A 230686-nucleotide genomic window follows, 5' to 3' on the forward strand; every position below is an offset into this window, starting at 1 on the left:
TGATTTTTGGCAACGAGTAAATCACTCCAAAGTAGAAACCGTTATGTTAGCCATGCCAAAACATATGCAAAATATATTTGCATTAGAGCAGCTTCAAGCCTCTGGCTACACAGGACAAGTTACTGCAATTGCAAATTATCCCGATCAACAAAAAGAACTTGAAGCAATGGGAGTTCATTCTACCTATAACTTTTATTTAGAGGCCGGAAGTGGTTTTGCTGAGCATGTTAAGCAAAACTTAAATTAGCAGTACTTTTTGGCTAGTTATTTACTCTCATTTTTTGCTTTATTGCTATTATATTGCGTTTTTTCTGGCCGAACCAATAGCCAAATAATCATTAATTAGCGTAGTATTGGTGCGCTGTAGATAGCTGTTTTTTATATCTTTCATTCAATATTTATTGGGTGTTAAAAGTAGCCTGTTTGCAATCATAAATTTCTGAGGGCCTACTCCCTCTCTCAATAGGCTGTTTCTTGCCCGTCACAGCCTATTTTATTATCCCTTGTAACATTTGTAACAGACCTCTTTATGGATACCAACGCACTAAAATTAGCCATCAATACAAAAATGCCCTTTGGTAAGTATGCCGGTCGACCTTTATTACTTTTACCTGAGCCCTATCTCGTGTGGTTTAAACAACAAGGTTTTCCAAACACAGTACTCGGTGAGCAATTAGCTTTGATGTACGAAGTTAAATTAAATGGCCTTGAAAAAATGTTAATGCCACTACTTCAAGAGCAATAAAAAAGGAGGGTGATTTAACAAAAGCTGACACAGTACAAGCGACATAAAGTGATGTTAAATTTTATCGGTGTGTCACTAAGTAAACCAAGTCTCAACGAGAAGACTAAAATGAGGGGGAATTAATAAAGAGCTATTAGTGTTCGCTTGCAACACACCGTAAGCGCACAAAATACAACTAACATAATTAAATATCAGGCGCTATTTCAATACGATTACGTCCATGTGTTTTTGCTAAATATAAAGCTCTGTCGGCTCTTTCAATAAGTACATTACTATTTGAAAATGGACGCATTAAAGCAATACCAAAACTTGCTGAAATTGCTCGTTTAGAACTAGAATCAACCTTTTTACGCACAGATAGTTTAGCAATATCTAACCGGATACGCTCAGAAAATGCCATCACATCGTTAATTGCATCAAAATACCCGGTAATACAAAACTCTTCGCCACCATAGCGATAAACCTTGACCGTATCTGGTGTATTCTTTTTTACTCGTTTAGCAACAAGCTTTAATACTTCATCCCCTTTTTGATGGCCAAACTCATCATTAAAGCGTTTAAAGTGATCAATATCGAACATAATTAATACAGCTAAACGATTATCATTAGGCTGTGCCGATACTTCTGCACAAAACTTAGTGATATCAGCATCAAACTTTCTTCGGTTATAAAAGTCAGTAAGTTGATCAGTATCAGCAGCTTTTTGTGATAAATTAAGGGCTTCTTTCAATTCTTTTATTTCGTTATAAGCTAACGCTAATTTAGTTTGAAATTCACGAGCACAATCTTGCATTTCAATTGATTCATCAGTTAAGCGCTCTACGCACCCTAAAATTTCATCAAATGATTGCTCCGATGATAACTGAGTCAATTCGTTTTGAGAGTCAACTAAAGCGGTAGCAAAGCTTTTTGAACGATCTAAGGTGTAACTTATATCGTGTTGCATTTGATGTATTGTTGTTTCAAATTTTTCAGAAATTTTTTGAAAATACGCTAAGTCTTCAGTGCTTAAGTGGGTATCAAATAATACTTTGGCTTGCTCTTGAGAACAGGTGCTCTCTTTTTCGATAATCGCGTCTAGCTCAACGTTTAATTGTGGGTGATTTCCTACAACATAACTATACCAAAGAGCATAGTTTATCGGTGTAACAGGCATCTTGTTCTTTATTAATAAAGGAATCGCTTTTTTTAAGTATTGAGCAGAGTGTGCAAGCGTTACAGCATGATTCATAATATATACTTCAATGTTGTTTATTTTTATTATCAGTACACTATGCTAATTAACTGTAAACTAATACGCAATAGAAATAACACTATTTCACTAAATTAAGCTTCTATCGTCTACTATATAGTCGATACAGTTAAGTTTTGCGCAATATGCCACAAGGCATTAATAGCTGAATCATTTAATTCTTTTTTTAATACGGCCAAACCCACTTCAAACCCTCTTATTGGATGCTCATAATCAGTGATCACCTGTACTTTTTCTTTGAGCGGGCTATTATCCAGCACAATTTTAGGGACCATCGCAACGCCTAAACCTAGACTAACCATGGAGACCATTGCTTCGTGGCCTGCCACTTGAGCATAAATTTTACTGTTAATGTTATTTTTACGCCACCATTGCTCTGTACGCTTTCGTGCAAAACCTTGCTCAGGCACTATAAATTCAAGCTCAGAAAAATTAATATTTTGCCCAGCTTGGGCAAGCTTATCGGTAATTGGACATACAATTTTAGGCGCTATTAACACTAACGGCGAATACCCAATACTAATAAATGCCACCTGTAGAGGAAGCTTATCGGGCTTTGCAGCGATCGCCATCGATTCATGCCCATCTAATACCCGGTTAATCGCAACAGCAGGGTCGCCTGTGTTAAGTTTTATTTCAATATGTTGATGTTGTGCGCGTAACTGCTCTAAAATTTGGTGTAAAAAGCTATACGATGCAGTAACCGAACAATAAATACTTACCTCACCATATATATGTTGTTGAGGCTCATTGACACCCACTTTAAAACGTTGCCAATTCACAAGTGTTGCGGTGGCATAATCAATAAATGCACTGCCTGCTTGTGTTAATTTAACGCTTCTATTATCTCTGGCAAATAATGTAACCCCTACTTCCTCCTCGAGTTGCTTAATATTACGACTTAAAGTAGGCGCACTGATATGGCACAGCTCACTGGCTCTGGCAAAATGTAATGTTTTAGCTAACGCTAAAAAGTAATTTAAATGCTTGTGATCCATAAACACCTCGTATTTCATATTATGAAACACTTTAATTCAAATATATCATTTTACGCAAGTATAAAAATTTCATAAGGTATCACCAAGCAAAGAAACTCTTTGCATCTAACAAACATGACAATATAGGACAACTAACATGGCGAATTATTTCAATACCTTACCTTTACGCGAGCAATTAGCACAATTAGCACAATGCCAATTTATGGACGCAAGTGAATTTTCAGACGGTGTAAATGCACTTAAAGGCAAAAAGCTTGTTATTGTTGGTTGTGGTGCACAAGGTTTAAACCAAGGTTTAAATTTACGAGATTCAGGTCTAGATGTATCTTACACATTACGTGAATCTGCAATAAAAGAGCGTCGCCAATCATTTTTAAATGCTTCAGAAAATGGGTTTACCGTTGGTACTTACCAAGAATTAATCCCAACCGCTGATGTGGTTCTTAATTTAACGCCAGATAAGCAACATACCGCAGTAGTTAATGCAATCATGCCATTAATGAAACAAGGCTCTACGCTAGCTTACTCACATGGCTTTAATATTGTTGAAGAAGGCATGCAGGTAAGAGAAGATATTACCGTTATTATGGTTGCACCTAAATGCCCAGGTTCTGAAGTACGTGAAGAATACAAACGTGGCTTTGGTGTACCTACACTTATTGCTGTTCACCCAGAAAATGACCCTCAAGGCCATGGTTTAGCACAAGCTAAAGCTTATGCAGCAGGGACCGGTGGTGACCGTGCTGGTGTACTTAAATCGTCTTTTATTGCTGAAGTTAAATCTGATTTAATGGGCGAGCAAACCATTTTATGTGGCATGTTACAAACCGGTTCAATCCTTTGTTTTGACAAGATGGTTGAAAAAGGGATTGATGCTGGCTACGCATCTAAATTAATTCAATATGGCTGGGAAGTGATTACAGAAGCATTAAAGTACGGTGGTGTAACCAACATGCTAGACCGCTTATCAAACCCAGCTAAAGTAAAAGCATTTGAATTAAGTGAAGAGCTTAAAGTTATCATGCGCCCACTTTACAACAAACACCAAGATGACATTATTAATGGGACATTTTCACGTGTCATGATGGAAGATTGGGATAATGATGATGCCAACCTATTAAAATGGCGTGCAGAAACCGCAGAAACTAACTTCGAAAAAACACCTGCGGGCGATGTTGAAATTTCAGAGCAAGAGTTTTTTGATAACGGTATTTTAATGGTTGCAATGGTTAAAGCAGGTGTAGAGCTTGCATTTGAGACAATGACTGCTGCAGGTATTATTGCCGAATCAGCTTATTACGAGTCGCTTCATGAAACGCCATTAATTGCCAATACGATTGCTCGTAAAAAGCTTTACGAGATGAATGCAACAATTTCAGATACAGCAGAGTACGGTTGTTACTTATACAACCATGCATGTTTACCATTACTTGCTGATTTTATGCAAGATATTGACACTGATGTTATCGGCAAAGGCTTACAAGGACAAAGCAACCAAGTAGATAACCAAACACTTATTGAAATAAATAAAGCACTACGTGAACACCCAGTAGAAGTGATTGGTACTAAATTACGTGGCTACATGTCAGCAATGAAAAAGATTGTTTAATATGTTTGCTAAAAACTAAGCAAACTAACGATTTCGCTTGTTAGAAACCAAGCCCACTTGCTATTGCAGTGGGCTTTTTCTATATGTTCTATTTTTATATACCGTAAAATTCAATCATTACTTAAAAATAATCTAATTAAAGTAATCACTCTAATTAGCACAAGAGATATAATGTGCTAACATAAATTTTTAAAATGTTGTTCATAAAATTAACTATTATGATAAAAAAATTTAGTATTACTCAAAAAATAACTGCATTAGGCAGTGGTATTGCCTTATCTGTTGCGCTGTTAATCGGATTAATCTCTTTATATTCAGCAAAAGATATAATGCAAAATCGATTAGTTAACTCAGAGTTACCCGGCCATTTACAAACGATCAGTAATCGTATCGAAGGCGAAATAAATACCTTAGTTAATGCCGCAGAACAACTGTCATCAAATGAGTTTATTCTCAATTGGGCAAACTCTCAAAGTAATGACGAAACACTTCTATTAAAAGAGCTTAATCGTTTGGTAAAACAACATGATTTAGTCACTGCATCATGGGCTAATAGAGAAACAGCACAATATTGGAATCAAGATGGTTTTCTAAGAGTGCTAAAAAAAGATGCTGCCGATGGTTGGTTTTACACTTTTACTAATTCGAATAACGCAAACTTAATAAGCATTTACCAAGAATCTGAAAATGATGTAAAGATGTTTATTAATCATCAACAACTTAACGGAAAAGGGTTAGCCGGCCTAGCTAAAAGCATCACAGATATGCAAAAACTACTTTTGCAATTTAAAATTGAGCAAACTGGTTTTGTATTTATTGCTGATAATAATGGCTTGATACAACTACATAAAGATTCTGAAAAAGTTGCCAAAGTAAATATAGATTCACTGTATGGTGAGAATATTCATCAGCAACTGTTACGCAATAATCATTTCTCATTGCAAGAAGTGACAGTCGACTCAGAAGATGTTTTTTTAGCGGCAACGCCTATTGCCAACACACATTTATTTGTTGTCGCGCAAGTGCCTAAAAGTGAGGTATTTGCCAGTATTAATGAATTACAAGGGCTTATTATAACAGCCACAATTATAGTGGCTCTTATTGCGAGTGTAATGAGTTATTTACTTGCTCGTTCTTTGGCATCACCATTATCAAATATGGCATCTTTATTCTCACGTTTAGGCACGGGTGATGCAAATTTAGCGTACAGATTACCGCCCTCAAACCAATCTGAACTTGAGAGTTTAAGTAATGGATTTAATCAATTTATAGAAAAAATAGAAACGGCGATTAATCAAGTCGCAAATGAAAGCCATGATATTAAAAACTCTTGTGATCATGTTTTTCAACAATCTAAACGTAACTCAAGTGCATTAGATACTCAAAAAGAGCAAACAATCTCTGTTGCTGCGGCTATAAATGAAATGGGTAGCACGGTGCAAGATATAGCACAAAGTGCAGCTACAACGGCAAAACTCACAGACACCAGCCGTGAAAATACATCGCAAACTCATGATCAAGTCATGAATAGTCAAAAAGCGATCACCTCTTTAGCAACCGATATAGATATGATAACTGAGCAAGTCACTTCGCTTTCACAAAAGACCCTCGATATTGCCAGTATTGTTGATTCGATCAGTGGGATCTCAGAGCAAACTAACCTACTTGCATTAAATGCGGCGATTGAATCAGCTAGAGCCGGCGAACATGGCAGAGGGTTTGCCGTGGTTGCTGATGAAGTAAGGGCGCTGGCTAATAGAACTTCACAATCTACAAATGAAATTCAGAAAATGATTGAAGAACTTACTGTTATATCTGAACAAGTTGTCAGCGAAATTAACCACTCTAAGAGCCAAGCCCAAGAAAGCGTTCAATCAATGCAAAGCTCTGTTGAATTACTCGATGCGATTTCAGAAAATGCGAATCAAGTAAATGATATGGCCACTTTAATTGCTACTGCGACAGAGCAACAAAGCAATGTTGTTCATGATATTAGCCAAAATATTGAACAAATCAGTGATATAAGTGATACCACACTAAATGAGCAATTTAACACTGAGAAAGCCATTGGAGAGCTTGTGAACAGTGCGCAAACACTGGATAAATTAGTAGACACATTTGAAAAGCATCGTTAATTCAACAACGAATCGCTAAAGTAGATAAAAGGGTTACATTTAACATGTAACCCTTTTTAATTGATTAATTAAAAGCGCGTGATTAGTGTAAATGCAACGAGCCCTCTTTTACATTCAATTTAAAATCGTATACATATTGTTGTTTTTTTGCCCGTGATAATTTTTTAATTGCATACTCAAGTTTACTCGCTTCACTTTTATTACCCACCGCCTGTTGGTGTATAAGCACTAAAGGCCCTTTACCTTTTAAATTTTTTGCTCCTTTGCCAGCTTGATGTGTCGCTAAGCGTTTATTTACATCCGTTGTTATCCCTGTATACCAAGCCCCGTAACGTGTTTCTACAATGTATAAAAACCATAATGGTTCAGCCGAGTTATTACTTTTTGAGATAATTAAACTTTTTTCAGATTTTGCTGTCAAAACTAACCTCATGCAGCGAGCGATATTGCTTTATCGTTGTATTAAATATTCTGGTTACTCGTTTATTAGCCTGAATGAATCCGAGTCCTAAATCAAGCGTTATGAATTAGCCTTAAAAATATCAGCTAAATTAAAAACAATTGCTTAAAAAGGTTTTACCTTCAGTGACTAATCGGTATTATGCAGTTTATAAAAAATAAGGATCACAACTCACAATGCAGTCGTTAAAAACATTTTCTCTTTTGTTAATTATTACATTTACCTTTAGCTCTTTAGCTGGTTGCTCAAGTTGGGTTTATAGAATTAACATACCTCAAGGCAACTTTTTAGAACAATCTGATGTTGATAAACTGCGTATAAATATGACACAAGAGCAGGTTATATTTGTGTTAGGAAAACCGGTTGCTGAAGATGCATTTGATAAAACGGTATGGCGTTACGTATATAGCTTTAATATCGGCCGTGACAATGAACAGCGTAAATCGTTAACCCTTAATTTCGAAAATAAACGCTTGGTTTCTCTTTCGGGTGATTACAAAGAACCTGAAGAGTTTAATACCCCATTAGAGCAAGAATAATATTAAAAAGGTGAGCATTAGCTCACCTTTTTAATACCTAGCGTTCTAACGCCCTACCCCCAGTTATTTTATTAGCACGACCTTCTTCTTTTGCCTTTTCCGCTCGTTTACGGCGTGCGTCTTTAGGATCGGCAATTAACGGGCGATATATCTCTACACGGTCACCTTGTTTTAATTCTTGGTTTAATTTGCACGTTCGATTCCACACCCCAAGTGTTAAAGCGTTAGGGTCTAACTCCGAAAACTGCTCTATCACACCACATTGCAATACAGCCTGCTCTGCAGTGCAGCCCTTTACAACTTCTAAAGGAATGCTTACGGCTTTATCTGGCAATGCATAAACAACTTCGACTTGTATCATCTTCTTATCCCATAAACCTGTTTGGCGCGCTCTGTAAATGCACTAACCATATTAGTGGCAACGTCATTAAAAATTTTACCAAACGCAATTTCTATTAATTTACTAGAAAACTCAAATTCTAATTTAAGCATGACTTTGCACGCCTGTTCATCAAGCGTTTGAAAATACCAACGCCCTTCTAATCGCTTAAACGGCCCATCAACTAAACGTAAATCAACCGTGCTATCGTCAACCAATGTATTTTGTGTCGTAAACCACTTTTTAATTCCTGCTTTGGAAATTTCTAAACTTGCAGTCATCTGAGTATCGTGTTGTGAAATAATTTTCGCATCTGAACAATTTGGTAAAAATTGCGGGTACGCATTAATATCATTAACTAAATCGAACATCTCTTTGCTGCTGTACATAACCAGCGCACTTTTCTCTATTTGTGGCATATTCACTCCCAACTGTGTTGGCGAATTTTAGCAAGCTTTAACAATATTCCCAAATTTTGATCTTGCTCCTATTATTTTCAACAGATTTACTAGATTAGTAAAAAATCAATGTAAAATAAGATGCTTTACGTATAATATAGGCCACTATGGCTAAGAAAAAATCATCTAAATCGACAAGTAATACCATCGCGCTAAACAAAAAAGCACGACATGAGTATTTTTTACACGACAAGTTTGAAGCAGGTGTTGAACTACAAGGCTGGGAAGTAAAAAGCATCCGAGCCGGTAAAGTAAATATCTCTGAAACTTATATTCATTTAAAAAACGGCGAAGCATTTTTACTCGGTAGTCAAATTACCCCTTTAAACAGTGCATCAACCCATGTAATTTGCGACCCTTTACGTTATCGCAAATTATTATTGAGTAGACGAGAGCTAGACCGTCTAGTCGGTGCGACCGAACGTGATGGCTATTCGTTAGTTGCAACTGCAATGTATTGGAAAAAATGCTGGGTGAAGCTAGAGTTTCATCTTGCAAAAGGTAAAAAAATGCATGACAAGCGTGAAGACGGTAAAAATAAAGACTGGTCTCGCGAAAAAGAGCGCTTGATGAAACATAAAGTTTAACAAGTGAAAATAAAAAAAAACCGCCAAATGGCGGTTTTTTTATGATGAACAAAGGGCTAAATTATAGCTCGCCTTCATTTTCAGATAAGAACTTAGCAACACCTTCAGGGCTTGCATCCATTCCTTTTTTACCTTCAGTCCAACCTGCAGGACATACTTCACCGTTTTCACTATGGAATGCTAGCGCATCAACCATACGAATCATTTCATCAATGTTACGGCCAAGAGGTAGATCGTTAACTACTTGGTGACGTACGTTACCTTCTTCGTCGATTAAGAAAGACCCACGAAAAGCAACACCCGCTTCTGGATGCTCTACGTCATATGCTTTACAAATTTCGTGTTTAACATCAGCAACAAGTGCATATTTAACTTCACCAATACCACCGTCAGCAACGGCAGTTTTACGCCATGCATTATGTGAGAACTGTGAATCAATTGATACACCGATCACTTCAACACCGCGCTTTTGGAACTCTTCATAACGCTTATCAAATGCAATTAGCTCAGAAGGACATACAAACGTGAAATCTAGTGGGTAAAAGAAGATTACTGCTTTTTTACCTTTAATTGTTTCGTGAAGGTTATAGCTATCTACAATTTCACCATTACCTAAAACTGCTGCAGCGGTAAAGTCTGGTGCCTGGCGGCCTACTAATACACCCATTTTATTCTCCAAATATTTTGAGTTTGTTGTCGATTGCATATGCAATACTGATGGTTATATGGGTACTATTTTTATTAAATCAATAGTAAAACATATAATTCCCAGTATTGTAGAGTGATGAAATACAAAATAACAATAGGATAAATCGATAGTGACCATCGATATTTTCGAACAACAATATTAAGATAGTATTATCTTAATATTGGTCGGTATAAAAAAACCTGCAAGTGCAGGTTTTAACTATTAGTCCATAATATCTGTGGGCATATCACCGCGAATTTGTTGCCAAATCTCACCGGTTTGATGACCATATTTACGCATCATCGAAATAGCACCATCATGCTCATTATTTTGCGCTAATACGGTTAAATCTTTATAGAACTGTCTAGCTAGCTCACGCGTACGTTCATCAGAAAAATAATGGCAGCCTATTTTAGAATAAAAACCTTTAAAGCCATTTAAAATTAATACATATATTTTATTATTTCCTGCTACAGCAAGTTCATAATGTACTTTATAATCATAATCAGCAAAGGCTTGCGCGCTGTCTTCTAACTCATCGCTTTGCGATAATATTTCAATCACACGCTCAGGGTTTAATTTAATAGCTGCACGTGTGTATATAGCACTAATATTAGTTCGTGCCGATAATAATTGATCTGTTAACTCAGGCATTTTATCTTCATCTAGTCGTGCTAACGTTTCTAAAATGTTTAGACCTGATGTTTCCCAGAAATTATTTACTCTTGTTGGCTTACCATGTTGAATTGTTAACCAGCCATCACGAGCTAAGCGCTGTAAAACTTCACGCAGCGTCGTTCTTGTTACACCAATAAGCTCTGATAACTCTCGCTCTGCAGGTAGAATTGATCCAGGCGCAAAGCCTCCGTTCCAGATTGACTCGACTATATATTCTTCAGCAAATCCTGCTGGGCTTTTCGCTTTAAAAATTCTCATTCAATTCCTACTTATATTAATTATAGGCACAACTTTATAGTGTTAACTGACAGATTGTACCAGATGAAACATAACTAACAAGTAAAGAGCGAATTAAATAAACACGCTATACAAGATTAAAAACATTAAAAAGTTTGCTATTGCTAATTACCTTATATTCATCTTACCTTAAGTAATAATTAAACTTTTTGTTTACACCAAGACTTAGCTGAATTAACTTAACAAATATCAGCAAAATAGTCAGTCTAATAACAAGGACCCCCCATGCAACAGAGTGTTGTAAACGCTACATTTAAAAATTTTTTAGGGAATGCGCCTAAATGGTATAAGTACACTATTATCGCTTTCCTTGTTATTAATCCAATACTCTTTGAAATTAACGCCTACTTAGCTGGTTGGGTGCTCGTTTTAGAATTTATTTTTACTCTCGCCATGGCGCTAAAATGTTACCCGTTACAGCCAGGTGGCTTACTGGCAATAGAGGCTTTGCTAATTGGCATGACTAGCGCTGCTCAAGTTGAGCATGAAATTGCACAAAATCTCGATGTGATCCTCCTGCTAATCTTTATGGTTGCGGGGATCTATTTTATGAAAGACTTGCTGCTTTATATTTTTACTAAGTTAGTTGTCACTGTCAGAAACAAAACAATCTTATCCTTAGCATTTACCTGTGCAGCTGCTTTCTTGTCTGCATTTTTAGATGCCTTAACGGTTATGGCGGTTGTAATCGCTGTTGCTATGGGGTTTTATAGTATTTATCACAAAGTGGCGTCAGGTAAAGATTCATCTAGCGAACATGACATTAATGATGATAATCAAGTTCATGACATTAATCGTAAAGATTTAGAAGATTTTCGTGCCTTTTTGAGAAATTTATTAATGCATGCATCCATTGGTACTGCTTTAGGCGGCGTTTGTACTATGGTTGGTGAACCACAAAATCTAATTATTGCCGAGCGAGCTAGTTGGCTTTTTGGTGAATTCTTTTTCAGAATGTTACCTATAACACTGCCCGTCTTTATAGCCGGTCTTGCTACCACCTTTTTGTTAGAAAAAACCAAAACATTTGGATATGGGGCAAAATTACCCGATAGTATTCACGCCATTTTAAAAAATGAAGCGCAAACTTTAGATAAAAAGCGTACCAAACGAGACAAAGTAAATTTAGCTATACAGTCACTTATTGCTATTTGGTTAATCATAGGACTTGCACTGCATTTGGCAACAGTTGGCCTTATTGGGTTATCTGTTATTATTTTAGCCACTGCCTCTGCAGGCATTATTGAAGAGCATCAATTAGGTAAAGCATTTGAAGAAGCATTACCTTTTACTGCCTTACTTTGTGTATTCTTTGCTATTGTCGCCGTTATTATTGATCAACACTTATTCACCCCTGTAATTACTTGGGTGCTGACTTTCGAAGGTCAATTGCAATTGGTAATGTTTTTTATAGCAAACGGCTTATTATCCATGGTAAGCGATAATGTATTTGTTGGTACTGTTTATATCAACGAAGTCGCTGCGGCATTGCAAGCAGGACAAATAACTCGAGACCAATTTGATTTACTTGCTGTTGCCATTAACACAGGTACCAATTTACCGAGTGTCGCCACCCCAAATGGTCAAGCCGCCTTTTTGTTTTTATTAACTTCAACGTTAGCACCAGTACTTCGCCTGTCATATGGTCGCATGGTATATATGGCACTGCCTTATACGATTGTTTTAACAATTGTAGGGTTAACATTCACCTATGTGGGACTAAATGATATGACCGAACTTCTTTATCAATGGGGGTTAATACAGCATCACAGTGGTTTAGCCCCTACTGTCGTTAACGGTCATTAAATTTTTTGTTTAAAGCGACGCAAGTCGCTTTTATACATTAACTTGAAGTTTATAAACCTCTAATGTCATAATCTAAGCCCTTAATGTTAAATGGATAAAATATGAACTGGTTGGCAAACTTAAGCACTCAACGCGCACCATGGTTACTATTTTCAGTAATTATCTTAGGCCTTGAACTCATCGCGTTATTTTTTCAATATCAAATGGGGTTAGCACCATGCATCATGTGCATTTATCAAAGAAGTGCTGTTTTAGGATTATTTGTCGCTGGAATAGTTGGTTCTATTAAACCCAATAATTTAATATGCCGTATGATAGCCTTTACTATTTGGGGTGTTGCAAGTATTTGGGGCTTTATGTTGGCACGCGAACACATTGCCATGCAAACAACAACCGATCCCTTTGCATTTAGTTGTGAGTTTGAACCTAACTTTCCAAACTTTATGCCATTACATCATTGGCAACCATGGTTTTTTGAAGCCACTGGTGATTGCGGTAATATTGACTGGGTATTTATGACATTAAGTATGCCACAGTGGATGCAGATTATATTTGCAAGCACGCTTGTTACGTTAATAACGCTTGTTGCTGCACGCATTATAAATAATAAGTCATTATAATGTTTATATTTTTTACAAGCCAAATTAGTGAGCTTAAACATCTAAAGTTACGTCAACGCCAACAAACGGTTGCTCAGGCATTAGCTTTACTTTCTCCGGTGAATACAATACTTCTTAAAATAATTAAGCTATGTTTTATATTTCCAGTATTTTTTATTTTAAATGTATTTGAAGGCTGGTTACTTGTCCCCTTTTTACTGTTAGTTGGGCTAAGCTACCCTTTAATTACAACACCTATAGAAATTATGTTTGCAAAAAAACATTTATCGCAGGTATTAACAACGAATACCGAACATTAAATAGCGTATTTTACGTTTTTTAAAGTGAGCTGAGCAACTTAAACTCAGCTCACTTATTGCTTATTTTAATACAATCTTATCTTGTAATTTTGTTAATAGTTTCGTACCAAAACCTTTTATATCTGTTATTTGTTGAATATCAGTAAATTCGCCATTTTTTTCACGAAAATCAATGAGCATTTGTGCCTTTTTCTTACCAATACCCGGTAACATAACTAGCTCATCGACACTGGCCGTATTAATATTAACTTTTAACTGCTGCTCAACACTTTGCATCGTTTCGGCTGCATATAAATTACTGACTGAAACCATACTGAGTATACTTACCAATAGTATATATTTTAAAAATTGCATAATTCTTCCTTATTGATTTATGTATTTTATATTTAGTAATAAATAAGCACTTACAGCCTCAAATTTATACATGCTGTCATCTATGCCGACTCCCTATTTCCAGCTTAAAGAGTAACTATTTAACTAAAGTAAAACTCTTCTTTATTGTCAACCAATCAATAATTAAATATTCGTTTTTCGTCAAAGATGAGCCCCACCCTCTTTACTGTATATAAAAACAGTGTAAACTAGGTGGAAATAAATTTTATACAAGTAAGCAGGAGAGATCATGGCTGTTGTTGTTAAATATGTTGTAGAACGAAACGGAGTGGAGCGTATGACGTTTACGACCAAAAAAGAGGCAGATGCATATGACAAAATGCTTGATATTGCCGAATCACTGGAGCTAATGCTAGAAAAAGTAGATGTGCCATTAAGTGAGCAACAAGTTGAATCGCTTGCCCTAGAAATAGCAAAGAGTAAAGATGATTTTATGGCGGTACTTAAAGGAGCAAAAGATACAACATCCAAAGCACCTATAAAAACTAAAAAAGCCGAAAATTTAGAATTAGTGACAGATACTGAAAAAAAAGAAGCTTAAATATAATTAAAAAGGGAGCATAAAGCTCCCTTTTTAATTGTCGTTAAACTTATTATTTTAATTCATTTTCAACTTCATCAAATAACTCTACTATGCTCTGGGTGGGTGGCTTTGTTACTAAGCTAACCCCAACAATAGCAATACTTGATAAAATAAAGCCGGGTACAATTTCATAAATAACACTACTTAAACTTGCGCCATTTTGAGCCAGTGGTGCATAAATCCAAATAAGCACAGTACATGCACCTACCAACATACCCGATAACGCACCTAAAAACGTCATACGCTTCCAATACAAGCTAAATAACACCAATGGTCCAAAAGCAGCACCAAAACCAGCCCATGCATTACTAACCAAGTCTAAAATAGAGCTATCTCGATCATAGGCTAAATAAATCGCACATAAAGCGACCGCAGCCACACTGATCCGACCAACGGCAACCAATTCTTTATCGGTTGCTTCTTTGCGTAAAAATGTTTTATAAAAATCTTCAGTTAAAGAACTCGAACTCACTAATAACTGTGACGAAATCGTACTCATAATTGCTGCTAATATTGCAGCCAATAGAAAGCCAGCAATTAAAGGGTGAAAAAGCAGTTCAGACAATACTAAGAAAATAGTTTCAGGATCATTGACTACAATCTCGTTTTCATAAGCGTACGCAGCACCACATAAACCGGTTGCAACAGCGCCTAATGCAGCGATGATCATCCAACTCATACCAATGCGTCGGGCCATTGGCATATCTTTAACACTTCTAACTGACATAAAGCGCACAATAATGTGTGGTTGGCCAAAATAACCAACCCCCCAAGCCATCGCAGATATAATACTTAATACAGAGCCTGCGCCAATCCAATTAAGCATGTCAGGATTAACACTGTGTAATGTAGATTGTAAAGGTTCATCTAATAAAGAATAAGTCACTGCGGGTACTAAAATGAGCGCAACAAACATTATACAGCCTTGCACAAAGTCGGTTAAGCTTACCGCTAAAAAACCACCAAATAAGGTATATAAAACAACAACACCTGTCGTTATATATAAACCCAATTCGTAACTCAGGCCAAACGAGCTTTCAAATAACTTACCACCGGCCACAACCCCAGATGAGGTATAGAGTGTAAAGAAAATAATAATAACTAAAGCAGATACAACACGCAGTATATTTGACTTATCATTGAATCGATTAGCAAAGTAATCTGGAATGGTTATAGAGTCATTTGCTTTTTCTGTGTATACCCTTAATCGAGGCGCAACAAGTAAATAGTTTAACCAAGCACCTAATATAAGGCCAACGGCTATCCATGTACTACTAAATCCTGTTACAAACATAGCACCCGGTAATCCCATTAAAATCCAACCACTCATATCAGAAGCGCCCGCAGATAATGCAGCAACACCTGGAGATAAACTCCGTCCGCCAAGCATATACCCTGATACATCACTTGTTGATTGCTTATAGGCATAAAGCCCAATACCGAGCATTACTATAAAATATAATGATAAAGAAATGATCATGCCTGTTTCCAAATTAGCCTCCAGATTTTATTTATTTTAGGCTTACAGTCCAAATTTATATTGGAATGTTAAATTCATTGCTATACGTCTCCACGTAAAAATTAATACAATGTTGATAGCAGCAAAACCAAGGTGGTAAACAAACACATATGTGACGTTTATTTTTGCGCTATCAGTAAACCCATGTCCAAATTTCGTTGTATTTCAATATTCAATTAAACTATATCATGTCTAATGCAAAGAACTCCAATTTCAACATAATCGAGAAAAAGAGTAAGGTGGTTGATGAAAAACAGTAAAAAAAAGTTAAAACCTTTAACTAAATTACTAGAAAGTGTTCTACAATATAGACAGATTGTATTTCTTTTTTAGGGCTTTTTATGGACTTTTTTGCCGCTAGGCAACCTATTTTAGACAGAGATAAAGCCCTTGTGGGTTATGAACTGCTTTTTCGTGATAGCCTTGATAATGAATTTCCTGATATTGATGGAGATGAAGCAACGTCACGATTAATTGAAGGAAGTCAGTTTAATTTTGGTTTTGAAGATTTAACAGGCAACAAACCTGCATTTATTAATTTTACCTTGCCCACGCTGCAAAAGGGTTACCCTACTCTTTTAAGTAAAGAGAGTGTTGTTGTTGAAATACTTGAATCAATTCAGCCAGGTAAGCGCTTACTAGCGATTGTTAAAAGCTTAAAAGATAAAGGCTATACCATTGCTTTGGATGACTATATTCATCAACCTGTTTGGCGCCACTTTTACCCTTATATAGATATCATTAAAATTGATTTTTTAGATACCGATATTGATACAATAAAGCAAGTCATTCATGATATTAAGAATTACCCGCTGATCAAACTGCTTGCCGAAAAAATTGAAACTCATGATATGTACCAACTGGCCTTAGATTTAGGGTTTCATTATTTTCAAGGTTATTTTTTCTCAAGGCCTGAAATGGTGCAAAGCAAAGCCCTACCACCGTCTGAAATGGCACTTGCAGAGCTTTTATATGAAACTTCAAATACCGATTTAGATTTAGCAAAAATCACAAATGTCTTTGAACGAGATGTTAATCTCTCTTATAAACTTTTACGTTATTCTAATTCAGCAGCATTCGCTAGAAGAGCCGAAATAAGCACAATAAAGCAAGCGCTCATTGTTTTAGGCGCTAATGAGATAAAAAAACTATTATCTATTTTGTTTGCATCTCAAGTATCACAAAACAAACCGGTAGAGTTAATAAGGCTCTCATTAGTTCGCGCTCGTTTTAGTGAATTACTTGCTAATACCCATAATTCGAACAATAGCAGTATGGCATTTTTAACTGGAATGATGTCAGTAATGGATGCAATTCTCGATGAAGATATGCAGAGTGTCATGAAAAAACTTCCTCTATCACCGCAAATAAAAACGGCGCTATTAGAGGATTCAGGTGAGTTAGCGCAGTATTTAAATTTAGTGAAGTATTACGAGCAAGCAAATTGGACTGCTGCCAATACTTTGTGCCAAGCGCTTTCTATCGATAAGAGTAATATTCCCAATACATACCATGAAGCATTATTGTGGGTAAATGAGCAAATGCAATTAATGAATAATGAATAATGAATAAACAAGCCATATAAGTTAAATATATAATCTAACACACAATAAAAAAACGCCTAAATGGCGTTTTTTTATTGTGTGTAAACCTATAAGCTTTCTAAAAAATCTTCATCAAAATCATCTGGCTCTTCTTTTATTGGCGGATTACCATCATAGAGTTCAAATAGCTGACGTTGAAAATAGATGTCTTTTACAAATAGGTAAGGATCAAGTGAGTCATTTAATAGCCCTTCTTGTGCTATTAAATTAGCCCGAGCTTCTACAGCTTTCAAAGCAAATACTAACACTGATTGAGGGGTCGTTAACGCAATTTCTGGTAATACAAAGTTATCAACAACATCACCCGTTAAATTTCTTGCGGTACTAGGCCCTATACCAGGAACCATTAAATACGCTCCGTCTCCTATCCCCCATACACCAAGAGTTTGACCAAAATCTTCATCTACAATTTGTAAGCCTAGCGAACTGGCTACATCAAAAAGTCCAAATACACCTACGGTTGAATTCACTAAAAAACGCGCTAAACTTACACTGGCGTTTCCGGCTTTGCCTTGTAAACCAGCATTAATGATATCGACAGGCGCGCTAATGTTATTAGTAAAATTAACCACACTTGATCTTACTGGAGCAGGTGTAATAGCAAGATAACCTACCGCGGTTGGGCGTAATATATACGCATCGAGCACATCAAAGTTAAAATCATATAAAGGGCGGTTAATACTTTGCAATGGATCACGTTCATCAACTTTACTTTCTGGCACTTGTGCACAACCTGATAAAATTAAAAAACATACAAAAACAATACTAGCTCTAAACATTTTCATTCCTTAAGGTATTACTGTGTTTATTTCAAGTTGATAATCGAAGGTGTTAGCAACAGATATAATCTCAGAAACCCCTTCTAACTCACCACTACTTGGCATAACAGTGTCATCTTGAGAGATCCGTGCAGTTAAAATAACATTTTGTGTACTTGATAAATTCAAGTCTGCAATCATCGCATTTTCATTATTTAACGTTACAGTAATTGGAAAACTAAACTCAGTTAGCTTTACAACGGCAAGAGGCATCGCAGGCCCTTGCGCCGCTTTGGCAAACACAAATAATATACCTTTCTTTGGTTGTTTAGCCGTTAAATTAGGAGCAAGCGTGATTGCTACATTTATGCTAGGAGCACTGTTTTTTTCAGTCACTACTTGCTCTTTTGGCTGAATTTTTTGATCTATTTCGGCAATACGCTGAGCAATCATCGTATAACGGCTATCACTTTGTTCCATACTCGCTAATAAAACTTCAAAAGCGGCTTTAGCTTGTTGCCAGTCTTTTCGCTCATAAGCAATCAGCGCCAATAGCGATATAGCATCTAAATTTGTTGGCTCTTGCTTAAGTACTTTAGAGAGCATGCTCGCAGCACGTGTCATATTTTCTGCATTGCCTTGAAGTAGCAATAATTGGCTATAACTAATAAGCACTTGCTGATTATCAGGATTCATAACCAGCACTTTATCAAACGATTGCTGGGCCATATCAAATTCATTTAGCGACATAGCAACGCGTCCAAGTAACATCCATGCAACTTCATCGTCTCCCGTTTGACTCAGTTTTGTACGAAGGGCTAACGCAAAGGCCTGCATCTCATTTTGACTAAGCGGTTCGCCTTTTTGCATCATGGCTCTTTCACCATATTCAGGTAAATTATCCATTGCTTCATGCCATGCTGATATTTGTTGAAAACTCCCCGTTAATGCATAAAAAATCACGGCTAGAGTGATAACAAAAGCAGCTCCTGTTAGGGCAAATATACGGTTATTCCCTTTACTTTGTAATGACTTTTCAGGCGCTAATTCATTAAGCAATCGTCGCTTTAATTCAATAATAGATTCATCAAAACTTTGCTTCTCGATACGTTGGTTTTCAAGCTCCGAATTTAATTCAGCTAAGCGTTGCTCATAAATACTGATTAGCTCAGCGTTGGCATTATGAGTAATATTACGAACCCTTTCCTTTTTTAAAAAAGGCAGTACAGTGAAACCAAGGGCAATTAGGGTTAATAATACAAAGCATCCCCACATTAAAGTCATTAACTACGCTCCTGATGTTTATTTTGTGCAATTAACTTATTTAGCAGTAGCTCGTCATTCTCACTCCAGCGCTGCTTTACAGAGGCTTTACGCTGACGAATAACAATAAAACCAAAACCCAGTATGACTATCAGCACAGGCAAAACCCATAAAACTAAGGTCGCCGGTGTCACAGGGGGATCGTAATGTACAAAATAACCATAACGGTCAATCATGTAATCGATAACTTCATCTTTAGATTTGTTTTCTTTTACAAGTACCAATACTTTGTCTCGTAAATCTTTTGCAACCACAGCGTCTGAATCGGCAATATTCTGATTTTGACACTTAGGGCAGCGTAGCTCTTTTGTTAGCTCTTCAAAACGTACTGCTTGTTCTTTGTTATCAAATTGATAGCGATCTTGTTGGGCAAATGCCGATACACTAATGATTAAGCTCAATAATAAAAGCACTGTTTTCATTAATTTAACTCCTGCATTAAAGGTGCAAACTTAGCACGCCATACACGAGGATTAATATCTCCAGTATGATGCAATAAAATAGTGCCTTGCTTATCGACTAAAAAAGTCTCTGGAGCACCAGAGACGCCTAAATCTAACGATAAAGTACGATGTAAATCTAAAATATTAAATTGATAGGGATTCCCCGTACGCGCTAGCATATCGTTTACTTCTTTACGTAGTGCATTCATATCAAAAGGGCCATCAAAATCAGCGTCGTAGCCTTGTACGTAATACAAACCTATAATTTTAACGCCTTGTTCACGTAACTTAGTTAAATAACTTAGTTCGACTAAACATGTAGGACACCACGTTCCCCACACATTTAATAAATAAACGTCACCTTTTAACTGCTGTTCGGTCCAGCGTGAATTATTGTCCATTAAATCAGGCAAATTAAACGCTGGCATAGTATCGCCTATGCGACCGGTTTGAATCTCACGAGGATTTGCAAATAATCCTTGATATAAAAACACACATAAAAAAACAAAAATGAGTAAAGGTACAATCGCAATGAGTTTACGGTTCATGATGCAACCTCCGAAACTTTTTTACGTTTTGGCTCAACAGGTGAACGATAGCGTTTATCAAATAAAATCATAAAACCAGCTAACGAAATTAACCCCCCTCCAATCCATATCCAACGAACAAACGGCTTGTGGTAAATACGTAACGACCATGCGCCTTTACTTAATTGCTCACCAAGTGCTAAATATAAATCTCGAGTAAAACCAGCATCAATGGCTGCCTCAGTCATAAACTGCATTGCGATATCGTAACGTCTTTTTTCAGCATGAAGCTCACTAACGACTTTATCGTTTTTAAGTACGCTCACCACGCCAGCATGGCCACTATAGTTTGCACCTCGAATAGTTTTTACGCCGTCAAAACGGTAGCTATATTCATTAAGTTGCACACTTTCACCGGGTTTCATAGAAACATCGCGCTCTACTGAATAGGCAGAGGTGAGCGACACACCGATAATTAAAAAAGATAAACCAACATGGCCTAACACCATCGCCCAGTAACTTACTGTTAAGCGCTTTAACCCTTCAGTTAATTTAGTTTGAGTACTTGCTTTAAGGTATAAATCAATGGCCGTTGCAACTGCTATCCATACCGCTAAGGTTGTTGCTAACAGGGTTAATGGTTTAACGCTTTCATAACTTGAGTAAAGCCAAGCACAGCTAATTACCACACTCATTAATGCGCCAATAAATAACTTATTTTTTAAAAATGCCCACTTATTTTGCTTCCACCTTAAAAGAGGTCCTATTCCCATTAATATGGCAAAAGGGACTAATAAGATTGCAAACATTTTATTAAAGAACGGTTCACCGATCGAAATACTTCCCAGCCCCATTTCTTTATGCACCATCGGCAGTAATGTACCTAACATAACAATTAACGTGGCAACCACTAAAAAGATATTATTAAGCCATAATGCCACTTCGCGCGATACAAACTTATAACGCCCTTCACTATGCACTTGAGCAACACGAAGCGCATACAATGCTAAGCCACCACCGACGACAATACCTAAAAAGGCTAAAATAAATAATCCTCTATCGGGGTCGGTTGCAAAGGCATGCACTGATACAATAATGCCCGAGCGAACAATAAAGGTGCCTAATAAACTTAACGAAAATGCAGCGATAGCCAGTAACACCGTCCACGACTTAAATACACCTCGCTTTTCAGTCACACTTAAAGAGTGTAATAAAGCTGTCGCGACTAACCAGGGCATTAAGGCCGCATTTTCTACCGGATCCCAAAACCACCAGCCGCCCCAGCCTAATTCTGAATACGCCCACCAGCTACCGATTGTTAATCCTAAACCTAAAAATCCCCATGCCGTCATAGTCCAAGGGCGAGACCATTTAGCCCATGTATTATCAAGTTTACCCGTTAATAATGCAGCGATAGCAAATGCAAATGCCACTGATAACCCAACATAACCCATATAAAGTAAAGGCGGGTGAATGATCATACCGGGGTCTTGTAATAATGGGTTTAAATCTCTCCCCTCGACAGGGAAATAAGGAAGAAGTCGTTCAAAAGGGCTCGACATTAATAAAGTGTAAAGCATAAAGCCAACACCTAAAAACCCGAGTACTCCTAATACTCTTGCGCGTAATACCCAAGGTAAAGAACGTGATCGCATTGCAACGACTGCCGTCCAACCTGCTTGCATTACAAGCCAAAGTAAAATAGCACCTTCGTGGCCACCCCATGTTGAAGTGATTTTGTAATACCAAGGTAAAGTGCTACTTGAGTGATAAGCTACATAAGCAACGGTAAAATCATCAGTTAAGCTGGCATAAATAAGCGCTGCAAACGAAATAATAACAAATGCAAATTGCCCTATTGCTAATGAAGGAGCTGCACGCATTAACCTTAAATTACCCGTGTGTGCACCCCATAACGGAAAGATACACAACAACACACTCAACACCATAGCCAGTGTTAAAGAAAAATAGCCAAGTTCAGGGATCATATTAGCTCCCGCTATCTAAGTTATATTTAGGCTTTTCGTGTTTAATCCCTTTCACGGCTTCAGCCACTTCTGCGGGCATATATTCTTCATCGTGCTTTGCTAATACTTCAAACGCATTAACCACATTTTTTTCAACCAATACCCCTTGCGCAACAATACCTTGGCCTTCGCGGAACAAGTCTGGCAAAATGCCTTTATAGCGAATAGTGACTAATGGCCCCGTATCAATAAGTTTAAAACTTACTTGCAAGCTATCTTCATTTCGCTCTACAGAGCCCGGGACGACCATGCCACCAATACGAAGTTTTTGCCCTATTACCGGTTTTTCTTTATTAGGGCCTTTACCTTCAATTAATTCACTCGGGGTATAAAATAGATTAATGTTCTCTTGTAATGCATAAAGCGTTAAACCTATTGCGCTGCCTAACCCAAATACAATGGCAACAATCACTAAAAGACGTTTTTTACGACGTGGGTTCATGAGTTTTGTTCCTGTTTAGCTTTTTTTATACGTTCTTCACGAATAAGTTGATCTGCAACAGCTTTAAAAATGCGCTTTTTGTCATTTAAAGAGCTGATTAAAATACCTAATAAAATGGCTGCACATGTACCAAAAGAAAGCCATACATAAAAGCCATAGCCTCCCATGGCAATAAAATCTGAGAAAGAGTCAAACTGCATAATTACTCCTGAGTTAACAACTGACGCACCCACGGGCGATGCTTTTCGCGTTGTAATATTTCATTTTTAAGTCGAATCAAAGTCACCACACCGACAAATGCAGCAAAGGCAACAATATTAACCATAAGAGGCCAGAACATACTCGGATCAATTGCTTTTGTATCAAGCTTGGTGATAGTTGCTCCTTGATGCAGTGTATTCCACCACTCTACAGAGTAATGAATAATAGGTAAGTTAATAACCCCCACGATAGCTAAAATAGAAGCTGCTCGCCCGGCTGCTTTTTTATCTTCGAATGCATGATATAAAGACAACACCCCTAAATATAAAAATAACAATATTAGCTCAGAAGTAAGCCTCGCATCCCATACCCACCAAGCTCCCCACATAGGTTTTCCCCATGCAGCACCAGTGATAAGGGCAATCGCAGTAATACATGCACCCACAGGAGCAATAGCAATAACAGCAAGTTCAGCATTACGTATCTGCCACACAAGAGCCACAATCGCGGCGATGGCCATTGATGAGTAAGCCCCCATAGATAAAATAGCTGAAGGGACATGAATAAAAATAATTCGATAGCTATCTTTTTGTTGATAATCGGCTGGCGCATAAGCTAAGCCCCAAATCCATCCGATAATCATAGTGGCCACACAAACCACGGTAAAATAAGGCAATAGCGTATTACATAATTGATAAGCACGCTCTGCTTTGGCATAAGGATGTAACCATTTCCACATATTAACTTACACTCACTTTTAATGCTGACGATATGGCGATAGGTGCACTGATAATAGCAATGGCTAACATGGCACCCAAGATGGCAAGCTGACCACTATAATCTAGCGACATAGCGCTCGTGTCTATAGCCGACGTTGCAAATATTAAAACCGGAATATATAAAGGTAAAACTAATAAACTCATCAAAATCCCCCCTTTTTGTAACCCTACAGTTAGCCCTGCACCAATTGCGCCAATAAAGCTTAACAATGGAGTACCCAATAACAAGGTAAATAAAGTGGCTAATAACGCGTTACTTTCTAAATTTAATAACAAAGCAAATAATGGGGTCATAAGCACTAACGGTAAACCGGTCACAACCCAATGAGCTGCCACCTTTGCAAATACCGTTAACGACAAAGGATAAGGTGTCACCATCAGCTGCTCAAGAGAGCCATCGTTAAAATCATCCCGAAAAAGCTTATCCAGTCCTAACATGGTTGATAGTAAAGCGGCCACCCAAATAATACCCGGCGCCATCCTAGCAAGTAGACCGGGTTCAGGGCCTATAGCTAACGGAAAAAGAGAAATAACGATTAAAAAGAATAAAATAGGATTAATAATTTCTGAGCGTTGACGAAAAGCCAGTTTCAAGTCTTTGTTAAAAACGGCACAAAATAATAGCCAGTAGGAATGTGTGCGTATCATTAGTAACGATACTCCAAAGTAAACGTTTTCAAATCGTTAAATTGTGCAGTGAGATCTTGATGGGTAGTTAATAAAATAGCCCCACCTTGAGATAAATGCTGCTTAAACCGGTCTTGTAAATAAGCAACACCACTTTTATCAAGTGCTGTAAATGGCTCATCTAAAATCCATAACTTTGCTTCATTTAGCCATAATCGTAATAGCGCTACGCGGCGCTGCTGTCCTGCGGATAAAGTACGAACAGGAACATCTTCTAGCCCAATCAAGCCTAATTTTGCTAATAATGGATATAAATCGGTTGGTTTTTTATAACCACTGGCTTGCAGCCAAAAGTGTGTATTTTCTATCGCGCTAAGCTGAGTATTTACACCCGTTTTATGACCTATAAAAAGTAGGTCTGATGTATACTCTTCATAAACCTGTGAAATTGCTTGCTGTTGATATAACACTTCACCTTCATCGGGTACACTAAAGCCTGCAATAATTCGCAATAGTGACGTTTTACCAGCACCATTAGCACCAGCTAATTGCATAATTTGCCCACTTTTTAGGCTAAAATTAAGATCCGCAAATAAGCAACGATCTTGCTTGATGCAGGTGACGGACTTAATGTGTAACAAGATGACGATTCTCTATGCCAAAAATTAGGCGTTAGTCTACCATAATGATAATGTAATACGAATACAGCTTTAAAATCGATTAACAAAAAACTAGCGAAAACTTGATTTAAAATAATGAATGAACCCACTGTAATTAATTTATCTAATTCATTGGTGAGTAATCAATCTACTCACTCTTTCGAAAATGAATTAACTCAATTGCCCGAACAAGCGATTACGGCTAAAAACATTCAGTTTTCAAAAGACTCTATTCAACTTGATTTGTATATAGATGAGCATTGGCAAACGGTGCGGTTAAAAACAACCACAGAATCGTTCACAAATGAAAAAATACCTGCTGCAACTATTCAACTATCTAATGACGGTAAGCAACTAAAAATCACGCCTACGCAAACAACTTTAACGCTTAATAAACCAGCCCAACTCCAGTCGTTATTAAATGTTTTAAGCTCAGGAAGCAGTATTGAAAATAAACCGCTAGCCGTTGATTTACAATCGCTACCCATTAGTAAAATAACGATAAAGCAGCTAGGTGCAAACCTTCCAATTAACAAAAACATTGCCGATTTACTCATATCAGAGCAACCAATAAGAGCGTCGATAAACACTCAAAATAGTGGTGCTAAAATTGATTTTATCAACCGTTATGCTGATCCAATACATAGCCAAACCATCAGCCAAAATAAACTAACTCAATTGCTAGTAAAGCAAATGCCTGATGCGATACTGCAATATAAAACCACTAAACAAGCTACTCTTACCTTCCCTAGCAATAACGCAGTTGTCACATTAAATACTGATAAAAAAGTAGATACAATAACTACTTTAACCCCTACTAAAGTAGTTCTTACACAGCACCACGAAAAATTACTTATTACTAGCACAGAGAAACCCTTTACGGTGCAATTAAACAATTCATTTTCTAAACCATTTAACCTCATAGCGACAACACAAGAACAGTTAAAGCATACCAATAATATCCATCAATCGCTTAATCAAACCAGTCCAATAAAATCATGGTTACAGACTAATTTTGCAGATCTTAAAACTCGTATCAATGATGCTGTTAAATATTTTTCAGACATGCCTTTTGCTACACAAGATATTACAAAACTGAAATTAAATAGCCCTAATGAAACCAGCTTACCTATACTTAATACAAATAATCCATTGAAAAGGTATAATATTATTGATGAGGCCGCAGCGCCTATTAAAACATTGCCTCTTAATATCTCACATGTAAGTAATACAGGGTTTACTCAATTACCAGCTTTAGTAAAAATGACACAACAAATAAAAGCTGCGGTTACCCTATGGACTCCCCCCTCAGATGAAATAAAATCAAACAGACTACAACCGCAAAATATGCAAGTAGGGACACACCGTTTATCACTTGAAGACACTCTATTTAAGCCACTGCTAAATACTCCAGTTGTTCCTTCAAGCAAAATACCTATTAGTACACAACTTAATCAAATAGCAGCACTTGAACAAAAAAATGCCCCTGAGTTAGAAAAGTTAATCAATCATGCTTTTCAAAGAATGATTTCACATAACCACCTGAATTCGGCCTTAGTTTCACGCGATATATCTACTGCTTTGCAATCTTCAGCAATCAGTCAAACGAGTTTCCCTCATGCTTTAGAAAGTGTTGCTGTTAGTATTCTAGCAGCCCCGACTCTCAACCAAATGCCCCATTTGCTCAATTTAAATAATCAAGTTGGACTCGATGCGCTCCTTCAAGTGCTACTTCCTACATTTAAGTCAACTGATACCAACAATGCGTTATTAGAACAATTACAACAACCAGATACTCAAGCACTTGCAGAGGTTTTAATTAATGCAAAAAACACGCTAAGTCATGTAAATACTCAAACCATTAATCAACAGTTGGATTCAAACCCTTTAGTTAACTTTTTATTGCCGATGAAGTTACCACCTGAAACCCAACAGACAGAAATCACATTAGGGCATTATAAAAAGCCAAATAAAGGGGGGTTAACTGACAAAAGCATATGGTTCATCAGACTCAATTTTGATTACGCAGAATTGGGACAATTACAAGCCGTGGCAGAATTAATGGATAAAGCTGTTGACTGCAAATTGCTAGCTTCAAGCCAAACGGTCACCGCACTTGCCCACCCACACTTGGAAAATTTACGTAGTAAGCTTGCAAAGCATGGTTTACAAGTAGGCGAGCTAACATTAACTCAAGGTATTGCTGAACATCAAAATTTTTATGATTCTCATGCTATTATCAATATCAAAGTATAGTGATAGGAAACGCCATGACTGAAAAACAAAAATCTGCAATCGGTTTATTATACGACATTGGTAATAACCCAACGGTCACTGCAAAAGGCTTTGGCGAATTAGCAGATCACATCATTGCAGAGGCTAAAAATAAGGGGATTATGATCCATCAGGATGAAGCATTAGCAAAAACACTATCACATATACAATTAGGGGAAGAAATTCCCAAAGAACTTTATTATATTATTGCAGAGTTAATTGCATTTTCGTATGTACTTAGAGGAAAATTCCCACCAGGGTGGGACGATTTTCAAGGGAAACTTAATATAAAAGCATAACAAAGATGCGTTACTCGACCTTTTTTTGACGATGTAACGTCATCAATAATTCAGCTTCCGCCCGAGGTAATTCACATTCACGAATAACTTCTTCTAAATCAGCACCAAGCTCAACCATTTTCACAGCACGAGAGTAAATTTTAGCATCTGGGTCTTCGTATTTTTGTGCTTCTTGATTTTGCAGCAATTCATTCGCTTGTTGCTCAATAGTAAGCACACGATTACCGACACTTAATAAACCTATTCTTAGCTCATTAACTTCACTACGTAAAATATCAGTTTGCTCAGATAATATCTTATGCTCTTGCGTGCGTTCTAAATAAGCTTTAGCGTGTTTTTTATTACTATTATAAAGTAGCACCAATGATATAAAACTAAACATTAGTGCCACAGCAATTAAACTATATAGCAGCATATATTTTATTTAAGCTTATAAATCGCTTAACTCATCCCATTCGTCATCACTGAGTAGCTTATTTAAATCGACTAAAATAAGTAACTCATTTTCACGATTACAAACACCTTGGATAAACTTAGCACTCTCTTCAGTACCCACATTAGGTGCGCTGTCAATTTCTGAACTGCGTAAATAAACAACCTCAGACACACTATCAGCAAGAATACCAATCACCTGCTCTTCAGCTTCGATAATTAAAATTCGTGAATTATCAGTTGTTTCTGTATTTGGTAAACCAAAGCGAGCGCGAGTATCAATTACGGTAACTACATTACCACGTAAATTAATAATGCCTATAACATACGAAGGCGCGCCAGGAACCGGCGCTATTTCAGTATAACGCAGTATTTCTTGCACCTGCATAACGTTAACGCCATAGGTCTCTTCTTCTAACTTAAAGGTTACCCACTGCAAAATTTCATCATTGTCTGAATTTGTGTTTGCTGATAGTAACTTATCTTCACTCATGCTTTTACCCCGTAATGGACAATTCTATTGACGGCTATCTAAGCCTTGCTCTAGTAATGTATTTAAATTATCTACATCAATTAGTGCACACATTTTATCTTTTATGACTCCAGCAAGCCAAGGTCGCTTACCATTGCTTGATCGCCATTTTACATCTTCTTTAGTTAAAGTAATGTTATTTATTAATTTTTCAGCTAATAAACCCCAAGTACTATCTCCTAAAGTAATCAAATACTGATAATTTAAAGATGCTTCAAGTGCTTCATCGTATTTTTCTGGCATCACCCAACGAGCAGTATCCACAACATTTAATTTTTCATCTCTATTAAGCATAACGCCTTTAAACCATTTTGGCTTGCCAAATAAGTGGTTAACTTCTGTTAACTGATGAATACCGCCTAATGATTTTAATGGAACAGCTAAAGTAAGCCCTGCCACTTCAAAAAATAATGCTTGGAATTCGCTGTCAAAATATTCTTCTTGGCTTTGTAATACCACTTTTGGCTTTGAGGTAACCTCAGTTTCAACAACTTTTTTTACTTCTTCTATGTGTTGTTCTTGAGGTACACGCACATGATCTTTTAATATTACATTTTGCTCTACGTCATCTGCTTTATCGACATGTTCAAGTAAATGCGATTCATCTAATTTAGGTTGTACCTGTTCAAGTAGCTTTGCTACAGGTTTAAGTGACGAATCAACATCATCATCTTGCAGTAATGCACCTAAGTATTGAGTCATTACTTTTTCATTAGCAAATAATTGCTTACTCATTATTTAACCTTGTCCTATTAAATAGTCTAATAGTGCTTGATATGCAAATACACCTCGAGAGCGCGGACAAAATTCGATCGGTACTTTTTGCGCTAAACTTGCATCTCTAAATTTAGTATCAACAGGTATTACACCTGGCCATACCTTGTCATTATACGTTTTTTGCAGCGTTTTATATGCTTCAAGGGCCGCTTTAGTCCGTTTATCGTACATTGTTGGAATTATAGTATATTCATAATTTTTCGCTTGAGAGCTTTGCATTAACTCCATAGTACGCATCATTCTATCTAATCCCTTAAGCGCTAAAAACTCAGTTTGAACAGGGATCAGAACTCGCTCGCTTGCCGCTAGTGCATTAACCATTAAAACGCCTAACACCGGAGGGCAATCAATTAATGCATAATCATATTGTTCACTTATCTTTGCTAAGGTCTTTTTTAAAATAAGCCCCATTCCAGACTTATTCCCCATGCTTCTATCTAAAGTGGCAATCGCCATAGTCGCTGGTAAAATATCTAAATTATTTAATGTAGACGGGCATAATGCTTGTAAAATTTCCTCTGTTTGCATGCTACTTCCTCGTGCAAACACATCATAAACACTAACCTCTAATTCTTCTGAGTCAATACCAAAGTAATATGTTAGTGAGGCATGGGGGTCAGTATCAATAAGTAATACTCGCTTACCTTGCAAAGCCAATGCTCCTGCAAGACTCACTGCGGTAGTTGTTTTACCCACTCCACCCTTTTGATTTGCTACCGTCCAAATTTTCATATTACATCCTAATTATTGCTCGTTGCGAGTAGTAATACGAATACCACCATGTTCTAAATGAATTATTTTTATTGTTTTATCATCAGTTAGTAACACTTTTTCAATTTCAACCGGTAATTCGCTTTCAAGTTCCTGCGCAGTTTCCTCAAATGCATCATCTGGTAATGCAAATTTCGATAAGGCAATAACCACTTTACGGTTTTCAGATCGCCCTTTTGCTGTCGCATTATCAGCAAAAGGTGAATATTGCCCATACCCTTCTATTGCCATTCTTGCTGATGTGATACCAAGCTTTTCTAATTCTATTAGTATTGAAGTCGCTCGTGCAACCGAGAGCTCCCAATTAGATTTAAATATTTCGTTGTTAATCGTTTCATTATCAGTATACCCCCTCACTCTAATATAATTTTTAACATCAGCAATTATATTATAAACAAGGTTCACGACTCTTTTTGTTCCACTGTGTGCAGTGGCACTGCCGCTGGTAAATAACATACCTGAACTTAATTCAATAATTAACCAATCTTGATTAAGCTCAAGGCTCGCTTGGCCATTACGTATTTCATCAAGAAGTGCCGATTGTAATTTTACCATTACGCTTTCAAGAGGTGTCCCTAAATTTTCTTTTTGTACTAAACTGGTGTCGTTTTGAGAATCTAATAGATCATTCCCTTTATCAACTTTTTCAATACTCTCACCATATAGCAATTCAGGTTCAGACGTCACCCTATCACTTAGCACTCCAGTACCAGTAACACCGGTCCCTTCTTGTTGTTGCTCTCGGGCCGATTTATCAAATACTTGCTCCAATGAATCAGAAAGAATTTGAAAGCTTTCTTCTTTTGTAATGGCAAGTGAATACATAACAACAAAAAAAGCAAATAAAATGGTCATATAGTCCGCATACGAAACTAACCAACGTTCTGTATTATGGTTTGTTGCAGTTTTTCTTGCTATTCGCTTACGGAGCATAATATTTTATTGCGCCATTAAATGTGGACGCTCTGTTCGATACGCTTCTAGCTTAAGCTCAATGTTAAGGGGGCTTTCGCCACGACTTATAGCAATCACACCTTCTGCAAAAATTTCATGATAAAGCATTTTACTTTCAATTATGTTTTGTAACTTTTTGGCTATAGGTAGAAATAAAATATTCGCAAATCCAACCCCGTATATTGTCGCTATAAATGCAGTAGCAACCGCACTGCCTAACTTTTCTGGCGCAGTAATAAACGACATCGCTTGTATTAAACCTAATACAGCTCCAATAATACCAATTGTAGGGCTATAACCGCCCATTGCTTCATAAACTCGGCTTGTCTCTAATAAACGTTCACGCTCAAGAATCAAATCAATTTCCAGCGTGTCACGGATAATTTGTTCATCACTGCCATCAACTAGCAAACTTAACCCTTTTGCTGCATAAGGGTCTGCATGAGACAATGCATCCGGTTCAAGGGCCAAATAACCTTCTTGACGCGCTTTGTGAGACCATTTTTTTACTTCATCTATTGCATGACCTATATCGTATTTAGGCGAAAAAAACACCCAATGACTCACTTCAAGCAACTTTTTAAAAGTCTCAGCTGAGGTTTGAATTAATACAGCCCCAAGTGTTCCGCCAAGCACTATAATTAAAGCAGGTAAATTTATTAAAGAGCTTAAGATTCCGCCCTCTAAAGTAAAGCCAAATGCAATGGCTGCCAGTGCAAGTAATAAACCAAATACCGACAATTTATCCACAGCCGGTCTCTCTCTTAATTCGTGCCGCAACATCCGTCAATGCAATATGTTCAGATGCCAATCCTGCGTTTGCTATCGCTTGGGGCATACCATATACAACACATGTTTGCTCATCTTGCGCCCATATTGTTGAACCCGCTTGTTTTAACATTCTGGCACCATCACGGCCATCAGCTCCCATTCCGGTTAAGACGACTGCCAATACTTGATCATGGTATGCTTTAGCGGCACTGGCAAAAGTAATATCAACACTGGGCTTATAAGTTATTCTGTCACTATTATCTTCAAATACACGAAGTGACTTAATGCCCCCGCGCCCTTCTACCATCATTTGTTGACCACCCGGGGCTAAATAAGCAGTGCCCGCTTGTAACTTATCGCCTTGCTGCGCCTCTTTAACCTGTATTTTACATAAGTTATTTAATCTATTGGCAAATGCAGGTGTAAACGCAGCGGGCATATGTTGTATCAGTAATATAGGGTATGGGAAATTAGCAGGAAGGGTTGTTAATATCGTTTGTAATGCGACAGGCCCACCTGTTGACGTCCCTATGGCTACAACTTGATAACGTTTTCCGCTTGCTTTTTTTATACTGGCAACACTGTGAGTGGTATTTGGTTGTGCAGCAAATTCACGACTGGGTTGCATCACTTTTTGGGGACGCTGAAGCACCGTGGGTGTAGCACTACTTAGCGTTGTTTTTTTTGTAACAGGTTGTGCAACGCTAGCAGGGCGAACTGTACGGGTTACTCTGCGCCTTGCAATTTGTTTCACTTTCATTTGCAACATGTTAGTCGCATCTGCGTTATTTCGTGCGATATCTTCAAACTTTTTAGGGAGGAAATCTAACGCTCCAGCCTCAAGTGCATCTAAAGTGGCCGTTGCACCATCTCGAGTTAATGAAGAAAACATAAGAATCGGCGTTGGAGAATGTGCCATAATCTGTTTTACGGCACTTATCCCATCTAGCACGGGCATTTCTATGTCCATTGTAATTATATCAGGGCGTAAACGAGCCGCCTTTTCTACGGCTTCTTGACCATTTACTGCAAAGTCGATTACTTTTATTTGTGTATCTTGTTCAAGGATTTCGCTTACTCTACGACGAAAAAAACTTGAGTCATCTACAACTAAAACTTTAATTACCATTCAATTCTCATGCTCTATAGCGTAACAACACAGCTAAATAATCAGTATTAGCCTGCGTAGTGTTTTAACATATTAGGAACATCTAAGATAAGCGCAATACCGCCATCTGAGGTAATTGTTGCTCCAGCCATACCAGGAGTTCCTTGCAATAAAGCATCTAATGGCTTTATAACGACTTCCTCTTGTCCTATTAATGAGTCAACTACAAAGCCGACTTGCTGGCTGCCAATTTGTACGATGACAACATGCCCTTGTGCTTTTCTTTGAGTCGTATCAGCACCTTTCACTAACCAATGTTCTAAGTAAAATAAAGGAATTGCCTTTTTACGCACAACAATCGTTAATTGGCCATCAACTACATTAGTTTTAGTTAAATCTAAATGGAATATTTCGCTAACACCGGCAAGTGGTAAAGCAAATGTTTGCTCACCAACAATCACCATTAAGGTTGGTAAAATAGCTAAAGTAAGCGGTACTTTAATTTCTAGCTTAGTACCCACACCCATTTCAGACTCAATATTTATTGAACCATTCAATTGAGTTATTTTAGTTTTTACCACATCCATGCCGACACCACGGCCGGAAATATCTGAAATCTCTTCTTTAGTCGAAAAGCCCGGAGCAAAAATAAGGTTATAAGCATCCGTATCGGATAAACGACTTGCTTGATCATGGTCAAGCACACCTTTGCCTATCGCAATTTTTTTCAGTTTTTCAGCATCCATACCAGCACCATCATCTTTAATGGTTAATAAGATATGATCGCCTTCTTGTGAAGCTGATAACGTAACAGTCCCTGTTCTTGATTTACCTGATGCCTCTCTCTCATCGGGCATTTCGATACCATGGTCGACTGAATTACGCACTAAATGCACTAATGGATCCGCTAACGCTTCGACTAAGTTCTTATCTAAATCTGTTTCTTCGCCAATTAGAAGTAAATTAATCTCTTTATTTAAGCTTCGAGCTAAATCACGAACAACACGAGGGAACCTACCGAATACCTTCTTAATAGGCTGCATTCGGGTTTTCATCACCCCACCTTGCAAATCAGCTGTCACTACGTCTAAGTTCGAAATAGCTTTGCTCATTTCTTCGCTTTCACTATTGGTTGCCAAACTGACTAAGCGATTACGTACTAATACTAATTCACCCACCATATTCATTATTTCATCAAGGCGTTTAGTATCAACCCTAACGGTTGTTTCTGCAGCAGGAGGGGCAGGCTTTTTAGCGCCACCGCTAGGTCCAGCTTTTTTCACAGCTGCGGTATCGGCCACTTTTTTTGATGGTGCTGGCTTAACAACTTTTTTCTCTACTGGTTTTGCTTTAGCGGCCGGCTTAGTGGGTGCTTTAACGGCACTTTTAGGTAATTCAGATTTTGCTGCTGTTTCTAATGACTTAGGGGCTGTGCCTTTTCCATGTAACTCATCAAGTAATGCTTCAAATTCATCATCACTAATTTCATCACCGTCATCATCCACTGATTGAACATTACTAGGTGCTGTTGCAGGCACCGAAGGGGTGCTATTAAAATTACCTACGCCATGTAATTCATCAAGTAAGCTATCAAATTCGGCATCAGAAATATCACCATCAGTACTAGCTGATTCCACTGGTAGTGTTTGCTCAGTAATATTATGTTTGCCCTTTCCGTGTAACTCATCTAATAAGTTTTCAAATTCGTCTTCTGTAATTTCATCTATAGAAGAGTCAGCCTCTTTTGCTACACTTTCACTTACGCTATCAAATAATTCATCAAACGCAAAAGGGTCTTCTGCAGCATCATTAGAATCACTACTAACTTCAATATCATCAGGTTCTTGGGTTGCAATTACTTCAACTTCAGCGGATGTTTCATCATCCCCAGGGGGTTGTCCCAACTTATGCAAAACAGCCAGCAATTCAGGGTCTGCAGGTTCGGGTTGATCACGATTTTGAATGGTAGCAAACATATCATTTATCGTGTCTAAAGCTTGTAAGATCACATCCATCAACTCAGCGTTAACACTTCTAACGCCTTGTCGTAATAAATCAAATACATTTTCAGCACCATGACATGCATCAACTAACTCTGTCATAGCCAAAAATCCGGCACCACCTTTTACAGTATGAAAGCCACGGAAAATAGCATTTAATAGCTCTGAATCTTCAGGGTTATTTTCTAATTCAACTAACTGTTCAGATAAAAGCTCAAGGATTTCTCCTGCTTCAACCAAAAAATCTTGTAAAATATCTTCATCGACTTCAAAGCTCATGCAGTCATTCTCCTATTAGAAACCCAAACTTGATAAAAGATCATCAACTTCATCTTGATCTGATACAACATCATTACGCGACTCTTTATCAATAATAGGGCCTTCTGGGCCTGTTAATGATTTTTCTATGACCGGCTCTGATGCTTTTAATTGTTCCGAACTTTTTGCTGGGCTTGTGTCTTCTTGCTCTGCAAATGCTGTGAGTAGCTGGATTAAATTTTCTTCAACGTCGCGAACTAATTCAATAACACGTTTAATCACTTGCCCTGTCAAATCTTGATAATCTTGTGCCATAAGCACATTAGTTAACAAAGTTTGTAACTGATCAGTTTTAAAGTGCGAGTTGTTCATGAAGTGATCAATACTATGACATAATTTTTTAAATTCACCGAGCTCAATGTCTCGACTCATTAAACGATCCCATGTCGGTTTCATATTAGCCACTTCATCTGCCAACTGCTGTGCAAGAGGCAAGCTGGCTTCAACGGCATCCATTGTCTTATTTGCTGCGTTTTCGGTTACTTCAATAACATAGGTTAGGCGTTTTTTGGCATCCGGAATTTTGTCGGTAGTTAAATTAGATAATCGAGTATCTAAATCAAAATTATTAAGTGAACTGTGTAGTTGACGAGTTAACTTACCCACTTCTTCAAATAATTTAGACTGTTCATTAGAGGCATGATTTATCAGCAATTGATCTGCTTTTTCTTGCTCTCCATTTTCTAATAGACTAACAAGTTCTCGTGCTTGCTCTAATGTAATTTTAGACAAAATTCTTGCTGGCATTAAGTTATCCCTTATTTTAACCTAAGCGCTCAAACACTTTTTCTAGTTTCGTTTTCAGTGTGCCAGCAGTAAATGGTTTAACAATATAGCCATTTACACCTGCTTGTGCCGCTGCAATGATTTGTTCTTTCTTTGCTTCAGCGGTAACCATTAAAACAGGAATATGTTTTAAGCTATCATCTGCACGAATAGCTCTTAACAAATCAATTCCTTGCATACCAGGCATATTCCAATCTGTAACAACAAAATCAAATGTTTGATTTTGTAGCATAGGTAATGCTGTCGAACCATCATCAGCTTCCTGCACATTAGTAAAGCCTAAATCACGCAGTAAATTTTTTATAATACGTCTCATTGTAGAAAAGTCATCAACAACAAGAATTTTCATGTTTTTATCCAAAACATCCCCCAGTGAGGCCTGAACCTATGTTTATTTTACTTCAATTATATCCAGTCATTGATTTTCGCTTTTAGCTTAATCATCGCCTGCCCATGTATTTGACTTACACGCGATTCACTAACATCGAGTATATGTCCTATTTCTTTTAAATTCATCTCATCATTATAATACAAAGAAAGTACTAAAGAGTCTCGTTCTGGTAATGATTTAATTGCAATTAATAGCGATTCATTAAATTTTTCGTTTTTTATGTTATTAAATGGCTTATCTGCGCTTACATCTTGACCAACCGGTGTTATTACATCTTCATCAATACCGAGATCTTCAATCCCTAAAACCTTACTGGAATTAACATCTGTTAAAATATGATGGTACTCTTCTAGGGAAATATCAAGTTTCTCAGCAACTTCTGTATCTTTTGCTTCTCGACCTAAGCGAGTTTCTAATTCTTTTATTGCTTGTGCAACTTCTCTACTTTTTCGATGTACAGAGCGAGGAGCCCAGTCACCACGACGCATTTCATCAAGCATGGCGCCACGAATTCTAATTCCAGCAAAGGTTTCAAAGCTCGCTCCTTTTGTCGCATCAAAGCTTTTACTGGCTTCAATCAAGCCTATCATGCCCGATTGAATCAAATCATCAAGTTGAACACTAGGAGGCAGTCGAGCAATTAAATGGCAGGCTATTTTTTTCACTAAATCGGCGTGCTGCTGAATTATCACATTCAAGTTGACTGTTGATTGATATCCCATCGCTTTTTTCACCGGTATTGTCATATTTAGCCGTTAACTAGCTTCTCAATAAAAAATTCTAAATGACCCGAAGGTTGATTAGGTATAGGCCATTTTGTTGCATTTGTCGCTAAAGCTTTAAATGCAAGGGCCGCTGGGGAATTAGGAAAGAGGTCTACAATAACTTTTTGGCGGCGAGTCGACTTACGCATATTTTCATCAAACGGAATCGTTGCAACTAGCTCCATTGATACATCTAAGAAACGATCGGTTACTTTAGATAGCTTCGCAAATAGCTCTTGCCCTTCACGAAGAGAGCGTACCATATTAGCAACAACTCTAAATTTGTATACGCCATGTTCACGGCTTAAAACCTTAATTAAAGCGTATGCATCGGTAATTGAAGTTGGCTCGTCACACACGACAACCATTACATCTTGTGCAGCTCGAGAAAAGCTTAGCACCATATCAGAGATACCTGCTGCGGTATCAACAATTAAAATATCAAAATCAGTATTAAGTTCACTAAAAGCACGAATTAAGCCCGCATGCTCTGAAGGTGTTAACTCGACCATACTTTGTGAGCCTGAGGTTGCAGGAACAATTTTAATCCCAGCAGGCCCTTCAACTAAGATCTCGTCTAGCTCACACTCTCCTGATAGAACATGAGATAAATTACGTTCAACACGTAATCCAAGCATAACATCACAGTTTGCAAGCCCTAAATCAGCATCAAGTACCAATACTCGATTGCCTTGTTGGCCTAGTGCTATTGCGGTATTTAAAGAAACGTTAGTTTTTCCTACTCCGCCTTTACCACCGGTAACAGCAATAACTTTTACACTGCTGTTATTGTTATTTTTATTTTTACTCATTTCTCGCAGGCCGCTTGCTTGATCTAATTCTGTGTTAATCATACATCTCTACTGTGCTTGACGCCACTGCTTGGTGTCTTGATTGTTGTGCTTTTGTTCGTTTTAAAAAAAGTTGTTCAGCCTTTTTCACTAATTTCTGTGCATTTGCAACACGAATATCTTCAGGAACTCGCTGACCATTAGTAAGATACCCTATTGGGAGACGATTTTGAATGGCTATACTAATAATCTCACCTAAACTTAACGATTCATCTAATTTTGTAAAGATACAACCACTTAATTGTACCTTTTTAAAGTGTCTAACTGTTTCTTGTAGTACATTAATTTGAGAGGTAGCACTAAGTACTAAGTAGCTTCGTATATCAACTCGTTGATTACGCATGAGAGTATTAAGTTGCTCGGTCAAACGTAAGTCTCTTTGACTCATACCTGCGGTATCTATTAATACTAGACGTTTATTACGTAAATGATACAACACTTCAGCAAGCTCATTGGCATCCTTAACTTGCTTTACTCCACAGCCAATAATACGTCCATAAGTGGCAAGTTGTTCATACGCACCTATACGATAAGTATCGGTTGTAATAAGTGCTACTTTATCAGCACCGTATTTTTTGGCTCCTAGTGCCGCTAATTTAGCCACCGTGGTTGTTTTACCTACACCTGTTGGTCCAACTAATGCAAATACACCGCCTTGGCGTAATATTTCATTATTTGTAGTGTGCATTTGGTTTTCAACCATTTGTAACAATGCTTTCCAACCTTGTTGGCGAGACACATCATCAGGTACAAAACACGCCATTTGCTCAGCAACATCTTTACTGATCCCCATGCCGACTAAGCGGTCTACCATACAAGCTCTAGTTGGATCTTTTCGCGCCATATCCTGCTGCATTAAGCCTGACACTTGGTGCTCTAATAATTGACGCATTGCTGAAATTTCATCACGCATTGCACTCATTTCATCGTTAGAGGCAGCAATATTTGGTTTTTTTACTGGGGTATCTAAATCATCAAAGTCACGATCTAAGTCATCAAAACCAAGGCTATCAGCTTGAGTTGGCGCACGTGATGCTGCTCTATTTGTAACAGCAGGTTCAGCAAACAAGTCGCTGTGGCGCTGACTTAGTGCAGGCTCTTGATAATCATCAGTGGTATTAATACCTGATTGGCTAAACATTGATGCAAGCTCTGGCGAACGAGGACGCGGTGATTGGCGCTCAAGTAAAGCTTCTAAACTGTCAGCCACTTTAGCTTGTGGTTGCTCTTTTGCACGCGAAGGCTGTGGTTTAACAAAGTGATGTTTTTCTTGCGCAGCACGAGATTGCATATTCATTGCAGGGGCTGTATGAGGTTGAGGCGCAGCTTTGTCATAATCAACGGCTGCAACAATCTCAACACCATTTGCTAGCTTTTTATTTGACATAATTACAGCATCAACACCTAGTTCATCTTTTACTTCTTTTAGTGCTGTGCGCATATCTTTTGCAAAAAAACGTTTAATCTTCATGGTTCACCCCTTTAAAATCGATTATTGGCCGACCGAGCTAACTATCTTGATTTGTCTTTCATCTGGTACCTCTTGGTAAGACATCACCCGTAGACCTGGAATGGTGTACTTAACAAAACGAGATAACACAGTTCGTAACATACCCGACGTTAGCAATATAGAAGGTTCACCGGCCATTTCTTGATTTTGATGAGCGTCTGTCAATGAGTGTTGAAGTCGCTCTGCAAGTCCTGGTTCAATACCGGCACCTTCGTCGCCTGCATTCTGAAGTGATTTATGCAACATCTGTTCCAACTCTGGCGCCAAGGTTATGACAGGGATTTCTGATGACATACCAACCGCATCTTGAACGATTAATCTTCTTAATGAAATTCGTACTGCAGCCGTTAGTACATCAGGGTCTTGGCTACGAGGACCATACTCAACTAAAGTTTGAACAATCGAGCGCATATCACGAATTGCGACCCCTTCATTAAGTAAATTTTGTAGTACTTTTACAATAACTGTTAGTGGCATAACATCGGGAACTAAACCCTCAACGAGTCTTGGATGACTTTTTGCTAGCATATCCAATAGATTTTGTACTTCTTCGTGTCCTAATAAAAGTGCGGCACTATTTGTTAATAATTGGCTAATATGCGTTGCTACTACCGTTGCCGAGTCAACGACCGTGTAACCTAATGATTGTGCTTCATCTTTTTGTGCTGGTTTAATCCACACGGCATCTAAACCAAAAGCAGGATCTTTAGTATCAACTCCTTTAATTGGCCCAAATACTTGACCCGGGTTAATGGCTAATTCATCACCATGTTTAAGCTCCCCTTCACCACTAGAAACCCCCATCATTGTGATGCGATAAGCATTAGGGTCTAACTCTAAGTTATCTCTAATATGCACAGGGGGGACTAAAAAGCCTAACTCTTGTGACAACTTTTTACGTACACCTTTAATTCTATTTAATAACTCACCACCTTGAGATTGGTCGACTAAGGGGATCAATCTATAACCAACTTCTAAACCAATCACATCAACCTGCTGTACGTCATCCCAACCTAATTCTTTTTGCTCTTGTTTATTAGCGACACCTTGGCCTTTTGCACCATTGGCTTCTTCTTGCGCTGCAAGCTGTGCTGCTTTTAACTTACTCTGCTGAGTGTAATAAGCTAAATAGCCTAACAATGCACCTAGGCTTAAAAAGGCGATATGAGGCATGCCGGGAACTAAGCCCATTGCTATTAAAATACCCGACGCTATAAATAATGACTTTTCATTACCAAGCTGAGTTTTAAATTGCTCGCCCATGTTATGCGATTCATTTTGACGGGTTACCACTATTGCGGTACCAATAGAAAGTAATAAAGAAGGTAATTGAGCAACGAGACCATCACCGATAGTCAGTAATGTATAAACCTCCATAGCACGACCAAAACTTAAATCGTGTTGGATCATGCCAACAAATAAACCACCCACAATATTTATAATTAATATCACAATACCGGCGATAGCATCACCTTTTACAAACTTACTCGCACCATCCATCGAACCATAAAAATCCGCTTCACGAGTCACTTCGCTGCGTCGCTCTCTAGCTTGCTCGGCACTTATAAAACCAGCATTTAAATCGGCATCTATTGCCATTTGCTTACCGGGCATCGCATCTAAAGTAAAGCGTGCAGATACTTCTGAGATACGCCCTGCACCTTTAGTAATAACCACAAAGTTAATGATAATCAGAATTAAAAATACAACTAAACCAACCGCGTAGTTACCACCAATTACAACTGAGCCAAACGCTTCGATTACTTTACCCGCAGCATCACCGCCATTGTGCCCCTCTAGCAATACAACCCGAGTACTGGCCACATTAAGTGCTAATCGCATAATGGTTGCTATCAGTAATACTGCCGGGAACATACCAAACTCAAGTGGTTTCATTGTGTAAACAGTAACAAGCAGTACAACTAGCGCTAACGCAATGTTAAATGAAAAAAGAATATCCAGTAAGAATGGCGGCAGTGGTAAAATAACCATGCCTAAGGCAGCAAGCACCATTAGCGGTGTTCCTACTCCTTTCGCATACTCTTTTTTATCTTTGTTTATTTGTTGTAATACTGCTTTAAAATCCATAACTCTACAATTTCAAAAAATTGACACTGCATAGGATTTGCAATAACTATTCCAAGTTATAAAAATAAAAAATTTAAACGCTAACTTAGTTAATTAATACTTGTAAGCTTCTGGGATGGGTAGTTTTTTGCTCAACGCTGTTGGCCTTTTTCCACGCCCTTTTTTAAAGCGCTTTAACTGAAAAACATAAGCTAATACTTGAGCTACAGCCGTGAATAATTGATCGGGTATCTGATCGCCCACCTCCGCTGTATGATAAAGTGCACGAGTGAGCATCGGGGATTCAAGAACAGGAACTTCATTACCTTTTGCAATTTTTCGAATTTGCATTGCCATTTCGTCTATCCCCTTTGCCAAAACAATCGGGGCACCTGCTCGCTCTGTATCGTATTTTAACGCAACAGAGTAATGAGTTGGGTTGGTGACGATCACATCGGCATCAGGAACATCTTGCATCATTCGACGCTGCGACATTTGTCGTTGAGTTTGCCTAATGCGCGCTTTAATTTGAGGGTCACCTTCGGAGTTTTTATACTCGTCCTTAACTTCTTGAAGGGTCATTTTTAGTTGCTTATTATGACTATAACTTTGATAAGGCGCATCTATCGCAGCGATTAACGCAAGGGTGCAAGATAAACCTAAAAACATCCAAGATAATATTTCAAGTGCATGAATAATATTTCCAGGCGCACTCTCTAAACTAAGATGTAATATTTCATCAAAAAATGTTTGAATCAAAAAGATGGCACATACAGCCACCATTGAAAATTTTAAAATAGCTTTAAGTAACTCAACCGCCGCTTGCGAGCCAAACATGCGCTTAAACCCTTTCATGGGCGACATTTTATTTGCTTTAGGCGCAGCTGCTCCCCAGCTAAAATTAAAGCCACCCAATAACGTATTGCCAATTATAGCCGCTAAAACAATAATTAATACAAACATCGCCATAGGGAAAATTAAAGCGTCTGCAACGTAACCCCAAACTGAAAACATTTTTGTTGTATCGTAGGTCTCACTGCGGTTTAAGCTTAACAACCGGCCCATCACATTGTACAAACCCTTACCTATTTCAGGTCCATATAAAAGCAATGAAATAGCCGAGAAAATCAGTACAAACATAGTTCCTAATTCTTTAGAACGCGCTATCTGTCCCTTTTTTTTGGCATCATCCACTTTTTTGGATGTGGGTTCTTCTGTTTTTTCTTGCCCTGAATCTTCAGCCATATCTATTTCCTAAGGAGTACACCCGACTAAAGAACACATAAGCTCAACCATTTTTAGCCACTGAAATTCAAACTGTGCAACAAAGTTACCCAGCGTAGCCCAAATAATAACCAGCCCTGCGACTAAAGTGAAAGGAAAGCCTATTGAAAAAATATTTAATTGTGGCGCTGCGCGTGTCATTACACCAAACGACATATTAATCACCAACATCGCTGTTAATGGGGCTAGTGACAAAACCAAAGCAGTAGTAAACATCCAGCCACCCCATGTCACAATATCCCAATAGTGATCAACTGCCCACCATGTGCCATCAATAGGCAGTACAATAAAACTATGCACAATCATTTGTATCATCATTAAATGACCATTAAATACGAAAAACAATAATGTTGATAAAATAAGATAAAATTGTCCGACTGCCGGCACACTTAAACCATTTGAAGGGTCAACGACTGAGGCAAAACCCAAGCCGGTTTGCATTGCGAGTATTTGCCCCGCCAAAACGAAAGTGTTTAACATTAATGTCGATGCAAAGCCTATCGCAACTCCTATCAGCATTTGCTGAATGACAACTAAGATCATTTTAAAAGAGAAGAGTTCGGTAAACGGAGCAGGCTCTAAAGTGGGTACTGCTAAAAAGGTAATTACAACGGCTAGCCCCATTTTTATGCGGGTTGGAATGTTTTTCGCGCCAATGCCAGCCATGACCATAATCATTGAGCTAATCCGCACTAATGGCAACAAAAAATCACTAAGCCATTGAATAACAACTGTAAATGGATATTCCATCTACTAGCCTGCAATTTCAGGAATAAGCATAACCAAGCCTGTAAAAAAATCCATCAGCTCTTGAGTAAACCAGTGACCACCCACAATGAGTGCACCAATAGTGATTAATAAACGAGGTAAAAAACTAAGGGTTTGTTCATTAATTGAGGTTGCGGCTTGGAATACAGCTACAACTAAACCAACCAATAATCCTGGGACAACAATGGCAGACACTAATTTAATAACAACAAAAAGGGCACCACTTAATATATCAACAAATACTTCAGGTTCCATTAGTCCGCCTAAATATAGTTAAAAATGCACCCAACTAGCTGCCTAAACCAAAACTTTTAGCTAGAGTACCCATCACTAAGCCCCAACCATCAACCAATACAAATAACATAATTTTAAAAGGCAACGAGACTATCATCGGTGATAACATCATCATACCCATTGCCATTAGTACAGAGGCAACGACCAAATCAACTATCAAAAAGGGAATGAAAAACATAAAGCCAATTATAAATGCCGTTTGTAACTCACTGGTAACAAAGGCAGGAATAAGCACAATTAATGGCGTATCCTCCGGTGAATCTAATTGATCATAACCGGCAATTTTAGCAAATGTTTCTAAATCTTTTAAACGAACCTGTGACAACATAAAAGCCTTCATGGGCTCTTTTGCCAGTTCCAGTGCTTGCACTGAGGTAACCTGCTCATTCAAATAAGGTTCTATCGCTCTTTCATTCACTTGTTGGTAAATTGGCGCCATAATAAAAATACTTAAAAATAAAGACATTCCCAACAAAATTTGGTTCGAAGGCGTTTGCTGCAAGCCAATTGCTTGGCGCAAAATAGCTAAAACAACAATAATACGCGTAAACGAGGTCATCATAATAATAGCGGCAGGAATAAAGCTTAAAGCCGTCATTATCGCTAGTACTTGCAGTGTCACCGAGTAATCTTGTGAACCATCCGCATTCGTTGTAATGTTTAATGCCTCAATACCCTCTGCATTTACATTTGGCGCACACACCAATACAAAAATAATTAACAGCCACTTTATCATATCAGTTCTTTTTATTTTGTTGAGTTTGAGGGTTTAAAAGCTGACTAAAACGCTTCGCTAATTCAGGCAACTCTTTCTCTGCTAAGGGGGTGTCTAACTTGTGTAAATAGTTAATACTATGAGGTGTAACACCTAACAAATGTTGTGCATTATCAATTTCAACAATCATTAAACGTTCTTTCGCGCCCAATGGTAAACTGCGCACCACTTTAAATTCATGACTATTTGCTAAATTAGGGTTAAGTTTACGAACCAACATAGCAAGAACTATTATTAGTACAAGTACACAAACCAAAGACAACACCATAGAGATTATATCTCCTGATGGTGTTGTATCAGATGTCTGGCTAAATACCGAACTTGTTGTTAAGGCAATCAGCATATTCATCGTAATTTTTTAATACGCTCTACTTGGCTAATAACATCAGTTAACCGAATACCAAATTTATCATTAACAACCACCACTTCACCATGGGCAATTAATGTACCATTAACTAATACATCCAAAGGTTCACCGGCCACACGATCTAGCTCCACAACAGAACCTTGATTAAGTTGTAGTAAATTACGAATATTTATTTTAGAGCGCCCAACTTCCATTGAAATAGTCACTGGTATATCTAAAATTGTATCTAACTTTCGTTTTTCTTCGCCACTAATCGTTTCATTTGAACCACTAAGCTCATCAAGTTCAGCTACCTGTGCTTCTGCGCCAGCATCACTGCCCTCTGCTTCTGCAAGTGCTGCGGCCCATTCGTCCATTGTATCTTGCTCATCACTCATAATTTAACCTTTAAATTCTCTACCAATCTAAATCTACACCTTCAGAGAGGTGTAAGTCACCTTCCAGCGCTGCTAATTCAGCCTCTGAATCAATTTTTTTGCCACCTTTAGTAAATACATTTAATTCAGATTTTACTGATTCAGGGCGTTTTATTTTTTCACTAATTTGCAAGGCAACATTATCACGAGAACGTCCCATTTTAGCTCTATACGTAGGCAGTTCTTCTACAAATACAGTGATATGCTCTGGCATTTCTACAGGTATAATATCGCCCGCTTTAAATTCCATAATTTGCTGTAGACTCAAATCAACTTCAAGTAACTGAGTTGATAACTCTACCTCAACATCCATTATTTCATCACGTAACGCTTTACTCCAGCGTAAGTCAGTATCTTCAGTATCTGATTGCACACCCGCATCAAGTAACTCTCTGATTGGCTCTAACATTGAATAAGGCAAAGCAATGTGGAAATCACCGCCGCCGCCATCTAACTCAATATGAAAAGAGCTAATCACCACCACTTCTGTTGGACTAACAATATTCGCCATTGCAGGGTTAACTTCAGAGTCAAGGTATTCAAACGACACATCCATCACCGGTGCCCATGCTTCTTTATAATCCTCAAAAATGATTTTTAGCAGCATTTGCACAATACGTCGTTCTGTTGGAGTAAATTCACGCCCTTCTATTTTTGCATGGTAACGACCATCTCCACCAAAAAAGTTATCAACCAAAATAAACACTAAACGTGCTTCCATGGTGATTAACCCAGTTCCTTTAAGTGGGCGAAATCGCACCATATTCAAACTGGTTGGCACAAATAAAGTATGGATATATTCGCCAAACTTAATCATTTGCACACCATTAATAGATACTTCGGCAGTACGGCGCATCATATTAAATAAGCTAATTCGCATATGGCGAGCAAATCGTTCGTTTACGATTTCCAGTGTCGGCATGCGACCACGCACGATACGATCTTGAGAAGAAAAATCATACTGTAACGTATTCGCTTCGCTCTCACTATCCTCGTGTATATCCTCTTCTTCAACGTCATCAACACCGTGTAATAGCGCATCAATTTCGTCTTGGGATAATAAATCGCTCACTCTAACCCCTTATTGCATTACAAAGCCGGTAAATAACACCCGCTCAATGATTTTGCTACCCTCTACTTCATTTAAAGCACTTTGAACTTTCTCTAGTGCCGCAAATCGTAGCGTTTCTTTGCCTATGGTTGTACTTAGCTCATCTGCAGTAGTGGTAGAAAACACACTCAATAATGTGCCCTCTATTAATGGGATATGTTTTTTAGTGGTTTCTTCGTTTTCATTACCACGTACTAAAAGCTGTACTTTAATTTGCACAATACGATCACGACTCGCTCCTGGCACATTAAAAACAAAAGGCCTTGGCATAGCCACATATATGGCAGAACCGATTTGAGCCCCATCTCCTTGCGCTGCAACATTTTCACTACTCTCGGTTAGTGTGCTTTCGTCATCTAAAGTCTCTGCGGGTGTATCTGAATCCGACATCAAGAAGTACCCACCGATACCCGCGGCTAATAATACAACCACAGCAATAATGATGATAAGTTTCTTTTTGCTCTTTACTGGTTCTTCAATTTCTAAACTTTCTTCTGCCATAACGCTTCCTTTGTTAAAGGGTACCTACTTGTTTTAACTATTATAATAGCAGTACTTAGGCATAGTAATCTATTGATGATGAAGTTTGTTGTCGAGAACTTTGCAAAGTATTTTGAGATAATGTGTTATTTTCATCCTGAGCAGCCTCTTTTTTAGTAAAAAAGCCTGGGTTATTCTCTGACTCACCATTGCCTCCTGCTGAGCCTGACTGCTCTTGAGAAATCGAACTTTCGCCTAACTCAATGCCTTGTTGGGCAAGCATATCTCGTAATTTAGGCATTGACTGCTCTAACGCTTCTTTGGCTTGCTGATTTTGCACTACAAAATTAATTTGTGCTTGTTCAGCATCACTACGAATACGAATTTGCATACTGCCCATTTCAGGTGGGTCCAATCGAATTTCAGCTTCTTTATTATTAATACTTAACATCGTGCTGACACGTTCTTGTAGCATTTTAGCCGCATCACTTTTTATTAGGCTGACAGTTTGTAACTGTTCGCTATCTAAACCTGTTTGTTTAGTTTGGCTATTAGCTTGTAGTTGTTGTGATTGTAATAATTGGCTTTCATCAAATTGCTGTTCAATACTTTCTTGTATATCTGTTTGTGTTTGCATCGTCGTGGTTATTTCAGAAAATAACTGCGTAACTCGCTCACTGCGTAAGCCCATATTTTCATTGATTTTTTCAGCCTTTACTAACGAAGATAATAACGCTTGCTCATCTTGTATTACATCATCAGCTACAATCTCAGAAGCAACTTCAGATACAATATCAGAAGCAACTTCAGCTACAACATTACTGTTGTTATCAATATTATTAAAGTTAATATTATTTGGGTTAACTAAACTTTCGTTTCGTCCCGCTGTATTATTCGCCAATATATTGGTTGATATTTTACTCTGTGTGTTAAGCGCCTCATCTAAATCGGCAATAACAGTATGGAGTTGAGCTGTTTGCTCAGTGTTAATTGGTTTTTCATCAACAAAGCTTTTAAGTTGCCCCAACAATTGCGATTTTTCAGTATTAGATAACGACGCCAACTCTTTATTTAAATCTAATTGACTAGGCGTATCAGAAGGTAATGCTTTTTCAGTTTGTTGGTTAGCACTCACATACTGTGATAATAGATCTTTTAACGTCGTTGCTTTAGTTGCGTTTGTTTCACTAGCCATGCTTTGTAATTGTGTTTTTAACTCTTCATTTTGTTCTAAAGTTAAACCTGCTAGTAGTTCATCCGATTCTATTGCTTCGCTACTATTATCAACTAATTTTGTCACTGACGTTAAAATACTTGTTTGCATTTCATCATCATTAACGGTTGTCATTTGCGATAAGTTTTGTTCACTTTCTTGAGCTGACATCTTATTTATCGCTAGAGTCGCCGTTGTAAATAAACTTAAATCATCTGCATGCACATCAATAGGGTCGTCGATAATTGGAGAAATACCCTCTTTAGGCGGCACTGCAACGGGCATTAATTGATTAATATCAAATTGTGGATCATGGCCCACCAAATGAACATTTATTGAAGTATCGATATTATTTGCGGCATTTATTTGCTCAAGCATATCACTGCCTATTAATGCCTCTTCACTTTCATCAATTAAATCTTCGCTGCCTATTATCTCAAGGTCGTTATTATCAGCTAATAGATCGTCAATAAAGTGTGGTTCAGTGTGTTCATCATCAATAAAGTGCGGTTCAGTTTGCTCATCACCACTTTTATTCATAGACGCTAAAGAGTGCTCTTTATTATTGGTTGAAGGAATTGTTGGACTGGCGCCATTTTTTTTCAACTCAGCTTCAACCTGCCCATTGGCAGTGGTAAATTGCTGAAAAAAATCCCCTTCCATACTTTCACTATTGCTTGGTAAGTCACTGTTTTTCATTAATGAGCTTGGATCAAGCTCTGTAAAAGTTAACTGTACTGTATCAATCATCGCTGTAAACCACCTAATTCAAAGAGGCAACTGATTACCGAAGTATGCCAAAATAAAGTCTTGTGTGTATTTAAAGCAATTAATGTGCCGAAATGTTAATCAAAATGACTATTGTGCTTTTTGTCGCTGGTAAAATTGATTAGACGAAAATTCATCAAGCATTTTTTGTTCATTTTTATTTGCCAGTGCCAATGCTTTTTGCTTTTGTTTTTCAATGAGCATCGATACCGCTTTTGCTTTAATTTGTTGTTTTAGCCATAACGATTTGCGCTGACCTACCACTTGCTTTGCGGTATTAACTGTTGCGGCTTGTTGTTTAATTGCTTCTTCTATTTTTGCAATAAAAGCATGATATTGACTAAACCCTGCACTTGATAAACCCGACTGTCCTTTAATATGTAACTGCTGCATATATTCAAGACGAAAATCATTTAAGCCTTGCAGTTTTTGTTGGTTAGCCTGAAAGTTCTGCTGTGCTTGTAAATACCCCAAACGCAGTGATTCTTCTTTATCATTTTCAAGCTTTAGTAATAAATTAAGTTTACTTTTTGCCATTATGCTTGTCCTAACAATTGCGCAAGTCCTTGCAGAGCATCATCATACGTTATGACATCTCGCATCCCTTGTTGTAAAAATTGATTGACTCTAGGCATCATATTAATCGCTTGATCAAGCATCTTATCAGTTCCTTTTTGATAAGCCCCTAAAGTGATCATATCTTTATTTTGTTGGTACATAGAATACACTTGCTTTAGCACTCTTGCCTGTTGCATATGTTGCTCAGAAACGACCTGAGGCATCACCCGCGAAATTGACTTTTCAATATCAATGGCAGGGTAATGACCGCTATCTGCTAACTCTCTAGATAATACAATATGCCCATCTAAAATAGCGCGAGCAGCATCAGCAATAGGGTCTTGCATATCATCCCCTTCACTTAATACGGTAAAAAAGGCTGTAATCGAACCTTGCCCTTCACCGCCATTGCCTGCCCGCTCGACTAACGCAGGCAGTTTTGCAAATACCGAAGGTGGGTATCCTTTGGTAGCCGGTGGTTCGCCAACCGCTAATGCAATTTCACGCTGCGCCATGGCATAGCGCGTAACAGAGTCAAGTAACAGCAATACATTCAGCCCTTGATCCCGAAAGTACTCCGCAATCGTGACTGCACTTTCACAGCCTTTTAATCGCATTAAAGGCGATGCATCTGCAGGGGCTGCAACCACCACAGAGCGTTTACGCCCTTCTACACCTAAAATTTCTTCTATAAATTCTTTTACTTCGCGGCCACGTTCACCCACCAGGCCCACTACAATCACATCCGCTTCACTGCCGCGTGTCATCATTCCCAGTAAAACAGATTTACCCACACCAGAACCTGCAAACAGTCCCATACGCTGACCTTGTCCTACCGTTATGACCGAGTTAATTGAGCGCAGCCCAACATCCATAGGTTGGCTAATGGGTCTTCGAGAAAGTGGATTTATGGGCTTTTGAGCAAATTTTAAATAATGTTCAGCATTCACTTTACCTAAGCCATCAAGTGGGCGGCCCAAACCATCCACTACACGTCCTAATAAGCTCATACCAACCGGTAAACCCGCATCGTTAACTTGGGGGATCACACGCGCCCCTGGTAATACACCAGAGATATGATCATTTGGCATTAAATAAAGTGTTTTATCGTTAAACCCCACCACTTCAGCATCAACAAAGCCGTTCATGGTTTCAATTTTACATTGACTTCCAACGGCTGCTCGCAATCCTTTTGCTTCAAGTGTTAAACCAACAACACGTGTTAAAATACCCGCAACAGCAGGCTTTACAGGGGAGATAAATTGTTGATACTCAGATAAGCGATCACTGAGTGAAGAAGTTGAAGCTGTCATAACAAACCAATAAAACGATCAGATACCACTGCTATGCAAAAAGCTATCCAATGTTTCTTTGACACGTGTTTGCAAACGCATATCAAGCGATGACTGCGCCGTTTTCACTTCACAACCACCACGTTCTAAAGTGGGCTCAGGAATTAATTGCCAATGATTATCTGCTATCGCTTGTTCGCCGTAGCTTGTTTGTATAAATGCTAAATCTTCTGGATGTAAATGAATACGTACTTTTTCTTGCTCACTATTGAGTGCGTCAATACTGTGCTTTAACGTGTGTAAAATAACAGATTGGGAAATACTTACCTCTTGGTAAATAATCGACTCAGCCAACATAACCGACAATTGAACTAACTGTTTTTCTGCAGCTTCGTCCACTTTAGCTAAAGGTGCATTTAACGCATCTAACACCGTTTTTAAGCCCTTTAATTGCTCATCAAGTAACGGCTTTATTTCATCTTTGCCTTGCGTTTTACCAATCTCAACGCCTTCCTTGTAACCCGCTTCTTTACCCTCAGTGACGCCTTTATCAAAACCATCAATGTAGCCTTGTTCATGCCCTTGCTTTAAACCTTCATCAAAGGCATCTTGTCTTATACGTTCAAGCTCAGCCATGGTTAAGCTAGGCAGGTCGGGTTCTTGGTTTTGTGGCTCAGGTTCTAAAGCCTCTTCTTCAATCTGCTCTTTTCTATATAACTGTGATAATGGGGTCCCAAAAGCATTGGAACGATCACCAAAGCTGCTTTCATCTACTTCTACATCCGGAATATCCCAATGCTTAAGTAGCTCTTGCTCTTCTTCGGCGTTCAGCATTCTGCCTTTTTCAATCGATGATTTAGCCATAGCCTACAGGAACTCCTCACCACCACCGCCGCCTAGCTGAATCTCACCAGAATCAGAAAGTCTTCGCGCAGTCGCTAAAATTTCTTTTTGTGCTGCCTCAACTTCACTAATACGTACCGGGGCCATTGCCTCTAAGTCATCTGCAAGCATATCTGCAGCTCGCTTAGACATATTACCTAAAATTTTATCTTTAAGTGCATCATCTGCACCTTTAATGGCTTTCATAAGCACATCTTGTTGCACTTCACGTAATATGGCTTGAATACCGCGGTCTTCAACATCCATCAAGTTTTCAAAAACAAACATTAAATCTTGAATTTGTTGCGACATTTCTTCGTCATGTTCACGAATTGAATCCATCAACTGCCCTTCAACATTGGTATCTAGGTAGTTCATTATATCTGCAGCTGCTTTTAAGCCACCCATCTTCGCCGCTTGCGCACCTGCTTGGCCTGCAAACTGTTTTTCCATAATTTCGTTTAATTCTTGCAATGCAGCTGGCTGAACTTCTTCAAGGTTTGCAATACGCATGGTTAAATCTAGGCGTACTTTTTCAGCAAACTGCGCCAAAATTTCGGCAGATTGCTCTGGTTCTAAATACGATAAAACAATCGTTTGAATTTGGGGATGCTCGTTACGGATAATATTCGCAACTTGCTTCGAATCCATCCATTTTAACGAATCGAGTCCCTTAGCACCCGATCCCATTACTATCTGATCAATTAGACTTGCCGCTTTATCTTCGCCTAACGCAGCGGTTAGCGCATTCTTGATAAAGTCTTCAGACTGAAAACCAATCGTACTAAAGCTTTGAATCTGTTCAATAAACAAGTTGTGTACTGCACTTATTTTTGCTTGTGACAAATCATCAAGAGCCGCCATAGCCATACCAACTTTTTGTACTTGCTTTGGCTCTAAATGCTTTAATATTTGTGCAGCATCTTCTTCTGATAAACTAAGTAATAGTATAGCGGCTTTATCTACCCCATCTAACTTGTCTACGTCAAAGGCCGCTGGTAATTGTTTTTGTTCTTGATCAGTCATCTTCTGTTAACCACGCTTTCACTACTTGTGATGAGAGTTCCGGTTCGTTAGCCACTAAAGCCCTTACTGCTTTGAGTAAGTCTTCGTCACCGTGTAAATCAGGTAACTGTAGTGTACCATCACTTGAGAAGCCAACCGAAGCAGAATCAAAATCTTTTGTTAACATATCATCAATCGAACTATCGCCAATATCAACACCAGATGTTAATGCATCTTCATCATACTCTTCTAACGTATCATCAGGGTAAATTAAACGTTTAAGCATCGGTTTTACTACCGCCATTATCAATACAATAATAACAATAGCCCCTAACACTAAGCGTACTATTTTAATTAACCAGTCTTGTTCCCATAATGGTACTTCTATTTCAGCACCAATATCTTCACGAACGAAGGGTACCGTCACCACTTCGAGTGCATCACCGCGTTGCATATCAAAACCAACGCCACCTTGTAATAAACGACGAATATTGCTTAGCGCTTCGACAGAGCGAGGCGTCATTGTTGTTTCGCCGCTTTCGCCTACTTTTGGTAGATAATCAACAGCAACCGATACACTAATACGGCGTATCACTCCCGTTTGCTGGCGTTTATGTGAAATAGTGGTATCTAATTCATAGTTGCGTGTTGCTTCTTTATGGCTACGAGAAGGGGTTGTTGCAGAGCCTGCACCACCTTGTCCTGCCACCTCAGGAATATTAGAATTAACAGGAGGTTGATTAGTTAGTGCACCTGGAATACCGACGGCTAAGCCACCAATGTTATTTTCTTCAAAGGTCGTTTCACTTCTTACCGCAGGTAAATCTGGGTTGTAACGCTTTTGCGTTTCTTCTACGGCACTAAAGTCCATTGTTAAATCAACTTGTGCGGTATAATTTCCTAAGCCAACAACTGGAATTAATATGCTATCAATTTTTTCTAAGTATTCTTGCTCACGTTTGCGTTCAATATCATATTCTTTACGCGAACGAGCAGCGAGTGAATCTTGTGAGCCAGAATTTAATAATCGACCATTTTGATCTGTCACCGTTACACGAGCTGGCTCTAAACCCTGCACCGCAGAGGCAACCATATCGACAACCGAATCAACTTCTTCAGAATCAATACTGCGTCCGCGTTTAAGTGTTAATACCACCGTCGCAGAAGGTTTCTTTTCACGGCGAGCAAATACGTTTTCTTTTGGGATAGCTAATAATACTTTGGCACGAGTTACTTTATTTAACTCTTCAATTGTACGCGCAAGCTGTTGCTCTCGGCCATGCTTTAAACGCTCACGTTCTAAACGCTGGCTAACACCAAAGCCCATATCTTGCATTAATATATCAGTGCCCGAGCTTGGCCCTTGGTCTAACCCTTCGCGAGTCATTAATAATTTAATGTTTTGATATTCGCTCTCAACCACCGAAACAACATTACCATCTAACTGGTATTCAATTTTTTGAGCGTCTAAAAAATCAAGTGTTTGAATAAGCTCTTCGGTTTGCATTTTACCAAGTGGGCGCATATCAGGCTGCTTTGCCCAAATAAAGATAAAAATAGCAATCGCTAAACATATCCCTAATGCAATCACCAGTGTCACTTGGCGCAATAAATCCACACCATTTAATGCACTTAAGTAACCCGATTTTTGTTCTTGTTGAACTTCACTATCAGCAGTGTCTATACCACCTGCTAATGCAAGATCTGTAGATTGATTAGATTGCGCCACAATTATTCTCCACTACCTAATTAAACAGGCATATTCATGATTTCTTGATACGCTTCTACAAGTTTATTTCTAACCTGTACGGTCGCCTCAAAAGCAACAGACGATTTTTGCGAAGCTATCATTGCATCAGATAATGAAACACTGCGATCACCCATTTCAACCGCGGTTATTTTATTACCTGCATCTTGTTGCAAGCCATGTACAGTATCAATTGCATTAGTGAGTAAATCACCAAATTGAGTGCTCGAAGTTGGTTGAGTCTGTGTAATAGGCAAATTATTTGCTTGATTACTACGTCCAGCTTCTAAAGCCATTGACTGCATTTCTTGAAATAAAGCACTGTTTTGAATTTTCATAATGTTCTCTGACACGACAATAAAGTATTACAGTAGATAAAGCATTTATCGTGCCAAAATAAAAGCGTTACAAACCAGTGGCTTATAACTTTATTTTGCAGAATGGAGTTTGTCAGAGTTTTGACAACCCTTGCTTTATTTTACAAGGGTTGTTTTAAGGCAGCTATTTATGCCGGAAGGGAAATACCTAAGTCTCGCATTTGAGCAAGCTTATAACGTAGTGTTCGAGGACTAATGCCTAATGTTTCTGCTACATCTTTGCGCTTACCTTGGCATCGAGTTAATGTCTCTAAAATAATGCGATGTTCTTTATCCTTAAGCTCATCTTTATAATTAATCGTTTCAGCTGCAACGTTCTCGTCACTATTTAACTTTGCTATAGGCGGCGACACTTCATTATAAGCGTGTGCAGTAATCGAGGTGTTTTCGCACGTATCATGAATCGCAGAGTGAACTGGCATCATGTTTTCAATAAAAATATCCGACTCATTAATAACAGTCCCACTGCGTAAAATGAGTGCACGCTGGATCACATTATCTAATTCACGCACATTACCTGGCCACGCATGCGATAATAATTTTTTCACCGCAGCTTCACTTAATGTGACTAAAGGCTCTTTAGTTTTTGTTAAATGTCTTTGAATCAAATGCATTGCCAACACATTTATATCACCTGGACGCTCAGATAATGGGCGCCACATTAATGGAAATACATTGAGTCGATAATATAAATCTTCACGAAACTGATGTTCTGCCACCGCATCTTTTAAATCACGGTTACTTGTTGCCAGTACTCGTACATCAAGTTGAATCGTTTTTCTTCCACCTAAGCGCTCAACCTCTCGTTCTTGTAGCACTCGTAATAACTTAGCCTGTAAACTCAACTCCATTTCAGTGATTTCATCGAGTAAAATAGTACCGCCCTGTGCTTGCTCAAACTTACCAGGACATGCTTGAATAGCCCCTGTAAATGCGCCTTTTTCATAACCAAATAACGTCGCTTCGAGCATATTTTCAGGAATTGCAGCACAGTTAATAGCCACAAAAGGTTCATTACTGCGTGATGACTTGTCGTGAATATAACGTGCTAACACCTCTTTGCCCGAGCCGCTAGGCCCTAATACCATAACACTGGCATCTGACTTAGCAACTTTACTTGCCAACTCTAATAATTGAATACTACTAGGATCAGCAACAATAGGCCCATCGGTTTCTTTAGGCTTTTCAGGTAAGTAACGACTTACCATATTAAGTAAAACCTCTGGCGCAAAAGGCTTTGCCATATAATCAATTGCACCTAAACGCATAGCTTCCACCGCATCATCAATCGTCGCGTATGCTGTCATCATTAATACTGGGAGCTTAGGATAATTAAGCTTTATACTGCGTAGTAAATCTAAACCACTCATACTCGCCATTTGCACATCACTCACCACCAATGAAAATTCTTGGCGCTTAAGTAAAATCATCGCTTGCTCTGCACTATCGGCTGCCACACAAGCAATATCTGACATTTCCAACGTATCGATTAATGCTTCACGAAGCCCTGCATCATCTTCAACAACTAAAATGGTATTACTCATGCTATACCTCCAGATTGAGTCGTATTACAAATAGGCAACAATAAACTAAAGCAGGCACCACCTTGTTGTGTATTTGTCACCTCTACTCGCCCTTGATGTGCATTCGCAACAGAGCTTACAACAGCAAGCCCTAACCCTGTCCCTTGGCTTTTGGTTGTATAAAAAGGTTCGAATAACTTATCTGCTTGCGCTAAATCAATACCAGGGCCATTATCAATAACATTAATTTTAATCATATTATTGTCATGACTATCGCGCACTGCACTTAAATGTATTTTCGCATCACTACCAATTACTTGAATACTATTGTGAATTAAATTTTGAATCGCACTGGCCAGTGCAACTTTATTGCCCGTAATTTGAATATCAGGCTCAGGCACTAATAACGCTAATTCGCTTTTATTAAGTTCAACCATCGCATCTGCGCCTAGCTTTACTTCAGTTAATAATTGTTGAATCGAAACTTGCTCAACAACGTGCTGATCACCACTTTTGGCAAATAACAACATATCGTTCACTTGCGTTTCTAAATCTTGTAAACGAGACATAAGCTTAGTATGGAATTTTCCGCGAGAGGCTTCAGGAAGTCGCTTCGATCCTAAATTTGCAGCATAAAGCATCGCCGCCGATAACGGGGTACGTACTTGATGTGCCAATGAGGCCACCATTTTGCCAAGCGCACTTAAACGCTGCATATGGGCCACACGTTTTTGTAAACGCCTCGTTTCGGTTAAGTCGGTCATTAAAATAAGCTGACCAGGGTCTGGCGCTAAAGCGGTTATTTCTAACTTTATTAAGCGGCCATCTTTAAGTGACACTTCATGGCCATCATCTTGATGAGGACGAAATGAGCGTTGAATTATATTAAGCCAACGCTCACCTTCTAAAGGCTCGCCAAGCATATCAATCGCATTATTATTTGCTTTAGCTATCATGCCACGGCCATCAAGCACAATAACACCTGCCGGCATCGTATCTACCAAACGCCCAAGCCAACTAGCTTGTTGACGCAGCCCATTTAATTCCCCCACATACTCCTCTTGAAGTAAACATGGGTTATACTGATTGGTAGTAACAAATTGTGGTTTTAATACACTTGCAAGTGCCATAATAAAATCTCATTTAAATAATACATGAGATTAAATGCACAAAACGTACCAAAAATTAATAGCTAATAATCAAAAGCTTACAACAAATTTTCCCTGTCGAAAAAATGACACCAATACAAAAGGCATTTTATGAAAAGTAAAATAGTTAAACGTTGTCCTTGGCTTGATGAAACCAAACCAGACTATGTAACATACCACGATGAAGAATGGGGAGTACCTGTGTATGACGATCAAACACTGTTTGAATTTATTACCTTAGAGTCAGCACAAGCAGGACTGAGCTGGTATACCATTTTAAAAAAACGAGCAGGATACCGTGAGGCATTTTATCAGTTTGATGTAAACCAAGTCGCATCGATGGATGAGCACGATATCGAGCGCCTAATGAATTTTGAGGGGATTGTTCGCAACCGCTTAAAAATTGCAGCCACCATCAATAATGCTAAACGGTTTATAGAGATACAAAAAGAGTTTGGTAGCTTTTCAAATTATCAATGGCAGTTTGTTGGCGGTCAGCCTATTGTTAGTAATTTAAATAATAAACAAGACTACCCTGCAATTACAGAGGCATCGACTGCGTTTGCAAAAGATCTAAAAAAACGTGGCTTTAAATTTTTAGGCCCAACCACCGTCTATGCACATATGCAGGCGTGTGGCATGGTAAACGATCACAGTAACGACTGTTTTAGAAAGGCAGAAATAATTAACACCTACATTAAAGAATAACACTCAAAACAATTATCAAATATTTAGTCTTTTGATAAATTATATTTTTTCATTTTTTCTACTAATGTCGTTCTACGTACCCCAAGTACTTCTGCTGCGCGAGCAACAACGTAATCAAATCGCTCTAACGCTTGGGTTATTAAATTAATTTCAAGCTCAGCTAAATATTCTTTTAGCTTAATACCGTCATCGGGTAAAATACTCGTATCTGTAGCCGTCGTGTCTATCTCAGGCTCATCATAGTCACTAAAACCGGTGCTAAAAATATCATTAAATGCATCGCGCTCTAGTAATTCCTCTGGGTATTGAGGTTCATATGCATCAACTTCAATATATCGATATTTATCGGGTAAATCGGGAACGTCGACCACCTTATCTGGAAACATAATCACCATACGCTCAACTAGGTTAGCCAGTTCACGAATATTACCAGGCCAAGTGTGCTCTTTTAAACTTTCAACCGCTCGCTCTGTAAATTTAGCAACCGTTCCGCTTTGCTCATTAACTCGACGCATTAATTCTTTTAACAACAATGGAATATCATCAGCACGTGCACTCAGTGACGGATTTTCGATAGGGAATACATTCAACCGATAGTATAAATCTTCCCTAAAACTCCCCTCTTCAATCATGTGCTCTAAATTACGATGCGTTGCCGCAATAACCCTTACATTAGCTTGTATTGCTTTATTACCACCTACACGCTCATAACTGCGTTCTTGCAATACACGTAACAGCTTAACTTGCATTTGCAACGGCATATCACCAATTTCATCTAAAAATAAAGTGCCTTCTTGGGCTAATTCAAAGCGCCCTTTACGTGCAGAAATTGCCCCCGTAAAAGCCCCTTTTTCATGGCCAAATAATTCACTTTCGAGTAATTCAGCAGGGATAGCGCCACAGTTTACCGGTACAAATGGACCTTTATTTCGTTTAGACAATAAATGAACATTTCGAGCAACCACCTCTTTACCCGTACCCGACTCACCTAAAATTAACACATTGGCATCGGTTTTAGACACTTGCTCAATTAAAAATCGAACGCCTTTAACCGCTTCAGTTTCACCGACTAACCCATCAAAGACTTTATGTGGCTTAGTGTGTTTGTGCTCATGAGGTAGCATTCGTTGATATTGTTGGCAATCATGTAATAGCTGTGTGGTTACTTCATGATTAAATGGCTCACAAATCAAACCCACCACATTAGCAACGGCCAGCAAAGGTTTAAGTGTTTCGCCAATTAATAAAAAAGGGATCGTAGGATTTTGTTTTATCACTTGTTCGTGATCAAGTTGCTGAAGTGCGCCTAAAATTACAATACATTCTTGAGCTTGATTGTTAACACACTCATCAATTAATTGAGTTTCATTAATTTGTAGTGTTGTTTCACCTATAAAATTTAACGCCGCGCACAATCCAAGTGAGCGATTATTATTATTATCTAAAATCAAAACCATGAGCAGCTAGCCAAAATGTAATAAATGTAATTATTTAGTTAAATTGTAAGCGACTGTTCCCAAGATGCAAGTAATAGTGGCATTTTTTTGACATTCACGCCAAAAAACAGACACCTTATTTAAATTAATAATAATAATTTATTAATTTAAATAAAATATAAAACCCTCATTTAATAAATTTTAAGCAAAAGCTATAAATTCCCCCTCTACATCAACTAAACTATGGTTACCAAATATATGTGTATTGTAATGCTATAAAAAACTAAAGATTAAAGTGGTTCAGCCGATATATTACTGGCATTAATTTTGCTTTCAATACACATTGTTTATTATAAATTTAGGGTTTCCTTTTATGTCACACATATCATTAAAAAAATACAGTCAAGTTCGCGTTAGTAGCATTAATGAAATGTCATCTTATGATCAAATAAGTCTTATTTTTAATAATATTATAGGTCGATTAGCTGCAACAAAAGGGTTTATAGAGCGTAAAGAAATTGCCAAAAAAGGGGAAAATATATCAGCATGTATTTTACTGCTTGGCGCGCTGCAAGATGCATTAAACTTTGACGCGCAAGAAGCAAAAAATATTTCTGATAATTTATATTCGTTATACGAATATTGCCAGCGTAAATTAACCCAAGCCAACCTCAATAATGATATTGAGTGTATTAATGAAGTATCGAATATAATAAAAGAAATAAAAGAAGGCTGGGCAAGCATCCCTGTAGCTGAGCGTCAAGCTAACGAGCTTTAATATGACGCAGTTATGGGAGCATAAAGTACACGATTTACTCACTAAAATTGAAATAAACGTGAATGATAGTACAACTGACTTACAAGCAGAAGCTGTGTTGTTACACGAAGCAATAATTGCGTGGTGCGAAAGTAAAACCCCACCATCAAGTAAAGCGTTATTATCGGTTCAAGAAAAGCTAAATAGCGTACTTAACATTGCCAATAGCGAAAAAAAAGACGCTTTTAATTCGCTGCGTAAGCACCAAAAGGGCAATAAAGCCATTTCAGCCTATAAAACCCACCGAGTAAACAAAACTTAAATAACTAAGTACTTAAATAACTAAGTACTTAGTTATTCTTTTACATAAAAAGTAAATAAAAAAGCCGCTAAGATTTAGCGGCTATCTATAAATTTTAATTACTTTATTTATATTAATTAGAATTTACCACTCCAGGCATATTCTCAAGTTGAGTTTGCACATAACTACTGGTTGAATTTAAACTTGCGACTAAAATATCCATTGCATTATATTGCGCATAAAGCCTAGCCGATAACGACTCCATTCTTGTTGTTAATGATTCTCGTTGTTCATCAATATCTTCAAGCTGTACTTCTTTAGTATCAATACGGTTTTGAATAATACCTTCATCGTCGGTGTAGTAACTTAAAAACTCATCAAAGGTATCGGCAAACCCTTCTTCATTGTCTTCAGTGCCAACAAAAAATTCTTGTACTAAATCGATATTTTCGTCTATTTGCTCATTTAATGTATCAGTATCTAAACTTAATACACCGTAACGGTCAGACGATACGCCAAGCTGCGATAACGTCATTGAACTACCGTCCGATAAACTCACCGAATCGGTAATGGTATTACGTAACTTCGACATCACCCCACGTAACATTGAATCGCCAGACATAACCCCAGCGGTACCATCGGTCGATGTCCCTAAGCTTTCACTTAGCTCTAATAGTTCATTATAACTGGCAACAAAGCTTGCTAAACCCGATTCAATATTACTGTTATTTTCATCCACACTTACATTACTAATATCGTCATCTTCATCATGAACTTTTTTAGCTGTAAGCGTTATACCATCAATCACACCATCAAATTCATTGGTAGCACTGCTTACCGTTAAAGTTCCATCAATAGTGATTGACGCATCTTCGGCGGCAATAAGCTCGGTTGAGTTTTGAATTCCCTCTGGGTCAAAAGCAAGTGCAGATAAACCCGAGGTATCGGTGTTGTCACCATCGGCATCTGCAACAGCAACCGTAATTTGATTTTCTAAGCCGCTATTTTTAGCCGACAACACTAAATGCTGCCCATCATCATCAGTGATAATCGTGGCATTTATACTGCTATTGTCACCACTATCATTGATTGCATCTCTAATATCTTCAAGTGTTGCATCATCGGCCACATCTATATCAAATGTATCATCGCCCGATGTAAGAGTAATCACCCCTTCTCCCACCGGCGTGTCGGCTTCAAATGCTTGAGAAAGTATTTTATGTTCGGCGGCAAGATTATTTACCTCTACCGAATACCCACCAGGTTGTGCATCTTCATCGGCCACTATTTGTATATAATCATCACTTCCAGAGGCGGTTCGTTGCTGATATTCCTCATCATCGCCAAGCAAAGCCATCGAGTCTTGCACTTTCTCAAGTGCCAGTTTTAGCGCTCCAGCTGCCGAAATATCGGTTGTTAAAGTGGTTTCGGTATTGGTTAAGCGTGATTCTGCAGGCGTTTGCTCTGCAGCCACTAAGGCATCAACAATATCGGCTACAGCAAGCCCTGAACCTATACCATTAAATGTAATCGTCATATTTTACCTCTACACATTAACAAACCAGCACAGTTATTATTTATCAAAAAATAAAAAGCACTCAATAATACAAATATACCGTACTTATGCCTATTTAAATTAAGCCATTTGATCGACTAATAACCCTGCGGTTTCAGACAATTTCGACACCACACTTAAAACTTCTTCAGATGGGTATTGTTTTATAACATCACCGGTACTTTTATCGAGTACTTTTATTACATCACGCCCAGAGTCTTCATCTACATGAAACTCTAAACTGTGATTCATTTCACCCATGAAATCCTGCAATTGTTGCGCCACTTTTTCAAGTTGCTCTCGCCCCATCCCTAAAGCAGCCTCTGCCTCATCATTTTTTGATGACTCAGTTGCATACTCATTACTTTTAGTATTGCTTTGAACTTCATCTACAGCGCGCTGGGTTAAAACAGTACCAGCAAGTTGCTGTTCATTCACATTACTTGCACTTTCGGTGCTAGTTAATGGTAATTCTGTTTTTAATGGAATTGTATTCATATCAAATCCTCAACGTATTATTATCGCAACTACAGATTAGTTTATCTAAATAATTAAAACCATAAAAGGAGATGAACAAAGCCATCTCCTTTTATAACACTAACACTGACCTTAACGTATTAGCTACACTATTAACCTAGTAAGCTTAATGCGGTTTGTGGTAACTGATTTGCTTGAGACAGAATCGATGTACCCGCTTGTTGTAAGATTTGGTTTTTCGTCATTTCAGCGGTTTCTGTTGCAAAGTCAGTATCTTGAATACGGCTACGCGATGCAGATACATTTTCTGAAATGTTAGCCAAGTTACTAATTGTATGGTCAAAACGGTTTTGCACCGCACCTAAACTAGCACGTTGTGAGTCAATAGTCGCAATCGCGTTATCAATAATGGCGATGGCATCTTGCGAGCCTTGTTGAGAAGAAATATCAACATCTTCTACATTTACCAGTCTACTTACTTCCTCTGTATTTGCAGCTGGGGCCAAAGTAGGGTCATCTGCTTCAACGGTAAATACCTCTGCAGAGTTTAGTTGTACAGCCCCTGTAATAGTAGTGTCATTATCAGTCGTCGATAACGTTGCTGCTGCACCGCCAGCATCTTCACCATCGTAAGTTTGACCCGTCAGTGTTATACCAACACTTGTAGTACTATCGCTCTCAGCTAGGTCAGTTAACTCAATATCTGCACCGGTATTATTTGAAATGGTAAGCTCGCCATTTTCAACGGTCGCGGTAACACCATGCTCATCTGTTTTAGCATTAATGGCTTCAGCCATTGCCTGCTTATCACCTTCTATGGTACCCGTGCCAACATATGAAATAGTTGATTCATCACCATCGGCTAAGCCTGCGCCATCTAATTTAAAACTAATTGTCTCATCTACGTCACTAACACCAGTAGCAGCAATATCAACTGTGGCTGCCGTTCTTGCTTGGGCTGTAACACCGGTAGAACTATTATAACTGTTTACCGAATTGGCAATATCTTCAGCGGTTGCATTTGCTGCAATAGATACTGTAGCCTCATCACGACCTGTAATAGTATAATCACCTGCGGCAACTCCATTTGCAGGCGCTGTAGCTCCGGCAGCAGCGACAGCTACCTGACCTAAACCCGCAGTGGCACCTTGAAGGTTTATTTGGTTAGAGCCAATGCTGTCTGCAGCAATACTTGAAAGTGATACATTAATCGTTTCGTTAGCGTTTGAACCCACTTGAAACGATTTTGAACCAAAGCTACCATCAAGTAATTGCTGACCACCAAAAGACGTGGTGTCTGAAATACGTGTTAATTCTACTTGTAATGCTGATACCTCTTTTTGCAGTGCTTCACGGTCTTCTGTTGAGTTTGAACCATTCGCTGATTGTAATGCAAGTTCACGCATACGTTGTAAAATACTGGTCGACTCATCCATTGCGCCTTCGGCTGTTTGCGCCATTGAAATACCGTTATTAGCATTACTTTGTGCTACTGTTAAACCATCGATTTGCGATGTTAAACGATTTGAAATTTGTAAGCCGGCCGCATCATCACTTGCACTGTTAATACGCATACCTGATGATAAACGCTCCATTGATGTTGCAAGTGCATCACCTGAAGAAGATAAGTTACGTTGTGCATTTAATGACGATACATTTGTATTTACTGAAATCATAATAAAACTCCTGATTACTTTCGTAATATTGCTGTTTAAGTTTAACCAAAAGCTGTCACAAATGTATGCTCAGCTCCTTACTGATTAAGTTAACGGCAAAAAACAGATTATCTTTAGGATTAAATTACAATAAAGTTAAATAAAAATATAAACCTTTGATTTTAAATAAAATAAAAAACAAAAAAAGCGCAATAAATGCGCTTTTCAATACCGTTTTTATTAATTTATTGGAGTAATTAACCACCTAGTAGTGTAATTGCCGCTTGTGGTACTTGGTTTGCTTGCGAGAGAATTGACGTGCCCGCTTGTTGTAAAATTTGATTTTTCGTCATTTCTGCGGTTTCTGTTGCAAAGTCGGTATCTTGAATACGACTACGCGAGGCCGACACGTTTTCTGAAATATTAGCCAGGTTACTAATTGTATGGCTAAAACGGTTTTGCACCGCACCTAAGCCGGCTCGTTGCGAGTCAATACTGGCTATCGCATTATCAATAATTGATAATGCTTCTTGTGAGCCTTGCTGATCTGACACATCAATAGACTCAACATTAGCAAGGGTACTAAACTCTGCATCTGTCGATGCAGCTAATGTAGGCTGTGCTGATGTTACACTAAAAACTTCGGCAGAATTAAGCTGCACCGTACCAGAAATAAGCACACTGCCATTTGCTACAACAGGTTCACTATAAGTACTCACTACGCCATCATACGATACCCCAGCTACATCTAAACTAATGGCGTTGGTAGTATTACTCTCAGTAACGTTTTCAATCACTAAATCGTCACCGGTGTTGTTCGAAATACTCAGTACACCATTTTCTATCGTGGCTGTTACGCCATGTTCATCGGTTTTTGCATTAATGGCTTCGGCCATCGCTTGTTTGTCGTTTTCGTCTGAGCCTGTACCCACAAAAGACACTTTCTCGCCGTTTAATTCAAAACTTATTGATTCACCGTCATCTGCGCTTGCTGTAAAATCAATCTGCGCTTCGGCACGGGCTTGGGCTGTTACACCCGTTGAACTTGAGTAGCTATTTATTGAGCTTGCAATCTCTTCTGCGGTAGCGCCTGCAGCAACAGCGACAGTGGCATCTTCACGACCCGATATTGCATATGTTCCAGTAGCAACACCAGATGTCGCTCCAGCTCTCGCCTCCCCCAAACCGTCAGTATCCCCTTGAAGGTTTACTTGATTTGAGCCAATTTTATCGGCTGCCACACTCGAAAGTGATACGTTAATTGTTTCGTTTGCATTAGCACCGACCTGAAACGCTTTACTACCGTAGCTACCATCCAGCAATTGTTGACCACCAAATGACGTGGTATCGGCAATACGTGTTAATTCAACTTGTAATGCTGATACTTCTTTTTGTAGTGCTTCACGGTCTTCAGTTGAGTTTGAACCATTCGCTGATTGTAATGCAAGCTCACGCATACGCTGCAAAATACTGGTTGACTCATCCATTGCGCCCTCTGCGGTTTGCGCCATAGAAATACCATCGTTAGCATTACGTTGAGCCACGGTTAAACCATTTATCTGCGACGTGAGTCGGTTTGAAATTTGTAAGCCTGCGGCATCATCTTTTGCGCTATTAATACGCATACCCGATGACAAACGCTCCATTGATGTTGCTAACGCTTCGCCAGATGACGATAAGTTACGTTGAGCGTTAAGTGACGACACATTAGTATTTACTGATATAGCCATTTTACCATCTCCTAGTATTAAACAAGGTGTGGCTCACATTGTTTATAGCAGAACCACGAATCAAAATATTACATTAGATAAAGCAGTTATTGTGCCAACTTTAAAATAAAACCTAAGGCACTGTTTTAATTAACATAAATATAAAATTTAATTTATAATTTACATTTTTAAAATACTGACAAATTTTTGCCACTTATTTAGTTGCCGCTTAACTGGCAATTTTCCGCCTGCGTTAATACTTAAAATGCATAATTAAAAGACTGTATTAAAAACAGTTATTATTCGCTAAGGTAAAACGGCGCGTTTTAGTCTAAACAGGGTAAATTATTAACTAAATTTATATGTGGTATTAGGGAGGGTTATACAGTGGCGGTTTTTAATTCATTGTCTTGTAAAAAAAGCACTTAATTTAAGTGCTTTAAAAGTAAAATATTATAGGTAATCAAATAGCGATAAACTTGATAGCCGGCCAAACGTTGCTTGGGCTGCCTGCAAGGCTGTTTCTTGTTTAGTGAGTTCACTAATCGCTTCGGCCATGTCCACTTCAACTAAACTTGCTTTGTTTGCTTGGTTATTGATATCAAGAGCTAGATTGGTGTCTTCAATCCTATCAACAACATTCATGCGCCCACCTAAAGAGGCCTGAGTAAAAACAACTTGTTCGCTCGCACTTTGCAATTGCACAATAGCATCAGATAACACTTCTTGGCGCTCAACATCGGTTAATGATCCATCATATAACCCAGAAATAAGCGATTGCATTGTATTTAATACATTTTCTTTAGTTGGCTGTGCAAGCTCAAAATCTAATTGGCCTGGCACATCGCCTTCTACGGTAATGCTTAACCCTGCATATTCTATATTTTCGCCGTCAAACTCACCACTAACAGCAGGGCTTAACGACACACCATCTCGCAATACTTCGTATTGTGGCAGATCATCGGCAGTTGCACCTGCTGTCATTACGATGCTATATGTGTTTGCCGTTGCTGATGCACTTGGATCGTTGTTGTAATTTTCTTCATGAAATGAATCAAATGTTCCTTGCTCATCAACATACACGGTTGCCGAGGTAGTACTACCCGATACAGCCGCGTTGTTATTGCTAACATTTAATCGTGCATCGACTTTTTCAAATACATCAAAACCATTATCACTTGAGTCTATCTCGACCCCTTGTGCAATAATGATTGAGTGCTGTCCTTGATCGCCCTGATAATCGTATTCTTGCGTTAAGCTATTATAACTGTATGTTTGAGTCGTATCTTGATACCCCGAAAATATATATTTACCATCTTCAGATTGGGTATTCATTAAACTAAAAAGCGATTTTTGTAATTCAGAAAGCTCATCTGCAATTGAGTCTATATCATCTTGCGTATAAGCCCCGTTACCTGCTTGTAATGCCAAAACTTGGGCTTCTTGAATGGTGGTGTTTATTCCTTGCAGAATACTTTCTTCTGTTTCTAAACGACCACTGAGTAAATTAATATTTTTAGTATATTGCTCATTGGTTTCTATTTTATCATTATAGAGCATGGCTTGGGCTATTTCTGAAGGCGCTTCAGAAATTGATAAGTATTGTTGTCCGCTGGTGATTCGCTCTTGCGCATCAGCAACATCCACCTGGCCATCTAAAATACTGTTGATACTACCTTGATAAATTAAATTATTAGATAAACGCATAATTACCTCGCTGCACTGAGTAATGAGTCAAAAATAGTTTGAGATGTTGCTAATACTTGAGCTGACGCTGCATAAGATTGCTGAAAGCGAATTAAATTTGCTGCCTCTTCATCTAAGTTTACACCCGATAACGATTCATACCACGCCTCTGACTGCTCTGCTAGTGCAGTAAATGCAGTGCTATTAGTCTGTGCTTGGCTGGTAATAATACCAATATCTGTCACTAGATTTGTATAAGCCTGATTAAAACTATTGTGGTTATCAGCACTTGCTGAGCTCACCACATTTTGTCTTACTAAATCATCGTTTTGCAACTGAGCTAAAGCTAAGCCATTTCGATTATCATCAAAACCACCTTCATTAAACTCAATGGTGAACACGTCGCCTGTTTCAGCAGTCCCCTCTAAATCAAAATCAAAACCATAATCTGCAAAACTTCCCCCAGCTTGGCTTAAAATATTCTCAGCAGGAGGTGTAATTGTCACTGTTGTGCTATTTACACTATCAGAAATAGTATATTCATTATCATTCGCTGTTTTTGTAATCGTTATTTCACCGTTAGTCAGCCCCGTGGGTGAGGTTGTAAAACTGCCTGTGGTAACATCTGTTATTTGTGAAATAGTAATAGAGGCTTCACTTGTATTGTCTATACTGTTTAATCCTCTAATAGGTGAAGCCAGCGCAAGGTCACTGCCGTCATTAGTCGCAAGCGATATATTAGAGGCGGCAAACGAGTTTAGTTTTACCTGAAATTGATCACCAGCGGCCGCCGTTCCTGTCATTTCAAGTTCTAAACCAAAAGATTCTCCTGTGGTAATCGAATCTGAGTTTAATATTCCCGAGCTAATATCGGCAACAGACGGGTCTCCTAAAGGGTCACCATAATTATCAACGGGCTGTATTTCAACCGTTGTGGCGCTTGTGAAGGTAATTAAAAAATCACTGGCTGGAAGCTCACTTCCTTGCCCCGCTTCAAGCGTTGCCGTCATACTTGCACTACCCGTATTTGACTGATAAGGCAATGCATTGACGCTAGGAATGGTAAAAATATCTCCACCTAACTCACCATTTGCATCCATGCCTAGAGCGTTTTGGGTATTGAATGAATCAGCAAGCACTAATCCCATTTGACCAATTTGGTTTTGCGCGGGGACCAAAATTTCATCTCTAAATGCCAGTAACCCACCAATTTCACCTTTAATTTGCGTACTGTCTAATTGAAGGGGGACCGCTTTATTATTATCAACATCGAGATACAGCTCTTTAAAGTCCGGATCGGGGTCACCTTGTAATGAAAATAAATTAAAGGTCCCATTTTCCATCACTAATGACTCACCTGTTCCCATAAAAACTAACTTTTCGCCGCTGTCGGTTTCTAGGGTTTCAATATCAATTAATTCGGCTAATTCTCTTATGGCTAAATCACGCTCATTATAGGCCGAGCTTGCCCCGGCTTCATTGCTAGTGCCATCTACACCGGCAATGGTTTTATTAAGCTCACTAATATTCTGAATTAATGTATTTGCTTCTTCAGATAAAATTTCAAGCTGAGAATTAACGGTATCACTTTGTTCGTATACAATGGTTGATAACCTATCCATTTGATCAACTAAGCTTTCGGCATCACTCATCACTAACGAGCGAGTTACCGATGATGTTGGTTGATTAAGCGCTTCTTGAACGCTATTAAACATTGTATTGATACTGGTAGATAAGCTATTGGCATCTTGTGAAAATAGCGTGTCCACTCGACTGGCTTCTGTTAAAAATTGATCAAAATACGTTTTATTCGATGTATCTCTATTGAGTTGGTCTTGGGCAAAAGAGTTGAGTAAGCGATACGTATCTCCTTGACCAACCTGATTATCAACCGTTGTTGTATACTCGGTGCGCTCACGTACATAACCTTCGGTATTAACGTTGGCAATATTTTTACTTGCGGTTTCAAGTAGCTCTGTATTTGCCCTAACACCTGAACTGGCAATATTTAATAAACTAAATGACATACTATTGTGCTCCTGGGCGGATAATTGTTGCCGCTATATTTTTAAGCTCAGCACTATTTAATACACTTTTAATTTTATTAGCGTAATTAGGGTCGGTTGCATACCCAGCTTTTTGTAATTCGTCTAAAAACTGTTCTGGCTGATGTGTTGTTTGTAAAGCCTGCTCATAACGAGGGTTTTGGGTTAAAAAATCAACAAAATCATTTACGCTATCTTTTATCGATTCGTAAGCGCGAAAGCTGGCTTGTTTTTTTACTGCTGTGCCATTTTCAAATTCAACGGTGACTTTACTTGCCTTGTCACCTTCCCAGCGACTGTCTGATTTAATATTAAATAAATTATTTGAACTACTGCCATCGCTTTTATTAATAACATGTTTACCCCAACCGGTTTCAAGTGCGGCTTGAGCAACCATAACAGCTGGGTTTAAACCAATTTTTTGTGCAGCCTCTTTAGCATGCTCCCATACATGGCTAACAAACTCTTTAGTGGTATTAAATGAGCTTGTAACGTCACTTTGTTGGTTATCGCTGTTTGCTAACGAATCAACTGCCTCACGTTTGTTTTCTGCTGCCTCGTTAGTGTTATTGTTATTGTTATTAATCATTTGTGAGCTAGCGATATCGTTACCGGTTCTAAAAACCGAGGCTAATTGATATTTTTCGCCATCGGGAGAAAGTTGCTGTACGATTAAATCGGCCAATCCTAATGATCCATTTGATGAGAGCTCGGTCGACATTTGCTGATCGTGCATATCTTCAAAAAACTTTACCGAGCTTGAATTGAGTGGGTTGTCTTCATCTTCAAACGCTTCATTTGCTTGGCGCATACTTTTAAATAGCATTTGTGTAAATATTGATTCAAATTGTGCCGCCGCCTTTTTTAAAGCCGCTCTAGAGGCTTCGCTCGACGCGTCACCACTATTTAGCGCTTCACTACGTAAGTTATTTAGGTTGCTTAAATCAAAAAAGCTCTGATTTTCGAGGTGATTTGTTTCCATCGTTTTTTTGACACAAAATTATTAATAACAAAACAAATGCAATAACTAGGCCAATAAAAAATAAGGAGGAAGGTGAAAGTGTGGGACACTGCGCAATTAAGCTGTTTTTCCTAATTGCGCTAATAAATTAAATAACAACAAGCTGACCATTTATTGCGCCGGCTTCTTTTAATGCTTCAAGAATCGCCATTAAATCACCCGGGGCAGCCCCTACTTCATTAATTGCGCGTACTAAGTCGTCAAGGCTGATACCTGGGTTAAAAACAAAGGCGCGTGAGTCATCTTCATTCACATCAATAATACTTTGTTGTGTAACCGTTGTTTCACCTTCGGCTAAAGGCCCTGGTTGCGATACGTTTTGATTCTCAGCTATCGTTACTGTTAAACCACCATGGGTGATAGCCGCGGGTTGTAACTTAACGTTTTTACCAATAACAATCGTTCCTGTGCGAGAGTTAACTATAATTTTTGCCGCCATATCTGCCGGTTTAAATTCTAAGTTTTCTAACGTTGATAAATACGACACGCGCTGCGAAGGATCGCGTGGTGCAATTACGCGCACAGAGGTTGAGTCTAAAGCCTGTGCACTATTAGGCCCTATTAAATCGTTAATTGTGTTTTCTAAGCGTTTTGCGGTTGTAAAGTCTGGACGATTTAAATTAAAAGTAATGTAATCGCCTTGCATAAAGGGGCTTTTTACGGCTCTTTCAACGGTGGCACCATTAGGAATACGCCCAACGGTAGGTGTGTTCATTACAATACGGCTGCCATCAGCACCCTCGGCTCCTAAGCCTCCGACAATTAAGCTACCTTGGGCAATGGCGTATACATTACCATCGACCCCTTTTAAAAAGGTGCGTAATAAAGTGCCGCCGCGCAAACTATTTGCACTTCCGATAGAGGAGACGGTTATATCAATTGCCTGACCAGGCTTTCTAAAAGCTGGTAACTCTGCATGGACGGCCACTGCGGCTACATTTTTTATTTTCGGGCTAAGAGAAGAGTCTAAAGTAATACCAAAACTATTGAGCATCCCTTTAAAGCTTTGTTGGGTATATTTACTTTGCTCACCAGTCCCCGGTAAACCGATCACTAAACCATAACCAACCAGTTGGTTTGAACGTACCCCTTCAACCATTGAAATATCTTTAATACGCTCTGCAGCGGCAGTATTTTGCCAGATGATACAAAATACTATAAAAATGAGTTTTAGCTTATTCATTATAAAACACCTCTAAAACGGGAATAACGTGCTACTGAAAAAGCGTGATAACCAACCCGCACTTTGCGATTCTTGGGTTTCACCTTTACCTGAGTATTGAATACGCGCATTTGCAATACGATTTGATTCGACCGTGTTATCGGCACTAACATCTTGTGGGCGAATTAATCCCTCTAAACGAATGAACTCTTCACCGGTGTTGAGTGTTAACCACTTTTCACCTCGAATAACTAAGTTACCATTAGGTAAAACACGGACCACATTGACTGAAATTTCACCAAACAAACTATTAGACTGATTTGATTTCGCATCACCTGTAAATGATGAACCACTTCCAATACCAAATTGAATACTTTCACCACCAATATTAATTGCCGATCCTCCTAAGCCAATAACAGGGTCTAAGCTTGCATCGCTTTGCTTATCGGTTTCGGTTTTTGCCGCTTTGGTTGCTTGAGTAGATTCGTTTAACTCAACGGTAATAATATCGCCAGTACGTAACGCTTTTTTATCTGCATATAAATCATCTGATAAGTGTTGGCTAAATAATGATCCTGTTGCAACAAATTCTTCAGCGACAGGCTCTGGGTACATTGGAGCGTAATATGGGTCGTTTTGAACAACCTCATGGTTTTGCTCTGTTACCATGCAACCACTTAAAAGTAATGTTGTGCTAGCAAAAAATAGAAATTTACGCATAGTGATACTCAGCTTATAAATTTTGATTTATGTAACTCATCATTTCATCAACAGCAGAAATAACTTTTGAGTTCATTTCGTATACGCGTTGAGTTTCAATGAGGTTAACCAGTTCTTCAGTGACATTTACATTAGAGGTTTCAAGTGAACCTTGTACAATGGTACCTAACCCGTCATCCCCAGGGTTGCCTTGCACTGGTGCGCCACTGACAGCGGTTTCTGTGTATAAGTTTTGACCAACAGGTTCAAGACCAGATGGATTAATAAAGTCACTGATTGTTAATTGTCCAATAACAACATTTTCAGCTTGCCCAGCAACACTCACAGACACTTCACCATCTTGTGAAATAGTAATTGATTGCGCGTCATCGGGGACATTCATTTCAGGTTGAATGGGGTAACCCGCACCAGATGTTACAATACGACCCTCTTCATCGGTAGTAAATTGCCCGTTGCGGCTATAAGCAATATTGCCATCAGGTTGTAGCACTTCAAAAAAGCCATCACCAGATATCATCCAATCTAAAGAGTTTTCAGTGGTTAACATATTACCTTGAGAAAACTCTTTTTGGTTTGCAACGACTTTAGCACCCGCACCAAGCATTAAACCCGACGGCATTTCAGTATCTTGAGATGTACGGCCACCTGGTTGATTAATGTTCTGATAGAGTAAATCTTCAAAAATAGCACGGCTCTTTTTATAACCGACCGTGCTGGCATTCGCTAAGTTATTTGAAATAACTGATATATCTGTTTGTTGGGCATCTAACCCTGTTTTACTTATCCACAATGCTGGATTCATAATAATGTCCTCGTTTTAAAGTTAAACAATACGTAGCAATTGATCTTGTGTTTCATCAAGCTCTTCTGCTGTTTTCATTAATTTAACTTGTAATTCAAATTGACGTTGATGATTGATCATATCGACCATCTCATGCACAGGGTTCACGTTTGACATTTCAAGCGAACCATTTATAACTTTTACATTTTCTGACGTATCAACAAATTGATCGGGTTTTGGACGAAATAAACCGTCATTGCCTTTTTCAAGCTGGGTATTGTCGGCCTCAACAACTCTTAAGCGATCAACTTCTTCTAAAAAGTTAGCAGGCGCTCCTTGAGGACGCACTTGTATTGCGCCATCTTCACTGAACTGAATTTTTTCAATGGGTACAGGTAGAATAACCGGGCCACCTTCGCCAATTACTTGACGACCGTGACTGGTGACTAACGCCCCTTGTGCGGTAATGTTGAGCGTACCTACTTTTGTATATGCTTCATTTCCTGATGCATCTTGCACGCTAAGCCAAGCATTATCACTCATTGCAATGTCTAAATCGCGACCAGTATCGATAATGCCACCTGATGTCATGTTTGAACCTGGGCGCTCTTGCATTGAAAATACACGACTTGGTAGCCCTTCGCCAAACGCTTGCATAGAACGCGCTTGTGCAAAATCAGCTTTAAAGCCCGTTGTATTGGCATTCGCCAAATTATTGGCTTTCAGCGCTAAGCCTTGCATACTCTGTTTGGCCCCAGAGGCCGCAATGTAGACCATTTTATCCATGACATCGACTCACATTAAAATCTATATTTCTATAAATGCAAAATAGATGCCAAGTAATTATTTGAGGGGGGATATACGCGTAAGGGAGAAATAAAAAGTAGCAGTAATAAAAAAGGCCGCAAAATTGCGGCCTTCGTAAAACAAATATGATTACTGGATTTGTAATATATTTTGTTGCAATGTTGAGTTTACTTCAAGCGCACGAGAGTTAGCTTGGAAGTTACGTTGTGCACTGATTAGGTCGACTAACTCATTTGTGAGGTTAACATTTGATGCCTCAAGCGCAGATGAATTAATATCGCCTAACGTACCAGAACCCGGCTCACCAGCTAGAGGTTCACCTGAAGCTAAGCTTTGTTTCCACGATGTATCGCCGACTTGTTGTAAACCCTGAGAGTTTGAAAAGCTCACCATGGCTACTTGCCCTAAGAATGATGTATCACCATTACTGTACGAAGCAACCACTTTACCATCAGTTCCAATATCGATACCTGATATTTGTCCAACCGTCGCGCCATCTTGTTCAAGTGCTTTTACTTCAAAGTTACTTGCATACTGTGTCGGTAATTTACTTGTACTACCCACTTCATCACGCCAATTAATGGTAATATCATTAGAAAATGAAGCGCCATTAGTTAATAAGCCACTTAAGTTAGTACCACTAATTACAGCATCATCAAACGTATTTGTTGTATTTGCTACGCCATTTGTTGATTCAGGTAAACCACTCGAGTCAAAACCAAAAGTAGTTAAGCCACCAACTCCGGCTGCACCTGAAGAATCAAAATCTTGACCATCTAAAGTGGCATACGTTGTCCATTCGTTAGTTGTAACTGCAGGGTCTGATTTTACAAAGAAAAATTGCAAAATATGCGCTTCACCTAATGAGTCGTAAATCGTTGTCGAAGTAGATGAATTGTATGTCGCACTGTCTGATGAATCAAACGCTAAAGAAGGCGCGTCAGCTCTTGAATCTAAGTTAAATGAACTATATATATTTTCAGTTGCACGAGGCGAACCCGATGAATCTGGGATTTGTAATGCAGACGATGTGCTTAAACTTATCGATGTTGTATCACCTGTTGATTCGTTCACAGGGAAGCTTTGTAAGTAGTTACCGCTTGCATCAACAACGTAGTTATTTGAATCTAATTTAAATGCACCGGCACGGGTGTAAGTAAAATCAGAGGCATCTAAATCGTTACTCATCGCAAAGTAACCTTCACCGGTAATCGCTAAATCCAGTGAATTATCAGTAAAAGTAAGTGAGCCTTGTTGAAACTGCTGGGCTACCGTGGTCGTTGCTACACCATCACCATTTTTTGTTGAACCTGAACTAAACACTGATGATGCATATACATCAGCGAACTCAGCTCGCGACTCTTTAAATCCTGTTGTATTTACGTTTGCAATATTATTTGCTGTTACATCTAGATCTTTTTGTGCGGCCGCTAAACCTGTTAATGCGATATTAAAACTCATAAATCACCTCTGACTTGTTATATTAGCATTGCTAAATACTTTAAAATTTACGCTATTTCTTCCACGCTAGATAACAGCACAGAACCTTCTTTGGTGTTCAGTACAATGCCACTGGCGTTATTAATATTGACACTTTCTATATTTTTAAACGTTTGTGTAGCAAAACTGGTGTAATCACCATCAACACTACCTTGCACTTCTATAGAATACTCACCTGAAGGTAAACGCTCTCCCGACTCATCGGTGCCATCCCAACTAAAGTGTGATGTGCCTTCACTTTGTGTGCCTAAGTCAATTGTTTTTACTAATTGACCCGAGGCATCAGTCACCCTGACCACCATGTCTTCAACGGTTGAATCAACGACCACTGCACCTTGTGCTTCACCTGAATCAGCTAAATCTAAAGTATCTGAATCAACTAACGCTTGTTTACCGACTAATGTTGAGGCTTGTAACGCTGAATTAGACGTCATTGAAGAGGCAAGCGACTCAAAATTTGTATTTAAGTTAGAAATCCCTTCAACCATGGTGAAATTGGTCATTTGCGAAATCATTTGATCGTTATCAGCAGGTTCACTAGGATCCTGAAACGTCAACTGCTGTGTTAACAAAGTAAAAAAGTCTTCTTGTGTTAACGTATCACTTGATTCTTCCGTCGTTGTTTCAGTCCCTGTTTTTAAAGAGTCTAAATACGACGATGAAGAAATACTGCTAATATCAGTGCTCATAACCTACCCTCAATTAACGCTGTCCTAGGGACAGTGTTTTACTTAACATTTGCTTAGCCGCATCGGCAATCTGCACATTAGTTTCATAAGAGCGAGAGGCAGAAATCATGTTTGCCATCTCCTCTACTATATTCACGTTGGGCTTGTAGATATAACCATCCTTATCCGCACTAGGGTGATTTGGGTTATATTCAATTTGTAACGGCTTGTCGCTTTCAACAATGCCTAATACCTTCACACCAACAGAAGAGCCCTGTGGATTACTCATTGATGCAGATGCTTTTGTTAACTCAGCTGCAAACACAGGTTGTCGCGCTCGATATGTTTCGTCTTGAGAAGAGCTAACACTATTTGCATTAGATATATTACTCGCCGTCGTATTTAACCGCACATTTTGTGCGCTCATACCACTGGCTGAAATATCAAAAACATTATATAAACTCATGATTATGCTCCTTGACTACCGAGTGCTTTTTTCAAGCCTTGCAACTTACCACCTAGGAATTGCAAACTAGCTTGATACTCCATAGCATTCTGTGTATACAAGTTTCGTTCCACTTGTATATCAACAGAGTTACCATCACCCGTATCTGATTGATTTGGAAGGCGAAACATTTCATTTCCACCTATTCTATTTGTGCCACCGGCAATGTGTTTTTCATTGGTTCTAGTCATGGTATTGCCGCTACCTTGGTTTAATTTTGCCGCTTTAAATGCTGAGGCAAAATCAATATCTTTCGCTTTGTACCCAGGCGTATCAGCATTAGCAATATTGGTTGCTAACAACTCAGCTCGCTGAGAACGGATTGACATTGTCTGTGGATGCACGCCTAAAGCTTTATCGAAACTGATAGCCATAACTATCTCCAAAAAATTGACTTAACCTGATTAAAGCAATTTTTGAGCCAAGTAGGAAAAAAGAGAATGGTAAAATTTAATGACTTGATTTTTAAAGAAAAAGCACTTTAAAGTGCTTTTTTAGAAGAGAGTTTTCGAAAAGGTTTGCCTTTATTTCTTTTGATAAATAATACCTGGATTACAACGCACCATGTTAAAATCAGTACTCAAACCGGTCATAGACTCCGACGCGCCTAAAAATAAATAACCATTAGGATTGAGAGCTTGAGAAAACTGAGCAATAATTTTGGCTTTAACCTCAGGCGAGAAGTAAATTAAAACATTGCGGCAAAAAATAACATCAAATTTGCCCATTAACGAATATGAGTCAAGCAAGTTTAAATGCCTAAAGTTAACTAATTTTTTTATCGGGTCATTCACTTGTGCCATGCCATTACCACTATCAGTGAAAAACTTTCTCCGTCGCTCTGTTGACAACCCGCGAGCTAATGCAAGGGCGTCATAGTGCCCTGCTTTACAAATATCGAGCATGGTATTGGATATATCTGTTCCCGTGATCTGTGCCCCCATTTTTAAAGCACCCGGCTTTTTAGCTTGGTACTCAGCAATAGACATGGCAATTGAATACGGTTCTTGCCCCGATGAACTTGCCGCAGACCAAATCTTTAAAGGCCTTATAAGATCACTAAATTCAGGGAAAATCTTATTTTGCAATAATTCAAAAGGATATTGATCCCTAAACCATAGCGTTTCATTTGTTGTCATTGCATCGACAACGGCTGCTCTGAGTTGTCGCTCATGCGCACTAAGTGTTTTAGAAACTAATTGTGATAACGATTCAACATTAAAACGAGTCATCAAAGGTGCCAAACGGCTTTTCACAAGGTATTGTTTATTTTCCCCTAAAACAATACCGCATTGTTGCTCTAAAAACGTTCTAAATTGATCGTATTCACCTTGCTGTAACTCTTTATTTTTCAAATTTTAAACACCTGTTTCTATTCTTCACTTTGAACCCACTTTTTAACTGCCGTCGCTAGTTCATCCGGATTAAACTTAGCAATAAAGTCATCAGCGCCTACTTTTTCAATCATAGCTTGATTAAATACACCACTAAGAGAGGTATGAAGTATTACATGCAAAGGAGCTAGTTTGGGATTTGCTTTTATTTCAGCCGTTAAGGTGTAGCCATCCATTTCAGGCATTTCTACGTCAGAAATTAATAACCCTACGCGTTCTGTGATGTCGTGGTTACAGTCAAGATCAGCTATTTCTTGCAATCTAATTAGAGCTTCTTTACCATTTTTAGCCAGCTCGGTTTGAACACCTAATGGTTCAAGTGCTCTTTTCACTTGGTTTCTGGCAACAGCAGAATCATCGGCAATAAATACGATTCGCTCGCCTAAATCTTTTTGAATTTCACCACTATCTGCCGCAATATCTTCGCTAACTTCAGTATTTACAGGACAAATTTCATTTAAGATTTTTTCAACATCAAGGATCTCAACTAGCTCTTCTTCAATTTCTGTTACCGCAGTTAAATAAGAATAACGCCCAGCCCCTGATGGCGGTGGCATTATTTTTTCCCAATTCATGTTTACAATACGCTCAACGCCGCCCACTAAAAAGCCTTGAACCGTGCGGTTATACTCAGCAATAATAATAAAGCTATCTTTTACATTTTCAATTGGACGCCCACCAACAGCCATTGACAAGTCAATAACAGAAATAGTTTGTCCACGAATATGCGCAACACCTCTAATGTAGCTATTTGATTTTGGCATATTGGTAAGAGGCGGACATTGCAGTACTTCCCTTACCTTAAATACGTTAATCCCAAAGCGCTGCCTTCCTCTGAGTTTAAATAATAATAACTCTAGGCGGTTTTGCCCAACCAACTGGGTGCGTTGATTCACTGAGTCTAAAATACCAGCCATTCAAATCTCCTGACGAAAACAAATAGTTCGGAACAATAATTGCTTATACTATATAAAGTTCAATTAAAATAAAGGGGCGTCTATATTTTGACGCAAAATATTTATACCCTTTTTGAAACCATAAGCATAGTCGAAACATGATGAGTTTGTTAAAAAAAAGCCGAAGATGCCATTTTTTTTATTTTCTGGTGAGTTTATTCCTGTTTTTCCCTGTAAAAGCTAAAGTTTTTACTAAAGAGGCACTTGCAGAAATTGCTACTAATTACGTAGAGGCAAAAATTAAAGCGCAAACCAACCCTCCAACAGGGTTAGAACTTAGTGTTGCGCCTTTAGATCCTCGTATCGCAGATAGAAATTGCGATTCAGAGTTAGTATTAAGTACCCCTAGTGAGCCACCATTTAATCGTCAAGTTACTTTACAGGCAAAATGTAACGATACGAATAGCTGGGTACAATATATCCATGTCCGCGTTGTAAAAATGAGTCCTGTTGTTATTGCAAATACCAATCTAGCGCGAGGTGAAATAATAACCACACATAGCTTAAGAGTGACCATGAAACCGTCGCACTTTGTCAGAGCACAATCATTGCAATCTCCAGAGTTATTTATAGGTAGCCGCTCTAAACGTAATATTCGTGAGGGTATGCCGGTTATGCTCAATCAAATATGTATGGTGTGCAAAGGCGATTCTGTCAGCATTTATGCAAGCTTAAGAGGGTTAAAAATTAAAACCACAGGCATTGCTTTAGAGGATGGTGTTTTAGGTGAGCAAGTAAAAATAAAAAATAAAAAGTCAGGTAAAGTTTTAAATGCCCGTGTAGATGGTGTAGAGTCTGTTTCTGTAAATATTTAATTTGAATTTATATTAAAGTATCCTAAAGAACTGCCGATAACTTAGCATAAGTTGGGCAAATACAGGTCAAAAATAATGGTTAATCAAGTTAACAATAGTAATCAACAAACAAATGCTTTAGCAAATACTAAGCAGCAAAAAGTTGATATACAACAAAATAATACAAACACACACGTTGCACAAACGGCATCACCAAAAGCTGCAAGTGACTCTGTAAGCATTACGCCTCAAGCACAGCAGCTTAAGTCGGCACAGGATAAAGCCCAGCAATCTTCAGGGTTTGATGAAACCAAAGTTGCTGATCTCAAAAAAGCGATTAGCGAAGGTAAATACCAAGTTGACGCTGAAAAACTTGCTAAAAATTTAGCTGATTTCGAGTTTAATATATATGGCTGATCATAATAATCTTATTATTACAAAACTAACAAGCCAGCTAGAGTGTTTGACCTCTCTTGCATCGCTGTTAGAAGAAGAACTGACAGTGATCGCTTCTCGAAAGGGGAACGGGTTAAAAGAAATAGCGACCAAGAAAACCCCTTTCTTATCAAAATTAAATATTTTAGATAAAGAGCTAAACAAATTAATAACCAGTAACGATGAACTATCGGTTGAATCTCAAGACCTTATTAAACAAGTACGCCAACAACTTGTTCTTTGTAAAAAACAAAATGATGTTAATGCCCACGCAGCCCACCATGCCCAGCTAAGTGTAAAGCAATTAAAAGACATTTTAATTGGTGCTCCAACAACCACCATGGCATATGATCAAGCCGGTAGCGCCGTTAACAGCGAAAATTCTCTAGTAAGAAATCTTAAAGCTTAAATAGCGGCTGCAATTGAACCATTGCCAATACCGTTAAATACTCTTTACAATAAGCTCATATTAAATTGCTTTGCGAGCAAACGTGTTACCTGTTCAAAATATTTATCCTTCGTTAGTCAAAACCTTAAAATCTAACGCGATCACTTTACTGCAAGCACCTCCTGGGGCCGGGAAATCAACTTGGCTTCCGCTTTCATTAATGCAAGACAATCACTTTAAACGTATTGTAATGTTAGAGCCAAGACGACTAGCGGCAAGAAACATTGCTCATTATTTAGCTCATTGCCAAAATGAAAAGGTGGGCCAAAGTATTGGCTTAAAAATACGAGGCGAAACGAAAACCAGTCAACACACACGTCTTGAGATAGTAACCGAAGGTATGCTTACTCGTATGCTCCAAAATGATGCTGAATTAAGTAACATTGATTTAGTTATTTTTGATGAGTTTCATGAGCGTTCTCTTGCTGGCGACACGGCGCTTGCCTTTACTTTAGAAACTCAGGCTACACTGCGCGACGATTTAACTATTTTGTTGATGTCGGCCACCTTAGATAGCCATCGATATACTGAGTTTTTTAATTGCCCTTTAGTGCAATCACAGGGGCGAAGTTTTCCTATTACCGAAATTTACCACTCAATTAAAGATGAAAGTCGATGGTTAGAAACCATCCCTCTATTAATTAAAAAAGCGCTAAATGAGCAAACAGGCAGTGCCTTAGTTTTTTTACCCGGCCAGCATGAAATAAAAAAAGTACAACAAGCACTTTGCGATTTACCAGAAAATTGTATCGTTGAGGCACTCTTTGGTGAGCAAAATAAAGAACAACAACAATCAGCTATCGCCCCTGCTCCACACGATAAACGCAAAATTGTGTTAACCACTAATGTTGCCGAAACCAGTATTACTATCGATGGTATACGCATTGTTATTGATAGCGGTAAACGTCGCGCAGCGAGCTTTAATTTAAAAACCGGCGTGAGTGAACTCACCACACAAAATATATCGCAATCATCAGCAATACAACGTGCTGGCCGCGCTGGGCGTATAGAGCCTGGCGTGGTATATCGCCTTGGTTCAAAGCAACATTTTGAACGGCGAAACAGCCACGATGCCCCCGAAATATTAACCTGCGATATAAGCCAATTAATGTTAGAAGCAAAGCAATGGGGCACTGATATTAACGATCTTACTTTATTAGATAAACCCACTGACGCTCAATATAAACAAGCGCTTAGTTTGTTAAAAATGCTAGAGGCTGTAGATGACAATGAAAAGCTAACCCCTTTAGGCAGTCAAATGCTGCGCTTTGGGGCTGATATTCGTCTTGCGCATATGTTAATAAAGGCACAACAGTTAGATAAAAATTTATCCGGTATTTATCATTTAGCCATTCATGTTGTCGCATTATTAGAAAGTCGTATAAATACCTCAAACGAACTAAGTTTAGCTTTGCACGCTATGCAGCACCGCCCTCACCCTGTATTTAAACAGCAATTAAGTTATTGGCAGCAACGTTTACAAGTAACCAATAAAACAGAACCGCTCGATACAACTCACTTATCTTTATTAATTGCATTAGCGTACCCTGATCGCATAGCAAAAAAACGTGGTAACGGTTATTTACTGGCCAATGGCGCTGGTAGTGAGCTTAATAGTGAATATTGGCACAATGACGAATACCTTGCCATTGCAGTACTTGGCGGCTATAAAGGAAAGAAAATATTTGCTGCAAGCGCACTTAATATAATCGACTTGCAAACTCATTTACCCCATTTATTTAGTCAACAAACCCGATGTGAATACGATGAGAAAGCGGCCCGCTTTATTCACCAAGACGAGAGCATATTAGGTGCGATTACAATCACCAGCCAACCTTCATCACAAAAACTTGATAAGTCGCAGCGTGTAAAAGCATGGCTAAATTTATTTGCTAAACAAGGCTTTGCTTTATTTAATCAGCAAACACATGCTGAGCAACTGTTTGTTAGAATGAGCTTAGCTGGCCAACTTTTTAGCGAACAATTCCCGGTATTACATGAACAACAACTTATTGATAACGCGCACCAATGGCTCGCTAGTTATATTCAAGATATAAAAACACTCGAGCAATTAAAGAAGTTTGATTACTTTGAAGCCTTGCAAAATTGCTTTAATTGGCAACAGCAAACTGCATTAAATAACTTATTCCCGCTGCGCTTAGCGGTGCCTAGTGGTTCAAAAATCAAAATTACTTATCAATTAACGGGGCCCGCTAAGCTCAGTGTAAGAATGCAAGAAATGTTTGGCCTTACAAGTACCCCTACTTTGGCTAATGGCAAACTGCCACTGCTCATTGAATTACTTTCTCCGGGGAAACGAGCATTACAATTAACACAAGATCTTGCTCACTTTTGGCAAACTAGCTACAAAGATGTGCAAAAAGAAATGAAAGGTCGATACCCAAAGCATTTTTGGCCAGATTCACCTGCCACCAGCGTAGCGACAAGCAAAGTGAAAAGTAAAATGTAAAAAAAGCCCCTTTAAATAAAGGGGCTTTTTTTTAACCTATGCGCTTGTACTTAATTCGCTTAGGTTGAGTTGCCTCTGAACCTAAAGTCTTTTTAAGCCATTGCTCATATTCGGTATAGTTGCCGTCAAAGAAGTTAATTTGACCTTCATCACGGTAATCTAATATGTGTGTTGCAATACGGTCAAGGAACCAACGGTCATGCGATATACACATTACACAACCAGGAAACTCTAAAATTGCATTTTCAAGTGCACGAAGCGTTTCAACATCAAGATCATTGGTCGGCTCATCAAGTAGTACCACGTTACCACCGGCTTTTAATAACTTAGCAAGGTGTAAACGGTTACGCTCACCACCCGATAAATCTTTCACAAACTTTTGCTGATCGTTACCTTTGAAATTAAATCGGCTTACATAAGCACGACTTTGGAATTCAAAATTACCAATTTTTAATACATCTTGCCCGTCAGAAATTTCTTGGAATACAGTTTTACTTTCATCCATATCTTCACGGAATTGATCAACCGTTGCCAGCTCTACGGTTTCACCTAAGGTTACAGAGCCGCTATCCGGTTGCTCTTCGCCACTTAACATTTTAAATAAGGTTGATTTACCCGCACCATTGGCACCAATAATACCGACAATCGCTCCTTTAGGCATGCTAAAGCTTAAATCGTCAATCAATACACGGTCGCCAAAGCTTTTGCGTAAATTTGTTACTTCAAGTACTTGATCACCTAAACGCGGGCCAGGTGGAATAAACAATTCATTTGTTTCATTACGTTTTTGGTAATCAGATTGCTGTAGTTCACTAAATTGTGCCATACGAGCTTTAGACTTCGCTTGGCGCCCTTTAGGATTTGAACGTACCCATTCCAACTCTTGAGCAATCGACTTTTGACGCGCTTTTTCAGATTTTTGTTCTTGCTGTAAACGTGCATCTTTTTGTTCAAGCCATGAAGAGTAGTTCCCCTCCCATGGAATACCTTCACCACGGTCAAGCTCTAATATCCACCCAGCTACATTATCTAAGAAGTAACGGTCATGGGTTACTGCCACCACGGTACCTTCATAATCATGTAAGAAACGCTCAAGCCACGCAACTGACTCAGCATCTAAGTGGTTGGTTGGCTCATCAAGGATAAGCATATCTGGCTTTTCTAACAATAAACGACAGATAGCAACACGACGACGCTCACCACCCGATAAATGCTTAATCGATGCATCCCAAGGCGGTAAACGAAGTGCATCGGCTGCACGTTCAAGTACGTTATCAATATTGTGGCCATCGTGCGCTTGAATGATTGCTTCAAGTTCACCTTGCTCTTTAGCTAGGGCATCAAAATCAGCCCCATCCATTGCATATTCATTGTAAACTTCATCAAGGCGATTAAGCGCGCCTTTAACTTCGCCCACTGCTTCTTCAACAATTTCGCGTACTGTTTTACTTTCGTCAAGTACTGGCTCTTGTGGTAAGTAACCAATTTTAGTACCAGGCTGAGGACGTGCCTCACCTTCAAATTCTTGATCAACACCTGCCATAATACGCAGTAATGTTGATTTACCTGCACCATTTAACCCCAGCACACCAATTTTAGCGCCAGGAAAAAAATGCAAAGAAATATCTTTTAAAATTGTACGCTTAGGCGGCACAACTTTAGAAACTCGATTCATCGAGAATATAAACTTATCAGGTAACACCATGTGAAGAAGCCTTCAAATAATAAATAAAATTACAATACTGTATTGTAGAGCTTGCAAGGTTATACAGTCAACGCATGGCGTATTAAATCGCTAAGTGAATAAATTTCATTTAGACATCTATACATCTACACCTTGCTATTTTGTATCATCCGTTCATAATTAGCGTTCGGTTATGAGGGGGAATACTGTAATGCCAATCACTGTAAAAGATGAACTACCAGCCATCGCACGTTTACGCCAAGAAAATGTGTTTGTAATGCCCAAAACACGGGCAAAAACACAAGAAATTCGTCCTATGCGTTTAGCGGTTTTAAACCTTATGCCAAATAAGGTAGAAACCGAGGTGCAGTTTATTCGCTTATTAGCTAACTCCCCTTTACAAGTAAACGTTGAATTTTTGCGTCTTGATACCCATCGCAGTAGCGTCACGTCAGAGCAACACTTAGATACCTTTTATCGCTATTTTAGTGAAGTAAAAGATAATAACTACGATGCCCTCATTGTCACCGGTGCGCCACTGGCCCACTTGGAATACGATGACGTTGCCTACTGGGAAGAGCTTAAAGTAATTATTGATTGGGCCGAACAACATGTTACTTCTACCTTATTTTCGTGCTGGGCGGCTCATGCTGCTTTATATCATAGGTATAATTTAAAGCGCGATTTAAGAGCAACAAAATTATCAGGCGTATTTAGCCACCAATGCTATTTTGCACATGGTGCGTTAACGCGTGGTTTTGATGATCAATTTTTAGTTCCTCATTCTCGCTTTGGCCATATTGATATAAATAAAATAAATACGTGCGATGACCTTGTGGTATTAGCGGGTTCAGATAAAGTAGGTGCTTACTTAATAAAAAATAAATCGGGTAGCCAAGTCTTTATTACTGGCCACCCAGAATACGATGCACATACACTTAAAGATGAATATATGCGTGATAGGGAGAAAAACCCCAATGCGCCAATACCAGAAAACTATTTTCCTGATGACAATCCAGAAAACGAACCATCAAAAACATGGCAAAGCCACGCTTTTTTACTGTTTTCAAATTGGTTAAACTATTATGTTTATCAAACAACACCCTATGATATTAATTTAGTTAGCCAAGACGTAAGGACTAACAACTATGCCGAATAACACAAATAAAGCGCAGCAAATTGCAGATAGCTTAAAACAGCGTATTTTAATTTTAGATGGTGCAATGGGCACCATGATCCAACAACATAAATTAGAAGAAGAAGACTACCGCGGTGAGCGTTTTAAAGATTGGCATGTTCTTGTAAAAGGCAATAACGATTTACTTAGCCTCACTAAGCCCGAGCTAATTGAAGATATCCACCGTCGCTTTTTAGCTGCAGGTGCAGATATCATCGAAACCAACACCTTTAACTCGACCACGGTCTCTATGCACGACTACGATATGGCAAGTTTGAGCCGTGAAGTTAATCTCGAGTCAGCAAAATTAGCGCGTAAAGTGTGCGATGAATTTACAGCTAAAACACCCGAAAAACCACGTTATGTAGCAGGTGTTTTAGGACCAACATCAAAAACCTGCTCTATTTCACCTGATGTGAACGACCCTGGTTATCGTAATATTACATTTGATAAATTAGTCACGGCCTACGTAGAGTCCACGCTTGCATTAATGGAAGGAGGTGCCGACTTAATTCTTATCGAAACAATTTTTGATACCTTAAATGCAAAAGCGGCATCGTTTGCTGTTGAAGAAGCTTTTGAACAAGCCGGACGTACATTGCCAGTAATGATTTCGGGTACAATTACCGATGCCTCTGGACGAACTTTATCCGGACAAACTACCGAAGCTTTTTATAACTCTATTCGCCATATAAAACCTATTTCAATTGGCTTAAATTGTGCCTTGGGCCCTGATTTATTGCGCCAATACGTTGAAGAACTGTCTCGTGTATGCGAAACCTTTACCTCTGTTCACCCTAATGCGGGATTACCAAACGAATTTGGTGAATACGATTTAGAACCCGATGAAATGGCAAAAGAAATTATCGATTGGGGGAAATCGGGGTTTATTAATATTGTCGGCGGCTGTTGTGGTACAACCCCTGCGCATATTCGCGCATTTGCACAAGGGCTAAAAGAGGTTGCTCCTCGTGCTTTACCTACAATCGAAATCCGCATGCGCTTATCAGGCCTTGAAGCCTGTAATTTAAATTAAGGAGCCGCCAACATGACACAGCAAATAGCCGTATTTACTAACGTAGGCGAACGTACCAATGTAACCGGTTCAGCCATGTTTAAACGCCTAATTATGGAAGAAGATTACGAAGCCGCGTTAACGGTTGCGCGTGAGCAAGTAGAAAATGGCGCTCAGGTTATTGACATTAACATGGACGAAGCCATGTTAGATTCGAAAGCGGCCATGGTAAAGTTTTTAAATTTAATTGCCTCAGAACCTGACATTTCAAAAGTTCCCATCATGGTTGACTCCTCAAAATGGGAAGTGATTGAGGCCGGCTTAAAATGTATTCAAGGTAAGGCCATTGTAAACTCGATTTCACTTAAAGAAGGTGAAGAGCCGTTTATACACCAAGCAAAAATAATTAAACGTTTTGGTGCTGCAGCTGTTGTTATGGCATTCGATACCGATGGCCAAGCCGAAACAGCAAAACGAAAATACGAGATTTGTGCGCGCAGTTATAAAATTTTAGTTGAAGATATTGGCTTCCCTCCAGAAGATATTATTTTCGATCCTAATATCTTTGCCGTCGCAACAGGCATAGAAGAGCATGATAACTATGCTGTAGAGTTTATAGAGGGCACACGTCGCATAAAGCAAAACCTACCTTATTGTAAAGTGTCAGGCGGGGTATCTAATGTGTCGTTTTCATTCAGGGGTAATAATCCTGTTCGAGAGGCAATCCACTCGGTATTTTTATACCATGCAATAAAAGCGGGTATGGATATGGGGATTGTAAACGCAGGGCAACTTGCGGTATATGACGATATCCCCGCAGAGTTACGTAAAGCGGTTGAAGACGTTATTTTAAATACCGATCCAGGCGCAGGTGAACGCTTAGTAGAGCTGGCACCTAAATACTCAGGTATGGCACAAGCCGAACGTGTAGAAGATTTAGAATGGCGTACTTGGCCCGTTAACAAGCGCTTAGAACATGCCCTTGTTAAAGGTATTACGACTTTTATTGATGAAGACACCGAAGAATGCCGAGCCAATGCCGATAAGCCAATTCATGTTATTGAAGGCCCGCTTATGGATGGTATGAACGTTGTTGGTGACTTATTTGGTGCCGGCAAAATGTTTTTACCGCAAGTGGTTAAATCTGCCCGTGTAATGAAACGCGCAGTGGCTTACTTAGACCCGTTCATCGAAGCCGAAAAAGAAGAAGGTGCCACTAACGGTAAAGTGGTAATGGCAACGGTAAAAGGCGATGTACACGATATAGGAAAAAATATTGTGGGCGTGGTTTTACAATGTAATAACTACGAAGTCATCGATTTAGGTGTCATGGTCCCAGCAGATAAGATTTTGCAAACTGCTATCGATGAAAAAGCAGACATTATTGGCCTTTCTGGGTTAATTACCCCTTCTCTTGATGAAATGGTTCATGTTGCTAAAGAAATGAAACGCCGTGGCTTTGAACTGCCACTATTAATTGGTGGGGCAACCACATCTAAAGCTCATACTGCAGTAAAAATTGAACCACAATATGATAAAGGTGTGATTTATGTAAATAATGCCAGCCGCGCGGTAGGTGTGGTCTCTAACTTATTATCAAAAGACTTAAAACCCGAATTTTTAGCGAAAACCAGTGCCGAGTATGTCAAAGTTAGAGAGCAACAAGCCCGTAAAAAACCTCGCTCTAAGCCAGTTACAATTCAACGCGCTCGTGATAATGCAGCACAACTTGATTGGGATAACTATACCCCGCCAGTACCAAAAAAACTGGGCGTGACTGAATTTAAAAATGTCTCGATTGCAACTCTACGTCAATACATAGATTGGACTCCTTATTTTATGACCTGGTCTATCGCGGGAAAATATCCCCGCATCATGAACGACGAAGTTGTTGGCGAACAAGCACAAAGTTTATTTAAAGACGCCAATGAAATGCTCGATCAATTAGAGCTATCTGCTAGCTTACAACCGTTAGGTGTGATTGGCTTATTCCCTGCCAATCGCGTGGGTGATGATATTGAAATTTACACCGACGAGAGCCGTAGCACTGTTTTAACAACATCGTGTCATTTACGCCAACAAACCGAAAAAACTGATTTTGCTAATTACTGTTTAGCTGACTACATTGCACCAAAAGGCATCCCCGATTATTTTGGCGCTTTTGCAGTGACCGGTGGCTTAGAAGAAGATGATTTAGCGGATGCTTTTGATGCCCAGCAAGATGACTATAATAAAATTATGGTTAAAGCCGTGTCCGACAGATTAGCAGAGGCATTTGCTGAATACCTTCACGAGCAGGTGCGAAAACAATACTGGGGTTATGCTAAAGACGAAAATCTATCAAATGACGAGCTCATTAGAGAGAACTATCAAGGCATTCGTCCTGCACCAGGTTATCCAGCCTGTCCTGAGCACACTGAGAAAAAGAAAATCTGGGAATTACTCGACACAGAAAAACGCATAGGAATGAAATTAACAAGCTCTTATGCAATGTGGCCGGGGGCGGCGGTTTCTGGTTGGTATTTTTCTCACCCTGAAGCTAAGTATTATGCTGTTGCGGCAATACAACAAGATCAAGTTGAAGATTACGCTAAACGCACCAACATGAGTTTAGCTGAGGCAGAGCGCTGGCTGTCGCCTAATCTAGGCTACGAGCCACAATAAAGCATACTTTAAGTAACCCTAAGCGAGCTCATGTAGCTCGCTTTTTTTTGCCTAAAACCTGCAATTTTTTACCCCCCTGCCTCACTTCACTCCCTCTGATTATAAAATAAATACCGTTAAAACGTTTTAATATGAAATATTTAAACGTTTTAACGGTCTATTTAAATAATCTATCAATGCAATCGATTTAAATAAAAGCGCTATGCTATTTAATAGCATTTAAAGCATCTATAGTAATTACAGTTATCAATAAATAGTTAACTTCATTTGCTAAAAATGTTGTGTTTACTATCTTTGATATACCGTTTTTTGGTTTATTTATAATAGGAATATCCATATGAGCAATGAAAATATTGGCAAATGCCCGGTTATGCATGGCAGCAATACACAAACATCACAATCAAACACTGATTGGTGGCCTAAATCTCTTAATTTAGACATTCTTCATCAACACGATACTAAATCGTCACCTTATGATGCAGACTTTAATTACGCCCAAGCATTTAATAGCATTGATTTAGATGCACTAAAAAATGACTTAAAACAATTAATGACTCAAAGCCAATCATGGTGGCCTGCCGATTGGGGACATTACGGTGGGTTAATGATTCGTATGGCTTGGCATGCTGCGGGCTCTTATCGTCTAGCTGATGGGCGTGGCGGTGCAGGTACTGGTAATCAACGTTTTACCCCTTTAAGTTCATGGCCTGATAATGCCAACCTTGATAAAGCACGCCGTTTACTTTGGCCTATTAAGAAAAAATACGGTAATAAATTATCATGGGCTGATTTACTTATTTTAGCCGGTAATATGGCGTATGAATCAATGGGACTTAAAACCTTTGGTTTTGCCGGGGGCCGTGAAGATATTTGGCACCCAGAAAAAGACGTGTATTGGGGTGCAGAAAAAGAATGGTTAGCACCTAGCGATGAACGTTATGACGATGTAGAAAAACCTGAATCAATGGAAAACCCTTTAGCTGCGGTACAAATGGGATTAATTTATGTTAATCCAGAGGGGGTAAATGGTAAACCTGATCCACTCAAAACAGCAGCGCATGTACGTGAGACCTTTGCCCGCATGGCAATGGACGATGAAGAAACAGCCGCACTAACTGTAGGTGGACATACGGTGGGGAAAACCCATGGTAATGGTAACGCAGATAATTTAGGTGCCGACCCAGAGTCTGCCGATATTTTTGAGCAAGGCCTAGGCTGGAATAACCACACAACCCGTGGCATAGGTAAAGACACTGTAACATCAGGACTTGAAGGCGCCTGGACAACTCACCCAACACAATGGGATAACGGATTTTGCCACTTACTGCTTAAATACGAGTGGGAATTAAAGAAAAGTCCAGCCGGTGCATGGCAATGGGAACCTATCGATATTGAAGAAGAAGATAAGCCTGTTGATGTAGAAAACCCTGATATTCGTCATAACCCTATGATGACCGATGCCGATATGGCAATGAAAGTTGACCCAACTTATCGTAAAATTATTGAGCGTTTTTATAATGATTTTGACTACTTCAGTGATGTTTTTGCTCGCGCTTGGTTTAAACTTACCCACCGCGACTTAGGTCCTAAAGCACGCTACCTTGGCTGTGATGTACCAAAAGAAGATTTAATTTGGCAAGACCCGGTTCCAAGCGTTGATTACACCCTCGATGAAGCAGAAATCACTGAGCTAAAGCAGACTTTACTTAACTGCGGTGTGCCAGCATCAGATTTAATCGCAACAGCCTGGGATAGTGCTCGCACTTATCGTGGTTCTGATCACCGTGGTGGCGCAAATGGTGCTCGTATTCGTTTATCACCTCAAAATAAATGGGAAGGGAATGAACCTACCCGTTTAGAGTCGGTATTAAATGCATTAACAACTGTACAAGCAAGTTTAGCTAAGCCAGTCAGTTTAGCCGATTTAATTGTACTTGCAGGTAGCGCAGCTGTAGAACAAGCAGCAAAAAATGCCGGTGTTGATATTAATGTTACCTTTACGCCAGGACGTGGTGATGCAACAGATGAAATGACTGATGCCGCTTCATTTGATGTATTAGAACCTATTCACGATGGGTTTAGAAACTATTTACAAAAAGACTACGCAGTAACAGCAGAAGAGCTATTGTTAGAGCGCAGCCAATTAATGGGCTTAACAGCACCAGAAATGACTGTACTACTTGGCGGAATGCGTGTTTTAGGTACTAACTATGCAGGCTCTCAACATGGCGTATTTACCGAAAACGTTGGCCTATTAAGCAATGACTTCTTTGTCAATTTAACCGATATGGATTACCGCTGGGAACCGGCGAGTAAATCACATTATAACATTGTAGATAGAGCAACGGGTGATACTAAGTGGACAGCGACACGTGTTGATTTAGTCTTTGGCTCAAATTCTATTTTACGTGCTTTAGCTGAGTTTTATGCACAAGACGATAACAAACAACGTTTTGTTAAAGACTTTGTAGCAGCTTGGGTAAAAGTGATGAACGCAGATAGGTTTGATGCCTAATAAATAAATTAAAGAGGTTACATGTCGTAACCTCTTTTACTTTTTAATAATAAGTGACTTTTTTAATTTCTCTGGGCTTTACCTCAGTAATATACAAATCATGAACACGCTTCATATCTAATTGCAGTTCAGTTGCATAGGTATCGCCTACGGCATATGTTTTAATGATTTGTGCACCGCGAATTAACCCCTTTACTTTACTTTCAAGTACATCATTTTGTGCAATAGAACCTGCAACGCTGGTTTGTGCGGATACTTTTTGCCCATACACTTGTTCGGTAAGCTCTCGATAAGCTTCTAACTTTGAAGCTTTAATCGCCATTAATTGTTTTTGTGACTCATTCGCACCAGGCTGCAAGCTAATGGGTGCATAGCCGACGGCTTTTAAAATAGGGTACTCATCTGGTTCGGTATAACTATACTGCACATGCTTATCAAAAATGCTACTGCAACCTGTTAACCCCAAACAAAATACTGCCAAAAATAACAAAATGCGCATTAATCTAAACCTTATATAACGAATAATGCAATGTAATATGCATGATTAATGCCAGCCTCCCACTTTTATTATCTTAATCACTAACTGTATATAAATAGTGGTATATTCCTTGCTGTATGCTTAGTTATAATTAAATGTGTTGGAGTAAACAATGAGCCGGTCTTTTTCTACAGTGGTAATTAAAATGAGTGTTGCCGCGTTACTTATTTTTAGCATAAGTAGCTATGCTCAGTGGTTTGAATCAACCGGTCACGCGCAAATCCAAAACAATGATGTGGCGATGGCTAAGTCCGCCGCTATTAAAGATGCAATAACTCAAGCGCTTGTTTTTTCTGGTGCTAAAGTTAGCTCAGTGCAAACCTTGGTCGATGGCGTGTTAACTCAAGATCAAGTTAAAATTAGTAGTCACGGTGAAATTCAACAAATAGAAATGATCAGTGAAGATACAAAAGGTGAGGTTTTTGCTATCACTCTTCGTTTAGATATATTTAGCGAACCTGAGCAATGCGTGCAAAGCCAATTTAATAAGTTTATTGCTGTAACGCAAAGCCAATTAAATAACCGCGAGCAAGCTCGCATGGGTCAAATTTTTGACATAAATAAATCTTTTAGTAAGCAGCTCTATAATACGTTAAATAATCTGGATATGACTGCAAAGCCTATTGCGTATTTTAACTCGGCGATTAAAGTCGATAAATATTTTAGCCAACAGTTTGATTATTCAAACCCATTGCTAGAAGAAATAGCAAACCGCACGAATGCACAGTACGTATTATTCGCTCAGGTAACGAGCGTCGCAACCAGTGATAAACTCAATAACGATTATGCTTTTTGGCAAGACGAAAGTTACCAACGACACTTTGCCATAGAGTTCACCTTATTTAATGGTGATAATTACGATCAAATTTGGCAAAATCGTTATCAAACTCATGGCTTATGGCCTTTTGATAAAACCGATATAATCGATGTTAACAGCCCTAAGTTTTGGCAATCACCGTATGGCCAAGCCATCGGCGATCTTACTCATACCATTAGCTATGATATTCAAGAAGCGATGGCCTGCATGCCCACTACTGGTAAAATATTACATTTAGAAAATGATAAAATCATCATTAACTTAGGCAAAGCCCATGGTCTTAAAAAAGGGCAAATGCTCAGTATTGCTCATCATAATTACATGACTGATGTGGCAGGAAATAAAATGCCTCACAAAATAACGACGCTTAATACTCTTAAAGTTGAGCAACTATATCAACATAGCGCAATTGCTATTAGCCCCAATAATACCCCGCTTGCGGGGATACAAATAAACGATATCGTTGAAATCATCAGCCCTGAACTTTAACGCTTAAGACATCAACGTAATTTATTTATTAAGTTTTGATGTGCAGATAACCACTCACCCAACTGCTCTACCCCACTTAAGTGTGGGTAGTGCTTTCTGCAAGCAAAAACCACATTACGTTGCTGATTAGGAAAAATAGATAAATAACCAATCCCTTCGCGTTTTGTACACGCTAATTTAGGCACAAAAGTAATACCATCATTTATTGCGACTAAGGCTAATAGCGTTTCTAAACTATTTCCTTGATATTGATTAGACACATCGACCCCCGCCGAAAAACAAAACTTTTGAGCTTGATCTTTAAAGCAGTGACCATCACTTAACATTAATAAACTACTCCCTTGTAAATCGCTCAATGCCACTTTAGAGTGCTTAGAGAGTTTACTGTCGTGTGACACGGCCACTAAAAAATCTTCTTTATATAATGATACAGTATGATAGTTTTTAAGCTCAGGCACATCAGCCAAAATTGCAAAATCTATCTCACCATTGTCTAAAGCGGTTAAAATGGTTTTAGTTTGCATTTCTATAAACGCAAACTGGCTTTGTGAAAATGCCGCTTTCATTGATGTGAGTAAGGCAGGTAATAAGTAAGGGGCAATGGTGGGAATAATCCCAATTGTTAATTTACCCTGTAATGGCTCGTTAGAAGTAGCGGCTAGTTCTTTTAAAATTTGTGTTTGCTCTAAAATCACTTCTATTTGAGTTAATAGACGCTCGCCTTGCTGTGTTAACGTGATATGTTTAGTTGAGCGGTCAAAGAGTACGACACCGAGCTCTTGTTCAAGTTTTTTTACTTGCCCACTCAGTGTTGGCTGGCTTACAAAACAGGCATCGGCTGCTTTTCTGAAATGCTTAAATTGCGCGATTGCTTTTACATACTCAAAGTCTTTTAAGTTCATTGCACACCTCCAATAGATAATACCTATCAGTTTAATACAAACAAACGATTGGAACTATATTTAATTCACCGCCATAATGGCTATCAACAAATCAAGAGGAAGAAAAAACTATGTTAAACAATATCGAAGGTCAAACAATCCCAAGCGTAACATTTGCAACACGTGTAAATGATGATTGGAAATCAATCACATCAGATGACATTTTTAAAGGTAAAACGGTTGTTGTATTTTCACTACCAGGTGCATTTACACCAACGTGTTCATCAACACACTTACCTCGTTACAACGAGCTTGCTGGTGTACTTAAGCAAAATGGCGTTGACGACATTGTTTGTGTATCAGTAAACGATACTTTTGTAATGAATGCATGGGCTGCAAATCAAGAAGCTGAAAATATTACCTTACTACCAGATGGTAATGGTGAGTTTACTGATGGCATGGGTATGTTAGTTGATAAAAACGACCTAGGTTTTGGCAAACGCAGCTGGAGATATTCAATGCTTGTTAAAGATGGCGTGATTGAAAAAATGTTCATCGAACCAGATTTACCAGGCGACCCGTTTGAAGTATCTGACGCTGACACCATGTTAGATTACATCAACCCAGAGCAAATTAAGCCACAACCAGTCACTATTTTTACCAAACCTGGCTGTCCTTTCTGTAGTAAAGCAAAAGCATTATTAACAGAAAAAGGCTTAGTATTTGAAGAAATCGTAATGGGCGCAGGCGCTTCATTAACAAGCTTAAAAGCGGTATCAGGTCGTGAAACCGTACCACAAGTATTTATTGGTGGTAAGCACATTGGCGGCTCTGACGATTTAGCTGAATACTTTGCTTAAATCATAAAGTAAAAAAATGTAACACTATTTATCTACGGGTAATAAATAGGGGCTACACGCCCCTATTCTATGAGGAAAATGCAATGAAAGAATTACAAACAGACGTGGTAGTAATTGGAGCTGGTACAGCTGGATTAAGCGCATACAGAAATGCAAAGCAGCATACCCCAAACGTATTAATGATTGAGTCAGGCCCGTATGGTACTACGTGTGCCCGCGTTGGTTGTATGCCGAGTAAATTGCTAATTGCCGCCGCTGAAGCCGCTCATGCGATAGAGGCAGCCCCAGGATTTGGTGTTCACAGCTCAAAACCAGTGATAGATGGTAAGGCCGTTATGGCTCGAGTACGCAGCGAACGCGACCGTTTTGCCGGTTTTGTTGTTGAAGCCGTTGATGAGATAAATGCCGATGACAAAATTCGTGGCTACGCTAAATTTTTAGACTCAAATAGAGTACAAATAGACGAACACACCATTATCACTGCCAAGCGTTTTGTTATAGCTACCGGTTCTCGCCCAGCTTACCCGGGTGTATTTAATAATTTTGGTGATAAATTAATTATTAATGACGATGTATTTGATTGGGAAGATTTACCAGAGTCTGTAGCCGTATTTGGTCCAGGTGTTATCGGTTTAGAACTTGGTCAAGCATTACATCGCTTAGGTGTTAAAGTAAAATTATTTGGTGTTGGTGGTGCCATTGGCCCGATCACTGACCCCGTTGTAAAAGATTATGCAAATAAAGTATTTGCTGAAGAGTTTTTTGTTGATACCGATTCTAATGTATCGGATATGACACAAGTTGATGGAAAACCTCAACTGACTTACGTCGATAAAAATGGCGAAAAACAAACTGAACAATTCGATTATGTACTCGCAGCAACAGGACGAGTCCCTAATGTTGATAAATTAGGCTTAGAAAATACCGCCATTGCATTAGATGAACGAGGCGTACCTTTTGCAGACACACATACCATGCAATGTGGCGATTCGAATATCTTTATCGCTGGGGATGCCAGTAATATGATCCCTTTATTACATGAAGCCTCGGATCAAGGTACGATTGCAGGGCAAAATGCTGGGCGCTTCCCTGATGTAAGAAATGGCCTTCGCCGCGCACCTATTGCCGCCGTATTTAGCGACCCGCAAATAGCGATGGTTGGCGAAACGTATAAACAAATTACAACGCGTCTAGGTGAGTGCGGTTGTTTTGAGACCGGTGAAGTAAGCTTTGAAAATCAAGGTCGTAGCCGCGTAATGCTAAAAAACAAAGGACATATGCGTGTGTATGCTGAGCAAGGATCAGGGTTATTTTTAGGGGCTGAGTTTATCGGTCCACAAGCTGAACATATTGCTCATTTACTAGCATGGGCTGTGCAAAACAAAATGACGGTACCACAAATGCTTGATATGCCATTTTACCATCCCGTTATTGAAGAAGGTTTACGCACCGCTTTAAGAGACTTAAACGCCAAATTAAAATTTGGTCCTGATATTATTAATCACTGTATGGAATGTGGTCCAGGTGCTTAATCTCTAAATAGTACAAACTTGCTAACAAAGCCAAAACCCTCGTTTTGGCTTTTTTATCGGCTCCCAAAAGTAAAACTGATTATTATGGTTTAAAAATCGACAATCCATATATCAAAAATAATTTTTACTGTTACACTAAATAAACTAATAGATATTAAGTGGACTTAGCATGCAAAATAATAAATTTAGATTAGTTACTCGTAGTGATTTTGACGGCCTTGTTTGTGCTGTTTTACTAAAAGACCTTGACCTTATTGACGACATTTTATTTGTTCATCCAAAGGATATGCAAGATGGTAAAATTGAGATAACGGCCAATGATATTACAACCAATCTACCTTATGTTGCAGGCTGTCATATTGCGTTTGACCACCACTTAAGTGAAACAGTGCGTAATTCAAATGATATAAAAAACCATATTATTGACCCCGATGCGCCTTCAGCGGCACGGGTTGTTTATGATTATTATGGTGGTGCAGAAAAATTCCCTAATATTTCTGTAGATATGATGGATGCCGTAGATAAAGGCGATGCAGCTCAGTTTTCTAAAGACGAAATTCTAAACCCGACCGATTGGGTATTAATGAATTTTATTATGGATGCACGAACGGGTCTTGGTCGTTTTCGCGAGTTTAAAATTTCAAACTACCAGTTAATGATGAAGCTGATTGATGCGTGTAAAGATCACAGCATTAGTGACATACTCGAAATGGAAGATGTTGCAGAGCGTGTTGCACTATATAACGAGCATAACAGCCAAGCAAAAGAGCAAATAACCCGTTGCGCTACTGTGCATAAAAACCTTGTTGTATTGGATTTAACCAAAGAAGACACTATATTTGCCACAAACCGCTTTGTGATTTACGCCATGTATCCAGATACAAATATCTCTATTCATAGATTATGGGGTTTAAAACAACAAAATACAGTATTTGCAATTGGTAAGTCTATTACTAACCGCAGTTCAAATACTAATGTAGGTGAGCTTTGCTTAAAATATGGAGGTGGCGGTCATCTTAATGCCGGCACTTGCCAAGTTGAAAATGACGTAGCAGAAACAGTACTTGATGATTTAATATCAATTATTAATCAAGACGGGTAATATTTTTCACCAACATAAAAAAAGCGCCTCAGGCGCTTTTTTTATGTGTGTAAACTTAAACAGAACCGTTAATAGGCCCGTGTGGTAAGTTCACATGTGGATTTTGCGCACGTTGGCGTAATAAATGGTCCATTAAAGTAATGGCCATCATCGCTTCAGCAATCGGAATTGCACGAATACCGACACATGGATCATGACGCCCTTTGGTGATCATCTCTACAGCTTCATTACTGGTATTAATACTATTGCCAGGGATCGTAATGCTCGATGTTGGTTTGAGCGCAATGGAAGCAATAATATCTTGCCCAGTTGAAATACCTGCTAGTACACCACCAGCATGGTTTGACGTAAAACCATCGGGGGTTAATTCATCTCGGTGTTCTGAACCTTTTTGCTCAACCACATCAAAGCCATCTCCAACCTCAACCCCTTTTACCGCATTAATACTCATCAGCGAGTGGGCAATTTCAGCATCAAGTCGGTCAAAAACAGGTTCACCTAGCCCTACAGGTACATTGCTTGCAACCACTTTTACCTTTGCGCCAATGGAGTCACCTTGTTTTTTAAGATCACGCATATATTCATCAAGCGCTTCTAACTTACTTGCATCAGGAAAAAAGAATAAGTTATTTTCTACTTCATCCCAATCGTAAGTCTCGGCTTTTATAGGACCTAGTTGGCTTAAGCATGCCTTAACTTCAATTCCATGAAATTGTTTTAAGTATTTTTTTGCAATTGATCCCGCCGCAACCCGAATGGCTGTTTCACGTGCTGACGAGCGACCACCACCACGATAATCGCGATGTCCGTATTTATGCCAATAGGTATAGTCACCATGGCCTGGACGAAATACATCTTTTATTTTGCTGTAATCTTTAGAGCGTTGATCTGTATTTTCAATCATTAAACCAATACTGGTACCGGTTGTTTTGCCTTCAAACACACCCGCTAAAATTTTTATTTGGTCGTCTTCTCGGCGCTGCGTTGTATAACGACTTTGCCCAGGTTTTCGACGGTCTAAATCTATTTGTAAATCGGCTTCACTGATCTCAAGCCCTGCGGGAGTGCCATCGATAACGCCGCCTAATGCAACCCCATGACTCTCACCAAACGTGGACACTTTAAATAACTGTCCAATACTATTACCTGCCATTAACTTTCCTCATTCCTAATGACGACCATACGCAAGATCCTACACCCTGCGTATATTCAATTTAGTTAGCAAAATAATCATCCAATTGTTGTTTGCTAATTACAAATACACCTAAGCCACCTTGCTCAAATTCAACCCATTCAAATGGTGCTCCAGGATACAATGCATCCATATGTACCATAGAATTGCCTACTTCGACAAATAACAAACCGTTATCAGTTAGATGCTCTGACGCTTGCGCTAAAATAGTACGTGTTACATCTAAACCGTCATGACCTGATGCTAAGCCAAGCTCAGGTTCATGATGAAATTCTCGAGGTAAATCGGCCATATCCTCAGCATCAACATACGGTGGGTTAGCAACAATTAAATCGTATTTTTGCCCTTCAACACCACTAAAAACATCTGATTGTATCGGTAATACTCGCTCGCTCAGCATATAATCGCTTATATTAATATCAGCCACTTCAAGTGCATCATACGAAATATCAACCGCATCGACTTGAGCACTTTCGAACGCTTGCGCTAATGCTATAGCAATACATGCAGAGCCGGTACATAAATCTAAAATACGATTCACTGATTGCGGCTGCGTTAGCCAAGGAGAAAACTTATTCGCGATTAACTCTGCAAACGGTGAGCGTGGGATCAATACGCGCTCATCAACATAAAATGGCATGCCCGCAAACCATGCAATATTGGTTAAATAAGGCACTGGCGTACAATCATTAATGCGCTCAGCGATGAGTCCCGCTAATTGATTTTTTTCTGTACTTGTTAAACGCGCATGCATTAATTCTTTTGGAGCATCAATAGGTAAACTAAGTGCGGGGAGCAATAAGCTAACAGCTTCATCCCACGCATTATCTGTTCCGTGCCCAAAGAATATACCACTGCTGGCAAATTGGCTTGTAGTCCAACGTAGCCAGTCATGTAAAGTCGACAGCTCTGTAACAGCTTCTTCAAGTGTTGCTTCTTCTATTTGTAAATCGCTCATAATAATACCTGTAATTAGCTGTAGTCTTTTTAACTATTGCATTGCCTATCTGCACTGGGCAAATTACAATTGCCCTTTATCAATATATTGTAACGCCTTTTTCACTGCGTTTTTACGTTTTTTTGTTTAGGTTGCTATTATGAAAAAAGAATTTCCCATTAACACATCCCTAAGCAATGACGATATTGATTTATTTCGTCAAACAATCAGTGGTGCTAAAGTATTTAAACAAGATACACATCGTTTTGATACTAAACCTAAGGTGTCACAAGCGAAGCAATTTGCCCAGCAAAAAAAACAACATCAGTCAGAATTTTTCTTTTCGGATGAATATATCCCCGATATAGACACCCACAGCACAATTAATTACGTGCAACCCGGACAAGATTCTTTTTTAGCGAAACAATTACGTCGTGGCGATTATGCCCCCGATTTAACTTTAGACCTACACGGACTCAATAAAGAATTAGCAAAAGATGAACTGGCAGGTTTGATTCACGAATGTAAAAAGCAGCATTACTACTGTGCATGTATTATTCATGGTATTGGTGAGCGCATTTTAAAACATAAAGTCCCACAATACTTAGTACAGCACCCCGATGTAATTGCGATGCATCAAGCGCCATTAGAGTATGGTGGTCGAGGTGCCGTATTAATTTTAATTAACTTACCCCAAAGTGACGAATTTAGACGTTAACAGCAACAAGGATTTATAAGTGCATATTTTTTCAATAATTTTTCCGCTCATTTTTATTGTTGCTTTAGGGTACACCTGTTGCAAGCTTAAATTTTTTGAACAACAACATATCGCAGGGTTAAGTAAGTTTACTTTTTATATCAGCTTACCTGCATTTTTAATGTTAAATATGTCACGTATAGATTTACACCAAAGCATTAGCTTAAATGCCTTTTTAAGCTTTTATATTCCCGTGCTGAGCGTATTTGTTTTAGGTATGCTCATCGACCGTTTTTATTTAGCTAAACAGTCTAATTATCAACAGCACAGTGTATTTGGTTTAGCATCTAGTTATTCTAATATGGTTTTAGTGGGTATCCCTATTGTCATCGCTTCATTAGGCAAAGACTTAATCGCCATTGCTTTTATGATCATCACTTTTCATAGTACTTTGCTGTTTGCCCTTACCTACTTAATTGGTGCCAAAGGAAATAAAGACGATTTTTCGTGGCCTAAATTTATAAAAAATATGGCATTAAATCCTATTGTTCTCAGTATTGGCTGTGGATTATTGTTAAACATATTAGGTATTAAATTAATGGATAATTTAGCCAATAGTTTAGAGCTATTATCTAAACCGGCTATAGCTTGTGCATTATTTGTACTAGGTGCAAATCTAGCCTTTTATAAAATTGCTGCCAATTGGCAACCGGCATTAATTGCCTCTGTATTAAAAATTACCGTATTACCTGCCTTGGTATATTGCATAGCAACCTATGGTTTTATGATAGATGAACAAGTACGAAATGTGTTGGTATTGCTAAGTGCCTCACCGGTAGGTGTAAATGCTTATTTAATTGCCTGCCAATTAAAAGAGCATCAAGTAACACTAGCCGGCTCTGTCGTACTATCTACTGTATTAAGTGTGATTAGCTTTAGTGCTTGGTTGATTGTACTACTTTAACTAATCACCAATTAAAGGCCACCAGCGACATCAATAAAACCACCGGTTGTAAATGATGCCTGCTCGCTTGCTAAAAAATAAATAGCAGCAGCCACTTCTTCTGGCGTACCTCCTCTGCCTAACGGCAATTTATTTTTTAGTCTATTAACGCGATTTTCTTCACCACCATCACGATGCATATCGGTATAAATAAGCCCAGGGCGAACACCATTTACACGTATATTTAAGGCCGCGACCTCTTTTGCTAACCCAATGGTTAGTGTGTCTATAGCCCCTTTAGATGCAGCATAATCTATATATTCATTTGGTGAACCCGTTTTAGCGGCTCCTGAAGAGACATTAACAATGCTACCTCCGCTGGACATTCGCTTTATGGCTTCGCGCGCACATAAAAAAGCACTGGTTACATTTGTCGTTAAAATTTCATTAATGCGTTGAGCATTCATATTTAGTAACGGCATTTGCGGTTTTAATATACCGGCATTATTAATTAACACATCAATTTGACCAAAGGTATTGTCGATTGTGTTAAACATCGCAATAACCTCATCTTCATTTGCCACGTTTGCTTGTAACACTAACGCGTTAACGCCATAGCTTTGCACTTTTTTAGCGACGTTATTTGCGCTTAAAGTATCTTTAATGTAATTAATGCATACATTGTAGCCATTTTGAGCAAATAACTCGGCCGTCGCCGCGCCAATTCCTCGGCTTGCTCCTGTGACAAGTACAACCGGCGCGCTATTCACGCTTTTACTTAACCGCTGCAATCACTGATATTTCTACCAATAAAGCATCACGTGCCATTTTCGCTTCTACGCAGGCTCTCGCAGGTGCATGGTTTTGTGGTACCCACGCATCCCACACGGCATTCATCTCGGCAAAATAAGTCATACTTTTTACATAAATAGTTGCGCTTAACATGTGCTCTTTTGAGCTACCCGCTTCAATTAAAAGTGTTTCAACTTTGTCTAACATTGTTTGAGTTTGCTCTTTTATGCCTTTTTCAGCATCTGCACACACTTGTCCACACAAATAAACCGTGCCATTGTGCTTTACGATACGGCTCATACGCGCACCGGTTTGTAATCTTTCTATTGTCATTATTATCTCTTAAAATATAGGCCTAGCATAAAGCTAAATCACACGTTAGCAGGCGCATTAATACTTATATAATCACTCAATTGAGTGTGTTCATTATATTGCACAACCGCCACCGAGGCAGTACAAAAAATGGGCATATTACCAGGGCTCAGTTGATCAACTAAATAACTAACTAATGGCATATGTGTTACTAATAACCAAGTATCGTATTGTGGATATTCGTTAATCAAACTAGCAAGGTAATCTATCGCTACTTGAGGATTGCCATCAGGGACAATATCGCGCGTGGTTTCATTAAATTTAAATTTATTATTTTTACATACTGCGATAGATGTTTGTTGAGCACGAATGTAAGGACTAACTAACATTGCAGTGGGAGCAAAGGTTTCTTTCATCCACCGTCCCATTTTTTCGGCTTCAAAAACCCCATTTTCAGTCAGTTCTCTTGCCGCATCATTAGCTTGCATCGGTGTTGCTTCGCCATGGCGCATAATTAAGATTGTTTTCATAAAAATCCAACCGATTAATAGAATATAAAACAGTAGCCAATTTGCCTAATTCTCAGCTATATTAGTAACCTAACTATATTGTTCCTAATATAGTTTAACCATGATATTCAGGTAAATTTTTTATCGTTTAGACACCCTGACACTATCATTTGTTGTTAACAAGTAAACGTTTAGTTTCAGGAGCATCATTTGAATATCAGCCGCAATGATAACAGAGCCTACCGAACTCTTACACTCGACAATGGGCTAAAAGTACTATTAGTGCAAGATAAAGATGCCACTAAAGCAGCTGCATCTATGGCTGTAAATGCAGGGCACTTTGATGATCCCCTTGATAGACAAGGTCTCGCTCACTTTTTAGAACATATGCTATTTTTAGGAACCGATCAGTTTCCCCAACCCGACAGCTTTAATAGCTTTGTTGCTAAAAGTGGTGGCAGCACTAATGCGTGGACCGGAACTGAACATACTTGTTATTTTTTTGATGTTAACAATCAACATATTAAAACGGCTTTAACGCAATTTTCACGTTTTTTTATTGCCCCTTTATTAAATAAAAAGGAAGCCGAAAAAGAACGCAATGCAATAGAATCTGAGTTTAAACTTAAAATAAAAGATGATGCACGGCGAATATATCAAGCCCATAAAGAAACGGTAAATCCGGCACACCCTTTTGCTAAATTTTCAGTCGGTAATTTGCAAACCCTTGCAGACAGAGAGCATTGTATTAGCGACGAGTTAAGCGCATTTTTTAACACGCATTATCAAGCCCAATGGATGAGTTTTTGCTTATGTGCTAATGAACCTCTTGATACACTTGAGAGCTGGACAATGGCCTTATTTAGTGACATTAAGGGTAATGCTTCTAAGCCCAAGCCCTCTATAAATGAGCCATTATATCGTAAGCAAGATTTAGCCAAAGTGCTGCACATTGAACCACATAAACATATGCAAAAGCTTATAATTAGCTTCGCTATGCCATGTATTGATGATTTTTATCGCCATAAAAGTGTTAACTTTATAGCTCATTTACTCGGTTATGAAGGGAAAGGATCGCTGTATTCCATTTTGAAATCACAAGGTTGGATAAATGCCCTTTCTGCTGGCGGTGGTATTAATGGCAGTAATTTTAAAGATTTTAATATTAGCTTGGCATTAACCGATGAAGGTATCGAATATTACGAAGATATCGTTGAAATGGTTTTTGAGTACATCTGCTTAATAAATCAAAGCACCAATCAGTTACCTCGTTTATATCAAGATAAAAAAACGCTTTTACAAATAGCCTTTGATAATCAAGAAAAAAGTAGCCTAACAGACTGGATTAGCAGTTTAAGTATTAATATGCAGCATTACGATTGCGAACACTATCTCCAAGGCGATTATCTAATGCAGGGCTTTAATGAGGCTTGTCATAAGTCGGCAATGCAATGGTTAACGCCACATAATATGCGACTTGTACTAATACATCCCGATGTTAAACCCCAGCACAAAACCTTATGGTACAACACACCTTATGCCATTGAAGAATTAACGCCTGAGTGGCTAAACGCATTGAGTAAAATAAATAAACCCTTAGCTAATATGGCACTCGCGCAATCAAACCCCTATTTAATAAAAGGCGTCGAGTTATTTGAAATAGAAAATCCGCAGCCTCAGCCTATCTTATTGAAACAAGAACCAGGATTTAATTTTTGGTTTAAACAAGACACCACTTTTCGAGTTGCTAAAGGCCATTTTTATATTGCGATGGACTCACACTTTGCCGTAAAAGATATAAAGCACATGGCATTAACACGATTATTTGCTGACTTATTTATGGACAGTGTTGGTGAGCGTTTTTACCCCGCAGAATTGGCAGGATTAAGTTACCATCTTACTTCTCATCAAGGTGGCCTAACCTTGCATACCGCAGGTTTATCTACAAGCCAACTAACATTAGTAGATGAATTACTGAGCGCTTTATTTACTGTAGATATTTGCCAAAAACGCTTTGCCGAGTATAAAAAGCAATTAGTGCGTCATTGGCAAAATAGTAATAAAAATAAACCAGTCAGTAAGCTTTTTAGCGTGTTAAGTGCTGATGTTATGCCGTGGAACCCTATACCCAGTGATTTAGCCAATGCTTTAAAAGGAACTTGTTTTCAAGAATTTAATGAATTTAGACATGCATTTTTTAAAGCATTACATGTAGAAGCATTCTTACACGGAAATTGGCAACACACTCATGCATTAACGTTTGAAAAACAAATAGCTAAACACTTTCAGCACTCTACTTGTATTCAAAACCTTCAGCGCCCACTATCTGAAATCAACACCATTAAATGCCATCAACTTAGCATGGAAAACAATGACCATGCGATGGTGGTATATCATCAAGCTCGTACCCCATGCGTAGACGAAAAAGTTAAGATAATGGCCATCAACCATTTAATAAATCAACGGTATTTTAGTGAGCTACGTACTAAGCAACAATTAGGCTACTTAGTTGGAAGTGGTTATGCTCCTTTTAATGCAAGAGCAGGGTTAGCATTTTATATTCAATCTCCACAATTGGACGCAAATACCCTGCTACTGCGTCACAATGAATTTATAAATCACTATTTAATTGAACTTGCTGCACTCACAGAGCAAAACTGGCAACAGCAAAAAGCCGGTTTACGGATACATATAGCAGAGCCCGATAAAAACCTGCGTTTACGCTCCCAGCGTTTATGGCTATCAATTGTTAATGGTGATCATGTATTTTCTATGCAACAACAATTATTAAATGCATTAGATAGTTTAACGTTGGAGCAAATAACCACCTACGCCAACACGTTTTTATTAAGTAGTGCCCCGCATTGCCAATTACTAAATAAAGTATAGGCCGTTATTTAACGTAATAAAGTACCGTTTCTACTGATTACCTTTGACACCCAAGTGCGCATCATTTAAATTAGCCTGTGTATAATTCAATTAATAACAATAAATGGTAAGCCGTATTAAAACCAGTACTTTTGAACTAATTTCATTAAGCCCAAGAATGGCTTCAGCAGTTGAATTAGAAGGCCCGCTTCATTCAGATATGCTTTTACTTATTGCTCTTTCATTAATTGCAATGTTTTTACCGTACCTGTTATTTGTGATTTATAAACTTAGGCGCTCACGCAAACAATTACGATTATCTGAAAAACGCTTAAAAAGTACTGTTGAAGGCAGTGGTGATACATTATGGGACTGGGATATTACCACTGGTGAAGTGATACGAATTAATGATAAATACACAAGCGATAGTAAAACACTAACTGGTTTCCCACCTAATAAGCGCCTTATCCACCCACACGATCTCGCTAAAGTTGAACACTTACTAAAAAAACATTTTGCTGAACAAAGCGCTTTTTTTGAAGCCAGTTATCGTATTAAAGATACATTAGGAAACTGGCACTGGGTGCTAGATCGCGGGAAAATCATTGAAAAAGATAACAATTTAAATCCAACACGCATGGCCGGTACGGTGCGTGATATTTCGCTATTAAAATCAACTGAAGCACGACTTAATTTATTTGCTAAATGTGTTGAGTCCCTCACCGATGCGATTGCTATTTATGATAAAAACTTTGTTTTAGTTGATGTAAACCCTAGTTTTTTAACACTCTTTGGTGGCTCTCGCGAACAATACTTAAATAAACCATTTAGCCTCGCGGGGTATGAAGAGCGCTTTGTTGATAAAGTGAAGTTAGCAGCAAGCAAAAATCAGCATTTTCAACAAGAGGTTAAGCTACGAAATACCGAGCGGGTATTATTGCCTATTGAATTAACCATTGATGAAATTAAAAACGAGCAACAGCACGTGACTAACTATGTGGTGGTGTACTCAAATTTAAGTGAGCGAAAAAAAGCCCAAGCGCAATTACATAATTTATCTAATAGAGATAGGACCACTAGCCTACCTAATCGAAATTTATTTTTTACTGATTTACAAAAATTAGTTAAAGAAAAAGAGCACCACGCTTTACTGGTATTCGATTTAGATAACTTTAAGAAAATCAATGATTCGTTAGGTCACCAATTAGGTGATAGTTTATTAGCAAAATTGGCCATGCGATTAAATAAATTAACCCGCGATAATGATACCTTTTATCGTTTAGGTGGAGATGAATTTGCATTAGTTATGTCAGACACCAATGATATTCATGTTATCACTCGTATGGCAAAACAGTTTTTAGCGGCGATTGCGACCCCTTTCAAAATGGCTGGTCATGAATTAGTGATCACCTCAAGTGTAGGTATTGTGTTATACCCTGAGGATGGACACACCCCAGAATCATTACTAAAAAACGCCGATACCGCTATGTATCATGCAAAAAAGAAAGGTAATAGTTACTTATTTTTTAACGATACAATGAACCGTCAAGCAGTTAAGCGCCTACAAATAGAAAACTTAATGCGTTTTGGTTTAAAAGAGAATCACTTCGAAGTTTATTACCAACCCAAAATGAACATCCGAACTGGCAAGCTCACTGGAATGGAAGCATTAGTACGCTTTATTACACCTAAAAAAGGTATTATTAGCCCTGGCGTATTTATCCCCATAGCTGAAGAAACAGGACAAATCATCGAAATTGGTGAAGTGGTGCTTAATAAAGCATGTAAAGATGTAAAGCAGTGGATTGATGATGGCCTATTCAGTGGCCGAGTTGCGGTTAATCTCTCCGCAAAGCAATTTAGCTTACCCGATTTAACATCACGTATCGATGTTATACTGCAAAAAAATGCCTTACCTTCTTACTTTTTAGAATTAGAAATTACTGAAGGAACCGTAATGGATGACCCGCAAGATGCCATTTCGATTATGCGTTCACTCAGTGCTAGGGGCATTCATTTAGCCATGGATGACTTTGGAACGGGGTATTCATCATTAGCGTATTTAAAACAATTTCCGCTCAATACACTCAAAGTTGATAAAGCTTTTATTGATGATATGACCACAGAGCGAGGACGGAATATGGTTGACTCAATTGTCACCATTGCCCATAACCTTGACCTTCATGTTGTTGCTGAGGGCGTTGAGCAAGGTGAACAAGTTAATATTTTAAAACAATTAAAATGTGAAACCGTGCAAGGTTATTATTACTCTAAACCACTGTCAAAAGATGAATTTACAGAGTTTTTAGTTCAGCAGCAAAATAAATCAGCGCCGAGTTTGATCAGTGCCTCGAAAATAGTTGTCTAAAAATACATCTCAAAAACGCACAATAAAAAAACCGACCTATGTCGGTTTTTTTATTGTTTATAAGCCATGCTAGTTATTTTTCAGCACGTCCCATAAACTTATGCTCTAGCGTATTAATACGAATACGATCGCCAGTAGAAATATGTTCCGGAACTGAAATAGTTAATCCCGTTGATAAACGAGCGGGTTTAGAGCGTGCACTCGCAGAGGCGCCTTTTATAGATGGGTCGGTCTCTTCTACAACTAATTCAACGCTTGAAGGTAAATCAAGACCCACTGGTGCGCCATCAATCACAATAACGTGCACACCGGGTGTTTCTTCATTTACAAACTGCATTTCTTCACTAATTGCATCTTTATTTAAGTTGTATGGCGTATAGTCCTCATTATCCATAAACACATATTCGTCACCATCAACATATGACAACATCGCTTCTCGACGAATTAAATCGGCAAGTGTGAGCATATCGCTATCTTTAAATGTCTCGTCAACTTTAGCACCGGTTACCACATCGTATAAACGCATACGATATAAACTACCTCCCGCTCGCCCCTGAGGTACTGAACGGGTTATGTCTTTTACCACTAATACGCGGCCATTAAACTCTATTGCTGTGCCTTTTTTAACTTCACTCGCCTTTGGCATGTGTTTATTCCTATTGTTTTTCTGATGCACAGCAACATACCATGACCATAAATATCTTCAATAATAATATGCCCGTCTATACGTAATAATATATATCAAGATTAACATCGCCCTTTTTTACTGCAAAAACATGTAAAAAAACCACTACTTTGAGATGATTTTTAATTAAATGATTGCCATTTTATGATGACTTAGTTTTTTCACCTATTGGGTTTGTTTTCATCGTTTGTACGAACTGAGTCAATACTCTAAAGTTCAACTGTCGGCAACAAGCACGACTAACTTAATAGGAATGTAATCATGAAATCACTTATCAAAACTATCGCACTTAGCACACTATTCACTTGTTCGACTGCTGCTGTAGCTGATCAAAGTGACTACAAATTAATGGTTATCGAAGCGCAAACCGCATCAGCCCCACTTGAGCAATCGTTTAACGACTGTGCTTTAAATGTAAAATCTAAAAATTACACACAGGCTGAAGCTATTTGTACACAAGCAATTGCATTACTTAAAGAGTCAGATGGCCCTGCATATAAAGTTCGTGAACTAACCTCTTTTGCATTAAGCAACCGTGGTGTTGCGCGTTTAAAAGCAAAAAATGAAACCGCGGCATTATCAGATTTATATGAAGCAGTACAAATATCTAAAAATTCACTTGTTTCGCACAACCTAACTCGTGCAAAACAAGACCTTTCTTTATAAACATTAGGCGTATTAGCCAATAGTAAAGAACAAACAAAAAGCCTGCATTAGTACATCTAATGCAGGCTTTTTGTTTGAGTGTTTTTTAGGCGAGTAATTTAATCGACTGCATTCGGCTAGCTCCAGCCACTATAAAAGTATAAAAAATAAGCATTTATTTATATAAAATACTACTTTTTTATAAATTGTTATAATCAAAAGCTGAAAAAACTGCTATGGTTATTTTACCTATTGTGACCTCAAGGAATGGATCATGAACGAAACAACAGTACATGAGTATTTAATAAAAAAACCGGTTGTGCAATTAACTCAGCCTTTTGGCCAAAACGTAGATGTTTATAAAGTTAATCATAAAATGTTCGCCACCTTAGCAGAAGCTAACGATGGTCAAACAAATGAAAACGGTGATCCTATTTGGTGGTTAAATTTAAAATGTGACCCCGATGAAGCACTTTCATTGCGAGACATTTTTCCAGCAGTGATCCCCGGTTACCATATGAATAAAAGGTTATGGAATACGGTCATACTTGATGGCAGTATCCCTCAAGGCGAAATTGAGCGTATGATAGATAACTCATTTAGCCTAGTGGTCGATAACATGCCAGAAAAAGACCGCCAAGCCATACTTGAATTGTTATAAGTTTATACAAATAAAAAAAACCGCAACATGCGGTTTTTTTATTTAGATAGATTAGGTAGATAACAACTTAGTTTTTATCTACTGATTTCTCATCGGTGTTTTCAGCATCTGCTATGTTGGGCTTTACAGTCTCGCTAGCATCATCATCTGATTCGCTATTGGGTACATCAACAGTTGTGGTAACATCCTCTACAAGAGTCTCCTCAAGTACAGCTTCTTCATGCTCTACTGCTGTAACCGTTTCAACATCAAGGTTTTTCTCCCCCGCATTAGCAGCCTCTGGTTGAGCATAAAAATACTCAGCTGATTGTGCCATAGCGACCAGCGTATCACATGGTGCAAAAAGCTCATTACTATTTGCTAATGTTGTCATATCTGAGACAACCGTCGCAGTACCTAGCTTATCCATATAACTAAATGGACCACCTAAGAATGGCGGGAACCCAATACCAAATATCGCTCCAATATCACCGTCACGTGCATTAGCAATAATACCGTCATCTAAACAGCGTACTGCTTCATTAAGCATTTGCGATACACAACGTTTCGCTATTTCGGCTTTAGTTAAACGTGGTGCAGAGGTAACACCTAAAAGTTCATAAACTGACTCATCAACTTTTTTACCTTTTTTATCATACTCATAAAAGCCACGGCCGGTTTTACGCCCTAAACGTTTTGCATCAATCATGCGAGAAAAAGCATCTGGTGCTTTAAAACGCTCTCCCAGCTCTTTTTCAAGAATTGGGGCTATTTTTGATCCAATATCAATACCTACTTCATCAAGTAATGCAAGGGGTCCAACTGGAAAACCAAACTCTACCAAGGCAGCATCTATTTTCTCTATAGGCTCACCAGCAAGCATTAAGTTTGCAGCTTCATTTACGTATGGCGCTAAGATGCGATTAACATAAAATCCGGCCATATCTTTAACCACAATCGGTGTTTTACCTTGTTTACGGGCAAAGTTAACCACTCGAGCAATTGTTTCTTTCGATGTCCCTTCGTGTGGAATGATTTCGACCAATGGCATTTTTTCAACTGGCGAGAAATAATGCAATCCAATCACATTTTCAGGACGTTGTGCATTCGCTGCAATTTGCGATATAGGTAAAGAAGACGTATTACTCGCAAAAATAGTATTGCTTTGACATTGCTGTTCAATATCAGCAACCATGCCCTGTTTTAGTGCTAAATCTTCAAACACCGCTTCTATAACTAAATCCATATGCTTAAAACCACTGTAATCAGTCGTTCCGGTAATACGGTTCATTGTTAGTTGTAATTGGGCCTTGGACATAATCCGACGCTTAAGGCGCTTATTTAAAATTTTATAGCTGTAGCTCATTGCATTACCAATGCCCTGCTGCGCTACATCTTTAATACGAACAGGCACTTTTGCTTTAACTGCATTTACATGCGCAATGCCTGCCCCCATTAAACCGCCGCCTAATACTGCGGTTTTGCTAACACTTGGCGCATCATCATTGCGCCATTCTTTTTTCATTTCGGTGGTAGCAAAGAAAATACGACGCAGCGCTTTTGATTCATCGCTCATGACCAATGTCGCGAAAGCTTCAGCTTCAGTTTTGTATGCCTTAAACTCATCCAACTCTACGCTTGCACGTACCGCTTTAATGATAGCCAAAGGCGCTGGGTAATGGCCTGCGGTTTTCTTCATCACATTTTCGCTGGCTTTTTTAAAGATAAAATTACGGCCAAACGGGTTTGATTCTAATAGTTTGCTTATTTTATCTAGTTTAGGCTCTTTAGCGTGTGGTTTTGATTTTGCTGCATAGTGTTTAGCTACATCAAGTAAAACACTTAATGGCACACAGTCATCTAGCACACCCGCTTTTTTGGCTTGCTTAGGGCGAATTTGCTTACCCGTTAACATCCACTCAAGTGCTTTTTGAATGCCCACTATTTTAGTTAATCGTTGCGTACCGCCACCACCAGGTAATAAACCAAGCTGTACTTCTGGCAAACCTATTTTAGTAATATCACTGTCTGTGCCTATACGATAATCACAGGCTAAAGCAAATTCCAACCCCCCCCCTAAAGCGGGGCCATGAATTGCACTAACGGTGGTATACGGTAATTTTTTCATATCAAAAAATGCTTGATGACAAAGCTCACTGATTGCTAAAGCATCTTCACGCTTATGCACGCTATCAAGCATTTTCACATCAGCGCCAGCAATAAAGTTATCGCTTTTACCACTAATAAATACCATTCCTTTTACTGACTCTTGCTTAGCCGTTTCAAGTAAAGCTTTTAAGTCATCAGCAAATGTGTCGCGCAGGGTATTCATTTTCTCCCCTGGCACATCAATGGTCACAACGGCAATTTTGTGTTCATCAACCGTTAAATTAAATACAGAATCAGTCATTACGCACTCTCCAATACAAAGGCTGCACCTAAACCACCTGCCGCACAAGCTGTAGTTAAGGCTAAACCGCCACCACGACGTTTAAGCTCATGTAAGCTTTGTGTAATCAAACGAGCACCCGTTGCAGCGAATGGGTGACCATAAGCAAGTGAACCGCCGTTTACATTAAACTTATCCATGTTTATTTCACCAATTGCTTTACTGCGCCCTAAGTGCTCTTGGGCAAATTTATCAGAGGCAAACATTTTCATATTAGCTAGTGTTTGCGCAGCAAAAGCTTCGTGCATTTCAATTAAATCTAAATCAGCTAAAGTAATACCAGCTCTATCTAATGCAATCGGCGTTGAATGCGCAGGCCCCATTAGCATATCTTGCTCAACTCCAATGGCCGAAAATGCAAAACTACGTACATAACCTAAAATTTCATAGCCTAGTGCTTTCGCTTTACTTTCGCTCATCATTAATACTGCTGCGGCTCCATCGGTTAACGGCGTTGCATTAGCAGCGGTTATCGAGCCATGTTGACGGTCAAATACCGGTTTTAATTTGGCGTAACCCTCAACTGTCGAATTTTTACGAATATTGTTATCTTCTTCAATAAAGCTTTTATATGGAGGTAAATGTGCTGCCATCACTTCATCTTTTAATTTCCCATCAGCCCATGCTTGTGTTGCTAATGTGTGTGAACGATGTGCTAAAGCATCTTGATCTTCTCGGCTAATATTATGGGTTTTTGCCATTTGCTCGGCCGTTTGTCCCATTGATAAGCCCGTAGAGTATTCTGCCACCGCAGGAGGAACCGGCATTAAATCTTTTAAACGTAACTTTGAAAATATTTTTAAACGCTGGCCAAAAGTACGTGCTTTATTTAAATCAACTAAGCTGCCTGCTAATTTTTTACTGACACCAATAGGTAACACCGACGATGAATCAGCACCGCCTGCAATACCTACATTGACCGAACCTGCCATAATTGATTCTGCAACATTTGCAATAGCCTGAAAGCTCGTAGCACAGGCGCGTGATACAGAATACGCATCAACACCCACAGGCATCCCCGTGCCTAATACAATTTCACGAGCAATATTGGGCGCTTCTGGCATTTGTACTACTTGGCCAAATACCAATTGATCAATCTCAGATTTATCGAAGTTTAAACGCTCTAGCATTTCGTTAACCACTAACTTACCCATATCTAAGGCTGGGACGTGGTGAAACGCAGTTGCTTGTTTTGCAAAAGGTGTACGTAAGCCACTAACGATAGCAATACGGTCGCCTTTTGGTGTTTTTAGTATGTTTTGCTCAGACATTTATATTCTCCCGCTGACAGGTCTGACCTGTTTGGTTTTCTTCGATTCTAAACAACCCGTGCACTAAAGCCAATAGCTAAACTAAAATTTATACAAAAGCCTTCGCATTCTTGATTTTCAACGGCACTTATTAACCTGTATAACAATAGGCTTTTTTGCATCCAGATACAAAATTTTATGGTAGGCTAAAAATCGTTAAAAAATAACGAACTATTTATAAATTTTAGGTCTAACTCTTGAGTTATCTTATTATAAACCTTATAACAATGTCAGTACTTTTAGGCCCGCTGACGAGGACAGTTAATTTATTATGGCAGCCAACGCATTTTCACAATTAAAAACGTATTTAGATACCCAAATTATTGGCCAACCTTCGCTTACTCAAGCGTTACTTATTGCAATTTTAGCCGACGGACACTTATTAGTGGAAGGGCCTCCTGGGCTTGCAAAAACACGAGCGGTGAATGCACTTGCTAAAGGAATTGAAGGTTCATTTCAGCGAGTACAATTTACACCTGATTTATTACCAGCCGATGTGACGGGTACCGATATTTATCGCCAACAAACCAGTGAGTTTGTATTTGAAAAAGGACCACTTTTTCATAATTTAATTTTAGCCGACGAAATAAACCGTGCGCCAGCAAAGGTACAGTCAGCATTATTAGAGGCCATGGCAGAGCGCCAAGTGACGGTAGGCAAAAACACCTACCCTTTAAGTGAGCTGTTTATGGTAATGGCTACACAAAATCCACTTGAGCAAGAAGGTACTTACCCATTACCAGAGGCGCAGCTTGATCGCTTTTTACTCCATTTAAGTATTGATTACCCAGGGGCTGAGCACGAACTTGATATTTTACGTTTAACCCGTGGCGAAGCCTTAAATGTTGAGCAAGCGGTTATTCCACAAATTAGTCAAAGTGAGTTATTTGCCGCACGTAAAAGTGTATTAGGCATGCATTTAGCCCCTCCACTTGAACAGTATTTAGTGCAACTCATTATTGCCACCCGCGAAGGGGCAAAGCTCGATGAACAATTAGGTCGCTGGATTGAATTTGGGGCAAGCCCACGGGCAACTATTGCACTTGATAAATGTGCGCGTGCGCACGCTTGGCTGCAAGGGCGTGATTTTGTAGCGCCGGATGATATTCAAGCTGTGGTTCATAATGTACTGCGTCATCGTATAATTTTAAGTTACGAAGCTCAGGCCGATGGTATCACTAAAGATCATGTTATCAGTCGAATTGTTGAACTTGTAGCCGTACCGTAACGCTATGCAAACTCAATTTGATCAACAACAATGGTTTGCTCAAAGCCATAGCGATGGTGTGAATTTATCGTTAAAAGAGTTGATGTACTACAAGGTTAAAGCACAACTATTAGAGCTTGCACCTAAAGCTAAAATAAAAAATAGCTTAACAGGGCAATATCTTGCCCCTCATAAAGGCCGAGGGATGGAGTTTGCTGAAGTACGTCATTATCAACAAGGTGATGATATTCGCTCTATAGACTGGCGTGTAACGGCACGTACAGGGCAAACACACACAAAGCTTTTTCAAGAAGAAAAAGAACGTCCTGTGTTTATATTTAGTGATTTTTCAAACTCAATGTTGTTTGGCTCTGCCCTTTTGCTTAAATCTATTCAGGCGGCTCATATTAGCGCTTTAGTTGCATGGAGTGCATGCCAACGAGGAGATCGTATTGGTGGCATTGTATTTAACCAACATAATCATTTAGAGCTTAAGCCCAGTTCACGTGAAAAAGCCGTACTCAAGTTATGTCACAATTTGTGTGCAAGTCATCAGCAAGCACTAGAAAATATTGATACACCGAGCAGTAATCATTTTAGTGATCACTTAAAGCGTTTAAATCATTTAGCAAAACCAGGCAGCCTTGTCTATTTAGTTTCGGATTTTAATAATCTGGATGATGCCAGCTTTAAACAATTAGAACTATTAAGTCGTCATTGTGAACTCATTGGTTGCCATATTAGCGATCCTTTTGAACACCAATTGCCTGCATTTAAAGAGGCAGTTACGGTAAATACCCACGGCCAAGATTTTACTTTACCGTTAATGGACAATGGGTTTAGGGATCAATATGCAAAAAATGCCAAAACCGCATTTGATACACGCCTTACCCGCTTAACCAAGTCCGGACTTAATTTAATCGCATTTAATGCCGCTACAGCGCTTGAACTGCAATTAGTGAGAAAATAACATGCAACCCTCTCCACTTGACAATCTACACGACGTGATTGCACCTAGCCAAGTTAATTGGTGGCCACTGGCGCCTGCTTGGTGGGTAATCATAGTATGTGCATTTTCGCTTCTTATTTTACTGATCGTCTATTTATATAAGCAATATCAATTTAAAAAACCTAAACGTGCTGCAATCGATGCCAGCGAGCAAGTAAAAGATAACGCTCAACAATTGCATATTTTATTAAAACGATTAGCGATTCATTATTATGATAAACGTTTAGCGTCACAACCCATTTCAATGTGGTGCGCGTCGCTTAAACAGCTAACAGGGCTCTCGTTTAGCGAGCAAGAATTACTCAGCCTTTATGCCAGTGAGCAACACAACCCTCAACTAACAAGCAAACTGCATAGTGCCATACAAAAATTTAAATTAAAGGAGCCAATCAATGTTTGAATTTAGTTGGCCTTGGCTTTTTATCTTACTCCCTTTACCTATGTTACTGATGTTGTTTAATCAACATGATAAAAATACGCACACGCGTATTCGTATTCCTGGTTTTGCAAAGCAATATACAGCGCAAGGCCAAGCGTCGCAGGCCAAACATAAATTATCGTTATTCGATTGGCTTATTTGGTTATTACTAATTAGTGCAAGCGCTAACCCAAGTTGGTTAGATGAGCCTATTTCGTTACCTAATGAAGGACGTGAAATTATGCTAGCGGTCGATTTGTCTGGCTCAATGACAGAGCAAGATATGGCATATAATGGCCAATATGTAGATCGTCTTACCATGGTTAAAGCCGTACTCAGCGACTTTATTGAGCAACGTCAAGGAGATCGCCTGGGTTTAATTTTATTTGGCGATACTGCTTTTTTACAAACCCCTCTTACTCGTGATGTAAAAACCGTAAGTAAAATGCTATCAGAGGCGCAAATTGGCCTCGTTGGCCGTGCAACAGCCATTGGCGATGCGCTAGGGTTATCGGTAAAACGCTTTGCTGACAAAGATAAAAGTAATCGTATTGTTGTACTTTTAACTGATGGCCAAAATACCGCCGGTAATTTAGAACCCGAACAAGCCCTACTCCTTGCTCGAGAAGAAGGTATAAAAGTGTACACCATCGGTGTTGGCTCAGATGAAAAGCGTGGCTTTAACTTATTTAATATGGGAGCCGTAGGCAGCAGCTTAGATGAAACCTTGCTAAAACACATTGCAGAGCAAACGGGTGGATTATATTTTAGAGCGAAAGACGTGGCTGGTTTGCAGCAAATTTATGTGCAATTAGATGAACTAGAACCTCTTAGTGACGATGAGCAAACGTTTAGGCCACAAAGTGCCTTATTTTATATTCCATTATTGCTTGTTTTAGTTTTGGTTTTTGTAAAAACACTGCTTGCTAGTGCACGCGCTTTTAAGGAGCAAAATTAATGGATTTTGTATTTATAAGACCCCAAGTATTGTGGCTTCTTATCGTGGTTTTAGTGTTATTTATTTTGGCTTATTTTAAACATAAAAAAACGGCCAACAACCCTCTTATTGCGCCGCATTTAGCAAAATTTATTGTTAGTGGCCAATCAGTTAAAAAACAAAACCCGCTTTGGTTACTTGCCTTATTTTGCACATTAGCAGTGATATTTAGTGCCGGACCTAGCTTTGAAAAAAAACAAGTTCCTGTGTTTCAAAGTAAAAGCGCACGCGTCATTGTAATGGATATGTCTTACTCTATGTATAGTACCGACATACAACCAAATCGATTAGTCCAAGCTCGATTTAAAACCCTAGATATGATCAATTTATTTAAAGAAGGCGATACCGCATTAATAGCCTATGCCGGTAGTGCATTTACAATATCGCCTTTAACAAATGATGCAAAAACACTTGAAAATTTAATCCCCAGCTTAAGCCCCGAAATCATGCCCGATAAAGGCTCAAACGTATTAGCGGGGCTCGACATGGCTAAAGAGTTACTTTCGCAAGCAGGTTATATAAATGGAGATATCATTTTAATAACCGATGGCATAGATCAACAAGAGCTAGACGATGTCAGTCAATTTACTCGTCAATCGAGTTACACTTTAAATATTTATGGAATAGGCACCAGCCAAGGGGCGCCAATTAAATTGCCCGAAGGCGGTTTTTTGAAAGATCGATACGGCCAAATAGTCATCCCTACAATCAATACCAGTGTGCTTAATCGAATGGCTAAAGATAATGGAGGGCGGTATGCCTCTTATCAACCGAGTAACGATGACATTGCCGTGTTTGCCCCAAGTATTCACAGTGAGCAAGTTAAAGATGAAAAACAAAGCCATGCATTATGGCGTATAGATGCAGGTAAATATGGCATATTATTGCTACTGCCTTTTGCATTATATTTATTTAGACGACACGGGTTTGTAGCTGCTTTTTTATTAATAGGAATTTTGCCACACCATCAAGCCTTTGCACTAGAGCTCCCTTCGTTACTTAAAAATACCGACCAACGTGCCTTGCAAGCGTATAAAGATAAAGACTACGAAAGTGCAAGTCATGCCCAATCAGCCCAACTAAAAGGGGCAGCTTTGTACCAAAATGGCAACTTTGATCAAGCTTTAGAGCAATTTAAAGAAGATAAAAGTGCCACGGGGTTATATAACTATGGTAATGCGCTCGCAAAATCAGGGCAGCTAGAGCAAGCACTAGAGGCATATAAACAAGCTCAGCAATTACAACCCGATTTTAGCCAAGCGGCTGATAATCAATCTTTAGTAGAGCAAGTACTAAAACAGCAACAAGAAAATCAATCTTCGCAAGATCAGCAAGGCGATGATGATCAAAAAGATCAGCAACAAGGTGATGACAACCAACAGTCACAAGATCAGCAAGGTGAAAATGGTAACGAATCGCAAGATCAACAACAGCAAGATCAACAAAATCAAGATAGCGAGCAATCACAACAACCAAGCGATGATGAGCAGCAATCTGAAGATAACAGCGACAATGACGACCAGCAAAATCAATCGCAAAGCCAGCAATCAAATTCTGATAAGCAAAATGAACCCGATATGCAAACTGAGCAAAATCAACATTCAGAGAGTGACCAACCAGCGCTTGATGAACAACCCCAAGCAGAACCTCAAGCACACGCTTCTGAGCAGCCTCCCACGGAGCAACAAAAGCAAGATGCACAACAACAAGCAATGCAGGCACAGGCCTCTCAACTTAGTGATGAAGAAAAAGAGAAAGCACAACAGCTTAATCAATTATTAAGAAAAGTGCCCGATGATCCGGCTATTTTATTACGAAACAAAATGCAATTAGAAGCCCAAAAAAGACAATACCAACGTCGCCCAACAGGAGTAGAAAAATCATGGTAATGCGATTAATTTGCTGTTTATTGCTATTAAGTGCCTCGCCTTTATGGGCCGCGAGCCAATTACAAGCCAGTGTCGACAAAAACCCAGTATTAGCAGGTGAGTTTTTTGTTTTAAGTATAAGCATTGATGATTCGGTTAATAATGAACAACCCGACACAGCACCACTATTAAAAGACTTTGTCGTTGGCCCGCTTAGTAAAAGCAGCCGGACTAATATTATAAATGGGTCGATGAACAAGCAAACCACTTGGTCTATAAAGCTCATGACCCGCAAAGAAGGTGAATACATCATCCCTGCATTTACTGTTGCAGGAGTGAGTTCAAACCCAATAACATTAACAGTAACGAAGCGTGCTGCCGATGCGGATAAAAATAACGATATTTATTTAGAAACGTCATTATCTGCCGACTCTCTTTATGTACAAGAAGCTGGTGTTTACACCGTTAAATTATTCTTAGCTAAAGAGTTGCTTGATGGTAGCTTAAGTGCACCAACAATGCCTGATGCACAACTAACGCAGCTCGGAAAGCAAACCGAAGATTATCAGCTTGTTAATGGTAAACGTTACTTAGTGATCACGCGTGAATACTTAGTGCAGCCACAAAAAAGTGGTGTACATACTTTGCAAGCACCTAGTTTCCAAGGACGAGTTAGACAAAATTATCGCCAAATGGCAGTCTCCGCATTAGGCCAAGACGTTACACTTGAAGTAAAACCAATTCCAGCTAACTATCAAGGAGATTGGCTGCCAAGTGAATTAGTGAGTTTAGATGAGCAATGGCAACCCGAAGATAGTACCATCGAAGTGGGCACCCCTATTACCCGTACAATTACCCTCACCGCTTTAGGTGTCACTAAAGATCAATTACCCGATTTAGAAGTTGGCAGTGTTAACGAAATACGTAGTTACCCTGATGCAAAAGAGAATAACAACGCAGTAAGAAATGGCCGTGTTGTATCGCAACAAGTCGCCTCTTACGCATTGTTGCCACAAACACCGGGTACCTATACATTACCAAAAGTGACACTCCCTTGGTTTAATACTAAAATTAACCAAATCAGTTACGCTAGTTTACCTGAGCGTACTATAACTGTGACACCCAACAGTAACAGCGTTAACTCTCAAGTGGTAGCACCGCAAACTGAAACACAAAATATAAATCCAGAAAACTCATCATATAAACCCACTCAAGATGTTGTTATAAAAGAAAAATATCCACTTTGGTTAATCTTCATTGCCGTTTTGGGGTATATTTTATGGTTAGTGACTGCAATTTATTTTTACTTTAACCGTTCTACTACAAAAGCGCCGATACAAGTTTCACAAAACTCAGCTAAAACTGTCGCTTTAAATACATTAAAAGCACACGCTAAAGAAAAAAATTATAAGGCGTTTTATAAACACCTAATGACATACGCTGCACAACAAACTCAGCAGCCCTATGGGGGCTTAGATAAGTTGTGTGAACAGCTTAATAATGATCAGTTTACTAATGCTATAAAAGCCTTACAAAGCCGGCTTTATAGTAATAACCAGACAGATATTGAGCTAGATTTTATTGTTTCAACGTTAGAACTACATGCTAATAAGAGCGCCTCAACATCAGAGAATGAGTTAACGTCACTTTATTAGTTAATGTAAGTTGCAATATTGAAAGAACTTCACTAAAAAGTACTTATGTTTGGAAATAAAAAATCTAATAATCAGGTCTTAATTAATATGGCAGAAAAACAAAAGCGTTATGAAGCCTTGGTTCATGTATACCATAAGGAGCTGTATCGCTTTGCTTATTGGTTATCACGGGACCCGCATGTAGCAGAAGATTTAGTACAAGAGACGTTTTTACGCGCTTGGCGTTCACTCGACTCATTACTTGATCAAAAAGCAGCTAAACCTTGGCTCCTCACTATTTTAAGACGTGAGAATGCCAGACGCTTTGAGCGTAAACAGTTTGATTATAGCGACGTAGAAAATGACACCCTAGTAGATGAAACCAGTACATCACTCGATGACACTATGGAACAAACAGTAGTGCAAAGGCACATAGCCCAACTAAGTGATGAATACAAAGAGCCCCTTTTACTACAAGTAGTAATGGGCTGTAGCGGTGAAGAAATCGCTAATATACTCGATTTAAATAAAAACACGGTTATGACTCGTTTATACCGTGCTAGAAACCAACTTAAAGAGGCCTTAAGCCGTAATGATGAACAACTTAAAGGGGCATCGAAATAATGGATGAACTTGAGTTTCGTCGCCGCATAATTGCGCAGCCAAACGATAAAAGCACTGATGTTAGTGAGTTTGCTAAAGATAATGCCGAGCGTCAGTATTTTATTGACGAAATGCGTGAATTTGACAAATTTTTACAAGATGAAGTAAAAATACCCGTGCCTGAAAACCTTGCTGAAAGCATTCTTTTAAACACGTCTTTAAAAGAAAAAGCGCAACAAGAAGAGCAAATCGGGAGTAATAAAGTCGTTGATGCACGCTCTCGCTTTAAGCTAGATCGGGTTCACTTATCACTTGCAGCTTCGTTTGTTGTTGCCATAAGCGCGTTCTTTTTCAGTGTTGAGCATAACAAAATCAACCCTGCAGGCGAGCATGCTCTTGCTCACGTGTATTACGAAATAAATGCGTTAGATAAAAGTGAACCCATTAGTTTGCAAACAGTAAACGATAAACTTGCCTTATTAGGTGGGCAAATTGATGAGCTGCCAGGCAATGTGACCTACGCTATGTTTTGTGATTTTGAAGGTGAAAAAGGGTTACATTTAATCTTTGAATCTGATTTTGGGCCAATGACGGTATTTATTGTTCCTTCGCAAAATAAAATGTTTGAAATTGGCTCAGATGAATTTCATGACGATCGCTTTGAAGGTCATATAAACAAAGGTCCACAAGCCGATACTGTGTTGATAGCCAGTCTTGGTGCACCTGTTAATATGTATAACGACAAAGTAAACAGTGCTATTCGCTGGTTATAAAAAGTAAATTATACCCATTAAAAAGCCAACGAATTTAGTTGGCTTTTTTTATGGCTGTGTCTTGTCTAAAATGTGTTTACGCGTTTAGGGCTTATTTGTGAAACATACCGACATAATAACTATCAGATTAGATACTAGACTTTTACCATTAATTATTAAGAAAATATAACACTTTTAGAATTAAACACGCTTCAAAAACACGATGGTAATCAAGAACACTGCACTTGTAGGCTCAAACCGATAAGTATGCTTGCTCTAAGCCAAGCGATAAAACCGCCCTATCTAAACAAAACCCAGTAAAAGATTAACGCCTATAGCGAGGCCTAAGGCTGATACCGACAGTACTTAGTTAAAAGTATATAAACGCAACAATCTGTGTCAAAGCCCGAGCACAGGCTATGACTAACCGTCAGTGAGTTAGTAGGTATATAATTGGGGCATGCCGTAACATGGTAAAGTCAGCACAACTCATTAAAGGCTCAATATTCAGATACAATGATCTACGAGCATACTTAAGCTTGTGAATTAAAATACCAAATACAGCGCATAAAAAAGACCGGGTGCTTTCGCCCCCAGCCTTTTCATTAAAACCGTCAACCTATTTCAGGATGAGGCAATAGTGCAACACTATTCAACAGTTTGAGTCACTTGTGGTAAGTTTAACTCAGCTTGTGCTTTAAGTGATTCAATAAACACAGCATAGTTTTTATTTGCTTGTGCCATTGTAATACTTTGCTTCATTTGTGCATCAATATCATTGGATACCGGTGCATCATTAACTGCTTTTAAAACAACAATTGCTGAATCGCCATTATTTAAATCAACGACCTCAGTAATAGGTTTATTATCAGGGTGAGCCATTTTAAATACTTGCGTTACAATAGCAGGCGATACAGTGTAAGACTGACGTGCTAGTTTCGGCTCTTCTTTTACAGTTAAACTTTGCGCTGTAGCAAGCTCTGATAAAGTGCTTCCACCTTGTATTTCTTCGTACAAGCTACGGGCTTTTTGTTTTGCAATTTCAGAGGCTTTTTCGTTAGTTAACTGTGCTTTTATTTGTGCTGTTACAGCGTCTAATGACTTAGTTGCAGCAGGTTGATGTTCTTTAACACGCACCACAATAGCATGCTCATCACCTAGCTCTATAACGTCTGAATTCACTTTGTCTTCTAACAACTCAACAGAAAATAAAGCAGATATTACCGCAGGGTTATTTAATGGCTCAGGTAATGCGGTGCGATCTGTAAGTTCAATACTTTGTACTTCAATACCTGCAGCTTCGGCTGCATCATCTAAGCGATCTGAAATCTCAAACGCAAGCGCGCCCATTTCTGTTTGCTTTTCGTAATAAGCGTCTACTTTTTCAGTATTTTCTAGCTCTGCACGTAAATCAGCTTTTACATCATCATATGCTTTAACTTGCTCAGGCTGTAAGTCAGTCAGTTGAATAATATGATAACCAAATTCAGAAGTTACCACGTCAGAGTAATCACCTACTTTTGCTAAAGCAAACGCAGCGCTTTCAAACTCTGGATCCATCACATCACGTTCAATCCACTCAAGGTCACCACCAATCTCAGCACTAACAACATCATCAGATGAAGTTTCAGCAAGCTGGGCAAAATCAGCACCAGTGTTTAATTGCGCTAATAACTCTTCAGCTTTGTTTTTAGCGGCATCATCATCTTCACTGTTATCAATTAAGATATGAGATACACGACGTTTTTCAGGCTCAATATATTGCGCTTTATTTTGTTCATAGTAAGCTTTTACGTCATCTTCAGTAACCGTATCAACTTGGATATCACTGGCATTAAGTTCGATATACTCAACCGCTATTTGCTCGGCTGATAAAAACTGTGACGCATTAAGGTCATAGTAATCACTAATTTCTTCATCCGTTACATTGATATCTTGTTTTAATGTTTCTTTATCGATAACTAGGTAGTCAATGCTACGAGTTTGCTGTTGCAAAGCAACCGCACTTTGTAACTCGTTATCAAGTGCAAAGTCAGTACCTGCAACAGCTGATATTAACTGGCTACGAGTCATATCTTCACGTAAAAATTCACGAAACTCATCTGGTTGAAAGTTCATTTGACGGATAACTTGTAGGTATCTATCGTTATTAAACTTTTCACCAATTTGAAAATAAGGGAGTTCTAAAATTGTTTTTTTAATACTTTCGTCACTGACACGCAAACCAAGCTCTTGTGCTAGTTGTGTTTGTAATTCTTGTTGTACTAAGCGGTCAATAACACCTTGGCGTATTTGTGCCATGTAATTTGGATCAGCCGATATCTGTGCGAAGTATTCGCCAAATTGTTGTTCCAATCGATTACGTTCATTTTGGAACGCACGGCTATATTCGGTTTGGCTAATTTTTACACCATTTACTTCAGCAACGGGTTGTTCTGGGGTTTGACCTAGGTAACTACCGATCCCTGCTAAAGCAAAAGATAAAATCACCGCGCCTAAAATGATTTTGGCTACAGGTCCTTGCGAACCTTCTCTGATTTTCTCAAGCATTTATTTTGTCTCTATTCTGAACTAGGCCAGATTGCCTCGTCACATGTAAAAAAAGCGTATCTTACCAGATACGCTTTTTCACTTGAAGTAATTAGCGGCAAAGTTAATCAATTCATTACAAATGAACTATATCAACTACTGACCTGATAATTAGTTTACTGCGTCTTTCAGTGCTTTACCTGCTTTAAATGCAGGGATATTTGCCGCAGCAATTTGAATTGTTTCACCAGTTTGTGGGTTACGACCTGAACGTGCAGCACGCTCACGAACTGAGAAAGTACCGAAACCTACAAGTGCAACTGAATCGCCGTCTTTAAGAGCGCCAGAAACAGACTCGATGAATGAATCTAGTGCACGACCTGCAGCCGCTTTAGAAATGTCAGCATCAGCTGCAATTTGATCGATTAGTTGAGATTTATTCACAATATCTTCCTCTTTCATTGTTATTAAATGTCGCTACAACTTCAAAGTAATAACGACATTAAATTCTACAGTAAACGTTCACTGCTTTTAAGATTATATTTATTCTTAAACCTAGACTACATAAGGGCTAGGCTTGAAAACCAGTGCCTAACTTATCATATCAATTTGATTTGAAAAGCCCTTTAAAGCACTTTTTTTAAGTTTTTTAACTGTTTTTCTCATTTTCGATTGAAAAACTATCAACCGGGTGTGCTAAAGCCAGCTTCAACACCTCATCAATCCAAGTAACGGGGTGAATATCAAGGCCTGCCAACACATTGTCAGGGATCTCTTTTAAATCACGTTCGTTAATTTTTGGAATAATAACGGTTTTAATTCCACCACGATGAGCTGCCAGTAATTTCTCTTTTAAACCACCAATAGGCAGTACTTCACCACGCAATGTAATTTCACCCGTCATAGCCACATCAGCTTTTACTGGGTTACCGGTTAAGCTAGATACTAAACTGGTTACCATAGCGATACCCGCACTAGGGCCATCTTTAGGTGTTGCGCCTTCGGGTACATGCACATGAATGTCGCGTTTTTCATAAAAATCACTATTGATACGTAATATATCAGTACGATTTCGCACGACCGTCATTGCCGCTTGGATAGACTCTTGCATTACATCACCTAACGAGCCGGTGTAGCTAAGCTTGCCTTTACCTGGGACTGCGGCACATTCGATGGTTAATAAATCACCACCCACTTCTGTCCATGCTAAGCCTGTAACTTGACCAATACGATCGCCATCTTCAGCTTTACCGTAATCAAAACGCTGTACACCTAAAAACAGTTCTAAATTATCTTGGTTAATGGTGACAACTTTTGTTTCTTTCTCTAACAAGATATTTTTAACAGCTTTACGACACAATTTAGACACTTCACGTTCTAAATTACGAACGCCAGCTTCACGGGTGTAATAACGAATAATGCCAACAATCGCACTGTCTTCTATTACAACTTCATGTTCTTTTAAGCCATTGCGTTTAACTTGCTTTGGAATTAAGTGTTGCTTCGCAATATTAAGCTTTTCATCTTCGGTGTAACCCGATAAACGAATGACTTCCATTCTATCAAGTAACGGGCCTGGAATATTAAAGCTATTTGAAGTCGCAACAAACATCACATCAGATAAGTCATAATCCACTTCAAGGTAATGATCGGCAAAGTGACTATTTTGCTCAGGGTCTAATACTTCAAGTAATGCAGAAGCCGGATCGCCTCGCATATCAGATGACATCTTGTCAATTTCATCGAGTAAGAACAGTGGATTTTTAACACCCACTTTAGTCATGTTTTGAACTAATTTACCAGGCATTGAACCTATATATGTTCTGCGATGACCACGAATTTCAGCCTCATCACGTACACCACCTAATGCCATGCGAACATATTTACGCCCTGTTGAGCGGGCAATCGACTGGCCTAATGAGGTTTTACCTACGCCAGGTGGTCCAACTAAACATAAAATAGGCCCTTTTAGCTTATTAGTACGCTGTTGTACTGCTAGGTACTCAATAATGCGTTCTTTAACTTTATCTAATCCATGATGATCGCTATCGAGTATCTTTTGTGCACCCGCTAAGTCTTTTTTCACTTTTGAGCGTTTTTTCCAGGGTACGTTTATCAGAGTATCGATATAAGAACGTACCACCGTCGCTTCAGCAGACATTGGCGACATCATTTTTAGCTTATTAAGCTCAGTGTTTGCCTTTTCTTTCGCTTCGCTAGGCATCCCCGACTCTTCAATACGTTTATTTAACGCCTCAAATTCATCAGGTACGTCATCAAGCTCACCAAGCTCTTTTTGGATTGCCTTCATTTGCTCGTTGAGATAGTACTCACGCTGTGATTTTTCCATTTGCTTTTTCACACGGGTACGAATTTTTTTCTCAACTTGCAGTAAGTCTATTTCGCCTTCCATTAAGGCCATTAAATACTCTAAACGCTCAGTCACGTTTGCAATTTCAAGTACTTTTTGTTTTTCTGGCACTTTTAATGGCATATGCGCTGCCATAGTATCAGCTAAGCGAGCGGCTTCATCAATCGCTGTTACAGAGCTAAGTACTTCTGCTGGGATTTTTTTATTAAGCTTTACATAGCCTTCAAATTGGCTAATCGCGCTGCGAATGAATATATCTTGTTCTTGCTCATCAATTAAATTTGATTCAATAAACTGAGCTTGTGCAACAAAAAAATCATCGTTATCAACAAATTCTTCTATGTTTGCACGCTGCATGCCTTCAACTAATACCTTAACGGTACCGTCTGGTAACTTTAATAATTGCAGTACAGTTGCAATCGTACCGGTGCGATAAATATCGTCTTGTTCTGGTTCGTCTACGGCTGCATCTTTTTGTGCAACCAAGAAAATTTGTTTGTCTTTTTCCATTGCCGCTTCAAGGCATTTTATAGATTTTTCGCGGCCAACAAAAAGCGGGATCACCATGTGTGGGTATACAACCACATCACGCAGTGCCAATACCGGGATTTCGACTCGATCTGTTCTCTCAAGCGTCATTTTATTTTCTCTTCGCACTTTATTTTAAACATTATCTAAGTATATGGGGATAACCTAATTAAAGTTCAACATTTTTCCTGTTTTGCATTAAATAAATTATAAAAAAAGGAGCCTAAGGCTCCTTTTTTAATTAAACAGGTTAAAAATCAAACTACTCAGAAGCAGCTTTATCTTTATTACTATTATCGTAAATCAAAATTGGGTCTGATTCACCTTTGATTACGGTTTCGTCAATAACAACTTTGCTTACATCGTCCATTGACGGAAGTTCGTACATCGTATCAAGTAAAACACCTTCAACAATTGAACGTAAACCACGTGCACCGGTTTTACGCTCCATTGCTTTATGCGCTATTGCACTAAGGGCATCATCACGGAACTCTAGCTCTACGTCTTCCATGTCAAACAACACAGAATACTGTTTCGTAATCGCGTTTTTAGGTTCACTTAATATTTGTACCAGTGCAGCTTCGTCTAACTCAGTTAACGTTGCAACAACAGGCAAACGACCAATAAACTCAGGGATCAGGCCATATTTTACTAAATCTTCTGGCTCAACATCTTTAAAGGTTTCACTTAACGAGCGACTTGCCGCCGACTCTTTAACGTTTACACCAAAACCAATACCTGTATTCTTATGACTACGTTGCTCTATTACTTTATCAAGGCCGGCAAATGCGCCACCACAAATAAATAATATTTTAGAGGTATCTACTTGTAAAAACTCTTGTTGCGGGTGTTTACGACCACCTTGAGGTGGAACCGATGCAACAGTGCCTTCAATAAGTTTAAGTAATGCTTGCTGTACACCTTCACCCGATACATCACGAGTTATAGAAGGATTGTCTGATTTACGTGAAATTTTGTCTATTTCATCAATGTATACAATACCGCGCTGGGCCTTCTCTACATCGTAATCACATTTTTGTAATAGCTTTTGAATAATGTTTTCAACATCTTCACCAACATAACCCGCTTCGGTTAACGTTGTGGCATCAGCCATCGTAAATGGTACATCGAGTAAGCGCGCTAAAGTCTCTGCTAACAGAGTTTTACCACTACCCGTTGGACCAATTAATAAGATATTACTTTTACCTAACTCAATTTCTTGCTTAGATGATTGATTACGTAAACGCTTATAGTGATTATATACCGCTACAGACAATACTTTTTTTGCATGCTCTTGCCCAATCACATAGTCATCTAGGTGATTACGGATTTCTTTTGGAACAGGTAGTTTATCAGACGCGTTATGCTTAGGCGCAATGTCTTTAATTTCTTCCCTGATAATATCGTTACACAACTCTACACATTCATCACAAACGTATACTGAAGGGCCTGCAATTAATTTACGCACTTCATGCTGGCTTTTGCCACAAAAAGAGCAGTATAACAATTTATTACTTTTGTCGGAGTCTGTAGGAGTGTCAGACATTCAACTACCTCATTTTATTCGTTGCCTACCAGTAAAACTGATAGTTAATTAAATACGCGTTCACTATATCAAAGTTACTTTTGTTCGAAAAGAACTTGATATAGGCCAGCCAATTATTGCTGGCCGACACACTTATTTAGAATCGCGATTAGTGAACACAGAATCAACTAAGCCGTAATCTACCGCTTCTTGTGCGCTCATAAAGTTATCACGATCAGTGTCATGCGAAATCACATCTAATGGTTGACCGGTATGATCTGCCATTAATCGATTTAGCTTCGCTTTAATAGACAGGATTTCTTTAGCATGTATTTCAAAATCTGATGCTTGACCTTGGAAACCACCTAATGGTTGGTGAATCATTACACGAGAATTAGGTAAACAATAACGCTTACCTTTAGCACCACCTGAAAGTAAAAATGCACCCATACTTGCCGCCTGACCCACACAAATAGTGCTTACATCAGGTTTAATAAAGTTCATTGTATCGTATATAGCCATACCTGCAGTAACAGAACCGCCAGGTGAATTAATATATAAAAAGATATCTTTTTCAGGGTTTTCTGATTCTAAAAAAAGCATTTGCGCTAAAATTAGATTCGCCATGTTGTCTTCAACTTGACCTGTTAAAAAGATAATACGCTCTTTTAATAATCGAGAATAAATATCATACGAGCGCTCACCTTTCGCTGTTTGCTCAACAACCATAGGGACTAATGCATTTAGGGGATCTGTAATACCTGTGTTCATACTTATTTCATTCCTTATGCGCGTGCCCATATTTATAAGGCAGCATAGTTCTTATTTTGCAAATACGTAGCCACAAATTAAAATGGCCCGGGTACACTGTAAAAACAGGTAACACGAGCCATTTAATCGTTAGCGAGCGCTTAAGTCAATGACTTATTATGCGCCTTGCTGTGGATTCATGATGTCATCGAATGCTTTTTCAACGTCAGTCACTGCTGCTTTAGCTAAAATAGCTTCAACTGCTTGCTCTTCCATTGCAACATTACGCATTTGTTGCATAAGTTGTTCATTCGCTTTGTAGTATTCAACTACTTCTGTTGGATCTTCGTATGCAGATGCAACTGTTGCGATTAACTCTTCAACTTTTGCGTCATCAACTTTGATCTCATTCGCTTTAATTACTTCACCTAATAAAAGGCCAGTTTTAACGCGAGTTACAGCTTGTTCATGGAACAATTCAGCTGGAAGTTCTGGCATGTTTTTACCTTCACCACCAAAACGCTGAGCAGCTTGTTGACGTAATGCATCAACTTCTTGATCAACTAATGATTTAGGTACTTCAATTTCGTTACCAGCTAAAAGACCTTTAATTGCTTGGTCTTTAACGTTAGCTTTAACCGCTTGGTCAAGCTCACGTGTCATATTCTTTTTAACTTCTTCTTTAAGTGCGTCAACGCCACCTTCGGTAACACCGAATTTAGTTGCGAACTCTTCAGTTAACTCAGGTAATTCTTGCGCTTCAACTTTTTTCACAGTGATAGTGAATTGAGCCGCTTTACCTTTTAAGTTTTCAGCGTGGTAATCTTCAGGGAAAGTTACATCAGCAACCACTTCTTCGCCTGCTTTTTTACCTACGATGTTATCTTCAAAACCTGGGATCATACGACCTTGGCCAAGTTCAAGAGGGAAGTCTTCAGCTTTACCGCCTTCAAATACTTCACCGTCGATAGTACCAACAAAATCAACTGTTACACGGTCGCTTTCGCCAGCAGCTGCTTCAACTTCAGCCCACTCAGCATGTTGCTTACGTAATGTCTCTAGCATATTTGCTAAGTCTTCATCAGTTACAGTAACAGCTGGTTTTTCAACAGTGATGCTGTCTAAACCTTGTACTTCAACTTCTGGGTAAACTTCAAATGTAGCAGAAAACTCTAAGTCTTTACCTGCTTCAAGTGATTTAGGAGCAAACGTTGGGTTACCCGCTGGGTTAATTTTCTCGCCAACAATTGCTTCGTAGTAACTACGTTGCATTACTTCACCAGCAACTTCTTGGCGAACTGCTGGGCCAAAACGCTTAGTGATAACAGATACTGGAACTTTACCAGGACGGAAACCATCAATACGCTGTGTTTTTGACAGTTGTTGTAAGCGTTTTTTTACTTCATTTTCAACGTTCTCTGCAGGAACGGTGATGGTCAGACGGCGCTCAAGGCCTTGAGTCGTCTCAACAGAAACTTGCATGATTTACCTCAATCTTCAATTTTGGCGACTTAGCGCCTTCCTTACAAACAAGGTTATCGTCATGTGTATTGATAATTTACAGCGAGATATCGCTAATTAAGTTCACCGCTACCACCATGAGATACCATTGCTGCTCTGCCCTTAGGGCACTATGTTAAACAATAGACGCGGCATTATAACCTAATAATTATGATAGTCGAGTCTAGGGGGCAATTATTTAACCTATAAGCGATATATGATGACAAATCGCATAAAAACCAAACGATATTGAGTTTATTTAGCATTTACCAATAAAAATACTTAACAGTATTTCTCAAGATGGATTTATCGTAATGCGTAAAAAGAGGTGTGTTATACCCATCGGGCTTAAACTTTAGATAAAATAAATATATTACAGATAAGGCTTAAAAATAAAAAACGTTAGTGAGTTAAAAAAGAAGTTAAGCACTAGATATAATCGATAAAAAAGGAATTGCTGAAAAGCAGTAGAAAAGTGGTCGGCGATGCAGGATTTGAACCTGCGACCCCTTGGACCCAAACCAAGTGCGCTACCAAACTGCGCTAATCGCCGATATTACATGTTATAACTGAAAACTATATTAAGAAGTGGTCGGCGATGCAGGATTTGAACCTGCGACCCCTTGGACCCAAACCAAGTGCGCTACCAAACTGCGCTAATCGCCGATATTCTAGTAAATTGGGGTGACTGATGGGGCTCGAACCCACGACAACCGGAATCACAATCCGGGGCTCTACCAACTGAGCTACAATCACCACGGTATTTACATGTTTTCAAATGGCGCACCCGGAAGGATTCGAACCTTCGACCAACGCCTTAGAAGGGCGTTGCTCTATCCAGCTGAGCTACGGGCGCATCGAAAACTTCATAGTTTACCTGTAAGCTAATTAACAACTTAATCTATAAGCATGTTTATAACAACACTAGGTTTACCTAACTATGTTTTAACACTTATAAAAAAGTGGTCGGCGATGCAGGATTTGAACCTGCGACCCCTTGGACCCAAACCAAGTGCGCTACCAAACTGCGCTAATCGCCGATGCTTACAATTGTTAACGAGTGACCTCGTTGACAACGGGGTGCATAATAGTGATTTGACTGGGTTAGGTCAAACATTTTTTTTATAAAAACAATCAACTGCTCATTTTTAGGTCATTATGGTTAAATAATGCTAATAATTCGCGTTGAAATGTATCGAAATAATATAATTTCTAGCTCAAGGCACTCAATACAAAGTGTAAAGTGCGATGCATGTATGCTTTATTTAACTAAAAATACTGGCTGTTTTATTTTATTAATCCCTTTATATTAAAAAGTATACAAAAGCGACTTGGCGCTGTAGTGCTTTTCTGCGAAAATGTGCTGGAAATTAAAAACAAAATAAAGTGTAGATTTCTTTATTGGCATTTTACCCCTATTTTTAATGCACGTTTTTAAAGTATCAGTATCAAGTATTTAACCCCTAATTAAAGGTTTCCCATGACGGCAAACATCATTGATGGTAAAGCAATCGCAAAACAAGTAAGAAGTAATGTCGCTGAACGCGTAACCGAACGCGTAGCTAAAGGATTACGTGCTCCTGGACTTGCAGTTGTATTGGTAGGGCTCGATCCTGCTAGCCAAGTTTACGTTGGCTCTAAACGTAAGGCATGTGACGAAGTTGGTTTTGTATCTAAATCTTACGATCTTCCTATAGATACTAACGAAGATACACTTTTGTCATTAATTGACGAGTTAAACTCAGACCCTGAAATAGATGGCATATTAGTACAACTCCCATTACCAGATGGCCTTGACGCTGAAAAAATTCTCGAGCGTATCACCCCACACAAAGATGTAGATGGCTTCCACCCATATAATATTGGTCGTTTAGCACAGCGTATGCCAGCCCTGCGCCCGTGTACTCCTAAAGGCATAATAACCTTACTTGATTCAACAGGCGTAAGATATAAAGGAATGCATGCGGTTGTCGTTGGGGCATCAAATATTGTTGGTCGCCCTATGTCGCTTGAGCTGTTATTGGCCGGTTGTACCACAACGGTATGTCATAAATTTACACAAGATTTAGAAACTCATGTTCGCCGCGCTGACTTACTGGTCGTGGCCGTTGGCAAACCTGAATTCATTCCTGGTGAGTGGGTGAAAGACGGTGCCGTTGTTATTGATGTCGGTATTAATCGTTTAGAGACTGGTAAGCTTGTTGGTGACGTTGAATATAATATTGCAGAGCAAAGAGCTGATTTTATTACCCCAGTTCCAGGGGGCGTTGGCCCGATGACTGTTGCCAGTTTAATAGAAAACACATTAGAAGCCTGTGAAAAGTACCACAGCTAAAAATAGCTTCATTAAAAAAGGGTTGCCAATTGGCAACCCTTTTTAATTTTCAACATTAATTACGCTTTACGCCATGTGGTTTTACCTGCTGAATCCTCAAGCACAACCCCTAGAGCGTTTAACGCATCACGCGCTTCATCAGCCGCAGCCCAATCTTTGCTTGTTCGAGCTTCATTACGTTTCACAATCAGTGCTTCAATAGTTGCAACTTCATCGTTATCTTGAGCACCTTGTAAAAAAGTCTCAGGGTCTTGCTGCGCTACCCCTAAAACTTCACTAATAGTGCGTAATACAAACGCTAACTTAGCGGCTTCTTGGGGGTCGGTTTCTTTTACCCTATTTAGCTCTTTAGCTAGTTCAAATAAAACGGGCAACGCTTCGGGTGTATTAAAATCATCATTCATTGCAGTTCTAAATTTAGCAACGTAAGGGTTATCAGTTAAATCACATTCAACCGGGGTTACACCGCGTAACGCAGTGTAAATACGCTCAAGCGATGAACGAGCTTGATCTAAATTTTCTTGCGAATAATTAAGCTGGCTACGGTAATGCCCCGATATTAAAAAGTAACGTACCGACTCAGCATCGTACTGCTTTAGCACTTCTCGTACAGTAAAAAAGTTATCTAATGATTTAGACATTTTTTCTTTATTTACCTGCACCATACCGGTGTGTATCCAGGTATTAACGTATTTACCGTTGTTTGCACAGCATGATTGCGCAATTTCGTTTTCGTGATGCGGAAACTGAAGATCGGAGCCCCCACCATGAATATCAAAATGATCACCTAGATGCTTAGAGCTCATTGCCGAACATTCGATATGCCAACCTGGACGCCCTTCACCCCATGGCGATGACCAAGATGGTTCGCCTGCTTTGGCTTTTTTCCACAATACAAAATCCAGTGGATCATCTTTATCTTGAGCAACTTCAACACGAGAGCCCGCTTGTAACATGCTTAAATCTTGTTGCGATAGCGCACCATAGTGTTCAAAAGTAGATACATCGAAAAGTACATCACCATCTGCTGCGACATAGGCATGACCTTTTGTAATTAGGCGCTCGACCATTTCAATGATTTCACCCATATGGTTTGTCACCGTCGGTTCGACATCTGGACGTTGCATGTTTAAGTTATCAAAATCTTCATGCATAGCTTGTGTCATACGTGTAGTAAGTGCATTAATTGACTCACCATTTTCATTAGCACGTTTAATAATTTTATCGTCAACATCTGTGATATTACGCACATACTTTAAGTCGTAACCGATGTGGCGAAGGTAGCGAACAATAACATCAAACCCGACAAATGTGCGCGCATGACCAATATGACAGTAATCGTAAATTGTTATACCACACACATACATGCTGACTTTGCCGTCAACCATCGGTTTAAATTGCTCTTTTTGTCGCGTGAGTGTGTTATATATATTTACCATTTACTTTAAGTCCTCGACTATTTACATGAATGACTATGTTACCACTTGAAAAGCCCCTGCTCTAGCGCTTTATGCATATGTTTAACAAACTAAACTTGGTCTTTGTTAATCTTCGCTAACTACGATAAAATAGCCGCAATATTTAAACCAGTTAATAGGAAACTTCATGGTTGTTTTACACACTAACTTTGGTGATATCACCATTAAAATGAACGAAAACGAAGCACCAAATACCGTTAAAAACTTTTTAGAGTACGCTAACTCAGGTTTTTATAATGGCACTATTTTCCACCGTGTTATTGATGGATTCATGGTTCAAGGCGGTGGTTTTATCGCAGGCATGGAACAAAAAGAAGTAAACGATCCAATTCAAAACGAAGCTAATAATGGCCTTTCGAATAAAATCGGCACATTAGCGATGGCGCGTACACCCGATCCACATTCGGCAACAGCGCAATTTTTCATCAACGTTAACAATAACGACTTTTTAAACCACAGCAGCGAAACTTCGCAAGGTTGGGGTTACTGTGTATTTGCTGAAGTTGTTGAAGGAATGGACATCGTTAATAAAATTAAAGGTGTGGCAACAGGCAGCAACGGTTTCCATCAAGACGTACCACTTGAAGACGTGGTTATTGAAAGTGTTACTGTAAGCTAATTACATCCCTTTTTGGGAAATTTGCGGGCGCTATCGCCCGCTTTATTTGATTGAACTATTATGACTTGCCAAACATATTTTATTGCAGATTTACACCTTAGTGAAAACCGCCCTGATATTAGCGAACACTTTTATTCGTTTTTAAACACCCACATTATTAATAAACACGTCGACGCACTGTATATATTAGGAGATTTTTTTGAAGTTTGGGTTGGTGATGATTACCACACCGAGCTATCAATCACGGTTGCAAAAGCACTAAAGAAAGTAAGCGATAATGGCACCCCTGTTTATTTTATTCATGGTAATCGAGATTTCATTTTACGAGAAGCTTACGCAAAACAGGCCGGAATGACGTTATTGCCCGAGCAAGTTGTCGTCGATTTATATGGCACGGCAACCGTTATTTTACATGGCGATGAAATGTGTACTCAAGACATTGAATATCAAAAATTTAGAACAAAAAGTCGTGGTTGGTGGTGGCCTAGATTAATGCTTGCGATGCCTTTGTGGTACAGAAAAAAAGTCGCGCGTAAAGCGCGAGATAAAAGCAAAAAAAACCAAGCCAATACATCTCTCGATATTCTAGATGTCACAACCGAAAGTGTATTGCACACTTTTGCCAAGCATGGTGTAAAAAATATGATTCATGGTCATACTCACCGCCCTCATGTTCATACATACACTGTCGATGGCCAAACTTTAACACGTACCGTATTAGGCGATTGGTACACTCAAGGGTCCTATTTAGTTGTCACGCCTAATGAACAAAAATTAGTATAAATTTACATTTCTACTCATCGCTACATATACTGGGTATATGTTTATGTGCATTTACCGCTAGCAATTAAATATATAGGCCCAGTAATGATAAAAAATTTAAGCAGTACCTTACTATTATTCTTTTCTGTTAATGTTCTCGCACATCCTAGTTGGCAAATAGTCACACAAAGTTTCCCACCTTATATTTCAAGTGAAGCATCAGGTAATAGCTGGTTAGTCGATGTCACACAAGCGGCTTTATCAAGTCAAAACATAAACAGCACAATAGAGTTAACATCATGGTCACGCGCAATAAAATTAACTGAGCGTAGTAAAAGGACCGCATTATTGGGCGCTTACTATTCAAAATCACGTAATGAAGTTTTTTATTACTCGCGTGCTATTGCACAAGCAAAAACAGGTTTTTTTAAGCGCAGTGATAATAAAATTAAATACAATGGCGTATTAGATTCTATAAAAAATCACAGTATATGTGCCGGTAAAAATTATTTAGTAAGTGAAGAGTTCAGCAATAATAAAGATCTCATCGTAACAATGAGCGAAGATTTAAAAACGTGTTTAACATTATTAATTAATGGCCGTGTTGAATTAGCTGCTGGAACAAAAAAAAATGGCGAGCATATATTAAAAGAACAAGCATTAATTCCAGCAAGTAGTCAGATAAAAATTGAGTATATGGAGCCGAATATTGCGAAACATAACGTTCATTTAATTATTGCAAAGGCCGATAAGTTAGGTGCAGAAAAACTCGCTGCATTTGAAAACGGAATTGATAAAATTAAAGCAAATGGTGAGCTACAAAAGATCTTAAAAAAACATCACTTTAGTCAGCAAGAAATAGCGGATTATATCGCATTTATAAAATGATAAGCTCTTCTATAAATGCAGTGTTATTTAGCTATTTTAAAATAACACCTGCACCATAGTCACTTTATGCTATTTGTTGAGGAACGCCACTGTGAAACTTAAAATCTTCATCGGGCGATTGAATTAACTCAGCTTCTATATCAGCAAATTCTTGCACTCGCTCAGTTATATCAAAATCGGCAATGTCTTGCGCTAAAGTTAAATAATCTTGATAATGACGCGCTTCAGAACGTAATAACGATATATAAAAGTCACCTAAGCGTTTATCAACATGTGGCGCTAATTTAGCAAAACGCTCACACGAACGTGCCTCAATGTAAGCCCCCACTATTAGCTTATCAACCAGGGCATTCGGTTCAAATGTTTTCACATTACGCAGCATACCTTTAGCGTAGCGACATGGCGTAATACTTTTATATTCAACCCCATATTCATCCATGATTTCGAGCACTTGATAAAAATGATGCAACTCTTCTTTTATTAGCATCACCATTTTATCAATTAACTCTTGGCCATAAGGCGAGTTTGATTTAGGAATAATGGATTTAGTTAACTTATTTTTTGCTGCTAAATCACGCCAATTACCTTCACGTTTATAAATAAGTGTTTCAAACGGTTTTAGCCACTCAAGTAGTGCATCACTACTGTCTTTATCTACCGCATACTTACGAATTAAAAACATAGCCGACTGCGCCGCTTTAAGCTCACATATCAAATGATCAATTAATACAACGGCTAAATTTTCTTTTTTAGTCGCTTCGGTGACCCAAGCATCGGGCGTTTCACATTTTAAAAAGCTGTGTATTGGAGCAAGTAATTCTGTATACATTATTGTTAAGTGCGATTATTTAAACAGTGTGCTTATTTTAACACGAAAAACCATCGACGTTGTTTAATAAATACAATGTGGCGCAACCTTTCTTTGCTAATGATAAGGGCTCCTTTACTCTCTATATTAGGTCACAAAGAATAATTAAGCGGGTGTTTAACAAAAAAACATGAAATGTTAAAAAGCTGTAAATTTGACTTTAACTAATAACTGAACCATACCCTTAAGTGTTTCGTATAATATTTAATCTAAATTGCACTGACTATAATTGGAGAATAGATATGATATTAAATCATCTTTGGGGGTTTTATACCCATCCACTGGAAGAGTGGCAAACAATTGATAACCGCCACGAAAATGTAACTTATTGTTTATCCCATATAGTGTTAATTGCTTTATTCCCCTGTGTAATGGGTTATTACTCATCTGTATATTTAGGGTGGAGTATCGGCAGTGGCGATCTAGTATTTTTAACTGCAAGCAGTGCTATGCTCATCGCTATTATGATGTACTTTGCATTAATTGTTGGCGTATTTGCATTAGCTTATTTGTCTTATTGGATGGCGACCACATTTGGTGCTAAACCAACCTTTACACAAACACTAGAGCTTGCTGCTTATACTGCCACACCGGTATTTATGTCGGCACTCGCTGCGTTTTACCCAGCGCTTTGGTTTGTTGTTTGTATGGGTCTCATTGCATTAGCCTATTCGGTATACTTACTTTATACCGGAGTGCCAATTTTAATGCACATCCCACAAGAAAGAGGCTTTATTTATGCCAGCTCAGTGGTTACATGCGGATTAATTTTATTGGTGACTATTTTAGCAATCACCGCAATCTTTTGGACGAATGGACTAATTAGCCCCAAGTTTACTTAGAGTTAAAGATAAAAAAGGAGCAATTAAGCTCCTTTTTTATTAATTAATATCAGTTACACATTAATCAATCAGCTTCATTTTCATCTTGATTATGAATTTCTAAACCAGCAGACATTGCATTTTCTCGTGTTGATTTTGCACTATCATTACGTAATTTATCAATGTGATTTAAATAATCTTGATCAATATCTCCGGTGATATATTGCCCATCAAAAACCGAGGTTTCAAATCTAGTCACTTCTGGGTTTTCTTGGCTAACCGCTGCAACTAAATCAGATAAAGATTGGAAGATTAAGCCATCAGCTCCAATGCTTTCATTTATGTTATCAACATCACGGCCATGAGCAATTAATTCTTTAGCAGATGGCATATCAATACCATACACATTTGGGAAACGTATTTCCGGTGCCGCAGATGCAAAATACACATTTTTTGCGCCAGACTCTCGAGCCATTTCAACTATTTGTGCAGATGTAGTACCACGAACAATAGAGTCATCAACTAAAAGTACATTTTTACCTTTAAACTCACGGTCAATCGCATTGAGCTTTTGACGTACTGACTTTTTACGCTGCTCTTGTCCTGGCATGATAAACGTACGTCCAATATATCGGTTTTTTACAAACCCTTGTCGATACGGTAAATCAAGTGCTCGTGCTATTTCTAATGCGACATCACACGAAGTTTCAGGAATGGGTATCACCACGTCAATATCTTTATCAGCCCATTCACGCGAGATTTTTTCGCCGAGTTTAGTCCCCATGTTTACACGTGTTGCATAAACCGACATGTTATCTATTGTTGAATCTGGGCGTGCAAAATACACAAACTCAAAAATGCATGGTGAATATAATGACTTTTCTGAACAAGGTTTCGAATGAAATTCACCTGTTTCAGTGACATAAATTGCTTCGCCTGGTGCAACATCACGAATAAACTCAAACCCATCAGGTTTTAACGCAACACTTTCAGAAGCAAACATATATTCGGTGCCTTGCTCTGTCTCTCGCTTACCAAAAGCAAGTGGACGTACACCGTTTGGATCACGAAATGCCACAATACCGTGACCAATGATCATAGCAATCGTGGCATATCCGCCGCTTACTTTATTGTTTACTTCTGCAACAGCATTAAAAATGTCTTCTGCATCCAGTTTTAGTTTTTCTGACTTACTCAGTTCATGTGCCATGATATTAAGTAAGATTTCAGAGTCAGAAGTTGTATTAACATGACGACGAGCTTCGCTAAACAATTGCTTTTTAAGCGCTTCTGCGTTTGTTAAGTTGCCATTATGTGCTAAAGCAATACCATAAGGTGAGTTAACATAAAAAGGCTGCGCTTCTGATGAGCTAGAAGAACCAGCTGTCGGATAGCGTACATGACCAATACCAATATTACCTTGTAAACGCTTCATATGGCGGGTGTGAAAAACATCTTTCACTAAGCCATTTGCTTTGCGCAAACTAAAGGTATTATTTTCTATGGTAATAATCCCCGCGGCATCTTGGCCTCGGTGTTGCAAAACAGTTAAGCCATCATAAATCGCCTGATTTACAGGAGATGTTCCGACTATCCCAACGATACCACACATGAAATTTATCCTCGCCGATTAACGGTTTACTGAATTTAAAAAGCTTGAGTTGTTTTCTAGGTATGAGAAAAACCATTCAACAACAAAGCCAAATTCTGGAATCAAAATAGAAGTACTCCACCACTGCGTATTGGGTGCACCGGTAAAAGCATCAAGAAAGAAGAGTAACGCGCTCACGACCAACACGCCTCGTAGGGCACCAAACACTAAGCCAAAAACTCGGTCAGTACCCGATAAACCAGTACGCTGTACAAGCTCACCTAAAATATAGTTTAGTAAACCGCCTAACAAAAGCGTCGCAAAGAATAATATGGCAATGGCCGCAGCATTTCTTAAAAGGGGTTCAGAAATACTTGTTAGGAAGGAAGCTAAATATTGGTAAAATAAACTAGAGATGACAAATGCCCCAGCCCATACAGCTAAAGACATAGCTTCTTTAACGAAGCCGCGAATTAAACCTATAATGGTAGACAGTGCAATAATGCCAAGAATGGCGTAATCAACCCAGATCATAATAACCAATTAGTCGCTATTTTGGGGCGCATTTTATACCCAAACATTGTCTATTTGCAAGTTAATACGGGAGATAACCCTGTATTGATTAATGTAAATAAGCTAAATATTAGAAATACTTTTGATGGGAAAAAGCCTTGTTAAACAAGGCTTTTTATATTATCACTCGGTGACTTTAAAACGAGTGATTTTACCGTTGAGCTTAGTTAATGATTTTAATTTTGGTAATTTAGCCTGTAACTCATCTTTGTTTAATGAAGGGCCAACAAACACTTTCGTTAACGTGCCATTAGGTGTTTTTATTGGTTTAGTAAATGTAGTAAAGCCTTTCGCTTTTAATTTAGCTTGTAACGCTTTTACGTTTGCTGCATGAGAAAAGCTACCAAGCTGAATAACATAAGCCATATCACTTAAATTATCATCACTGCTGCGAGGTTCAATCTTTTCTATTTTTGCAGCAACCTTAACGTCTTCTTTAACTTCATTCACGTTCAGTTTTTTTGTTACCGCAGGTTTTTCTTCAGGTGTTTCTACTTCGTTAGCCACCGAGTCGTTATTTTGTGGCTCTACTTGTGCAGTAACAATCGCTGGCTCGCTGGCATATTGACTTTCATCATTTTCAGCAATAACTGGGCTATCTAATGGTTCAATATCCTCGATTGTCTCTTGTTTTAAAGGGCGTGCAGAGGCGACTTTATCATCGATTGATTCTTGCAAATCAATCGTTTTAAACTCTGAGCGCTCCGGTATCGCTTTAAAGCCTTCTTTATAATGTGTTTTTTCACCATCAAGAATATTGGGAATAAACACAATTGCAGCAATCACTACAATACTTGTACCTACTAAGCGATTTATAAAACCTGAGTTCACCAGAATCCTCTCTATTTTTTAAAATAATTAATAGCCGCTGCCACGGTAAAAAAAGAGCCAAATACAATAACTAACGTTTTATCGTCTTGAACAGGTAAAATTGCATCAAGCGCATCCGCTACCGTCGTGTATCCTTGATGCGCTTTATTATTCGATACCGCATCCATGGCACTTTTCATATTCTCTAGGGTATCTCCCCGAAAGCAGTCTAACCCGGCTAGAGACCATACATCAACAACATCGGTTAGCTGCGCTAACACGCCTTGTTTGTCTTTGTCAGCTAGCATAGCGGCTAAAGCATGAATTTTAAAGCCTTTATCTTTATAAGCGGTTAACTTATGTGCTAAATAACGAGCAGACTCTGGGTTGTGCGCAACATCTGTAAATAATAAAGGGTGCTGCTGTAATTGTTCAAATCGACCTTCTACTTGCAGTGAAGCTAAACAATCTTTAATGATGTTTGTCTCTGGCAGTAAACCTAACACACTTAATGTTGTTAATGCTGTTGCTGCATTTTGACAAGGGATCGCGGGCTTAGGCAAAGTCATTAAGTTATCGAGATACTGCCAAGTAAATGATTCTGTTTGCTCTGAAAATAAAAAATCAGTACCTGATAAATACATGTTTGCATTAATTTCATTCGCGTAATCGGTCATGGTATGCGGTGTATTGAGTTCACCAATAATGGCCGGTGTATTTTCACGAAAAATACCGGCTTTATCGTACGCCACTAATTCACGTGTATCACCAAGGTATTCTTTGTGATCTAAATCGATTGTAGTGATCACACTTGCATAAGGAGTCACTATATTTGTTGCATCAAAGCGCCCTCCTAAACCGACTTCTAAAAGCACAAAATCAACTGCATGGCGTTTAAAAATTGCTAATGCACCCAAAGTACCATATTCAAAATAAGTTAAAGGTGTTTCGCCTCTGCCTTGCTCTAATAAGTTAAAGGCATCGACATGATATTGGTCAGCCAATTCTTTGCCATTAATTCTTACACGTTCATTGTAATGAATAAGGTGTGGGGATGCATAAGTGCCTACGCTATAACCTTGCGCAAGTAGTAATGTTTCTAAGCAGCGTGCTGTAGTGCCTTTGCCATTGGTACCACCAATGAGCAAAATTTTACTTGAGGTGTTAAGTAAGCCAACCTGTTGAGCAACAGTGGCAACTCGCTCTAACCCCATTGCAATATTAGCTGGGTGAACGCGCTCTAAATAACAAAGCCAATCATCAAGGCTTGATGATTGGCTAGGAATGTTTTGTGTCATAGCATGTAATCGGTAAAGCTGAAATTTATGCTACTCTATGCTCTTGTTCTGTAGAAGGCAAGTTCATAAATTTAGCAAGTACTCTGGCTAAGGTATCACGCATTTCACGACGGTCAATAATCATATCAATTGCACCGTGCTCTAATAGGAACTCACTACGCTGAAAGCCTTCTGGTAATGTTTCACGTACAGTTTGCTCAATAACGCGCGGTCCTGCAAATCCAATTAATGCTTTTGGTTCAGCAACGTTAATATCGCCAAGCATAGCTAGTGATGCAGATACTCCCCCCATTGTTGGGTCTGTCATTACCGAAATAAAAGGTAGGCCTTTTTCGCTCATTTTAGCAAGGGCTGCACTTGTTTTTGCCATTTGCATTAACGACATTAATGCCTCTTGCATTCGTGCACCGCCTGATGCTGAGAAACAGATTAATGGCATATCATATTTTAAACACTGATCAACTGCATCGACAAACCGAGCACCCACAACCGATGCCATAGAGCCACCCATAAAAGAGAACTCAAAGGCAACAGCAGCAACTGGAATGCCTTTTAAGCGTCCTTTCATAGCAACTAACGCATCTTTTTCGCCACTGGCTTTTTGTGCTGCAGAAATACGGTCTGAATACTTTTTAGAATCTTTAAACTTTAATACGTCTTTAGGTTCATGTTCGCTACCTAGCTCAACACGCTCCCCTTCATCTAAAAAATTCTCTAAACGCTTACGACCTGAAACACGCATGTGGTGGTCGCACTTAGGACAAACGTTTAATGACTTCTCTAACTCTGCTTTGTATAAAATTGAATCACACGCTGTGCATTTAGCCCAAACGCCCTCTGGAATTTCTTTACGACCAGATGATTTAGTCGTTTTAGGTAAGATCTTTTCTAACCAACTCATTAGCAACTCTCTTCAAGCTATTGTGTGCCGTGAGTCTGCATACATAGTTGCAGACAAATTTTTTCAATTAAAACATGAATTACGTTTATACGGTATAAAAAACTGGTCTTAGTAGTGGCGAAACCAGAACAGTTTTACCAATTAATTATCTGAATCAGGTAAAAATAGCGGCCCTAACGGGGTTGATGGAATACTAAAATGCTCTGGGTAATCAACATCAACTAAATACAAACCGGCTGCTTTCGCCGTCGCACTCGCTTTTGCACGCTCCTTATAATCAAGAAGTTCTTTTAACCAGTCTGGCTCATGTTTATGTAACCCAATGTCCATTAAACAACCGGTAATATTACGAACCATATGGTGTAAAAATGCATTCGCTTTGATATCGATTATGACATAGTCACCTTGGCGCTTTACCGATAAATGATGAATAGTACGTGTCGCGGTATTAGCCTGGCAATGTAAAGCACGAAAGGAAGTAAAATCATGCTCCCCTATTAAATACTGGCAAGCTTGCTGCATTTTAATTTCATCTAATGGATGGTGAAAATGCGTCACCCCTTCATTCATAACCGCACCACGATAAGCATAGTTATAAATCACATAACGGTAACGCCTCGCTGTAGCACTAAAGCGAGCATGAAAATCTTCAGCCACAGGCTTTGCAAAACGAATAGCGATATCTTTAGGTAATAAAGTATTCATACCCATAGTGAATGCGACCATTTCACGATCGGCATGCGTATCAAAATGAACCACTTGTCCAGTACCATGCACACCGGCATCAGTACGACCTGCACACACGATTTCAACTGGGTGGTTACAAATGCGCGACAATGCTTTTTCTACTTCTTGCTGAACGCTATTTACATGAGATTGACGTTGCCATCCACTATAACGTGCGCCATTGTATTCAACTCCCAGTGCTACTCGCATAATTACTATTTTACCTACAGTGCTAATGAACGAGGCATTTTATGCTATCTATGCTTGCAATAAAAGCAACTCGTCATATAAAAAAAGGGGTAAACCCTGTTTACCCCTTTATATAACATTACATTTTTATTTATTTAAGCTTTTCTTTTAATGTGAGTGCTTCTTGTTGCACTTCATCAGGGCCATTTTCTATCACTTCATTAATCACTTCTAATGCTGAGTCAAAATCGTCTATTTCGATATAAGCACGAGCTAAATCTAACTTTGCACTATATCCATTGCTTTCATTGTCAACATCGGTTGGGTTATCACCCGCAAGTAAGCTTTCGAAATCACCTAAGCCAACGTCCATATCCACATCATTATAAGGTTCATGCTCTAACTCAGCATCATCACTTTGTTCAATTAGAGAATCAATATCAACTAACTCTTGATCGGTGTCATTTACTTTTTCAACCGCAGTATCATCAATATCTAAGTTGTTTGGTAGCGCTTCAACATCTTCTAAATCTTCGGCAAGTAAGCTATCAAAATCAACATTAAACTCTTCACTATCTTCTATATTTAATGGCTCTGCCTCTGCCAGCTCATTTAATAAAGAGTCAAAGTCGGTTTGTGTGAAGTCCGCCATAAACTCATCATCAAGCGTTTCATCAGCAATCACTTCATTGCTAGTAGCGGTCGCCTCTTGCATGGCTAATGTTTCTTCATCGGCAGGCGTTTGCGCCGCTAATTCATCGGTAAATGCTTCATCTAATAGGCTATCATCAAATGATGAGTTTACAGACTCAGTCGCGTCTTTATCCTCGCTTTGCGTTTGTGTGGCGTACTCATCTTCAATAATAACTTCGTCATCAAATTCATCGTCAAGACTATCAAAATCATTGTCTTGGGTAATTGCATTTGCCAAGTCTCGCTCAGCCTGACTCGTTGATTGCTCGGTCTCAATATCAACCGTAGAGTCATCGGTATCACTGTCTAAATCGGTAAGTTCATCTTCATTTAACTCAAGGACGGGATAACTTTCAAGTTCTTCACTTATTGTTACCGACTCTTGCGAATCATCAAGGGTTACCGTTTCCTCGTCATTGAAAAGATCAATGTCATCATTGATAACGTCTAATGGGTCATCACCTAAGTCAATTTCAATTTCGTCAGTATCATCAAGCTCTTCAGTACTCCACTGTGGAGGCTCTACGTACTCATCATCGCTTACTTGTTCTATCTCATTGAGCAGCTCATCTACACTTTTTAAAGTATCGTCGTTATATTCATCTAACGCATCTTCAGGGTCTAAAAGTGTTGTCGAGGTGTCAGTAAAATCATCTGAAACTTCAAGCTCAGGCTCTTCTACAAGCGCTGGTTCTTCTAAAAATTCAGGTTCTTCTACAGGCTCAGGTTCTTCTACAGGCTCAGGTTCTTCTAAAAGCTCAGGCTCTTCTAAAAGCTCAGGCTCTTCTAAAAGCGCTGGTTCTTCTACAAGCTCTGGCTCTTCTACAAGCTCAGGCTCTTCTAAAAGCGCTGGTTCTTCTACAAGCTCTGGCTCTTCTACAAGCTCAAGTTCTTCTAAAAGCTCAGGCTCTTCTACAAACTCGGGTTCTTCTAAAAGCTCAGGTTCTTCTAAAAGCTCAGATTCTTCTATAAGCTCAGGTTCTTCTAAAAGCTCAGGTTCTTCTAAAAGCTCAGGCTCTTCTACAAGCTCAGGCTCTTCTAAAAGCTCAGGCTCTTCTAAAAGCGCTGGCTCTTCTAAAAGCGCTGGCTCTTCTACAAGCTCAGGCTCATCGGAAACCTCAGGTTCTTCTAAAAGCTCTGGCTCTTCTACAAGCTCAGGTTCATCCAAAAGCTCAGGCTCTTCTAAAAGATCAGGTTCTTCTATAAGCTCTGGCTCTTCTACAAGCTCAGGTTCTTCTACAAGCTCAGGCTCTTCTAAAAGCTCAGGTTCTTCTATAAGCTCAGGCTCATCGGAAAGCTCAGGCTCTTCTAAAAGCGCTGGTTCTTCTAAAAGCTCAGGTTCTTCTAAAAGCTCAGGTTCTTCTAAAAGCTCAGGTTCTTCTAAAAGCTCAGGCTCTTCTAAAAGCTCAGGTTCATCTAAAAGCTCGGGCTCTTCTTCGTCAACTAATGTTGATGCAAATGATTCAGCTTCTTCTGAGTTAAAATTTTCACTCGCTTGTGCTAAGTCTTCAATTGAATCAGATAAAGCCGCATTTAATTGCGTATCGTGGCTAGAAGCAGGTTCATCTTCGTCGACTAATTCATCAGCTAAAGCTATTAGCTCTTGCTCTGTCGGCTGTGCGTCAACTGCTAGGCCTGCCGCTGTTAACTCGCTGTCGTCTTCATCAACTAACTCATCAGCTAAAGTTGTTAACTCTTGCTCTGTAAACTCGTGTGATTGATCATCAGCCGCTTCATCAAGCAAACCGTCAATGTCATCTAAATCAAACTCTTCTTCATCAACCAATTCATCTGTTTGTGCTGAGTCAGTTGCCGAGTCAGCCGCTTCATCAATCAGTCCATCAATGTCATCTAAATCAAAGTCATCTTCATCAACCAGCTCATCCGTTTGTACTGAGTCAATGGCCGAGTCAGCCGCTTCATCAAGCAAGCCGTCAATGTCATCTAAATCAAAGTCATCTTCATCAACCAGCTCATCCGTTTGTACTGAGTCAGTTGCCGAGTCAGCCGCTTCATCAAGCAAGCCGTCAATGTCATCTAAATCAAAGTCTTCTTCATCAACCAATTCATCTGTTTGTGCTGAGTCAATTGCCGAGTCAGCCGCTTCATCAATCAGTCCATCAATGTCATCTAAATCAAAGTCTTCTTCATCAACCAATTCATCTGTTTGTGCTGAGCCAATGGCCGAGTCAGCCGCTTCATCAATCAGTCCATCAATGTCATCTAAATCAAAGTCATCTTCATCAACCAATTCATCTGTTTGTGCTGAGTCAGTTGCCGAGTCAGCCGCTTCATCAATCAGTCCATCAATGTCATCTAAATCAAAGTCTTCTTCATCAACCAATTCATCTGTTTGTGCTGAGCCAATGGCCGAGTCAGCCGCTTCATCAATCAGTCCATCAATGTCATCTAAATCAAACTCATCGTCGAGTTCGCTTGAAGCTATATCCGTATTTTGCTGCACTTCATCGTCAGATTGAGCGTCGGTTGCCCCGTCAATTAAACTATCTATATCATCTAAATTGAATTCATCATCATCAAAATTATTACTTGGCTCTGATGCTATATCGATACTATCGGCTGATTCTTCTATCAAGCTATCTATATCAAAATCATCATCTTGAGCTAGCTCTTCGCTTAGTGCAGCAATATCATCTTGCTCTGGGGTACTCTCATCTGATTTAGCATCACTGCTATCATCGTCAATCTCATTAAATAGACTATCTAAATCATCTGAACTTAAAATATCACCGTCATTTTGCTGTTCATCAACATCAAGCGTAATATCTTCAAGGCTATCATCGTCTTGGTCGAAACCTTGCTGCATAAAGATATCAACATCATCATCGGTTTTTTCATCATCAAAAACGATATCATCATCAAGTAGCCCCTCAATCTCATCTTGCTCAAGAATGGGGCCATCCTCTGCGAAATCATCTAGCTCATCATCAAGCGCATCATCTTGTGAAAGCGTATCGTCTAGCTGAACACTAATATCATCTAAAGGATCGGGAATTATAGGATCATCGTGATTAAAGTTATCACTTTCACCACCGACAACTGGGGCTTGTGGTAAAAAGTCATCTTCGTCGTTCGGTACTTCATCGCTGTTTTTACGCTTGCGTAAAAACATAAAAATAGCAAAAATAATAGCGAGCCCCGGGATTGTCATTAACAAGGCTAACACAATAGGATTACTAAGCAGTTGTGAAAAATCGATGCTTTCACTCTCTTTCATTTTCTCTGCTTTTTGCTGGGCAATTAATTCATTCTGCTGAGCGATTAACTCTTTTAATTGTTGTTGTATTTCGCTGTCTTGCCCTAATTGTTTTTTTACATTTTCAAGTTCACTTGAAATACCGGTTAGCTGTTGTTTGAGTTTATTATTTTCATCTAAGATGGCTTCTACATTATTAACCGAAGATTTGAATTGTTGTTGCAACTCAATTAACTGAGTCGTTTGCTCTGCTTTAATTGTATTAATTTCTTGTTTTAATTCTTTTTTAGCATCGTCTACATCAATTTTGCGTGCTTGAGTGACCTTGGTTTGGGCTGTACTAATATCAGTTTGAGTGAGAGTGCCATTTTTTTTCTTTTCCCAAAGCTCATCATCTTGCTCAGAACGCTGTTTTGCTAATTGTGGGTTTACATTACGAATTTCGCTTAAAGAAGGGATCTTTAAGTAGGCGCCGCTTCTCATGTGATTGAGGTTTTGTTCATGAAAAGATTGAGGGTTTTTATTATATAAAGCTTGCATAACTTGATATATAGATACCGAGTTATTAGGACGTACTTTCGCTGCAATACGCCACAGTGTATCAGTCGATTTTATAGGGCCAATAGATCGACCTTGCTCACCGTAATCAACACCTTTAGGTCCTTTAAGCTGGCCACTGTCTTGTGCATCAACACAGGTTACTGACAAGGCAGACGCTAATAATAAAAATGAAACTAAACCGCGCATGCTGATCCTTTAATATAATAAATGTTAATAATGTACCTGATAAACAGACACAGAAACACTAAACTCTGGAGATTACCAGCCTATTGACCGATACATCTTTTTTCTTTCAATCTATTTTTATTGCAATCTTCATTCCAGATACAAACTATAAACCAGTTACTATGTAATATCCATTGCAACACTTTGAAAATGAATACTAAAAAAAACAATTAGACTAAGCTTAACAACTAATTTAAATAAATTTACAACAAAATTAATACCATGCGGCAATTTTTTGGCATTAAAAAAACAAAAAAGCGGCAACCTTTTAAGGTCCACCGCTTTATATTTATGGTTGTTAACCGAGTTAAAACCTATAAATAATTTGCCACTAATTCTTCGGCAATTTGTACACTATTTGTTGCAGCTCCTTTACGTGTATTATCACTCACAACCCACATATTTAAACCATGAGGGTGAGAGATATCTGCACGTAAACGGCCAATATAAACTGTATCGTTACCACTTGCATCAGATACCGCCGTTGGGTAATCGCCAGCATCATCAATTAGCTCTACACCCGGTGCTTCGCTTAATAATTGTTTTACGTGTTCAAAATCAAACGGCATACGTGTTTCAATATTAATCGCTTCAGAGTGGCCAAAAAATACAGGCACGCGAACACAAGTAGGGTTCACTGCAATTGTTGTATCGCCTAAAATCTTATGGGTTTCGTTCACCATTTTCATTTCTTCGCGAGTGTAGCCATTATCTTCAAACGAATCGATTTGCGGGATCACATTAAACGCAATTTGCTTTGGAAATATTTGGTTATCCATTGGGCGAGCATTCATTAAGTTGGCAGTTTGTTTTGCCAATTCGTCAACCGCTTCTTTACCTGCACCCGATACTGCTTGGTATGTAGATACATTAATGCGGTCAATGCCGTAAGCATCATAAATTGGTTTAAGTGCTAACATCATTTGAATAGTTGAACAATTAGGGTTAGCAATGATATTACGGTTTCTAAAATCAGCTAAACTTGCAGCATTTACTTCAGGCACGATTAACGGTACTTCAAAATCATTTCTAAAATGTGATGTATTATCTATAACAATACATCCTGCATCAGCGGCAATCGGTGCATACTTTTCTGACACGCTACCACCGGCTGAGAATAACCCAATATGTGCTTGGCTAAAATCAAATTTTTCTACATCAATGACTTCTATATTTTCGCCACGGAACTTAATGTCTTCTCCGGCACTGCGACTACTTGCAAGTAAAAAAAGCTGATCAACTGGAAATTTACGATCTTCTAAAGTATCAATAATTTGACGACCCACAAGCCCGGTAGCGCCGAGTACAGCAACATTATATTTTTGCGACATTTGTATTCCTCTATAAACAACAACCCTTATGGTCATTGTTAAACATTATATATTAAATCCAAGCCCAGCAAGTAACTGGCTTTGCTTTTTAGTGCCCGACACACGCACCGTACTAAACTCACGTCGTATTGGATAGTTTTTGCGCAAGGTATCAAACCCTGTACTCGCTAAGTTTTTACGTAATATGGCATCATCACGACGTACATCGTAAACTAAATGGATCAGCTGCCCTAAGTTAGCTTCATTAAAAGTGTCTTCTAGCGTAACTTGAGTTATTGCTGGTACAGGCAAAAAGTCAGCTAGGTTTTTAACAGCTGATATATTTTCTAACTCACACCATTTTTGATACAACATTTGTGTACCCCGCGCTTTCCCCTCAAGGGTATGTCCTGCAATGTGTACACTAGCAAAACGTGTATATTCAAGTAGCGGGATTAAAATATTAGGCTCGTTTTCCCATACATCTAATACTAAATCTAACGAATGGCCTTGCTGCATAACCTCAAGTAAAGCGTGATTATCAATAACATCACCTCGGCTTGCATTGATTAATATACAGTCTTTTTTGAGTGTATTTAAGCGTGCCTTATCCATTAGGTGCTGTGTTTTATAGTGACCGGTTTTAACTAATGGCACATGAAATGTCACTATGTCACTGTGCTTTAAAAGCGTATCAAGTTCAGTGTGTTCATCAAGTAACCCTTGCTCATGTTTTGGTGGATCACATAGCAATACATTTACATCTAAAACGCTCAGTTTTTTACGTAAACAACTCCCAATACTCCCGACACCGACAATGCCAATTGTTTTACCTTTAAGGGCAACAGCATTCTCTTGGCACAATGCAAAAATACTGCTTATGACATATTCAGCCACAGCAACTGCATTACAACCTGGGGCGCTAGTAAATGCGATACCTCGTTGCTTTAGTAATGGGGTATCAATATGATCCACACCTATCGTTGCGGTACCAACCATTTTAAGTTTATTAGCTTGAGCCAATAAAGCTTTGTTTACTTGTGTCACCGAGCGCGTTAATAAAACATCAACATCAACCAATTGCTCTGGTTGTAAACTTCGGCCATCAAAACGTTCTACATCACCAAAATCACTAAAAAATTGCTCTACTAAAGGCATATTTTGATCGGCAAGAATTTTCATCATTAGGTCCGGTTTCCACTAAGGGCCGTTATTGTAACGAACAACCGCATCTATATACAAACGAAAAAGCCGAGCAATGCTCGGCTTTTAATACTCTTTTAGCAAGGGTATAAAATATAAAGGCTAACCTTTGTATTTACTCATCACTAACGTGGCATTCGTACCACCAAAGCCAAAGCTGTTAGACATAACCGTATTAAGTTCTACATCTTTACGCTCAGTAACAATATCTAAGCCATGTGCTTGCTCATCTAATTCATCAATATTAATCGAAGGAGCAACAAAACTATGCTCAAGCATTAATAACGAAAAGATAGCTTCGTGCACACCAGCAGCACCCAGTGCATGCCCTGTCATTGCTTTAGTAGCACTGATCATTGGTGATTTACCACCAAATACTTCTTGAATTGCACCCAGTTCTTTTACATCACCTACCGGTGTAGACGTACCATGAGTATTTAAATAATCAATACTGTCAACATCTTGCATTGCTTGGCGCATACAGCGCGCTGCACCTTCACCCGAAGGCGCTACCATATCGTAACCATCAGAAGTGGCACCATACCCAACTATTTCAGCGTAAATATGTGCACCACGTGCAAGCGCATGCTCAAGTTCTTCAACAACAACAATACCGCCGCCACCTGAGATAACAAAACCATCGCGGTTTGCATCGTAAGTACGAGACGCTTTTTCTGGTTCTTCATTGTATTTAGTAGATAAAGCACCCATGGCATCAAATTCCATGGCTAATGTCCAATGCAGCTCTTCACCGCCACCAGCAAACACAACATCTTGTTTGCCTAATTGAATTTGTTCAACCGCATTACCAATACAGTGTGCCGATGTCGCACACGCAGAGCTAATAGAGTAATTAACCCCTTTAATTTTAAAGGGTGTTGCTAAACAAGCCGATGTTGTACTTGCCATAGTACGAGGTACCATATATGGGCCAACACGTTTTACGCCTTTTTCACGTAGTGTATCTGCAGCTTCTACCTGATACTTAGATGAACCACCACCAGAGCCAACAATAATACCGGTACGTTCATTTGATACTTGCTCATCGCTTAAACCCGAATCTTCAATCGCTTGCGCCATAGAAATATAAGAAAAAGCAGCAGCATCACCCATAAAGCGATGTGCTTTACGATCAACAAAGTCTTTTACATTAATATCTATTTTACCCGATACATTACTGCGTAAGTTATATTCAGCAAATTCTGGGTTAAACGCGATACCGCTTTTACCTGTTTTTAATGACTCTAACACTTCTTCTTTATTGTTACCGATGCTTGATACAACACCGATGCCTGTAATAACGGCTCTTCTCATTGGTAATTACCTTAGCTTGATACTAAATTGTGTTCTATTTTACGCTGAATTTAACAACTAAGTGGTCAGCTTTCTAGCGTACACTTGTACTCTGAACAAACAGTTTGCAAATAACGCCAGACTATTGCAAAGAAAACACGTAAAATAATGAATAAAAGCACTCTAAAATTGTAAACCATGATAAAAAACGCACAGATTCATTTTAACCTTCAAGGCACCCCCGTAGCCGATCACTTCGACGATGTTTATTTTTCAAATGACGATGGCCTTGCTGAATCTCATTATGTTTTTTTTCAGCAAAATAATATCGCCCAGCGGTTACAAAATCATGACCGTGACTTTTTTAGTATTGCCGAAACCGGTTTTGGTACTGGGCTTAATTTTTTAAATACTTGGTTACAGTTTAAAGCGCATATTGCACATAGGCAGCATGACAACAATAAAGTTCAAAATCAATATGATAAAAGTGTTAACCGGTTACATTTTATTTCATTTGAAAAATACCCCATTACCAAAAGTGATTTAACACAAGCACTTAAGGCTTGGCCGCAACTAGCTCATTTAAGTGAACAACTACTTGCAAATTACCCCATTACATTAGCTGGGTGTCATCGCCTTGAATTTGAAAACGGCGCAATCGTACTCGACTTATACTTTGGGGATGTACAAACGTCGATTAATACAATGAGCTATCCAGCTTGTGGGGTCGTTGATGCTTGGTACTTAGATGGCTTTGCCCCCAGTAAAAACCCCGATATGTGGCAAAGCAGTGTATTTAATTCGATGGTTGATATTTCTCGAAGTAACGCCACTTTAGCAACATTTACTGCGGCCGGTTTTGTTCGTAGAGGGCTTATTGAAGCGGGTTTTTCCATACAAAAAGCAAAAGGTTTTGGCCGTAAACGCGAAATGCTAATAGGCCAATTAACGCAAGCAAATCAAGCACATTCGGCTGCCCCTTATTTTGCTAACGACACAGCAACGTTAAATCGTGTTGCGGTTATTGGTGGGGGAATAGCAAGTAGTTCACTATTGTATAGCTTAGCTAAACGAGGGATTCACACTCACCATTTTTGCCAAGACGACGCTCTTGCAATGGGCGCATCACATAATGTGCAAGGAGCCGTGTATCCTCATTTACAAGCTAAAAACTCGCCACACAGCGAATTTTTTGCCCATAGTTTTTTGTATGCAAAACGCCTTTATAAGCAATTATTAGCACAAGGTTTTAGTTTCGATCACAGTTGGTGTGGCGTATTACAGCATGCAGTAAAAACCCCCTTAGCTCAGCGTCATGAAAATTTAGATAAAAAACAGTTATGGCCTGAAGAATTAATGCACGCAGTAAGCGCACAACAAGGCGATGAACTTGCAGGAATAAGCACAGGCTACCCTGGAGTGTTTTTTCCTCTTGGGGGGTGGATCAATCCACCGCAACTTGTTAATGCGCTTTTTCAAGCCGCTAAAGCAATAACGATAAACACCCAGCCTTTAAACAGTGAGTTTAATTGCAATATAGAGCAACTGGAAAAAACAGATGAAGGCTGGATGCTTACAGCAAACATTAATCAAAAAAGTAAAACCTTTGGCCCTTTTAGCGATGTAATTGTGTGTGCTGGCGAACATAGCGACCAATTTAACCAAACTGAAAAGTTACCTATCGTAGGTGTTAGAGGCCAGGTATCGCATATTAAAGCAAGCGAAGAGTCAAAAAAGCTTAAAACCGTTTTGTGCCATAAAGGCTATTTTACTCCTCACTATCAAGGGCATCATTGTATGGGTGCGACCTTTGAAAAAAATTCAAAAAGCCGTCAGGTTACAGAGCAAGACAACCAAACAAATCATAAACAACTATTAAGTTTTTATCAAAACACGGCATTTGCGCCTAGCTTAGGACATATCACTTCAGCTAAAGCGGCTGTGCGCTGCACTTTTATTGACCACCTCCCTATGGCTGGACAATGGGCTGATCAAAATGATTACATGCAAGCATTTGCTAATTTACGTTTAGGTAAGCGTTATCAATACAACGCACTACAAAAACCGCAACAAGGTTTACATATTTTAACGGGATTTGGCGCACGAGGCTTTTGCAGTGCACCATTAAGTGCTGAGCACTTAATTGCGCATTTAAACAATGAACCACGTCCTTTTAGTGAACGCGTTAGCCAAGCAATACACCCTGCTCGATTTATAGTGCGCGACCTTATCCGTAATAAAATTTAACCTTATCGCCTTTATTATCTACCATTGATAATAAGGACTGCTTTTTATTCGGCCTTAGCCAACAAGTTTAAAAAAACATAATAAAAGCACTTTTTTTCATCCTGCATTCAGCCTATACATTTAATAAAAACATAATATAAATAAATACTTAAATCTCCCTTTAAAAATATAAAAGCATCCCAAGCTCATTAATTAGTAAAACAATTTATGTATTTATATATCGTTTTTACAACGTCATAAGTCACTGCATTAAGCAGAGTTTAATAACATTAAGATAAGGAGTACTTGCATGAGTAAAACATTAATCATTGGCGCGAGTGGCCAAATTGGTAAAATGACCATTAAGCTACTACTTGAAAATCAACACAATGTTGTAGCCTTAGTACGTGATAAAGAAAAACTCAGTGATTTAAATAGTCCGCATTTAACGATTGTAGAACGCGATCTTGAAAGCGACTTTAGTGATGCGTTTGAAGGGTGCAATCAAGTTATATTTGCAGCGGGATCAGGTGGAAATACTGGCGCAGATAAAACACTTTTAATAGATTTATGGGCAGCTAAAAAAGCGGCAAGTTATGCTAAACAATACCAAATAGAACATTTTGTTATGATAAGCTCTATCGGAGCCGATAATCCGGATGCTGTAGAGGGGGATATTAAACCTTATCTGGTAGCAAAGCACATGGCCGACCAACATTTAATTAATCAAGGTGTGCCTTATACTATTTTACGCCCAGGTACACTAACTAACGAGCCTGGTTCACAATTAATTAGTACTCGCTACCCTAACGATAGCGATAAAGCTAAAATTAGTCGCGAAAATGTTGCAAATGCACTTTACACCATTGCCACTAATACATTTAAACGAAATCGCATTATCTCACTATTCAATGGCGAACAAGCAATCCCTAAAGCCCTTAGTTAAACAACCTATATACAAAACTCATTAACCATTTAAATCCTTGTCGGTGAAATGGTTAATGAGTTAGCGTTTTGTTTTGTTAAATACCGTCGCTATAGCGTTATTCTAAATATAACAATCGAACTTGCACTTTGTTTACACATTTTACTCGTAGTATTACGCACAATTAATGCCTATAGTTTCTATAAGCTAACAAAAATGACAAGAGATACTTTAATCTAGTTATTTTTAACTAAAAAAACATCTATAAATAGCCTTTGCGATTATAGAATCCTAAAACACTCTTTGATAAGTTAGTTAATCAATAATAAAAATAATCAGGCTACAGCCTAGGACACTTCTATGAGCGCATCTTATAAAATTGTATTCAGTGGGCAAGTTAAAAAAAATACCGACTTATCCGTCGCTATTAACCAACTATCTCGATTATTGAATATTCCAAACTTTGTGTGCGAAAAGCTATTTGATGGTAAAGCCTATGCATTAGAAAAAAATCTCACCAGCGTAGAAGCCGTAAAAAAAGAATCAAGCCTCAAAGCCCTAGGACTCATTACTAAAGTACAGCCACAAAAACCCGAAAAAGAAAACGTAACTCCCGCAAATAATAACATAACACGAGAAAGCATAAGTGCAGGTACAAGCCTTCAAACCTACCGTTTTATCCAACAAAAACAAAACAATAATCACCTGATTTACCTGATAAAAAACTGGCAGTTAATGTTATTAAAAATCGGCCTGTATTTTTGCTATACCGCGTTAATTATAGCAACGTCTGCTGCCATACTTACAGCGTTTAAGCTGGTTACTGTCGCGAATGATAGCCAAATAAATAAACAGCTTTTAAACTACGATAACTACAAACACTATTTAAATAATCAACAAAGCAACTCGCCTGTATCAGCCTATATAAATAACAACAACACCAGCTACGAAGCACTGCAAGAGCAGCAACAAATAAATCGTTATTTCGCTGATTTCTCTAGCGCAATTAATCACTATGCAAAACAGGTAAATCAACGAGATGTTTCAGCCATGGGGGGTGTAAAACTAAAACAACACCTACAAGAAATTGATGCACTTGGACCTCAATTTGCATTTTGGCAACAGCTCACAACCCTTGCCTCAGCACTTGAAAATGATGCAACTAACATGGCTAAACTAAGCAACGAAAACCCACTTAAAGTACAATGGATCAATGCAGTAGACTGGATCAGCCAAAGCTATATTAGAGAACAACAAAACCCTAGCCTAAACATTGTAAAAACGACACCACATACAACTCATATTAAATTACAACTTAACTTAATCGTACTACTTAGTTTTATGTGTTTTGTCGCCTTGCTCACCGCCTTTTTAAACAATACGTTAAAGCGAAAAATTTAAGTATATAAAAACGCCAATAAAATTATTGGCGTTTAAAATATCCCTTCAGTGAGTTCGGGTTATCGTTAATAAAACACTTCCTTGATTATTGTCATACAAAGACCATACATCATTAGCAAAAGCATAAAAGTAACCCGCTGAATCTACATTTAAACTCTTTATACCCTGCTGATAATTGGGCAAACTAACATATTGATGAGGGTGTGGGCTGCCATCATTGGTCACTGCTGTTTTTTGCTCTGCATCATTGGCAATACACCCAACTAAAATAAACCAAGGCATATGCTCTATACGTTTCGTTCCCCAAAAGTCAGCTGAGCGATTTTGTGATAGCTGTCTAAACTTACGCTCGGCTATCCCCCATATCGACGATGCAAACCGAATAATATCGCCACGTGTTAACTTCCCATCTTCACTTCCTAACCAATCGCAGGTATCTTTACCGTCTTGCCAGTGTCCTTGCGCTGAAAACGAATACTTTTCATCTTTATCCATAAATAAATAGGTTCTATTCCAGTGTTGCTTAGCAAAAACTTTTACCGATACAGACTCCCCCACAGCTAATTTTTTAGTTGGCCAATATTTAGGGTGACTAATAGGAGAAATAATCTGACGCTCAAAGACACTCGGGTGAAAGTGCTCACTGTTTTGGGGGGTTACACACTCTACATTACGAGGGCGAGAACGAAACTTAGCAAAAATACCTTTATACGAATTATGTAAAACGCCTGCGGCATCCGGTTTAAGTTGCGCAAACACATTATCTCTAAATACTAAACCATGCGCTTGTGCTTCTTGTAGCATCCACTTTAATGCAATATCCGATAACGAGCAGTCACTGTATCCACCGCCCACATCCGAATGCACACCTGCAAACCACTGCTCTTTTACATCACTATGGCTCACATCGCCTTGCCAACGTGTTACACAAAAACTACTTCTTTTTTCATCAAGCGCCATTGCGTGCCTAGCCACCTTAATATGCTTGCCTAAACACGTATCATGAAAACGCCAGCGTTCTGGGTTATCAAATAGGTTAAATATTTCCATATCATTAGGGATCCCAAGTGCACCAACCGTATCCCACACACCTAAAAAATGAACAACAAATGGTTCTTTATTATTAATAAAATCAGTTACATTTAAATTTTCACACGCTGATTTATAATCACTAAAATGCTGATGTGTTTTATCCCAACACTGCGCTTCATCCATGTCTAAAAAATCAAGCAACCCCAACCTCAGCATCCCCCCTAAGCTTCGCGCAGTAAATGCTCCTCGGCTAAAGCCAAAAATAAACACCCTATCACCCGGTTCATAATGCTGAGCTATCCAGTGGTATGCACTACAAATATGCCGCTTAATATTTTTTCCCAATGCACCATCTAAAACAGCATCTTTTAGCCCTGTTTTCTCACCACCCAACCCCGGGTGATAATACGATTTTTGTACATTATTATTGTCATCAAGATCATCTAAAGCATGGTACAACTTAACCACATTTGTGGGTGCAGGTATTGCGTTATCTTCTTGTTCTGGGTTATTCCAAGTTCCATCACAACACACGATTAAATTAGCCATTTTCACATCCCTGTTTATCTGATTATGTATAAACAACTAGAATAGAACGCTCAATAAATCAACAAATCTAACGCTCGTACCTATTAAAATGCGAATACTGAAAATGCTTTCATAAATGTAAAATTTAATTAGGTAAAATATTTAAAGAAAAACAGCCAACAACCTTTCCCAGTTGATAGCTTTAATATTGTCTTTATTTTCACCTATATCAATGAAATTATTTAATAATTTTTTGTAATCTTTATTTATCTAGGTAAAATTATGGAAAATAACACCCGGTAATTTAATAGTATAAAAAAGACATTAATCAATTCTATTTTATTGCTTAGCGTATCATGGTTAGTTATGAATTATAGATTGCGACTCAAGGCTTCTTAAATCTGCTATGAGGCCTTTGTTACAATGGCTATAAAGTGGAAAGTTAGTGGTTATTATCGCGCTTACGTGATTTGAACAACTTATATGTTTATTAATACAAAAACTAAAAATTAAAAATTAAAAAAACACGATATAAGCATCCCCCTTTTATCGTGTTACTCATAAAGGAAAAATAAGGAAAGCCATATGAAAAAAACACTCGCAATCTCACTCTCTACGCTGACTTTGTCGCTTGCTGGTTGTGGGAGCAATGTACCAGCTTGTAACGATAGTGAAACTAAAGAGCTAGTAATGAAAATTGCTAATGATGAATTAACGCGTCAAGTTGGCCAGGAGGTTGCAAACGAGGTGAACTTAGACGTTCTTGCTGTTAGAACTCAACATACTAATGAGCAAACAGGAGCGCATGAATGCGCGGCTGAACTGAGTATAAGCGGCAAAGGTGGTGCAAATGAACTTTCAATTACTTATACCGTTGAAGGAACTGACGATGGTGAAAGCTTTTATGTAAATGTATCTGGGCTGTAGCATTTAGTCTCGATGAATTATATTCAATAACGAAAAACGCCTCATTTCGATCAGTTGAGTAATTAAATACCCAACATTTAGTCTCACCATATTTTCACCAGTAAGTGCTGTGGTACTAACCATAGCACTAAAAATACTGGATGCAGGTAAACATTTTGAGATATGACAGGCATAAAAAAACCCGCAAACTTGATTGCTCAAATTTGCGGGTTTCTTAGGGTTTTTAAATCAACGTATTTAAAAACCAATATTGGTGGAGCTGGGGGGATTTGAACCCCCGTCCGAAAAGCCTCGACCGTCGGTACTACATGTTTAGTATTGTCATTTAATTAACCTTTAAGTCCCGGACAAACACGGTAAGTAAAGGCGAGGCCGCTTAGTTTTAACGCTTCAACCCCGGCCAGGGTTTCCATCGCGATCAGGTGTTAGGGTGACACTCCAGAATCCAGTCCACAAGAATACATGGAAGGAGCGCTAGCCAGCCTAAGCTGCTAGAGAGTAGTTATCGTCGTTTGCGATTACTTTAAATTGCGGCTTTTTTACGAGGCAAACCGCACCTCGACATGCACCTCGGGCTTCTTGAATTCCGTCGAATCCTAATCAGCCCCTGAAATAGGTTGGTTACTTTATATTGCTATAAAGAAGTCTCTTTTTCAGTTGCAATGAGTATAACTGAGTACACGATAGATACTCAAGCATCTACCTCGCTTTATTTTATATATATCGTTTAACTGCTTACAAATCACACATACCTAGCACTAAATAATGATTTAAAAACATTTACTTAACAATTGTTCGCGAGTGTGCTCAAATACTGCTCCGCACTACTTTGTATAACGTAATGCATAATAAACACTATAAAATAATAACAGACATACTTAGGATAAATAAATGTCGGTTTTCTCGTTAGATGAAGCAACGGGAGCGGTATCTATAAACGCTCACCCACAAGAAACAGGGTTTCCGGTTACCGGAGCTCAATTGGTTGAACTACTAGAGAACTCTGAGTTTGCTGAGTTTGAAATACTCAATACCAATATCGGTAAATTATTTGCTCCGGGCAACGATGTTACAAAAGCATCATTAGTGATCGCTCGTTGTGTTGATGCCAGCATTGAAATTACAATCAACGATACCAACATGATAGCCGAGGCAACGTTAACCACGGCGATGGGTGGAAAGTTATTAAGCGTTGAAAATGCCCATGCTGCGATTAAAAAAGCGGGTATTAAAAAAGGGGTAAACGCCCAAGCACTCGACACATTTTTAGGTCAACAATTTGAACGTGCCGCGGGAACCCAATACAGTGCGATTATTGCTCATGGTCGCAAGCCAACTAATGGCACCGATGCCAAATTTGTAAGACTTGCTCCAACAGCCCAAGACCGAGTACTTAGCCCACAGGCTAAAGATGGCGGTAAAGTCGATATGAAAAACCTTGGCGCTATTATCACGGTTAAGCCTGGCACGGCATTAATGCAACGTATACCCGCCACAGCCGGTGAAAATGGTTATACCCTTTTTGGCGATGAAATCACTGCAGCCCCAGGAAAAGAACATCAACTAACAGCATTCGATGGCACAAAAATAGATCCCACCAACCCCGATTTACTCATTGCTAATAGCAAAGGCGTGCCTGTTGCATTGCCAAGAGGAATGCGGGTTGATGATGTACTGTGCTTTGACAATATAGATGTCAGCACCGGCCATGTGGAGTTCGATGGCAGTATCATTGTCAGTGGTGATATAAAAGATGGTATGAAAGTTAAAGCCAATGGCGATATAACCGTACTTGGCTTTGTTGAGTCGGCGCATGTGCAAAGTAACAATGCCATTACGATTATGCTTGGTGCAATTGGCCGTAAGCGCGAAAATGATGAAGCTTTTACTTGCGAAGTATTAGCTAAGCGCACTATCTCTATTGGTTATGCACAATATTGCCATATAGAAACCGCTTTAGATTTATTAATTGATCGCCAAGCACTACATTGCGATTTAACCGCTAGGCGTTTAATACGTGTTGGTAAAGGAAAAAATCCCCAAGGCAAATTAATTGGCGGGAATATACATAATGCAATGCGTTTAGAAGCCGGTGAAGTGGGCGCGCCTTCGGGGGCAAAAACACGTATTTTTTTAGCGCAAAACTGGTTCGATTTGCGAGATCAACAAAGCAAAATTAATGATTTTGAAAAGCGTCTTGCTAAAAAAGCAGTTGAATTAAGAGTGGCCCGTAAAAAAGCACAACAAATATCTGTAGATATAAAAAAGCAAAAAATATTACACAAAATTCAAAAAAACGAGCAACAGGTTAAAAACCATAGTGTGCATATTTTACGTCAAAAGAAGATGGTACAGCAAAAAATATCGCGTTTATTAGCCAGTAGTCGTTTAAAAATAAACGACTTAATGCACCCAGGTGTGGAGCTTAAAATAGCAAAAGACAGTAAGCAATTTTCGCGTATTTATCCACCCCACTTAGTAAAATTAAGTGAAGGAAAAATTACTCAGTCGTTTTAGCTGATTCGTCTTCGTTTTCGTCTATTGCCAGTGGCCAACCGCCTAATTGCTGCCAACGATTAACAATTAAACAATAAAGCTCAGCGGTACGCTCAGTATCGTACAATGCCGAATGTGCTTGCGAGTTATCAAAAGCAATACCCGCTGCAGCACAAGCTTTAGCTAGTACGGTTTGCCCTAACGCAAGCCCTGCTAATGTTGTGGTGTCAAAACTCACAAACGGATGAAATGGCGTACGCTTAATATTATTGCGCTCTATGGCTGCATTTAAAAAACCATGATCAAATGCTGCATTATGCGCTACTACTACTGAACGCTGACACCCTGCGGCTTTTTGCGCTTTGCGTACCACTTTACAAATTTCTTTTATGGCATGCTCTTCACTCACTGCACCACGTAACGGAGAAAAAGGGTCTATCCCGTTAAATTCTATCGCAGCTTGCTCAATGTTAGCCCCTTCAAAAGGCTCAATATGAAAATGCACAGTATGATCGATACTTAGTAATCCATCGTCATCCATTTTTAACACCGACACTGCAATTTCTAACAATGCATCTGTTTTATTGTTAAAGCCGGCTGTTTCAACATCAATTACAACAGGAAAAAAGCCGCGAAAGCGTTTTGCGAAAAGGGTTTGCTCAGTATTTGCCATAGTTTTCTTGGATTGTCGGTATAAGCACTCTATTATGACAAAGTTGATAGGGGCTCGGCTAGAGCAAAATTTATTTATTTATTAGGCATGTAAATTGCTTAATACTGTGTGCGCTTACGGTGCAGTGTCCGTAAAACGTATTTACACTGCGTAATGCCAGTTTTTTGGCATGTTTTGTTGGAGGAACCCTATGAAGTTATCATTATTATTTTTTAGCCTAGGCTTAACCAGTACGCTATGTGTTAACAGTGCACATGCCGCTATGCGCCAATACAGTGCTAATCAAGATAATTCTCATTGGGAAGTGGTTAAAACAACTAAGCTACAATGCCAACTTAACCACGAAATCCCTTACTACGGCGAAGCCATATTTAAAGCAAATGCCAGTAAAAACAAAAACCTGACCTTTAATCTCGATATGGTTGTACGTCCCGAAAATTACGATATTGCAGGGTTAAAATCGGTTCCCCCCTCTTGGCGCGCAGGTTTGCCTGCTCGCGATATTACCGATATGAAACTACTTAAAAAATTCGATGGTGAATTAGATAATAAAACAGCCTGGGAAATGTTAAGCGAACTTGAAAAAGGCTTTCATCCCACATTTTATTATCAAGACTGGCAAAACAGTGCCGATAAAATTGCCGTGGGTGTTTCAAGCGTTAATTTTAAACAAGCTTACTGGGCATTTTTACAATGCCGTGATGGATTATTGCCATTTAGCTTCGAAGATATTTCGTTTACCGTTATGAATTACCAATCAAACAGTAGCACGCTCACTAAAGCATCACAGCAACGCTTAGAGCAAATAGCACAATATTTACAAAACGACTCAACGATTGAGTCTATTAATATTACTTCGTATACCGATAGTTACGGTGGTCGTTGGAATAACCTCGATCTATCGCGCAAACGTGCAAAAGCCATTAAAGATTACATGGTGAGTTTAGGTGTCGATGCCGAAAAAGTAGATGCAACCGGCCTAGGTGAAAAACGATTTGTCGACACTAACGATAATATTTTGGGCCGCGATAAAAACCGCCGCTTAATTATTCAAATAGCAAAAATGTGATATTGATTAAACTCTAAAAATAACATGAGCAGCTAAACAGCTGCTCATTTACCCTTCTACTGAGTATTAATGACACAGCCTTTTAAAAATTTAGTAAAATTCCCTTCTTTTTTGCACTAACTGTTTAAGTTTTATTAAAGTCGTTATATCGTGGCAGATTATAAAAATAATTAGGCTCTCTCATGCTAAAAAATAAAACAATAGGTAGTATGTTTATTGTTGCTGGTACCACTATTGGAGCCGGCATGCTCGCATTACCTATTGCTTCTGCAGGGTTAGGCTTTACAACCGCTTTTGTGTTACTTGTTGCCAGCTGGTTACTGATGACCTATACCGCCTTGTTAATGCTTGAACTACACCAATTTGCTCCACGTGATGCCACATTAAATACCTTAGCTAAATTATGGCTTGGTAAAAAAGGGCAGTATGTAGCCAACTTTTCTATGGTGTTTTTGTTTTACGCATTATGTGCTGCGTATATTGCTGGCGGTGGCTCTCAATTACAGCTTCGTATAAACACAGCATTAAATCTCAATATTGCCCCACAAATGGCCTCGGTTATACTCGCTTGCGTTATTGCGTTTGTTATTACCCTTGGTACAAGTAAGGTCGATGTGCTAAATCGGGTGCTTTTTAGTATTAAAATAGTGGTACTAGCAAGTTTGTTTTATATGTTAACGCCTTATGTGCACACCACCCATTTACTTGAAATGCCTCTACAAAACGGCCTTATTTTGGCTGCGCTACCGGTTGTATTTACTTCATTTGGCTTTCATGGCTCTATTCCTTCTATTGTGAAATATGTTGGCCTAGAAATAAAAAGTTTACGAAAAGTAATGATTGCAGGTGCGACACTGCCTTTAGTTATTTATATTTTTTGGCAGTTAATTAGCCAAGGAATAATGAGCCAACACGCACTAATTAACAGTGATGGTTTAAGTGGGTTTATTAACAGCGTTAGCCAAATAGCACATACCCCTATGGTAAAAACAGCCATTATGTTATTTGCTGATTTAGCCTTAGCCACTTCATTTTTGGGCGTGAGCTTAGGATTATTTGATTTTTTTGCTGATACATTTAAACAAAATGACAATAAATTAGGGCGTGTTAAAACAGCCTTAATCACATTTATTCCACCGCTTGGCTTTGCATTATTTTACCCACAAGGTTTTATCATGGCATTAGGCTATGCCGCTATTGCTTTGGTAGTTCTGGCCGTATTTTTACCTGTGTTTATGGTGTATCAACAACGTCAATCAGCAACAAAACCGGGATACAGTGTTAAAGGAGGAAGTATAGGGCTTGGCATTGCGTTACTGTGTGGTGTCACAATTATTGCTTCACAGTGTTTGCAAATGCTCGGAGTTATTCCAAGTATTGGCTAGCTAACGCGAACAATCGCCGCATGGCGATTGTTCGATAAATATCCCCCTGTTAGGGCATATCGTAGGCATTAAATTTAAAGCTTAAAACACCATAGATTTACCACGCCCCGTTGCCTGAGACGCAGCATCTAAATTTCCATCATTGTTAATAATTACGTGTAAATCACCAAAATTACGTGCTTCAACCTCGTAACCCATTTTTTGCAAATCCTGCGTCACGGTATTAGTAAAATCTTGCTGTGTACGAATCACATTTTTAGGCCATAGCTGATGATGAAAGCGTGTGGTATTAGCAACTTGGTCAGCCGACATATTAAACTCAACAGCATTTAAAATAGATTGGTACACCGAGCTAATAATCGTCGTGCCACCAGGCGAACCTGTCACCATTTTTACCGCGTTATTTTTAAGTAAAATTGTCGGGGTCATCGAACTAAGCATACGCTTATGCGGCTGAATTTCATTAGCAACCCCACCTAAAGCACCAAACACATTCATTACACCGGGTTTTGCACTAAAGTCGTCCATTTCATCATTTAATAAAAAGCCTGCGCCGGTTACAACCACTCCACTACCAAAGCCTAAGTTAATGGTGGTTGTATTTGCGACCGCATTACCCATTTTGTCTACAATTGAAAAATGCGTTGTTTGCTCACTTTCTTTTAAGCCTGGTTTTATATTCTCAGTGGTAGAAATTTTAGTTAACAATACACCTTCGCTACGCTTTTTAAGGTAATCGTTATTCGTTAGCGCTTTAACAGGGACATCAAAAAAATCTGGATCACCTAAATACTCTGCTCTGTCTGCAAAAACACGCTTTCCTATTTCTGCCAGTAAATGTACATACAGGGTTGAGTTATGCTCAATTTGCTGTTTTGGCTTTAGCATTTCATACATTTTTAACCACTGTAAAATAGCAATACCACCAGAGCTAGGTGGCGGCGAAGTAAGTACTTGGTAACCATTCCAGCTTTCTTTAATAGGCACACGCGATACTGCCTTATAATTTTTAAGATCTTCCTCGTTTATTATTCCACCGTGTTGGTGCATAAAGTTGGCAATGATTTTTGCAGTTTCGCCTTTATAAAAACCATCTTGTCCGTTATCACGAATTCGCTTTAAAGTGGCCGCTAATTCGGGTTGTTTAAATACACTATTGGCGGTTGCTCGCGCAAAGTAATCGGCAAAATTAACCGTTATATCTTTACTTTTTAAGCGTGCGATATAGCGCTCAATACTACTGGCCAATTTAGGGTGAACCACAAAACCTTGTGCTGCTAAAGTATACGCGGGTTGTACTAAATCGTGCCATTTTAACGAACCATGCTTTTGATGTGCCAACCACATACCTGCCACACTGCCAGGGACACCACTGGCATGAATACCATATAATGATTTATAGGGCACAACATCACCATTTTTATCTAAATACATATCTTTATGAGCTGAGCTTGGCGCTGTTTCACGGTAATCAATAAAATCGCCTTGGCCATCTTTATGAATTAACATAAATCCACCGCCGCCAATATTACCCGCTTCGGGTAATGTGACCGCCAGTACAAATTGTGCAGCAATCGCCGCATCAACAGCATTACCGCCTTGCTCTAAAATAGCACGCGCGGTATCGGCACTGTATGAATCGGGCATTGCTACGGCCATTTGCCCTTTAGCATGTACGCCACTGGTTGCACACAGTATAAAAAGTGCAGCCATGTTAATTAAATAAGTTTTAGACATAAATTTAACCATAAGTTATCCTTTATTTTTATTACTTCGTTTTATTGTACAAGCCTGTTTTTAGTGCAATTTTATAAATTATTAGTTGTTATTTTTTTACGGTAGAGCACAGCTGCTAAATCGCCGTACTCATCGCTGTGGGTATAATGTTTAATAAACACCATACCTATTTTTTTCATAATATTAATCGATGCGGTATTTTCTAATAACGCTGTTGCGCTTAGTGTTTTAATGTTGGCGTGTCCTTTAATCTCATCACAAATCGCTATTGCGGCCTCGGTTGCATACCCCTTCCCCCAACTACTTTGCTTAAAACGCCAGCCAATTTCAATATCGTTATAGTTTGGATTATCAGTAAAAAAGTCCATTGGCCTAACAAGTACCCAACCAATAAACGTGTTACTGCTTGTTATATTGACTTGCCAAAGCCCCCATCCTTTTTCGTCGTTAGTAAAGGCTTGCAAGCGCGGCAACGCGTTTTCTTTAATATCACGTTGTGTAGAAGCTTTACCACGCGTTAAATATTTCATAACCGCAGGGTCTTGATCGAGTTCCCACAACAAAGGCCAATCATTGGGTGTCATTAATTTAAAATTTAATCGAGGCGTTACGTCTACGTTCATTTTTATCCTCTATACTGACCCAGAAACTTAATTTATGGAGAATACCTATGAACAAATTAGCAGGTTTAGCATTGATAGGCACGCTTATTACTTTAACTGGCTGTGAAGATGCTAACGAAGTAAAAGAAGAAGCAAAAAATACCTCAGCACAAATGCAAGAAAAACTTGGTGATGCATGGACCGGTGTTAAAGATAAAACAAACGAACTAATGAACGATGAGTCGTTTCAAAGCTTAGTAAGCGAAAGCAAAGAGCTTGGCTTAGACATGTACGACGATGGTAAAGAAGTTGCCGTTGAAGCATGGATAAAGTCAAAAGAAGCGGCTGGTGAATTAAGCGAAAAAACAAAACAGCAAGCACGTGAGCTAGCACAGCAAATTGAAGACGCTCGAGAGCAACACCAAGATAACTAATTAATTGATTTTACAGAATGGTGAAATCGTTTTTTACCACTGTAATTATTTGAGCAATCAATTATCATAGCTTTATCAACTTATCAGGAGACTATGATTATGCTTACCGTTATTTTTGGCCGTGAAGGCTGCCCATTTTGTGTTCGTGCTAAAGATGTTGCGCAAAAACTTACCGACGAACGTGACGACTTTAAATTTCGTTACATCGATATTATCAAAGAAGGCATAAGCAAAGCCGATCTTGAAAAATCAGCAGGTAAACCTTGCCCAACAGTGCCACAAATTTTTGTAGATCAAACCCATATTGGTGGTTTTACAGAGTTTGAAGCGTACGCAAAAGAAAACTTAGGGCTTTACAAGTAAACATTAAATTTACGTCTACCCCAAAAGCGTGTTGAATAATTTATTTAACACGCTTTTTTGTTTTACCCTAATAAATGGGCAGCGTGGCAAAGTAAATTTCGATTAGGCACGCAATTTTGTAATAAAAGCACATAATTTAACTGGTTAAATTTCGACCAACATCAATAACATAGAAATTAGTTGTAATTTATACAAGCAATTGCCTCGTATTTCCTATACAATGCGCGCCTCTTTAAATTCGTTGAGGCGTATTAATGTCAGAACCAGTCACGTTTGAATCTCTAAATCTTTCTCCTGCAATTTTGAAGGCAGTTGAAGAGTTGGGTTACAAGACACCATCTGAAATCCAAGCTCAATGTATACCGTTATTGCTAGAAAGAAAGGACGTACTGGGACTAGCACAAACGGGTACAGGTAAAACAGCAGCATTTGCACTGCCATTACTAAATAATATTGACCCGTCTGTGAAACAGCCACAGATCCTTGTACTCACTCCAACACGTGAGCTTGCGATCCAAGTTGCTGAGGCATTTGAACAATATGCTAAACACACTCGTGGTGTTGAAGTATTGGCACTTTATGGTGGCCAAAGCTACAGCATCCAATTAAGTGCACTTCGTCGTGGCGCGCAAATTATCGTTGCTACACCGGGTCGCTTAATCGATCACATTAACCGTGGCACTATCAAGTTTGATGCTTTACAAGCACTTGTACTTGATGAAGCCGATGAAATGTTACGTATGGGCTTTATCGATGATGTTGAAAACATCATGGAAAAAACACCGCGCGAAAAGCAAACATGTCTTTTCTCTGCAACCATGCCTAAGCAAATTCAAAACATCAGCAGCAAATATATGAATAACCCTGAACAGGTTCATATTTCTGCGCGTAACTCAACAGTATCATCTGTAGAGCAAGTGTTTTGGAATGCCCACGTACACAAAAACAAAGCCATTGTTCGTTTCTTAGAAGCTGAACAATACGAAGGTGCTATTGTTTTCGTACGTACACGTAACGACACGGTTCAACTTGCTGAGCTATTAGAGCGCGAAGGTTTCTCTGCAGCTCCACTTAACGGTGATATGAACCAGCAAGCACGTGAACGTACTGTTGATCGCTTAAAAAGCGGCATGCTGAACGTTGTAATTGCAACAGATGTAGCTGCACGTGGTCTTGATGTAGACCGTTTAAGCTTAGTTATCAACTACGATATTCCACAAGATTCTGAAGCTTACGTTCACCGTATTGGCCGTACAGGTCGTGCTGGCCGTACTGGTAAAGCAATTTTATTTGTTAAGCATAACGAACGTTACTTACTTAAAAATATCATTCGTCATACTAAATCAGAAATTGCACAAGTTGATTTACCAACAGCTAAAGTTGTTGAAGAAAAACGTATCAATGCATTACAAGAAAAGCTAACGCTTGCACTTGAAAACAAAGATATTACATTCTTCAATGAAGTCGCTGCTAACATGGCTCAAAAGCTTGAACTTGCTCCTGAAGACTTAGCCGGTGCATTACTGTGTTTAGCACAGCAACAATCGCCTATTAAAGTTGAAGAAGTTAAAATTCAACCTCGTGAGCGTAATGCACGTAACGAACGCAGCGATCGTAATGATCGTGGCCGTCGTAACGACCGCGGTGATCGTGGTGACCGCCCAGAGCGTAAACCTCGCGAACGTAACAGTCGTGATGCTGGACCAATGGATACTTACCGTATCGAAGTGGGTCGTGAGCACGGTGTTCAAGTTAAAAACATTGTTGGCGCTATCGCTAACGAAGCTGACATCTCAAGCAAGTTTATTGGTGATATTCGTCTTCACGATAATCACAGTACGGTTCAATTACCGCAAAACATGCCTAAAGATGTGCTAGATCACTTCCAAAAAGTGTTTATTTGTAAACGCCCAATGGGAATGACATTAGCACCAGATCAAGGCCCTTCTGAGCCACGTGCTGAGCGTTCTGAACGCCCTGCTGGTGACAGAAAGCGTAGCTTTAACAAAGACAACCAACGCGGTGATAAGCGTGGCGGTCCTCGTAAAGAACGTCGCCCAGTGAGCTTCACAGCTAAATAAGCAAAAGCTTATTAGTATAAAAACCTTGTTTACTTTGTAAACAAGGTTTTTTTGTGCCTAAAACTAACTGATAAGCCACTTTATGCACTATAAAACGCTGCGCTAAAGTAGTAGTAATTTAGTGATTAAGCCACTATTTGCACAAATAGGCGCTGCGCTGAAGAGTAGTAATTTAGTGACTCGATCGTGTTTGAGCTTATTTTTTGGCTTCTCATTTACCCTCATTTGCTTCTCTTTGTGAACATTGGTTTTTGTTTTTGGTTTTTAAGTGATTAAGTAATAAGCCACTATATGCACAAAGAGGCGCTTCGCTTTAGAGACGCTGCGCTCAAGAGTAGTAATTTAGTGACTCGATCGTGTTTGGTCTTATGTTTTTCACTTCTCATTTACCCTCATTTTCTTCTCTTTGTGAGCATTGGTTTTGGTTTTTAAGTGATTAACTGGTTAAGTGCTTAAGTAATAGCCACTATTTGCACAAAGAGGCGCTTCGCTTTAGAGACGCTGCGCTTTGGAGAAGTGATCAGTTCTTTAGTGATTAGATGATGTTTTGGCTTCTCATTCTCTTTGTGAGCATTGGTTTTGTGTTGATACAATGCCACTACAATGTACACGCTGGGGATGCGGTTGAGTATTCATGATCAAGGAAGGTCGTCGCTAATAAGTAAAACATATCAGCGACGGTTTATTCTGTAATAAGGTTTATTTAACTAGGGCTTTTACTTCTTCCCATAACCTAACAACCAATGCTTTGTCTTCTTCGTTTAACTCACCATTGCGGTATGCTTTTACTAAGCTTTGCTCTACGGTTTCGTTAAGTTCCTCAATCGTAATAGTTAGCTCTTCAACTTCGGCATAACCGACCGCTAAATCAAAATGGCCACGAAGGTAGCCGCCTGCAAATAACTCATCATCGGTTGCTTTTACCACTAAGTCATCAAAGTATTGCTGTGCTGCGTCGATATAACTTACTAGGCTCATTTATATTTTCTCCTGATTTTGCGTGGTGCTTTCATTTTCATGCCCCACTGCATACATAATATGGTCGTTAAATCCGGTGGTTACTTTTATATAACCCGTTAATTCGTCATCCAATGCGCTATCGCCGGTGTCACAAATAAGTGGCCGACCATTCAGTGCTTGTAATTTTGTTTTCGTAGCAACAACCGTAATATTTTCTTTGCCAATGTTGCGGATAAGCTCAGGGCTTAATTGCTGATTACCACGGCCAAATATATGCCCTTGCCCACCAATTAAGGTGATAACTAATGTCGTTGCGTGCCCGTGAGTGTATTCAAGTAATTGCTGAGCGGTTAAATCTTTTGCTACCAGTGTTTGATCTTTAATTAAATCGACACCTAACAATGTGTTCTCCAGCCCCATTTCTTGCATGATAGCGTTAACGGTTGACCCACTGCCCATAACATATAAAGTGTCTTCATCCATCTCGCTCACAACATGGGCAGCGATGTCGGCTAAAACTAATTCGTCGGTTTCTTTACCGCCGTTTTTAACCGCTTGTACATACCGAATTTCGCTGGGTATTTGCATTTCGCCGTAGCGCTTTGCTTTAACGCGGCCTTGTCTAAAAGCGTTTTCATCTATATCCATAACATCGGCATCGCTTAAAGTAACCAGTTCACCGGTTACCAGCATTTCAACCACACGCCCTGCCGCTTTTGGCGTTATGGCATAAACACCCGAGTGTATTTTACAGCCAGCAGGCACCCCCAATACAGGGACGGTGTCTTCAATGGCATGGCAAATATTGCGAGCTGTGCCATCGCCACCTGCAAATAAAACCAAATCAACACCTGCTTGCTGTAACAACACAGCACCCTTTTCGGTGTCTTGCGGTGTGGTTTTAGCTAAAGTGCTATAAATAACCTCTACGTTAAAACCTAACGCCTTGGCTGTATGCTCACCCATATCACCACTAATCGTGTATATGGTGAGTTTGTTTTTATAAGGAAGCAGTATTTCTAAGGCTGCTTTTGTGCGGCTATTTGCTTTAGGCTCGGCCCCTAATGCCAGTGCTTGAGCGGCGGTATCTTCGCCATCACTGCCTTTAAGCGCAACGCTGCCACCTAACCCCGCAACGGGATTAATAATAAGACCTAATTTAAAGTGCATAACTTAACTCCTGCGGCGGTTGCCAATTAAACTGGCTTGCAGTTAATGGCCAAGGGATTGAATAAAACACACTCAGTGCATGTAAAAGTGATTGTGTACGGGTATTAACTCCGTGTTTTAATAACTCAACAACCTGTTTATGTACACGGGCTTGAAAAGTAAAACGACAGCTTTGTTCGCCGTTTAAGTTATCTACCGATACATTAAAATTAAACCCTGCCGCGCTACTGAGTAACCACTCAATTGCTTGTGGTTTTACTTCAACCGACTCAAATTGCTGTTGCTGCTGTTTATCGCGACCATCGGGGCAGTACCAATATCCATAATCTTCTTGTTCTCGGCGCTTTTCTCCTGCCACCAGCCAATGTGCAATTTCGTGTAAGGCGCTGGCATAAAATCCATGGGCAAACACAATTTGGTGATAAGGAGTTTGGCTATTAGCAGGTAAATAGACGGGTTCACAATCGCCTTTTATCAAGCGAGTATTATGGCTTTGATAAAACGTGTGTTCAAAAATAGCAATAAGATCATTTATGTGGTGCATGAGGCTTAAAAATTCACTCTAACAAGGCAGTTTACTGCTTTAAAATCGAGTCGAATTGTACGGGCTTTTCTATATAAAGTAAAAGTAAGTGCTTTTAGAAGGTAAACTTAAAGCACTTTGAGGAATTAACCGCTGAAATAGCAAAACTAAATATCTACCCCTGCTTCGTCGCTCTCTACTATATCGGTTTCGGTTAATGCCTGAGTGATCCATTGTTGTAAAACAGCACAATTTAAAACACGCTCACAATAAGCCGTCGCTTCTGGCGATAAACTCACTTGATAGGTTTTTAATCTAAGTACAATGGGGGCATACATTGCATCGGTAATACTAAAATCGCCAAATAGCCATTTATTTGGATAAAGAGCTTGTTGTTCAGAAAATATTTCGTCTATGCGGGCTATGTCTTTTTTAGCCTGTGGTGTTAACTCTATAAAACGAGTGGCGCGTATATTCATGGGCATTTCGTTACGAAGTGCCATAAAACCCGAATGCATTTCGGCACTCAGTGCCCTCGCCTTTGCGCGCTCTTTTACATTATTAGGTAAGGCTTTACCTGATAAATAAGCATCATTTATGTATTCGCATATGGCCAACGAATCCCACACGGCAATGTCGTCATCAATAATAGCGGGAACTTTTTGCACTTTAAAAAAACGCGATAATTCATTGTAAAAATGATCTGTATCAAGCACTAATTGCCTTTCGGTAAATTCAACCTTAAATTTACTCATTAAATACCAAGCTCGCAGCGACCAGCTTGAGTAGTTTTTATTACCAATAAATAGTTGCATTGCGTTTCCTTAACAAATTAATTTACGCTAAATATACGTGACTTTTTGGTTAAATACCCACCAATATTTTTTAAAATCACTAACAACATAATGCACAACAAGACGCTTTCTGATGAGGGCCTGCACTTTAAAATAGTGATTTAATGATTCAATTTGATTTTGGCTGCTCATTTTCTTCTCTTTGTCAGCATTGTTTTTTGGTTTTTAAGTGATTAATAAGCCATATTTTCACAAAGAGGCGCTGCGCTTTGGAGACGCTGCGCTCAAGAGTAGTAATTTAGTGATTAGTTAAGTGTTTGGTCTTGTTTTTTGGCTTCTCATTTACTCTCATTTGCTTCTCTTTGTGAGCATTGGCTTTGTTTTTGGTTTTTGTTTTTAGTAATTAAGTAATAAGCCATATATGCACAAAGAGGCGCTGCGCTTTGGAGACGCTACGCTCAAGAGTAGTAATTTAGTGATTAGAACGTGTTTGGTCTTATGTTTTTTGGCTTCTCATTTACCCTCATTTCTTCTCTTTGTGAGCATTGTTTTTTGTTTTTTGGCGTTTTGGTTTTTAAGTGATTAAGTAATAAGCCACTATTTGCACAAAGAGGCGCTTCGCTTTAGAGACGCTACGCTCAAGAGTAGTAATTTAGTGATTAGTTAAGTGTTTGCTATTATTTTTTAGCTGCTCATTTTATGCTTTTTATGGTTATACACGGTTAGTTTTGAGTGCTTTATTTGGTACTGCTGTTTTGTTTATATAGTCTTTAAGTAATTGCGTATTACGAGTATTGGCTTTAAAAAACATATCGAAAATATCGCCAACAATAGGGATTAACCCTACAACAAAATCAATTAAGATATTGCTTACTATTTTGCGCTTAACACTGCGCGACGCTCCTAGTCTATATGCCTCAAACAACACATAACTTGATAAGATCAATCCGGCTATATCGCCTACCCCAGGAATTAAACCAATGAGTGACTCAACACCAATTTTAAAACGAGTAAAAGGCACGGTAATATTACTGTCGGTAAAGCGGCTAAACCAATCTAATCGCTTTAATGTTGCTTGCGCGTTTTTCATATTGCCCTTAGTGAGACTCAATCTAGCAGGTGTAAAATTAATTTATAGCATAATCAAAATGATAAAAAGTCACAATGCCACTTATCTATATAGCAACTCATAACGTCTGTATTTATATGTGTTTTTAATAACATGCATATAAAAAGAGGCCTAATAAGGCCCCTTTACTCTGTTTATTTTAATTCGCTAATAAATGAAATCTAAAACTTAATTCGTACCCCAGCATTAACCGTAAAACCATCGTTACGCGACCAAATATCGGTTGTCCAACGGCCACTGGCGGCTTGCTCTGTCAGTACAATTGACTCATCTTTAGTTTGTCGTACATTAAGTAAGTTTTCGGCATTTACAAAGTAACTAATATTATCGAAAGTAATTTGCCCCAATAATCCTAAGTGCCAATATGCGTCGCTTGTGTCTCTGTACGGATTATTTTCTAACGCTTGTGTGCCGGTATAATAGGCCTCAAAGCCTAATAAATGACTTCCGTGTTCTTCCCACATAATAACCATACCTGCCGAATGTGCTGGTGTTAACGCAATTGGCTCACGACCTTGGCTTGATGCATCTTGCTTGCTGGCATCTAAGTATAGGTAGCTGGCGGTAAATTTAATATCGTCCCAGCGATACCTTAGCAACAACTCAGCGCCACGTATTTCACTTTGCCCGGGGGCATTTACAATACGCACCGTTTTACCATTTTCAATGGCTGAATTGTCGATGGTTTCTAACTCGGTAACATTATCAATATCAGAAGCAAATAAAGTAACGCTGGTTTCTATTTCACCATAAGCATAACTAATATCAACAGAGGCCGTGGTTGCCGTTTCTTCTTCTATATTTTCAAGCGGTTCTAAACGAGATAAACCGGCATCTTCAATATCTTCTATAAACGGTGTTGGCGCAAAAAAGCCCTGACCAAACGAACCACGCACGGTTAAATTATTCGGGCTGTATAATACAGATACCCGCGGGCTAAACTGAGTACCATACTCGTTATGCCAGTCATTACGTGCACTTAATGACATAGACAATGCTTCGCTGGCTTCATAATCAAGCTGGGTAAATAAACCCGGTGTTTGATAGGTGTAATTAAACGCAGAAAAGTTGTCTGATTCAAAACCTTCTGATTGATAAGCCACCCCAACCAGCCAAGCAAAGGCATCACTGTAACCCGACAAACTCGACTCTATTAAAGCGCTGTCGTGCTGGTCGCTGTCGGTGACAACGCCATACACATGATCGTGGCTTTGTTGCATGGCAGAGCCTCGCACGTTTAAATTAATTAACTCCGTGATAGGTTGATCAAAAATAAAACCGGTATCGAGCCGTGTTGTGTCTTGTTGTTGTTTGTATGGGTCACCGTCGGGCATCACGGCCTCATCTTTAGTGCCTCCATTGCGCGTTTCGGTCATGGCGCCAACGGTTAAATATAAATTGGCGCCGCTGTCGTTTTGCCAATACAGTCGAGGACGCACTGTGGCACGGGTATATTCTGCGACATCTAACCAGCCATCGTCATCAAGGTCTTGCTCTTTTTGGCTATGCAGGCCACCGGTGACCGACATGCTAATATCATCATTAACTGGGGCTGCAATGTACGTGGTAACGTCTTGGCCATTTTTAGAGGTCGCATTTAATAGTACCTCACCTTCAAACTCATCATGAGGCGTTCGCGAAATCAAATTAATTACCCCACCCAAAGCTGAGCCACCATAAAGAGACGAAGCCGCCCCTTTAATTATTTCAACATTGGCAAGGTCGGTTGGCGGTATTTGCAACAAACCAATTGATGCAGTTTGTCCGCCATAAAGCGGTAAGCCATCACTAAGTAATTGAGTGTATCGGCCATATAACCCTTGTAGCCGTATATTGGCACTGCCTAACGCAGGAGAGGTATTTTGTACTCGCACGCCCCCAGTTTCGGCCACCAGCATAGAAATATTACCCGGGCGCATTAGTGCTTTTTCTTGCACTTCTTCGCCATTAATTAATTCGATTCGAGTGGCGGGTTCGTTCACTATTCGGCCCAAGCGAGAAGCCGTTACTTGAATTTTCTCTATTTTTTTTTCTTGGTGGTGATCTTCATGGCCATGTTCATCTTCAGACGCATAAGTCATAGCAGGTACAAGTACTGTTGCAAGCAGTACTTTAGAGTAGTAATTTCGCATTTTTACCTCAAATAAGGCTGTGAGTTGCACTGTGGTACAACAAAAAAAGATATGATTTTTTACAATAAAAAATTAAGAAACAGCGTATTCAAAAGGTAAAATTGGGGGGCGAAATAAAGAGGCTACTCTAGTGCGGGGGAAACTTACTCGATGTTCCAGCGTGCTTTCGGCTTGAATTAAAATAGTGCTATTTAAAAGCGCTGGGTGCAAATATAAGGTTAATAAACAGCTATTTGCCGCGCAAATACACTCATTTTCACAACAAGGCACATCACAGCAATCATCACTATTGGAGTTTTCATTACTATTAAGGGTTTCATCGTTACTAAGGGTTTCATTAACAGTATCAGAATGTGCTCTACCCGATTGCAAATCAAAGGCAATATCAGCACTTAGCAATAACCCTTGAGCCGCCATAGATTGGCTCACTGTCGTAAACAGTAAACTCAACAAAATCAATAGTGTGAATATTGGCTGGCGCATAAACGACTCAAATCAAAACAGGCGCTAATAATAAGAGAATTAAAAACTAATTAAAAGTATTTTAACTCCACACCACACATTCATTTTACATCGATTATACAAAACGGCGCTTCACTTCACAGTAAAATGAAAAACAGCGATTAAAATATTAGCCTTGTAAAATGGGTGTCGGTGTTGATTTAAACACTTTAAAACTATTACGATGGTAAACTTATACTTAAAGTAAAAGGCTTATGGTTCACTGGTAAAGCCATAATCACTAAGCATTACTTATAGAAGGTAGAAAAGGCATAACCTAAAGCTGAAACGAGTTAGCTAAATCTCTAAACTAAGCTTTAACTCATATCGAACACCAACACAAAACCAAAAATTACCTTTAGCTTACCATTTGCCAGAATGGCAAAATGGGTCTTACTTGGAGTTCTGTAAATAACTGTACTAACAACTAATCAACGCTGTCACTTTCATGACCAGCCTAGAAAGATAAAGTGATACCCTATAAATTAGTTGTTTTAGTAACAAAAATTAGATTTAATAGAAATAATAATCGCTGAGCAATGCAAGGATAGCTGAGAGGCAGCTCAATCCTTTGGCTTAATGGAGCTTACGCCACCAAAAGTAAACTCACATAGCATAATAGCACCAACTCTAACACAACGAGCAAGTAGCACCTCAGACAATCATGCAAAACAAACTGCGTGTAACATTAATACTAAAATACTATATTTCAAACATATCCGTTTTAAGCTTCAGGATTTTAATTTAAGGAAAGCGTAATGAAAGAAGAAATCAGCCTTTTATTGGAAAAGGAAGAGTCGCCTACATTAGAATTTAAAAGACAATGGTATTGGGATGACTCTACTCTGCCTGATGATATGGCTGATAAGTGGGGAGAATTAATTAAAGATCTAATTTCTTTAGCTAATGGTTACATAAATAAAGCAGGTGAATATCGATATCTAATTTTTGGGTTTTCAGAAACTGAGAAGAAAACGTATAACTTAGATGTGAGCAACATCAAGCAACTTAAAAATCTGACTCGATTTAAAAAAGATTTACTACAAAGGCTTGAAAAAGTTACTAAGCCTTCTTTCATTGATATAAATATAAAAATGTTAACCGTAGAGGAAGATAACTTATTAGTCTTTGAAATACCATGTCCTACTCAATTAGTTGAGCTGAAGAATGAGCTTAAAACTAAAACTCGTCACCTTGATCAAGGTGCAATATTGGTTCGAAAAGGACAAAAATCTGACGAAGTGAGAACTGCATCCCCTGATGAAATTGAAACTCTAAAGTTAGAGTTACTAAAATATAGTGAGTCGACTCTATACAAAAAAATGAATGAACAAATTGAGCCGTCCACATCTGAGAAATCAATAGAGAAAACCATTCAGTTGTTTATAGACAAGAATTCAAGTTTTTCTTTGGCTGATAAATACCCCATAAAAGAAAGGAATTGGAAAGATAATATTGTTTTTGAAATATATAGGCTTGAAGATGGGTTTTCTGGATTGAAAGAATTTGTTTATATTCATGAATCTTCAAACCAAGGAAGAACTCTAGCCGAAATTAAAAAAAGAGAATTATTAAACAACATTAAATCTTCAATTATCTTAATAGACAGGCCAAAAATAAAAGATGTTGAAAGACGAAAGACCAATATTAAAAGACTTTTTAATACTGAATACGTATTCTTTATTGATGAATTTGGATATGAGCATTTGTACAAGGACTGCATGCTTCCATATGAAAAATTCAATTTACCTGTTTATGTTGATGGTTTATATGACGCGGGCGATGTTTGTGACTTACCTGCAATCGCAAGATTAAAGGAATGGTTTGAATCAGAAAATGAACCTCTATTTGTTGTGAGTGGCCATGGTGGGATTGGGAAAACAACATTAGCTAAACAGTTCTTAGATTCTGTCAGCGATACAAATACAGAACCAGGTATTCTTTTCATTGATTCAAAAGAAATCATTAGTGAATTATCTAGAAATTTTAGTATTGAGAATAAAGTTTCTGATGTTTTTGACTTTTATAAAGCATTGATGGATGCAGATGATATAGAGGGGGCTAGGTTTGATAAGGAGTTACTTCAATTATCAATTGATAATGGTAGTTTGGTTGTTGTTCTTGACGGTATAGATGAGGTCATTGCAAAACTTGGAGACAAATTTGATGTCGAACTGTTCATTACATCAATCTTTGACGAGTATTCGTCAGGTCTTAATAAAACTAAGGTTTTAATTACTTGTCGAGACCATTTTTGGAATGAAGTGGGTAAAAAAATATTATTACCAGAAATTACATTGAAAGCATTCAATACAGAATTGGCCAATGATTTCTTTGAACAAAAATTAAAGGGTGATAAAAGAAAAGTTGTGAAAGCTATGGAGATGGCTGAGAATTTGGCTATAGAAAGTTCTGTGTCTTTAGAAACTACAAGTAGAAAAACATATATACCATTCCTTTTAGATATGATCGGATATTTAATAGACTCACAAGGGCTAAGTACAAATCATCAAGAGTCTTTTGAAAGCCAATATTTAATTCCAGATAATCATACAGATCAGCTTGTTGCCCAAGTTTGTCGTCGCGAGATTGTTAAGCTAGAAAGCTTATCCATAGATCAGCAAGTCGAATTATTTATCAGAATAGCCTCAGGCAAACAGAACGGTATTTCTCTGTACGATATTAAGGAAGAGCTTACTGCTATTGTCTCAGATTTTGACGACTCGCTAATCGAAAAAATTAAAGGCCACCCTTTAATTCAATGTGAAAATAATATGATTTATTTTCGCTATGATGTATTTGATACATATTTTAAAGGCCTACTGGTATATTACTTTTTTAAGAATAAAGATGCTGATACGATAACTGATGAGCTTGTTAGGATAGTTAGTGGTTACCTAAAGTATGACAGTAGCTTTACTGCAACAGTTGCTGAAAAATTAGAATTGGACGATGAACTTATTATATTTTGTATTGAGGTGATCGAGACAGCTAATGATATTCAAGGTGTTAACCATGAAATGTTTGTATCATCAATCGTTTCATTTCTTATGACTTTATTACAAAAGTGTAGTAACCAACAATCCAATCTAAATTCAAGAACTGAGTTACTCGAAAAACTATTTGGAGACAATGGCGCATTAATAGGCGTTTGTTTAGTAGATATATTTGGGAATACAACTTCAAAACCAACTTTTGATTTCAGAGGAAAAGTACTTAAAAACTGTACTTTTAATAACTATGAATATTTTTGGGAATGTAGTATTGATGAACATACTGTATTTCATACTTCAATATTTAAAGATATAGATCCACGCATGGGCATCAACTATAAAATATCTAATAACCTTTTTGCTAGCAGCTGTGATTTAACTTCGATTCAACATTTATTAACAGAAAAAAAAGAGGAGTTTGAAAGTACACGGGATACCGTAAAAGCTGAGTTAGAAAAAGTCTTCAAGCTATTTTATCAAAGAGGAAATTTCTATCCCAGAAAACAAGAAGAAGTCAGAAAAAAACTATCAGCAGTAAAACAATTACCAAATCTAATGGCTAAAGGGGTTATAGAAAATTATAAGGATCCCCAAAAGCCTACTATGAAACAATATAGAGTTAATAAAAATTACAAATCTGTTGTTGATTACATAGAACAGGGTAGCCCCTCTAGTGAGTTTCTATCACTAATCGAAGAACTTATTTAAATAAAATTTCAGCATATAAGTAAAACCACATAATAGGGTTGCGGGAGGCCAAGAACTTCCAGCAGCCCTATTGTGTGTATCCACGATGAGCGATTTACATTTAGTAATTAAATCTATCCAATATATCTCAATGGCTCTGAGCCTTGGGGAAACTAAATATTTATTGTCTAGAACAATTTTAATTTTTTGTTTTTGAATTTCTAAAAAACGATGAGGCCAAATTTTCACTTAATATACTATGACTAATTAACGTCCACTTCTGATATAAAGCAATCTTGAATGTAATTTGGCTATTTTAATAAAAGGACAGCGCTAATTCTTTATATTTCAATTTACGATGCTATAAATGTGCTATAAAAAATAAGTGAAAGAAAAAACAAAAAACGTAACCCTTTGATTTTATTGGTAGCCCCTGCAGGAATCGAACCTGCAACTGCCCCTTAGGAGGGGGCCGTTATATCCATTTAACTAAGAGGCCATGGATGTGTGATACATCACCGATAATAAACTATCGGTTAACTGAAAAACAATACTCGCCGTAAATAAATAGCTAAAAAGCAAATAAAATAATTAATTAAATCAAGGCTCAATGTAATCGCTTTGAGGCCTTTGCTTGGCCTACTAGCATATTAATTTATGCTGGTAGGCTGTGGGTTAATATTGGCGTTTGATAGTACAAAATTAGGGAGTATTTTTTGGCTGCTGGCTAAAACACGTTTGCTGGTGATATCGATAATACGGGCGTTAACCTCGACTCCATTTGGGCGGTTTATTAAGGTTCCCGAAAGCACTTGCTCGGCAATTTTTCGGCTTGCTAATTTATTAATTTCGCGCGAAAAAGCAAAGTCGCCTTGGCTATTTACAGTGATATTTTCGGCTGTTTTAAAATCAACAATTCCATAGCCAAACTTTTGTAATTGATGAATAAAGGTTTCTGCAATTTGGTTGCCTAATTGCGTACTGTTATTAAGCGTTTTATCAAATTTTACAAAGGTGGTTACGGCAATGGTTCTATCGTCTTCGCTTTGCATGGTGTCGGTTAAATCTAACGCCATTTGCTCAACATAATTAACTAATGTTTTATGATGCTTTACGGGTACGAATTGCGTTGTATCAACGTAGGGCGAAGCTTGTTGCTCATTATTTTGTAGCATGGCTTGCTGCATGGTATTTATATTAACCGTTTGCTGAACATGCGTTTTATCTGTTTGTTCATCAACATTAGTGAGCATACTGCAACCACTGGCACTTAATATTACTAAGCTTATTGGTAATAACCGCTTTAAACGCATTTTTAAATGTACTGGGCTCGTCATGGTTTATTTCCTACTTATTTACTTGCCTGTTTTAACAGTACACCGTCTGTGCGGTAGCTGTTATCAAGTGCATCTACAACTGATTGAGGAATGAAGCCCTGGGCCGACCCAACAACGGCTTTACTATTTAAACCCACTATACGCGCATTAACGAGTACCCCACCTTGGTGATTTACTAAAGTGCCGGCTAATACATAATTAAATTTTTGTACCTCGCTTAGCTCTAAATAATCGCGGCTAAATACAAAGTCGCCAGTAGGAGTAACTCGCATGTAATCGGTGGTTTTAAAGTCAACAACGGGTACACCAAATGTGTGCAGTTCGTGCATAAAGCTTTCTGATATTTGATTCCCAAGTAAGGTGGCTTCGTTATAGTCGTCATCTAAAAATATAAAGCTCGATACTGCTAAGGGGGTTTTGCTATTTACGTATTGTAAGTTTTCAACCATGTCTTGCATGATGCCACGTACGTAGTGATTTATATTTTTTCGGTTTGGAATGTTTATTTTTTTGGTGTCGTTTGTAACAGCCACACCATTTTGAAAAAGTGAGTTACCCTGCCCCGGCGCACTCACTGTACGTTGCTCGTTAGTTAGTTGGGGCTCGTTGTCAGCATCGCTGCTTAAGGCGTTGTTATCTGCCATTTGCGAACAACCAAAGCCTAATGGCAAACACAAAGTTAATAGTAAACGTTTCATAGGGTGCTCCTAATTAGTATTCGCTACGGTATATATAACCGTCGCGCTGCTGTATTTTTTCACTACTCCACATTACATTAATGGGGATTTCGGTCGTTGCAGCCGATACAATGTGTAAATCTTGAACATTGATCATTCGTGCATTAACTATATATGCATGTTGTTGACGTGTAAGCGTGCCTGTAATTACATAGTCAATATTCTGGCGTTGACGTAATTGGCTTATATCTCTGCTTAAAATACTGTCGTAATTGGACGATAAGTTAACGGTATGCTCAAGCCGATATTCAATGGTGTTATAACCAAGCTGAGTAAATTGAGTAAGAATGCTTTCTTGCACTTGTTGACTCAACCCAGCCATTTGCCCATCTGCTAAGCCATTATTTATAGCATCTGCCATTAAAAAGCTAGTAACGGCAATACGAGAAGAGTTTTTAAATGAACCCTGTACTTTACTTAACTGAGCACTGATATCACCTACATATTGATGCAGTGTATAAGGCGCTAATTTAGGCGCTGGGGCTTGGGTACTAACAACCGTCATTTCTTCTTCGGTTGTGGTACAAGCTGTTAAACTAACTATAAATAAACACAATAACAGGCGCATAATTGCCATCCTCCAATATATTAATAGCAATAAAGCAATATTTATGCCTGTTTTACATTACTGTGTTAATAATGGTTGTTTTACATAGGTACTCACTAAACAATTTATTTTAGCGGCTTTTAATTGTTTACATGCAGCTTGTGCGTTTTCTTTAGACTGGTAGGCGCCTAATTTTAAGCGGTAATAAGTAATATTATTTACTTTGGCGGTTTCTACGTTTGTTTCAAATGATTGGTCAAATAACGCTGGGGCCGTGTTTTTCATAGTCTGTAAACTATTACTAAGCTGGCCTTTTTGCGTAACTGATAACACCTGTAATGCGTAGCGTGCAGATTCAACATGACTCGATGTTGATTTTTCTTGTGCAGCAGCCATCACCGGTACATTTTTAATCGTTTTATTATCAAGTGCTTTAGTGCCTGTATCTATAGTATGTGCACTTATTGGTTTTTCTATTGCAGCTGATGAAGACGCTGATGGGGTTTGTTTATTTTCCTGTTCTAAAGCACTTAATTGAGTAATAAGTAACTTTAAATCTTGCTCTATGATTAATAGTCGTGCAATGCCCTCTTTCGATTCATTCCATTGCTGCGCTGCACTTTTTAATTCGGCCAACTCTTGCGCTGTAACAGTTACAGTATCTGATTTATCAAGGTTTTTAGCCGAAACATCGCTACCTGTGTCTGTTGTATTACAACCTTGCAGTAAACTAACACCAAGGCCAAGCAAAATTAATGGCTTTTTAAACATTTTTTATTCCTATTTTTTGCATTAAGTTAATGGCTAATGCTTTGTTTTTGTACATTACATGGCAATTTCTTTGCTTTGACTGCAGAGCAAGCGTCTTCGAGCTGCAGTGATTGAGTTTTATCATAAGCAAGCGCCAATACAAATTGTTTTGTTGTTTTATCTTGTACGTAAAATGGCGTTGTATTTAAATCACTTAAGTGTTTTTGTACTAACCAATAATATGCTTTTAAAATATTTAATGACGAAAACGTACCTAGGTTTACGATATAACCTTCAACTTGCTTTTTTTGCTGCAATACAAAGTCAACTTCGGCCACTACATCACCCTTAGCTGATAAATTAACATTTATTTTCTGAGTTTCTTTTAATGCTTTTCGAGTTTTAAACTCTTCATTTACTACCGCGGTATATTCACCTGGCCGTAAATCAGTAAATAAATAATAACCATCGTAAGCAGCTTTTGTTGTTGCTACTTCATTTCCTTTTTTATCAAGTAAGTTTACCGTTGCAAATCCTGCGACCGTTTTACTATCTGGCATTTCTTGATACACAGTCCCTTCAATTTCACCTGAATTGTTAAGCGGGATCTCCATATATTCAACAAAGCCTGCACGAGGCGTAAATGAAAAGCCATCGTTAGCTGCAACATAGAATGGGTCGGGAAAACTTCTAGGGTCTACAACTATATCAGTTGTTAAATTAGCAGTCATACTTGATAACAAAGCCATGCCATTTTTGTCAGTGGCTCCTCGACGATAGTTTTGTAGAGCTTTAATTTTAACCCCTTCTACATGGCTCTCGCCTTCGTCGAAAACGCCATTGTTATTTTCATCAAGAAAAACATGAACCAATAATGAGCCATAACTAACTAAACTACGTCGATTTATAAAGTAGTCGTTATTAGCTGTATCTACACCAAAACTAAAACGACTAAATAAACCTATTTTCCACTCATCTTCAGAATTATAATCAATGGAGCTATTTAAACTAAAATACTCGTTATACCAGTTCACCCCTAATTCGGCCGTTTTTATGCCCGAAGTTAGCTGGTTTTTTAATGTTAACTCAGTGTCAAAAGATGTCCACAACATACGATTTAACTGAATTTCATAATTTAAAATCTCTGCCTCTGGCTTTATCGCATAGTTTAAATTAAACCGAGTACCGACAGAGCCAAAACGCTTTTGTACTATTGTACTTCCTAAGACAGTATTTTGCGTATCATCTTTATAGTTAACCCACTGAAGATTATTATTTACACTAACCCCTGATAATGAATAATTAAGAATATTACCAAATCGATTTATACTGTTTCGCTCATTTTTTGAATAGTTAAATGAATTTTGATAATTTAAATTACCAAAGCGATTACTCATCAAAGATCCAGACATATTAAATAATAAGGTACGTGTGTCGTTAAATTTTTCTGACCCAGTTGTAGTAGAAGCTAAAGACGAAGATTTAGTCGCATTTAAACTTAAAGATTGTTCATAAAACTCAGTACGTGCTGTTAAAGCAATATCCTTTTCGCTCTTATTATTTTGGTTATAGTTAACATTAAATAGGAATTTATTTAATAGGCTTAAATTAGAGCCCAATGTATATGATTTAACCTCATCATCTGCATTTGTTGTATTAAATAATGATGAGCCTCCACTATATAAAGATATATAATCAGATAAGCCTGTTTCATAGCGTCCAGAAAGCAACCAACCACTTTCATTGCTATTATTTTTTTCTAGTAACTTTTGACCTTGTTGCGAGAGCGAAAGCTCATAATAACTTTCATCATCCTCTAAACTATTACCATCAATAACAAACTCTTCTAATTTACGCTCAACTTGACCTTGCGGACCATAAAAAATAAGCTCAAAACTATTACTACCATATATAAGCGGGACATCTTCAAAGTAATATCGACCATCAGGCAAACTTAACTGCTGATCTATTAATACATTATTTCGATAAAGTTCTACATCCCACCCGGCAGCGACCGCACCACTAAGCGTAACTAAGTTACCATTCACTTCTTTATACAAAGGTTTATTATTTATTTTAATACCCGTTGAATAGCTATTAAAAGAATCGCCTGCGTTTCTAACAGCTAATATATCACCAAACTCTATATTAGAGACTCCCAGTACCCCGAGCATATCGGCGTTATTACTTTGACGAGAAAAACTTAAACGTGATTCACTTAATAAATTGTTTTTTTGTCCTGATAAAAAATACTCTGCATTTACATATGCTAAATCTTGAGAGCCTAAAAGTGAGTAAGATAGATTATTGTTTGACTCATCCGCTGTATAGCTCAGTAATAAGTCAGCAACAGGAGCAGAAAAAGCTTTATAGGGGCTTGCCTTCCACGGTAACGTGGGCTTAGCATTGTCTGGCGAAGAATAAAAAGTGCGCGTTCTTCGCTGTATTTTTTTCTCTATAGGTAAGGGCGATATAGGGTTTAAATTAAGCTTTAATGCACCATAGTCAACAGTAATACCTAATTTAAACCAATTATTTAATTGTTCAATCGATATAAAAATATCACCGTTATCAATGTAATAATCATCTTTAGCTAGTAAAAAGCTCTTTTCATTTACAGTCGCAATTTCATCTGTAATATTTAATTTAAACTTATTGTTTTCATAAATAAACCAACCGTTTGCCTGCTGTTGCTGTGGTTCTACTTTAATTGCAAAATCTAGCTGCTCAACTAGGCTATTTAATTCTATCCAAGCTCCATTAGGGCTTTTAATGGCAAATAATTCGCCTAAATAAATCCCATTAACATTAGCCGACAAAACCAAAAACTCACCAGTAGGAATTCCAACCAAAGGAATATTTTTACTAGCTTGTGTATTGTTCAAAGAAAGAGAGCTTGTTAAATTAGATTTTACAGCGCTTTCTTTTTCATCCCATTTTTGTTTAATATTAAATAATGTTTTATATACATTATTTTTTGATTCTGCCGAATTTGAAAAAGCAGAAAATGCGATTAATATAATAAATGTTATATAAAGCCACATATGAGCGTTAATACGACTAATTACCTAGGCTGGATACTGAACCATTTGCATTAATTAAAAACTGTTTTTCTGCAAAAATATGGTTTTTATAATTATCGGCACCTTTATAAATTACTCGTAATTTACCTGGTAAGTTTAGCAACCCTTTTTCTAATAATGATACATTCGCTATTTTTTTATCTATTTCAGGGAAAATACTAAAACCATTTAAAATAGCGACTTTCGTTTCTGTGCTTGTATTATTAGCGGTATAAAACGCCTCAATACTACCAAATGAACTATATTGACCCGTTTGCGACATTGTTAATCTAATTGATGAAACATCGTTAGTTTCTGCCTTTACTAACTTTATATCTTCAATGCCTACTTTAGGTCTTTCAAGCTTACCTTGGCGTAAAATAATAGGGATTGAGTAACTTAAAATAAAATTAACATTTACACCCGCATTTAATTCTTTCGACGAGCTTGTATCGTTTGGTAGAGCCCTAAAAAGTAAATGAGAGCGATATTCTTGCGCAACTAAACCTTTTGGTTTTCTAAGTGCCAGCTTAACTATTTGACGCTCTCCTGGCGCTAGGCTCACTTGTGAAGGGCTCACACGTATCATACTACTCAATGCTTTGGGGTTGGTCATCGTATCGTCTAGCGTATAAAACCCACCTTCAGGTTTAGCTATTTTTTCTTGCCATTGTAAACGATACGTTTGATGTTGCTTACTATCATTAATTAAAATTATTTTTTCTACACGCTGACGTTCGTCAAACGCAACTCGAGTGGGTGAAATAAGTAAATTAGCATAACTAAAAGCACTAAATATAATCTGAAAAAATAGGAAAAAGGTAAAAAAATATCGCTTCATTTAGTAAAGTCCTTTACTTATATTAATTGTATTCAATAATTAGTTGAAATTGTGCTGAAAATGTTTCATCTGTATAGTGACTGCCATTACCTAAGGTATTAATTTTACCTCCAACATTAAAAACCGCCGTTCCGTGTCCATTTGTAACAATATCGGTGTTATACACTAGCTCATTTAAAATAAAAAAAGGGGTGCTCGCACTCACACGGGTTAATGATGTGTTGCTTGCTGTATGAGATATTGATAATGCTTGATGTGGGAGTAAGCCATCTAAAAGTATCTCTGCAGGTTCTCCCGCCTCTACAATATGTATATCGTTAGTAATATTACTACGACCATTTGGCAATAACTCAAGTGAGCTTACTCTTTCATTTTTAGCTACAACAATAGTACCAAAGTTAAGCTGTTGTAAAACAGTAATTTGAGATGACAACTCACATGAAAAAATAATTATACATACATAAAAAAACTTTAGCATTTAGTGTCATCTCCAATCGAACCTCTTAATTATAATTAACCGTAACAGAAACATCTCCAGTATAAGCTACATCATCTGTATACGAAGTAAATACTGTTTTGTCTGTTGTTAATGTAGCGCCCAGGCTAAAAGTTGCACTACCGTTAATGTCTGTAGTTATTATAGCTGGTGTGCCATCAATATCACCAGAGTCACCGCTATTGGTTCCATCAACCACATAGAATGTAAAGTCACTTAAGGTAAAGCCCGGTCCACCAGGAGGAGCATCTTGAGCGATCATATCTACTGTTGTACCTGACATATCTTCTATTGCAATGTCTGTGAAACCTGATGCACCTGCAATAGTAAATGTAGCCGGCGATAAATCTGTATCATCTAAAACACTAACCTCAGCAGTGTCACCATTAGCACCAGTAGCATCATAAATAGGGTTGCTTCCTGCCAAAGCAGGAAGCTCTATTGAAGCAAAATCAGTAATACTCGAGCCATTTGTTGCACGTATAATACCAAAATTTAACGGATCACCCGCAGTAAATTCAAAACTGTTTTGAACGGTTACCGAAGCCGTAACCGTAGTAGTTTCAGCTATTGTAGCAAAAGATGTAAAAGTAAAAGCCGCGGCAATACTTGTTAATTTAATAATATTTTTCATAATTAATCCCTGTATAAATAATATAAACCCAACTTTTGTTAAGGTTAAATTAATTATCGGCACTTTGCATTAACTCTTTAGTAATAATTAATTGTATCTAAACAAAAAAATGGAAAAACCAAGCATAAAGGATTGGTTTATTCTATTAATACCTCTTACACCTTTGTCTCTGTGGCATTATTTAAAAGTGTTTAATTAAATTACCTCTCCTAAAAATGGGGCTGGTGAACACGTTTGTGCCATTTTTTCAGCTAGGTAACAAAATATTTTTGCCTCGTCTGTATTTTTAAACGGACCTGCTCTTAATCCATATAAAGTTGTACCAACATTGTGTTTTTCAAACATAGTAAAATGAAAACTATTAAATGCTTGTGGGTAGTGTGACTTAAGTTTTTTTACTTTAGTTTTTACTAACTCGGGTTTAGCGTACCAGCCTAATTGAGCCCCTATTGCCGTTTTGGTGGCTAAGCTGTGCATATCGGCCCATGATGTTACGTCAGTATTTTCGGTTATATTTTCGGTTATATTTTTTTGTGGTGTTGTCATCGTTTGTTTTTCGCCATGTTGCTCTGCAACAATTTTTTGGCGTAATGACGCTGGATTTTCATCAAGAGGGGTATTCATGGCTAATGCCGTGATCAACAGTTTTAAATCACTTTCCATCTCGGTGAGTCTATTAATACTTTCTTGTTGGCTATGCCACTGCTGTACATAGTTTTTTACTTGTTGATCGGTCATAAGTGATGCTGAGCCGCTCATTTTTTCTTCATTAATATGACTACATGAGCCAATAAAAAAAGGGCTAATAAAAACGCAAATTAACAATAATGGGGTTTTTGAAAACATAATAACTCTCGACCATAAAAACACTGATTAGAATTAAGCAGGTTTTATGCCACGATTAATATATCCATGAGTTTTAAAGAGGGTTTTGGGTGTAATTAGTTACTATACAGTCGAGCTTGTATTGCTTAATAATTTTACAATCAGCTTGTGCTGTTTGTAATTTTTCGTAGGAGCTCACTTTAAGCCGGTAGTACGTTTTATCGTGTACTTTCGCTACTTCAACATTTGTAAGCACTTGCGCTCTAAATAATGGAGCCGCTTTTATTTTAATTTCTTTTAATGCGGTTCGTGCACTATCCATAGAATCTACTGAAGCTAGTTGTAGTGCGAAGTTTCGTGGCTCGTCATCTAAGTAGCTCTTTTTTTGTGTTTTGTTTATATTCGCTGCGGGTGTGGTGTTATTTGTTTTATACTTTGAGCGAGTAGAGTACCCTTTTGAAGGACTATTTTGCTGAGCAATCGCCTTACTGTTAATTATATCGATATGTTTTACTAAGTAAGTAATTTCGTTTTCGAGTTTAAGTAGTCGCTCAATTCCTTTACGTGCTTTGTGCCATTGTTTTACTGCACTTTTTAACTCTTTTAATTCTTGCTCTGTAATTATGGCGGGTTTTTCTATCGGCTCATTCGTTAATGAATTATTAGGCGCAGTTGTGCACCCTGTAATAAACAGCATAACAAAACTAAAAATAATCATTTTATTATTTATCGTAAACATTAAGTCTGTATCCTAAATGCATTAGCGCATATAAGCTAAACACTTTATAGGCATTCAACTTTAATAGATTAGAAAAGAATTACTGTATACTAATAAGTAGCAAGTTGTTGTAAATAACACAACAAGCAGCTTTTAAATCGTCCATGATTATAATATTAAGTATATTAATTGCTCTATTAAAACAAGCTTTACAGTATTAGTATAATCTTGTTTTATATCATAGTTTTTAAATATACATTTTTATAAAATAAACCACAACTTTTTACTTAGGCTTTAAGCATTAAAAAACCCCCAACAATTAGAATGTCCAATTATTGAGGGTCATTTTAAAATAACGCTTTTTTATTTGTGACTTACGATTCACTGCATTAGCTTTTGCATGCGCTTAATTGCTGTAAAATTAAACAGCCGATAACCTATCTCATTTTTTTAAAGTCTTTAGGTTACAAATAATGTTATTTTTATACTGAAAATGGATATTGAATCGCCTCGTGGCATTGATAACCTTGAACTTCAAAATCATCACGCGTTACCCATGTTTCTATATCTTCAAGTGAAGTTATATTTGGATTAATCACTAATTTAGGTGATTCAAATGGCTCGCGCTTTAACTGCACATCACGCATTAATTCAAACTGGTTTTCATAAATATGCGCGTTTGCTATTTTATGATAAGCCTTACCTGGCTTATGTCCGGTAATTTGTGCTACTAACGCTAATAATACAAAGCATTGTATTTGATTGAAGTTTTTTGTGACATTGGGGGTTAAACCTAAAATCGTTTCGCACAAATATTTAAAGCTCTTTCAATAAAAAATCACCTTGATATAGCTAGCCCAGTCATCAATTCAGTTAGTCACTGATATGAAGTGTTATAAACCAGCTTCTTTCATTGTAATCCACACTACTATTTATTACTGCCTCTATTACTTATATTTTGAAACATCACTCAATGCCAAAATAATTGTATTGATTACAATAAATTATTTTGATTAAATAACATGGGTCAAAAAGGTATAAAACATATAGAGAAGGAACTTATGATAAAAAAGCATCGCAATACCCATTTTCTACGTAATTTATTCGGTTTATTTATATTTTTAATATCAACAAACAATGCATTTGCATGTGAAGATGTTTACCCTAATAAAAAGACTGTAATCAAGACATATCGAGATACAGGATGTGTTGATATCAAACTAGCAAATCCAAATAAAACTTATTTTGTTGCCGACTCCAGCATAAAAAAAGATGGGGCATATAGAATAACAATAAAAAATAGTTCAGGTACAACAATTTTGAATGAAGATATTAGTTATTCAGCAAATCAGTTTACTGTAGCGGAAAAACTAAATACATTACAACACTCAGATTTTACTATTAGTCTTGAGCCACTAACTACACTAACTGATTATACTTATACAGTTATTCACGATTCAAACCTTGAGTCAAGTGTAAGCACTATCTATATAGGATTACAAACAGTAAAGAGTAATGCTTCAGTAGAACCTCCGTTCCCTCAAAATTTAATGATGATGTCAACATCATCAACGTCAACAACGGGAACTATTGGTGAAGTGGCACAATGTAATGCAGGTAATAGACCACCAACACTACCGCCAAGAGCAAGGTCAAACGGTGCGCCTTTAAATATAAATAGTGTCTTAAGAGTGACACGTGATTGGACAGCAAAAATAAACAATGAGCTTATCCATCAAGACGCTGCTATTGCAGCAATAGTGGCAAGAGGTTATGCCATGCATAATTTTGGTGGTGCTTTAGATGTTGCTCACAGTAGTCAATCAGACTATGTTGGTACTTCTTCTATGGGGAATTTCCTATATGGTGCTAATCTAAGAGCTATGGGAATGTCAGCCGATGCTATAATTCGCTTATCCGCAGGCACACAAAGCCTCCCCAGTAAAGGATGGTTTCAAGGAGCCGTTGATTTCGTAAATAACTCAGGCGACAACCCGGGAGATCCATTAGAAGTAATGAGGGGCATTAATTATTACGATGAAGTCTTTTCTAATAATCAAAATGACTCAAGCCATGCTAGTTGCATAGATGACCAGTCAATTGCTAATGACTCCACATTGAACGATGCTTCAAACGACGAAACTTCTAGCGGCTCTGGTGGTGGCGGTGGCGAAGGTTCAGGCGATTTAGGAGATCCAGATCCTGACATGGGTGGTGGTAGTGGCGGTGGCGGTGGCTCAGGTACAGGATGGTGTTTTGTACAAGCTGGGCACCCAACATATTGCTGGACTGAATAAGCGTTTGTAGTAAATTGTTAGGGGTTACGTGAAGATGTTTTTAAAAAAAAATTTAGTTATTTTATGTGGAGTCTTATTATCTGCATGTTCAAAGTACCCTATAACGGATGAAGAGGTGGTTCAGCATTATTATGATAATGCTGGCACTTACCAATCATTAGCTAAACAAGTTTGTTCAATTTTTATTGAACATAAAAATAAAGATTTCCTAGAAGTTACTGTTGATGAGACAAATTCTGAATATGCTGATATTGTACGTAACCTTCGCTTATTGGAGAGAGACTCAATATTCTTTTCCAATGTAAAGGGAGAGTGCTCACTGGAAGTTATATATCATGCGTTTGGCTTAGGAGGCAGTGCTACGGTTTATTCATTAAAATTTAATGTAGTCGAACCTATCCCCTTCGATAAAACAATCCATGCATTTGAAAAAAGAAAGGATACTAATGATGATATTTCTTTTGATATGGAATTAAGCAATGAATGGTACTTTTCTTTTTCTCAAAACTAACTTAACACTAGTACAACTAATCTGGGTTAATTTTGATCAAGTAAAGAAAATCACTTTAACTAAGTTTATTTTCAAACGCAATACGTTAACTAGGAATAATCACTATTTAAAACAATAAATTAAACCAAAAAAATCAAAATTCATTCGTAAAGCAAATAATTCTGTAAGTACTTTAAAAGCTCTTCTTCAACATTTTTGTCATTTGTAATGGCATCAAACAATTCGCTAGCTTTATCAATCTCTTTCAGCTGCCTTTTACGCGTTTGTACTTTTACGTCTAAGTCACGTAGTAATTCAATATTATTCATTTTTGCAGCTAAGCCTTCACTACGGGATAATGCCAAATAGTGTCGAAGTGACTGAGGATTTGAATGACCTGCTTTTTCAGCAGCTCTTATCAATACATCTTGTGCAGACTTTGGCTGCCCCCGATCATCAAAACCATCAAAAGCAGCAACAATGTCCGTTAAGCCTTTTGCCCTAACACGATGACCTGTTCCTGAAACCCCTGCCTTTTTCATTAAACCTGAAAGCCTTCGAGAAATATATTGTTTATTCAACGGTTTTCCTGTTGTAGAGGCAAGGAAAAGTTCATCAGGTTCTTTGTAAAATTTATTTCGCTTTTTCGCTGCGCTAACAGCATCTGAGCGTTCATTTTCAATATATTCGCGAATTAACTCCATTGTTTCAGGTAGAAACTCTAGATCGCGATCTATTTTCCTTTTACCTGTCACTTCAACGTAGAAGAGCTTATTTTCGGCCTGATATTCTTCTATTTCATCCCAGTCGGGTACATCAGAGACTTTGATTTGCAAGGCTTCCATTCTTCTTGCTGACCGTTCATAGATTGTAAAAATTAAAGAATCTCGCATCCCAACCACATCTGACTCCTCTATCGTAACTGCATGCAGCAGTTCTAGATCATCATTTGTCGGAGTCGGTTTCGCTTTAGACGTTGACGATGGTATATGAGGCCACTTCCAACTAGTTTTGGTTTTCTCAGCAGATATTGCGTACTCTTTGTCGTTATCATAAATGGCGACATGATGGCGAATAACTTTATTGCGTTCAGCCCACAAGTAAAAATCAAATACTGTGCGTAATACACCTGCGACATAGCTATCTTTATTGCCGCTGGTTATTTTAGAGTCCCGAAACTCAACCAAAAGACCGTCAGACACATTTTGCCATGATAGTCCCTTACCTTTTTCATCAATAAACCTTAAGAAGGTTTGTAGTTGATCTGCATAGGTGGTTACGGATGTGATTTGATCGGTATCTTTTATTGCTTTGAAAATAAGGTAATCGCTTACCGCTTCAATAACCCCGTTAGCATTGAAAAAAACAGGGACACCGCTGTATGACGATTTACTAAATGCCCCTTGTAAAATGCAGTCTTCATCGGTTGTTTTATAAAAGATCATTAGGCGCTCTTACTTAGCTGATTAAGCCGTAATCTATCAAGGTGATGGTTAAGTCCAACAATTCGCTGTTCAACTGTTGGTGGTTTATTGACTGCCCGGTTAATTAGCTCAACATTCCCTATAAACACCACCTGTTCAACACCTCTGGTTAGTGCAGTATAAATCCATGTTCGATCAATCATTTTTCCATTGATGACTGGAATGATAACTCTACGAAATTGTGAACCTTGTGCTTTATGGCAGGTGATTGCATACCCCCACTGTAAAGTATCGATATCATTTTCATCTAGCAACACTTCTTCGTTGTCAAACGCAACGGAGATAATAGGAAGAGGTAAATTTGCTCGTTGTGCATCCTGTATTTCACGAATTGTTGCTAACCGAGTGATCCTCCCCAAAGAGCCGTTCATTATATCCTTTTCCCAATTGTTTACGGTTGCCATAACCATATCCCCCACCATTAGCCCTGTTGGTTCTGGTGCGGCATTTCCACGGTTTAAACAAACTTGCTGATTATCACCTACATACTTATTTGATAATTTTCGGTTTATACCAAGAGTTCCCCAATCGCAATCCTTTATTGTTGGGCATATAATTTTCACATCTGCTTGTTCATCAGTACCGCCTAGCTCATCAAAGATTTTCTCGATTTGTCCAAAAATATTTTCAGAATCTGCGATAACAACTGTAACACCTGCGGCTTTTCCACAATAAGTAGGTAACTCAGTCCAAACACCTTCTCTAACGCTCTGTGAGACCATTGGAATGCCTGTGACCTCATCTTGCCTCCAAACCTTGGTTAGCCTTGTTAAGGGTGCACTCAACTCGTCTGACAGCACATGAAAGACCTTCCCCGCACCAACGGGTGGTAATTGAGCTGCATCCCCAACTAAGATAATTTTTTGAGAAGGTTTGAGTCGTTTAAACACTCTGACCAATGAATACAAATCCACCATAGAACATTCATCAATGATGATATGTGTAGCAGATAGAAGTTTGCCTTGATCTAGCTTGTTGAGGAAACCAGCAATGGTAATTGCTTCTTCCCCCGTGGATTCTTGCATTCGCTTGGCAGCTCGGCCAGCAAGTGCCATTTGAATAGCCTGACCACCAGAATGATTTAATACATAAAGCAGTGACTCTAGTACACTTGTTTTACCAACTCCTGCGCCACCCGTTATCACTGACAAAGGCTTAGATAAACCATAGTAAACAGCTTGGATTTGTTCACTAGTTAAAGGGTAGTTAGCTTGCTGCCACGTAGTTAAGTATTTTTGAATACTACCGTGCACTCTCTCTTCTTGAATAATAGTTCGTTTACATATTTCATCTGCAATAAAACTTTCCTGTAACGATGCGCCACGACTCTGATAAAGGTCAGAGTTCAACATTATAAAGCCACCATTTACGTATATCTGTTTTAGCGCTAGTTTTGCTAAATCACGACCTATGAGCTTGGAAACTGATTTAATTAAAGTTTCTGCATCTAAAGCAGTATTGCCATCGTCAGTATATGCCGCGAATAACACTTCTGTTACTGCTGCATGAAACCTTCTTGGATCATCATGTTTTATTACAAATTGCTCAGTTGCAATCTTATCAATCTTCTTCCATGTCATTGCGAAAGCTATAAGTCTGTAAGGGTCCGCTTCGAGTTTATCTACTACGTCATTGCTATATGCAGCTATAAGTTTTCGCCCAAGCCAAACAGGTAAACGATAAAGTTCTAGCCATTCAACCAACTTGCCTTTTTTATCATGATGCCACCCTTGGATAAGGGTATGAGCTTTGTCTTCTGTAAGTTCTTCAACCTGTAATAACGCTTTATAGTTTTTTTCATCCAAGAGTCGGTAAATGTCTTGACCAAAGGCTTTATACAGAGCTGTTGCAGTTTTGACTCCAATATTGACGAATGTTTCGTTGAAGGTGATATACGAAATGAAATTTTCACCTTTCGGCTGATGTTCAACGATACAGGTAGCTTTAATTTGCTCTTCAACTTCTCCTGTATGCTGGTTGATATACTCACCATGTTGGCGAGCTTTTACCTTAAAGCGCTGACCTTGGTATAGGCGAAAGCCTTCACCTGCCAATTTACCCGTTAGGAGTACATTAACTTGTTTGTCTGAGTGCAGTCCCTCGTTATTAAGAATAATGGCTTTAAAAACACAACCATTATCACTTTTATAACGAACACGTTTTACTTCAACGTCTACAACAACGTTTACCACGGCAAACGCCCTTGCGCTGAAAGCTCATCATCGGAATCAACCCAGCCATATTCATACAACTTAGCCTTAAATCGACTGTTATCTTCAAGTAATTGCGCATTGCGTTGTTCTAATTTCGAAACTCGTTGCATTAATTGCTTAGTTTCTTGATTCTTAACTCCGGGTGAAGGTTTAACATTAATTTTGAACCCATTAGCCCTTAGTTTTTTTTCATACTCAGTAATAATTTTTGTGGCATGATCATTTTGTGAGACCCAGTTTGCGCCACAACCGAGGCTTTCGCGTATCCACGTGCGATTAATTCTTCCATTGACTACCTCGATGTTGTCATTTTCAAAAGAAGATTTAAGTAATTCATCCAAACTGGATTCTAGATTCTTCCGCTTACTCTGGTTGTCAGTTCGCATTGCTACCACCTTTACCAAACTTAACTTTAGTTACTTTAGAAGCCTTTCTATTCTCATATTGCGCTAATTTTTTACGAAGTAAAATGATCTCATCACGTACTATTTGCAATTCGCTTAACGTTTCATACAGCTCTTCAGTTAAACCTTCAACTTTGCTGCTGCTTAGTATTAACTCTTCTTTTAACCGCTTAGTTTCTTGGGAATATTGCACATATTGGTTTGCTGCATTGGTCAATGACTCATTGAGTTCTTTGTTTCTCGTTTTTAACTCCGTTAACTTTTGTTCTCTTGGCTTTTTAGGTGGTTTCTTTTGTTTTTTAAGTGTCTCTAAGCAGTTTGCAATCTTTTTAACTTTGCGACCATGCTCTTTATGCGAAGTGACAAATGAACTTGGGCTGCCTATTTTCTCAATGCCCAATTCATCACAAACCCAATTACGCATCTTTGTTAGACTGGTAGGTATTTCAAGTTCGGTATGTTCACCTATAATTTTTCCATTCAATACTCTAAGACGAAGCTCAATTTGCTCAGCCAACTTTTTCGCTTTATCTTCATTGCTTGCTGGGCTATTCATTTGGCACCTCAAAAGGAGAGCTTTCGTTAGCTTTTGTTAACAACTCTTGTAATGAAATAACTTGAACTCCTGTAATTTCGTCAAGAACAGACCCTTTCTCACAAAAAGACTTAGTTTTTTCTCTTGCCTTAATATCATCTGAAATAGCACCTGAAAAACGATCGGTGTAAGCAGCAAAAGGGCAACCGCCACACGTTTCGACAGAGCCTTTTTCAATATTAGGTTCACCTTTGTCATTGGCACAATTTGAATGCTTTCTTAATGTTGTTTTTTTGGGGCACACACAAATTGTTCCCCAAACCTGTTGGGTAAATTCGGCTCCAACACGTTTCATATAACGCATTAGTTTTTCAACAACTCGCTCACGCTCAACAACATCAACTTTGCCACGAAAATGTGCTAACCAATCTGATAGTTTGCGCTTGATTTTGTCACCGCTTTTACCACCGATAGTTGCCTTACCAGTCACCACTTTTCGTAAGAAGCTAGCTGTCCATCCTTCACCAATTTCTTTCATTTCCTTCATGAATTTTTCATCGGTGATATATCGTTTGGTCATTTCGATATTAAAGTGACGTAGATGATGTGAAAGTGCACCAATATATGCACCTTCAAAACGATAGTAATAGAGCAGAGCGAACATTCTACGAAATTGATGGAATGAAAACTTCCAATCGTGAGATGAGTCTTCGCTGACAAAAGATGTGAAAAAGTCTTGAAGGCTATTTCTCACTTGTTGATCGTTTAATTTAACGACTTCACCTTCTCTGGAAACGTATTGCCATAATGTATCGTTATCTGATAACTCTCTTGCTTTTTCGCTGAGTTTTTCGAGTACATTAATGGCTTTTTTAACTAATACTGGAACAGGACATAGGTCGTACCGCTGACTTGTTTTTTCAATGTAAATGGTTAGCCAATAAGCACCATCACCCCTTTCTTCATCGATACATTGATATCCCAGATCGAAAATTTCTTCTTTTCGTCTTGCTGTTAATGAAGCGATGACGGTAAAACATGCAGAAGCAAGATAACGAACAACACCTTCAAGGGTTGCAACTCCTTTATGGCTTTGTTTTCCATCCCTAAGGTTGAGGTTTAAACCTTGATCTGATAACCGCTTTATTGCGATTTTTGCATTAGCACCTGAGGAATATAGACTAAGAATTTCATCACTATAGCTCAGCACCCAATTAGCACTTTCTCTCATCATTGCAAAAGCAATTTTAGGGGGGATAGTTTTAGTTCTTTTACTTGCCGTTCCAAGTCTACTAGCTGCTTTCGATGCCCCCTCAGGAAATGGATTTTTTTGGAATGATTTACTTTTAAAGTAATGTTGCCAGCTCCAAATTTCCTCCAGTGGCACCAATTTTCTGTGTAAATCCTGAATAGTGACAATATTCGGTATAAGATCTAATTCTTCTAATACATCCTGAACAGTAAGCTTTTCTAATTCAACGCCTTTAAAACCATTTTTTAACTGACTCTCATACCAATCCAAAACTCTAGCTGTATATGTAAAGTTTCTTATTGGTAAACCATTAACACCAACCTGCTTATATATTTCAGCTCGTCTAAATGTATTGGCTTCCCTGAATGGCAACTTGCGCCCCTCAAGTAATTGTTTTTTGATAACATTGAATACTTTTTCAGGAATGCTTAGAGAAAACTCTGTGCCAAAAGCAGCATCATTTGCGAACTTTTCAAGATGAGTTTTAGTTACTTTTGCTAACGACCTGATTTTATATTGACTTAACCAACAAATAAACGATAACAGCGACCTTATCCGCTGCGCATGAACTGAAGCGCCTATAACTGGGTTGTGTAGACGAAAAACTTCAACATACTCAATTACTAAGTCGTAAAACTCCTTGTTTCGTTTATCTGTTAATTTACTGCCATCAAACAGTTTAACATCAAGCTCTACACTTGATGTACTGCGATTTTCACCTGCCGTATCAGTTATTTCAATTATGTTTTCATCAATAGAAATATTACTAAGCCAAGGCCAGCTTTCCCTATTACTTTTAAATTTCTCCTCAGCATCAGAAGCCTGAAAAACATCTAATAAAGCTAAATTACTCATTACCAAGGCTCCGGCATTGTAAAGTCACTACCGCTCATTTTCTGATTAGCAATCTCAGTGGCTTGCTTCTTGATATGACTAAGCTTGCCTCGTGTCATTTTTTCTTCTAAAACCACAGTGAAGAATGCTTGCCAAGGCACCCATACATCAGTCCACCTATTCATATTCTTGGCGGTAAACTCTGTTTCATTTTTTTCTAATGCAGTCTTCCAAATGATCATGTCTGAAATTGATATTGGATCTGCACTCACTAGCATTCGGTCGTGCTTGCACTTAACACAGTTTTCCACTTCACCGCACTTAACCTTTTCACCTGATTCGGTAACAATTTCTCTATCCTTACAAAAAACACCCCAGCCTGTTTTTTCAAATTTTTGCTTCTTTTCATTCCATTTTTTTTGAGTCATATTCAGCTTTTCATGCGCATCTTCATCATCATAAATCATGACCACTTCAATCGTTTGCTGGAACTCCAGCATATCTTTTTCCATTTGGATACGGTGGGGTAGTTTATTGGTATAGCCTTCTGTAGTAGAACCTGATTCATGTTGAGCAATAAGCTGTGCAACGCCAAGATTTGCAGGATCTTTTAGTTGAACATTCAACAGAACCGTTGGCCTAAGCATTGAAGGAACAAGTTTAAATTGCGTTAAATAATCAGAATGATTGCAGATAGCTTTAAACTCATCTCTAAAAGCAAACTCAGTTAGAGGTTGAACAGCCCCTTTTTGATAATATTGCAGCGTATCGTCAACTGTTTCAGGTTGTGCTGAACAAATATACTCAAGCGCATTAACTGCACTTACACATTCTACGTTATCGCTTTTGACCGACAGATCATCATAGATGGGCTTGCCAAACGATCTGTCCTTTTTACCAACTATCTTTTTATGTTGAGCAACACCTGATTTACGCACACAATCATTAGGTAATGTTAGAGCGACAGCAACGTTGGCTCCGCTTTCACAAAGGTATAATGTTAACGCAGAGCTAATAGCCTTGCGGGTAGGAACTAGATAAGAAGCAACTCGCTCAATACCCCCAAAGAGTTGATATTTTTTGTTCCACATCTGCATATTAGTGGTAGCTAAATTTGGAGGACAGGCTTTATATACTGTTTTAATAACTTTAAGTAAGTTGGCAAGAGCAAGTTGCTTATTATCGATAGGAAATATGTCTTTGATGTACAGAGACCATTGATAAGCAGATATTGATTGTCGCTTTGCTAGCATTGAGCGAAATTCATCACAATCTACAGTCGCCAAATTCAGTAACTCGACTCCTTCTTTGTGCAGATTTTGCCACTGTTTAAAAAATGCACTCGCCTGAATTCGTATTTCTAACAGTCGTGATTCAGTGATCTCCAACATAGCTTTAGAAAGGTCATCTGGCAGATCAGGTTTATTCAGCTTTTCAAACATTAATGTTTCTAAAAACGCTTTTGTGTCCTTACCTTGACTTATTTCTATGCCTCGATACTTTGCTGCATCAGTTAAAATTTCTTCTACTCGGTCTAACTCACCCTTTTTGATGCTCGCCTCAAGTATCGACTGTCTGTGGCTTCTGTCTTTATTTGCTCTTCCTCTAGTTAGAAAGGTATATTTGGGAAGAACTTTTGCATCACCAAATTGAGTAATGATAAGGGTGTTCAAGTTAGCGTTGGGGCTTTTAATCAATAGCGCTGCCCGATATGCCATACAAGCTCTACCAAAATCAGCTTGCTTGATTTTTTTGTTGTCCCGCAGTGAATCAGCAACATCCCTGTCAATATTTTTTGGATCGGCTAACCATTCGAAAAAGTGAAGAATACGTAGATACTTATTCTTTACTGAGCCTGTTGCAGCTTTGTTAGTGATTGCAATAAATGTAGTGCCAACTTTTTCGGCCAATTCAAGACTGTATAATTCGATGAGCGAAGAGAAAGAATACACTCGTCCATGCTTTTCAGAATATGGTGTTGGCCCTACGTTTAGTGTTGCAGCACCATAGACAGTGAATGACTTTTTTGTTAAACCTCGCTGCTGCGTTTGATGAAGTTTATGAGTTCTCTTCTCTATCAACTTCATTAAATTTGGGCTAGTTCTGATCGTATTTTTTTCAATATCTAGTTCTTGTGCCAACCATTTTAGACTTATCACTCTTGATGACGAGTCTAATACAAGCTCTTTGTGTTCTAGTATTTCTGACAAAGTATCTTTGTATTTGTCTCCGGCATACTGCGAATAGTCTTGCTGGCTGATGAGTTCATCATACTCTTTGAACAACTCTTTTAATTTAGGTGCACGTGTTTCAGCTACACTAGTGCTTTGATTAGCCGCTAAACCAAACTCAGACATTACTGATTTGCGGTTTAACTTTCCACGCTCATTGATAGGTAACTTTTGATTATTGTCTAACTCTTCTAAATACTTTCTAATCGCAGGAACTTTTCGCTCCCAAACAGTTCCTGTAATACCTTGTTCATAAAGCTCTTCATCAAACTTATTGAGCATGTCGCGTGCCCACTGCCATGACTCGGTTTTACCGACAAGAGAATTCGAGGGAAATTTAAACTTTCTTTCAAAAGCTCGGAATGATATCCGGCCAGCTCTATCCCCTTGAGGGGCAATGGGCAAGCTATCAATATCACATTTAAGCTTATCTAATAGCTTTTCAAATCGTTTTGGCGTTCCATATTCAGAGTTTACCCCTGTAATATTACCACCTTCTTTTGCGATCAAATCCTTTTCAAAATCATCAACAACACTTTTACACCATTGATATTTATCAAAACCGTGATAGTTAGATAAAGAGCAGTGTTGAAAGCCATATGTTTTTTCTATCAGCGAGCGGGCTATTTTGCCTTTATGTGTAGGTAACTCTTTCTGGCTGAGCAACTCCTGAAGAAATGATTTCAACTTTTCAGGAGTTTTATATGTTTCAAGCCCAGCCATAAATTGAGTTCACCTTATACCGCTACTGGTGCAGGTATTGCAGGGTGAGGGTCATATCCGTCAAGTTCGAAATCATCAATTGTATAATCAAATAATGAATCTGGCTTACGCTTTATTACTAACTTAGGAAATGCTTTTGGCTCCCGTGATAATTGCTTTTTAGCTTGCTCAATGTGGTTCATATATAAATGCACATCCATACCAAACCAAACAATTTCACCAACATCATAGCCAGTTTGCTCCGCAAGGAGCGTGGTAATAAAAGCGAGATTAGCAATATTAAATGCAAGCCCAAGATAAGAGTCACAAGAACGTTGCACCATGCCACCAGAAAGCTTATTGGTATTTGGATCAACATAAAATTGATAATGCTTATGACAGGGTGGAAGAGCCATCTGATCAAGCTCTCCGACATTCCAGCCGTCAAATATAATACGTCTTGATGATGGATTGTTCTTCAATAAATCAATTACCTGAGAGATTTGATCAATTTCTTGCCCATCTTCAGTTTTCCATCTACGCCATTGTTTACCATATACAGGTCCAAGATCACCCCATTGCTGAGCAAACTCATCGTTAGAAATGATACGCAGCTCGAACTCTTCCATAGTAATTGATTTATCTGCACTACCTTCCGGCTGAGCATCAATAAATTTTTTGTAAGGCCAATCACTCCAAATATGGACGTTTTGCTCAACCAATTCTTTGATATTGTGGCCACCAGAAAGCATCCACAGCATCTCTTTAAATGCTGTTTTCCAGTACACACGTTTTGTCGTAAATACCGGAAAGCCTTCAGATAAATCAAATCGCATGGTATGCCCAAAAATGGCTTTTGTACCTACGCCAGTTCGATCAACTCTTTCGCTGCCTGTTTCTAGCAACAAGGTCAGTAAATCTAAATATTGTTTTTCGGGGTGTATATTCATTAAGTTGCCTTTTTTAAATTTTGTTATTGATACAGGTTATCGTAACTTGTGCATTGTTTGCCATTTCATCTAAAAATTATTCCCTATATCAAAGTAATTAATTCACATTTATGTGTGTTTTGGACTATCAAATCAATCAGCAGTATCCGTAAATAACGATTCACACAATCTATAATTTCAATGATAGTACAATTTCTATATATATCAATGTAAAAAAACACTCATTCGTGCGTGAGTAGCATTTTGATTATCACAAAATGCCACTAGCCCAAGAGGGACATCACAGCTGCGCTGATACGAAGTTAAATATAAAGTATCACCTAACAGTGAAAATGTGTGAGTATGCATACAAGGGCGTAAACATCCTAGCTCAAATTCACCTGGATTATAAAACGTAATGATTTCACCACGATCATCAATGCCATTTTTTAAGTTGTTAATCACCTTTGCTAGCTGATCAAGTGTAGAGCCATCTGGACGTTGCCAGCCGCGCCCTTGCACACCATATACACGGCCCATATCATCGTCCCCTTTACGGTTTGGATTATTAAGCCATGCGTTATTATCATTAGCGTTTGCATCCCATGTTTTACAACCAATTTCTCTAAATTGTGCAGCACTGCTATAACCACGTAAATACCCTAGCAGCTCAGCAATTGCTGCTTTGTAATAGCTTTTACGAGTGGTGATCATAGGAAACTTGTTATTTGCTACATCGTATTCTAAATCGGCGTTAATAACGGTTAAACAGCGTGTACCGGTACGTTTATTTTCTACCCATTCACCAGTATCAATAATACGCTGACATAAATCTAAATATTGTTTCATTGTGTGCTTCTTTTTACGCTTTTTTAGTAGGTTGTTTATAGGCCCAAATAAGTAGCCCGATCCCGCCAATAATCATAGGAAGAGACAAAATTTGCCCCATTGAAATAAATTCTGCAAATAGCCCTAAATGAGCATCTGGCTCTCTAAAGTATTCAATGCCAAATCTAAATACACCGTATCCCACTAAAAACAAACCCGACACACTGCCCGCAGGACGAGGTTTTTTAATAAACCACATTAAAAGCAAAAACAGCACTAAACCTTCGAAAAAGGCTTCGTATAATTGTGATGGATGACGTGCTAATGGACCACCTGTTGGGAAGATCATACCCCAGGGTACGTCGGTGGTTCTCCCCCATAATTCGCCATTAATAAAATTACCTATGCGCCCTGCTAATAAGCCTACAGGTACTAAAGGGGCAACAAAGTCGGCCACTTTAAATAAAGATTTTTTTCGTGTTTTAGAAAAAATAAGCTCTGCTGCAATTACCCCTAATACACCACCATGAAATGACATTCCACCTTGGTCTATCCTAAATAGATATAACGGGTTTTCTATAAAGTAACTAAATTGATAAAATAATACATAACCAATTCTTCCCCCTAAAATAACCCCTAGCATGCCATAAAAAAGTAAGTCACTAACTTCTTCTTTAGTCCAACCAGAATTTGGTTTTGCTGCTTGACGATTTGCAAACCACATTGCAAATGCAAAACCAATTAAATACATGAGTCCGTACCAACGAACGCTCAGCGGTCCAATAGAAAAAATGATTGGATCGATTTGCGGAAATTCAAGTGCCATAAAAATAAACCTTTAACTAAAAACCATCTTAATTGCGATAATAACTAATAACACCGCAAAAATTTTCTTTATTGTATTAACAGGTAAAAAATGTGTAGCTTTTGCTCCAAAAGGTGCAACAAACCACGATGTAATAACAATCCCAAACAATGCAGGTAAATACACAAAACCTGCAAAACCATTTTCTAAATCAGTAACTTGCCAACCAGCACTAATATAACCAACCGAGCCAAATAGCGCGATTACAATACCACATGCCGCAGCACACCCTATTGATTTTTTAATATCGACCGAAAAATGATTAAGCATAGGCACAATGAGTGCCCCTCCACCAATACCAATTAACCCCGCTAAACCACCTAATATAGCTGAAGCACTGCCTACAACGACCCCTGATGGAAACGGTTTTGTTATCGATGTGTTTTTTTTCACCGACAATATCATTCTAAATGCGATAAAAATAACACTGCCTGCAAAGACGATACGTAAAATATGTGTAGGAATTAAACTAGCAGCAAAGCCACTAATAAGCGCCCCAATTGCAACGCCTCCCATTACCCACGGTGCGATTTCCCAAGGTACATTCTGGTTTTTATGATGCGCTAAAGCAGAAGACGTAGAGGTAAATAATATAGAAGCCAAAGAGGTGGCCACCGAGATCACCAGTACATGCTCTTCACTACTAATATTAAAATAAAGTAATAAGCTACTAAGTACCGGTACAATAATTAGCCCACCACCAATGCCCAATAGCCCAGCAAAAAAGCCAACGACACAGCCAAGCAACGCACAGCTTGCTACCAATATCCCTAGTTCAACCATAGGTCGTGTTTTTACCCTTTATTATGTCGCGATAATTAATCATTTAGGAGTGTAAAATAACTCACCTAATTGGTGCTCAATCATAAAGTTACGTGTTAAACGCAATACTTGCTTTGCATTAGATTGAGCAAGGCATTCACTCAGTAGCTTTTCCATATCGCTCACCGTTAGGCGCCTCAACACCCACTTTACTTTTATTAGCGATGATAAGTTCATACTTAAGCGTCGATATCCCATAGCTATAAGTAAAATAGCGCCTTCGGGGTCGCCACCTAACTCACCGCATAAACTAAACGGTAACGTTAAGTCTTTGCACTCACTCGCTACTTTATTAAGTACTCTTAATACACCAGGGTGATAAGGGTTAAATAACTCTGCAACACGGGCATTTGCTCTATCAACCGCCAATAAATATTGTGTTAAGTCGTTACTGCCCACTGAGCAAAAGTCGACTTTTTGCGCCCACTCGGGGATCATAAAAACACTCGAAGGAACTTCAAGCATAATACCAATATTTGGCCGCTCTATCGACTCTTGTGGTTGTTTTTCGCTTAATTCAAAGTAAGCTTGTTCAAATAATGCCAACGCTTCATCTACCTCATCGGTAGTACTTATCATCGGTAGCATTATTTTTAAATTACCTAAGCCCATATTTGCTTTGATCATCGCTTTAAGTTGATCTAAAAACAACTCAGGGTGATCTAAACTAATTCGTATACCTCGCCAACCTAAAAACGGGTTTTCTTCGGTAATGTTAAAGTAATCGAGTACTTTATCACCACCAATATCTAAGGTTCGCATGACAACGGGGTTAGGATAATAACTTTTTAATACTTCCCTATACCAATTTTCTTGCTCAATTTGTGAAGGGAACTGCCCTTTTTGCATAAACCATGCTTCGGTACGGTATAAACCAACTCCATCACAAATATGCGCATTTGAATGCTCAGGGTTTAAATCTAACCCCGCATTTAAACGCAAACTAATATAATGGCCATCTTTGGTAATAGGATCAGACTCTTGTTCATCTAAAAAGCGATTGTTTAAAATACTTTCTTGATGCTGAAGCGCCCTATACTCATCGAGTAATACTTGCGATGGTGAAATATATAAACGTCCTGCATAAGCATCTAAAATCATAGGCTTAGCATCAAATTGTAGCAAAGGTAGATCTTCTATACCCCAAATGGCAGGGATACCCATAGCACGTGTTAAAATAGAAGCGTGGCTATTGGCCGAGCCATTAACACTCACCACACCTGCTAATAAACCTTTAGGTACTTCGGCTAACATGGCTGGTGTGAGGGTATTGGCAATTAAAATGGTATTTTTAGGGTAGTCTTTAACTGTTTGTTCGGTATTAACTAAATGATGCAACACACGTAAACCAATGTCTTTTACATCAACCGCACGTTCTTTAATGTAAGGGTCTTGCATTGCATTAAATTGTGATATTAACCGCTCTATTACAATTTTTAATGCACTTTTAGCACACCAGCCTTCATATAACTGCGCTTCTACATTTTGCCCTAAACTTTTAGTATCGAGTAACTGTTGATATACCTCAAAAACAGCCAGCGCTTCTTTTGGAATGGAGTCACTTAATGTCATCGATAACGAATTAAACTCTTTACGAGTTGCAGCGACTGCTTGGGTAAAGAGTCGAGTTTGCTCTGTTACATCGGTTACTTTTTTTAACTCAATAGAGCTAAAATCAAGTTTTGGCAGCACCACAAAAGCCTGGCCTATACCAATACCTGGGGCGCTTGATACCCCTTTTAATACCGATGTTTGATGAGATGATTCGTCTTGTCTTAAAACTTCTTTAATTTCGGCGTGTGCTAATTGAGAGGCAAGCTGTGCTGACAAGGTAATTAAAAAAGACTCTTCGTCTTGGCTAAATACCCGGGCCATTTTTTGCTGAACAACAATAACCCCAAGTACTTTCTTTTGATGTACGACAGGAACCGATAAAAAGGCGTTGTACCCTTCTTCGTTAACCTCTGGAGAAAGCTTAAAGCGCGGGTGCGATTTTGCAAATGCAATATTAATAGGCTCTTCACGTTGAGCCACCAGCCCGACTAAACCTTCGGTAAAACCAATCCTAAATTTACCAACTGCATCGGGGTTAAGCCCTTCGGTGGCCATTAAAACAAAGTTATCTTGGCTGTAATCGGCAAAGTAAATTGAGCAACACTGCGTTTTCATGGCTTCTTTTACCATTTGAACAAAACACACTAATGCACTGTCTAAATCGGCTTGTTGCGAAACAGACTCTGCAATTGTTCTAAGTGTTGCCAACATAACTCACTCCTTGCATAGATAATCAGTGCCTTACTTTACAAACACGTAATTTGCTATTTTTTATTACGCCATGGCTCTTTATACTGCTCTCTTTTATTAAATGGCATCGCATAGGGAGCAAATTCTTTCATCACCCTTCTATATACATCGCGTTTAAACGACACCACTTGCCTTACTGGATACCAATAACTAACCCATCGCCAATCATCAAATTCAGGATGATGCGTTTTAAGCAAGTTTACATCGTCATCAGCACAACGAAGCTTGAGTAAAAACCATTTTTGTTTTTGTCCTATACACACCGGGCTTGAATCTCGGCGTATCAGTCGTTTGGGTAATTTATAACGTAACCAATGTTTAGAGCTTGCAACTATTTCTACATCTTCAGGGCGTAAACCCACCTCTTCGTGTAATTCTCGGTACATAGTTTGTTCTGGTGTTTCACCATCATCAACACCACCTTGGGGAAATTGCCAAGAATGTTGACCATAACGTCGAGCCCAAAAAACCTGTCCTTGATTATTGCAGATCACTATTCCGACATTGGCACGGAAACCTTCGGCATCAATCACCTTAGTGCCTCATTTGTAAGTCGATTTTTAATGATTGTTCCACATTAGTTGCAATACGGCAATCAATAATAGTTGTTTTACCTGACTTACTCACAGCTTGTGCATAACTTTTAAAAAACACGCTCATTTTGCAAACAAGTCCACAATATAAGATCTAAAAACTCACGTTTTCCACAGAATCTGTGGATAAACATGTTTATATAGTTGTATTTATCCCAGCAACTCTCCTGACCTAGATATTAACGCATTATAAAAAACAACTAATACCCTTTAAATTCATAGAGTTAAGCATTTAAACATGAAGAAAACACGCGGTTATAAATACACCAAATTACACGTGAACAAAAAACGCTCAAATACAAAGATATCCACGGCTAAGCTAAATTGCTATCATGTATGAGTACATCATTCAATATGAAAAAAGAGTAAATGCGTCCAACAAAGCCACATTCAATCAACCAACTAATGCAACGCGTTAACGATATTGCAGGGTTAACCCTTGGACAACTGGCCAATAAATATCAGTTTAAAACCCCTGAAGATTTACTAAGAGAAAAAGGATGGACAGGTCAACTGATTGAATATGTATTAGGTGCTACTGCGGGCTCTAAGCCTATGCCCGACTTTGAAGAGCTCGGTATTGAGTTAAAAACACTGCCTATTTCGTACAAAGGCACCCCACTTGAAACAACGTTTGTCTCGGTGACCCCTTTAATAAATGTGACCGGTATGACCTGGCATAACAGCCATGTGCGTAACAAACTCAATCATGTCTTATGGATCCCCATATTAGGCGAACGAGATATTACTCCATTTGATAGAACAATTGGTAGTGGCTTTTTATGGCAACCTAATGCCGAACAAGACGCACTGTTACAGCGAGATTGGGAAGAGCAAATGGAATTAATTGCGCTGGGTAGAATTAACGAAATTTCTGGCCACTTAGGCGATGTAATGCAAATACGACCAAAGGCTGCAAATAGTAAAGTAGTTACTGATGCAATTGGCCCAAATGGTCAAATAATAAAAACCTTACCCAGAGGCTTTTATTTAAAAACGACTTTTACAGCTGAAATTTTAAAACAACAATTTCAACTTTAAACAAGCAAAAAAAATCCTCGCTATTGCGAGGATTTTTATATTTAAAGTGTCACTTTAGCTAATGGCTAAATATTATTGACCTTTCACTTCTTTTAAACCGTTGTATGGTGCTTTTTCACCTAATGCTTCTTCAATACGAAGTAGCTGGTTGTATTTAGCAACACGATCAGAGCGGCTTAATGAACCTGTTTTGATTTGACCTGCAGCAGTACCTACTGCTAAATCAGCAATAGTTGCATCTTCGGTTTCACCAGAACGGTGAGAAATCACAGCAGTGAAGCCTGCATCTTTAGCCATTTTGATTGCAGCTAACGTTTCAGTTAGTGAACCAATTTGGTTAAATTTAATTAAGATTGAGTTAGCAATACCGTTGTCGATACCACGTTTAAGGATTTTTGTATTAGTTACGAATAAGTCATCGCCCACTAACTGAACTTTGTCGCCCATTAGTTTCGTTTGATGTGCAAAACCATCCCAATCAGACTCATCTAAGCCATCTTCAATTGAAACAATTGGGTATTGCTCTGTAAGCTCTTGTAAAAAGAAGTTAAATTCTTCAGAAGTGAATTTTTTACCTTCACCTTTAAGATCGTAAATGTTTGCTTCTTTGTCGTAAAATTCAGAGGCAGCACAATCCATAGCTAAGGTAATGTCTTTACCTAGTTCGTAACCGGCATTGGCAACAGCGACTTTAATCGCTGCAAGTGCCGCTTCGTTTGATGCAAGGTTCGGTGCAAAACCACCTTCATCGCCAACAGCTGTTGAGTGACCATCTGCTTTAAGTACTTTAGCAAGGCTATGGAATACTTCAGCACCCATACGTAAACCTTCACGGAAGTTTGCAGCGCCAACAGGTTGGATCATAAACTCTTGGATATCAACAGAGTTATCTGCATGCTCACCACCATTGATGATATTCATCATTGGTAATGGCATTGAGTAAACACCTGAAGTACCGTTTAAATCAGCAATGTGCTCGTATAGTTCTACTTTTTTAGACTGAGCTGCTGCTTTTGCAGTTGCTAAAGATACCGCTAAAATAGCATTCGCACCTAATTTTTCTTTGTTTTCTGTGCCATCTAAATCAAGCATGATTTGATCGACAGTGCTTTGCTCTAGTGCGCTTGTACCAGCAAGTGCTTGTGCAATTTCGTTATTAATAAACCCAACGGCAGTTAAAACACCTTTACCTAAGTAACGAGATTTATCACCGTCACGAAGTTCTAATGCTTCGCGAGTACCTGTAGATGCACCTGAAGGTGCTGCTGCACGGCCCCATGAACCGTCAGCTAAATGTACATCAGCTTCAACAGTTGGGTTACCACGCGAATCCATAATTTCGCGACCGATTATTTTAACGATTTTTGACATCTTGATTCCTCTATATTCCCAAAATGGTGAGTCACTGCCAACCTTACTATTTTTTACCTAGTTTTGTCAGCATTTAAAACAAAAAAGCCGTGCATTTAGCACGGCTTTTTCAAATTTTACGAGTTCGCTTTTTGATGAGTGTGCGCAGCGGCAACAAACCCCTCAAATAACGGGTGACCATCACGTGGTGTAGACGTAAATTCCGGGTGGAATTGTGCGGCTATAAACCAAGGGTGGTCTTTATTTTCAATAATTTCAACAAGCTTTTTATCTTCCGATAAACCAGTGAAACTTAAGCCTGCTTTTTCCAGCTGTTCAACAAAGTTATTGTTTACTTCGAAGCGATGGCGATGACGCTCAACTATTTCGTCGTTACCATATACTTCGTGAACTTTAGAGCCCGGAGTTAAATGACATTTTTGTGCGCCTAAACGCATAGTGCCACCTAAATCAGAATCTTCAGTACGGGTTTCTACATTGCCTTCGGCATCTAACCATTCGGTAATTAAACCGACAACCGGTGCTGATGATTGTGCATTAAATTCTGTTGAGTTAGCATCTTCTAAGCCAGCCACATTACGTGCATATTCAATTAAGGCAACTTGCATCCCTAAACAAATACCTAAATATGGTACTTTGTTTTCACGTGCGTATCGCGCAGCAAGTATTTTGCCTTCAACACCACGGCCACCAAATCCACCAGGGACTAAAATAGCATCAAGGTGACTTAAAAGTTCAACGCCTTTGCTTTCTAAATCTTGTGAGTCAACGTATTCAATATTAATTGTTAAACGATTTTTAAGACCCGCATGCTTTAATGCTTCGTTTACTGACTTATAAGCATCTGGTAATTCTATGTATTTACCAACCATACCAATTGTTACTTCACCCGTTGGGTTAGACTCTTGGTATAACACTTGTTCCCATTCTGTTAAATCTGGTTCAGGGCACTCTAAGTGAAAACGACGACAAACAAAGTCATCTAATTCTTGCGATTTTAATAACGCAGGAATTTTGTAAATACTGTCTACATCAGGCAGTGAAATAACCGCTTTCTCTTCTACATTAGTAAACAATGCAATTTTAGCACGCTCGTTATTTGGTAGTTTACGATCAGAGCGACAAATCAGAATGTCAGGTTGAATACCTACAGAGCGAAGCTCTTTCACTGAGTGTTGCGTAGGCTTTGTTTTCACTTCACCTGCAGGGCCTAAGAATGGCACTAAAGTAAGGTGTATAAATAACGCACGCTCACGGCCAATTTCAGTTCCCATTTGACGAATTGCTTCAATAAATGGTTGTGATTCAATATCACCAACAGTACCACCGATTTCAACAATAGCGACTTCATGACCTTCAGCACCATCGTATACGCGTTGCTTTATGTCATTTGTAATGTGCGGAATAACCTGAATCGTTGCGCCAAGGTATTCACCACGACGTTCACGACGTAAAACGTCTTCATATACACGACCTTGTGTAAAGTTATTACGGCTGGTCATTTTGGTGCGAATAAAACGCTCGTAATGACCTAAATCAAGATCGGTTTCAGCGCCGTCTTCGGTAACAAATACTTCACCGTGCTGAATTGGGCTCATTGTGCCTGGATCTACGTTAATGTAAGGGTCGAGCTTTAATATGGTAACGTTTAAACCACGTGCCTCTAAAATAGCAGCTAATGATGCTGCTGCAATACCTTTACCCAACGAAGAAACAACCCCGCCGGTAACGAAGATAAATTTTGTATTCATGCGAACCCTAGAATATCAGGAATTAAAAGGAAGATATCACCCAAGTAAGTTAGGTATACCATCAGGACGGGGCGAAATTATACCTAAATAGCGCAAATCAATCCAGCGCTAAATAGGGATTAAACGCACAAAAAACAATCATTTCTAAATTCCTTTTTTTATTGCCTCCCACGCTTCATCCATTTGGGCTAATGAGGCTGTATTAATATTTTGTCCTTGTGTGAGTAAATAGGCTTGGACTTTTTCAAACCGAGTAGAAAATTTAGTGCTGGCGTCACGTAAAAGCTGCTCTGGATCACGCTTAATATGGCGTGCAACGTTTACGGTCGCAAACAGTAAATCACCTATTTCTTCTGCACTGTGTGCTGATTGAGGGTCGTGTGCTAATGCTTCTTTTACTTCTAATACTTCTTCGGCCACTTTATCTAAAGCACCATGATAACTAGGCCAGTCAAAACCGAGTGCGGCAACTCGTTGCTGAATTTTTTTAGCTTTTGATAAACTCGGTAAATTAACGGGTATATCTTGCCACAGCGTGTTTACTTGCTCAGATTTTTTACTTTCACGCTCGTTTGCTTTAATCGCTTGCCACTGTTGTGACAATTGCTCTTCGCTCATTGCTGTTTGTTTGGCAAATACGTGAGGGTGGCGGCGTGTTAATTTTTCATTTAATTGCTCAACCACATCATTAAAGTTAAATAAGTCTTGCTCTTGCGCTAATTGGGCATAAAACACAATTTGAAAGAGTAAATCACCTAGCTCTATTTTTAGTTCTTTTAAATCATTACGCTCAATACAATCGGCTACCTCATACGCTTCTTCAAGGGTATGAGGGACAATCGATTTAAAATCTTGCTGTAAATCCCACGGACATCCATTTTGTGGATCTCGCAAGGTGGCCATTATTTCAAGTAACTCAGACAGCGCTTTAGAATGTGCCATTATTGCCCTCGTTTAGCGCTTTCAACACCTTCAATTTGATGCAGTTTAGAAAGCACTTTATTGGTACCAGATAAGTCATGTACTTCTAACTGCATGGTAAATATTGCTAATTGATTCGCATCAACAGTATTGACGTTCATGTTTAATACGTTCACTTTTTCATTAGCAAGCACAGAGCTTATGTCTCTAATAAGCCCCGATCTGTCGATAGCTTCAATTCTAATATTTTGTACATACGAGGCGCTTATTTCATCTGACCAGCTTACTGATATAACACGTTCGGGGTGTTGATCTTTTAAGTTCGAAAATGAGTCACAATCATCGCGGTGTACAGCAATGCCTTTACCTTTAGTGATATAACCAATAATTCGCTCCCCTGGCACAGGTCGACAACATTTGGCTACGTGGCTCATTAAACTGCCTACGCCATCAACAACAATGCCGTTTTTATCGCCTTTTACTTTCGTTGGGGCTTTAAATCGAATAACTGGTTCGTCAATATGGCGGTCTGTAATAAAGTTAAGCATTTGATTTAGCCGAACGTCACCTGCGCCAATTGCTACCATTAAATCGTCTAACTCTTTAAAATTAAAACGCTTAATAGCCGGTGCTAAATCTTTATAACTCAACTCTAATTTTTGTAATTCGTTATCGAGTATTTCTTTACCCGCACTTAAATTTTTATCCCGATCTAGCTGCTTAAACCAATGATGAATTTTAGCCCGTGCACGCGATGATTTAATATACCCCAGAGATGGATTTAACCAATCTAAGCTAGGATTAGGTTGTTTTTGGGTCAGTATTTCTACTTGATCCCCTGTACTTAATTTGTGTGTAAAAGGGACTATTTTGCCAAATACTTTTGCACCAATGCAGCGGTGACCCACATTAGAATGGATATAATACGCAAAATCGAGCGGCGTGGCTCCCAGTGGTAAATCAAATATATCTCCACGCGGGGTAAATATATACACCCGATCTTCAACCACTTGGTTTTTAAGTTCATCGGCTAAATCGCTACCATCAACGACTTCTTCTTGCCATTGTAATAATTTACGTAGCCAGCTGATTTTTTGCTCATAACCCGAACCTCGACCAGGTAATGCTCCTTCTTTATACATCCAATGCGCTGCAACACCTAGCTCGGCATCTTGATGCATATCGTTGGTACGAATTTGTATTTCAACTGTTTTACCCTCAGGGCCAAACACCACCGTGTGAATTGACTGATAGCCGTTTTGTTTAGGCGTAGCTACATAGTCATCAAACTCTTTATTTAAATGACGCCAGTTTGTATGCACGATACCTAAAGCACCATAACAATCTTGAATACGTTCTACGACGACACGCATTGCACGAATATCGAAAAGCTGATCAAATTCGTAATTCTTTTGCGCCATTTTTTTATAGATGCTGTAGATATGTTTTGGTCGGCCATAAACCTGAGCTTCTATACCCGCTTGCGCTAATTTAGATTTTACCTGCGCGACCATATCTTCCATATAGGCTTCACGAGCAAGGCGTTTGTCATCAAGTTGTTTAGCAATGCTTTTGTAGGTTTGCGGGTGCAAATAACGAAAAGATAAATCTTCAAGCTCCCACTTTAATTGCCCTATTCCTAAGCGATTTGCAAGTGGTGCAAAAATATCTGCGGTTTCTTTTGCTGTGATCACCCGTTCTTCTTCTGAGCTATTTTTCACTTCGCGTAAATGACACACTTGCTCAGCTAATTTAATAACGACCGCTCTTACATCTTCAACCATAGCCAATAACATTCTACGAATATTATCAATTTGTACGGTACCTTTGCCTTGGTGCGCCAATGTGCTTATCGTTGCCATTTGGCCTACACCCGTTAAAAGTAAGGCAATATTTTTACCCAGTTTTTCTTCGACTGTTTCAAGGCTAAACTCGTTATTTAAAAAATATGGCGTTATAAAAGCAGTTGCCAACGAGTCTGCATCAAGATTTAATTCGGCAAGAATTTCAACCATTTCGATAGCTGTATTTTGTCGCTTGCTATCGTGATTTAATGCACATAGTTGATGTGCCTTGTTAAGCAACTCGACTTTATCTGAAGCAAGCTGAAGCCTGTTTAAACGTGTACTAAAATCAGCCGTTTCATCTTGATGATGTGATTGACGTGTTGCTACCATAATGCGCCTTACCTCTTGTGAAATATCGCCATCGTTTCTATGTGTCCGGTATGAGGAAACATGTTCATAAGCCCAATTTTATTTAATGTGAAACCTGCTTGCGAAATAATTGCACTGTCACGGGCTAAAGTAACAGGGTCGCAAGAAACATATAGAATCGTATTAAATTGTGTTAGCTCAAGCTGAGCTAAAATAGCCATCGCTCCAGTGCGAGATGGATCTAATACTAAAACATCTAAATCATGACTAAACCAACTCGCCTGTTCAATTTTTTGTGTTAAATCAAAACAATGAAATTCGCTATTGGTGATTTTGTTAGTGTGCGCATTTTGTGTTGCCATTGCAACTGCCGATGCAACCCCTTCAACACCAATAACGTGTTTTGCATGCTTTGCTAATACTAATGAGAAGTTACCAATACCGCAAAACAAATCCAACACTTTATTTTCGGGATTAAGTGCAAGCCAATCAATTGCTTGCTTTATCATCGTTTGATTAATTTGCGCATTAACCTGAATAAAGTTATTTAAGCCAAATGCAAAACGAAGGCCTTCTAATTCATAATGAGGCTGCATAATATGGTCGCTGTCTATCACCTCGGGTTTATCTTGAAATACTAATTGCCAGTGATAAGGTGCAACAGCTTGCTCAATAAGCTGCTTCGCTTCGTTATTTATTGCTTTAGTGTGGCGAATAACAATATAACGCGCATTATCAGCCTCACATAATTGTAAATGGCTAATGCTTTGAAGCTGCTTATGTTGATTAATGAGTATTTCGAATAACGTAAAAACCCCGGTAAATGCTTTACTAAGCACAGGGCAATGCTCAATGCTAATTACATTTTTTGATCCGCTAGCGCGATACCCCACTCGAATTTTTTTACTGGCTTTATCGTACATTACAGCAATACGCGCACTTCGACGGTAATGCGTTGACTCACTATGCAGTGGAGCTTGCCAATTTAAATTTGGTAAGTTCGCAAATTTACTAAATAATTGAGCCACTGCTTGTTGTTTTTCAATAACCTGTTGAGCAACGTCTAAATGCTGTAACTGGCAGCCTCCGCATTGTTTATAGTGCTCACATATGGCGGCGCTTCGGTATTCACTAGGTTTAATCACTTTAGTTGTAAACGCTTCGCTATAACGTGATTTTTCTTGTGTTATCGTTGCTTTTACATACTCATTAGGCAACGCACCACTAACAAAACAGACTTTATTGTTGTATTTTGCAATGCCTCGGCCCTGGTGATCCATGGCGGTAATAGTAAGCTCAACGGCTTTAGGTTTATGTGTTTTTTTTACTGCTTTAAAAATTTGTGCCATGAGAGCGACCTTAAAAATAATTTTTTATAAAACAATTAACCACTTATTTAGGGATATTTTGAGAATATAACGACATCCGTATATACTCATACCATACTAATAACGATAAATTTGTACCCATTATGACCAAACTCGGCTTACGCGACTCAGTTATCGCCCTTACGTTAATCCCTACAGTGATTATTGGATTATTGCTTGGTGGGTATTTTACAGTAAATCGTTACATTGAGCTTGATGAAAATTTATATCAGCAAGGCGTAACCATTGCTGAACCACTTTCTATTGCGCTCGAACTCCCTTTAATCACTAAAAACAAACAACTTTTAGACAGGCTGGTTAGCTACACTCATAATAAACATGCACCAATTATTAAAACGATCGCTATTTTTGATCCTCATGGGAAATTAATTGTCACCAGTAATTATCATCGCCATTTTGATAATTTTATAAAGCAACAAAACTTTGATCATTTAAACACCACACGCTTTACTCAGTCAGATGACTACATCACTTTTTTTGCACCTATTATTGATAGAACGACTGTGGATGCGAAGTGGGATCCCACGGTATTTCAAACGCCATTAGGCACCGTGGTTTTACAGTTAAATAAAGACAAAGCCATAATAGGCCAACAACATGCTTTACTTATCAGCACAATGGTTATTTTATTTGCAATTATATTAGCCACTTATATAGCCATAAAACTAAGTCGTATGTTTATGACTCCATTAACTAAGTTAGTACTTGCTACAGACAAATTAATCGAAGGGAAAAGAGAAACTGGCTTAAACGAAGCAATGACCGGTGAGTTTGATTTATTACGCGAAGGGCTCAATACAATTGCGCACTCGATGGTAAAACAAAAAGATGATATGCAAAAAAATATCGACCAAGCAACTAGCGATTATCGAGAAACCTTAGAGCAGTACGAAACTCAAAATATCCAGCTCACTATTGCTAAAAAAGATGCACAAGATGCTAACCAAGTAAAATCAGACTTTTTAGCTAAGATGAGTCACGAACTAAGAACGCCACTCAATGGGGTTATTGGTTTTACTCGCCAACTTTATAAAACGCCTTTAAATAAAAATCAAAAAGATTATTTAGATACTATTGAGCTATCGGCGAATAGCTTAATGACTATTATCAGTGACATCTTAGATTTCTCGAAACTCGAAGCCGGTGCCATGGAGCTTGAGTCGATACAGTTTCAGTTGCGTGACACCGTAAACGAAGTCATGACCTTGCTTGCCCCGAGTGCCCATGATAAAAAACTAGAGTTATCTTTATTAATCGGCCCCAAAGTGCCTGATGAATTAACCGGTGATCCAACTCGTTTTAAACAGGTGTTAATTAATTTATTAAGTAATGCGATTAAATTTACTGAAACAGGCTCAGTCAAGCTTGATATTAATCATATGCAGCTAAAAGATGAAAAAGTATCATTGCTAGTCTCCGTGACAGATACCGGTGTTGGTATTCCGATGAACAAGCAAGATACGTTGTTCACCCCATTTGGCCAAGCTGATTCGAGTATCACACGTAAATTTGGTGGCACAGGGCTAGGGTTAATTATTACCAAATATATTGTAGAGGCTATGGGAGGGCGCATTACATTAAACTCAGCGCCAGGAAATGGCAGTTGTTTTAGTTTTAATGGCTTTTTTAGAATCCCCGATCATGCGTTTACCAGTAACTTACCAACCCAATCGTTAATCGGGAAAAACATTTTATTCTTAGAACCGCATGAACATAGCCATACAGCTATGCTCTCACTATTAACTGAGTGGCAAACCCGTATTACCGCATGCTCCAATGAATCAGAATTTTTAGCTGCAATAGAAAACAAAAAAGTTAAATTTGATATTTGTATTATTGGTAATATGGCTGCGGTTGACGATATGCAACGCTTAAAAGGCTATGTGAAAGCGGTACGTGAATCGACAGATTATCTGTATTTAATACTCAATACTGTTTCTCACAATATGCGCGAAGCATTTATCGGTAGCGGTGCAAATGCCTGCTTAAGCAAGCCACTTAATCATCGTAAGTTGTGCGAAACATTAGCGGCCCCTTACCGCTTAGACCACCCTATTCATAATATTGAGCAAGTAGAGCAAAAGATCTTGCCACTCAAAGTGTTAGTTGTTGATGATAACGATGCTAATTTAAAACTGATTTGCACTTTACTCAGTGAGCAGGTAGAACTTATTGATACCGCCCATAATGGCTCACAAGCCTACAGCCTTTGTAAAAGCCATAACTATGATATTATTTTTATGGATATTCAAATGCCTATTATGGATGGTATTACAGCCTGTAAACATATTAAAGAGTCTTCTCTTAACGAAGAAACACCGATCATTGCTGTTACAGCACATGCGTTAAATAGTGAAAAAGAACAACTACTAAAAGATGGATTTTGTGGCTATTTAACTAAACCGATTGATGAAGATATGTTAAGCCAGATTATTAGCGAGCATAGTTCGCAATCGTTGGCTAATCGTGAAAAAGCTGCTGCTTTAATTGAAATCCCCCCAGCACCTTTTATTAGTAACCGATTAGATTGGCCGCTTGCACTGCAACATGCTGGTGGTAAAAGAGAACTCGCATTAGAAATGCTAAACATGCTACTAAAAAGTATTCCTGAAACACTGATGCACCTTGAACAAGCAACAGAAACAGCACAGTGCCAAGAAATATTAGCGGTTGTGCATAAATTACATGGTGCGTGTTGTTATACTGGCGTGCCTAAATTAAAAGCATTAGCTGAAACCATCGAAACGAGTTTAAAAAGTAATTGTGAATTAAGCAAAGTTGAACCTGAGCTATTTGAATTACAAGACGAATTAGAAAACTTGCTTAATGATGCAAATAATACAGAAACTCGCCGATAGTCAGACATAAAAAAACGCGATGTGTTATCGCGTTTTTCAATTCATAGTAGGTCCGATTTTTATAATCGGGCTTCAATCATTAAACGCTTCATATCGCGCACGGCTTTATCAAGGCCATCAATTGCGGCACGGGCGATAATTGCATGACCAATATTAAGTTCATAAATTTCAGCCATCGCGGCAATTGGTTTAACATTATGATAATTAAGGCCATGTCCGGCATTAACAATTAAGCCTAAGCTTGCAGCATAACTCACGCCTTGACGTATATGTGCAAGTTCTTTTTCTTGTTCACTATCGCAAGTGGCATCGGCATATGCGCCCGTGTGTATTTCTACATACGGTGCACCACACTCTTTGGCAGCATCAAGCTGTGCTTTGTCAGCATCAATAAATAAAGACACTTTAATACCCGCTTTTGTTAACGATTGCGTCGCTGCTTTTATTTTTTCAATATTACCAGCAACATCAAGTCCGCCTTCAGTGGTTAGCTCTTCACGTTTTTCTGGCACTAAACACACATATTCGGGCTTTACATCTAAGGCAATGTTTATCATCTCTTCTGTAACAGCGGTTTCAAGATTCATACGAGTTTGAATTGTTTTTGCCATAACATAAACATCACGATCTTGAATATGACGACGATCTTCGCGTAAATGTATGGTTATACCATCAGCTCCTGCATGCTCAGCGACGCTTGCAGCATGAGCAGGATCAGGGTAACTCGTGCCTCGTGCTTGGCGAAGCGTTGCAATATGATCCACGTTAACGCCTAAAAGAATATCTTTCATTTTTATACCTGTAAAATAACGTTTATTGAGAGGCCATAAATAGCTCACGGCTTTTTAATGGTTTATTACCTAATAAAGGTTTTAATAAATAACGACTTAATTGTTTTGCCATATATAACACATCTTTACGGCTAAAGTCATGACTGCTCATGGCTTTTAATTGCGCCCCACTAAAGCCGCTATGGCTATCGTTTTGAACAACAAAACCTTGCTCTGCAAAATAACTATAGTGGTATGCAATATCGATGGGATCGCCCTGTGCGTCAAAATTAAAATCAATACCATAACCAAGTAATTCAAGTAGTTGAAATTCATAAGATCGTAAAACGGCTTGTAAATCGCTCGTGCTATTTAAATTACTTAGGTGAGTTTTATATAATTCGAACACTTGCTCTATTGGCTCATTTACCGGCACTATGCGATTGGTGAGTTCGTTTAAATAAAATCCACAATAAAGTTGGTCACCCTGTAAATATTGAGGTTGTCCGTGGAGTTCAAACTTTTGAATATATTTTAATTCGTGTTTACCGGTGTAGTGCACCAACAAAGATTGAAAAGGTTGTAACTGTGCTTTATGTTTAGTGGCCTGGCGGCCACTAATACGAGCCAACATACGAAGTTGGCCCACCCCTTCTACCAGCATATCAAGCATTACTTGAGAGTCACTAAATGGACGTCTATGCAATAAATATGCTGTATAGAATTCGCTATCCATACTAAGCGGCGCTAGTCTTCACCATAGCCTAAACTACGTAAAGCACGCTCATCATCTGCCCAGCCCGATTTAACTTTAACCCAAAGTTCTAGGAACACTTTGTTATCAAGCATTTCTTCTAAATCTTTACGAGCTTCTCGGCCAATTACTTTTAGTTTTTCGCCTTTGTTACCAATAACCATACGCTTTTGCGTTTCGCGTTCAACCAAAATAAGCCCATTTATGTGCCAAACACCATTTTCTTGCCACTTAAATTGCTCAATTTCTACGGTAACTGAGTAAGGTAACTCTTCACCCATAAAGCGCATAAGCTTTTCGCGGATAACTTCAGCAGCCATAAAGCGCATTGAACGATCGGTTACATAATCATCTGGAAAGTAAAACTCACAAGGAGGTAAACGTTTAGTGACTTCTGCTTTAATTAAATCAACGTTTTTACCCTGAGTTGCCGACACCGGCATAATACCCACAAAATCAAACTTGTCGCCAAGCAGTTTCATATGAGGCAAAACTAAATCACGGTTTTTTACCTGATCAATTTTATTAATAACTAATAAAACCGGCTTGCCGCTTTGTGATACTTTATTAAGTACCATTTCATCATCATCAGTCCAATGCGTGCCTTCAACTACAAAAATAATCAGCTCTACATCGCCAATTGAACTCGAAGCCGCACGATTCATTAAACGGTTTATCGCACGCTTTTCTTCAATATGAAGCCCTGGTGTATCGATATAAACCGCTTGATGCTTACCTTCGGTATGAATACCCATAATACGATGACGCGTTGTTTGTGGTTTGCGTGAGGTTATACTCACCTTTTGCTCAATAATTTCATTAAGCAAGGTCGATTTACCTACATTTGGGCGACCAACAATGGCCACCATGCCACAAAATGTATCTACATCACCTTCATGAGGTTGGATCAAAGTATCAAGGTTCATTTTTAAGTATCTTTAGTGCTTTTTCGGCAGCTTTTTGTTCGGCTTTACGACGCGAGCTACCTACAGAAATAATGCTATCCATACCATCTACAATACATTCAACCGTGAATGTTTGGTTATGTGCTTGACCTTTCGTATCAACCACGGTGTAGCCTGGTAGTGATAATTTGCGAGCTTGTAAGTATTCTTGCAATAAGGTTTTAGGGTCTTTTTGATTTAACCCTGGTGAAATAGCATCTAAACGGCTTTCATACCATGCTAAAATAAGCTCACCACAACGCTCAATATCTGAATCTAAAAATGCGGCGCCTATGATGGCCTCTACCGCATCAGCTAATGTTGATTCACGACGAAAGCCACCGCTTTTAAGTTCACCTGGACCGAGACGTAAGTAATCACCTAAACCGAATTCAAGACCAAATTCAGCCAGTGTTTGACCTCGTACTAGGGTAGATCGCATTCGGCTTAAATCACCTTCTCGTGCTTTTGGAAATTTAGCATATAACGCATTGGCAATAACAAAGCTTAAAATAGAGTCGCCTAAAAACTCTAAGCGCTCGTTATGCTGCCCTTTGTGGCTACGGTGTGTCATTGCTTGCTCTAATAACTCTTGATTATTAAAGGTATAGCCAATTTTTTTATATAATTCTGTTACGTTTTTTTTCATTGTTACTGAATATTTCCTAAGCGTCCAAAGCGAACACCAGTGGGAACCCATCCCGGTAAAATGTCATCTGGAGTATTATCAAATTCAAAGCTCATCCAAATAAAGACCGCTTTACCAACCAAGTTCTGTTTTGGTACAAATCCCCAAAAACGACTGTCTTCACTATTGTCACGATTATCACCCATCATAAAGTAATGATCTTCAGGGACAACCCATTGATCTGAACGAGGGCCTGATTGTGAATCGTATAACCCTTTTCTTTCTAGGGCTTGAGGATTAATTAAAATATCGTGCTGTACTGTAGTTAAATCTTCTGTGATACGAACTAAGTTCATAGCACCTTGTTGAAATTCATCTTCGTTAACAACATTAAAATCAATTTTATTAAACTCATTACATAATAGCTTACCCTGATGGGTTTCACCTTCGTTACACTTAGGCTGAATATATAATCGTTTATTACGATAAATTATTTTATCGCCAGGTAAACCTATTGCACGCTTAATAAAATCAACTTTATCATCTACGGGATACTTAAAAACGACAACATCACCGCGTTCGGGTTCACTAACATCGAATAACTGTGAACGCCAGACTGGGTCTTTTACTCCGTACGAAAATTTTTGTACTAAAATAAAATCACCGACTAATAAGGTCGGCATCATTGAACCAGATGGTATTTGAAATGGTTCAAATATAAACGACCTAAAAATAGTAATTGCCGCAATCATTGGAAAAATTGATTTTGCGGTTTCAGTTATTGCCGGCTCTGGCGCAATTAACGCCTGAGTTTCTTCGTCTAATTCACCACCTGCTGATGATTGAGCTAGTGATAAACGCGCTTGCCTTTTTGGCGCAAATAATAAGTGATCAATTAACCATATTAGACCTGAGCCTAACGTTAATAAAACCAAAAATACTGAAAAATAACCCGCCATTAAAAATCCTTGTTTTTATTTACCAACTTTAAGAATAGCTAAAAACGCATCTTGAGGTACTTCTACATTACCTAACTGCTTCATACGTTTTTTACCGTCTTTTTGTTTTTGTAATAGTTTTTTCTTACGACTCACATCACCACCATAACATTTTGCAATCACGTTTTTACGTAATTGTTTTACTGTGGTACGCGCAATAACATGCTGTCCTATAGCGGCTTGAATAGCAATATCAAACATTTGACGTGGGATAAGCTCTTTAAGCGCATCAGCTAATTGACGGCCGCGTGATTGAGCACTGTCTCGGTGAACAATAATTGCTAATGCATCCACTCTATCGCCATTGATCAAAATATCAACACGTACCATATCAGATGTTTGGAAATGCTTAAAATTATAATCAAGCGATGCAAAGCCACGACTGGTTGATTTTAACTTATCAAAGAAATCCATGACCACTTCAGCCATCGGTAACTCGTACGTTACCGCGACTTGTTTACCGTGATAACTCATTTTTGTTTGTGAACCACGTTTTTCAATACATAAAGTAATCACACTACCTAAGTATTCTTGCGGTACTAATATGTTAGCTTCAACGACTGGCTCACGAATCTCTAAAATGTCATTCACAGCGGGTAAATCAGATGGGTTATCTATTTGAACTGTGCCATCTTTAGTTACTACTTCATAAATTACTGTTGGTGCCGTAGTAATTAAATCAATATCGTATTCACGCTCTAAACGTTCTTGAATGATTTCCATATGCAGCATACCTAAGAAACCACAACGGAAACCAAACCCTAGTGCAGTTGAGTTTTCTGGTTCGAAGAATAATGATGCATCATTTAAGCTTAATTTATTAAGGGCATCACGAAATGATTCATATTCATCTGATGCAATTGGGAACATACCAGCATAAACTTGTGGTTTTATTTTTTGAAAGCCCGGTAAACGCTCAGGAGCAGCGTTTTTATGATGGGTTATCGTATCACCTACTGGCGCACCATGAATCTCTTTAATACCGGCAATAACAAAGCCTACTTCACCGGTTTTTAACACCCCTGTATTAGTTTGCTTTGGAGTAAATATACCAACATGATCAGCAATATGTACTTGCTCATTTGACATGATTTTAATTTTATCGCCAGCACGTAATTCACCATGTTTAATACGTACTAAAGATACAACACCTTGGTATGGGTCAAACCACGAATCGATAATTAACGCTTGTAAAGGAGCGTCAACATTACCCTCTGGAGAAGGAACATCTTTAACTATCATTTCAAGTACTTCGGCAATACCTACACCGGTTTTTGCACTACATTGCACGGCATCTAAAGCGTCAATACCAATAATGTCTTCTATTTCTTCAGCAACTCGTAATGGATCGGCTTGAGGTAAGTCTATTTTATTTAAAACAGGAATAACCTCTAAATCCATTTCGATAGCGGTATAACAGTTAGCGAGTGTTTGTGCTTCAACACCTTGACCTGCATCAACAACTAATAATGCACCTTCACACGCTGCAAGCGAACGAGATACTTCATAAGTAAAATCTACGTGCCCTGGGGTATCGATAAAATTTAATTGATAGGTTTCGCCATCGTTCGCTTTATAATTCAACGTTACACTTTGTGCTTTAATGGTAATACCACGTTCGCGCTCTATGTCCATTGAGTCTAGGACCTGTTTCTGCATTTCACGGTCGGATAAACCACCACAATCTTGGATCAAGCGATCAGAAAGGGTCGATTTACCATGGTCAATATGGGCGATGATCGAAAAATTACGGATATGCTTCATAAACTGGATTCTAAACTTCTTATTTTAATGGACTATGAGTGTAAAGCCGCGATTTTACATTTAATTGGCTTCAATCACCATCTATTTGCGTTAAAGGAATGCTAATTGGGTGAATTTTTATTACTTTTATCTC

The 230686-nt window shown here is 38.6% G+C and carries 203 protein-coding genes, 6 tRNA genes, 1 other RNA gene and 2 pseudogenes (2 of these 212 only partly in view); 62 read left to right on the top strand and 150 right to left on the bottom strand.

Translation table 11 applies throughout. The features are described 5' to 3' along the window. Both J8L70_RS00565 and J8L70_RS00570 read left to right on the top strand, forming a co-directional pair. Positions 1–247, top strand: partial view of a cation:proton antiporter family protein gene (locus tag J8L70_RS00565; RefSeq protein ID WP_211053528.1) — the 3' portion only. It extends 1322 nt beyond the left edge of the window; 247 of the gene's 1569 nt are visible here — the last part of the coding sequence; its start codon lies off the left edge, out of view; its stop codon occupies positions 245–247. A gap of 282 nt (positions 248–529) precedes the next feature. Continuing rightward, on the top strand, positions 530–745 hold the full coding sequence (locus J8L70_RS00570) for a DUF3820 family protein (protein WP_211053529.1): 216 nt from the start codon (positions 530–532) through the stop codon (positions 743–745). 184 nt (positions 746–929) lie between these two features. Here J8L70_RS00570 and J8L70_RS00575 read toward each other — a convergent pair whose 3' ends face one another. Further along, positions 930–1976: a GGDEF domain-containing protein gene (locus tag J8L70_RS00575; RefSeq protein WP_211053530.1), complete on the bottom strand. Its 1047-nt coding sequence runs from the start codon at positions 1974–1976 to the stop codon at positions 930–932. A 113-nt stretch (positions 1977–2089) separates the two neighbouring features. Continuing rightward, positions 2090–2995 (bottom strand): HTH-type transcriptional activator IlvY, encoded by a 906-nt coding sequence (gene ilvY, locus J8L70_RS00580; protein ID WP_211053531.1) that lies wholly within the window; start codon positions 2993–2995, stop codon positions 2090–2092. A 136-nt stretch (positions 2996–3131) separates the two neighbouring features. On the opposite strand from ilvY, the gene ilvC reads away from it, so the two are divergent. Together ilvC and J8L70_RS00590 are read left to right on the top strand one after the other, a co-directional pair. Further along, positions 3132–4604 carry a ketol-acid reductoisomerase gene (ilvC, locus tag J8L70_RS00585; protein WP_211053532.1) on the top strand — a complete coding sequence of 491 codons (1473 nt, stop codon included), beginning with the start codon at positions 3132–3134 and terminating at the stop codon, positions 4602–4604. A gap of 218 nt (positions 4605–4822) precedes the next feature. Beyond that, positions 4823–6739 (top strand): methyl-accepting chemotaxis protein, encoded by a 1917-nt coding sequence (locus tag J8L70_RS00590; RefSeq protein ID WP_211053533.1) that lies wholly within the window; start codon positions 4823–4825, stop codon positions 6737–6739. Between the two features lie 82 nt (positions 6740–6821). Here the strand turns inward: J8L70_RS00590 and J8L70_RS00595 are convergent, their stop codons facing one another. Further along, positions 6822–7160: a GIY-YIG nuclease family protein gene (locus tag J8L70_RS00595; RefSeq protein WP_211053534.1), complete on the bottom strand. Its 339-nt coding sequence runs from the start codon at positions 7158–7160 to the stop codon at positions 6822–6824. A gap of 215 nt (positions 7161–7375) precedes the next feature. Between J8L70_RS00595 and bamE the strand changes: the two genes are divergently transcribed. Further along, positions 7376–7738, top strand: a complete 363-nt coding sequence (gene bamE, locus J8L70_RS00600; RefSeq protein ID WP_211053535.1) for an outer membrane protein assembly factor BamE — start codon at positions 7376–7378, stop codon at positions 7736–7738. A 37-nt stretch (positions 7739–7775) separates the two neighbouring features. On the opposite strand, the gene J8L70_RS00605 is transcribed toward bamE, so the two are convergent. Further along, a complete protein-coding gene (locus tag J8L70_RS00605; protein WP_211053536.1) occupies positions 7776–8099 on the bottom strand; it encodes an RnfH family protein in 324 nt (107 codons plus the stop codon). Next, on the bottom strand, positions 8096–8536 hold the full coding sequence (locus J8L70_RS00610; protein WP_211053537.1) for a type II toxin-antitoxin system RatA family toxin: 441 nt from the start codon (positions 8534–8536) through the stop codon (positions 8096–8098). Before J8L70_RS00610 ends, J8L70_RS00605 begins: the two co-directional genes overlap by 4 nt. A gap of 146 nt (positions 8537–8682) precedes the next feature. Here J8L70_RS00610 and smpB point away from each other — a divergent pair, with 146 nt between their 5' ends. Beyond that, positions 8683–9162 carry an SsrA-binding protein SmpB gene (smpB, locus tag J8L70_RS00615; protein WP_211053538.1) on the top strand — a complete coding sequence of 160 codons (480 nt, stop codon included), beginning with the start codon at positions 8683–8685 and terminating at the stop codon, positions 9160–9162. A gap of 61 nt (positions 9163–9223) precedes the next feature. Here the strand turns inward: smpB and J8L70_RS00620 are convergent, their stop codons facing one another. Both J8L70_RS00620 and fadR read right to left on the bottom strand, forming a co-directional pair. Continuing rightward, a complete protein-coding gene (locus tag J8L70_RS00620; RefSeq protein WP_211053539.1) occupies positions 9224–9829 on the bottom strand; it encodes a peroxiredoxin C in 606 nt (201 codons plus the stop codon). Between the two features lie 243 nt (positions 9830–10072). After that, complete coding sequence (fadR, locus tag J8L70_RS00625) at positions 10073–10786, bottom strand: fatty acid metabolism transcriptional regulator FadR (RefSeq protein WP_211053540.1); 714 nt, start codon at positions 10784–10786, stop codon at positions 10073–10075. 264 nt (positions 10787–11050) lie between these two features. Here fadR and nhaB point away from each other — a divergent pair, with 264 nt between their 5' ends. The 3 genes from nhaB to J8L70_RS00640 all read left to right on the top strand — a co-directional run bounded on the left by nhaB (position 11051) and on the right by J8L70_RS00640 (position 13550). Beyond that, positions 11051–12631: a sodium/proton antiporter NhaB gene (gene nhaB / locus J8L70_RS00630; RefSeq protein ID WP_211053541.1), complete on the top strand. Its 1581-nt coding sequence runs from the start codon at positions 11051–11053 to the stop codon at positions 12629–12631. A gap of 101 nt (positions 12632–12732) precedes the next feature. Continuing rightward, complete coding sequence (gene dsbB / locus J8L70_RS00635) at positions 12733–13251, top strand: disulfide bond formation protein DsbB (protein ID WP_211053542.1); 519 nt, start codon at positions 12733–12735, stop codon at positions 13249–13251. Next, on the top strand, positions 13251–13550 hold the full coding sequence (locus tag J8L70_RS00640) for a DUF6170 family protein (protein ID WP_211053543.1): 300 nt from the start codon (positions 13251–13253) through the stop codon (positions 13548–13550). Before dsbB ends, J8L70_RS00640 begins: the two co-directional genes overlap by 1 nt. Positions 13551–13610: 60 nt before the next feature. Here J8L70_RS00640 and J8L70_RS00645 read toward each other — a convergent pair whose 3' ends face one another. After that, the gene (locus tag J8L70_RS00645) at positions 13611–13904 is read right to left on the bottom strand and encodes a ComEA family DNA-binding protein (RefSeq protein ID WP_247664639.1); all 294 of its coding nucleotides are present in this window, start codon (positions 13902–13904) and stop codon (positions 13611–13613) included. 268 nt (positions 13905–14172) lie between these two features. On the opposite strand from J8L70_RS00645, the gene J8L70_RS00650 reads away from it, so the two are divergent. Beyond that, entirely contained in the window at positions 14173–14484 is a 312-nt protein-coding gene (locus J8L70_RS00650) for a YebG family protein (RefSeq protein ID WP_211053544.1), read from the top strand. A gap of 52 nt (positions 14485–14536) precedes the next feature. On the opposite strand, the gene putP is transcribed toward J8L70_RS00650, so the two are convergent. Next, the gene (gene putP / locus J8L70_RS00655) at positions 14537–16018 is read right to left on the bottom strand and encodes a sodium/proline symporter PutP (RefSeq protein ID WP_211053545.1); all 1482 of its coding nucleotides are present in this window, start codon (positions 16016–16018) and stop codon (positions 14537–14539) included. Between the two features lie 368 nt (positions 16019–16386). Here putP and J8L70_RS00660 point away from each other — a divergent pair, with 368 nt between their 5' ends. Next, positions 16387–17610, top strand: a complete 1224-nt coding sequence (locus J8L70_RS00660) for an HDOD domain-containing protein (RefSeq protein ID WP_211053546.1) — start codon at positions 16387–16389, stop codon at positions 17608–17610. 86 nt (positions 17611–17696) lie between these two features. Here J8L70_RS00660 and J8L70_RS00665 read toward each other — a convergent pair whose 3' ends face one another. Genes J8L70_RS00665 through ccmA form a run of 10 tightly spaced genes read right to left on the bottom strand, consistent with a single transcriptional unit; the run spans position 17697 to position 25417 of the window. Further along, complete coding sequence (locus J8L70_RS00665) at positions 17697–18428, bottom strand: VacJ family lipoprotein (protein ID WP_211053547.1); 732 nt, start codon at positions 18426–18428, stop codon at positions 17697–17699. A gap of 9 nt (positions 18429–18437) precedes the next feature. Continuing rightward, on the bottom strand, positions 18438–19691 hold the full coding sequence (gene ccmI / locus J8L70_RS00670; RefSeq protein ID WP_211053548.1) for a c-type cytochrome biogenesis protein CcmI: 1254 nt from the start codon (positions 19689–19691) through the stop codon (positions 18438–18440). Next, the gene (locus tag J8L70_RS00675; RefSeq protein WP_211053549.1) at positions 19691–20152 is read right to left on the bottom strand and encodes a cytochrome c-type biogenesis protein; all 462 of its coding nucleotides are present in this window, start codon (positions 20150–20152) and stop codon (positions 19691–19693) included. The genes ccmI and J8L70_RS00675 overlap by 1 nt, the downstream gene beginning before the upstream one ends. After that, positions 20152–20721 carry a redoxin family protein gene (locus tag J8L70_RS00680; RefSeq protein WP_211053550.1) on the bottom strand — a complete coding sequence of 190 codons (570 nt, stop codon included), beginning with the start codon at positions 20719–20721 and terminating at the stop codon, positions 20152–20154. Before J8L70_RS00680 ends, J8L70_RS00675 begins: the two co-directional genes overlap by 1 nt. Then, the gene (locus tag J8L70_RS00685; protein WP_211053551.1) at positions 20718–22688 is read right to left on the bottom strand and encodes a heme lyase CcmF/NrfE family subunit; all 1971 of its coding nucleotides are present in this window, start codon (positions 22686–22688) and stop codon (positions 20718–20720) included. Before J8L70_RS00685 ends, J8L70_RS00680 begins: the two co-directional genes overlap by 4 nt. A gap of 1 nt (position 22689) precedes the next feature. After that, positions 22690–23169: a cytochrome c maturation protein CcmE gene (gene ccmE / locus J8L70_RS00690; protein WP_211053552.1), complete on the bottom strand. Its 480-nt coding sequence runs from the start codon at positions 23167–23169 to the stop codon at positions 22690–22692. Beyond that, positions 23166–23369, bottom strand: coding sequence for a heme exporter protein CcmD (gene ccmD, locus J8L70_RS00695; protein WP_211053553.1), 204 nt, complete (start codon positions 23367–23369; stop codon positions 23166–23168). Before ccmD ends, ccmE begins: the two co-directional genes overlap by 4 nt. 2 nt (positions 23370–23371) lie before the next feature. Further along, entirely contained in the window at positions 23372–24109 is a 738-nt protein-coding gene (locus J8L70_RS00700) for a heme ABC transporter permease (protein ID WP_211053554.1), read from the bottom strand. Position 24110: 1 nt separating this feature from the next. Then, positions 24111–24797 (bottom strand): heme exporter protein CcmB, encoded by a 687-nt coding sequence (gene ccmB, locus J8L70_RS00705; protein ID WP_211053555.1) that lies wholly within the window; start codon positions 24795–24797, stop codon positions 24111–24113. Next, positions 24797–25417, bottom strand: a complete 621-nt coding sequence (ccmA, locus tag J8L70_RS00710; RefSeq protein WP_211053556.1) for a cytochrome c biogenesis heme-transporting ATPase CcmA — start codon at positions 25415–25417, stop codon at positions 24797–24799. The genes ccmB and ccmA overlap by 1 nt, the downstream gene beginning before the upstream one ends. Positions 25418–25531: 114 nt before the next feature. Between ccmA and J8L70_RS00715 the strand changes: the two genes are divergently transcribed. After that, a complete protein-coding gene (locus J8L70_RS00715) occupies positions 25532–27691 on the top strand; it encodes a flagellar hook-length control protein FliK (protein WP_211053557.1) in 2160 nt (719 codons plus the stop codon). A gap of 14 nt (positions 27692–27705) precedes the next feature. Beyond that, positions 27706–28008: an EscU/YscU/HrcU family type III secretion system export apparatus switch protein gene (locus J8L70_RS00720; protein WP_211053558.1), complete on the top strand. Its 303-nt coding sequence runs from the start codon at positions 27706–27708 to the stop codon at positions 28006–28008. 10 nt (positions 28009–28018) lie between these two features. Here the strand turns inward: J8L70_RS00720 and J8L70_RS00725 are convergent, their stop codons facing one another. From J8L70_RS00725 to J8L70_RS00875, 31 genes are all read right to left on the bottom strand, one after another. Next, the gene (locus J8L70_RS00725) at positions 28019–28423 is read right to left on the bottom strand and encodes a DUF2802 domain-containing protein (protein ID WP_211053559.1); all 405 of its coding nucleotides are present in this window, start codon (positions 28421–28423) and stop codon (positions 28019–28021) included. A gap of 15 nt (positions 28424–28438) precedes the next feature. After that, complete coding sequence (locus tag J8L70_RS00730; RefSeq protein ID WP_211053560.1) at positions 28439–28933, bottom strand: chemotaxis protein CheW; 495 nt, start codon at positions 28931–28933, stop codon at positions 28439–28441. A gap of 24 nt (positions 28934–28957) precedes the next feature. Beyond that, the gene (locus J8L70_RS00735; protein WP_211053561.1) at positions 28958–29707 is read right to left on the bottom strand and encodes a chemotaxis protein CheW; all 750 of its coding nucleotides are present in this window, start codon (positions 29705–29707) and stop codon (positions 28958–28960) included. A 3-nt stretch (positions 29708–29710) separates the two neighbouring features. Continuing rightward, positions 29711–30481, bottom strand: coding sequence for a ParA family protein (locus tag J8L70_RS00740; RefSeq protein ID WP_211053562.1), 771 nt, complete (start codon positions 30479–30481; stop codon positions 29711–29713). Between the two features lie 12 nt (positions 30482–30493). Further along, positions 30494–31453 carry a flagellar motor protein MotB gene (locus J8L70_RS00745; protein WP_211053563.1) on the bottom strand — a complete coding sequence of 320 codons (960 nt, stop codon included), beginning with the start codon at positions 31451–31453 and terminating at the stop codon, positions 30494–30496. A 6-nt stretch (positions 31454–31459) separates the two neighbouring features. After that, the gene (locus J8L70_RS00750; protein WP_211053564.1) at positions 31460–32224 is read right to left on the bottom strand and encodes a flagellar motor protein; all 765 of its coding nucleotides are present in this window, start codon (positions 32222–32224) and stop codon (positions 31460–31462) included. Next, positions 32217–33374: a chemotaxis response regulator protein-glutamate methylesterase gene (locus J8L70_RS00755; RefSeq protein WP_211053565.1), complete on the bottom strand. Its 1158-nt coding sequence runs from the start codon at positions 33372–33374 to the stop codon at positions 32217–32219. Before J8L70_RS00755 ends, J8L70_RS00750 begins: the two co-directional genes overlap by 8 nt. Before the next feature lie 47 nt (positions 33375–33421). Continuing rightward, positions 33422–35632 (bottom strand): chemotaxis protein CheA, encoded by a 2211-nt coding sequence (locus tag J8L70_RS00760; RefSeq protein WP_211053566.1) that lies wholly within the window; start codon positions 35630–35632, stop codon positions 33422–33424. Between the two features lie 15 nt (positions 35633–35647). Further along, positions 35648–36418 carry a protein phosphatase CheZ gene (locus J8L70_RS00765; protein ID WP_211053567.1) on the bottom strand — a complete coding sequence of 257 codons (771 nt, stop codon included), beginning with the start codon at positions 36416–36418 and terminating at the stop codon, positions 35648–35650. 16 nt (positions 36419–36434) lie between these two features. Further along, positions 36435–36818 (bottom strand): chemotaxis response regulator CheY, encoded by a 384-nt coding sequence (gene cheY, locus J8L70_RS00770; protein WP_211053568.1) that lies wholly within the window; start codon positions 36816–36818, stop codon positions 36435–36437. 44 nt (positions 36819–36862) lie between these two features. Continuing rightward, positions 36863–37570 (bottom strand): RNA polymerase sigma factor FliA, encoded by a 708-nt coding sequence (locus J8L70_RS00775; protein WP_211053987.1) that lies wholly within the window; start codon positions 37568–37570, stop codon positions 36863–36865. A 26-nt stretch (positions 37571–37596) separates the two neighbouring features. Then, positions 37597–38466 (bottom strand): MinD/ParA family protein, encoded by an 870-nt coding sequence (locus J8L70_RS00780; protein WP_211053569.1) that lies wholly within the window; start codon positions 38464–38466, stop codon positions 37597–37599. Continuing rightward, positions 38459–39934: a flagellar biosynthesis protein FlhF gene (flhF, locus tag J8L70_RS00785; RefSeq protein ID WP_211053570.1), complete on the bottom strand. Its 1476-nt coding sequence runs from the start codon at positions 39932–39934 to the stop codon at positions 38459–38461. The genes J8L70_RS00780 and flhF overlap by 8 nt, the downstream gene beginning before the upstream one ends. 21 nt (positions 39935–39955) lie before the next feature. Next, complete coding sequence (gene flhA, locus J8L70_RS00790) at positions 39956–42061, bottom strand: flagellar biosynthesis protein FlhA (protein ID WP_211053571.1); 2106 nt, start codon at positions 42059–42061, stop codon at positions 39956–39958. A 93-nt stretch (positions 42062–42154) separates the two neighbouring features. Continuing rightward, complete coding sequence (gene flhB / locus J8L70_RS00795) at positions 42155–43285, bottom strand: flagellar biosynthesis protein FlhB (RefSeq protein ID WP_211053572.1); 1131 nt, start codon at positions 43283–43285, stop codon at positions 42155–42157. Between the two features lie 9 nt (positions 43286–43294). Further along, positions 43295–44074, bottom strand: a complete 780-nt coding sequence (fliR, locus tag J8L70_RS00800; protein ID WP_211053573.1) for a flagellar biosynthetic protein FliR — start codon at positions 44072–44074, stop codon at positions 43295–43297. 3 nt (positions 44075–44077) lie between these two features. Continuing rightward, entirely contained in the window at positions 44078–44347 is a 270-nt protein-coding gene (locus J8L70_RS00805) for a flagellar biosynthetic protein FliQ (RefSeq protein ID WP_211053574.1), read from the bottom strand. Positions 44348–44381: 34 nt separating this feature from the next. Further along, a complete protein-coding gene (gene fliP, locus J8L70_RS00810; RefSeq protein WP_211053575.1) occupies positions 44382–45122 on the bottom strand; it encodes a flagellar type III secretion system pore protein FliP in 741 nt (246 codons plus the stop codon). 1 nt (position 45123) lies between these two features. Then, entirely contained in the window at positions 45124–45510 is a 387-nt protein-coding gene (fliO, locus tag J8L70_RS00815) for a flagellar biosynthetic protein FliO (protein ID WP_211053576.1), read from the bottom strand. Then, positions 45507–45905: a flagellar motor switch protein FliN gene (fliN, locus tag J8L70_RS00820; protein WP_211053577.1), complete on the bottom strand. Its 399-nt coding sequence runs from the start codon at positions 45903–45905 to the stop codon at positions 45507–45509. The genes fliO and fliN overlap by 4 nt, the downstream gene beginning before the upstream one ends. Before the next feature lie 19 nt (positions 45906–45924). Next, positions 45925–47016 (bottom strand): flagellar motor switch protein FliM, encoded by a 1092-nt coding sequence (gene fliM, locus J8L70_RS00825; protein ID WP_211053578.1) that lies wholly within the window; start codon positions 47014–47016, stop codon positions 45925–45927. 9 nt (positions 47017–47025) lie between these two features. Then, on the bottom strand, positions 47026–47556 hold the full coding sequence (gene fliL, locus J8L70_RS00830; RefSeq protein WP_211053579.1) for a flagellar basal body-associated protein FliL: 531 nt from the start codon (positions 47554–47556) through the stop codon (positions 47026–47028). Positions 47557–47611: 55 nt separating this feature from the next. Continuing rightward, positions 47612–49498, bottom strand: a complete 1887-nt coding sequence (locus tag J8L70_RS00835; RefSeq protein ID WP_211053580.1) for a flagellar hook-length control protein FliK — start codon at positions 49496–49498, stop codon at positions 47612–47614. A gap of 108 nt (positions 49499–49606) precedes the next feature. Beyond that, positions 49607–50053, bottom strand: a complete 447-nt coding sequence (fliJ, locus tag J8L70_RS00840) for a flagellar export protein FliJ (protein ID WP_211053581.1) — start codon at positions 50051–50053, stop codon at positions 49607–49609. Next, on the bottom strand, positions 50053–51387 hold the full coding sequence (fliI, locus tag J8L70_RS00845; protein WP_211053582.1) for a flagellar protein export ATPase FliI: 1335 nt from the start codon (positions 51385–51387) through the stop codon (positions 50053–50055). Before fliI ends, fliJ begins: the two co-directional genes overlap by 1 nt. 18 nt (positions 51388–51405) lie before the next feature. Beyond that, positions 51406–52230, bottom strand: coding sequence for a flagellar assembly protein FliH (fliH, locus tag J8L70_RS00850; protein WP_211053583.1), 825 nt, complete (start codon positions 52228–52230; stop codon positions 51406–51408). 3 nt (positions 52231–52233) lie between these two features. Continuing rightward, positions 52234–53274, bottom strand: a complete 1041-nt coding sequence (gene fliG / locus J8L70_RS00855) for a flagellar motor switch protein FliG (RefSeq protein WP_211053584.1) — start codon at positions 53272–53274, stop codon at positions 52234–52236. After that, positions 53267–54982 (bottom strand): flagellar basal-body MS-ring/collar protein FliF, encoded by a 1716-nt coding sequence (fliF, locus tag J8L70_RS00860; RefSeq protein WP_211053585.1) that lies wholly within the window; start codon positions 54980–54982, stop codon positions 53267–53269. The genes fliG and fliF overlap by 8 nt, the downstream gene beginning before the upstream one ends. Positions 54983–55002: 20 nt before the next feature. Then, entirely contained in the window at positions 55003–55338 is a 336-nt protein-coding gene (fliE, locus tag J8L70_RS00865) for a flagellar hook-basal body complex protein FliE (protein ID WP_211053586.1), read from the bottom strand. A gap of 167 nt (positions 55339–55505) precedes the next feature. Continuing rightward, positions 55506–56921, bottom strand: coding sequence for a sigma-54 dependent transcriptional regulator (locus tag J8L70_RS00870; protein ID WP_211053587.1), 1416 nt, complete (start codon positions 56919–56921; stop codon positions 55506–55508). After that, complete coding sequence (locus J8L70_RS00875) at positions 56918–58030, bottom strand: ATP-binding protein (RefSeq protein WP_211053588.1); 1113 nt, start codon at positions 58028–58030, stop codon at positions 56918–56920. The genes J8L70_RS00870 and J8L70_RS00875 overlap by 4 nt, the downstream gene beginning before the upstream one ends. Positions 58031–58159: 129 nt before the next feature. On the opposite strand from J8L70_RS00875, the gene J8L70_RS00880 reads away from it, so the two are divergent. Then, complete coding sequence (locus J8L70_RS00880) at positions 58160–58756, top strand: DNA-3-methyladenine glycosylase I (RefSeq protein WP_211053589.1); 597 nt, start codon at positions 58160–58162, stop codon at positions 58754–58756. A 23-nt stretch (positions 58757–58779) separates the two neighbouring features. Here J8L70_RS00880 and J8L70_RS00885 read toward each other — a convergent pair whose 3' ends face one another. Further along, entirely contained in the window at positions 58780–60213 is a 1434-nt protein-coding gene (locus tag J8L70_RS00885; protein ID WP_211053590.1) for a sigma-54-dependent Fis family transcriptional regulator, read from the bottom strand. 352 nt (positions 60214–60565) lie between these two features. Here J8L70_RS00885 and fliS point away from each other — a divergent pair, with 352 nt between their 5' ends. Together fliS and J8L70_RS00895 are read left to right on the top strand one after the other, a co-directional pair. After that, a complete protein-coding gene (gene fliS / locus J8L70_RS00890) occupies positions 60566–60970 on the top strand; it encodes a flagellar export chaperone FliS (protein WP_211053591.1) in 405 nt (134 codons plus the stop codon). Position 60971: 1 nt separating this feature from the next. Next, complete coding sequence (locus J8L70_RS00895) at positions 60972–61271, top strand: hypothetical protein (protein ID WP_211053592.1); 300 nt, start codon at positions 60972–60974, stop codon at positions 61269–61271. A 112-nt stretch (positions 61272–61383) separates the two neighbouring features. Here J8L70_RS00895 and fliD read toward each other — a convergent pair whose 3' ends face one another. The 17 genes from fliD to J8L70_RS00980 form a co-directional block, all read right to left on the bottom strand. Then, positions 61384–62787, bottom strand: coding sequence for a flagellar filament capping protein FliD (gene fliD, locus J8L70_RS00900; protein WP_211053593.1), 1404 nt, complete (start codon positions 62785–62787; stop codon positions 61384–61386). Between the two features lie 99 nt (positions 62788–62886). Then, entirely contained in the window at positions 62887–63303 is a 417-nt protein-coding gene (locus tag J8L70_RS00905) for a flagellar protein FlaG (protein ID WP_247664640.1), read from the bottom strand. A gap of 131 nt (positions 63304–63434) precedes the next feature. Then, the gene (locus J8L70_RS16105) at positions 63435–64961 is read right to left on the bottom strand and encodes a flagellin (protein ID WP_348772121.1); all 1527 of its coding nucleotides are present in this window, start codon (positions 64959–64961) and stop codon (positions 63435–63437) included. 233 nt (positions 64962–65194) lie between these two features. Further along, on the bottom strand, positions 65195–66667 hold the full coding sequence (locus J8L70_RS00915) for a flagellin (RefSeq protein WP_211053595.1): 1473 nt from the start codon (positions 66665–66667) through the stop codon (positions 65195–65197). Positions 66668–67099: 432 nt separating this feature from the next. Then, positions 67100–68353: a flagellar hook-associated protein FlgL gene (gene flgL, locus J8L70_RS00920; protein WP_211053596.1), complete on the bottom strand. Its 1254-nt coding sequence runs from the start codon at positions 68351–68353 to the stop codon at positions 67100–67102. A 2-nt stretch (positions 68354–68355) separates the two neighbouring features. Beyond that, on the bottom strand, positions 68356–70359 hold the full coding sequence (gene flgK / locus J8L70_RS00925) for a flagellar hook-associated protein FlgK (protein ID WP_211053597.1): 2004 nt from the start codon (positions 70357–70359) through the stop codon (positions 68356–68358). 1 nt (position 70360) lies between these two features. After that, the gene (flgJ, locus tag J8L70_RS00930) at positions 70361–71359 is read right to left on the bottom strand and encodes a flagellar assembly peptidoglycan hydrolase FlgJ (RefSeq protein ID WP_211053598.1); all 999 of its coding nucleotides are present in this window, start codon (positions 71357–71359) and stop codon (positions 70361–70363) included. 127 nt (positions 71360–71486) lie between these two features. Beyond that, positions 71487–72581 (bottom strand): flagellar basal body P-ring protein FlgI, encoded by a 1095-nt coding sequence (locus tag J8L70_RS00935; RefSeq protein ID WP_211053599.1) that lies wholly within the window; start codon positions 72579–72581, stop codon positions 71487–71489. Between the two features lie 12 nt (positions 72582–72593). Then, on the bottom strand, positions 72594–73280 hold the full coding sequence (gene flgH / locus J8L70_RS00940; RefSeq protein WP_211053600.1) for a flagellar basal body L-ring protein FlgH: 687 nt from the start codon (positions 73278–73280) through the stop codon (positions 72594–72596). Positions 73281–73293: 13 nt separating this feature from the next. After that, positions 73294–74082, bottom strand: coding sequence for a flagellar basal-body rod protein FlgG (gene flgG, locus J8L70_RS00945; protein ID WP_211053601.1), 789 nt, complete (start codon positions 74080–74082; stop codon positions 73294–73296). Between the two features lie 21 nt (positions 74083–74103). Then, complete coding sequence (locus J8L70_RS00950; protein WP_211053602.1) at positions 74104–74847, bottom strand: flagellar basal body rod protein FlgF; 744 nt, start codon at positions 74845–74847, stop codon at positions 74104–74106. A 150-nt stretch (positions 74848–74997) separates the two neighbouring features. Beyond that, on the bottom strand, positions 74998–76329 hold the full coding sequence (gene flgE / locus J8L70_RS00955) for a flagellar hook protein FlgE (RefSeq protein ID WP_211053603.1): 1332 nt from the start codon (positions 76327–76329) through the stop codon (positions 74998–75000). A gap of 47 nt (positions 76330–76376) precedes the next feature. Beyond that, positions 76377–77057 carry a flagellar hook assembly protein FlgD gene (locus J8L70_RS00960; protein ID WP_211053604.1) on the bottom strand — a complete coding sequence of 227 codons (681 nt, stop codon included), beginning with the start codon at positions 77055–77057 and terminating at the stop codon, positions 76377–76379. Positions 77058–77070: 13 nt separating this feature from the next. Further along, positions 77071–77502, bottom strand: a complete 432-nt coding sequence (flgC, locus tag J8L70_RS00965) for a flagellar basal body rod protein FlgC (protein WP_211053605.1) — start codon at positions 77500–77502, stop codon at positions 77071–77073. 2 nt (positions 77503–77504) lie between these two features. Then, the gene (gene flgB / locus J8L70_RS00970) at positions 77505–77915 is read right to left on the bottom strand and encodes a flagellar basal body rod protein FlgB (RefSeq protein ID WP_211053606.1); all 411 of its coding nucleotides are present in this window, start codon (positions 77913–77915) and stop codon (positions 77505–77507) included. Between the two features lie 150 nt (positions 77916–78065). Continuing rightward, positions 78066–78896: a protein-glutamate O-methyltransferase CheR gene (locus tag J8L70_RS00975; RefSeq protein ID WP_211053607.1), complete on the bottom strand. Its 831-nt coding sequence runs from the start codon at positions 78894–78896 to the stop codon at positions 78066–78068. Between the two features lie 17 nt (positions 78897–78913). Next, a complete protein-coding gene (locus J8L70_RS00980) occupies positions 78914–79852 on the bottom strand; it encodes a chemotaxis protein (protein WP_211053608.1) in 939 nt (312 codons plus the stop codon). A gap of 140 nt (positions 79853–79992) precedes the next feature. Between J8L70_RS00980 and flgA the strand changes: the two genes are divergently transcribed. The 4 genes from flgA (at position 79993) to hrpB (ending at position 84038) form a co-directional block, all read left to right on the top strand. After that, complete coding sequence (flgA, locus tag J8L70_RS00985; protein ID WP_211053989.1) at positions 79993–80706, top strand: flagellar basal body P-ring formation chaperone FlgA; 714 nt, start codon at positions 79993–79995, stop codon at positions 80704–80706. 75 nt (positions 80707–80781) lie between these two features. Further along, entirely contained in the window at positions 80782–81102 is a 321-nt protein-coding gene (flgM, locus tag J8L70_RS00990) for a flagellar biosynthesis anti-sigma factor FlgM (protein ID WP_211053609.1), read from the top strand. After that, positions 81095–81529, top strand: a complete 435-nt coding sequence (locus J8L70_RS00995; protein WP_211053610.1) for a flagellar protein FlgN — start codon at positions 81095–81097, stop codon at positions 81527–81529. The genes flgM and J8L70_RS00995 overlap by 8 nt, the downstream gene beginning before the upstream one ends. Before the next feature lie 82 nt (positions 81530–81611). Next, complete coding sequence (hrpB, locus tag J8L70_RS01000; protein ID WP_211053611.1) at positions 81612–84038, top strand: ATP-dependent helicase HrpB; 2427 nt, start codon at positions 81612–81614, stop codon at positions 84036–84038. Positions 84039–84069: 31 nt separating this feature from the next. On the opposite strand, the gene ettA is transcribed toward hrpB, so the two are convergent. Further along, positions 84070–85743 (bottom strand): energy-dependent translational throttle protein EttA, encoded by a 1674-nt coding sequence (gene ettA / locus J8L70_RS01005; protein WP_211053612.1) that lies wholly within the window; start codon positions 85741–85743, stop codon positions 84070–84072. Positions 85744–85933: 190 nt separating this feature from the next. Here ettA and metA point away from each other — a divergent pair, with 190 nt between their 5' ends. From metA to katG, 4 genes are all read left to right on the top strand, one after another. Beyond that, positions 85934–86881 (top strand): homoserine O-succinyltransferase, encoded by a 948-nt coding sequence (gene metA / locus J8L70_RS01010; RefSeq protein ID WP_211053613.1) that lies wholly within the window; start codon positions 85934–85936, stop codon positions 86879–86881. Next, positions 86871–87935 carry a homocysteine S-methyltransferase family protein gene (locus J8L70_RS01015; protein WP_211053614.1) on the top strand — a complete coding sequence of 355 codons (1065 nt, stop codon included), beginning with the start codon at positions 86871–86873 and terminating at the stop codon, positions 87933–87935. Before metA ends, J8L70_RS01015 begins: the two co-directional genes overlap by 11 nt. A gap of 12 nt (positions 87936–87947) precedes the next feature. Continuing rightward, positions 87948–90578: a methionine synthase gene (gene metH, locus J8L70_RS01020; protein ID WP_211053615.1), complete on the top strand. Its 2631-nt coding sequence runs from the start codon at positions 87948–87950 to the stop codon at positions 90576–90578. A 337-nt stretch (positions 90579–90915) separates the two neighbouring features. After that, positions 90916–93093 carry a catalase/peroxidase HPI gene (gene katG / locus J8L70_RS01025; protein WP_211053616.1) on the top strand — a complete coding sequence of 726 codons (2178 nt, stop codon included), beginning with the start codon at positions 90916–90918 and terminating at the stop codon, positions 93091–93093. Positions 93094–93136: 43 nt separating this feature from the next. On the opposite strand, the gene J8L70_RS01030 is transcribed toward katG, so the two are convergent. Then, positions 93137–93592 carry an LPP20 family lipoprotein gene (locus J8L70_RS01030; RefSeq protein WP_211053617.1) on the bottom strand — a complete coding sequence of 152 codons (456 nt, stop codon included), beginning with the start codon at positions 93590–93592 and terminating at the stop codon, positions 93137–93139. A gap of 151 nt (positions 93593–93743) precedes the next feature. Here J8L70_RS01030 and J8L70_RS01035 point away from each other — a divergent pair, with 151 nt between their 5' ends. Continuing rightward, positions 93744–94937 carry a flagellar assembly protein FlgT gene (locus J8L70_RS01035; RefSeq protein WP_211053618.1) on the top strand — a complete coding sequence of 398 codons (1194 nt, stop codon included), beginning with the start codon at positions 93744–93746 and terminating at the stop codon, positions 94935–94937. An 11-nt stretch (positions 94938–94948) separates the two neighbouring features. Here the strand turns inward: J8L70_RS01035 and J8L70_RS01040 are convergent, their stop codons facing one another. After that, positions 94949–95839, bottom strand: coding sequence for a LysR substrate-binding domain-containing protein (locus tag J8L70_RS01040; RefSeq protein WP_211053619.1), 891 nt, complete (start codon positions 95837–95839; stop codon positions 94949–94951). 110 nt (positions 95840–95949) lie between these two features. On the opposite strand from J8L70_RS01040, the gene J8L70_RS01045 reads away from it, so the two are divergent. The 3 genes from J8L70_RS01045 to J8L70_RS01055 all read left to right on the top strand — a co-directional run bounded on the left by J8L70_RS01045 (position 95950) and on the right by J8L70_RS01055 (position 99312). Next, a complete protein-coding gene (locus tag J8L70_RS01045) occupies positions 95950–96678 on the top strand; it encodes a glutathione peroxidase (protein ID WP_211053620.1) in 729 nt (242 codons plus the stop codon). Between the two features lie 83 nt (positions 96679–96761). Next, the gene (locus J8L70_RS01050) at positions 96762–98210 is read left to right on the top strand and encodes a dihydrolipoyl dehydrogenase (protein WP_211053621.1); all 1449 of its coding nucleotides are present in this window, start codon (positions 96762–96764) and stop codon (positions 98208–98210) included. 169 nt (positions 98211–98379) lie between these two features. Then, positions 98380–99312 (top strand): exopolyphosphatase, encoded by a 933-nt coding sequence (locus tag J8L70_RS01055; protein WP_211053622.1) that lies wholly within the window; start codon positions 98380–98382, stop codon positions 99310–99312. 55 nt (positions 99313–99367) lie between these two features. On the opposite strand, the gene aroC is transcribed toward J8L70_RS01055, so the two are convergent. Then, a complete protein-coding gene (gene aroC, locus J8L70_RS01060; protein ID WP_211053623.1) occupies positions 99368–100465 on the bottom strand; it encodes a chorismate synthase in 1098 nt (365 codons plus the stop codon). A 61-nt stretch (positions 100466–100526) separates the two neighbouring features. Then, positions 100527–101462 (bottom strand): 50S ribosomal protein L3 N(5)-glutamine methyltransferase, encoded by a 936-nt coding sequence (prmB, locus tag J8L70_RS01065; protein ID WP_211053624.1) that lies wholly within the window; start codon positions 101460–101462, stop codon positions 100527–100529. A 139-nt stretch (positions 101463–101601) separates the two neighbouring features. Here prmB and smrB point away from each other — a divergent pair, with 139 nt between their 5' ends. Beyond that, positions 101602–102159 (top strand): endonuclease SmrB, encoded by a 558-nt coding sequence (gene smrB, locus J8L70_RS01070; RefSeq protein WP_211053625.1) that lies wholly within the window; start codon positions 101602–101604, stop codon positions 102157–102159. 19 nt (positions 102160–102178) lie between these two features. After that, on the top strand, positions 102179–103102 hold the full coding sequence (locus J8L70_RS01075; protein WP_211053626.1) for an AEC family transporter: 924 nt from the start codon (positions 102179–102181) through the stop codon (positions 103100–103102). A gap of 11 nt (positions 103103–103113) precedes the next feature. Here the strand turns inward: J8L70_RS01075 and J8L70_RS01080 are convergent, their stop codons facing one another. Genes J8L70_RS01080 through sixA form a run of 3 tightly spaced genes read right to left on the bottom strand, consistent with a single transcriptional unit; the run spans position 103114 to position 104715 of the window. Continuing rightward, positions 103114–103851: an SDR family oxidoreductase gene (locus tag J8L70_RS01080; RefSeq protein WP_211053627.1), complete on the bottom strand. Its 738-nt coding sequence runs from the start codon at positions 103849–103851 to the stop codon at positions 103114–103116. A 4-nt stretch (positions 103852–103855) separates the two neighbouring features. Beyond that, positions 103856–104206, bottom strand: coding sequence for a RidA family protein (locus J8L70_RS01085; RefSeq protein ID WP_211053628.1), 351 nt, complete (start codon positions 104204–104206; stop codon positions 103856–103858). Positions 104207–104244: 38 nt separating this feature from the next. Next, the gene (gene sixA / locus J8L70_RS01090) at positions 104245–104715 is read right to left on the bottom strand and encodes a phosphohistidine phosphatase SixA (RefSeq protein ID WP_211053629.1); all 471 of its coding nucleotides are present in this window, start codon (positions 104713–104715) and stop codon (positions 104245–104247) included. A gap of 189 nt (positions 104716–104904) precedes the next feature. Between sixA and J8L70_RS01095 the strand changes: the two genes are divergently transcribed. Together J8L70_RS01095 and J8L70_RS01100 are read left to right on the top strand one after the other, a co-directional pair. Beyond that, positions 104905–107583, top strand: a complete 2679-nt coding sequence (locus J8L70_RS01095) for an insulinase family protein (protein WP_211053630.1) — start codon at positions 104905–104907, stop codon at positions 107581–107583. Positions 107584–107740: 157 nt separating this feature from the next. Next, entirely contained in the window at positions 107741–109930 is a 2190-nt protein-coding gene (locus J8L70_RS01100; protein ID WP_247664642.1) for an EAL domain-containing protein, read from the top strand. Positions 109931–110003: 73 nt separating this feature from the next. On the opposite strand, the gene yeiP is transcribed toward J8L70_RS01100, so the two are convergent. Continuing rightward, a complete protein-coding gene (gene yeiP / locus J8L70_RS01105) occupies positions 110004–110576 on the bottom strand; it encodes an elongation factor P-like protein YeiP (protein ID WP_211053632.1) in 573 nt (190 codons plus the stop codon). A gap of 300 nt (positions 110577–110876) precedes the next feature. Between yeiP and J8L70_RS01110 the strand changes: the two genes are divergently transcribed. After that, positions 110877–111281 (top strand): hypothetical protein, encoded by a 405-nt coding sequence (locus tag J8L70_RS01110; RefSeq protein ID WP_211053633.1) that lies wholly within the window; start codon positions 110877–110879, stop codon positions 111279–111281. Between the two features lie 253 nt (positions 111282–111534). After that, positions 111535–111921: an MmcQ/YjbR family DNA-binding protein gene (locus J8L70_RS01115; protein WP_211053634.1), complete on the top strand. Its 387-nt coding sequence runs from the start codon at positions 111535–111537 to the stop codon at positions 111919–111921. Between the two features lie 67 nt (positions 111922–111988). Here the strand turns inward: J8L70_RS01115 and fadJ are convergent, their stop codons facing one another. Beyond that, positions 111989–114310, bottom strand: a complete 2322-nt coding sequence (fadJ, locus tag J8L70_RS01120) for a fatty acid oxidation complex subunit alpha FadJ (RefSeq protein ID WP_247664643.1) — start codon at positions 114308–114310, stop codon at positions 111989–111991. Beyond that, entirely contained in the window at positions 114310–115620 is a 1311-nt protein-coding gene (gene fadI, locus J8L70_RS01125) for an acetyl-CoA C-acyltransferase FadI (protein WP_211053635.1), read from the bottom strand. The genes fadJ and fadI overlap by 1 nt, the downstream gene beginning before the upstream one ends. Before the next feature lie 310 nt (positions 115621–115930). Between fadI and J8L70_RS01130 the strand changes: the two genes are divergently transcribed. Genes J8L70_RS01130 through J8L70_RS01165 form a run of 8 tightly spaced genes read left to right on the top strand, consistent with a single transcriptional unit; the run spans position 115931 to position 124168 of the window. Then, on the top strand, positions 115931–116887 hold the full coding sequence (locus tag J8L70_RS01130; RefSeq protein WP_211053636.1) for a MoxR family ATPase: 957 nt from the start codon (positions 115931–115933) through the stop codon (positions 116885–116887). A 4-nt stretch (positions 116888–116891) separates the two neighbouring features. Next, positions 116892–117836, top strand: a complete 945-nt coding sequence (locus tag J8L70_RS01135; protein ID WP_211053637.1) for a DUF58 domain-containing protein — start codon at positions 116892–116894, stop codon at positions 117834–117836. Between the two features lies 1 nt (position 117837). Continuing rightward, on the top strand, positions 117838–118275 hold the full coding sequence (locus J8L70_RS01140; protein ID WP_211053638.1) for a DUF4381 domain-containing protein: 438 nt from the start codon (positions 117838–117840) through the stop codon (positions 118273–118275). Then, positions 118268–119251 carry a VWA domain-containing protein gene (locus tag J8L70_RS01145; RefSeq protein WP_211053639.1) on the top strand — a complete coding sequence of 328 codons (984 nt, stop codon included), beginning with the start codon at positions 118268–118270 and terminating at the stop codon, positions 119249–119251. Before J8L70_RS01140 ends, J8L70_RS01145 begins: the two co-directional genes overlap by 8 nt. Further along, entirely contained in the window at positions 119251–121179 is a 1929-nt protein-coding gene (locus tag J8L70_RS01150; protein ID WP_211053640.1) for a VWA domain-containing protein, read from the top strand. Before J8L70_RS01145 ends, J8L70_RS01150 begins: the two co-directional genes overlap by 1 nt. Next, positions 121173–122813 (top strand): BatD family protein, encoded by a 1641-nt coding sequence (locus tag J8L70_RS01155; protein ID WP_211053641.1) that lies wholly within the window; start codon positions 121173–121175, stop codon positions 122811–122813. The genes J8L70_RS01150 and J8L70_RS01155 overlap by 7 nt, the downstream gene beginning before the upstream one ends. A gap of 45 nt (positions 122814–122858) precedes the next feature. Next, positions 122859–123416: a sigma-70 family RNA polymerase sigma factor gene (locus J8L70_RS01160; protein ID WP_211053642.1), complete on the top strand. Its 558-nt coding sequence runs from the start codon at positions 122859–122861 to the stop codon at positions 123414–123416. Then, positions 123416–124168, top strand: coding sequence for a DUF3379 family protein (locus J8L70_RS01165; protein WP_211053643.1), 753 nt, complete (start codon positions 123416–123418; stop codon positions 124166–124168). Before J8L70_RS01160 ends, J8L70_RS01165 begins: the two co-directional genes overlap by 1 nt. A gap of 627 nt (positions 124169–124795) precedes the next feature. On the opposite strand, the gene J8L70_RS01170 is transcribed toward J8L70_RS01165, so the two are convergent. From J8L70_RS01170 to J8L70_RS01220, 11 genes are all read right to left on the bottom strand, one after another. After that, complete coding sequence (locus J8L70_RS01170; RefSeq protein ID WP_211053644.1) at positions 124796–126697, bottom strand: SurA N-terminal domain-containing protein; 1902 nt, start codon at positions 126695–126697, stop codon at positions 124796–124798. A gap of 150 nt (positions 126698–126847) precedes the next feature. Continuing rightward, positions 126848–127138, bottom strand: a complete 291-nt coding sequence (locus tag J8L70_RS01175) for an HU family DNA-binding protein (RefSeq protein ID WP_247664645.1) — start codon at positions 127136–127138, stop codon at positions 126848–126850. Between the two features lie 187 nt (positions 127139–127325). Continuing rightward, complete coding sequence (lon, locus tag J8L70_RS01180) at positions 127326–129686, bottom strand: endopeptidase La (protein ID WP_211053646.1); 2361 nt, start codon at positions 129684–129686, stop codon at positions 127326–127328. 151 nt (positions 129687–129837) lie between these two features. Further along, entirely contained in the window at positions 129838–131121 is a 1284-nt protein-coding gene (gene clpX, locus J8L70_RS01185; protein ID WP_211053647.1) for an ATP-dependent protease ATP-binding subunit ClpX, read from the bottom strand. 132 nt (positions 131122–131253) lie between these two features. Continuing rightward, the gene (gene clpP / locus J8L70_RS01190; RefSeq protein WP_211053648.1) at positions 131254–131871 is read right to left on the bottom strand and encodes an ATP-dependent Clp endopeptidase proteolytic subunit ClpP; all 618 of its coding nucleotides are present in this window, start codon (positions 131869–131871) and stop codon (positions 131254–131256) included. 156 nt (positions 131872–132027) lie between these two features. Continuing rightward, positions 132028–133332, bottom strand: a complete 1305-nt coding sequence (tig, locus tag J8L70_RS01195) for a trigger factor (protein WP_211053649.1) — start codon at positions 133330–133332, stop codon at positions 132028–132030. A 494-nt stretch (positions 133333–133826) separates the two neighbouring features. Continuing rightward, a tRNA-Pro gene (locus J8L70_RS01200) sits at positions 133827–133903 on the bottom strand. Between the two features lie 36 nt (positions 133904–133939). Then, positions 133940–134016: transfer RNA gene (locus tag J8L70_RS01205), tRNA-Pro, on the bottom strand. A gap of 14 nt (positions 134017–134030) precedes the next feature. Then, positions 134031–134106, bottom strand: a tRNA-His gene (locus tag J8L70_RS01210). A 23-nt stretch (positions 134107–134129) separates the two neighbouring features. Further along, positions 134130–134206, bottom strand: a tRNA-Arg gene (locus tag J8L70_RS01215). 107 nt (positions 134207–134313) lie between these two features. After that, a tRNA-Pro gene (locus tag J8L70_RS01220) sits at positions 134314–134390 on the bottom strand. Between the two features lie 440 nt (positions 134391–134830). Here J8L70_RS01220 and folD point away from each other — a divergent pair. Further along, complete coding sequence (gene folD / locus J8L70_RS01225; protein ID WP_211053650.1) at positions 134831–135685, top strand: bifunctional methylenetetrahydrofolate dehydrogenase/methenyltetrahydrofolate cyclohydrolase FolD; 855 nt, start codon at positions 134831–134833, stop codon at positions 135683–135685. A gap of 59 nt (positions 135686–135744) precedes the next feature. On the opposite strand, the gene cysS is transcribed toward folD, so the two are convergent. Further along, a complete protein-coding gene (cysS, locus tag J8L70_RS01230) occupies positions 135745–137124 on the bottom strand; it encodes a cysteine--tRNA ligase (RefSeq protein WP_211053651.1) in 1380 nt (459 codons plus the stop codon). Between the two features lie 166 nt (positions 137125–137290). Here cysS and J8L70_RS01235 point away from each other — a divergent pair, with 166 nt between their 5' ends. From J8L70_RS01235 to J8L70_RS01245, 3 genes are all read left to right on the top strand, one after another. Then, the gene (locus J8L70_RS01235; RefSeq protein ID WP_211053652.1) at positions 137291–137782 is read left to right on the top strand and encodes a peptidylprolyl isomerase; all 492 of its coding nucleotides are present in this window, start codon (positions 137291–137293) and stop codon (positions 137780–137782) included. Between the two features lie 60 nt (positions 137783–137842). Beyond that, on the top strand, positions 137843–138565 hold the full coding sequence (locus J8L70_RS01240; RefSeq protein ID WP_211053653.1) for a UDP-2,3-diacylglucosamine diphosphatase: 723 nt from the start codon (positions 137843–137845) through the stop codon (positions 138563–138565). 84 nt (positions 138566–138649) lie between these two features. Further along, positions 138650–139432 (top strand): transporter substrate-binding domain-containing protein, encoded by a 783-nt coding sequence (locus tag J8L70_RS01245; RefSeq protein ID WP_211053654.1) that lies wholly within the window; start codon positions 138650–138652, stop codon positions 139430–139432. Between the two features lie 64 nt (positions 139433–139496). Here the strand turns inward: J8L70_RS01245 and miaE are convergent, their stop codons facing one another. Further along, entirely contained in the window at positions 139497–140264 is a 768-nt protein-coding gene (gene miaE, locus J8L70_RS01250) for a tRNA isopentenyl-2-thiomethyl-A-37 hydroxylase MiaE (RefSeq protein WP_211053990.1), read from the bottom strand. A gap of 278 nt (positions 140265–140542) precedes the next feature. Here miaE and J8L70_RS01255 point away from each other — a divergent pair, with 278 nt between their 5' ends. Beyond that, positions 140543–141142, top strand: coding sequence for a Yip1 family protein (locus tag J8L70_RS01255; RefSeq protein WP_211053655.1), 600 nt, complete (start codon positions 140543–140545; stop codon positions 141140–141142). A 64-nt stretch (positions 141143–141206) separates the two neighbouring features. On the opposite strand, the gene purF is transcribed toward J8L70_RS01255, so the two are convergent. The 10 genes from purF to fabB all read right to left on the bottom strand — a co-directional run bounded on the left by purF (position 141207) and on the right by fabB (position 155732). Continuing rightward, complete coding sequence (purF, locus tag J8L70_RS01260) at positions 141207–142733, bottom strand: amidophosphoribosyltransferase (protein WP_211053656.1); 1527 nt, start codon at positions 142731–142733, stop codon at positions 141207–141209. An 18-nt stretch (positions 142734–142751) separates the two neighbouring features. Then, positions 142752–143246, bottom strand: a complete 495-nt coding sequence (locus J8L70_RS01265; RefSeq protein ID WP_211053657.1) for a CvpA family protein — start codon at positions 143244–143246, stop codon at positions 142752–142754. A 162-nt stretch (positions 143247–143408) separates the two neighbouring features. Further along, the gene (locus J8L70_RS01270) at positions 143409–144116 is read right to left on the bottom strand and encodes an SPOR domain-containing protein (protein WP_211053658.1); all 708 of its coding nucleotides are present in this window, start codon (positions 144114–144116) and stop codon (positions 143409–143411) included. An 11-nt stretch (positions 144117–144127) separates the two neighbouring features. Next, positions 144128–145393, bottom strand: coding sequence for a bifunctional tetrahydrofolate synthase/dihydrofolate synthase (gene folC, locus J8L70_RS01275; protein WP_211053659.1), 1266 nt, complete (start codon positions 145391–145393; stop codon positions 144128–144130). A 25-nt stretch (positions 145394–145418) separates the two neighbouring features. Then, positions 145419–146294 carry an acetyl-CoA carboxylase, carboxyltransferase subunit beta gene (gene accD / locus J8L70_RS01280; RefSeq protein ID WP_211053660.1) on the bottom strand — a complete coding sequence of 292 codons (876 nt, stop codon included), beginning with the start codon at positions 146292–146294 and terminating at the stop codon, positions 145419–145421. A 141-nt stretch (positions 146295–146435) separates the two neighbouring features. Beyond that, entirely contained in the window at positions 146436–147230 is a 795-nt protein-coding gene (gene truA / locus J8L70_RS01285; protein ID WP_211053661.1) for a tRNA pseudouridine(38-40) synthase TruA, read from the bottom strand. 130 nt (positions 147231–147360) lie between these two features. After that, positions 147361–151866 carry a FimV/HubP family polar landmark protein gene (locus J8L70_RS01290; protein WP_211053662.1) on the bottom strand — a complete coding sequence of 1502 codons (4506 nt, stop codon included), beginning with the start codon at positions 151864–151866 and terminating at the stop codon, positions 147361–147363. A 353-nt stretch (positions 151867–152219) separates the two neighbouring features. After that, entirely contained in the window at positions 152220–153236 is a 1017-nt protein-coding gene (locus J8L70_RS01295) for an aspartate-semialdehyde dehydrogenase (protein WP_211053663.1), read from the bottom strand. A 45-nt stretch (positions 153237–153281) separates the two neighbouring features. Beyond that, positions 153282–154397, bottom strand: coding sequence for a 4-phosphoerythronate dehydrogenase (locus J8L70_RS01300; protein WP_211053991.1), 1116 nt, complete (start codon positions 154395–154397; stop codon positions 153282–153284). A 123-nt stretch (positions 154398–154520) separates the two neighbouring features. Then, entirely contained in the window at positions 154521–155732 is a 1212-nt protein-coding gene (gene fabB / locus J8L70_RS01305; protein WP_211053664.1) for a beta-ketoacyl-ACP synthase I, read from the bottom strand. 177 nt (positions 155733–155909) lie between these two features. On the opposite strand from fabB, the gene mnmC reads away from it, so the two are divergent. The 3 genes from mnmC (at position 155910) to J8L70_RS01320 (ending at position 160263) form a co-directional block, all read left to right on the top strand. Further along, positions 155910–157958: a bifunctional tRNA (5-methylaminomethyl-2-thiouridine)(34)-methyltransferase MnmD/FAD-dependent 5-carboxymethylaminomethyl-2-thiouridine(34) oxidoreductase MnmC gene (gene mnmC / locus J8L70_RS01310; protein ID WP_211053665.1), complete on the top strand. Its 2049-nt coding sequence runs from the start codon at positions 155910–155912 to the stop codon at positions 157956–157958. 289 nt (positions 157959–158247) lie between these two features. Further along, positions 158248–158883: an SDR family oxidoreductase gene (locus J8L70_RS01315; RefSeq protein WP_211053666.1), complete on the top strand. Its 636-nt coding sequence runs from the start codon at positions 158248–158250 to the stop codon at positions 158881–158883. A gap of 339 nt (positions 158884–159222) precedes the next feature. Beyond that, positions 159223–160263, top strand: a complete 1041-nt coding sequence (locus J8L70_RS01320) for a hypothetical protein (RefSeq protein WP_211053667.1) — start codon at positions 159223–159225, stop codon at positions 160261–160263. Between the two features lie 45 nt (positions 160264–160308). Here J8L70_RS01320 and J8L70_RS01325 read toward each other — a convergent pair whose 3' ends face one another. After that, positions 160309–161844 carry a DUF2235 domain-containing protein gene (locus J8L70_RS01325; protein WP_211053668.1) on the bottom strand — a complete coding sequence of 512 codons (1536 nt, stop codon included), beginning with the start codon at positions 161842–161844 and terminating at the stop codon, positions 160309–160311. A 564-nt stretch (positions 161845–162408) separates the two neighbouring features. Between J8L70_RS01325 and J8L70_RS01330 the strand changes: the two genes are divergently transcribed. After that, a complete protein-coding gene (locus J8L70_RS01330) occupies positions 162409–162750 on the top strand; it encodes a hypothetical protein (RefSeq protein WP_211053669.1) in 342 nt (113 codons plus the stop codon). A gap of 251 nt (positions 162751–163001) precedes the next feature. On the opposite strand, the gene ssrA is transcribed toward J8L70_RS01330, so the two are convergent. After that, positions 163002–163358, bottom strand: a transfer-messenger RNA (tmRNA) gene (gene ssrA, locus J8L70_RS01335). Positions 163359–163641: 283 nt separating this feature from the next. Between ssrA and J8L70_RS01340 the strand changes: the two genes are divergently transcribed. Further along, positions 163642–165267, top strand: coding sequence for a FapA family protein (locus J8L70_RS01340; RefSeq protein WP_211053670.1), 1626 nt, complete (start codon positions 163642–163644; stop codon positions 165265–165267). Here the strand turns inward: J8L70_RS01340 and rnt are convergent. Beyond that, positions 165251–165919: a ribonuclease T gene (rnt, locus tag J8L70_RS01345; protein WP_211053671.1), complete on the bottom strand. Its 669-nt coding sequence runs from the start codon at positions 165917–165919 to the stop codon at positions 165251–165253. The genes J8L70_RS01340 and rnt overlap by 17 nt on opposite strands. A gap of 190 nt (positions 165920–166109) precedes the next feature. On the opposite strand from rnt, the gene J8L70_RS01350 reads away from it, so the two are divergent. After that, positions 166110–166988 carry an OmpA family protein gene (locus J8L70_RS01350; RefSeq protein WP_211053672.1) on the top strand — a complete coding sequence of 293 codons (879 nt, stop codon included), beginning with the start codon at positions 166110–166112 and terminating at the stop codon, positions 166986–166988. Positions 166989–167170: 182 nt separating this feature from the next. Next, positions 167171–168373 (top strand): aromatic amino acid transport family protein, encoded by a 1203-nt coding sequence (locus tag J8L70_RS01355; RefSeq protein ID WP_211053673.1) that lies wholly within the window; start codon positions 167171–167173, stop codon positions 168371–168373. 81 nt (positions 168374–168454) lie between these two features. Here the strand turns inward: J8L70_RS01355 and ggt are convergent, their stop codons facing one another. Both ggt and J8L70_RS01365 read right to left on the bottom strand, forming a co-directional pair. After that, the gene (gene ggt, locus J8L70_RS01360) at positions 168455–170086 is read right to left on the bottom strand and encodes a gamma-glutamyltransferase (RefSeq protein WP_247664661.1); all 1632 of its coding nucleotides are present in this window, start codon (positions 170084–170086) and stop codon (positions 168455–168457) included. A gap of 95 nt (positions 170087–170181) precedes the next feature. Beyond that, positions 170182–170739 (bottom strand): GNAT family N-acetyltransferase, encoded by a 558-nt coding sequence (locus J8L70_RS01365; protein ID WP_211053992.1) that lies wholly within the window; start codon positions 170737–170739, stop codon positions 170182–170184. Between the two features lie 41 nt (positions 170740–170780). Between J8L70_RS01365 and J8L70_RS01370 the strand changes: the two genes are divergently transcribed. From J8L70_RS01370 to J8L70_RS01380, 3 genes are all read left to right on the top strand, one after another. Then, positions 170781–171146, top strand: coding sequence for a hypothetical protein (locus tag J8L70_RS01370; protein ID WP_211053675.1), 366 nt, complete (start codon positions 170781–170783; stop codon positions 171144–171146). 99 nt (positions 171147–171245) lie between these two features. Continuing rightward, positions 171246–171509 carry a GrxA family glutaredoxin gene (locus J8L70_RS01375; RefSeq protein ID WP_211053676.1) on the top strand — a complete coding sequence of 88 codons (264 nt, stop codon included), beginning with the start codon at positions 171246–171248 and terminating at the stop codon, positions 171507–171509. A 254-nt stretch (positions 171510–171763) separates the two neighbouring features. Continuing rightward, positions 171764–173590, top strand: a complete 1827-nt coding sequence (locus J8L70_RS01380; RefSeq protein ID WP_211053677.1) for a DEAD/DEAH box helicase — start codon at positions 171764–171766, stop codon at positions 173588–173590. 699 nt (positions 173591–174289) lie between these two features. Here J8L70_RS01380 and J8L70_RS01385 read toward each other — a convergent pair. From J8L70_RS01385 to J8L70_RS01415, 7 genes are all read right to left on the bottom strand, one after another. Further along, positions 174290–174568, bottom strand: a complete 279-nt coding sequence (locus J8L70_RS01385) for a YfcL family protein (RefSeq protein WP_211053678.1) — start codon at positions 174566–174568, stop codon at positions 174290–174292. Then, the gene (locus J8L70_RS01390; protein WP_211053679.1) at positions 174569–175720 is read right to left on the bottom strand and encodes an ATP-NAD kinase family protein; all 1152 of its coding nucleotides are present in this window, start codon (positions 175718–175720) and stop codon (positions 174569–174571) included. Then, the gene (locus J8L70_RS01395; protein ID WP_211053680.1) at positions 175710–176264 is read right to left on the bottom strand and encodes an elongation factor P hydroxylase; all 555 of its coding nucleotides are present in this window, start codon (positions 176262–176264) and stop codon (positions 175710–175712) included. The genes J8L70_RS01390 and J8L70_RS01395 overlap by 11 nt, the downstream gene beginning before the upstream one ends. A 146-nt stretch (positions 176265–176410) precedes the next feature. Next, positions 176411–177058: a glutathione S-transferase family protein gene (locus J8L70_RS01400; RefSeq protein WP_211053681.1), complete on the bottom strand. Its 648-nt coding sequence runs from the start codon at positions 177056–177058 to the stop codon at positions 176411–176413. 691 nt (positions 177059–177749) lie between these two features. Further along, positions 177750–178127 (bottom strand): DUF4112 domain-containing protein, encoded by a 378-nt coding sequence (locus tag J8L70_RS01405; protein WP_211053682.1) that lies wholly within the window; start codon positions 178125–178127, stop codon positions 177750–177752. A 200-nt stretch (positions 178128–178327) separates the two neighbouring features. Next, complete coding sequence (locus J8L70_RS01410) at positions 178328–180298, bottom strand: TonB-dependent receptor (RefSeq protein ID WP_211053683.1); 1971 nt, start codon at positions 180296–180298, stop codon at positions 178328–178330. Positions 180299–180370: 72 nt separating this feature from the next. After that, positions 180371–180781 (bottom strand): hypothetical protein, encoded by a 411-nt coding sequence (locus tag J8L70_RS01415; RefSeq protein WP_211053684.1) that lies wholly within the window; start codon positions 180779–180781, stop codon positions 180371–180373. A gap of 776 nt (positions 180782–181557) precedes the next feature. Between J8L70_RS01415 and J8L70_RS01420 the strand changes: the two genes are divergently transcribed. Further along, the gene (locus J8L70_RS01420) at positions 181558–184500 is read left to right on the top strand and encodes an ATP-binding protein (RefSeq protein WP_211053685.1); all 2943 of its coding nucleotides are present in this window, start codon (positions 181558–181560) and stop codon (positions 184498–184500) included. A 403-nt stretch (positions 184501–184903) separates the two neighbouring features. Here J8L70_RS01420 and J8L70_RS01425 read toward each other — a convergent pair. The 12 genes and pseudogenes from J8L70_RS01425 to J8L70_RS01480 all read right to left on the bottom strand — a co-directional run. Then, a tRNA-Arg gene (locus tag J8L70_RS01425) sits at positions 184904–184978 on the bottom strand. Between the two features lie 151 nt (positions 184979–185129). Then, positions 185130–185816, bottom strand: a complete 687-nt coding sequence (locus J8L70_RS01430; protein WP_247664648.1) for a FlgO family outer membrane protein — start codon at positions 185814–185816, stop codon at positions 185130–185132. 14 nt (positions 185817–185830) lie between these two features. Further along, positions 185831–186514 carry a FlgO family outer membrane protein gene (locus tag J8L70_RS01435; protein WP_211053686.1) on the bottom strand — a complete coding sequence of 228 codons (684 nt, stop codon included), beginning with the start codon at positions 186512–186514 and terminating at the stop codon, positions 185831–185833. A 13-nt stretch (positions 186515–186527) separates the two neighbouring features. Beyond that, complete coding sequence (locus J8L70_RS01440) at positions 186528–187121, bottom strand: FlgO family outer membrane protein (protein ID WP_211053687.1); 594 nt, start codon at positions 187119–187121, stop codon at positions 186528–186530. A gap of 57 nt (positions 187122–187178) precedes the next feature. Then, complete coding sequence (locus J8L70_RS01445) at positions 187179–187871, bottom strand: SPOR domain-containing protein (RefSeq protein WP_211053688.1); 693 nt, start codon at positions 187869–187871, stop codon at positions 187179–187181. 26 nt (positions 187872–187897) lie between these two features. Next, positions 187898–190894 (bottom strand): SdrD B-like domain-containing protein, encoded by a 2997-nt coding sequence (locus J8L70_RS01450; protein ID WP_211053689.1) that lies wholly within the window; start codon positions 190892–190894, stop codon positions 187898–187900. 16 nt (positions 190895–190910) lie between these two features. Then, on the bottom strand, positions 190911–191753 hold the full coding sequence (locus tag J8L70_RS01455) for a fimbria/pilus periplasmic chaperone (protein WP_211053690.1): 843 nt from the start codon (positions 191751–191753) through the stop codon (positions 190911–190913). 22 nt (positions 191754–191775) lie between these two features. Beyond that, complete coding sequence (locus J8L70_RS01460) at positions 191776–192231, bottom strand: DUF4402 domain-containing protein (RefSeq protein WP_211053691.1); 456 nt, start codon at positions 192229–192231, stop codon at positions 191776–191778. Between the two features lie 25 nt (positions 192232–192256). Beyond that, the gene (locus J8L70_RS01465; protein ID WP_211053692.1) at positions 192257–192883 is read right to left on the bottom strand and encodes a hypothetical protein; all 627 of its coding nucleotides are present in this window, start codon (positions 192881–192883) and stop codon (positions 192257–192259) included. 195 nt (positions 192884–193078) lie between these two features. Beyond that, positions 193079–193729 carry an SPOR domain-containing protein gene (locus J8L70_RS01470; protein ID WP_247664649.1) on the bottom strand — a complete coding sequence of 217 codons (651 nt, stop codon included), beginning with the start codon at positions 193727–193729 and terminating at the stop codon, positions 193079–193081. A 73-nt stretch (positions 193730–193802) separates the two neighbouring features. Beyond that, entirely contained in the window at positions 193803–194447 is a 645-nt protein-coding gene (locus J8L70_RS01475) for an SPOR domain-containing protein (RefSeq protein WP_211053693.1), read from the bottom strand. A gap of 461 nt (positions 194448–194908) precedes the next feature. Continuing rightward, positions 194909–195196 (bottom strand): annotated as a pseudogene (locus J8L70_RS01480) (thymidylate synthase); the annotation flags it as partial. Positions 195197–195487: 291 nt separating this feature from the next. Here J8L70_RS01480 and J8L70_RS01485 point away from each other — a divergent pair. Both J8L70_RS01485 and J8L70_RS01490 read left to right on the top strand, forming a co-directional pair. After that, a complete protein-coding gene (locus J8L70_RS01485) occupies positions 195488–196723 on the top strand; it encodes a polymorphic toxin type 44 domain-containing protein (protein ID WP_211053694.1) in 1236 nt (411 codons plus the stop codon). A 28-nt stretch (positions 196724–196751) separates the two neighbouring features. Then, a complete protein-coding gene (locus J8L70_RS01490) occupies positions 196752–197234 on the top strand; it encodes a hypothetical protein (RefSeq protein WP_211053695.1) in 483 nt (160 codons plus the stop codon). Positions 197235–197374: 140 nt separating this feature from the next. Here the strand turns inward: J8L70_RS01490 and J8L70_RS01495 are convergent, their stop codons facing one another. The 12 genes and pseudogenes from J8L70_RS01495 to rppH all read right to left on the bottom strand — a co-directional run bounded on the left by J8L70_RS01495 (position 197375) and on the right by rppH (position 213149). Beyond that, positions 197375–198658 carry a tyrosine-type recombinase/integrase gene (locus J8L70_RS01495; RefSeq protein ID WP_211053696.1) on the bottom strand — a complete coding sequence of 428 codons (1284 nt, stop codon included), beginning with the start codon at positions 198656–198658 and terminating at the stop codon, positions 197375–197377. Further along, positions 198658–200889, bottom strand: coding sequence for an AAA family ATPase (locus tag J8L70_RS01500; protein WP_211053697.1), 2232 nt, complete (start codon positions 200887–200889; stop codon positions 198658–198660). The genes J8L70_RS01495 and J8L70_RS01500 overlap by 1 nt, the downstream gene beginning before the upstream one ends. Beyond that, on the bottom strand, positions 200883–201251 hold the full coding sequence (locus J8L70_RS01505; RefSeq protein ID WP_211053698.1) for a hypothetical protein: 369 nt from the start codon (positions 201249–201251) through the stop codon (positions 200883–200885). Before J8L70_RS01505 ends, J8L70_RS01500 begins: the two co-directional genes overlap by 7 nt. 34 nt (positions 201252–201285) lie before the next feature. Further along, positions 201286–201870 (bottom strand): hypothetical protein, encoded by a 585-nt coding sequence (locus J8L70_RS01510; RefSeq protein WP_211053699.1) that lies wholly within the window; start codon positions 201868–201870, stop codon positions 201286–201288. Then, a complete protein-coding gene (locus tag J8L70_RS01515; RefSeq protein ID WP_211053700.1) occupies positions 201863–203956 on the bottom strand; it encodes a tyrosine-type recombinase/integrase in 2094 nt (697 codons plus the stop codon). Before J8L70_RS01515 ends, J8L70_RS01510 begins: the two co-directional genes overlap by 8 nt. Continuing rightward, positions 203956–206889, bottom strand: a complete 2934-nt coding sequence (locus tag J8L70_RS01520; RefSeq protein ID WP_211053701.1) for a hypothetical protein — start codon at positions 206887–206889, stop codon at positions 203956–203958. Before J8L70_RS01520 ends, J8L70_RS01515 begins: the two co-directional genes overlap by 1 nt. Positions 206890–206903: 14 nt before the next feature. Beyond that, on the bottom strand, positions 206904–207818 hold the full coding sequence (thyA, locus tag J8L70_RS01525) for a thymidylate synthase (RefSeq protein ID WP_211053702.1): 915 nt from the start codon (positions 207816–207818) through the stop codon (positions 206904–206906). Positions 207819–208082: 264 nt separating this feature from the next. After that, a pseudogene (locus J8L70_RS01530) lies at positions 208083–208646 on the bottom strand (thymidylate synthase); the annotation flags it as partial. 13 nt (positions 208647–208659) lie between these two features. Next, on the bottom strand, positions 208660–209451 hold the full coding sequence (lgt, locus tag J8L70_RS01535) for a prolipoprotein diacylglyceryl transferase (RefSeq protein ID WP_211053703.1): 792 nt from the start codon (positions 209449–209451) through the stop codon (positions 208660–208662). Positions 209452–209463: 12 nt separating this feature from the next. Next, a complete protein-coding gene (locus J8L70_RS01540; RefSeq protein WP_211053704.1) occupies positions 209464–210273 on the bottom strand; it encodes a sulfite exporter TauE/SafE family protein in 810 nt (269 codons plus the stop codon). A 39-nt stretch (positions 210274–210312) separates the two neighbouring features. Beyond that, the gene (gene ptsP / locus J8L70_RS01545) at positions 210313–212577 is read right to left on the bottom strand and encodes a phosphoenolpyruvate--protein phosphotransferase (RefSeq protein ID WP_211053705.1); all 2265 of its coding nucleotides are present in this window, start codon (positions 212575–212577) and stop codon (positions 210313–210315) included. 53 nt (positions 212578–212630) lie between these two features. Beyond that, positions 212631–213149 (bottom strand): RNA pyrophosphohydrolase, encoded by a 519-nt coding sequence (gene rppH / locus J8L70_RS01550; RefSeq protein WP_211053706.1) that lies wholly within the window; start codon positions 213147–213149, stop codon positions 212631–212633. A gap of 429 nt (positions 213150–213578) precedes the next feature. Between rppH and mutH the strand changes: the two genes are divergently transcribed. Beyond that, complete coding sequence (mutH, locus tag J8L70_RS01555) at positions 213579–214250, top strand: DNA mismatch repair endonuclease MutH (RefSeq protein WP_211053707.1); 672 nt, start codon at positions 213579–213581, stop codon at positions 214248–214250. 72 nt (positions 214251–214322) lie between these two features. On the opposite strand, the gene eno is transcribed toward mutH, so the two are convergent. From eno to rlmD, 5 genes are all read right to left on the bottom strand, one after another. Further along, positions 214323–215621, bottom strand: coding sequence for a phosphopyruvate hydratase (gene eno, locus J8L70_RS01560; protein ID WP_211053708.1), 1299 nt, complete (start codon positions 215619–215621; stop codon positions 214323–214325). A 116-nt stretch (positions 215622–215737) separates the two neighbouring features. Further along, on the bottom strand, positions 215738–217372 hold the full coding sequence (locus J8L70_RS01565; protein WP_211053709.1) for a CTP synthase: 1635 nt from the start codon (positions 217370–217372) through the stop codon (positions 215738–215740). A gap of 144 nt (positions 217373–217516) precedes the next feature. Next, the gene (mazG, locus tag J8L70_RS01570) at positions 217517–218314 is read right to left on the bottom strand and encodes a nucleoside triphosphate pyrophosphohydrolase (protein ID WP_211053710.1); all 798 of its coding nucleotides are present in this window, start codon (positions 218312–218314) and stop codon (positions 217517–217519) included. Beyond that, a complete protein-coding gene (relA, locus tag J8L70_RS01575; protein WP_211053711.1) occupies positions 218314–220470 on the bottom strand; it encodes a GTP diphosphokinase in 2157 nt (718 codons plus the stop codon). Before relA ends, mazG begins: the two co-directional genes overlap by 1 nt. A gap of 8 nt (positions 220471–220478) precedes the next feature. After that, positions 220479–221798 (bottom strand): 23S rRNA (uracil(1939)-C(5))-methyltransferase RlmD, encoded by a 1320-nt coding sequence (gene rlmD, locus J8L70_RS01580; RefSeq protein WP_211053712.1) that lies wholly within the window; start codon positions 221796–221798, stop codon positions 220479–220481. Between the two features lie 122 nt (positions 221799–221920). Between rlmD and barA the strand changes: the two genes are divergently transcribed. Continuing rightward, complete coding sequence (barA, locus tag J8L70_RS01585) at positions 221921–224695, top strand: two-component sensor histidine kinase BarA (RefSeq protein ID WP_211053713.1); 2775 nt, start codon at positions 221921–221923, stop codon at positions 224693–224695. A 59-nt stretch (positions 224696–224754) separates the two neighbouring features. On the opposite strand, the gene pdxJ is transcribed toward barA, so the two are convergent. The 7 genes from pdxJ to J8L70_RS01620 form a co-directional block, all read right to left on the bottom strand. After that, positions 224755–225486, bottom strand: a complete 732-nt coding sequence (gene pdxJ, locus J8L70_RS01590) for a pyridoxine 5'-phosphate synthase (protein WP_211053714.1) — start codon at positions 225484–225486, stop codon at positions 224755–224757. Between the two features lie 22 nt (positions 225487–225508). Further along, the gene (recO, locus tag J8L70_RS01595; protein ID WP_211053715.1) at positions 225509–226201 is read right to left on the bottom strand and encodes a DNA repair protein RecO; all 693 of its coding nucleotides are present in this window, start codon (positions 226199–226201) and stop codon (positions 225509–225511) included. Between the two features lie 11 nt (positions 226202–226212). Further along, entirely contained in the window at positions 226213–227145 is a 933-nt protein-coding gene (gene era, locus J8L70_RS01600) for a GTPase Era (protein ID WP_211053716.1), read from the bottom strand. Then, positions 227135–227812, bottom strand: a complete 678-nt coding sequence (gene rnc, locus J8L70_RS01605; RefSeq protein WP_211053717.1) for a ribonuclease III — start codon at positions 227810–227812, stop codon at positions 227135–227137. The genes era and rnc overlap by 11 nt, the downstream gene beginning before the upstream one ends. A gap of 2 nt (positions 227813–227814) precedes the next feature. Further along, positions 227815–228750, bottom strand: a complete 936-nt coding sequence (gene lepB, locus J8L70_RS01610) for a signal peptidase I (protein ID WP_211053718.1) — start codon at positions 228748–228750, stop codon at positions 227815–227817. A gap of 15 nt (positions 228751–228765) precedes the next feature. Continuing rightward, complete coding sequence (lepA, locus tag J8L70_RS01615; protein ID WP_211053719.1) at positions 228766–230553, bottom strand: translation elongation factor 4; 1788 nt, start codon at positions 230551–230553, stop codon at positions 228766–228768. 70 nt (positions 230554–230623) lie between these two features. Beyond that, positions 230624–230686, bottom strand: partial view of a SoxR reducing system RseC family protein gene (locus tag J8L70_RS01620; protein ID WP_211053720.1) — the final stretch only. Its footprint extends 387 nt past the window's final position; 63 of the gene's 450 nt are visible here — the last part of the coding sequence; its start codon lies off the right edge, out of view — the gene reads right to left on this strand; the stop codon is at positions 230624–230626.

This window comes from Pseudoalteromonas sp. MMG010, from assembly GCF_018100905.1.
GTDB lineage: Bacteria > Pseudomonadota > Gammaproteobacteria > Enterobacterales > Alteromonadaceae > Pseudoalteromonas.

Excerpts from the sequence above, each read along its gene's own strand:
- J8L70_RS00570 (WP_211053529.1), top strand. The coding sequence starts at position 530 with ATGGATACCAACGCACTAAAATTAGCCATCAATACAAAAATGCCCTTT.
- J8L70_RS00575 (WP_211053530.1), bottom strand. The coding sequence starts at position 1,976 with ATGAATCATGCTGTAACGCTTGCACACTCTGCTCAATACTTAAAAAAA.
- ilvY (WP_211053531.1), bottom strand. The coding sequence starts at position 2,995 with ATGGATCACAAGCATTTAAATTACTTTTTAGCGTTAGCTAAAACATTA.
- ilvC (WP_211053532.1), top strand. The coding sequence starts at position 3,132 with ATGGCGAATTATTTCAATACCTTACCTTTACGCGAGCAATTAGCACAA.
- J8L70_RS00590 (WP_211053533.1), top strand. The coding sequence starts at position 4,823 with ATGATAAAAAAATTTAGTATTACTCAAAAAATAACTGCATTAGGCAGT.
- bamE (WP_211053535.1), top strand. The coding sequence starts at position 7,376 with ATGCAGTCGTTAAAAACATTTTCTCTTTTGTTAATTATTACATTTACC.
- J8L70_RS00605 (WP_211053536.1), bottom strand. The coding sequence starts at position 8,099 with ATGATACAAGTCGAAGTTGTTTATGCATTGCCAGATAAAGCCGTAAGC.
- J8L70_RS00610 (WP_211053537.1), bottom strand. The coding sequence starts at position 8,536 with ATGCCACAAATAGAGAAAAGTGCGCTGGTTATGTACAGCAGCAAAGAG.
- smpB (WP_211053538.1), top strand. The coding sequence starts at position 8,683 with ATGGCTAAGAAAAAATCATCTAAATCGACAAGTAATACCATCGCGCTA.
- J8L70_RS00620 (WP_211053539.1), bottom strand. The coding sequence starts at position 9,829 with ATGGGTGTATTAGTAGGCCGCCAGGCACCAGACTTTACCGCTGCAGCA.
- fadR (WP_211053540.1), bottom strand. The coding sequence starts at position 10,786 with ATGAGAATTTTTAAAGCGAAAAGCCCAGCAGGATTTGCTGAAGAATAT.
- nhaB (WP_211053541.1), top strand. The coding sequence starts at position 11,051 with ATGCAACAGAGTGTTGTAAACGCTACATTTAAAAATTTTTTAGGGAAT.
- dsbB (WP_211053542.1), top strand. The coding sequence starts at position 12,733 with ATGAACTGGTTGGCAAACTTAAGCACTCAACGCGCACCATGGTTACTA.
- J8L70_RS00640 (WP_211053543.1), top strand. The coding sequence starts at position 13,251 with ATGTTTATATTTTTTACAAGCCAAATTAGTGAGCTTAAACATCTAAAG.
- J8L70_RS00645 (WP_247664639.1), bottom strand. The coding sequence starts at position 13,904 with ATGCAATTTTTAAAATATATACTATTGGTAAGTATACTCAGTATGGTT.
- J8L70_RS00650 (WP_211053544.1), top strand. The coding sequence starts at position 14,173 with ATGGCTGTTGTTGTTAAATATGTTGTAGAACGAAACGGAGTGGAGCGT.
- J8L70_RS00660 (WP_211053546.1), top strand. The coding sequence starts at position 16,387 with ATGGACTTTTTTGCCGCTAGGCAACCTATTTTAGACAGAGATAAAGCC.
- J8L70_RS00665 (WP_211053547.1), bottom strand. The coding sequence starts at position 18,428 with ATGTTTAGAGCTAGTATTGTTTTTGTATGTTTTTTAATTTTATCAGGT.
- ccmI (WP_211053548.1), bottom strand. The coding sequence starts at position 19,691 with ATGACTTTAATGTGGGGATGCTTTGTATTATTAACCCTAATTGCCCTT.
- J8L70_RS00675 (WP_211053549.1), bottom strand. The coding sequence starts at position 20,152 with ATGAAAACAGTGCTTTTATTATTGAGCTTAATCATTAGTGTATCGGCA.
- J8L70_RS00680 (WP_211053550.1), bottom strand. The coding sequence starts at position 20,721 with ATGAACCGTAAACTCATTGCGATTGTACCTTTACTCATTTTTGTTTTT.
- J8L70_RS00685 (WP_211053551.1), bottom strand. The coding sequence starts at position 22,688 with ATGATCCCTGAACTTGGCTATTTTTCTTTAACACTGGCTATGGTGTTG.
- ccmE (WP_211053552.1), bottom strand. The coding sequence starts at position 23,169 with ATGAACCCACGTCGTAAAAAACGTCTTTTAGTGATTGTTGCCATTGTA.
- ccmD (WP_211053553.1), bottom strand. The coding sequence starts at position 23,369 with ATGCAGTTTGACTCTTTCTCAGATTTTATTGCCATGGGAGGCTATGGC.
- J8L70_RS00700 (WP_211053554.1), bottom strand. The coding sequence starts at position 24,109 with ATGTGGAAATGGTTACATCCTTATGCCAAAGCAGAGCGTGCTTATCAA.
- ccmB (WP_211053555.1), bottom strand. The coding sequence starts at position 24,797 with ATGATACGCACACATTCCTACTGGCTATTATTTTGTGCCGTTTTTAAC.
- J8L70_RS00715 (WP_211053557.1), top strand. The coding sequence starts at position 25,532 with ATGAATGAACCCACTGTAATTAATTTATCTAATTCATTGGTGAGTAAT.
- J8L70_RS00720 (WP_211053558.1), top strand. The coding sequence starts at position 27,706 with ATGACTGAAAAACAAAAATCTGCAATCGGTTTATTATACGACATTGGT.
- J8L70_RS00725 (WP_211053559.1), bottom strand. The coding sequence starts at position 28,423 with ATGCTGCTATATAGTTTAATTGCTGTGGCACTAATGTTTAGTTTTATA.
- J8L70_RS00730 (WP_211053560.1), bottom strand. The coding sequence starts at position 28,933 with ATGAGTGAAGATAAGTTACTATCAGCAAACACAAATTCAGACAATGAT.
- J8L70_RS00735 (WP_211053561.1), bottom strand. The coding sequence starts at position 29,707 with ATGAGTAAGCAATTATTTGCTAATGAAAAAGTAATGACTCAATACTTA.
- J8L70_RS00740 (WP_211053562.1), bottom strand. The coding sequence starts at position 30,481 with ATGAAAATTTGGACGGTAGCAAATCAAAAGGGTGGAGTGGGTAAAACA.
- J8L70_RS00745 (WP_211053563.1), bottom strand. The coding sequence starts at position 31,453 with ATGCTCCGTAAGCGAATAGCAAGAAAAACTGCAACAAACCATAATACA.
- J8L70_RS00755 (WP_211053565.1), bottom strand. The coding sequence starts at position 33,374 with ATGGTAATTAAAGTTTTAGTTGTAGATGACTCAAGTTTTTTTCGTCGT.
- J8L70_RS00760 (WP_211053566.1), bottom strand. The coding sequence starts at position 35,632 with ATGAGCTTTGAAGTCGATGAAGATATTTTACAAGATTTTTTGGTTGAA.
- J8L70_RS00765 (WP_211053567.1), bottom strand. The coding sequence starts at position 36,418 with ATGCCAGCAAGAATTTTGTCTAAAATTACATTAGAGCAAGCACGAGAA.
- J8L70_RS00775 (WP_211053987.1), bottom strand. The coding sequence starts at position 37,570 with ATGGGATATCAATCAACAGTCAACTTGAATGTGATAATTCAGCAGCAC.
- J8L70_RS00780 (WP_211053569.1), bottom strand. The coding sequence starts at position 38,466 with ATGATTAACACAGAATTAGATCAAGCAAGCGGCCTGCGAGAAATGAGT.
- flhF (WP_211053570.1), bottom strand. The coding sequence starts at position 39,934 with ATGAAGATTAAACGTTTTTTTGCAAAAGATATGCGCACAGCACTAAAA.
- flhA (WP_211053571.1), bottom strand. The coding sequence starts at position 42,061 with ATGGATTTTAAAGCAGTATTACAACAAATAAACAAAGATAAAAAAGAG.
- flhB (WP_211053572.1), bottom strand. The coding sequence starts at position 43,285 with ATGGCTGAAGATTCAGGGCAAGAAAAAACAGAAGAACCCACATCCAAA.
- fliR (WP_211053573.1), bottom strand. The coding sequence starts at position 44,074 with ATGGAATATCCATTTACAGTTGTTATTCAATGGCTTAGTGATTTTTTG.
- J8L70_RS00805 (WP_211053574.1), bottom strand. The coding sequence starts at position 44,347 with ATGGAACCTGAAGTATTTGTTGATATATTAAGTGGTGCCCTTTTTGTT.
- fliP (WP_211053575.1), bottom strand. The coding sequence starts at position 45,122 with ATGATAAAGTGGCTGTTAATTATTTTTGTATTGGTGTGTGCGCCAAAT.
- fliO (WP_211053576.1), bottom strand. The coding sequence starts at position 45,510 with ATGAATATGCTGATTGCCTTAACAACAAGTTCGGTATTTAGCCAGACA.
- fliN (WP_211053577.1), bottom strand. The coding sequence starts at position 45,905 with ATGAGTGATGAGCAAGATACAATGGACGAATGGGCCGCAGCACTTGCA.
- fliL (WP_211053579.1), bottom strand. The coding sequence starts at position 47,556 with ATGGCAGAAGAAAGTTTAGAAATTGAAGAACCAGTAAAGAGCAAAAAG.
- J8L70_RS00835 (WP_211053580.1), bottom strand. The coding sequence starts at position 49,498 with ATGATTGATACAGTACAGTTAACTTTTACAGAGCTTGATCCAAGCTCA.
- fliJ (WP_211053581.1), bottom strand. The coding sequence starts at position 50,053 with ATGGCAAAAAGTAAACTTAATTTATTACTAAAGCTTGAAAATGATAAA.
- fliI (WP_211053582.1), bottom strand. The coding sequence starts at position 51,387 with ATGACAGCTTCAACTTCTTCACTCAGTGATCGCTTATCTGAGTATCAA.
- fliH (WP_211053583.1), bottom strand. The coding sequence starts at position 52,230 with ATGGCTAAATCATCGATTGAAAAAGGCAGAATGCTGAACGCCGAAGAA.
- fliG (WP_211053584.1), bottom strand. The coding sequence starts at position 53,274 with ATGACTGATCAAGAACAAAAACAATTACCAGCGGCCTTTGACGTAGAC.
- fliE (WP_211053586.1), bottom strand. The coding sequence starts at position 55,338 with ATGAAAATTCAAAACAGTGCTTTATTTCAAGAAATGCAGTCAATGGCT.
- J8L70_RS00870 (WP_211053587.1), bottom strand. The coding sequence starts at position 56,921 with ATGAGTAATACCATTTTAGTTGTTGAAGATGATGCAGGGCTTCGTGAA.
- J8L70_RS00875 (WP_211053588.1), bottom strand. The coding sequence starts at position 58,030 with ATGGCACTTGCAAGTGTATTAAAACCACAATTTGTTACTACCAATCAG.
- J8L70_RS00880 (WP_211053589.1), top strand. The coding sequence starts at position 58,160 with ATGAAAAGTAAAATAGTTAAACGTTGTCCTTGGCTTGATGAAACCAAA.
- J8L70_RS00885 (WP_211053590.1), bottom strand. The coding sequence starts at position 60,213 with ATGGTTTTGATTTTAGATAATAATAATAATCGCTCACTTGGATTGTGC.
- fliS (WP_211053591.1), top strand. The coding sequence starts at position 60,566 with ATGTCACACATATCATTAAAAAAATACAGTCAAGTTCGCGTTAGTAGC.
- J8L70_RS00895 (WP_211053592.1), top strand. The coding sequence starts at position 60,972 with ATGACGCAGTTATGGGAGCATAAAGTACACGATTTACTCACTAAAATT.
- fliD (WP_211053593.1), bottom strand. The coding sequence starts at position 62,787 with ATGACGATTACATTTAATGGTATAGGTTCAGGGCTTGCTGTAGCCGAT.
- J8L70_RS00905 (WP_247664640.1), bottom strand. The coding sequence starts at position 63,303 with ATGAATACAATTCCATTAAAAACAGAATTACCATTAACTAGCACCGAA.
- J8L70_RS00915 (WP_211053595.1), bottom strand. The coding sequence starts at position 66,667 with ATGGCTATATCAGTAAATACTAATGTGTCGTCACTTAACGCTCAACGT.
- flgL (WP_211053596.1), bottom strand. The coding sequence starts at position 68,353 with ATGCGTTTATCTAATAATTTAATTTATCAAGGTAGTATCAACAGTATT.
- flgK (WP_211053597.1), bottom strand. The coding sequence starts at position 70,359 with ATGTCATTTAGTTTATTAAATATTGCCAGTTCAGGTGTTAGGGCAAAT.
- flgJ (WP_211053598.1), bottom strand. The coding sequence starts at position 71,359 with ATGGAAACAAATCACCTCGAAAATCAGAGCTTTTTTGATTTAAGCAAC.
- J8L70_RS00935 (WP_211053599.1), bottom strand. The coding sequence starts at position 72,581 with ATGAATAAGCTAAAACTCATTTTTATAGTATTTTGTATCATCTGGCAA.
- flgH (WP_211053600.1), bottom strand. The coding sequence starts at position 73,280 with ATGCGTAAATTTCTATTTTTTGCTAGCACAACATTACTTTTAAGTGGT.
- flgG (WP_211053601.1), bottom strand. The coding sequence starts at position 74,082 with ATGAATCCAGCATTGTGGATAAGTAAAACAGGGTTAGATGCCCAACAA.
- J8L70_RS00950 (WP_211053602.1), bottom strand. The coding sequence starts at position 74,847 with ATGGATAAAATGGTCTACATTGCGGCCTCTGGGGCCAAACAGAGTATG.
- flgE (WP_211053603.1), bottom strand. The coding sequence starts at position 76,329 with ATGAGTTTTAATATCGCATTAACAGGTTTAGCGGCCGCACAAAAAGAT.
- J8L70_RS00960 (WP_211053604.1), bottom strand. The coding sequence starts at position 77,057 with ATGAGCACTGATATTAGCAGTATTTCTTCATCGTCGTATTTAGACTCT.
- flgC (WP_211053605.1), bottom strand. The coding sequence starts at position 77,502 with ATGAGTTTATATAATGTTTTTGATATTTCAGCCAGTGGTATGAGCGCA.
- flgB (WP_211053606.1), bottom strand. The coding sequence starts at position 77,915 with ATGGCTATCAGTTTCGATAAAGCTTTAGGCGTGCATCCACAGACAATG.
- J8L70_RS00980 (WP_211053608.1), bottom strand. The coding sequence starts at position 79,852 with ATGGCTGGTATTTTAGACTCAGTGAATCAACGCACCCAGTTGGTTGGG.
- flgA (WP_211053989.1), top strand. The coding sequence starts at position 79,993 with ATGAGTTTGTTAAAAAAAAGCCGAAGATGCCATTTTTTTTATTTTCTG.
- flgM (WP_211053609.1), top strand. The coding sequence starts at position 80,782 with ATGGTTAATCAAGTTAACAATAGTAATCAACAAACAAATGCTTTAGCA.
- J8L70_RS00995 (WP_211053610.1), top strand. The coding sequence starts at position 81,095 with ATGGCTGATCATAATAATCTTATTATTACAAAACTAACAAGCCAGCTA.
- ettA (WP_211053612.1), bottom strand. The coding sequence starts at position 85,743 with ATGGTGTTACCTGATAAGTTTATATTCTCGATGAATCGAGTTTCTAAA.
- metA (WP_211053613.1), top strand. The coding sequence starts at position 85,934 with ATGCCAATCACTGTAAAAGATGAACTACCAGCCATCGCACGTTTACGC.
- J8L70_RS01015 (WP_211053614.1), top strand. The coding sequence starts at position 86,871 with ATGCCGAATAACACAAATAAAGCGCAGCAAATTGCAGATAGCTTAAAA.
- metH (WP_211053615.1), top strand. The coding sequence starts at position 87,948 with ATGACACAGCAAATAGCCGTATTTACTAACGTAGGCGAACGTACCAAT.
- katG (WP_211053616.1), top strand. The coding sequence starts at position 90,916 with ATGAGCAATGAAAATATTGGCAAATGCCCGGTTATGCATGGCAGCAAT.
- J8L70_RS01030 (WP_211053617.1), bottom strand. The coding sequence starts at position 93,592 with ATGCGCATTTTGTTATTTTTGGCAGTATTTTGTTTGGGGTTAACAGGT.
- J8L70_RS01035 (WP_211053618.1), top strand. The coding sequence starts at position 93,744 with ATGAGCCGGTCTTTTTCTACAGTGGTAATTAAAATGAGTGTTGCCGCG.
- J8L70_RS01040 (WP_211053619.1), bottom strand. The coding sequence starts at position 95,839 with ATGAACTTAAAAGACTTTGAGTATGTAAAAGCAATCGCGCAATTTAAG.
- J8L70_RS01045 (WP_211053620.1), top strand. The coding sequence starts at position 95,950 with ATGTTAAACAATATCGAAGGTCAAACAATCCCAAGCGTAACATTTGCA.
- J8L70_RS01050 (WP_211053621.1), top strand. The coding sequence starts at position 96,762 with ATGAAAGAATTACAAACAGACGTGGTAGTAATTGGAGCTGGTACAGCT.
- J8L70_RS01055 (WP_211053622.1), top strand. The coding sequence starts at position 98,380 with ATGCAAAATAATAAATTTAGATTAGTTACTCGTAGTGATTTTGACGGC.
- aroC (WP_211053623.1), bottom strand. The coding sequence starts at position 100,465 with ATGGCAGGTAATAGTATTGGACAGTTATTTAAAGTGTCCACGTTTGGT.
- prmB (WP_211053624.1), bottom strand. The coding sequence starts at position 101,462 with ATGAGCGATTTACAAATAGAAGAAGCAACACTTGAAGAAGCTGTTACA.
- smrB (WP_211053625.1), top strand. The coding sequence starts at position 101,602 with ATGAAAAAAGAATTTCCCATTAACACATCCCTAAGCAATGACGATATT.
- J8L70_RS01085 (WP_211053628.1), bottom strand. The coding sequence starts at position 104,206 with ATGACAATAGAAAGATTACAAACCGGTGCGCGTATGAGCCGTATCGTA.
- sixA (WP_211053629.1), bottom strand. The coding sequence starts at position 104,715 with ATGAAAACAATCTTAATTATGCGCCATGGCGAAGCAACACCGATGCAA.
- J8L70_RS01100 (WP_247664642.1), top strand. The coding sequence starts at position 107,741 with ATGGCTTCAGCAGTTGAATTAGAAGGCCCGCTTCATTCAGATATGCTT.
- yeiP (WP_211053632.1), bottom strand. The coding sequence starts at position 110,576 with ATGCCAAAGGCGAGTGAAGTTAAAAAAGGCACAGCAATAGAGTTTAAT.
- J8L70_RS01110 (WP_211053633.1), top strand. The coding sequence starts at position 110,877 with ATGAAATCACTTATCAAAACTATCGCACTTAGCACACTATTCACTTGT.
- J8L70_RS01115 (WP_211053634.1), top strand. The coding sequence starts at position 111,535 with ATGAACGAAACAACAGTACATGAGTATTTAATAAAAAAACCGGTTGTG.
- fadJ (WP_247664643.1), bottom strand. The coding sequence starts at position 114,310 with ATGACTGATTCTGTATTTAATTTAACGGTTGATGAACACAAAATTGCC.
- fadI (WP_211053635.1), bottom strand. The coding sequence starts at position 115,620 with ATGTCTGAGCAAAACATACTAAAAACACCAAAAGGCGACCGTATTGCT.
- J8L70_RS01130 (WP_211053636.1), top strand. The coding sequence starts at position 115,931 with ATGGCAGCCAACGCATTTTCACAATTAAAAACGTATTTAGATACCCAA.
- J8L70_RS01135 (WP_211053637.1), top strand. The coding sequence starts at position 116,892 with ATGCAAACTCAATTTGATCAACAACAATGGTTTGCTCAAAGCCATAGC.
- J8L70_RS01140 (WP_211053638.1), top strand. The coding sequence starts at position 117,838 with ATGCAACCCTCTCCACTTGACAATCTACACGACGTGATTGCACCTAGC.
- J8L70_RS01145 (WP_211053639.1), top strand. The coding sequence starts at position 118,268 with ATGTTTGAATTTAGTTGGCCTTGGCTTTTTATCTTACTCCCTTTACCT.
- J8L70_RS01150 (WP_211053640.1), top strand. The coding sequence starts at position 119,251 with ATGGATTTTGTATTTATAAGACCCCAAGTATTGTGGCTTCTTATCGTG.
- J8L70_RS01155 (WP_211053641.1), top strand. The coding sequence starts at position 121,173 with ATGGTAATGCGATTAATTTGCTGTTTATTGCTATTAAGTGCCTCGCCT.
- J8L70_RS01160 (WP_211053642.1), top strand. The coding sequence starts at position 122,859 with ATGTTTGGAAATAAAAAATCTAATAATCAGGTCTTAATTAATATGGCA.
- J8L70_RS01165 (WP_211053643.1), top strand. The coding sequence starts at position 123,416 with ATGGATGAACTTGAGTTTCGTCGCCGCATAATTGCGCAGCCAAACGAT.
- J8L70_RS01170 (WP_211053644.1), bottom strand. The coding sequence starts at position 126,697 with ATGCTTGAGAAAATCAGAGAAGGTTCGCAAGGACCTGTAGCCAAAATC.
- J8L70_RS01175 (WP_247664645.1), bottom strand. The coding sequence starts at position 127,138 with ATGAAAGAGGAAGATATTGTGAATAAATCTCAACTAATCGATCAAATT.
- lon (WP_211053646.1), bottom strand. The coding sequence starts at position 129,686 with ATGACGCTTGAGAGAACAGATCGAGTCGAAATCCCGGTATTGGCACTG.
- clpX (WP_211053647.1), bottom strand. The coding sequence starts at position 131,121 with ATGTCTGACACTCCTACAGACTCCGACAAAAGTAATAAATTGTTATAC.
- clpP (WP_211053648.1), bottom strand. The coding sequence starts at position 131,871 with ATGAACACAGGTATTACAGATCCCCTAAATGCATTAGTCCCTATGGTT.
- tig (WP_211053649.1), bottom strand. The coding sequence starts at position 133,332 with ATGCAAGTTTCTGTTGAGACGACTCAAGGCCTTGAGCGCCGTCTGACC.
- folD (WP_211053650.1), top strand. The coding sequence starts at position 134,831 with ATGACGGCAAACATCATTGATGGTAAAGCAATCGCAAAACAAGTAAGA.
- cysS (WP_211053651.1), bottom strand. The coding sequence starts at position 137,124 with ATGGTAAATATATATAACACACTCACGCGACAAAAAGAGCAATTTAAA.
- J8L70_RS01235 (WP_211053652.1), top strand. The coding sequence starts at position 137,291 with ATGGTTGTTTTACACACTAACTTTGGTGATATCACCATTAAAATGAAC.
- J8L70_RS01240 (WP_211053653.1), top strand. The coding sequence starts at position 137,843 with ATGACTTGCCAAACATATTTTATTGCAGATTTACACCTTAGTGAAAAC.
- J8L70_RS01245 (WP_211053654.1), top strand. The coding sequence starts at position 138,650 with ATGATAAAAAATTTAAGCAGTACCTTACTATTATTCTTTTCTGTTAAT.
- J8L70_RS01255 (WP_211053655.1), top strand. The coding sequence starts at position 140,543 with ATGATATTAAATCATCTTTGGGGGTTTTATACCCATCCACTGGAAGAG.
- purF (WP_211053656.1), bottom strand. The coding sequence starts at position 142,733 with ATGTGTGGTATCGTTGGGATAGTCGGAACATCTCCTGTAAATCAGGCG.
- J8L70_RS01265 (WP_211053657.1), bottom strand. The coding sequence starts at position 143,246 with ATGATCTGGGTTGATTACGCCATTCTTGGCATTATTGCACTGTCTACC.
- folC (WP_211053659.1), bottom strand. The coding sequence starts at position 145,393 with ATGACACAAAACATTCCTAGCCAATCATCAAGCCTTGATGATTGGCTT.
- accD (WP_211053660.1), bottom strand. The coding sequence starts at position 146,294 with ATGAGTTGGTTAGAAAAGATCTTACCTAAAACGACTAAATCATCTGGT.
- truA (WP_211053661.1), bottom strand. The coding sequence starts at position 147,230 with ATGCGAGTAGCACTGGGAGTTGAATACAATGGCGCACGTTATAGTGGA.
- J8L70_RS01290 (WP_211053662.1), bottom strand. The coding sequence starts at position 151,866 with ATGCGCGGTTTAGTTTCATTTTTATTATTAGCGTCTGCCTTGTCAGTA.
- J8L70_RS01295 (WP_211053663.1), bottom strand. The coding sequence starts at position 153,236 with ATGTCGCAAAAATATAATGTTGCTGTACTCGGCGCTACCGGGCTTGTG.
- J8L70_RS01300 (WP_211053991.1), bottom strand. The coding sequence starts at position 154,397 with ATGAAAATTCTTGCCGATCAAAATATGCCTTTAGTAGAGCAATTTTTT.
- fabB (WP_211053664.1), bottom strand. The coding sequence starts at position 155,732 with ATGAGAAGAGCCGTTATTACAGGCATCGGTGTTGTATCAAGCATCGGT.
- mnmC (WP_211053665.1), top strand. The coding sequence starts at position 155,910 with ATGATAAAAAACGCACAGATTCATTTTAACCTTCAAGGCACCCCCGTA.
- J8L70_RS01315 (WP_211053666.1), top strand. The coding sequence starts at position 158,248 with ATGAGTAAAACATTAATCATTGGCGCGAGTGGCCAAATTGGTAAAATG.
- J8L70_RS01320 (WP_211053667.1), top strand. The coding sequence starts at position 159,223 with ATGAGCGCATCTTATAAAATTGTATTCAGTGGGCAAGTTAAAAAAAAT.
- J8L70_RS01325 (WP_211053668.1), bottom strand. The coding sequence starts at position 161,844 with ATGGCTAATTTAATCGTGTGTTGTGATGGAACTTGGAATAACCCAGAA.
- J8L70_RS01330 (WP_211053669.1), top strand. The coding sequence starts at position 162,409 with ATGAAAAAAACACTCGCAATCTCACTCTCTACGCTGACTTTGTCGCTT.
- J8L70_RS01340 (WP_211053670.1), top strand. The coding sequence starts at position 163,642 with ATGTCGGTTTTCTCGTTAGATGAAGCAACGGGAGCGGTATCTATAAAC.
- rnt (WP_211053671.1), bottom strand. The coding sequence starts at position 165,919 with ATGGCAAATACTGAGCAAACCCTTTTCGCAAAACGCTTTCGCGGCTTT.
- J8L70_RS01350 (WP_211053672.1), top strand. The coding sequence starts at position 166,110 with ATGAAGTTATCATTATTATTTTTTAGCCTAGGCTTAACCAGTACGCTA.
- J8L70_RS01355 (WP_211053673.1), top strand. The coding sequence starts at position 167,171 with ATGCTAAAAAATAAAACAATAGGTAGTATGTTTATTGTTGCTGGTACC.
- ggt (WP_247664661.1), bottom strand. The coding sequence starts at position 170,086 with ATGGCTGCACTTTTTATACTGTGTGCAACCAGTGGCGTACATGCTAAA.
- J8L70_RS01370 (WP_211053675.1), top strand. The coding sequence starts at position 170,781 with ATGAACAAATTAGCAGGTTTAGCATTGATAGGCACGCTTATTACTTTA.
- J8L70_RS01375 (WP_211053676.1), top strand. The coding sequence starts at position 171,246 with ATGCTTACCGTTATTTTTGGCCGTGAAGGCTGCCCATTTTGTGTTCGT.
- J8L70_RS01380 (WP_211053677.1), top strand. The coding sequence starts at position 171,764 with ATGTCAGAACCAGTCACGTTTGAATCTCTAAATCTTTCTCCTGCAATT.
- J8L70_RS01385 (WP_211053678.1), bottom strand. The coding sequence starts at position 174,568 with ATGAGCCTAGTAAGTTATATCGACGCAGCACAGCAATACTTTGATGAC.
- J8L70_RS01390 (WP_211053679.1), bottom strand. The coding sequence starts at position 175,720 with ATGCACTTTAAATTAGGTCTTATTATTAATCCCGTTGCGGGGTTAGGT.
- J8L70_RS01395 (WP_211053680.1), bottom strand. The coding sequence starts at position 176,264 with ATGCACCACATAAATGATCTTATTGCTATTTTTGAACACACGTTTTAT.
- J8L70_RS01400 (WP_211053681.1), bottom strand. The coding sequence starts at position 177,058 with ATGCAACTATTTATTGGTAATAAAAACTACTCAAGCTGGTCGCTGCGA.
- J8L70_RS01405 (WP_211053682.1), bottom strand. The coding sequence starts at position 178,127 with ATGAAAAACGCGCAAGCAACATTAAAGCGATTAGATTGGTTTAGCCGC.
- J8L70_RS01410 (WP_211053683.1), bottom strand. The coding sequence starts at position 180,298 with ATGCGAAATTACTACTCTAAAGTACTGCTTGCAACAGTACTTGTACCT.
- J8L70_RS01415 (WP_211053684.1), bottom strand. The coding sequence starts at position 180,781 with ATGCGCCAGCCAATATTCACACTATTGATTTTGTTGAGTTTACTGTTT.
- J8L70_RS01420 (WP_211053685.1), top strand. The coding sequence starts at position 181,558 with ATGAAAGAAGAAATCAGCCTTTTATTGGAAAAGGAAGAGTCGCCTACA.
- J8L70_RS01430 (WP_247664648.1), bottom strand. The coding sequence starts at position 185,816 with ATGACGAGCCCAGTACATTTAAAAATGCGTTTAAAGCGGTTATTACCA.
- J8L70_RS01435 (WP_211053686.1), bottom strand. The coding sequence starts at position 186,514 with ATGAAACGTTTACTATTAACTTTGTGTTTGCCATTAGGCTTTGGTTGT.
- J8L70_RS01440 (WP_211053687.1), bottom strand. The coding sequence starts at position 187,121 with ATGCGCCTGTTATTGTGTTTATTTATAGTTAGTTTAACAGCTTGTACC.
- J8L70_RS01445 (WP_211053688.1), bottom strand. The coding sequence starts at position 187,871 with ATGTTTAAAAAGCCATTAATTTTGCTTGGCCTTGGTGTTAGTTTACTG.
- J8L70_RS01450 (WP_211053689.1), bottom strand. The coding sequence starts at position 190,894 with ATGTGGCTTTATATAACATTTATTATATTAATCGCATTTTCTGCTTTT.
- J8L70_RS01455 (WP_211053690.1), bottom strand. The coding sequence starts at position 191,753 with ATGAAGCGATATTTTTTTACCTTTTTCCTATTTTTTCAGATTATATTT.
- J8L70_RS01460 (WP_211053691.1), bottom strand. The coding sequence starts at position 192,231 with ATGCTAAAGTTTTTTTATGTATGTATAATTATTTTTTCATGTGAGTTG.
- J8L70_RS01465 (WP_211053692.1), bottom strand. The coding sequence starts at position 192,883 with ATGAAAAATATTATTAAATTAACAAGTATTGCCGCGGCTTTTACTTTT.
- J8L70_RS01470 (WP_247664649.1), bottom strand. The coding sequence starts at position 193,729 with ATGTTTTCAAAAACCCCATTATTGTTAATTTGCGTTTTTATTAGCCCT.
- J8L70_RS01475 (WP_211053693.1), bottom strand. The coding sequence starts at position 194,447 with ATGTTTACGATAAATAATAAAATGATTATTTTTAGTTTTGTTATGCTG.
- J8L70_RS01485 (WP_211053694.1), top strand. The coding sequence starts at position 195,488 with ATGATAAAAAAGCATCGCAATACCCATTTTCTACGTAATTTATTCGGT.
- J8L70_RS01495 (WP_211053696.1), bottom strand. The coding sequence starts at position 198,658 with ATGATCTTTTATAAAACAACCGATGAAGACTGCATTTTACAAGGGGCA.
- J8L70_RS01510 (WP_211053699.1), bottom strand. The coding sequence starts at position 201,870 with ATGAATAGCCCAGCAAGCAATGAAGATAAAGCGAAAAAGTTGGCTGAG.
- J8L70_RS01515 (WP_211053700.1), bottom strand. The coding sequence starts at position 203,956 with ATGAGTAATTTAGCTTTATTAGATGTTTTTCAGGCTTCTGATGCTGAG.
- J8L70_RS01520 (WP_211053701.1), bottom strand. The coding sequence starts at position 206,889 with ATGGCTGGGCTTGAAACATATAAAACTCCTGAAAAGTTGAAATCATTT.
- thyA (WP_211053702.1), bottom strand. The coding sequence starts at position 207,818 with ATGAATATACACCCCGAAAAACAATATTTAGATTTACTGACCTTGTTG.
- lgt (WP_211053703.1), bottom strand. The coding sequence starts at position 209,451 with ATGGCACTTGAATTTCCGCAAATCGATCCAATCATTTTTTCTATTGGA.
- J8L70_RS01540 (WP_211053704.1), bottom strand. The coding sequence starts at position 210,273 with ATGGTTGAACTAGGGATATTGGTAGCAAGCTGTGCGTTGCTTGGCTGT.
- ptsP (WP_211053705.1), bottom strand. The coding sequence starts at position 212,577 with ATGTTGGCAACACTTAGAACAATTGCAGAGTCTGTTTCGCAACAAGCC.
- mutH (WP_211053707.1), top strand. The coding sequence starts at position 213,579 with ATGCGTCCAACAAAGCCACATTCAATCAACCAACTAATGCAACGCGTT.
- eno (WP_211053708.1), bottom strand. The coding sequence starts at position 215,621 with ATGTCAAAAATCGTTAAAATAATCGGTCGCGAAATTATGGATTCGCGT.
- J8L70_RS01565 (WP_211053709.1), bottom strand. The coding sequence starts at position 217,372 with ATGAATACAAAATTTATCTTCGTTACCGGCGGGGTTGTTTCTTCGTTG.
- mazG (WP_211053710.1), bottom strand. The coding sequence starts at position 218,314 with ATGGCACATTCTAAAGCGCTGTCTGAGTTACTTGAAATAATGGCCACC.
- relA (WP_211053711.1), bottom strand. The coding sequence starts at position 220,470 with ATGGTAGCAACACGTCAATCACATCATCAAGATGAAACGGCTGATTTT.
- rlmD (WP_211053712.1), bottom strand. The coding sequence starts at position 221,798 with ATGGCACAAATTTTTAAAGCAGTAAAAAAAACACATAAACCTAAAGCC.
- barA (WP_211053713.1), top strand. The coding sequence starts at position 221,921 with ATGACCAAACTCGGCTTACGCGACTCAGTTATCGCCCTTACGTTAATC.
- pdxJ (WP_211053714.1), bottom strand. The coding sequence starts at position 225,486 with ATGAAAGATATTCTTTTAGGCGTTAACGTGGATCATATTGCAACGCTT.
- recO (WP_211053715.1), bottom strand. The coding sequence starts at position 226,201 with ATGGATAGCGAATTCTATACAGCATATTTATTGCATAGACGTCCATTT.
- era (WP_211053716.1), bottom strand. The coding sequence starts at position 227,145 with ATGAACCTTGATACTTTGATCCAACCTCATGAAGGTGATGTAGATACA.
- rnc (WP_211053717.1), bottom strand. The coding sequence starts at position 227,812 with ATGAAAAAAAACGTAACAGAATTATATAAAAAAATTGGCTATACCTTT.
- lepB (WP_211053718.1), bottom strand. The coding sequence starts at position 228,750 with ATGGCGGGTTATTTTTCAGTATTTTTGGTTTTATTAACGTTAGGCTCA.
- lepA (WP_211053719.1), bottom strand. The coding sequence starts at position 230,553 with ATGAAGCATATCCGTAATTTTTCGATCATCGCCCATATTGACCATGGT.